200 protein-coding genes, 1 other RNA gene and 2 pseudogenes (1 of these 203 cut by a window edge) are annotated in these 222836 nt (G+C 66.2%); 110 read left to right on the top strand and 93 right to left on the bottom strand.

The window, feature by feature from the left end:
* Window positions 1-377: 377 nt before the first annotated feature.
* From ACQR03_RS19875 to ACQR03_RS19850, 6 genes are all read right to left on the bottom strand, one after another.
* Window positions 378-1757 (bottom strand): M16 family metallopeptidase, encoded by a 1380-nt coding sequence (locus ACQR03_RS19875; protein WP_434841450.1) that lies wholly within the window; start codon window positions 1755-1757, stop codon window positions 378-380.
* Window positions 1757-3142, bottom strand: a complete 1386-nt coding sequence (locus ACQR03_RS19870) for a M16 family metallopeptidase (RefSeq protein ID WP_316184164.1) — start codon at window positions 3140-3142, stop codon at window positions 1757-1759. The genes ACQR03_RS19875 and ACQR03_RS19870 overlap by 1 nt, the downstream gene beginning before the upstream one ends.
* 167 nt (window positions 3143-3309) lie before the next feature.
* The gene (locus ACQR03_RS19865) at window positions 3310-3975 is read right to left on the bottom strand and encodes a hypothetical protein (RefSeq protein WP_315713662.1); all 666 of its coding nucleotides are present in this window, start codon (window positions 3973-3975) and stop codon (window positions 3310-3312) included.
* Between the two features lie 202 nt (window positions 3976-4177).
* The gene (gene lspA / locus ACQR03_RS19860; RefSeq protein WP_316187667.1) at window positions 4178-4675 is read right to left on the bottom strand and encodes a signal peptidase II; all 498 of its coding nucleotides are present in this window, start codon (window positions 4673-4675) and stop codon (window positions 4178-4180) included.
* A gap of 192 nt (window positions 4676-4867) precedes the next feature.
* Window positions 4868-7882, bottom strand: a complete 3015-nt coding sequence (gene ileS / locus ACQR03_RS19855; protein WP_434841449.1) for an isoleucine--tRNA ligase — start codon at window positions 7880-7882, stop codon at window positions 4868-4870.
* A 327-nt stretch (window positions 7883-8209) separates the two neighbouring features.
* Window positions 8210-9190: a bifunctional riboflavin kinase/FAD synthetase gene (locus ACQR03_RS19850; RefSeq protein WP_434841448.1), complete on the bottom strand. Its 981-nt coding sequence runs from the start codon at window positions 9188-9190 to the stop codon at window positions 8210-8212.
* A 267-nt stretch (window positions 9191-9457) separates the two neighbouring features.
* On the opposite strand from ACQR03_RS19850, the gene ACQR03_RS19845 reads away from it, so the two are divergent.
* Window positions 9458-9853, top strand: coding sequence for a response regulator (locus tag ACQR03_RS19845; RefSeq protein WP_006613531.1), 396 nt, complete (start codon window positions 9458-9460; stop codon window positions 9851-9853).
* A 69-nt stretch (window positions 9854-9922) separates the two neighbouring features.
* Here ACQR03_RS19845 and ACQR03_RS19840 read toward each other — a convergent pair whose 3' ends face one another.
* The 10 genes from ACQR03_RS19840 to ACQR03_RS19795 form a co-directional block, all read right to left on the bottom strand.
* Window positions 9923-10777 carry a TIGR01459 family HAD-type hydrolase gene (locus tag ACQR03_RS19840; RefSeq protein ID WP_315713614.1) on the bottom strand — a complete coding sequence of 285 codons (855 nt, stop codon included), beginning with the start codon at window positions 10775-10777 and terminating at the stop codon, window positions 9923-9925.
* A gap of 15 nt (window positions 10778-10792) precedes the next feature.
* Window positions 10793-12331: an EAL domain-containing protein gene (locus tag ACQR03_RS19835; protein WP_315754467.1), complete on the bottom strand. Its 1539-nt coding sequence runs from the start codon at window positions 12329-12331 to the stop codon at window positions 10793-10795.
* Between the two features lie 316 nt (window positions 12332-12647).
* Window positions 12648-13208 carry a phage holin family protein gene (locus tag ACQR03_RS19830; protein ID WP_316201699.1) on the bottom strand — a complete coding sequence of 187 codons (561 nt, stop codon included), beginning with the start codon at window positions 13206-13208 and terminating at the stop codon, window positions 12648-12650.
* A 455-nt stretch (window positions 13209-13663) separates the two neighbouring features.
* Complete coding sequence (locus ACQR03_RS19825) at window positions 13664-15007, bottom strand: aspartate aminotransferase family protein (protein ID WP_315754462.1); 1344 nt, start codon at window positions 15005-15007, stop codon at window positions 13664-13666.
* Between the two features lie 306 nt (window positions 15008-15313).
* Window positions 15314-16279: a 50S ribosomal protein L3 N(5)-glutamine methyltransferase gene (gene prmB / locus ACQR03_RS19820; RefSeq protein ID WP_316174359.1), complete on the bottom strand. Its 966-nt coding sequence runs from the start codon at window positions 16277-16279 to the stop codon at window positions 15314-15316.
* Entirely contained in the window at window positions 16279-16743 is a 465-nt protein-coding gene (locus tag ACQR03_RS19815; protein WP_316187094.1) for a molybdenum cofactor biosynthesis protein MoaE, read from the bottom strand. Before ACQR03_RS19815 ends, prmB begins: the two co-directional genes overlap by 1 nt.
* Before the next feature lie 19 nt (window positions 16744-16762).
* Window positions 16763-17014: a molybdopterin converting factor subunit 1 gene (moaD, locus tag ACQR03_RS19810; RefSeq protein ID WP_316201702.1), complete on the bottom strand. Its 252-nt coding sequence runs from the start codon at window positions 17012-17014 to the stop codon at window positions 16763-16765.
* Window positions 17011-17652 (bottom strand): CDP-diacylglycerol--glycerol-3-phosphate 3-phosphatidyltransferase, encoded by a 642-nt coding sequence (gene pgsA, locus ACQR03_RS19805; RefSeq protein ID WP_315754456.1) that lies wholly within the window; start codon window positions 17650-17652, stop codon window positions 17011-17013. The genes moaD and pgsA overlap by 4 nt, the downstream gene beginning before the upstream one ends.
* 255 nt (window positions 17653-17907) lie before the next feature.
* Window positions 17908-18243, bottom strand: coding sequence for a GIY-YIG nuclease family protein (locus ACQR03_RS19800; protein ID WP_315825374.1), 336 nt, complete (start codon window positions 18241-18243; stop codon window positions 17908-17910).
* Between the two features lie 104 nt (window positions 18244-18347).
* Entirely contained in the window at window positions 18348-19412 is a 1065-nt protein-coding gene (locus ACQR03_RS19795) for a quinone oxidoreductase family protein (RefSeq protein ID WP_316191450.1), read from the bottom strand.
* On the opposite strand from ACQR03_RS19795, the gene ACQR03_RS19790 reads away from it, so the two are divergent.
* Window positions 19353-19841: a MarR family winged helix-turn-helix transcriptional regulator gene (locus ACQR03_RS19790; protein WP_315713604.1), complete on the top strand. Its 489-nt coding sequence runs from the start codon at window positions 19353-19355 to the stop codon at window positions 19839-19841. The two genes, ACQR03_RS19795 and ACQR03_RS19790, sit on opposite strands and share 60 nt — an antisense overlap.
* A gap of 12 nt (window positions 19842-19853) precedes the next feature.
* On the opposite strand, the gene uvrC is transcribed toward ACQR03_RS19790, so the two are convergent.
* Window positions 19854-21917, bottom strand: coding sequence for an excinuclease ABC subunit UvrC (gene uvrC / locus ACQR03_RS19785; RefSeq protein WP_316174352.1), 2064 nt, complete (start codon window positions 21915-21917; stop codon window positions 19854-19856).
* 243 nt (window positions 21918-22160) lie between these two features.
* Between uvrC and ACQR03_RS19780 the strand changes: the two genes are divergently transcribed.
* Entirely contained in the window at window positions 22161-22796 is a 636-nt protein-coding gene (locus tag ACQR03_RS19780) for an outer membrane protein (RefSeq protein WP_315713602.1), read from the top strand.
* A gap of 255 nt (window positions 22797-23051) precedes the next feature.
* Here ACQR03_RS19780 and ACQR03_RS19775 read toward each other — a convergent pair whose 3' ends face one another.
* From ACQR03_RS19775 to ACQR03_RS19760, 4 genes are all read right to left on the bottom strand, one after another.
* Window positions 23052-23267 (bottom strand): cold-shock protein, encoded by a 216-nt coding sequence (locus ACQR03_RS19775; RefSeq protein WP_006612991.1) that lies wholly within the window; start codon window positions 23265-23267, stop codon window positions 23052-23054.
* Window positions 23268-23519: 252 nt separating this feature from the next.
* A complete protein-coding gene (locus ACQR03_RS19770; RefSeq protein ID WP_315713601.1) occupies window positions 23520-24380 on the bottom strand; it encodes a 23S rRNA (adenine(2030)-N(6))-methyltransferase RlmJ in 861 nt (286 codons plus the stop codon).
* 121 nt (window positions 24381-24501) lie between these two features.
* Window positions 24502-25206, bottom strand: a complete 705-nt coding sequence (locus tag ACQR03_RS19765) for a ribonuclease T2 (RefSeq protein ID WP_315754447.1) — start codon at window positions 25204-25206, stop codon at window positions 24502-24504.
* Window positions 25207-25338: 132 nt separating this feature from the next.
* Window positions 25339-25803: a hypothetical protein gene (locus ACQR03_RS19760; protein WP_315713599.1), complete on the bottom strand. Its 465-nt coding sequence runs from the start codon at window positions 25801-25803 to the stop codon at window positions 25339-25341.
* 168 nt (window positions 25804-25971) lie between these two features.
* Here ACQR03_RS19760 and ACQR03_RS19755 point away from each other — a divergent pair, with 168 nt between their 5' ends.
* Window positions 25972-26277 (top strand): hypothetical protein, encoded by a 306-nt coding sequence (locus tag ACQR03_RS19755; protein ID WP_315713661.1) that lies wholly within the window; start codon window positions 25972-25974, stop codon window positions 26275-26277.
* Window positions 26278-26360: 83 nt separating this feature from the next.
* Window positions 26361-26909, top strand: coding sequence for a DUF3617 domain-containing protein (locus ACQR03_RS19750; protein ID WP_316184144.1), 549 nt, complete (start codon window positions 26361-26363; stop codon window positions 26907-26909).
* A 46-nt stretch (window positions 26910-26955) separates the two neighbouring features.
* On the opposite strand, the gene ACQR03_RS19745 is transcribed toward ACQR03_RS19750, so the two are convergent.
* From ACQR03_RS19745 to ACQR03_RS19725, 5 genes are all read right to left on the bottom strand, one after another.
* Window positions 26956-27948, bottom strand: coding sequence for an NAD(P)H-quinone oxidoreductase (locus ACQR03_RS19745; protein ID WP_434841447.1), 993 nt, complete (start codon window positions 27946-27948; stop codon window positions 26956-26958).
* Window positions 27949-27966: 18 nt separating this feature from the next.
* A complete protein-coding gene (locus ACQR03_RS19740; protein WP_315825369.1) occupies window positions 27967-29172 on the bottom strand; it encodes an ABC transporter substrate-binding protein in 1206 nt (401 codons plus the stop codon).
* Between the two features lie 82 nt (window positions 29173-29254).
* A complete protein-coding gene (locus ACQR03_RS19735) occupies window positions 29255-30106 on the bottom strand; it encodes a fumarylacetoacetate hydrolase family protein (protein WP_316187663.1) in 852 nt (283 codons plus the stop codon).
* 31 nt (window positions 30107-30137) lie between these two features.
* On the bottom strand, window positions 30138-31661 hold the full coding sequence (locus tag ACQR03_RS19730) for a bifunctional 3-(3-hydroxy-phenyl)propionate/3-hydroxycinnamic acid hydroxylase (RefSeq protein ID WP_315825367.1): 1524 nt from the start codon (window positions 31659-31661) through the stop codon (window positions 30138-30140).
* A gap of 69 nt (window positions 31662-31730) precedes the next feature.
* Window positions 31731-32522 (bottom strand): DNA-binding transcriptional regulator, encoded by a 792-nt coding sequence (locus ACQR03_RS19725; protein ID WP_315754435.1) that lies wholly within the window; start codon window positions 32520-32522, stop codon window positions 31731-31733.
* Between the two features lie 140 nt (window positions 32523-32662).
* Between ACQR03_RS19725 and ACQR03_RS19720 the strand changes: the two genes are divergently transcribed.
* Window positions 32663-33646 (top strand): VOC family protein, encoded by a 984-nt coding sequence (locus ACQR03_RS19720; protein WP_315825366.1) that lies wholly within the window; start codon window positions 32663-32665, stop codon window positions 33644-33646.
* A gap of 13 nt (window positions 33647-33659) precedes the next feature.
* On the opposite strand, the gene ACQR03_RS19715 is transcribed toward ACQR03_RS19720, so the two are convergent.
* From ACQR03_RS19715 to ACQR03_RS19705, 3 genes are all read right to left on the bottom strand, one after another.
* The gene (locus ACQR03_RS19715; protein ID WP_315713591.1) at window positions 33660-35048 is read right to left on the bottom strand and encodes an ATP-binding protein; all 1389 of its coding nucleotides are present in this window, start codon (window positions 35046-35048) and stop codon (window positions 33660-33662) included.
* A gap of 126 nt (window positions 35049-35174) precedes the next feature.
* The gene (locus ACQR03_RS19710) at window positions 35175-35906 is read right to left on the bottom strand and encodes a response regulator transcription factor (RefSeq protein ID WP_315825365.1); all 732 of its coding nucleotides are present in this window, start codon (window positions 35904-35906) and stop codon (window positions 35175-35177) included.
* Entirely contained in the window at window positions 35903-36451 is a 549-nt protein-coding gene (locus tag ACQR03_RS19705; protein WP_315754431.1) for a MarR family winged helix-turn-helix transcriptional regulator, read from the bottom strand. The genes ACQR03_RS19710 and ACQR03_RS19705 overlap by 4 nt, the downstream gene beginning before the upstream one ends.
* Before the next feature lie 346 nt (window positions 36452-36797).
* Here ACQR03_RS19705 and ACQR03_RS19700 point away from each other — a divergent pair, with 346 nt between their 5' ends.
* The 4 genes and pseudogenes from ACQR03_RS19700 to ACQR03_RS19685 all read left to right on the top strand — a co-directional run bounded on the left by ACQR03_RS19700 (window position 36798) and on the right by ACQR03_RS19685 (window position 40780).
* The gene (locus tag ACQR03_RS19700; RefSeq protein WP_434841446.1) at window positions 36798-37877 is read left to right on the top strand and encodes a branched-chain amino acid aminotransferase; all 1080 of its coding nucleotides are present in this window, start codon (window positions 36798-36800) and stop codon (window positions 37875-37877) included.
* 399 nt (window positions 37878-38276) lie between these two features.
* On the top strand, window positions 38277-39836 hold the full coding sequence (hisS, locus tag ACQR03_RS19695) for a histidine--tRNA ligase (RefSeq protein WP_434841445.1): 1560 nt from the start codon (window positions 38277-38279) through the stop codon (window positions 39834-39836).
* A gap of 124 nt (window positions 39837-39960) precedes the next feature.
* Window positions 39961-40167, top strand: a pseudogene (locus tag ACQR03_RS19690) (tautomerase family protein); the annotation flags it as partial.
* A gap of 217 nt (window positions 40168-40384) precedes the next feature.
* Window positions 40385-40780, top strand: coding sequence for a thioesterase family protein (locus ACQR03_RS19685; protein ID WP_315713585.1), 396 nt, complete (start codon window positions 40385-40387; stop codon window positions 40778-40780).
* A 10-nt stretch (window positions 40781-40790) separates the two neighbouring features.
* Here ACQR03_RS19685 and ACQR03_RS19680 read toward each other — a convergent pair whose 3' ends face one another.
* On the bottom strand, window positions 40791-41195 hold the full coding sequence (locus ACQR03_RS19680; protein ID WP_315713584.1) for a DUF4864 domain-containing protein: 405 nt from the start codon (window positions 41193-41195) through the stop codon (window positions 40791-40793).
* A gap of 238 nt (window positions 41196-41433) precedes the next feature.
* Here ACQR03_RS19680 and kynU point away from each other — a divergent pair, with 238 nt between their 5' ends.
* From kynU to ACQR03_RS19660, 4 genes are read left to right on the top strand one after another with little or no spacing between them, the layout of a single operon-like run.
* Complete coding sequence (kynU, locus tag ACQR03_RS19675) at window positions 41434-42627, top strand: kynureninase (protein ID WP_316187101.1); 1194 nt, start codon at window positions 41434-41436, stop codon at window positions 42625-42627.
* The gene (gene kynA / locus ACQR03_RS19670) at window positions 42624-43463 is read left to right on the top strand and encodes a tryptophan 2,3-dioxygenase (RefSeq protein ID WP_315754423.1); all 840 of its coding nucleotides are present in this window, start codon (window positions 42624-42626) and stop codon (window positions 43461-43463) included. The genes kynU and kynA overlap by 4 nt, the downstream gene beginning before the upstream one ends.
* A gap of 35 nt (window positions 43464-43498) precedes the next feature.
* Complete coding sequence (locus ACQR03_RS19665) at window positions 43499-44323, top strand: alpha/beta hydrolase (protein ID WP_315754421.1); 825 nt, start codon at window positions 43499-43501, stop codon at window positions 44321-44323.
* Between the two features lie 59 nt (window positions 44324-44382).
* Window positions 44383-45504, top strand: coding sequence for a hypothetical protein (locus ACQR03_RS19660; protein WP_315754419.1), 1122 nt, complete (start codon window positions 44383-44385; stop codon window positions 45502-45504).
* 63 nt (window positions 45505-45567) lie between these two features.
* On the opposite strand, the gene ACQR03_RS19655 is transcribed toward ACQR03_RS19660, so the two are convergent.
* Window positions 45568-45870: an ArsR/SmtB family transcription factor gene (locus tag ACQR03_RS19655; RefSeq protein ID WP_315754417.1), complete on the bottom strand. Its 303-nt coding sequence runs from the start codon at window positions 45868-45870 to the stop codon at window positions 45568-45570.
* 55 nt (window positions 45871-45925) lie between these two features.
* On the opposite strand from ACQR03_RS19655, the gene ACQR03_RS19650 reads away from it, so the two are divergent.
* A complete protein-coding gene (locus ACQR03_RS19650; RefSeq protein WP_315754415.1) occupies window positions 45926-46879 on the top strand; it encodes a threonine/serine dehydratase in 954 nt (317 codons plus the stop codon).
* 61 nt (window positions 46880-46940) lie between these two features.
* Here the strand turns inward: ACQR03_RS19650 and ACQR03_RS19645 are convergent, their stop codons facing one another.
* The 6 genes from ACQR03_RS19645 to ACQR03_RS19620 all read right to left on the bottom strand — a co-directional run bounded on the left by ACQR03_RS19645 (window position 46941) and on the right by ACQR03_RS19620 (window position 56013).
* Window positions 46941-48536 (bottom strand): gamma-glutamyltransferase, encoded by a 1596-nt coding sequence (locus tag ACQR03_RS19645; RefSeq protein WP_315754412.1) that lies wholly within the window; start codon window positions 48534-48536, stop codon window positions 46941-46943.
* 137 nt (window positions 48537-48673) lie between these two features.
* Window positions 48674-49057 carry a RidA family protein gene (locus tag ACQR03_RS19640; RefSeq protein ID WP_316191448.1) on the bottom strand — a complete coding sequence of 128 codons (384 nt, stop codon included), beginning with the start codon at window positions 49055-49057 and terminating at the stop codon, window positions 48674-48676.
* Between the two features lie 191 nt (window positions 49058-49248).
* Window positions 49249-51582 (bottom strand): acetamidase/formamidase family protein, encoded by a 2334-nt coding sequence (locus ACQR03_RS19635; RefSeq protein WP_316184122.1) that lies wholly within the window; start codon window positions 51580-51582, stop codon window positions 49249-49251.
* 282 nt (window positions 51583-51864) lie between these two features.
* Window positions 51865-53106: an acetamidase/formamidase family protein gene (locus ACQR03_RS19630; protein WP_315713577.1), complete on the bottom strand. Its 1242-nt coding sequence runs from the start codon at window positions 53104-53106 to the stop codon at window positions 51865-51867.
* A gap of 58 nt (window positions 53107-53164) precedes the next feature.
* Entirely contained in the window at window positions 53165-54805 is a 1641-nt protein-coding gene (locus ACQR03_RS19625) for an amino acid ABC transporter permease/ATP-binding protein (RefSeq protein WP_316193643.1), read from the bottom strand.
* 317 nt (window positions 54806-55122) lie between these two features.
* Window positions 55123-56013: an ABC transporter substrate-binding protein gene (locus ACQR03_RS19620; RefSeq protein ID WP_315825357.1), complete on the bottom strand. Its 891-nt coding sequence runs from the start codon at window positions 56011-56013 to the stop codon at window positions 55123-55125.
* A gap of 454 nt (window positions 56014-56467) precedes the next feature.
* Here ACQR03_RS19620 and ACQR03_RS19615 point away from each other — a divergent pair, with 454 nt between their 5' ends.
* The 6 genes from ACQR03_RS19615 to ACQR03_RS19590 all read left to right on the top strand — a co-directional run bounded on the left by ACQR03_RS19615 (window position 56468) and on the right by ACQR03_RS19590 (window position 63170).
* Window positions 56468-57292 (top strand): ABC transporter permease, encoded by an 825-nt coding sequence (locus ACQR03_RS19615; protein WP_315825356.1) that lies wholly within the window; start codon window positions 56468-56470, stop codon window positions 57290-57292.
* Window positions 57292-58356 (top strand): ABC transporter ATP-binding protein, encoded by a 1065-nt coding sequence (locus ACQR03_RS19610; protein WP_315825355.1) that lies wholly within the window; start codon window positions 57292-57294, stop codon window positions 58354-58356. Before ACQR03_RS19615 ends, ACQR03_RS19610 begins: the two co-directional genes overlap by 1 nt.
* Before the next feature lie 29 nt (window positions 58357-58385).
* Window positions 58386-59417: an ABC transporter substrate-binding protein gene (locus ACQR03_RS19605; protein ID WP_315754406.1), complete on the top strand. Its 1032-nt coding sequence runs from the start codon at window positions 58386-58388 to the stop codon at window positions 59415-59417.
* 81 nt (window positions 59418-59498) lie between these two features.
* Window positions 59499-60329, top strand: coding sequence for an ABC transporter permease (locus ACQR03_RS19600; protein WP_316193645.1), 831 nt, complete (start codon window positions 59499-59501; stop codon window positions 60327-60329).
* Between the two features lie 229 nt (window positions 60330-60558).
* Window positions 60559-62163 (top strand): amidohydrolase family protein, encoded by a 1605-nt coding sequence (locus ACQR03_RS19595; protein ID WP_410051238.1) that lies wholly within the window; start codon window positions 60559-60561, stop codon window positions 62161-62163.
* Window positions 62160-63170, top strand: a complete 1011-nt coding sequence (locus ACQR03_RS19590; RefSeq protein ID WP_316174325.1) for a CobW family GTP-binding protein — start codon at window positions 62160-62162, stop codon at window positions 63168-63170. The genes ACQR03_RS19595 and ACQR03_RS19590 overlap by 4 nt, the downstream gene beginning before the upstream one ends.
* Window positions 63171-63361: 191 nt before the next feature.
* Here the strand turns inward: ACQR03_RS19590 and ACQR03_RS19585 are convergent, their stop codons facing one another.
* Complete coding sequence (locus ACQR03_RS19585) at window positions 63362-64183, bottom strand: IclR family transcriptional regulator (protein ID WP_434841444.1); 822 nt, start codon at window positions 64181-64183, stop codon at window positions 63362-63364.
* A gap of 176 nt (window positions 64184-64359) precedes the next feature.
* Between ACQR03_RS19585 and ACQR03_RS19580 the strand changes: the two genes are divergently transcribed.
* The 7 genes from ACQR03_RS19580 to ACQR03_RS19550 are packed head-to-tail and all read left to right on the top strand — an operon-like array spanning window position 64360 to window position 70950.
* Entirely contained in the window at window positions 64360-65415 is a 1056-nt protein-coding gene (locus ACQR03_RS19580; protein WP_316235177.1) for an ABC transporter ATP-binding protein, read from the top strand.
* The gene (locus ACQR03_RS19575) at window positions 65412-66266 is read left to right on the top strand and encodes an ABC transporter permease (protein WP_316165860.1); all 855 of its coding nucleotides are present in this window, start codon (window positions 65412-65414) and stop codon (window positions 66264-66266) included. Before ACQR03_RS19580 ends, ACQR03_RS19575 begins: the two co-directional genes overlap by 4 nt.
* 5 nt (window positions 66267-66271) lie before the next feature.
* Entirely contained in the window at window positions 66272-67066 is a 795-nt protein-coding gene (locus ACQR03_RS19570; RefSeq protein ID WP_315754392.1) for an ABC transporter permease, read from the top strand.
* Window positions 67067-67070: 4 nt separating this feature from the next.
* On the top strand, window positions 67071-67364 hold the full coding sequence (locus ACQR03_RS19565; protein ID WP_315754390.1) for a (2Fe-2S)-binding protein: 294 nt from the start codon (window positions 67071-67073) through the stop codon (window positions 67362-67364).
* Window positions 67357-68751 (top strand): FAD-dependent oxidoreductase, encoded by a 1395-nt coding sequence (locus ACQR03_RS19560; protein WP_434841443.1) that lies wholly within the window; start codon window positions 67357-67359, stop codon window positions 68749-68751. Before ACQR03_RS19565 ends, ACQR03_RS19560 begins: the two co-directional genes overlap by 8 nt.
* Entirely contained in the window at window positions 68735-69907 is a 1173-nt protein-coding gene (locus tag ACQR03_RS19555; protein ID WP_434841442.1) for an NAD(P)/FAD-dependent oxidoreductase, read from the top strand. Before ACQR03_RS19560 ends, ACQR03_RS19555 begins: the two co-directional genes overlap by 17 nt.
* Window positions 69904-70950, top strand: coding sequence for an ABC transporter substrate-binding protein (locus ACQR03_RS19550; protein WP_316226191.1), 1047 nt, complete (start codon window positions 69904-69906; stop codon window positions 70948-70950). Before ACQR03_RS19555 ends, ACQR03_RS19550 begins: the two co-directional genes overlap by 4 nt.
* Window positions 70951-71273: 323 nt before the next feature.
* Here ACQR03_RS19550 and ACQR03_RS19545 read toward each other — a convergent pair whose 3' ends face one another.
* A complete protein-coding gene (locus ACQR03_RS19545) occupies window positions 71274-71996 on the bottom strand; it encodes a pyridoxamine 5'-phosphate oxidase family protein (RefSeq protein ID WP_316226190.1) in 723 nt (240 codons plus the stop codon).
* Between the two features lie 64 nt (window positions 71997-72060).
* Between ACQR03_RS19545 and ACQR03_RS19540 the strand changes: the two genes are divergently transcribed.
* Window positions 72061-73509 carry a PLP-dependent aminotransferase family protein gene (locus tag ACQR03_RS19540; RefSeq protein ID WP_316226189.1) on the top strand — a complete coding sequence of 483 codons (1449 nt, stop codon included), beginning with the start codon at window positions 72061-72063 and terminating at the stop codon, window positions 73507-73509.
* Window positions 73510-74227: 718 nt separating this feature from the next.
* On the opposite strand, the gene ACQR03_RS19535 is transcribed toward ACQR03_RS19540, so the two are convergent.
* The 17 genes from ACQR03_RS19535 to dinB form a co-directional block, all read right to left on the bottom strand.
* The gene (locus tag ACQR03_RS19535) at window positions 74228-74806 is read right to left on the bottom strand and encodes a hypothetical protein (RefSeq protein ID WP_315752328.1); all 579 of its coding nucleotides are present in this window, start codon (window positions 74804-74806) and stop codon (window positions 74228-74230) included.
* 291 nt (window positions 74807-75097) lie between these two features.
* Window positions 75098-75901, bottom strand: a complete 804-nt coding sequence (locus ACQR03_RS19530; RefSeq protein WP_315752329.1) for a class II aldolase/adducin family protein — start codon at window positions 75899-75901, stop codon at window positions 75098-75100.
* Between the two features lie 174 nt (window positions 75902-76075).
* Window positions 76076-77617, bottom strand: coding sequence for a galactarate dehydratase (gene garD, locus ACQR03_RS19525; protein WP_434841441.1), 1542 nt, complete (start codon window positions 77615-77617; stop codon window positions 76076-76078).
* A 324-nt stretch (window positions 77618-77941) separates the two neighbouring features.
* Window positions 77942-79390, bottom strand: a complete 1449-nt coding sequence (locus ACQR03_RS19520) for an aldehyde dehydrogenase family protein (protein ID WP_315713556.1) — start codon at window positions 79388-79390, stop codon at window positions 77942-77944.
* A gap of 53 nt (window positions 79391-79443) precedes the next feature.
* Complete coding sequence (gene gudD / locus ACQR03_RS19515; protein ID WP_315825339.1) at window positions 79444-80799, bottom strand: glucarate dehydratase; 1356 nt, start codon at window positions 80797-80799, stop codon at window positions 79444-79446.
* Between the two features lie 156 nt (window positions 80800-80955).
* Complete coding sequence (kdgD, locus tag ACQR03_RS19510; protein ID WP_315825338.1) at window positions 80956-81900, bottom strand: 5-dehydro-4-deoxyglucarate dehydratase; 945 nt, start codon at window positions 81898-81900, stop codon at window positions 80956-80958.
* Between the two features lie 134 nt (window positions 81901-82034).
* Entirely contained in the window at window positions 82035-82937 is a 903-nt protein-coding gene (locus tag ACQR03_RS19505; protein WP_315713553.1) for a LysR substrate-binding domain-containing protein, read from the bottom strand.
* Window positions 82938-83434: 497 nt separating this feature from the next.
* Entirely contained in the window at window positions 83435-84073 is a 639-nt protein-coding gene (locus tag ACQR03_RS19500; protein ID WP_315752333.1) for a DsbA family protein, read from the bottom strand.
* A complete protein-coding gene (locus tag ACQR03_RS19495) occupies window positions 84070-86184 on the bottom strand; it encodes a protein-disulfide reductase DsbD family protein (RefSeq protein WP_315752334.1) in 2115 nt (704 codons plus the stop codon). Before ACQR03_RS19495 ends, ACQR03_RS19500 begins: the two co-directional genes overlap by 4 nt.
* Before the next feature lie 177 nt (window positions 86185-86361).
* On the bottom strand, window positions 86362-86703 hold the full coding sequence (locus ACQR03_RS19490) for a hypothetical protein (RefSeq protein WP_316165875.1): 342 nt from the start codon (window positions 86701-86703) through the stop codon (window positions 86362-86364).
* 151 nt (window positions 86704-86854) lie between these two features.
* Window positions 86855-87742, bottom strand: coding sequence for an MBL fold metallo-hydrolase (locus tag ACQR03_RS19485; RefSeq protein ID WP_316200730.1), 888 nt, complete (start codon window positions 87740-87742; stop codon window positions 86855-86857).
* A gap of 70 nt (window positions 87743-87812) precedes the next feature.
* The gene (locus ACQR03_RS19480) at window positions 87813-88016 is read right to left on the bottom strand and encodes a YgaP family membrane protein (protein ID WP_316200731.1); all 204 of its coding nucleotides are present in this window, start codon (window positions 88014-88016) and stop codon (window positions 87813-87815) included.
* A gap of 88 nt (window positions 88017-88104) precedes the next feature.
* Entirely contained in the window at window positions 88105-88773 is a 669-nt protein-coding gene (locus ACQR03_RS19475) for a Crp/Fnr family transcriptional regulator (RefSeq protein ID WP_316174377.1), read from the bottom strand.
* Between the two features lie 260 nt (window positions 88774-89033).
* Window positions 89034-89948 (bottom strand): DUF1259 domain-containing protein, encoded by a 915-nt coding sequence (locus ACQR03_RS19470; RefSeq protein WP_434841440.1) that lies wholly within the window; start codon window positions 89946-89948, stop codon window positions 89034-89036.
* Window positions 89949-89999: 51 nt separating this feature from the next.
* Window positions 90000-91391, bottom strand: coding sequence for a chromate efflux transporter (chrA, locus tag ACQR03_RS19465; RefSeq protein WP_434840890.1), 1392 nt, complete (start codon window positions 91389-91391; stop codon window positions 90000-90002).
* Window positions 91388-92209, bottom strand: a complete 822-nt coding sequence (locus ACQR03_RS19460; RefSeq protein ID WP_315713545.1) for a sulfurtransferase/chromate resistance protein — start codon at window positions 92207-92209, stop codon at window positions 91388-91390. Before ACQR03_RS19460 ends, chrA begins: the two co-directional genes overlap by 4 nt.
* Before the next feature lie 164 nt (window positions 92210-92373).
* A complete protein-coding gene (gene dinB / locus ACQR03_RS19455; RefSeq protein WP_434841439.1) occupies window positions 92374-93480 on the bottom strand; it encodes a DNA polymerase IV in 1107 nt (368 codons plus the stop codon).
* A gap of 232 nt (window positions 93481-93712) precedes the next feature.
* Between dinB and ACQR03_RS19450 the strand changes: the two genes are divergently transcribed.
* Window positions 93713-94618, top strand: coding sequence for a ribonuclease Z (locus ACQR03_RS19450; RefSeq protein WP_434841438.1), 906 nt, complete (start codon window positions 93713-93715; stop codon window positions 94616-94618).
* A gap of 22 nt (window positions 94619-94640) precedes the next feature.
* Here the strand turns inward: ACQR03_RS19450 and ACQR03_RS19445 are convergent, their stop codons facing one another.
* Together ACQR03_RS19445 and ACQR03_RS19440 are read right to left on the bottom strand one after the other, a co-directional pair.
* The gene (locus ACQR03_RS19445; protein ID WP_316184310.1) at window positions 94641-96686 is read right to left on the bottom strand and encodes an acetoacetate--CoA ligase; all 2046 of its coding nucleotides are present in this window, start codon (window positions 96684-96686) and stop codon (window positions 94641-94643) included.
* 51 nt (window positions 96687-96737) lie between these two features.
* Window positions 96738-97430, bottom strand: a complete 693-nt coding sequence (locus ACQR03_RS19440) for a TetR/AcrR family transcriptional regulator (protein WP_315713541.1) — start codon at window positions 97428-97430, stop codon at window positions 96738-96740.
* A 282-nt stretch (window positions 97431-97712) separates the two neighbouring features.
* On the opposite strand from ACQR03_RS19440, the gene ACQR03_RS19435 reads away from it, so the two are divergent.
* The 7 genes from ACQR03_RS19435 to ACQR03_RS19405 all read left to right on the top strand — a co-directional run bounded on the left by ACQR03_RS19435 (window position 97713) and on the right by ACQR03_RS19405 (window position 105598).
* Complete coding sequence (locus ACQR03_RS19435; RefSeq protein WP_316184081.1) at window positions 97713-98933, top strand: ABC transporter substrate-binding protein; 1221 nt, start codon at window positions 97713-97715, stop codon at window positions 98931-98933.
* Window positions 98934-99052: 119 nt separating this feature from the next.
* A complete protein-coding gene (locus ACQR03_RS19430) occupies window positions 99053-100324 on the top strand; it encodes a serine hydrolase domain-containing protein (RefSeq protein WP_434841437.1) in 1272 nt (423 codons plus the stop codon).
* A gap of 246 nt (window positions 100325-100570) precedes the next feature.
* Window positions 100571-101803, top strand: coding sequence for a branched-chain amino acid ABC transporter substrate-binding protein (locus ACQR03_RS19425; RefSeq protein ID WP_315713538.1), 1233 nt, complete (start codon window positions 100571-100573; stop codon window positions 101801-101803).
* Between the two features lie 117 nt (window positions 101804-101920).
* Window positions 101921-102868: a branched-chain amino acid ABC transporter permease gene (locus ACQR03_RS19420; RefSeq protein WP_315713537.1), complete on the top strand. Its 948-nt coding sequence runs from the start codon at window positions 101921-101923 to the stop codon at window positions 102866-102868.
* Entirely contained in the window at window positions 102865-104157 is a 1293-nt protein-coding gene (locus ACQR03_RS19415; protein ID WP_316201722.1) for a branched-chain amino acid ABC transporter permease, read from the top strand. The genes ACQR03_RS19420 and ACQR03_RS19415 overlap by 4 nt, the downstream gene beginning before the upstream one ends.
* Entirely contained in the window at window positions 104154-104903 is a 750-nt protein-coding gene (locus ACQR03_RS19410) for an ABC transporter ATP-binding protein (protein WP_315752344.1), read from the top strand. Before ACQR03_RS19415 ends, ACQR03_RS19410 begins: the two co-directional genes overlap by 4 nt.
* A complete protein-coding gene (locus ACQR03_RS19405) occupies window positions 104903-105598 on the top strand; it encodes an ABC transporter ATP-binding protein (RefSeq protein WP_315713534.1) in 696 nt (231 codons plus the stop codon). The genes ACQR03_RS19410 and ACQR03_RS19405 overlap by 1 nt, the downstream gene beginning before the upstream one ends.
* A 74-nt stretch (window positions 105599-105672) precedes the next feature.
* Here the strand turns inward: ACQR03_RS19405 and ACQR03_RS19400 are convergent, their stop codons facing one another.
* The 5 genes from ACQR03_RS19400 to ACQR03_RS19380 form a co-directional block, all read right to left on the bottom strand.
* Window positions 105673-106656 carry a phosphatase PAP2 family protein gene (locus ACQR03_RS19400; protein ID WP_315752345.1) on the bottom strand — a complete coding sequence of 328 codons (984 nt, stop codon included), beginning with the start codon at window positions 106654-106656 and terminating at the stop codon, window positions 105673-105675.
* A gap of 461 nt (window positions 106657-107117) precedes the next feature.
* The gene (locus ACQR03_RS19395) at window positions 107118-108098 is read right to left on the bottom strand and encodes an ABC transporter permease (protein WP_315713532.1); all 981 of its coding nucleotides are present in this window, start codon (window positions 108096-108098) and stop codon (window positions 107118-107120) included.
* Window positions 108095-109075, bottom strand: a complete 981-nt coding sequence (locus ACQR03_RS19390; RefSeq protein WP_315752346.1) for an ABC transporter permease — start codon at window positions 109073-109075, stop codon at window positions 108095-108097. Before ACQR03_RS19390 ends, ACQR03_RS19395 begins: the two co-directional genes overlap by 4 nt.
* Window positions 109072-110613 carry a sugar ABC transporter ATP-binding protein gene (locus ACQR03_RS19385; protein WP_315752347.1) on the bottom strand — a complete coding sequence of 514 codons (1542 nt, stop codon included), beginning with the start codon at window positions 110611-110613 and terminating at the stop codon, window positions 109072-109074. The genes ACQR03_RS19390 and ACQR03_RS19385 overlap by 4 nt, the downstream gene beginning before the upstream one ends.
* Window positions 110614-110689: 76 nt before the next feature.
* Window positions 110690-111829 carry a sugar ABC transporter substrate-binding protein gene (locus ACQR03_RS19380; protein WP_315713529.1) on the bottom strand — a complete coding sequence of 380 codons (1140 nt, stop codon included), beginning with the start codon at window positions 111827-111829 and terminating at the stop codon, window positions 110690-110692.
* Here ACQR03_RS19380 and ACQR03_RS19375 point away from each other — a divergent pair.
* Window positions 111768-112034, top strand: a complete 267-nt coding sequence (locus ACQR03_RS19375; RefSeq protein ID WP_316192951.1) for a hypothetical protein — start codon at window positions 111768-111770, stop codon at window positions 112032-112034. The genes ACQR03_RS19380 and ACQR03_RS19375 overlap by 62 nt on opposite strands.
* Window positions 112035-112052: 18 nt before the next feature.
* A complete protein-coding gene (locus tag ACQR03_RS19370; RefSeq protein WP_316165896.1) occupies window positions 112053-113078 on the top strand; it encodes a LacI family DNA-binding transcriptional regulator in 1026 nt (341 codons plus the stop codon).
* 13 nt (window positions 113079-113091) lie between these two features.
* On the opposite strand, the gene ACQR03_RS19365 is transcribed toward ACQR03_RS19370, so the two are convergent.
* The 6 genes from ACQR03_RS19365 to ACQR03_RS19340 form a co-directional block, all read right to left on the bottom strand.
* A complete protein-coding gene (locus ACQR03_RS19365) occupies window positions 113092-113850 on the bottom strand; it encodes an SDR family NAD(P)-dependent oxidoreductase (protein ID WP_316226184.1) in 759 nt (252 codons plus the stop codon).
* A gap of 311 nt (window positions 113851-114161) precedes the next feature.
* Window positions 114162-115034, bottom strand: coding sequence for an ABC transporter ATP-binding protein (locus ACQR03_RS19360; RefSeq protein WP_315769575.1), 873 nt, complete (start codon window positions 115032-115034; stop codon window positions 114162-114164).
* On the bottom strand, window positions 115031-115900 hold the full coding sequence (locus tag ACQR03_RS19355; RefSeq protein ID WP_434841436.1) for an ABC transporter permease: 870 nt from the start codon (window positions 115898-115900) through the stop codon (window positions 115031-115033). Before ACQR03_RS19355 ends, ACQR03_RS19360 begins: the two co-directional genes overlap by 4 nt.
* 14 nt (window positions 115901-115914) lie before the next feature.
* Window positions 115915-117330 (bottom strand): ABC transporter substrate-binding protein, encoded by a 1416-nt coding sequence (locus tag ACQR03_RS19350; RefSeq protein ID WP_316226183.1) that lies wholly within the window; start codon window positions 117328-117330, stop codon window positions 115915-115917.
* Between the two features lie 163 nt (window positions 117331-117493).
* Window positions 117494-118279, bottom strand: a complete 786-nt coding sequence (locus ACQR03_RS19345) for a Crp/Fnr family transcriptional regulator (RefSeq protein WP_315752353.1) — start codon at window positions 118277-118279, stop codon at window positions 117494-117496.
* 74 nt (window positions 118280-118353) lie between these two features.
* The gene (locus ACQR03_RS19340) at window positions 118354-118644 is read right to left on the bottom strand and encodes a gamma-butyrobetaine hydroxylase-like domain-containing protein (protein WP_315713523.1); all 291 of its coding nucleotides are present in this window, start codon (window positions 118642-118644) and stop codon (window positions 118354-118356) included.
* A gap of 254 nt (window positions 118645-118898) precedes the next feature.
* Between ACQR03_RS19340 and ACQR03_RS19335 the strand changes: the two genes are divergently transcribed.
* The 7 genes from ACQR03_RS19335 (at window position 118899) to ACQR03_RS19305 (ending at window position 126088) form a co-directional block, all read left to right on the top strand.
* Window positions 118899-119672 carry a ferredoxin--NADP reductase gene (locus ACQR03_RS19335; protein WP_434841435.1) on the top strand — a complete coding sequence of 258 codons (774 nt, stop codon included), beginning with the start codon at window positions 118899-118901 and terminating at the stop codon, window positions 119670-119672.
* Between the two features lie 111 nt (window positions 119673-119783).
* Complete coding sequence (locus ACQR03_RS19330; RefSeq protein ID WP_315752355.1) at window positions 119784-121526, top strand: fumarate reductase/succinate dehydrogenase flavoprotein subunit; 1743 nt, start codon at window positions 119784-119786, stop codon at window positions 121524-121526.
* 22 nt (window positions 121527-121548) lie between these two features.
* Entirely contained in the window at window positions 121549-121782 is a 234-nt protein-coding gene (locus tag ACQR03_RS19325; RefSeq protein ID WP_006609939.1) for a 4Fe-4S dicluster domain-containing protein, read from the top strand.
* A 2-nt stretch (window positions 121783-121784) separates the two neighbouring features.
* Window positions 121785-122762: a HEAT repeat domain-containing protein gene (locus tag ACQR03_RS19320; protein WP_434841434.1), complete on the top strand. Its 978-nt coding sequence runs from the start codon at window positions 121785-121787 to the stop codon at window positions 122760-122762.
* A gap of 360 nt (window positions 122763-123122) precedes the next feature.
* The gene (locus tag ACQR03_RS19315) at window positions 123123-124583 is read left to right on the top strand and encodes an aldehyde dehydrogenase family protein (protein WP_315769591.1); all 1461 of its coding nucleotides are present in this window, start codon (window positions 123123-123125) and stop codon (window positions 124581-124583) included.
* Between the two features lie 210 nt (window positions 124584-124793).
* Window positions 124794-125198, top strand: a complete 405-nt coding sequence (locus ACQR03_RS19310) for a carboxymuconolactone decarboxylase family protein (RefSeq protein WP_315713518.1) — start codon at window positions 124794-124796, stop codon at window positions 125196-125198.
* Window positions 125195-126088 carry an NAD(P)-dependent oxidoreductase gene (locus tag ACQR03_RS19305; protein WP_315752358.1) on the top strand — a complete coding sequence of 298 codons (894 nt, stop codon included), beginning with the start codon at window positions 125195-125197 and terminating at the stop codon, window positions 126086-126088. Before ACQR03_RS19310 ends, ACQR03_RS19305 begins: the two co-directional genes overlap by 4 nt.
* Before the next feature lie 156 nt (window positions 126089-126244).
* Here ACQR03_RS19305 and ACQR03_RS19300 read toward each other — a convergent pair whose 3' ends face one another.
* The 9 genes and pseudogenes from ACQR03_RS19300 to ACQR03_RS19260 all read right to left on the bottom strand — a co-directional run bounded on the left by ACQR03_RS19300 (window position 126245) and on the right by ACQR03_RS19260 (window position 134703).
* Window positions 126245-126532: a YciI family protein gene (locus tag ACQR03_RS19300; protein ID WP_315752359.1), complete on the bottom strand. Its 288-nt coding sequence runs from the start codon at window positions 126530-126532 to the stop codon at window positions 126245-126247.
* Window positions 126533-126598: 66 nt separating this feature from the next.
* Window positions 126599-127573 (bottom strand): sugar ABC transporter substrate-binding protein, encoded by a 975-nt coding sequence (locus ACQR03_RS19295; RefSeq protein WP_434841433.1) that lies wholly within the window; start codon window positions 127571-127573, stop codon window positions 126599-126601.
* Window positions 127574-127611: 38 nt separating this feature from the next.
* Window positions 127612-128589: an ABC transporter permease gene (locus ACQR03_RS19290; RefSeq protein ID WP_434841432.1), complete on the bottom strand. Its 978-nt coding sequence runs from the start codon at window positions 128587-128589 to the stop codon at window positions 127612-127614.
* A complete protein-coding gene (locus tag ACQR03_RS19285) occupies window positions 128586-129536 on the bottom strand; it encodes an ABC transporter permease (protein WP_315752362.1) in 951 nt (316 codons plus the stop codon). Before ACQR03_RS19285 ends, ACQR03_RS19290 begins: the two co-directional genes overlap by 4 nt.
* On the bottom strand, window positions 129529-131052 hold the full coding sequence (locus ACQR03_RS19280; RefSeq protein ID WP_316165907.1) for a sugar ABC transporter ATP-binding protein: 1524 nt from the start codon (window positions 131050-131052) through the stop codon (window positions 129529-129531). Before ACQR03_RS19280 ends, ACQR03_RS19285 begins: the two co-directional genes overlap by 8 nt.
* Window positions 131049-132443, bottom strand: coding sequence for an FAD-linked oxidase C-terminal domain-containing protein (locus ACQR03_RS19275; RefSeq protein WP_316166180.1), 1395 nt, complete (start codon window positions 132441-132443; stop codon window positions 131049-131051). The genes ACQR03_RS19280 and ACQR03_RS19275 overlap by 4 nt, the downstream gene beginning before the upstream one ends.
* 64 nt (window positions 132444-132507) lie before the next feature.
* On the bottom strand, window positions 132508-133392 hold the full coding sequence (locus tag ACQR03_RS19270) for an intradiol ring-cleavage dioxygenase (RefSeq protein ID WP_315796201.1): 885 nt from the start codon (window positions 133390-133392) through the stop codon (window positions 132508-132510).
* A 13-nt stretch (window positions 133393-133405) separates the two neighbouring features.
* Window positions 133406-134308: pseudogene (locus ACQR03_RS19265) on the bottom strand (NAD(P)-dependent oxidoreductase); the annotation flags it as partial.
* 68 nt (window positions 134309-134376) lie between these two features.
* Window positions 134377-134703, bottom strand: a complete 327-nt coding sequence (locus ACQR03_RS19260; RefSeq protein WP_315713510.1) for a Dabb family protein — start codon at window positions 134701-134703, stop codon at window positions 134377-134379.
* A gap of 117 nt (window positions 134704-134820) precedes the next feature.
* On the opposite strand from ACQR03_RS19260, the gene ACQR03_RS19255 reads away from it, so the two are divergent.
* The 29 genes from ACQR03_RS19255 (at window position 134821) to ACQR03_RS19115 (ending at window position 164142) form a co-directional block, all read left to right on the top strand.
* Window positions 134821-135750: a LysR family transcriptional regulator gene (locus ACQR03_RS19255; RefSeq protein ID WP_315752365.1), complete on the top strand. Its 930-nt coding sequence runs from the start codon at window positions 134821-134823 to the stop codon at window positions 135748-135750.
* Window positions 135751-136699: 949 nt separating this feature from the next.
* A complete protein-coding gene (gene pstS, locus ACQR03_RS19250) occupies window positions 136700-137710 on the top strand; it encodes a phosphate ABC transporter substrate-binding protein PstS (RefSeq protein WP_315713508.1) in 1011 nt (336 codons plus the stop codon).
* Window positions 137711-137807: 97 nt separating this feature from the next.
* Window positions 137808-138806 carry a phosphate ABC transporter permease subunit PstC gene (gene pstC, locus ACQR03_RS19245; protein ID WP_315713507.1) on the top strand — a complete coding sequence of 333 codons (999 nt, stop codon included), beginning with the start codon at window positions 137808-137810 and terminating at the stop codon, window positions 138804-138806.
* Between the two features lie 3 nt (window positions 138807-138809).
* A complete protein-coding gene (gene pstA / locus ACQR03_RS19240; protein ID WP_315713506.1) occupies window positions 138810-139691 on the top strand; it encodes a phosphate ABC transporter permease PstA in 882 nt (293 codons plus the stop codon).
* Entirely contained in the window at window positions 139688-140509 is an 822-nt protein-coding gene (gene pstB, locus ACQR03_RS19235) for a phosphate ABC transporter ATP-binding protein PstB (protein WP_315713505.1), read from the top strand. The genes pstA and pstB overlap by 4 nt, the downstream gene beginning before the upstream one ends.
* Before the next feature lie 30 nt (window positions 140510-140539).
* Window positions 140540-141256, top strand: a complete 717-nt coding sequence (gene phoU / locus ACQR03_RS19230; RefSeq protein ID WP_315713504.1) for a phosphate signaling complex protein PhoU — start codon at window positions 140540-140542, stop codon at window positions 141254-141256.
* Window positions 141257-141272: 16 nt separating this feature from the next.
* Window positions 141273-141980 (top strand): phosphate regulon transcriptional regulator PhoB, encoded by a 708-nt coding sequence (gene phoB / locus ACQR03_RS19225; RefSeq protein WP_315713503.1) that lies wholly within the window; start codon window positions 141273-141275, stop codon window positions 141978-141980.
* Between the two features lie 146 nt (window positions 141981-142126).
* Window positions 142127-143443, top strand: a complete 1317-nt coding sequence (locus ACQR03_RS19220; RefSeq protein WP_434841431.1) for a trypsin-like serine protease — start codon at window positions 142127-142129, stop codon at window positions 143441-143443.
* A 176-nt stretch (window positions 143444-143619) separates the two neighbouring features.
* Entirely contained in the window at window positions 143620-144741 is a 1122-nt protein-coding gene (locus tag ACQR03_RS19215) for a HoxN/HupN/NixA family nickel/cobalt transporter (RefSeq protein WP_315752367.1), read from the top strand.
* Between the two features lie 15 nt (window positions 144742-144756).
* Window positions 144757-145773: a HupU protein gene (locus ACQR03_RS19210; protein WP_315752484.1), complete on the top strand. Its 1017-nt coding sequence runs from the start codon at window positions 144757-144759 to the stop codon at window positions 145771-145773.
* Entirely contained in the window at window positions 145770-147209 is a 1440-nt protein-coding gene (locus ACQR03_RS19205) for a nickel-dependent hydrogenase large subunit (RefSeq protein WP_315752368.1), read from the top strand. Before ACQR03_RS19210 ends, ACQR03_RS19205 begins: the two co-directional genes overlap by 4 nt.
* Before the next feature lie 233 nt (window positions 147210-147442).
* Complete coding sequence (locus ACQR03_RS19200; RefSeq protein WP_315713499.1) at window positions 147443-148534, top strand: hydrogenase small subunit; 1092 nt, start codon at window positions 147443-147445, stop codon at window positions 148532-148534.
* Between the two features lie 21 nt (window positions 148535-148555).
* The gene (locus ACQR03_RS19195) at window positions 148556-150346 is read left to right on the top strand and encodes a nickel-dependent hydrogenase large subunit (RefSeq protein ID WP_315713498.1); all 1791 of its coding nucleotides are present in this window, start codon (window positions 148556-148558) and stop codon (window positions 150344-150346) included.
* Window positions 150347-150359: 13 nt separating this feature from the next.
* The gene (cybH, locus tag ACQR03_RS19190; RefSeq protein ID WP_315752369.1) at window positions 150360-151103 is read left to right on the top strand and encodes a Ni/Fe-hydrogenase, b-type cytochrome subunit; all 744 of its coding nucleotides are present in this window, start codon (window positions 150360-150362) and stop codon (window positions 151101-151103) included.
* A gap of 14 nt (window positions 151104-151117) precedes the next feature.
* The gene (locus tag ACQR03_RS19185) at window positions 151118-151705 is read left to right on the top strand and encodes a HyaD/HybD family hydrogenase maturation endopeptidase (protein ID WP_315752370.1); all 588 of its coding nucleotides are present in this window, start codon (window positions 151118-151120) and stop codon (window positions 151703-151705) included.
* 22 nt (window positions 151706-151727) lie between these two features.
* Window positions 151728-152018, top strand: coding sequence for a HypC/HybG/HupF family hydrogenase formation chaperone (locus ACQR03_RS19180; protein ID WP_315736711.1), 291 nt, complete (start codon window positions 151728-151730; stop codon window positions 152016-152018).
* A 237-nt stretch (window positions 152019-152255) separates the two neighbouring features.
* A complete protein-coding gene (locus ACQR03_RS19175; protein WP_315752485.1) occupies window positions 152256-152702 on the top strand; it encodes a hydrogenase accessory protein in 447 nt (148 codons plus the stop codon).
* Window positions 152699-153562 carry a hydrogenase expression/formation protein gene (locus ACQR03_RS19170; RefSeq protein WP_315752371.1) on the top strand — a complete coding sequence of 288 codons (864 nt, stop codon included), beginning with the start codon at window positions 152699-152701 and terminating at the stop codon, window positions 153560-153562. Before ACQR03_RS19175 ends, ACQR03_RS19170 begins: the two co-directional genes overlap by 4 nt.
* Window positions 153559-153771, top strand: a complete 213-nt coding sequence (locus ACQR03_RS19165) for a rubredoxin (RefSeq protein ID WP_315752372.1) — start codon at window positions 153559-153561, stop codon at window positions 153769-153771. The genes ACQR03_RS19170 and ACQR03_RS19165 overlap by 4 nt, the downstream gene beginning before the upstream one ends.
* Window positions 153768-154268, top strand: a complete 501-nt coding sequence (hybE, locus tag ACQR03_RS19160; protein WP_315752373.1) for a [NiFe]-hydrogenase assembly chaperone HybE — start codon at window positions 153768-153770, stop codon at window positions 154266-154268. The genes ACQR03_RS19165 and hybE overlap by 4 nt, the downstream gene beginning before the upstream one ends.
* Window positions 154265-155365 (top strand): nickel-dependent hydrogenase large subunit, encoded by a 1101-nt coding sequence (locus ACQR03_RS19155; protein ID WP_315752374.1) that lies wholly within the window; start codon window positions 154265-154267, stop codon window positions 155363-155365. The genes hybE and ACQR03_RS19155 overlap by 4 nt, the downstream gene beginning before the upstream one ends.
* Window positions 155358-155699 carry a hydrogenase maturation nickel metallochaperone HypA gene (gene hypA / locus ACQR03_RS19150; protein WP_315752375.1) on the top strand — a complete coding sequence of 114 codons (342 nt, stop codon included), beginning with the start codon at window positions 155358-155360 and terminating at the stop codon, window positions 155697-155699. The genes ACQR03_RS19155 and hypA overlap by 8 nt, the downstream gene beginning before the upstream one ends.
* Window positions 155699-156673, top strand: coding sequence for a hydrogenase nickel incorporation protein HypB (hypB, locus tag ACQR03_RS19145; protein WP_315752376.1), 975 nt, complete (start codon window positions 155699-155701; stop codon window positions 156671-156673). Before hypA ends, hypB begins: the two co-directional genes overlap by 1 nt.
* Entirely contained in the window at window positions 156670-158937 is a 2268-nt protein-coding gene (gene hypF, locus ACQR03_RS19140; RefSeq protein ID WP_316172368.1) for a carbamoyltransferase HypF, read from the top strand. Before hypB ends, hypF begins: the two co-directional genes overlap by 4 nt.
* Window positions 158937-159173, top strand: coding sequence for a HypC/HybG/HupF family hydrogenase formation chaperone (locus ACQR03_RS19135; RefSeq protein ID WP_315713487.1), 237 nt, complete (start codon window positions 158937-158939; stop codon window positions 159171-159173). The genes hypF and ACQR03_RS19135 overlap by 1 nt, the downstream gene beginning before the upstream one ends.
* Window positions 159170-160297 carry a hydrogenase formation protein HypD gene (gene hypD, locus ACQR03_RS19130; RefSeq protein WP_315825306.1) on the top strand — a complete coding sequence of 376 codons (1128 nt, stop codon included), beginning with the start codon at window positions 159170-159172 and terminating at the stop codon, window positions 160295-160297. Before ACQR03_RS19135 ends, hypD begins: the two co-directional genes overlap by 4 nt.
* Complete coding sequence (hypE, locus tag ACQR03_RS19125; protein ID WP_315825305.1) at window positions 160294-161334, top strand: hydrogenase expression/formation protein HypE; 1041 nt, start codon at window positions 160294-160296, stop codon at window positions 161332-161334. Before hypD ends, hypE begins: the two co-directional genes overlap by 4 nt.
* An 8-nt stretch (window positions 161335-161342) precedes the next feature.
* Window positions 161343-162800 (top strand): sigma-54-dependent transcriptional regulator, encoded by a 1458-nt coding sequence (locus ACQR03_RS19120; RefSeq protein WP_315713484.1) that lies wholly within the window; start codon window positions 161343-161345, stop codon window positions 162798-162800.
* Window positions 162775-164142, top strand: coding sequence for a sensor histidine kinase (locus ACQR03_RS19115; protein ID WP_315825304.1), 1368 nt, complete (start codon window positions 162775-162777; stop codon window positions 164140-164142). Before ACQR03_RS19120 ends, ACQR03_RS19115 begins: the two co-directional genes overlap by 26 nt.
* Window positions 164143-164263: 121 nt before the next feature.
* Here the strand turns inward: ACQR03_RS19115 and ACQR03_RS19110 are convergent, their stop codons facing one another.
* Together ACQR03_RS19110 and ACQR03_RS19105 are read right to left on the bottom strand one after the other, a co-directional pair.
* Window positions 164264-164950, bottom strand: coding sequence for a GntR family transcriptional regulator (locus ACQR03_RS19110; protein WP_315825303.1), 687 nt, complete (start codon window positions 164948-164950; stop codon window positions 164264-164266).
* A 100-nt stretch (window positions 164951-165050) separates the two neighbouring features.
* Window positions 165051-165764, bottom strand: coding sequence for a GntR family transcriptional regulator (locus ACQR03_RS19105; protein WP_315713481.1), 714 nt, complete (start codon window positions 165762-165764; stop codon window positions 165051-165053).
* A 140-nt stretch (window positions 165765-165904) separates the two neighbouring features.
* Between ACQR03_RS19105 and ACQR03_RS19100 the strand changes: the two genes are divergently transcribed.
* The 7 genes from ACQR03_RS19100 to ACQR03_RS19070 all read left to right on the top strand — a co-directional run bounded on the left by ACQR03_RS19100 (window position 165905) and on the right by ACQR03_RS19070 (window position 173878).
* Window positions 165905-166429, top strand: coding sequence for a copper chaperone PCu(A)C (locus ACQR03_RS19100; RefSeq protein ID WP_315825301.1), 525 nt, complete (start codon window positions 165905-165907; stop codon window positions 166427-166429).
* Window positions 166430-166520: 91 nt separating this feature from the next.
* On the top strand, window positions 166521-168299 hold the full coding sequence (locus ACQR03_RS19095) for a PQQ-dependent dehydrogenase, methanol/ethanol family (RefSeq protein WP_315825300.1): 1779 nt from the start codon (window positions 166521-166523) through the stop codon (window positions 168297-168299).
* 67 nt (window positions 168300-168366) lie between these two features.
* Window positions 168367-168897, top strand: a complete 531-nt coding sequence (locus tag ACQR03_RS19090; protein ID WP_315713478.1) for a c-type cytochrome — start codon at window positions 168367-168369, stop codon at window positions 168895-168897.
* Window positions 168894-169526: a hypothetical protein gene (locus ACQR03_RS19085; protein WP_315825299.1), complete on the top strand. Its 633-nt coding sequence runs from the start codon at window positions 168894-168896 to the stop codon at window positions 169524-169526. Before ACQR03_RS19090 ends, ACQR03_RS19085 begins: the two co-directional genes overlap by 4 nt.
* Window positions 169527-169607: 81 nt before the next feature.
* Window positions 169608-171161, top strand: coding sequence for an AMP-binding protein (locus tag ACQR03_RS19080; protein ID WP_316172370.1), 1554 nt, complete (start codon window positions 169608-169610; stop codon window positions 171159-171161).
* Between the two features lie 37 nt (window positions 171162-171198).
* Window positions 171199-172137 carry an AEC family transporter gene (locus tag ACQR03_RS19075; protein WP_316172371.1) on the top strand — a complete coding sequence of 313 codons (939 nt, stop codon included), beginning with the start codon at window positions 171199-171201 and terminating at the stop codon, window positions 172135-172137.
* A gap of 28 nt (window positions 172138-172165) precedes the next feature.
* Entirely contained in the window at window positions 172166-173878 is a 1713-nt protein-coding gene (locus ACQR03_RS19070; protein ID WP_316172372.1) for a thiamine pyrophosphate-binding protein, read from the top strand.
* A 4-nt stretch (window positions 173879-173882) separates the two neighbouring features.
* Here ACQR03_RS19070 and ACQR03_RS19065 read toward each other — a convergent pair whose 3' ends face one another.
* Window positions 173883-175193, bottom strand: coding sequence for an MFS transporter (locus ACQR03_RS19065; protein WP_315752393.1), 1311 nt, complete (start codon window positions 175191-175193; stop codon window positions 173883-173885).
* Window positions 175194-175347: 154 nt separating this feature from the next.
* Here ACQR03_RS19065 and cyoA point away from each other — a divergent pair, with 154 nt between their 5' ends.
* From cyoA to ACQR03_RS19030, 7 genes are read left to right on the top strand one after another with little or no spacing between them, the layout of a single operon-like run.
* Window positions 175348-176523, top strand: coding sequence for a ubiquinol oxidase subunit II (cyoA, locus tag ACQR03_RS19060; RefSeq protein ID WP_315752394.1), 1176 nt, complete (start codon window positions 175348-175350; stop codon window positions 176521-176523).
* A 24-nt stretch (window positions 176524-176547) separates the two neighbouring features.
* Window positions 176548-178557 (top strand): cytochrome o ubiquinol oxidase subunit I, encoded by a 2010-nt coding sequence (gene cyoB / locus ACQR03_RS19055; protein WP_315752395.1) that lies wholly within the window; start codon window positions 176548-176550, stop codon window positions 178555-178557.
* Window positions 178554-179183, top strand: coding sequence for a cytochrome o ubiquinol oxidase subunit III (gene cyoC / locus ACQR03_RS19050; RefSeq protein ID WP_315752396.1), 630 nt, complete (start codon window positions 178554-178556; stop codon window positions 179181-179183). Before cyoB ends, cyoC begins: the two co-directional genes overlap by 4 nt.
* Window positions 179180-179539 (top strand): cytochrome o ubiquinol oxidase subunit IV, encoded by a 360-nt coding sequence (gene cyoD / locus ACQR03_RS19045; protein ID WP_315752397.1) that lies wholly within the window; start codon window positions 179180-179182, stop codon window positions 179537-179539. Before cyoC ends, cyoD begins: the two co-directional genes overlap by 4 nt.
* Window positions 179539-180372 carry an SURF1 family protein gene (locus tag ACQR03_RS19040; RefSeq protein ID WP_434841430.1) on the top strand — a complete coding sequence of 278 codons (834 nt, stop codon included), beginning with the start codon at window positions 179539-179541 and terminating at the stop codon, window positions 180370-180372. Before cyoD ends, ACQR03_RS19040 begins: the two co-directional genes overlap by 1 nt.
* A 46-nt stretch (window positions 180373-180418) precedes the next feature.
* Complete coding sequence (locus ACQR03_RS19035) at window positions 180419-181771, top strand: ATP-binding protein (RefSeq protein WP_315769204.1); 1353 nt, start codon at window positions 180419-180421, stop codon at window positions 181769-181771.
* Window positions 181761-182294 (top strand): response regulator transcription factor, encoded by a 534-nt coding sequence (locus tag ACQR03_RS19030; RefSeq protein WP_315713466.1) that lies wholly within the window; start codon window positions 181761-181763, stop codon window positions 182292-182294. Before ACQR03_RS19035 ends, ACQR03_RS19030 begins: the two co-directional genes overlap by 11 nt.
* Window positions 182295-182340: 46 nt before the next feature.
* Here the strand turns inward: ACQR03_RS19030 and ACQR03_RS19025 are convergent, their stop codons facing one another.
* Genes ACQR03_RS19025 through ACQR03_RS19015 form a run of 3 tightly spaced genes read right to left on the bottom strand, consistent with a single transcriptional unit; the run spans window position 182341 to window position 187102 of the window.
* Window positions 182341-184302: a MacB family efflux pump subunit gene (locus ACQR03_RS19025; RefSeq protein WP_315713465.1), complete on the bottom strand. Its 1962-nt coding sequence runs from the start codon at window positions 184300-184302 to the stop codon at window positions 182341-182343.
* Window positions 184302-185585 (bottom strand): efflux RND transporter periplasmic adaptor subunit, encoded by a 1284-nt coding sequence (locus ACQR03_RS19020; RefSeq protein WP_316201730.1) that lies wholly within the window; start codon window positions 185583-185585, stop codon window positions 184302-184304. Before ACQR03_RS19020 ends, ACQR03_RS19025 begins: the two co-directional genes overlap by 1 nt.
* Window positions 185586-185626: 41 nt before the next feature.
* Window positions 185627-187102 (bottom strand): efflux transporter outer membrane subunit, encoded by a 1476-nt coding sequence (locus ACQR03_RS19015; protein ID WP_316192826.1) that lies wholly within the window; start codon window positions 187100-187102, stop codon window positions 185627-185629.
* Window positions 187103-187332: 230 nt separating this feature from the next.
* Here ACQR03_RS19015 and ACQR03_RS19010 point away from each other — a divergent pair, with 230 nt between their 5' ends.
* Entirely contained in the window at window positions 187333-188103 is a 771-nt protein-coding gene (locus tag ACQR03_RS19010) for a response regulator (RefSeq protein ID WP_316201731.1), read from the top strand.
* The gene (locus ACQR03_RS19005; protein ID WP_316201732.1) at window positions 188090-189457 is read left to right on the top strand and encodes an ATP-binding protein; all 1368 of its coding nucleotides are present in this window, start codon (window positions 188090-188092) and stop codon (window positions 189455-189457) included. Before ACQR03_RS19010 ends, ACQR03_RS19005 begins: the two co-directional genes overlap by 14 nt.
* Window positions 189458-189535: 78 nt before the next feature.
* Here the strand turns inward: ACQR03_RS19005 and ACQR03_RS19000 are convergent, their stop codons facing one another.
* Entirely contained in the window at window positions 189536-190306 is a 771-nt protein-coding gene (locus ACQR03_RS19000) for a DUF2147 domain-containing protein (RefSeq protein ID WP_316201733.1), read from the bottom strand.
* 463 nt (window positions 190307-190769) lie between these two features.
* Between ACQR03_RS19000 and ACQR03_RS18995 the strand changes: the two genes are divergently transcribed.
* Together ACQR03_RS18995 and ACQR03_RS18990 are read left to right on the top strand one after the other, a co-directional pair.
* Window positions 190770-191954, top strand: a complete 1185-nt coding sequence (locus ACQR03_RS18995; RefSeq protein ID WP_315769194.1) for an extensin-like domain-containing protein — start codon at window positions 190770-190772, stop codon at window positions 191952-191954.
* A gap of 299 nt (window positions 191955-192253) precedes the next feature.
* Entirely contained in the window at window positions 192254-192520 is a 267-nt protein-coding gene (locus ACQR03_RS18990) for a hypothetical protein (protein ID WP_315713457.1), read from the top strand.
* Between the two features lie 101 nt (window positions 192521-192621).
* Here ACQR03_RS18990 and ACQR03_RS18985 read toward each other — a convergent pair whose 3' ends face one another.
* Complete coding sequence (locus tag ACQR03_RS18985; protein ID WP_315825287.1) at window positions 192622-193236, bottom strand: class I SAM-dependent methyltransferase; 615 nt, start codon at window positions 193234-193236, stop codon at window positions 192622-192624.
* Window positions 193237-193569: 333 nt separating this feature from the next.
* On the bottom strand, window positions 193570-195942 hold the full coding sequence (locus ACQR03_RS18980) for a TonB-dependent receptor domain-containing protein (protein ID WP_434841429.1): 2373 nt from the start codon (window positions 195940-195942) through the stop codon (window positions 193570-193572).
* A gap of 173 nt (window positions 195943-196115) precedes the next feature.
* On the opposite strand from ACQR03_RS18980, the gene nikR reads away from it, so the two are divergent.
* On the top strand, window positions 196116-196607 hold the full coding sequence (gene nikR / locus ACQR03_RS18975) for a nickel-responsive transcriptional regulator NikR (protein ID WP_434841428.1): 492 nt from the start codon (window positions 196116-196118) through the stop codon (window positions 196605-196607).
* Window positions 196608-197630: 1023 nt separating this feature from the next.
* Here nikR and ACQR03_RS18970 read toward each other — a convergent pair.
* Together ACQR03_RS18970 and ACQR03_RS18965 are read right to left on the bottom strand one after the other, a co-directional pair.
* Window positions 197631-198206 (bottom strand): hypothetical protein, encoded by a 576-nt coding sequence (locus tag ACQR03_RS18970; protein ID WP_316159281.1) that lies wholly within the window; start codon window positions 198204-198206, stop codon window positions 197631-197633.
* A gap of 750 nt (window positions 198207-198956) precedes the next feature.
* On the bottom strand, window positions 198957-199595 hold the full coding sequence (locus tag ACQR03_RS18965; protein ID WP_316165939.1) for a TetR/AcrR family transcriptional regulator: 639 nt from the start codon (window positions 199593-199595) through the stop codon (window positions 198957-198959).
* A 194-nt stretch (window positions 199596-199789) separates the two neighbouring features.
* Here ACQR03_RS18965 and ACQR03_RS18960 point away from each other — a divergent pair, with 194 nt between their 5' ends.
* The 3 genes from ACQR03_RS18960 (at window position 199790) to ACQR03_RS18950 (ending at window position 205028) form a co-directional block, all read left to right on the top strand.
* Window positions 199790-201121 carry an HlyD family secretion protein gene (locus ACQR03_RS18960; RefSeq protein WP_316203169.1) on the top strand — a complete coding sequence of 444 codons (1332 nt, stop codon included), beginning with the start codon at window positions 199790-199792 and terminating at the stop codon, window positions 201119-201121.
* Window positions 201122-201346: 225 nt separating this feature from the next.
* A complete protein-coding gene (locus tag ACQR03_RS18955; RefSeq protein ID WP_434841427.1) occupies window positions 201347-202936 on the top strand; it encodes a DHA2 family efflux MFS transporter permease subunit in 1590 nt (529 codons plus the stop codon).
* A gap of 274 nt (window positions 202937-203210) precedes the next feature.
* Window positions 203211-205028, top strand: coding sequence for an ABC transporter ATP-binding protein (locus ACQR03_RS18950; protein WP_434841426.1), 1818 nt, complete (start codon window positions 203211-203213; stop codon window positions 205026-205028).
* Between the two features lie 47 nt (window positions 205029-205075).
* Here the strand turns inward: ACQR03_RS18950 and rnpB are convergent.
* Window positions 205076-205517: RNase P RNA component class A (rnpB, locus tag ACQR03_RS18945), an RNA gene on the bottom strand.
* A gap of 139 nt (window positions 205518-205656) precedes the next feature.
* Here rnpB and ACQR03_RS18940 point away from each other — a divergent pair.
* Both ACQR03_RS18940 and ACQR03_RS18935 read left to right on the top strand, forming a co-directional pair.
* Window positions 205657-206010 (top strand): YciI family protein, encoded by a 354-nt coding sequence (locus ACQR03_RS18940; RefSeq protein ID WP_315713448.1) that lies wholly within the window; start codon window positions 205657-205659, stop codon window positions 206008-206010.
* 34 nt (window positions 206011-206044) lie between these two features.
* Window positions 206045-207289 carry an RNA polymerase sigma factor gene (locus ACQR03_RS18935; protein WP_315752419.1) on the top strand — a complete coding sequence of 415 codons (1245 nt, stop codon included), beginning with the start codon at window positions 206045-206047 and terminating at the stop codon, window positions 207287-207289.
* A gap of 4 nt (window positions 207290-207293) precedes the next feature.
* On the opposite strand, the gene ACQR03_RS18930 is transcribed toward ACQR03_RS18935, so the two are convergent.
* Window positions 207294-208145, bottom strand: coding sequence for a peptidoglycan recognition protein family protein (locus ACQR03_RS18930; RefSeq protein WP_315713446.1), 852 nt, complete (start codon window positions 208143-208145; stop codon window positions 207294-207296).
* A 555-nt stretch (window positions 208146-208700) separates the two neighbouring features.
* On the opposite strand from ACQR03_RS18930, the gene rsmH reads away from it, so the two are divergent.
* The 9 genes from rsmH (at window position 208701) to murG (ending at window position 219821) form a co-directional block, all read left to right on the top strand.
* The gene (rsmH, locus tag ACQR03_RS18925; protein WP_434841425.1) at window positions 208701-209696 is read left to right on the top strand and encodes a 16S rRNA (cytosine(1402)-N(4))-methyltransferase RsmH; all 996 of its coding nucleotides are present in this window, start codon (window positions 208701-208703) and stop codon (window positions 209694-209696) included.
* Window positions 209697-209699: 3 nt separating this feature from the next.
* Window positions 209700-210092 (top strand): cell division protein FtsL, encoded by a 393-nt coding sequence (gene ftsL / locus ACQR03_RS18920; protein WP_315713444.1) that lies wholly within the window; start codon window positions 209700-209702, stop codon window positions 210090-210092.
* Window positions 210089-211837 (top strand): peptidoglycan D,D-transpeptidase FtsI family protein, encoded by a 1749-nt coding sequence (locus ACQR03_RS18915; RefSeq protein WP_315752422.1) that lies wholly within the window; start codon window positions 210089-210091, stop codon window positions 211835-211837. Before ftsL ends, ACQR03_RS18915 begins: the two co-directional genes overlap by 4 nt.
* 70 nt (window positions 211838-211907) lie before the next feature.
* Window positions 211908-213368 carry a UDP-N-acetylmuramoyl-L-alanyl-D-glutamate--2,6-diaminopimelate ligase gene (locus tag ACQR03_RS18910; protein WP_315752423.1) on the top strand — a complete coding sequence of 487 codons (1461 nt, stop codon included), beginning with the start codon at window positions 211908-211910 and terminating at the stop codon, window positions 213366-213368.
* Window positions 213365-214741 carry a UDP-N-acetylmuramoyl-tripeptide--D-alanyl-D-alanine ligase gene (locus ACQR03_RS18905; RefSeq protein ID WP_316201735.1) on the top strand — a complete coding sequence of 459 codons (1377 nt, stop codon included), beginning with the start codon at window positions 213365-213367 and terminating at the stop codon, window positions 214739-214741. The genes ACQR03_RS18910 and ACQR03_RS18905 overlap by 4 nt, the downstream gene beginning before the upstream one ends.
* A gap of 186 nt (window positions 214742-214927) precedes the next feature.
* On the top strand, window positions 214928-216034 hold the full coding sequence (gene mraY, locus ACQR03_RS18900) for a phospho-N-acetylmuramoyl-pentapeptide-transferase (RefSeq protein ID WP_315713440.1): 1107 nt from the start codon (window positions 214928-214930) through the stop codon (window positions 216032-216034).
* Window position 216035: 1 nt separating this feature from the next.
* The gene (gene murD, locus ACQR03_RS18895; protein WP_434841424.1) at window positions 216036-217436 is read left to right on the top strand and encodes a UDP-N-acetylmuramoyl-L-alanine--D-glutamate ligase; all 1401 of its coding nucleotides are present in this window, start codon (window positions 216036-216038) and stop codon (window positions 217434-217436) included.
* Between the two features lie 84 nt (window positions 217437-217520).
* Window positions 217521-218672 (top strand): putative lipid II flippase FtsW, encoded by a 1152-nt coding sequence (gene ftsW, locus ACQR03_RS18890; RefSeq protein WP_316201737.1) that lies wholly within the window; start codon window positions 217521-217523, stop codon window positions 218670-218672.
* 45 nt (window positions 218673-218717) lie between these two features.
* Window positions 218718-219821 (top strand): undecaprenyldiphospho-muramoylpentapeptide beta-N-acetylglucosaminyltransferase, encoded by a 1104-nt coding sequence (gene murG / locus ACQR03_RS18885; RefSeq protein WP_316201738.1) that lies wholly within the window; start codon window positions 218718-218720, stop codon window positions 219819-219821.
* Here murG and ACQR03_RS18880 read toward each other — a convergent pair.
* Window positions 219818-220030 carry a hypothetical protein gene (locus ACQR03_RS18880; protein WP_315752429.1) on the bottom strand — a complete coding sequence of 71 codons (213 nt, stop codon included), beginning with the start codon at window positions 220028-220030 and terminating at the stop codon, window positions 219818-219820. The genes murG and ACQR03_RS18880 overlap by 4 nt on opposite strands.
* A gap of 15 nt (window positions 220031-220045) precedes the next feature.
* On the opposite strand from ACQR03_RS18880, the gene ACQR03_RS18875 reads away from it, so the two are divergent.
* Entirely contained in the window at window positions 220046-220705 is a 660-nt protein-coding gene (locus tag ACQR03_RS18875; RefSeq protein WP_316169814.1) for a helix-turn-helix domain-containing protein, read from the top strand.
* Between the two features lie 3 nt (window positions 220706-220708).
* Here ACQR03_RS18875 and ACQR03_RS18870 read toward each other — a convergent pair whose 3' ends face one another.
* A complete protein-coding gene (locus ACQR03_RS18870) occupies window positions 220709-221446 on the bottom strand; it encodes a carbonic anhydrase (RefSeq protein WP_315752431.1) in 738 nt (245 codons plus the stop codon).
* 358 nt (window positions 221447-221804) lie between these two features.
* Here ACQR03_RS18870 and murC point away from each other — a divergent pair, with 358 nt between their 5' ends.
* A protein-coding gene (murC, locus tag ACQR03_RS18865) for a UDP-N-acetylmuramate--L-alanine ligase (protein WP_434841423.1) crosses the window boundary here: on the top strand, window positions 221805-222836 show its 5' portion. 372 nt of this gene lie beyond the right edge of the window; the window shows 1032 of its 1404 coding nt (coding positions 1-1032); it begins with the start codon at window positions 221805-221807; the stop codon falls past the right edge of the window.

The raw sequence follows: 222836 nt of genomic DNA, 5'->3' as shown, positions 1-222836 counted from the left end.
GGCGTCTAGCGCCAAGGACCCAACGGCTTCCCGCCCACCATCATCATGGCAGACTTTCCAGACACAGGGACCCATACGCCGCAGCCGAGGTGGGGCGGCAGATGCCAATGACCAAGCTGCCTCAAACATCGCCCTGGGGGTTGGGTCCCGGCTCAAGGCCGGGACGACACTGTTTTTGTGGCGCCAGCGGTGGTTGGCCACGATCGTTCGTCATGGCCGGGCTTGTCCCGCCTGCGCGGCCGAAGCCGCTTCGGCGCGGCGAAAGCCCGGCCATCCACGTGGCCCAGCGTCCTCGGAACGACGTAGATGCCCGGGACAAGCCCGGGCATGACGAGCGACTAACAACGTGCTCGTAAGAGAGAAGCTCCGCGCCCCGCTCAGTTCGTCTTCGTCACCGGCGCCGTGGCCGGCGCCTGGGCCGGCTCGGCGGCGGCCTGCGGAGTGCGGCCGACGACGGCCGTGAGCAGGCCCTGGCTCCAGAGCTGCTTCGCCGCCTTCTTGGCGTCGTCCAGGGTGACGGCGTTGACGATCTCGCTGCGCTTCTCGATGTAGTCGATCGGCATCTTGTCGAGCTGATATTGCAGCATCGCCTGCGCCAGCTTGGAGGAGGTGTCGAGCGCCAGCATCTGCGAGCCGTTGATGTAGGACTTGGCCTCGTCGAGCTCCTGCTGGGTCGGGCCTTCCTCGGCCATGCGGCGGATCTCCTGCTCGACGGCCGCGATGGTCTCGCCGGCGCGGTCGAAGCGGGTGGCGGTGTTGCCGATGAACAGCGCCGAATGATCCATCCACAGCAGCGCGTCGTAGACGGAGTAGGCGAGGCCGCGCTTCTCGCGCACCTCCTTGTAGAGCCGCGACGACAGGCCGCCGCCGCCGAGGATGTGGTTGACCACATAGGCCGCCATGAAGTTCGGGTCGTGGCGGCGGATGCCGGGACCGCCGAAGGTGATCACGGTCTGCGGCACGTCGAGCGGCACGAGCGCGCGCTGCGGCGGCATGGTGGCGACGACGTCGGGCACCGGCGTCAAGGTGGCCTTGGCCGGCAGGCTGCCGAAGGTCTGATCGAGGAGCTTGCCGAGCGTGGCCGGGTCGACGTCGCCGACAACCGCGACCTTCAGCGTGTCCTTGGCGAGCACGCGGCCGACATAGGCCTTGAGATCGTCGACGGTGATCGTCGGCACGCTGTCCAGCGTGCCGTTGGCCGGACGGCCGTAGGGGTGGTTGGGGAAGGCAAGCTCGAGGAACTTGCGGCCCGCCAGCGAGCTCGGATTGGTGGTCTCGCGGCGCAGGCCGGAGATCACCTGCGAGCGGATGCGCTCGACGTCGGCGCTGTCGAAATGCGGCGAGGTCAGCGCGGTGCGCAGCAGCTCGAACGCCTCGTCCTTGTTGTCGCGCAGCATGCGCAGCGAGCCGCGGAATTGATCGCGCGAGATCTGGAAGCTCAGCTCGATGGCGCGGCGGTCGAGCCGCTCGTGGAAGGTCTTGGAGTCGAGATCGCCGGAGCCTTCGTCGAGCAGGTCGGCCACGAGATTGCCGACGCCGGGCTTGCCGGCGGGGTCCTGCGAGGCGCCGCCCTGGAACGCATATTCCATCGCGATCAGCGGCACGGTGGCGTCCTGCACGAACCAGGCCTCGATGCCGCCGGGCGACACCAGGTGCTGGATCTTGGTTGCCGCCTGGGCGGCAGGAACGATCGTGAGCGCGGCGGCGCCGACGGCGAGAACGCAGGCGAAGCGGCGGGCGAAGGTCATTGTGTTCATCACGACCGCTTCTCCTCGCGCTTGGCCGCATTGTCCTTGATCAGATAGCCGGTGACCGAGCGCTTCTTCTGCAGCCAGGTCTGCGCGGCGGCGCGCACCTGCTCGGCGGTGACGGCACGGATGCGGTCGGGCCAGCTTCGGATGTCCTCGATGCTGAGACCCGTGGTGAGGCCGCCGCCATACCAGCGTGCCATCGTCGCCTGGTTGTCCTGGGCGTAGATCGCCTCGGCGATGAGCTGCGTCTTGACGCGCTCGAGATCCTCGGCGCGCACCGGGTTCTGCGCGATCTCGGCGATGACGCTGTCGACGACAGCCTCGACCTGGGCGAAATCGACGCCCGGACGCGGCGCGACCGCGATCGAGAACTGGCTCGGATCGAGCGACGTGCCCTGATAGGACGCGTTGGCATTGACCGCGAGCGGCTTGTCGACGACGAGCGCACGGTAGAGATAGGAGTTGCTGCCGCTACCCATCAGTTGCGCCAGCACATCCAGCGCGGCCGACTGCCCGGGGGCGGCGGTGGTGGCCGAGGGCACCAGATAGAAGCGGCGCATCGAGGGCTGCTCGACATGCGGGTCGGCCAGCGTGACCGTGCGCGGCGCCACCGGCTCGGGCTCCTGCGGCCGCAACCGGCGCGCGGGGATGTCGGGTTGCGCGGGAATCTTGGCGAAGGTCTGCTCCACGAGCGGGCGCACTTCCTTGGCGTCGGTGTCGCCGGCGATCACCAGGATGGCATTGTTGGGCGCGTAGAAGCGGCGATAGAACGCCAGCGCATCCTCACGGCCGAGCTTCTCGATCTCCGGCCGCCAGCCGATCACCGGGCGGCCATAGGGGTGGTTGACGTACAGCGCCGCCATGATCTGCTCGTTGAGGCGGGCTTCCGGGGAGTTGGCGACGCGCATGTTGTACTCTTCGAGCACCACGTCGCGCTCGGGCAGCACGTTCTCGTCCTTCAGCACGAGGCCGGTCATGCGGTCGGCCTCGAACTCCATCATCTTCGGCAATTGATCGCGCGGCACGCGCTGGAAGTAGCCGGTGTAGTCGACCGAGGTGAAGGCGTTCTCATTGCCGCCGATCTTCAGCACCGTCTTGGAGAACTCGCCGGCGGGATGCTTCTCGGTGCCCTTGAACATCAGATGTTCGAGGAAGTGCGCCAGGCCCGACTTGCCGGGCGTCTCGTCGGCGGAGCCGACCTTGTACCAGATCATCTGCGTCACCACCGGCGTGCGGTGATCCTGGATCACGACGACCTGCAGGCCGTTGGGAAGGGTGAAGCTGGCGGGGGGCTCGGAGGCGAACGTCGTTTGCGCCGAAGCGCCGGCCGTGAACGCGATGAGGGAGACGAGCGCGGCGGCGACGGATTTGAACCGGTGCGAGGACATCATGATCCTTCTGAAGGCCCGCAGGGAGGGGCGATCGGGTTTGAGCGCAGCATGCTACATCGCGCCGGACGGCGCCCGACGTCACAAAACGGCGACATCGTGCCGCCGCGAGACATTAAATTTCGCTAACGCCAGCGAAGCCGGCATCTCCGGGCGAACGGCTGCCGCCGTCACCGTTCCTTGCCGGTCATGATGTCCAGCTGCTTGCCGCCGATCGGCTCCTGCTTGCCGGTGCCATAGGCATAGCTCGGCGACGGCGTCTGATAGCCGGGCGGCGGCTGGGTCAGGCTCTCGCGCTGCGGCTCGCTGGTGAACGGCTTGGTTTCGCTGTCGCTGCCCTTGAACATGCCGAACAGGCCGCCTTTGAAGCCGAGCTGCGACGGGCTCATCATCGGGTTGTTGGCCACGCCGGGCTGAATCGGTTCAGTCGGCTTGGCGGCGGCCGTCCGCCCCATCTTCATCTCGGCCGGGGTCAGCGGACGGGCCGCATTGACCGGATCCCTGTTTTCCTTCTTGCGCGCGGCGGCCGCGGCCCGGCGTTGCTGCTCGTCGGGGTCCTTCGGCCAGTTTGGCGCGGTCGCCTGCGCCGCGGCGGCGGGCGGCGGCAGATCGAGCTTGGGCGGCACCACCAGGGGCGACCGCTCGCGGTATTCGATGGAGGGCGTCTCCATGTTGGTGCCGCCGAGACCGCGCATCAGATTGTCGATGATCTTCTCTTCGAAGGTCTTGTCGTCTTCCTCGTCGTCCTGGGCACGGGCGGCGCCGGCGGCCATGACGAGGCCAATGCCGAGCGCAACGGCGGACAGCCGCAGGACGCGAATGGCCGCGTGGGTCATGATCCGGCCGCTGACTTCGGTCTTGCGCATGGCTTTCCCTGTCCTCGCTTGTCCAGTGCTCGTGCTCCGACGAACCGGCCGCGACCCACCGATTGCGATCCTCGATTCGACGGGGGGCCGTCCAGGCATCGCGCCGATCTCGAAAACGTGAAGATCATCAGGCTCTTGACCCAGGATCGGCACCGGCCGGTATCGACCCGGATCAGGGCGCTTTTGCGGCGGGGGCCCCGAAGAAGGAGTCATATAGCAGGCCCGCCACCCCGGCAACGATCGCCACGTCGGCCATGTTGAAGATGTACCAGTTGTAAACCGTGCCGCCGATCTGGATGTGGAACAACGCGAAATCGACCACCGCGCCATATGCCAGCCGGTCGATGCCGTTGCCGATGGCGCCGCCGATGATCAGGCCGAGTGCCGCCGTCGCCAGTTTGCTTTCCGCACGCGCCATCCAGATGGCGAGGGCGATCACCGCGACGGCCTTCACCGCCATCAGTCCATATTGCGCCAGCGTGCTCTCGCTCTGCAGCCAGCCGAAGCTGATGCCGATGTTCCAGGCGAGGTAGAGGTCGAAGAACGGGGTGATCTTGACGGTGCCGCGGTTGGGCAGGTCGAACACGTACAGCAGCCACAGCTTGGAGGCCTGGTCGATGACCAGGGTGGCGAAGCCGGCGATGAGGCCGAGGCGGAGGCGAGGGGTCATGGGGTGAGCGCGATCATGCCAAGCAACTCGCGGCAAATACCGCTGTCGTCCCGGCGAACGCCGGGACCCATACCGCGTGATGTGTGTTGGCGGAGAAAGCCTGGGTCATCGTCCTTCGTCAACATGAACGCCGGTGGTTATGGGTCCCGGCGTTCGCCGGGACGACAGTTGTGGGTGTCGCGCGATCACGCGTCACATACCGACCCCGAGCGCCTTCCACTCGCGCAGCGCTTGCGCGTCGCGCGGGGAAACGTCCGGGTACTCAGGGTCGTCGCCGACGCTCTCCAGGATCTTCCAGGAGCGGGCGCACTTCTTGCCCACGGCCTTCTCGACGACGACCGCCACGCCCGGCACCGCATCGAGCCGGAACGCATCGGCCGGGGCGTCACCTTCGCGGACCTCGTAGTTCGAGGTGATGCAGACCTCGGCGAGATCGGTGTCGAACAAGGTGCCGAGCAGCGCGCGGTCGGCGACGTAGATGACCGGCGAGGCTTCGAGCGAGGAGCCGATGGTCTTGGCGGCGCGGGCGAGCTCCAACGCGCCGGTGACGACGCGCCTGACGTTGCGGATCGTCTCCCACTTCGCGGCGAGCGCATCGTCGCGGTATTGGTCCATCGCCTCCGGGAACAGCGTCAGATGCACCGACGGCTCTGCGTCGGGCCTGTACATCCGCCAGGCCTCGTCGGTGGTGAAGGACAGCACCGGCGCCAGCCATTTCAGGACGGCATCGCAGATCAGGTCGATCGCGGTCAGCGCCGCCTTGCGCGCCACCGACGACGGCGGGTCGCAATACAGCGTGTCCTTGCGGATGTCGAAATAGAACGCCGACAGCTCCGTGTTCATGAACGCCGCCAGGCTTGCGATCACGGTCTTGTAGTCGAACGCGGCGTAGGCGCGGCTGATGACCTCGGCCTGCTGCGAGAGCTGATGCAGCATCAAGCGCTCCAGCTCCGGCATGTCGGCAAACGCCACGGCGTCGCTGCGCTTGTAGTGATGCAGGGTGCCGAGCATCCAGCGGATGCTGTTGCGCAGCTTGCGGTAGGTCTCGATGGTGTTCTTGAGGATCTCCGGGCCGATGCGCTGGTCGTCGGCATAGTCGGTGGCGCAGACCCAGAGGCGCAGGATGTCGGCGCCGGACTCCTTGATCACCTTCTGCGGCTCGACGGTGTTGCCGAGCGACTTCGACATCTTGCGGCCGTTCTCGTCGAGCGTGAAGCCGTGCGTCAGCACGACGTCGTAAGGCGCGCGGCCGCGGGTGCCGCAGCTCTCCAGGAGCGACGAGTGGAACCAGCCGCGGTGCTGGTCACTGCCTTCGAGATACATCACCGTGTCCTGGCCGCCATCGACCTTGCGCCTGATGCCAGCGAGGCCGGGGAAGTGCACGGGGTCTTCGAGCACGAAGGCGTGGGTCGAGCCGGAATCGAACCAGACGTCGCAGATGTCGTCGACCTTGTTCCAGTCCTCGTTGGCGCGGGACCCGAGGAAGCGCTCGCGTGCGCCGTCGGCGTACCAGGCGTCGGCGCCTTCCTTGGCGAAGGCCTCAGTGATGCGGGTGTTGACGGTCTCGTCCTGCAGGATCTCGGCGGAGCCGTCGCCGGTCTCGCGCACGAACACGGCGATCGGCACGCCCCAGGCGCGCTGGCGCGAGATCACCCAATCCGGACGGTTGGCGATCATGCCGGTGATGCGGTTCTGGCCGGCGGCCGGCACCCATTGCGTGACCGAGATCGCGCGCAGCGCGCGGGCACGCAGCGTATCCCCGGACTTCGCCTGACCTTGGTCCGCGATGTCCTTGTCCATCGCGATGAACCATTGCGGCGTGTTGCGAAAGATCACCGGCTTCTTGGAGCGCCAGGAATGCGGGTACTGGTGCTTGAGCCGGCCGCGCGCGAGCAGCATGCCGGCATCCGTCAGCGCCTTGATGACGGCCTCGTTGGCGTCGCCCTTCTCGCCCTTGTCGTTGATGACGCGTTTCCCCGTGAAGCCCGGCGCGTGGTCGGTCAGCGCGCCGTTCTCGTCGACGGTGTAGGGGATGGTGGTTGCGATGCCCCGGCCGTCGAGCTCGCGCGCATGCGCCATCCAGACGTCGAAGTCCTCGCGGCCGTGGCCGGGCGCGGTGTGCACGAAGCCGGTGCCGGTGTCGTCGGTGACGTGGTCGCCGGGCAGCAGCGGGACGACGAAATTATAGCCGCCGGCGAGACCTTTCAGCGGATGGGCGCATTCGACGGCGTCGAGCGTGTCGCCGGGGATGTCGCGCAGCTTGTTGTAGCTCGTGACGCGCGCCTGCTTGAACACGCTGTCGGCCAGCGCGTCGGCCAGGATCAGCTTGTCACCGGTCTTGGCCCAATTGTCTGCCGGCGCGTCCGTGACCTCATAGAGGCCGTAGGCGATCTTCGGCGAGAACGAGATGGCGCGGTTGCCGGGCAGGGTCCAGGGCGTGGTGGTCCAGATCACCACCGAGGCGCCCGCGAGCGCGCCATGCGCCGGCGACGTCACCGGAAACTTCACCCACACCGTGTCGGACTGATAGTCCTCGTACTCGACCTCGGCCTCGGCGAGCGCGGTCTTCTCGACCACGCTCCACATCACCGGCTTGGAGCCGCGATACAGCGTGCCGTTGGCGGCGAACTTCATCAGCTCGCGGGCGATCTGCGCCTCGGCCGGATAGGTCATGGTGGCGTAGGGATGGTCCCAGTCGCCGATCACGCCGAGACGCTTGAACTCCTCGCGCTGCACGTTGAGCCAGTGGTCGGCATAGGCGCGGCATTCCTTGCGGAACGCGACCATGGCGGCGGAGTCGCGGAAGTCGGGCTTGGTCTTGCCCTTCTTGCGGTAGTTCTCCTCCTCGATCTTCCACTCGATGGGCAGGCCGTGGCAGTCCCAGCCGGGCACGTAGTTGGAATCGTGGCCGAGCATCTGTTGGCTCTTGGTCACGACGTCCTTGAGGATCTTGTTCAGCGCGTGCCCGATGTGGATGTTGCCGTTGGCATAGGGCGGGCCGTCGTGCAGGACGAATTTCGGCCTGTTCTTGGCGGTGTCGCGCAGCTTGCCGTAGAGGTCGATGTCGCTCCAATATTTCAGGATCTCCGGCTCGCGCTGCGGCAGGCCGGCGCGCATCGGGAATTCCGTCTGCGGCAGGTAGAGGGTTTTGGAATAGTCCTTGGCGTCGGATTTTTGGGCGTCGGGCTTTTGCGGCTTTTCGGACATCGTGATCTGGCTGGCTGAGAGATGAGGCGCTGAGACGCGATTTCGATCGCGGGCGGCGGAACGAGCAGAGACATCCCGGTCTTGCGCCGAGCTCAAAGCTCAGGCGGAAGCCGGGCCGCTAATGCCGATGATGCGCCGTATCAACATGGGGCCTCCTCATAGCAGCCGGACTGCGGAATCGCAAAGCGATCCTGCGGCAGCAACGCTGCGGGATCGTCGTTCAGCGTCATTCCGGGGCGATGCGCTAGCATCGAACCCGGAATCTCGAGATTCCGGGTTCAGCCCTGGCGGGCTGCCCGGAATGACGTCACCGATGGAGCAGGAGGATCAGCCGATCTCGCCGAGCCGGGGGAAAAGGCCGGGATCGGCCGCCAGCAAAGCGCGGGCCCTGGCGCTGTCGTCGTCCATCTGCCGGATCAGGGCCTCGATTGAGCTGAATTTGGCCTCCTCGCGGATGAAGCCGATGAAGGCGACGTCCAGGACCTCGCCATAGAGGCTGTCCTTGAAGTCGAACAGGAAGGTCTCGAGCAGCGGCGCGCCGTTGTCGAAGGTCGGCCGGCGGCCGAAATTGGCGACGCCGTCGATCAGCACCCGCTCAGCGCTGCGGCCGCGGCCGACCCGGACGGCATAGATGCCGTGGCGCAGCCCGCAATCGCGATCGAGCCGCATGTTGGCGGTGGGGTAGCCGAGATCGCGGCCGCGCTTCTCGCCGTGGATGACCTCGGAGCTCACGAACCAGGGGCCGCCGAGCATCGCGGTCGCCTCGCTGACCTGGCCCTCCGCCAGCGCTTCGCGGATCGCGGTGGAGGACACCGGCCGCTCGTCGATGTCGACATGGGCCTGGATGTCGACCTCGATGCCGAGCTTGGGGGCCTCGTTGGCGAGCAGGCTGGGCGAGCCGACGCGGCCCTTGCCGAAATGAAAGTCGTAGCCGACCGCGATTCCGGCGATCCCGAGCCGCCCGATCAGGTCATGGTGAATGAAATCCTGCGCCGAGGTCTGGGCGCGGCCCTTGTCGAAGGCCATGACCACGGCGCCGGCAAGGCCGGTTCCGGCCAGGAGTCGCAGCTTGGCGGTCTCGTCGGTCAGGCGGAACTGCGGGGTATTGGGGCTGAAGAAGCGCCGCGGATGCGGCTCGAAGGTCAGCGCCAGCGCCGGGCGCCCCTTGGCCTTGCCCATCTCGATCGCCGCCTCGATCACGGCCCGGTGACCGAGATGGACGCCGTCGAAATTGCCCATCGCCACCACCGCGCCCTTGAGGATGTCCGACGGCGGGGTGGAATCGCGGATGATCTTGAAATCGGGCATGTGACGGAAATATCTCGCGGATTTCGGTGGGCTACCGGCGAACGGTGGTTGCCGTGACGGTGGGCGGCCGGCCCCGCGAAGTCAAGCCGAAGGGGTTCCTCCGCTCATGCAGCGCAGCAATAGCGACATGCAGCCGCAGCGCAGTTAACGCGCTGTTTAACGGCTGATGCTACTGCTGAAAGCGGATGGCGGGGTCGGTTACGACCCGTGCCGCATGAGCTTTTTTGTAACAGTCTGCGCGTTGTGTTCGCGTCTGGGGGAGTCAAGATGGCGGTTGATTTGACGATGCCGGTGCTCGTCGTCGACGATTACAGCACCATGATCCGTATCATCAGGAATCTTCTCAAGCAGATCGGTTTCGAGGACATCGACGATGCCAGCGACGGCTCGATGGCCCTCAACAAGATGCGCGCCAAGAAATACGGCCTCGTGATCTCCGACTGGAACATGGAGCCGATGACCGGCTACGACCTGCTCCGCGAGGTCCGCGCCGATCCGAACCTGGCGACCACGCCGTTCATCATGATCACGGCGGAATCCAAGACCGAGAACGTGATCGCGGCCAAGAAGGCCGGCGTGAACAACTACATCGTCAAGCCGTTCAATGCCGCGACCTTGAAGACCAAGATCGACGCGGTGTTCCCGGACATGGCAACGGCCTGACGCCCGCCTGATCCACTCCAACGAAAGACGCCCGGCACTCGGCCGGGCGTTTTGCGTTTCAGGATCCGTTCACCACTTCAATTCGCGCATCAGGGCGCGCGGCGGATGGCCGAACAGCTCCTTGATCGAGGCCGGGTCGAGCTGCTCGACGCCGGCGAACTCCTCGGAATGGATGCCGCGGGTCACGAACAGGCAGTCGATGCCGAAGCCGTGCGCGCCGGCGAGATCGGTTCGGACGGAATCGCCGATCGCCAGCACCTCCTCGCGCGCGACCGGCCGGCCGGCGTGCTGCTCGGCCAGCATCATGGCCCGCTCGTAGATTGGCCGGTGCGGCTTGCCGTAGAAGATCACCTCGCCGCCGAGCTCGCGGTAGAGCTCGGCGATGGCGCCGGCGCAGTAGATCAGCCGGTCGCCGCGCTCGACCACGATGTCCGGATTGGCGCAGATCAGCGGCAGCTTGCGCTCGCGGGCGCGCAGCAGCATCGGCCGGTAGTCCTCGGCGGTCTCGGTCTCGTCGTCGTAGAGGCCGGTGCAGATGATGTAGGACGCTTCTTCGAGCGGCGACAGCGCCAGGTCGAGACCGCGATGAATGGAATTGTCGCGCTCGGGGCCGAGCCAGAACACCTTGCCGCCGGGATGATCGGCCACGTAGTGGCGGGTCAGGTCGCCGGAGGAGACGATGGCGCTGTAGACCTCGTCGGCGACGCCGAGCTTGCGCAACTGGCGCTGGACCGAATCGGCCGGCCGGGGTGCGTTGGTGATCAGGATCACCGTACCGCCCTGGCGGCGAAAGTGGTGCAGCGCGTCGCAGGCGTCGGGAAAGGACTCGAGCCCGTTATGGACCACGCCCCAGATGTCGCTCAGCAGCACCTGCTTGCGGCCGACCAGATCGCGCAGCCGCTCTTCGAAGCGGAGAACGGTCATGGCAGCCGGCTGATCTCAGAGGGTCCCGGCGGCACGGCGGGCGAGGGCGGCATTGCCGCTGCGCGTCGGAGCATTGGTGTGTGACGCGTCGAGAGAGGTGGTGCCGGCGGCATTGGGGTCCTGAATCTTGATGTCCTGCCCGCCCGATGGGCCGGCGGCGGCCTCGCCGGTAGCAGATGCGCCCTCGGGTCGCAATGGGCGGGGCGGCGCGAACAGGAAGCCCTGGCCGAAGCGGACGTCGTAGTCGAGCAGGTCGACGACGCTGTTCTCACCTTCGATCCGCTCGGCGATCAGGTCGATGCCGAAGCGGCCCAGCAGATCGGAGAGATCGGTCGGGTGAATGTCGGAGGCCGAGCTTTGCTTCGGGTCGAGCAGCAGCGCGGCCGGGACCTTGATGAAGCGGACTCCGCGATCGGCGAGCTCGCGCGGCTCGAACCGGAGGTCGGTGACATGGTCGATCGAGAAGCGGTAGCCGCGCTGTGCCAGGGCCGCGAGATGCTCGGTCCCGGTCGGACCGAGGCTGCGAAGGGTCGACTGCTTGAATTCGAGCACGAAGGACGGCGCCAGGGCGCGATTCGCTTCGAGGAAATCGAGGCATTGCGAAAAGTTTGCAGGGCTGCTGAGCGTCGCCGAGGAGATGTTGCAGAAGATGCCGACGTCCTTGTTGCGAACCATCAGGCGGCGCAGCACCTGGACGCAGCGAAGCAGAACCATGTGGTCGATGCGCCCGACCAGGCCGGCGGCTTCCGCGATGCCGATGAAGTCCTCGGCCGCGACCACCTGGTCGCGCTCGTCGCGAAGCCTGGTCACCGCCTCGTAGAAGCGCACCTTGCGCTGTGGCAGCGTCACCAGCGGCTGCAGATAGATGTCGAGGCGGTTGTCCTCGATCGCGCCTTTGACGGCGGCGAGGATCTGCGGCTGGCTGCGCGGCACGGCCGTGACCGCCGGGGCCTGCGGTTTGGGCGGCAGGGGGGCGGCAGCCGGTGCCGCGCTGAACGTGCCGGAGGTCTCGGCCACCTTCTGCTCGACGCCGCGCGACGGCAGCGCGTTCATCTCGAGCGCGCCGCTGGAGGAAGCGGTCGCCGGGAGCGGGCGATCGGCGTCGCGAACCGTGCCGGCCCCAGCTCCCGGCGGTGTTGCCGGCGGGATGGCCGCGATCAGGTCCTCGTGCTGTGCCACGGTGACGGCGAGCTGCTTCATCAGTCCGCCGAGCTCGTTGATCTCGCCGATGACCCCTTGCAGGCGATCGGCGCTGACCGAGCTCGACGACACGATGCGTCCCTCCACCGCCGACAGGCGGCGGCCGAACTCGGCGACCTGACGCGCGAGGTCGGCGGTGCCGCGCGACAGATCGGCGATCTGGCTGCCGATGTCGGTGCGGTCGCGCAGTCGCATCGACACGGCATTGTAGAGAATCAGGAACGTCAGTGCGGCGAGCGCGACGATCGCGGATTCCGAGCCACTGATACCGGCCACCGAATACAGGATCAGGCCGAGCGAGGCCGCGACCAGAACCATACAAATGGCAACGAAAATCGTGGAGATACGGATCATGCTTGGCGACGCTCCCAACCGAACGCAACCTTAGCACTTCTGTTGATTCGCGAGGATAGTGGGCGGGATTCAAATACCGGGAGACGCCGATGATTTCTCGTCTGCGTGTCATTTACGCAAGTTCACGTGGGAAAGCGGAGTGCCATCGTAGTGTTGCCGATCCGTAGAACACCGGGGGAAGCGCTTCGCGGATTCCAGACATGTTTAGACATGCGTGCGGTGCCATGAGCTGATCAACGCGTGTTGCTTAGCAGCTCGATTGAGCCGGTGATTCTTCGATGTCCGTCGAACCGCGCCTGTCGCTGTCCGGGCAGGCTCACGTGCTGCGGTGACGTCGGCGCAGGGCGGCCACGCCGAGCAGCAGTGCCGCAACGGCGACACCGACGGGTACGTTGATCCGTCCGAGTGCGCCCGCAACTCCGCTCGCGTGATTCGTGGAGGTCGATGACGGTGCCAAGGGGATGGTGTCGGGATCGATCTCGTCCGCGTCGGGTTCCCGGGCCACGGGCGCTGCGATCGCCACGCGCAACCGGCTGGAGAGCGACGGATAGTGCGGCGAAGGGCTGCGGAGCTTGACTGCCGCGACGATCGCGCAGATCGCCGCCAGCGCGACCAGGATGCCGCCGACAACCGCGAACGCGGTGAACAGGCCGTAGGTCATTTCCACCCAGCGGAACAGCGCGGTCAATCCGACGATGCAGGCGGCGATCAGGAAGATGCCCGCGGTGGCGAACAGCCCGGCGGCGACGGCGTAGGACGTCACCGTTCCGGTGGCCTGCCGGGCGCGATCCCGAATGTAGGATTGGGTGGCGCGCTTGACGCGGTTGAGCCTCTGTTCGAGCCCCAATCGCAGCAGCTCTCCTGGCGGTGCAAGCATGCGCGTCCTCCGACAATCCGCTCGCCGCGCGCAAACCGCCGGCTCGCGACATGAACGTGGAGGATTTGCGAAGGTTCCCGGCAATCAGGCGTGCCGTTCTGCGGCAATCCTTGCAGGGCAAGCTATTTGCGATCGGGGATGCTCTCCCGCACGCCGGGTAGGAGCGGACTTCATAAGGTGATGGCGGCACATGACCGATGCGGAGCCAGAGCGAGACCGTATGAATAGCTATGCCAACCAACGTTATTCCGGGGCAAGGCCGCAGGCCTTGAACCCGGAATCCCGATATTGTCTCGCGTCCCTTCCCAACAAGTACGAGATTCCGGGTTCAATCGCCAACGCGTGGCCGCGTTGACGATTGCCCCGGAATGACCGCTGCTGGGAAGCAGTCCAGATAAGGAAATGGCGGCCACCGGGGCCGCCATTGTTGTTGGCTGACGATGTCCGCGCGCGGCTTACGCCACGGCCTTGATGACCTTGCCGACCTTCTCGATGATTTCGCCGACCTGATCCTCGCTGACGATCAGCGGCGGGGTCAGCGCCAGCGTGTCACCGGCGATGCGCAGCATCAGGTCGTTGTTGTGGAAGGCGGTCTCCATCGCGGAGTAGCCGCGCTTGCCAGCCGCGTCGGGCAGCGGCGCGAGGTCGATGCCGGCGGTGAGACCAACCGTGCGGATGTCCAGCACGTTGGGCAGGCCCTTGAGCGACATCACGGCGTCGGCGAATTTCGGCTCGATCGCGCGGGCGTGCTCGAACAGCTTGTCGTCGCGATAGATGTCGAGCGTGGCGAGGCCGGCCGCGCAGGCGATCGGATGCGCCGAGTAGGTGTAGCCGTGGGTGAACTCCACCATGTGCTCGGGGCCGCTCATGAAGGCGTCGTGGATGGTGTCGCGCACCAGCACGCCGCCCATCGGTGCCGCGCCATTGGTGACGCCCTTGGCGAAGGTGAGAAGGTCAGGCGTCACGCCGTAGCGCTCGGCGGCGAAGGCGTAGCCGAGGCGGCCGAAGCCGGTGATGACCTCGTCGAAGATCAGCAGGATGCCGTGCTTCTGGGTGATCTCGCGCAGCCGCTTGAGATAGCCCTTCGGCGCCGGGATCACGCCGGTCGAGCCGGCCATCGGCTCGACGATCACGGCGGCGATGGTGTTGGCGCCGTGCAGGTTGACGAGGTTCTCGAGCTCGTCGGCGAAGTGCGCGCCATACTCCGGCTCGCCCTTGGTGAAGGCCTGCTTCTCGCGGTCATAGGTCGCCGGGATGTGGTCGACGCCGGTCAGCAAGGTGCCGAACAGCTTGCGGTTGTTGACGATGCCGCCGACCGAGGTGCCGCCGAAGCCGACGCCGTGATAGCCGCGGACGCGGCCGATCAGGCGGGTGCGGCTGCCCTGGCCGTTGATCTGGTGATAGGCGAGCGCCATCTTCAGCGCGGTGTCGGCTGCCTCCGAGCCGGAGTTGCAGAAGAACACGTGGTCGAGGCCGGCGGGCGCGAGATCAGCGATGCGGTTGGCCAGCTCGAACGCCTGGGGAATGCCGAACTGGAACGGCGGTGCGTAGTCGAGCGCCGCGGCCTGCTGGCCGATCGCCTCGGCGATCTGGCTGCGGCCGTGACCGGCGTTGCAGCACCACATGCCGGCGGCGGCGTCGATGATCTTGCGGCCATCGACGGTGATGTAGTGCATGTCCTTGGCACCGGCGAGCAGGCGCGGGTTCTTCTTGAAGGCGCGGTTCGCGGTGAACGGCATCCAATGCGCGGCAAGATCATTCGGAACGGTGACGGCGGGGCGGGGGCTCTTGTCCAGCATGGGGACCTCTCGGACGGTTGTGCGACGGCGGCAGCATGATCCGGAAAGGTGGCGAACCGGTGCCAGAAAAGCTTGCCGAAACGGATCGTGCTTGATGGGCCTGAATGCGTGCGCCGACGTTGTCGGCCGCTGATCCGGGCCGCCGCCAAGCTATCAGCTTCGCGGACGGACGGAAATGTCAAAGGTCCAGCGTTCCCGCTGCCCTGGTGAGCGGATTCTGCACGGCAGCAGCAGATTGTGCCGCATATTGGAAGTCGCTGCGTCATTTCGCGCCAACCGCGCCGGTGTGCCTCGGGCCGCCGCGTCTCAGACGAGATCGCGCGCGGTGATCCAGAACACCTCGCCCTCGGAGTCCTCGGTGTCGAGCCAGAGCAGCGGCAGGTCGGGATAGGCCGCCTCGATCTGCGGACGGTCGCGTCCGACCTCGCACAACAACCCTCCTTCCGCAGTCAGGTGGTCGCGCGCCTGGCTGAGGATGCGATGGATGATGTCGAGCCCATCGGGGCCGCCGTCGAAGGCCAGCGCCGGCTCGGCGCGGCATTCCCGAGGCAGGCCGGCCATGCCCTCGGCGTCGACATAGGGCGGGTTGGTGATGATCAGATCGTAACGGCGCTGGCTGAGCGGTGCGAACAGGTCACCGCGGTGCAGCGAGATGCGCTCGCCGAGGTCGTAGTCGGCGACGTTCTTCGCCGCAACGGCGAGCGCATCCTTGGAGATGTCGACGGCGTCGATCACCGCATTGGGGAAGTGGCGGCTGGCCAGGATCGCCAGGCACCCAGAGCCGGTGCAGAGGTCCAGCACGCTGTCCACGGCCAGCGGATCGTCGATCAGCGAGGTGCCGTCGGCTTCGGCGCCGCCGAAATGCGTCTCCAGCAGCTCGCCGATGAACGAGCGCGGCACGATGACGCGCTCGTCGACGTAGAACGGCAGGCCGCGCATGTAGACCTTGTTGACCAGATAGGCCGCCGGCTTCCTCGTGGTGATTCGCGCCGTGATCAGGTCGAGGATCGTCTTGCCTTCGGCCGCGGTGACCCGGGCCGTGACGAAGCTCTCGAACTGATCGGGGCGCAGATGCAGCGCCTCGCCGATCAGGAAGGCGGCCTCCGACACCGGATCGGTGGTGCCGTGCGCAAACACCAGATCGGCGTTCTGGAAGCAGCTCACCGCGTAGCGCAGGTAGTCGAGCAGGCTCGCCAGCTCGCCCGCATTGACCTTCGGCAGCCTCAGTGCCGCCGCCTTGCGCGGCGCTGCCGTCTTGACCTTCTTCGCCATCACGACTTCCAGCGCGCCGCTGCGGCATCGTCGTGGCTCTTGGCCTCGACCCAGCCGCCGCCGTTCTCGGTTTCCTCGCGCTTCCAGAACGGCGCGTTGGTCTTGAGATAATCCATCAGGAACTCAGCCGCCTCGAACGCCGCCTGACGGTGGCTGGATGCGGTCACCACCAGCACGATGTTCTCGCCCGGCCGTATCCGGCCGAAGCGGTGAATCACGGTCATGCCCTGCAGCGGCCAGCGCGCCATCGCCTGCTCGGCATGGCGCATGATCTCGGCTTCCGCCATCCCTGGATAGTGCTCGAGCGTCAGTGCGCTGATCGGCGTGTCATGGTCGTTGCCGCGGCACAGGCCGGAGAAGCTGACGACGGCGCCGATGTCGGTGCGGCCATGGCTGAGGGCCGCGATCTCGGCCGCGGTGTCGAAATCCTCTTGCTGCACGCGGACGGTGACGATCGCGGTCATGGACAGATATTCCGTTACGTCAGCCGCCGGTCATCGGCGGGAAGAACGCGATCTCGCGGGCGCCGGCGATGGCCGCATCCGGCTGCACATGGGTATGGTCGATCGCGGTGCGGATCACCTTCGGCCTCTCGAACGCATAGGCGTAGCCCTCGCCGCGCGTGGTGAGCCAGGCGATCAGCTCGCTGACCGTGCGCACGTCCGCCGGCGGCTCGACCGTCTCCTCGGCCTTGCCGACGCGCTCGCGCACCCAGGCGAAATACTTCACCTTCATCGCGAGTCCGCCTCGATGAGGTGGTGGATGCCGGCGCGGAAATAGTCGTAGCCGGTGTAGATGGTGAAGACCGCCGACAAGCCGAGCAGCCAAATTCCGATCCCGCTCACGATCGGGCCAACGGCCGTCGAGATCTGGGCGACCGCCGCATCGCCGGCCTCGCCCGCGAGCAGGAAGCCGATTGCCACCAGTTGCATCGTGGTCTTCCATTTGGCGACCTTGGTCACCGGCACCGAGACGCGCAGCGCGGCGAGATATTCGCGCAGGCCCGACACCAGGATCTCGCGGCACAGGATCACGATGGCCGCCCACAGCGACCAGTTCTGGATGGTGCTGTCGGCGGCCAGCATCAGCAGGCAGGAGGCGACCAGAAGCTTGTCGGCGATCGGATCGAGCATACGGCCGAATGCCGATTGCTGGTTCCAGATCCGCGCGAAATGACCGTCGAGATAGTCGGTGATCCCAGCCGCAATGAACACCGCGACGGCGACCCAGCGGAGCCACAAAGGATACATCCAGACCGACTGCGCGTAGATGCAGCCGACCACGACCGGTATCGCGGCGATGCGCGTATAGGTCAGGATGTTCGGCAGGGACGTCGACGTCTTGCTGGGCACGCGTGTGGTCGCAATATTCATCCGGTGTACCAATACTGCCGCCGTTCGGACGTCAACCTCCGAGCCGAGCCGCTTCGGCAGGATGACGCAGATATGACGCGAATCGCAACGAAGTCTTGCGGAGATAGGAACTCTTGCGCATGCGGCAACGCGACCCGCAACGCTTCATTAAGCAACCGGACGCGGTCGCGCCAGTGCGCAGATCGGCGGGCGCGACGCACGGCTGGGACCTTGTTGCGGTGCAGTGACGGCTGCGCGAAGGCTTGAGCGAAAGCCTCAGATCGCCTCCGCGCCATGCACCGCGCACCAATGCGCCTGGCGTTCCGCGAACACGCGGTCGCGCACAAAGGTCAGCGTTTCGTCGTCGAAGGTCTCGATCACCTCCAGGCTGAACGACCCTTCGCCATGGGCGGCCCAGGCCGCCTGCAACCCGCCGCGGCGGTGGCCGCCCTGGCGCAGGGTGAACCACAGCCGGTTCTGGATTTTGTCGAGATCCGGCGCGCAGCCGACCCAGCGCTGGCCGGTGGCGGCGCAGGTCACGGCGAAGATGCCGGCAGGTGTCTTGCGTTCCTTATAGGCGGCGACGGCCGCCTTGCGCTGGTCGGGGGTCATGGTGGGGCTCCACTTTAACCCGGGTAATTAGCGTATATTTTTATCCGGGTAAATTGTTTTTGCCGACAGCCTGCCAACTCGTCGTTTTTTTGCTGTCCCGGCTTTCACATGGTGAGCACGACGCGGCGGGTGGCATCATCCCTGGCCCAATTGCGTTCGATCGCGTTCAGCGGGATCGGATCGGCCGCGATCTCGAGCCGGGCAGGGATGGCCGCCTGCAACAACTCACCGGTGAGCGCGATCAGACGCTCGAGCGGAATGCTGCCGATGCCGCTGCCCATCAATTCGATGGCTGATGCGCGCAGCACCGCGCTCGGCAGGGTGATGTCGCCGCTGCTGATGGAGCCGATCTGGACGAATCGGATCGGTCTCGCCTCCGCGCCCGCCTTGGCCGCTGCCATCAGCAGCCGCTCGGCGCTGGCGCCCCAGAGATAGTCGAGCACGACGTCGACACCCCCGGCGAAATGGGGCTTGAAACGTTCCTCCAGCGCGTCGCCATCGCCGACCAGGGGAATGACCGCGTCGGCGCCGAGCGCGGTCAGGGATTGCAGCGTCGCGGCGTTGCGCCCGGTCGCGATCACCTTGGCCGCACCGAGATGCTTGGCGATCTGAACCGCGAGCCGACCGGACGTTCCAGTGGCGCCATTGATCAGCACGGTGTCGCCGGCGCGGAGGTGTGCGCGCTCGCGCAGCGCCGCCCAGGACGACAGGCCAGGATTGGCGATTGCCGCCGCGGTGACGTCATCGAGATCATCGGGCAAGGCGAGGCATCGCGCCTTCGGCACCACCGTCTTTTCGGCCATGCCGCCATGGGGGGCCCTGGGAAGCACGAAGTAGACCCGGCTGCCGTCCTCACAGCGGCCGACGCCATCGATCCCAGCCACAAAGGGAAACGCGCCGGTTGAGCTGTAGTGCGTGCCGGAGGCGCGGGCCTTGGTGATCTGGCTGATCGCTGCGGCGGTCACGGTGATCAGATGCTCGTCAGGAGCAGCGATCGGGTTGGCGAAATCGGCGTAGACCGGCGGCTGCCCGGCTTTCTGGACAATAGCGGCTTTCATGGTGGAGCTCCGGATTATATGTGTATAATGCACATATATCCGGAGGGACTGATGTCGCCAAGGAATAATGTGCAAAATACACATATAAGTGAGCAGCTCCGCGTCCTGCACGGGGCGCTGCTCGACATTGTGGCCGTGATGAACCGGCCGCAGCGCGACGAGGCGCTGATCAGGGAAGCCGGCATCGCGCTCGACCGCGCGCTGTTTCCGCTGCTGGTCGGAATCGAGCGATTTGGCCCGATCGGTGTGGTCGAGATGGCGGATCGGGTCGGGCGCGACTACACCACCGTCAGCCGCCAGGTCGCCAAGCTCGAGAGCCTCGGGCTGGTGGCACGCCAGGCCAGCGCCGCGGACCGGCGGGTGCGCGAGGCGGTGATCACGCCGAAGGGCAAGGCCATGACCGACCTCGTCGACGCTGCGCGCGAGCGGATCGGCCGCGCCATCTTCGAAAGCTGGGAGATCCGCGATGTGGATGAGCTGGTGCGGCTGATGCGGAAGTTCGCCGATGCGGTGAAGCAGGAGCCGCCGGCTGCGGCTTGAGCCGCGATCGGCTCAGCTCGCGTTGCTGTGAAAATACTCGAAAATCTTCCGCGCGCTTTCGGCGCTCACGCCCGGCACCTTGCCGAGATCGGCGATCGAGGCGCGTTCGATCTCCTTCAGGGTGCCGAAATGGTGCAGCAGCGCGCGCTTGCGCGACGGGCCGATGCCGGGGATCTCCTGCAGGCCGGCCTCGCGGATGTCCTTCTTGCGCAGCTTGCGGTGCGAGCCGATGACGAAGCGATGCGCCTCGTCGCGCAGGCGCTGGATGAAATACAGCACGGGATCGCGCGGCTCGAGCTTGATCGCCTCGCGCTCGGGGATGAACAGCGTCTCGCGGCCGGCGTCACGGTCGGGGCCCTTGGCGACCGACATCAGCGCGACATTGGTGACGCCGAGCTCGGTGAAGATCTCGCGGACGGCATTGAGCTGGCCGCGGCCGCCGTCGATGATGACGAGATCCGGCCATTGCGGCACGTCGTCCTCCTTGGCCGCGCGGGCGACATCCTTCTCCGACGGTGACACCAGCCGCTTGAAGCGGCGCTGCAGCACCTCCTTCATCATCGCGTAGTCGTCGCCGGGCGTCAGCCCTTCCGACTTGATGTTGAACTTGCGGTACTGGTTCTTCATGAAGCCGTCGGGGCCGGCGACAATCATCGCGCCGACCGCGTTGGTGCCCTGGATGTGGCTGTTGTCGTAGACCTCGATGCGCCGGGGGATCTGCGGCAGGCCGAGCGTCGTCGTCATCGCCTCCAGCAGCCGGCTTTGCGTTGCGGTGTCCGCGAGCTTGCGGCCCAGCGCCTCGCGCGCATTGGTCAGCGCATGGATGACGAGGTCCTTCTTCTCGCCGCGCTTCGGGCAGGACACCTCGACCTTGTGGCCGGCCTTGACGCACAGCGCCTCGGCGAGCAGCTCGGCTTCCTCGATCTCGTGCGACAGCAGGATCAGCTTCGGAGGCGGCTTGTCGTCGTAGAACTGCGTGATGAACGCCGACAGCACCTCCTCCGGCAGATAGCTCTTCTCCGCGCGCGGGAAGTAGGCGCGGTTGCCCCAGTTCTGCCCGGTGCGGAAGAAGAACACCTCGACGCAGGAATAGCCGCCCTCCTGGTGGATGGCGAACACGTCGGCTTCCTCGACCGTGCGCGGATTGATGCCCTGCTGCGAGGAGATCGCCGACAGCGCCGCGAGGCGGTCGCGATAGACGGCGGCAGTCTCGAATTCGAGCTCGCCTGACGCCTTCTCCATTTCGGCCGCCAGCAGCGCCTTCACCGCCTGGCTGCGTCCGGACAGGAAATCGGTCGCCTCGCGCACCAGCTCGGTGTAGCCGGGGAAGTCGATCTCCTGGGTGCAGGGCCCGGCGCAGCGGCGGATCTGGTGCAGCAGGCAGGGGCGGGTGCGGCTCTCGAAGAACGAGTCGGTGCAGGAGCGGATCAGGAAGGCGCGCTGCAGCGCCGTGATGGTGCGGTTGACGGCACCGGCCGAGGCGAACGGACCGAAATAGCGCCCCGGCCTGGACTGCGCGCCGCGGTGCTTGAGGATCTGCGGCGCCCAATGGTCGCCGGTGATGAGAATATAGGGAAACGACTTGTCGTCGCGCAGCTGCACGTTGAAGCGCGGCTTGAGCTGCTTGATGAGGTTCGCCTCCAGCAGCAGCGCCTCGGTCTCCGTGGTGGTGGAGACGATCTCGACCGTCACGGTGGCTGCGATCATGCGCAGGATGCGCGCCGGCAGCGGCGCGTTGGCACGCGCATAGGACGACAGGCGCTTTTTGACGTTCTTGGCCTTGCCGACATAGAGCACGTCGTGCGCCGCGTTGAGCATGCGGTAGACGCCCGGCGAGGTCGGCGCCAGCCGCACCGCGTTCTCGATCGCCGCGTGGCCGATCGCAAGCGGACCTTCGCCGACCGCCTCCAGGCTCTCCTCGGCCAGCTCCGGCAGCCGGCCGTCATCGTCCTCGTCCGCAGCCGATGCGGCGGGATCGAGGTCGGGCGTGTCGATGGTCTCGGGCGGCAGGTCGGCCGCGCCACGCCGGCTCGGGGGCGTCGGCGCCTTGGGTGGATCGGAGCTGTGGGTGGTCATGTCCGCAAACTAAGCGCTGCCGCGCCGTCTCGCCAGCTTGCGATGGCGCCATGCACAGGGCAGGGCGGTAACGCTTCGTTAAGCACGTTAATGGCCGGGTAACCCGGCTTAACAACGGCTTAACCTAAAACTCTCGATAAATGCTCACGAAAGAAGCGAGAGTTCCGTAACCACGCCGGCCCGCGCACCACAGTCGCGCGGCGCAGGCTCCGGCGGGTGACGGCGAGTGGCGTGGAGTGAGCGATGAACAGGTTCTTGGTCGGTGCTGCCGCCGCGGCGGGCTTGGGCGCGGCGGCTCTCGGATCGGTCTCGGCGCAGGCGGCGGATCTCGGCTACGGGCGCGGCGCGCCCTATACCGTGAACCAGCCCCTCAACGCCTACAGCTGGGCCGGGCCCTATCTCGGCGGCACGCTGGGCTATGAATGGGGCACCGTCGGCAACAACCCGACCAAGCCGTCCGGTCTCACCGGCGGCCTGACCGCGGGTTACAATTGGCAGAACGGCCCGTGGGTGTTCGGCGCCGAGGGCGACATCAACCTGACCGGCGCCAATGACACCTTCGCCCCGTGGAAGTTCTCGAACCCGTGGTTCGGCACATTGCGCGGCCGCGCCGGCTACGCCTTCAACAACATCCTGTTCTACGGCACCGGCGGCCTCGCCTTTGGCGGCCTGCGCGCCGAGACCTTCGGTCTTTCGGAATCGCACACCACGGTGGGCTGGACGCTCGGTGCCGGCACCGAGTTCGGCCTGGCACAGAACTGGACCGCCAAGATCGAGTATCTCTACGTCGATCTCGACAGCAGCAATTTCGTGATCACGGGGGCGAAGAACGACTATCGGTTTGGAATTGTGCGCGCAGGCATCAACTTCCACTTCTGATGGCAACGAGGGAATAGGAAGAAGAAACGTCCAACGACAACCTCCCGGCCGCTCGCGTGGCCGGGATTTTTTTGTCGGAGCGCTCTGTGCAATCTGGAGACGTGCATCATTGCGCGCGGCCTGCACGTACGAGCCGGCAATGCTGTGCACGCGAGCAGGCGCTGCCGACAGCTTCCAAACCAGCGAAGAGGTGGCGTCGAGGCGCGCCCGGCTGCAATCATGCCGGCGCGTGAACCACCGCCAGGCGGGCTCGCCCTAAGACGACAGCACCAGGTTGACCGCTTTCGGGCCCTTGCCCTTCTTGTCCGGCTCGACCTCGAAGCTGATCCGCTGTCCTTCGGTCAGGTCCTTCAGGCCCGCGCGCTCCACCGCCGTGATGTGCACGAACACGTCGCGTCCACCGTCGTCCGGCTTGATGAAGCCGTAGCCGCGTTCGCCGTTGAAGAACTTGACCGTCCCAGTCATGGCCATCGGGAAACTCCTCCCCCGCAATGCTTCCTCCACTGCGCGCCCTGCGCAGCGTCCGACCGGACATCACTTTGATCGGAAAGCGTTGGCCACCTTAACGCCCAGCGCTCGCCGCGCCGGATCGCCGGATCTTGTTAGGCCTTGATCACCCCGCCGCAACCATTCGCGGAAGCGGAACGTAAAGCCAGTCTTACAATCGGACACAATAATACGGTTCCGCGCCGATTGACTACGGCTTTTCGACCAGTCGCCGTTTCAAGCTTTGGGGAATTCGAGTCGGAAGCGCGCCGCGCCGCCCTGGCCGAGGGGCTTCTGCAGTTCCTGCAGGATGAGCTTCAGCTCGTCATGTAATGTCCAGGGCGGGTTGACGATCAGCAGCCCGGTCGAGGTGAGCGCCTCGCCTTCGATCTGCGGCGCAACACTGAACTCGATCCGCAGAACCTTGCCCGGCGGCTTGGCCGCGGCTGCGAGCGCCGCGACACGATCGCTCAGCTCTTCCGTCGCACGCCGGCTCTTGGCGGGATACCACAGCACGTAGATACCGGTGGTCCACTTCGCGAAGGCCGCGGCGAAGCGATCGGCGAGCCGCTCGAACTCATCCTTCGCCTCGAACGCCGGATCGATCAGCACCACGCCCCGGCGCTCGTTCGGCGGCACGAAGGCGGGCAGGGCGACCCAGCCGTCGAGATCGACGACACGGGCCTGGGTGTCGCGGCGCAACTGATCGATCAACTGCTTGCGGGGGATCGGCGCGAGCTCGCACAGGGTCATGCGGTCCTGCGGCCGCAGCAGCGCGCGCGCGATCAGCGGCGAGCCGGGATAGGCGACCAGTTCGGCCTTGGGATTGAACGATCGGACGATATCCAGATAGGGCTGGACCAGCGCATAGGCCTGATCCGACAGCCGCGCCTGCAGCACGCGGGCGATGCCGGTGAGGTACTCGCCGCTGCGCGTCGCCTCGTCGCCGGTGAGGTCATACAGGCCGGCGCCGGCATGGGTGTCGATCACCCGGAACGCGGCGGGCTTCTCCTGGAGGTAGACCAGGATGCGCGTCAGCACGATGTGCTTGATGACGTCGGCGAAGCCGCCGGCGTGGAAGGCATGTCGGTAGTTCATGCCATCCGGTTACGCCGTTCCGCGTCAAAAGGGTACCCCGTCGATGCGCCGGACGCCCTCCGGAGAGCCGCGGATGAGCGCCGCCGCAGGCCGACGCGCTGCGTCGCCCGATTCGCAGCCGCTAGCCGCCGCGGACCGGCGGCATGTTGACCTCGTCGCGCCGGCAGGCCTGCCGGTCGATCTCGTCGCAGTTGCGAAACTCCAGATCCTTCGACAGACAGATCCGGACCTCGCTCAGCCTGGTGCGGTTACAGGTGACGGCAATGCCCGATGTCGTGAGCTTGGGGTTGGCCTTGATGAAGGCCTCCTCGATCGCCGCCGGCGCCACCGTCTTGGCCTCCGCGAGATCGAGGAATTCCGGGGGGATCTTGATGGCGGCGCGGGCCTTGCGGATGGCTTCGAAATAGGCCTTCGCCGACACGCCGGCGCAGGTGCCGTGCTTGTCCCACTCGTTGTAGATCAGGCCCGGCGCCGGCATCAGGTCGAGCATCGAGGTCATGATGTTGCGGGGCAGGCGCGGCGCCGGCTGCTCGCAATATTCGGGGTAGCCGTTCTCGTATTGCGGCCACAGCCCGTGCACGACGAACGAGTACGGTCGGCCGCTGCATTGCTGGGACCGGCTGCCGCGACCGCCGCGCTCCTCGGCTTCGGCGCAGTACGAGGGCGACCACGACAACGAGAGAACATAGAAGTCGAACGCGCCCGGCGCATTCTGGCGGCGGTCCTGCGCCTCGGCGGCGCCAGCCGTGAGCACACCGAGCAAGAGGGCAAAGCAGGCGATCGTTCTGGACAACAGGACGGCAGGTCGGCACAGGCAATCGAACATGGCGTACTCCCCGGAAAATGCCAGGAGCCTACCAGCACACGGGAACATTTCAAGAACAAAAATGGCTGCCCCAAGGCAGCCATTCGTCAGCCGGCCGCCCGCGCGAGCGGCCGATACGCCGGGAAAGGCAAATCAGGGCTTGGCGGCGCGGCAGGCCGGATTGAAGGCCCAGTTGCGATCGAGGCCGACGACGCAGAACTCGACGCCCTGGTCATAGCCGGCGAAGCCGCCATCCTCGATGATCGAGAAGTTGACGGTGCGCGCCTTGCCGTCGCTGATCATCACGCTGCCGGTGCAGAAGCGACGCGGAATGTTGTCGGACTGCCAGGGCCGGAAGGCGATCTCATGGACATTGGCGACGCCGGTGATCGTCAGCGAGGAATTCCAGAAGGTGCTCTCCTTGTCCTGGAATCGCGAGACGATGGTCGGAATGGCCGCCTCGCAAGGCGCGACCCGGCCTTCATATTTCGGACCGGACAACCAGAAGTTCATCTCGAGCGGGTTGGCGGCCTGAGCCGGGGCGGTGGCGACGATGGCGGCAAGCAGCGCGCCACAGGCGGCGCCGAACATCTTGAAAGGTGAGCTGAAGTCGCGCATGGGCCGTCCGCAAGGCTGATCCGGGAGCGTGGACCGTGCCGCGGCGGCCACAGGAGGTCAAGTGCAACGCGGCAACACTCCACGATTAGTCCTGTTAACGCGAGGCCGGTGTTCTTTTCTTGACCGGACAGGACCTTTAGAATGGCGGGCCAGATCGAGGAGAATGCAATGCGGACGCTGATGGCCGGATTCGTGAAGACTGCAGGCCTCGTGGCCGCTGGGATGGTGCTGGTTGCGGCATCCGCCCAGGCCGACGTGGTGCCGCCCTTCAAGGGCAACGACACCGGCGGCATCATCGCCTTCCAGCTGGCCCAGACCACGGATGCGCGCCAGCTCGCGGTCGATCATTGCGCCTCCTACGGCAAGGTCGCGAAGTTCCGCGCCGTCGATGCGCGCTACGGTGGCTACGTTTCGTTCGCCTGCCGCTGGGTACCCTATGGCTCGGCGCAGCGGCCGCTGCGGACGCTGTACTGACCTTCCATCAACTGCCGTTCTCCCAATTGCCACTTTTCTGCGGCATTCGCTCCGGCATCGATCAACGAGCCGGAACGGGGCATATGACCTGCACACGCATCGCAATTGGGCTGTTGGCCTGCTGCCTCCTGGGCGTGACCGCGAGCCATGAGGCACGGGCCGTCGACCTGCCGGTGCGCAAGGCCGGCCTGTGGGAGCTGAAGATGATCAGATCCGGCGGTCAGCTGCCGGAGGCGACGATGCAGCACTGCACCGACGCGGCCACCGACAAGGAGATGAACAACTTCGCCTCGCCGATGGCGCAGCAGGTCTGCTCCAAGCAGGACATCCAGAAGACCGCGACCGGCTACGTCTCCGATTCGGTCTGCAATTTCGGCGGCATCAATACGACGTCGCATGCCGACATCACCGGCGACTTCAACTCGGCCTATACGGTGAAGACGATGTCGCGCGTCACGGGCGGCGCCGCCGGCACCGGGGTGAAGGACACCGCGATGACGATCGAGGCCAAATGGCTCGGCGCCTGCAAGCCCGACCAGAAGCCCGGGGACATCGTGATGCCCGGCGGCATGAAGATGAACGTCAAGGACATGGCCAAGCTGAAGGCCCTGATCCCGGGCGTGAAGCAGTAGGCGGGCGCTCGTTGCGTGTGGCGGGTGCAGAGACGTGGGTTGGCGTTCATCCGCGGACGCGAAGCACGATCTTCCCGATGTGTCGGCTCGTCTCCATGCGTTCGTGCGCATCGGCTGCCTCGGACAGGCGATAGGTGCTGTCGATGTGCGGCCGAATGGCCGTTCCGAGCAGGGGCGAGATGCGCTGCCGCAGCTTGCTTGCGAGGCGGCGTTTGATATCGAGTGACGTCGACCGCAGGAATGCGCCGGTGATGCTGGCCCGGCGCGCCATCAGGCTGCGCAGCGGCACCGCCAGCTCCTTGCCATGTCCGGCCGAGAGCAGGGCGATCCGTCCGCCCATCGCGAGCGCCGCGAGGTCCTGCGCGATGTGAGCGCCGGCGGAGGTGTCGAGGATGCAGTCGACCCCGCGCGTCCCCGTCGCCGCGCGGATCTGCTCGGCGAGATCGGGATCGGCATAGTCGAACACGGCGCTGCAGCCGAGCCCGAGTGCCAGGGCGCGCTTCTCTGTGGTGCCGGCGGTGGCCATGACGGGATGACCCAGCGCGCGCAGGAGCTGGATCGCGATCGTGCCGACGCCGCTGCTTCCGCCATGAATCAGGGCCGTCTCGCCGGGCGCCATGCGCATCAGCTCGAAGAAGTTGAACCAGGTCGTGAACAGCGCCTCGGGCAGGCCGGCGCCTTGGATCCAGTCGAGGCCGCTCGGCAAGTCCAGTGCAAGATGCTGGTCGGTGGCGACGTATTGCGCGTATGAACCGCCGTCGGTCAGTGCGATCACCGCTCTACCCAGCCGTTCCGGGGATACGTTGGCGCCGCAGGCCACGATGCGCCCCGAGGCTTCCAATCCCGGTATGGGATTGGGCTCCCGCAACGGCCCGGCAGCGCGCTGGTTGCAGTCATGACGGTTGATGCCGGCGGCTGCGACCTCGATCAGCACATCGTCTGGTCCGAGGCGCGGCACCGGCCAGTCCTGTCGCTCCGACAGGACCTCCGGGCCGCCCGCGGCGGTGATGATGACGGCGCGCTGATCGTCCGGAATCATGCTTGGTCGCTCATGTGCTCACTTGCCGACCAGGCTGCACTTGCTGCGGTCGAGCGGGCGAAACGCCTGATCGGGGGCGATCTTCGTCACCAGCTTGACGAAGTCCCAGGGGCGCTTCGATTCGGCGGGGGTCTTGACCTGGACCAGATACAGGTCGTGCACCATGCGCTGGTCGTCGCGGATCTGGCCGTGGTCGGCATAGGCGTCCGAGACCGGCGTGGCCTTCATCCGGACCATCACCGTTGCGCCGTCGTCGCTGTCGGCATCCTTCACCGCCTGCAGATAGTGCCGCACGGCCGAATAGACCCCGGCCTGGATCTGTGACGGCATCGCCTTCCGGCGCGCGTAGAATGCGTCGGAGAAGCGGCGCGCGGCGGGGGAGGCATCCTCGAAGAAGCTGGTGACGATGAGATCGCCCTGCGTCGCCTTGAGGCCGATGGATTCGATGTCGACGTTCTGGAACGACATTGGCACGATCTTCATGCCCTGGGCCGCAAGCCCGAATTCCTCGGCCTGCTTGATGGCCGTGGCATTGTCGCCGGCGACGTTGAGCGCCAGGATCTTGGCGCCGGAGGCCTGGGCCTGCAGCAGGAACGAGCCGTAATCCGGCGTGCCGAGCTGCGCCTTGACGCTGCCGGCGACCGTGCCGCCGAGCTCGGCGATGCGAGCGCGCGCGGTCGCCTCGACCGAATGGCCGAATGCGTAGTCGCCGGTGATGAAGAACCACGGCTCCTTGCTGGTCTGCATGATGCCCGACACGACGGCTGTCGCGGTCGAATAGGCGTCGTGCGTCCATTGCACCGAGGTCGGGGCGCAGGCCTCGTCGGTGAGCTGATTGGCGCCGGCCCCGGAGATGAGAAAGATCTTGCCGTTGCTGCGCACCAGCTCCTGGACGCCAAGGGCCGCGCCGGAGCTGCCGCCGTCGGCGATCGCCTGCACACCGTCCTGCTCGAACCAGCGCCGGGCGATCGCGACCGCGATATCCGGCTTGTTCTGATGATCGGCCTGAAGGATCTCGATCGGCCTGCCGTTGATCTTGCCACCGAACTCCTCAGCGGCCATCCGGGCCGCTTCCACGGAGCCGGGCCCCATCGCGGTCGCGAAGATGCCGGTCATGTCGGTGAGCACACCGATACGAATGGCACCTCCCTTGATTTCGGCCTGCGCGGATGAGCCTGCAAGCAGTAGCAGGGCAGCGATGCTGGATCTGAGACAGCGCGACATGATGATCCTCCCCGGATTTGAAGATTTGGTTTTTTGTCGTGTTTGATTGGTGCGCCTCGCGGTTCTCCGCGAGGCGCAAACGTCAGGCTTCCAGTTCGGCAGTCACGGGATTGCGCAGCACGCCGATGCCCGAGATATCGACCTCGACCGTATCGCCGGGCTTCATGAACAGAGGCGGGGTGCGCTTGAGGCCGACGCCTCCCGGCGTGCCGGTGACGATCACGTCCCCGGGCAGCAAGGTCATGATCGTCGAGCAATAGACGATCAGATCGGGCACGTCGGTGATGAGGAGATCCGTGGTGGTCCGCTGCACGGTCTCGCCATTGAGGCGGGTCTGCAGCGTCAGCTTGGACGGGTCGGGAATTTCGTCGGCGGTGACCAGCCAGGGGCCGAATGCGCCGGACCGGTCGAAGGTCTTGCCCGACAGGAATTGCGACGTGTGGCGTTGCCAGTCGCGGATGCTGCCTTCATTGTAGCAGGAATAGCCGGCGATGTGCGCGAGCGCGTCCTCGCGCCGGACATGCCGGCCGGCTTTCCCGATCACGAGCGCGAGTTCGCCCTCATAGTCGAAATGATCGGAGACACCAGGGCGAATGACCGGTTGCAGATGTCCGACCTGGCTGGTCGGAAAGCGCGCGAACAGCGCGGGCTTCTCGGTGACCGTTCGTCCGGTCTCGGCGACGTGGTCGCGATAGTTCAGGCCGACGCAGATGATCTTGCCGGGATCTGGGATGACGGGCGCGAAGGTGATCGCATCGAGCGGATAGTCGGGCGGTTCGGAGGTGAGCAGCGCGGCGGCGTCGCGAAGCGCATCCGCCTCGAGCAGCGCGCGCAGGCTCTTCGCCGGCAGCCGCCGGCCGAGGTCGACGACACCGTCTCCCTTCACGGCGCCGTATCCGGGACGCCCGTCGATCACAAAGGAAACCAGCTTCATACGTGAACCCTCTCAAAAAGAACGGAAACGCTCAGGCCGCGCTCGGCGGCGGTGCGAGGAAGGCGAGGCCTGACAACAGCGCCGCGGGATCTTGGCCCGTGCGGACAGCACCCAGGATGTAGCGGTCGGGGCGCATCAGCACGGCGTCGAAGCCGTGCTGATCGAGCCAGCCGTCGAGGCCGCCAGCTTCCTCGCCGCAAATGACGGCGACGTCGGCGGCCGTCAGGCGGGCATGATGCTGCTCGATCATTGCGGTCCCGAGACCGGACCGGCATAGCAGCGCGAAGCGATAGCCGACGCGGTCGTCGCTGCGGCCGTGATCACGGCTGCGGAATTGCGGCGCCAGCTTTCCCGTCATGCTGCGTTCGCCGCAGGCAAGGCCCGGGCCGAGCACTGGCTTCTGCACGTCGAGCTTGAGCTGGCCGTCGCCCTGTGCCGTGCCGGTCGCAAGCGCCGCCTCGACCGCCTTGGTGTTGATCAGCCCACCCAGCCGGATCGCGAGCTCGATGAATTCGCGCACATGCGGCGCGCGCTCACTCTGATAGGTGTCGAGAAGATCAGGCGTCGCCTTCCCGGCAATCACAAGCGCCAGCTTCCATGCGAGGTTGGCTGCGTCGCGAATGCCGGCACACATGCCCTGACCGAGGAAAGGCGGGGTCTGATGCGCGGAATCGCCTGCGAGCAGGAACCGTCCGGCACGCCATTGCTGGGCGACCGCGGAGTGGAATGTGTAGACGGCGGCGCGTTCGATCTCGGCCTCTGCGGGCCGGAGCCAGGGCGAGAGCAGCTCCCACACGCGCGCCGGTTGGGTGATCTCGACCGCGTCCTCGTCGGGATGAACCGTGATCTCCCACCGGCGCCGGTTGCCGGTGCCGCGAATATAGGTTGCGGGACGCTGCGGGTTGCAGTGCTGGACGCTGAAATCGCCGAGATCGGGCCGCTCCTCCCTCAGCAGCACGTCGCAGACGAGCCAGCGCTCGTGAAAGCCGAGATCGTCCAGCGCCGAGCCGATGAAGCGGCGCACCAGCGAACGTGCACCGTCGCAGCCGATGACATAGGCGCAGGAGATGTCGACGAGCCGGCCGGTGCCGAGGTCCTCATAGCGAACGCGCGCCCCCTCGCGGTCCTGCTCGAGCGCGAAGACATCACAGCGCGTGCGCAGCTCGACATGAGGCCAGCGCTCCAGGCCGGTGTTGAGCACGGCTTCGAGATCGGGCTGGTGAAAGCGGTAGCTCAGATTCCAGCCCATCGCGGTCGACTCGCTGGGGCGCGGCCAGTCGAGCAGCAATCGTCCCCCCGCATCGACGAAGCGCATGCCGGGACTCAATGTAAGGTGGGGCAGGATGGCGTCGGCAAGGCCGATGGTCTGGAACACGCGCATGCATTCGTCGTCGAAATGCACCGCGCGAGGCAAATGATAGGCCTTGGCTTCGCGCTCCAGGATCAGCGTGCGGATGCCGCACAGGCCGAGCAGGTTGGCGAGCGTCGAGCCCACGGGCCCGCGACCGACGATGACGACGTCGAAGCTTCCGGAATGTGCGACCATGTTGCTCATGGCCGCATCTGTTCCGCAACCGCCTCGCACCTTCAAGGCGCGGTCACGAACTGTCCGCGCAGCGGACGCTCAGGCCTGGACGGGGATCGCGGCCGCGGCGTCGCGCAATGGGGCCGCGTACTGAGCGACAGCCTCCTCGAGGGTCATGGCGGAGCGGATCCAGATGATCGAAATGCAGCCGAACACGACGTCGCCCCGCACGATCGGCACCGCGATCGACGACGTCTTCGGATTGAATTCGCCCTCGTTGCGGATCGCATAGCCGCGCTGGGACGTTTCCGTTATCATGCGCTGCAGCCGCTCGGGCGCCAGGAAGAAGAGGTCCTCGGCATCCTCGATGCGTCGCAGATGGTTGATGATGAGGTCCCGCTCTGCGGGCGGGCAGGCGGCCAGATAGGCCCGGCCGGCCGAGGTGTGCAGCATCGGCAGCCGCTTGCCGATCATGCTGCGGTCGATCGAGAGCGGGCTGCGCGCATGCGTGGTCTCCTGGATGACCATCGCGCCGTTCTCATAAGTCGACAGATCGACCGGCCAGATCAGGCTGCGGCTGAGCTCGGCGAGATAGGGCGCGGCGACCTGGCAGATGAAGATGCCGGGATCATAGCCGTCGCCGAGGCTCAACGCGTGGCGCGTGACCCGGAAGCGGTCGTCGCTGGCGCTGCGCGCGACATAGCCGAGTTCCTCGAGTGTTTCGAGCAACCGATAGACCGTGGGCCGCGGCAGATCGAGCTGGCGCGCCACGTCGCCGGCGCGAATGCCCCCGGACCGATTGACCGCGCGCAGCACGTCGAGCCCCCGCTTGAAGGCGCGGACACCCTCCGCAGGACGGGCCTGCGGAGATCGCGTCCGTTGCTTGGACACTTGGAAAATCCTCCCTGTTCTTCGTTTCCGTCCGCCGATACCGTCTTGAGAACGCGAGCCGGATGCAGGGGCGGCAGTCTACTGCAGGACCGCGCGGAGCTGATACGAAATTCCGCCCGCGCCTTTCGGGAGAAAACAAGATGGAAATAACGGCGCTCGGTTACATCGGCATCAAGTCGTCCCAAGCGGAGCAGTGGGGACGCATGGCGACCAAGCTCCTCGGGATGCAGCGCGTGGATCGCGCGGCCAGCGTGCAGGCCTATCGGATGGATGATCGCAAGCAGCGGCTGATCGTCGATGGCAGCGGCGATGGCGGGCTCGCCGTCATGGGCTGGGAGGTCGGCGACGCTGCCGCGCTCGCGCGGCTCGCGAGCCGTCTCGACGACAACGGCGTGAAGGTGGCCCGCGGTTCGCAGGCACTGGCCGACGAGCGTCATGTCAGCGAGCTGATCTGCTTTCAGGATCCCGCCGGCAACACGATCGAGGTGTTCTGGGGGGCCGCCGTCGCCTCGGATCCCTTCAGGCCGGGACGTCCGATCTCCGGCTTTCGCACCGGGCCGCTCGGCATGGGGCACGTCGTGCTCAACGTCGAGGACGTCGAGCCGCTGCTGCGGTTCTATCGCGACCTGCTCGGCTTCAAGGTGTCCGACTTCGGCCTGACGCCGTACAAGCTCTATTTCTTCCACGTCAACGGCCGTCACCACAGCTTCGCGATGGTCGGCTCCGGTCGCCGCACACTGCATCACTTCATGGTGGAACTAGGTAGTCTCGACGACGTCGGCCAGGGCTACGACCTGGCACAGCTCGACGACGGGCGCGTGGCCTACACGCTGGGCCGTCACACCAACGACCACATGACCTCGTTCTACGTCAACACCCCCTCCGGCTTCTTCATCGAATATGGCTGGGGCGGCCGGGTGATCGATCCCGCGACGTGGCAGCCGCATGAGACCTTCGACGGCCCGTCGCTGTGGGGGCACGAGCGATTGTACCTGCCGGACGAGCAGCGCAAGCGCATGCGTGACATGCGGCTGTCCGCCGCCGCACGCGGCGTCCGTGTGCCGGACCCACGCGTTCCGCCGCTGAACTGCGCCTGGCTCGACGCGGTGATCGCGCAGGAATGAGCTATGCGGCGCGCTACACCGGAATGCGCACGCTCGCCCGCAACCCGCCCATCGGGCTGTCGCCAAGGGTGATGTCGCCGCCATGGGAGCGGGCGATGTCGCGGGCGATGGCGAGGCCGAGGCCGGTGCCGCCCTCGTCCTGGTTGCGCGCGTCGTCGAGGCGCAGGAATGGCTTGAACACCTCCTCGCGCATGTCGGCCGGGATGCCCGGGCCGTCATCGTCGACGGTGATGGTGAGGTAGCGGTGGTCGCGATGGCCGGTGATGGCGATCGCGTCGGCATGGCGGGCGGCATTCGAGACGAGGTTGCCGAGGCAGCGCTTCAGCGCCTGCGGCTTCACGGTCACCACCGGCAGGCCGTGGAACGATACCGTGGCGGAATGGCCGTTGCGCTCGGCGTCGCTCCGCAGCTCTTCCAGCGCATTGGAGATGTCGGTCGGCTGCGCGATCTCGCCATTGTCGCCACGCGCGAAGGCGAGATAATCCTCGAGCATGTGCGACATCTCGTCGACGTCCTTGCGCATGGCGTCGATCTCGGGACTGTCGCCGAGCAGCGCCAGCTCCAGCTTGAAGCGCGTCAGGATGGTGCGCAGATCGTGGCTGACGCCGGCCAGCATCGCCGTGCGCTGCTCCAGGGTGCGCTCGATGCGCGCCTTCATCTCCAGGAAGGCGTGCGCCGCACGCCGCACCTCGCGCGCGCCGCGCGGCCGGAAGTTCGGCACCTCGCGGCCTTTGCCGAAGCTCTCGGCGGCGTCGGCGAGCCGCAGGATCGGCTTGATCTGGTTGCGCAGGAACAGCACCGAGACGATCAGCAGGATCGACGACGTCCCGACCATCCAGAACAGGAAGATGTCGGTGTTCGACGCATAGGCCGCGCCGCGCTGCGCGAACACGCGCATCACGGCATCATCGAGCGCGATGCGGATCTCGACCAGGTTGGAGCGGCCGACGGTGTCGATCCAGAACGGACGGCTGATCTGGCGGCCGATCTGGCTCGACAGCGACTGATCGAGCAGGTTGAAGAACGGTTTTGGCCCCGGCGGCGGCATGTCGCCGGCCGGCAGGAAGTCGACCACAAGGTTGAGCCGCTGCTGCGCGATCCGGCGCAGCATGGTGCGGTCCTTGTCCTGCGGATAGCCCTTGTAGATGTCGATCAGCGCGGCGACGTCCTGCACCACGGCGGCGGACAGCCGTCGTGTCACCGTGTTCCAGTGCCGCTCCATGAACACGCCCGCGACCACCGTCTGCAGGATCACCATCGGCACGATCATGATCAGCAGCGCGCGCGCATAGAGGCCGGTCGGCATCCAGCCCTTGAACGCGTTGCCGACGATGCTGTTGGCGCGCGAGACGCGGCGGGATGCGGTGCGGATGAGGGTGAGGCCGGTGTCGAGCGTGCTCATGCTGGGACGCCCTCGCTGCTTCCGTCATTGCGAGGAACGAAGCGACGAAGCAATCCAGAGTCATCGCGGGCCTCTGGATTGCTTCGTCGCGCTCGCAATGACGTCGAGACCTTCACCTGCACCGCCTCAGCCCGTCACCATCAACCGATAGCCGATGCCGCGCACGGCCTGCAGGAACAGCGGGTTGGCCGGATCGCTTTCGAGCTTGCGGCGCAGGCGGTTGATCTGGACGTCGACCGCGCGCTCGTTGACGGTGCCGTTGCCGGTCAGCGCGCCGCGCGGCACGGTCTCGCCGCGGGCATTGGCGAGGATGCGCAGCATCTCGCGCTCGCGGTCGGTGAGGTGGACGATCTCCTCGCCCTGCTTCAGCTCGCCGCGCGCCAGATGATAGACGAACGGGCCGAACGCGATCTGCTCGACGACTTCCTCCGCCGGCGGCGGCGCGGCGCGCTTGAGGATGTTGCCGATGCGCAGCGCGAGCTCTCGCGGTTCGAAAGGCTTTGCGACGTAGTCGTCGGCGCCGAGCTGCAGGCCCTCGATGCGGCTGTCGGGCTCAGCGCGCGCGGTCAGCATCACGATCGGCACCGACGATTGCGTGCGGATGAAGCGGGCGAGGTCGAAGCCGCTTTCGCCGGGCATCATCACGTCGAGGATCAGGAGATCGAAATGCAGCCCGGTGAGCTTGGCGCGGGCATCGCTTGCGCTCGCTGCCGTGGTGACGCGATAGCCTTCGCCGCGCAGGAAGCGCGACAACAGATCGCGGATGCGGCGGTCGTCGTCGACGAGCAGGAGATGCGGTGCGTCGTCGGCCGGCGTCTGCGGCGGATGCGGTGCGATGGCGGCGATCGTCACGGTCACTCCTTGGCGGCGGCGACAGGCGTCTTGAAGATGGCTTCCAGCACCTTGTCCGGATCGTCGCGATCGATCATCGCGCGCAGGAACTGCCGGACCTTTTCGGCGCCGGCCGGCCCGATCTGCTCCAGCGCATGATCGATGCGCCGCGTCTGCAGCCCGGCCAGCTTGGCGACCAGCGCCTCGCCCTTCGGCGTGGCGAAAAGAAGGCGCTGGCGGCGGTCGTTGTTGCCCGTCTTCTGCACGATGTAGCCCTCGTCCAGCAGCTGCTTGAGCACGCGGCCGAGCGACTGCTTGGTGATGCGCAGAACGTCGAGCAGATCGGCGACCTTCAGGCCGGGATAGCGTGTGACGAAATGCATCACGCGGTGATGCGCGCGGCCGAATCCGAACGCCTCCAGCTCGTGGTCGGCATCGCCCACGAAGTCGCGATAGGCGAAGAACAAGAGCTCGATGATGTCCCAGCGCAGCGGCTCGCCGGCCGTCGCGGAGGGCTCAGCCGCGCGCAGCTCGGGGCTCAACGTCGGAGACGAGAAATTTATGTCAGCCATATTGACGTTTCTGCGGTTCAATGTTACAAAACAATCGCCCGCTGCGAAATTTTAGATCGCTTCATCGGCGGGCAATGGTCTCCAGGCGTGTCTCAACGGGCCGTAGGCAACCCCGACGGGCATCCTTGGGCGACGTATCGAACAACCGTGTGATGTCGAGCGGCATTTCGGCAAACCATACTGGACTTCCGCCGGGCGCAAAAGCATGTCCTGTGGTGGCATGCTTGCCCGGTGACCGGCTCAAAGCCGGTCGCGGCAGGTCCGAAATTCAGAAAGCCGACTGGCCCGATCGGACGGGTCGGCGCCAGAACTCGCGAATGGCGATCAGAGCGGGGGAAGCAAGGACATGACTTTGACATTCGACATCAAGCCGACGACGAACCCGACCTCCGACCAGGAGCGCGCGGCCAAGCTCGCCAACCCGGGCTTCGGCCGGGTGTTCACCGATCACATGGCCGTGGTCCAGTACAGCCAGGACAAGGGCTGGCACAGCGCGCGGGTCGAATCCCGCGCCAACTTCCCGCTCGATCCGGCCGCGGCCGTCCTGCATTATGCGCAGGAGATCTTCGAGGGCCTGAAGGCCTACAAGCGCGACGATGGCGGCGTGAACCTGTTCCGCCCCGATGCCAATGCCAAGCGGTTCTGGAATTCGGCCGAGCGCATGGCGATGGCGCAACTGCCCCAGGCGGTCTTCATCGAGGCGGTCGAGCAGCTCGTCCGCATCGACCGCGCCTGGATCCCGGGCGGCGAGGGCAGCCTGTATCTGCGCCCGTTCATGATCGCCAACGAGGTGTTCCTCGGCGTGAAGCCGTCGGCGGAATACATCTTCGCGGTGATCGCCTCGCCGGTCGGCTCCTATTTCAAGGGCGGCCCGGCGCCGGTCTCGATCTGGGTCTCGGAGAACTACACCCGCGCCGCGGTCGGCGGCACCGGCGGCGTCAAATGCGGCGGCAATTATGCCGCGAGCCTCAAGGCGCAGGCCGAGGCGATCGCGCATGGCTGCGACCAGGTCGTGTTCCTGGACGCGATCGAGCGCCGCTATGTCGAGGAGCTTGGCGGCATGAACGTGTTCTTCGTGTTCGACGACGGCTCGCTGTCGACGCCGCCGCTCGGTACCATCCTGCCCGGCATCACCCGCGATTCCATCATCAAGCTGGCGCGCGACGCCGGCCGTGAGGTGCGCGAGGAGGCGTATTCGATCGACCAGTGGCGGGCGGACGCCAAGAGCGGCAAGCTGAAGGAGGCGTTCGCCTGCGGTACCGCCGCGGTGATCTCGCCGATCGGCAAGGTGTGCTCGGCGAGCGGCGACGTCCTGATCAACGGCGGCGAGGCCGGCCCGGTCGCCATGGGCCTGCGCAAGCAGCTCGTCGACATCCAGTACGGCCGCAGCCCCGATCCGCATCATTGGATCCGGGATGTGAAGTAGGGGCTGGGCTCGCTTAGGCTGGCAAGTTCTGGGCACAGTCGAACCGCGATGACGGTCTTCTCCACTCCCCCTTGCGGGGAGGGGTCGGGGGTGGGGGTCTCAGCAAAGACTGCCCGAGTGGACCCCCACCCCCAACCCCTCCCCGCAAGGGGGAGGGGGGCGCACCGCCCGTGCGACCGACATCCTGGCTCTTACGGACATGTTCGAGCATTGTGATGCGTCCCGCGCCCGACCCTGCTTCGGGTTGCCGCACCCCGCCCTGACTGCTACCAACCGAGCCAACGCATTCCATCCCGTAGGGTGGGCAAAGGGCCGCGAAGCGGGCCGTGCCCACCGCTGCGGCGTCATCCGGCAACGGTGGGCACGCGACGCTTTGCCCACCCTACGCTCTGGTATCAAATGAACGACAAACCCAAGAAACCGCAGAAGCTGAAGGCGCGGCTGCCGCGCGGGCTGGAGGATCGCGGCCCCGCGGCGATCGCCGCGACGCGCGAGATGGTCGAGAAGATCCGCGCCGTCTACGAGCGCTACGGCTTCGAGCCGGTGGAGACGCCGGCGTTCGAATACACCGACGCGCTCGGCAAGTTCCTGCCCGACCAGGATCGTCCGAACGAGGGCGTGTTCTCGTTCCAGGACGATGACGAGCAGTGGATATCGCTGCGCTACGACCTGACCGCGCCGCTCGCGCGCTACGTCGCCGAGAATTTCGACGCGCTGCCGAAGCCGTATCGCAGCTATCGCGCCGGCTACGTTTTCCGCAACGAGAAGCCCGGCCCCGGCCGCTTCCGCCAGTTCATGCAGTTCGACGCCGACACGGTCGGCTCCGGCTCGCCGGCAGCGGACGCCGAGATGTGCATGATGGCGGCGGATGCGATGGAGGCGCTGGGGATTCCGCGCGGCTCGTATGTCGTGAAGGTGAACAACCGCAAGGTGCTCGATGGCGTGATGGACGCGATCGGCATCGGCGGTGATGAGCACGCGGGCCGTCGGCTGACGGTGCTCAGGGCAATCGACAAGGCCGACAAGTTTCCGATTTCAGAGATCAAGAAGCTGCTCGGCGAGGGCCGCTGGGACGGCGGCGAGGTCGGCAAGGGTGATTTCACCAAGGGCGCGGGCCTGACTGAAAGTCAGATCGACTCCCTGCTGGCCTTCTTCGAGATGAAGGTCGCGGAGCCGCAAATCCAAGGTGAGGAGCAGGATCTGCAGTTCAACGCCCAGGTCTTGGCGAGCGTTGCTCAGCGGAAATTGTTCATGTCCTCGCCGGCCTATGTGGAAGGCGTCAACGAGCTGACCGAGATCGCCAGGCTGTGCAGCGCGGCCGGTTACGGTTACAGCCGGGTCCGCGTCGAACCCTCCGTCGTCCGCGGTCTCGAATACTACACCGGCCCTGTCTACGAAGTCGAACTCCTGCTCGAGACCAAGGACGAGAAGGGCCGTCCGGTGCGCTTCGGCTCGGTCGGCGGCGGCGGGCGCTATGATGGTCTCGTCTCGCGCTTCCGCGGCGAGCCGGTGCCGGCGACCGGATTCTCGATCGGCGTGTCGCGCCTGCAGGCGGCGCTGACGATGCTCGGCAAGCTCGACACGCGCCCCGCCTTCGGGCCCGTGGTCGTCACCGTGTTCGATCGCGACCGCGTCGCCGACTATCAGAAGATGGTGTCGACCTTGCGCAATCACGGCATCCGCGCCGAGCTCTATCTCGGCAATCCGAAGAACATGGGCAACCAGCTCAAATATGCCGATCGCCGCAACGCGCCCTGCGTCATCATCCAGGGCTCGAACGAGAAGGCGCGCGGCGAGGTGCAGATCAAGGACCTGATCGAGGGCGCCAAGGCGGCCGCCGCGATCGCCTCCAACCAGGAATGGCGCGAGAGCCGCCCGGCGCAATTCTCAGCCAAGGAGGACGAACTGGTCGCCGGCGTCCGCGAGGTGCTCGCGCGCCACGACGTGAGCTGGGGATAACAAGACTCGTCATACGCGGGCTAGACCCGCGTATCCATCTCTTCAAACGACGCCATCGATTTCAGAAGATGGATCGCCGGGGCAAGCCCGGCGATGACGCAGCAGAGACAACAACAGGGAGCAACGAATGCCCGAGATCACCGTGAGCATGGCCGCCGGCCGCACCGACGAGCAGAAGGCCAACATGATGCGCGACATCACCAAGGCGCTGGTGACGCATCTCGGCGTCGATCCGGAAGCGGTGGTGATCCAGATCAACGAGGCGCCGCTGACGCACAAGATGAAGGGCGGCAAGACCTTCGTCGAGCGCCTGGCCGAGCAGAAGAAGTAGTTGGCCGTCGTCCTGGCGAAAGCGAGGCTATGACATCTGTCTCGACGATCACCGCGGTCGTCCCGGCGAACGCCGGGACCCATACCCCCAAGGGAGCGGCTCGAGGCACGCTGGTCATTGGCCCTTCGCCCATCACGACCGCCACGGCGTATGGATCCCGGATCGGCGCGCGCGTGCCGCGCGCTTGTCCGGGACGACAGCACAGTTCGGAGCAGTCATGGACGCACGTGAGATCATCAAGCCGGGCATGCGCGCCGAGCGCCTGCTGGTGGTGCCGCCGGAGCGCACCGTCGGGCATTTCGTGCCGCACATGCCGATGGTCTATGCGACGCCGATGATGATCCTGGAGATGGAGATGACGTCGGGCGACGCCATCAACCCGGCGCTGCCGCCGGGCTGGGTCACGGTCGGCACCGAGGTCAACGTCCGCCATCTCGCGGCCTCGCCGGTCGGCGCGACCATCCGCACGGTCGCCGAGGTGATCGAGGTCGAGCGCCGCGTCATCCGCTTCTCGGTCGAGGCCTATCATGGCGACGTGAAGATCGGCGACGGCCGCCACGGCCGCGGCCTCATCAATGTCGAGCAGTTCAAGAAGCGCTTCGGCGTGACGTAGCCGCTCAGCGCTAGACCGACTGGCCCGTCTTCAACAGCGAACAGCCGGTGATCCTGAGGCTGCCGTCGGGCTGGGTCCGCAACGTGTACAGAGCCTCCCACGCCTCGCCTTCGGCATCGACGATGTGCACGCGCTGCGCGATGCTGCCGTCCTCGACCTGCGCGGCGCCGAATTCGAAGCTGCGATGGCGATAGACCGGCGGATAGCCGCTTTTGACCATGCTCATGAAGATCTCGACGCTCGGAAACAGCGCCTGGATCTCCGGCGCGGCTTGGGCATAGGCGGTCGCTCCGTCGTCGCGCGCCAAAGCCTGTTCCTGGGCGCGAATGACGCTCTGCGCCGCGCTGGCGTCGGCAGCCTCGGCAGGGTGCATCAGCAGCGCCATCAGCAGGACGAGCGGCACCAGAATGCGCATTTTGGGCTCCATCGGCAGTTCAGATCGATCTATCATGCGCCACGCGCCGCCCGTGACAAGCCTGCCGTGGCGCGTCAATGTCACCGGCCGGCGGCGATCGACCGGCTGGATTGTGTCGCCATCGTCACGTCTTCGCGAGCCATGCGGCCCGCGCGGTGCCGGTCGCGATGGGACCGGCTTGATCTGGCCCGACCCGGCGCGAATCATGCATTCAGGCCGTGAACGAAGCAGGAGCCGCATGACCGATTTTTCCAGGACCCGATCGCTCTTCACGATACCTGAAGGGGTCATCTATCTCGATGGCAATTCGCTCGGCGCGCTGCCGTCGGCCGTGCCCGCCCGCGTTGGCCGCATGATCGAAGCGGAGTGGGGACAGGAGCTGATCCGCGGCTGGAACACCGCCGGATGGATGGTGCAGCCGCGCCGGGTCGGCGATCGCATCGCCCGGCTGATCGGGGCCGCGCCCGGCACGGTCGTGATGGGCGATACGCTCTCGATCAAGGTGTATCAGGCGCTCGCCGCGGCGCTGTCGCTCAATCCGGGCCGCCGCGTGATCCTGTCCGACAGCGGCAACTTCCCGTCCGATCTCTATATGGCGCAGGGCCTGGTCCGCATGCTCGGCGACCGCGCCACCTTGAAGGTGGTCGAGCCCGAGCAGGTGGAGGCGGCGATCGACGACAGCGTCGCAGTGCTGATGCTGACCGAGGTGGATTACCGCACCGGCCGCATGCACGACATGGCCGCGCTGACGAAGAAGGCGCACGCGGCCGGCGCGCTCGCGGTGTGGGACCTCGCGCATTCCGCCGGCGCCGTGCCGGTCGACCTCGCCCGCGCCGAGGCCGACTTCGCGGTCGGCTGCACCTACAAATATCTCAATGGCGGGCCCGGCGCGCCGGCCTTCATCTATGTCGCGCCGCGTTACGCAGACATCGCGCCGCCGGCGTTGTCCGGCTGGATGGGGCACGAGGCGCCGTTCGCCTTCGATCTCGACTACCGCCCCGGCGGCGGCATCGAGCGCATGCGCATCGGCACGCCGCCGATCATTGCGCTCGCCGCGCTCGACGCGGCGCTCGACGCCTGGGAAGGCGTGTCGATGCAGGACGTGCGCGCGGCTTCGATCGCGCTGTCGGAATTGTTCATCGCCGAGGTCGAGAAGCGCTGTCCGTCGCTGACCTTGGCGTCACCGCGTGATGCGACGCAGCGCGGCAGCCAGGTGTCGTTCCGTCACCCGGACGGCTATGCGATCATGCGCGCGCTGATCGCGCGCGGCGTGATCGGCGACTTCCGCGCGCCGGACGCGCTGCGCTTCGGCTTCACGCCGCTCTATATCGGCGAGGCCGAGGTGCGCGGCGCCGTGGGCATCCTCGCGGAGGTCCTCGACAACAGGCTGTGGGACAGGCCCGACTATCGCCAGAAGGAGCTCGTGACGTGAGCAGCGCGCCCTACGATCCCGCCACCGAAGGTGCGCGGATGAACTTCAAGGGTCGGATGTCCTATGGCGACTATCTGATGCTGGATCGCCTGCTCGATGCGCAGGCGCCGCTCTCGACCGCGCATGACGAGCTGCTGTTCATCATCCAGCACCAGACCTCCGAATTGTGGATGAAGCTCGCGATCCACGAGATCAAGGCGGCGATGGCCGCGATCGCCAAAGACGACGTGCAGCCGGCGTTCAAGATGCTGACGCGGGTGTCACGCATCTTCGAGCAGCTCAACGGCGCCTGGGACGTGCTGCGCACGATGACGCCGAGCGAGTACACGTTGTTCCGCGACAAGCTCGGCGAGTCCTCCGGCTTCCAATCGTTCCAGTATCGTTCGATCGAATTCCTGCTCGGCAATCGCAATCTCGCGATGCTGCGCCCGCATGCCCATCATCCGGAGCTGACCGCCGAGCTGGAAGCGATCCTGGCGAAGCCCAGCCTGTACGACGAAGCGCTGCGGCTGTTGGCGCGGCGCGGCTTCTTCACCGGCGCCGACGGCCAGCGCACCGACTGGCGCGGCACGCGCGCTGAGAGCGCGGAGGTCGCGGCGGCCTGGACCAGCGTCTACCGCGATCCGCAGCGGCATTGGGAGCTGTATGAGCTCGCCGAGAAGCTGGTCGATTTCGAGGATTATTTCCGCCGCTGGCGCTTCAACCACGTCACCACGGTGGAGCGCATCATCGGCTTCAAGACCGGCACCGGGGGCACCAGCGGCGTCAACTATCTGCGCAAGATGCTGGAGATCGTTTTGTTCCCCGAACTCTGGAAGCTGCGCACCGGGCTGTGAGCCCGCGCGCACATCAATCCGATCAGGAGATCCTCATGCTCTATGCCGTCAAGGACTGGGACAACGCTTACGCCAACGGCCCGAACATCGCCGGCGGCGAGCGCTGGCCCGGGCTGTGGGTGGCGCCGGCGGAGAGCTATCGCGCCGACATGGTGGGGCAGGGCCGTGCCAAGCTCGACATCGCCTATGGCGCGCATGACCGGCAGCGCCTCGATCTGTTCCTGCCGGAGGGGGCGCCGAAGGGCCTCGTCGTGTTCGTGCATGGCGGCTATTGGATGCGGCTGGACAAGAGCTTCTGGTCGCATCTTGCGCGGGGGCCTATCGCGCGCGGCCATGCCGTGGCGATGCCGTCGTACCGGCTGTGTCCCGAGGTCGGCATCGCCGATATTTCGACGGATGTGGCGCAGGCCATCGCGCGCGCGATGGACGAGGTCGCAGGTCCCGTGGCTTTGACTGGCCACTCCGCCGGCGGCCATCTCGTCAGCCGCATGATCTGCCGTGGCGCGCCACTGCCGCCCGAGCGACAGGGGCGTATCACCAGCGTGGTCTCGATCTCCGGCCTGCACGATCTGCGCCCGCTGCAGCGGACCGCGATGAACGAGACGCTGCACATCGACGACGCCACGGCTGCGAAGGAGAGCCCCGCGCTGCTGGTGCCGATCGATCACGTCAAGGTCACTGCCTGGGTCGGCGGCGCCGAGCGCAACGAATTCCGCCGCCAGGCTCAGCTGCTCGCCAATATCTGGACGGGGCTTGGCGCATCCACGGCTTATGTCGAGGCGCCGGACCGGCACCATTTCGACGTGATCGACGATCTGGCGGATGCGGACAGCGCGTTGATGACGGCACTGGTCGGATAGGATGTCGGTGCCGCCGTTCGCAATTGCAGAGACTGCTGGTCGAGAGTGAGCCTGAAGCGATGACGCCTGATCAGTTCGTCAAGGTCTTCGATGTCCTCGACGCGGGTTTCATGGCCTCGTGGATTCCCGCGACCGGCCTGCTCTTCATCGTTCTGACCGGACTTCTCGCGGCGCTTCCCCGCGGGCTGCAAGCTCTAGGAATTCCGTATCTCCCGAAGTCGAATGTCGTGCGCTATGGCCCGGTCGTGTTCGCGACGATTTGGACCGTTGGGGCCTTTGCGTTGACCTTCGTCCCCTATCACCGTCATCACAGGCTGGCCGCGAGCGGCGAATGCCGGATGGTCGAGGGGCCCGTCGAGCAGTTCACGCCGGGGCCGCTCGCGCGGCGTTCGAGCGAGTCGTTCACGGTGTCGGGCGTGCCGTTCCAATATTCGGACATGGATCTCATTGAGGGCTTCCACGCGACGGCGGCCCGCGGCGGCCCGCTCACGCCCGGTGCTTACGTCCGGATTTGCTACGACCCGTCTGACAGCGTGATCCTGCGCCTGGAGATCCGCGGCTTTGCCGGACCCGTGCCGAACCAGGTCGGACGTCCATCTCTTCAGCCTCACGATCCTCCGTCTGCGGCTCCCACCCCGGTCGATCTGCCGTCCTGGCTGGCGCCTTTGCTGTTTGGCACTGTGATTTTCGACCTGATCGCAATCATGGCCCTCTACCGGCCCTATCTCGGAGCCTTCCTGCGGATCGGGCGGGAGCGGGATCGATTTGTTCTTCAATCCGAACTGGCGGCGGGCAGGAGAGTCAAGCTCAGCACCTGCACCGTCTACTGGGACGAGAGGCATCGTGTGATCTGGCTGCGGCCGCGCGGATTGATTCTGATTCAGATTCCCCTCGTCGTCGGCAGGCTGCATGTCGACGCAACCGAGCGTTCCGTCATCGGGTGGGACATCTGTCTGGCGCCGGCGAGCTGCATTGCTGTCGTGGTGGTCGCAGCCGGCTTGTTCGGTCCGGCGCTCGCCGCAGTGGGGGGCCAGACCTGGTCCTTGCCGACGTTGCTCGTCGGCGGCTTGATCGGGCTTGCGCTCGTTGGCTTGAACGTGGCCGCGTTCCGCTCCCGTATGCGGGCCTTCTTGCGGGCAAGCTTTCCGCAAATCGCCGTGCCGTCACCGCCGACCGTATGACAGTGCTAGCGCGGCTGCCGAGCGTCCGCCCAATGAGAGCGTTTGTCACGCCTCTCGCCAGGTCTAGAGTGCGGCGGTGAGCAGGCGTCGCGCTGTCTTGAGGCCTTGTTCGTCGCGCTTGTAGAAGGTCCAGCCCTTGGCGCGCTTGGCCTTCACGAGCCCTGCGGCCGTCAGCACGCGCATGTGCTCGCTAAGCGTCGGTGCCGACACGCTGAGCTTGTCGGCGATGAAGAGCCCGCAGACGCCATCCTTGACCAAGTCACCGTCGCGCTGCGGCGGGAAATGCCGCGCGGGATCACGCAGCCATTCCAGGATCTGCAGCCGCTTGTCGTTGGCCAGGGCGCGAAACACGAGGTCGGGAGCCATTTTGTAACTTTGCCAATTAGCTAAGCTATGTCAAGATGCGCAGGAGAGGTGCGGCATGTCGGAAACGTCCACGGCGTTTACGCGGGAGCGGATCGCCACGACCCACGAACTCATCAGGCCCCATGTCCGGCACACACCGCTGATCACGATCGCGGGCGGCGACGTCGGTCTCTCGGCTCGCCCGTTGCGGCTCAAGCTCGAATTCATGCAGCATGGCGGCTCGTTCAAGGCGCGCGGCGCATTCGCCAATCTCCTGATGCGCGAGGTGCCCGAAGCGGGCGTGGCCGCGGCGTCGGGCGGCAATCACGGCGTCGCGGTGGCGCTGGCAGCCCAGCGTCTCGGCCGCAAGGCGGCGATCTTCGTGCCGAGCATCGCCTCGCCGTCGAAGATCGATCTCATCCGGCGTTGCGGCGCGGATATTCATGTCGGCGGCGATCGCTACGCCGATGCGCTTGCTTCGAGCGAACGGCATGTTGCGGCCACGGGTGCGATGCCGATCCACGCCTTCGACCAGCCCGAGACCATGCTGGGGCAGGGGACGGTCGGCTTGGAGATCGAGCGCGACGCGCCCGAGATCGACACGCTGCTGGTTGCTGTCGGCGGCGGCGGACTGATTGCCGGCATCGCCGCTTGGTATGAGGGGCGCGTCAAGGTTGTGGCGGTGGAACCCGAGGGTGCGCCGACGTTGCGCGACGCGCTGGCGGCAGGGCATCCGGTCGATGCGCCGGCCGGTGGCATCGCCGCTGACAGCCTCGCACCGCGCCGGATCGGCGCGCGGGTGTTTCCCATCGTCCAACGCTTTGCCGCGCCGGATGTCGCGGTCGTCAGCGACGACGCCATCCGCGCCGCGCAGCAAGCGCTCTGGACGGCGTTGCGCATCGTCACCGAGCCCGGCGGAGCCGCGGCCTTTGCCGCGTTGCTGTCCGGCGTTTATCGTCCTGCACCGGCCGAACGCGTCGCGATCTTGATCTGCGGCGCGAACACCACCGCCGTGAATTTCGAGAATTGAGGAAAGGGTCGACGAACTTGCCGTGGTAGGAGCGCGCGACGCGTCGGGCCCCCGGACCTCCTCATCGCTCCGCCACCGCATCGCTCCAGGCGTGGAAGATTTCCGTCGCGCCGCTGTTCACGTCGCCCTGGCGCAGCACGATGCTGGGGCAGGCGAACTTCATCGGCATGGTTTGCACCGGCGCCGGCACGGTCTCGAACTTCGCTGTCAGCACGTCCATCACCTCCGCCGGCAGCCGGGTGTCGGCGCCGACCACGTCACCTTCGCTGGCGTCGATGCGCGGCTGGTGGATCGCCGTATCGAGATCCATGCCAAAGTCCATCACGAAGGACAGCATCTGTGCCACGGCGGGCAGGATGCGGCGGCCGCCGGAGGCGCCGAGGGCGAGGCGACGGCCATCGGCGGCCTGCGCCACCACCGGCGTGTAGTTGGTGAGGCAGCGCTTGCCCGGAGCCAGCGAGTTCGTCGTGCCGGGCGTCGGGTCGAACCACATGATGCCGTTGTTCATCATGATGCCGCTCTGCGGCGCCTGGAATTTCGAGCCGAAGCCCGACAGCAGCGTCTGCGTCACCGCCGCCATGTTGCCGTCGCGGTCCACCACCGAATAGTGCGTGGTGCAGGCCGGCGCGAGATATTCGGCGCCGAGCGCGCGCTTGCCAGGCGCATCGCCCATGTCGTTCAGCCGTTCGCGGTACGCCGACTGCACCGCCTCGGCATAGGCGATGAACGTGCTTGCATCCGGGGCCTTGCCCGATGCCGTCACGCGCGCCTGCATCAGCCGCAGCGCGTGAGCCAGCGTCGGGCCGGCCGTCAGCTCCGGTGTCGCGAACACCGTGCCGCCGCGATAGGGGATGCGCAGGGGATCGCGGACATGCGCCTCGAACGCGGCGAGGTCATCCACCGAGAGCGCGCCGCCGGCGGCCTGGATGTCGCGGGTCAGCGAGCGGGCGATGTCGCCGCGGTAGAAGTCGCGCGCGCCGGCGCTGGCAAGATGTGCCAGCGTCGCCTTCAGCTGCTCCTGCGGCAGCCGCGTCACCGCCTTGGCGCCCCATTGCGGATTCGGCGGCAAGCCATCCTTCAGATAGGCCGCGGCGCTGCCGGGATAGCGGCGCAGGTCGGCGGCGCAGCTCGAGATCATCACGGTGGTCCACCAGTCCACCAGCAAGCCCTCGGCGGCGAGCTTCACGCTCGGCGTGACGAGATCCTGCCACGGCAGCCGCGCGTAGCGGCGATGCGCCGCCTCCATGCCCGCGACGACGCCGGGTACTGCGATCGCGCCGGGGCCGTGCAGATTGCGGTCGTCCTTGACGCGGGGCCAGGGAAAGATGTCGGCCGCGACGCTGCCGTCATTGGCCAGCGGATAGTCCGCGGCATCAAGGCTGTCGGGCGCGCGCATGCCGTAGTCGATCACCTCGACGTGGTTGTCCCTGGCGCGGTACAGCAGCATGGCGCCGCCGCCGCCGAGGCCGCTCATCCACGGCTCGAGCACGCCGAGCGCAAAGCCGGTCGCCACCACGGCGTCGACGCAGTCGCCGCCTGCGGCCAGCACCTCGGCCCCGACCTCGGCGGCGCGCCGTGACTGCGCCGCGACAATGCCGCCCTTGCTGGTCACCGCCGGCTTGCGGATCTGCTGACGATTGGAAAACTGATACGGCATGGCACTCCCCGATCCCGCCTGATGGTCCGGCGAATTGACACCGCCGGGCCTCGGCACACAATCGGCAACAGCGGGACGCTCCCCAGCCCGGATCGAATGACGGGGCCTCGCGTTGAGGAGATGTTTACCAATGGGTACTATGGTCTTCGGCAGACCAGATCGATCTCGATCAGCGCGTCATAGGCGAGACCGGTGACGCCGACGCAGGTGCGGGCCGGCAGCCGGTCCGGCGGGAAGAATGAACGATAGGTTTCATTCATCGCCGCGTAATCGCGCTTGAACTCGGTCAAGTAAATCCGAGACATCACAATATGTTCGAAGCCAAGGTTAAGACCTTGGAGGATGTACTTCAAGTTCTGCATCACCGCCTTCGTCTGATCCACGATCCCCTCCGGCAGCACGCCCGGCGCCTCCGGCGAGTCCGGCATCTGGCCGGTGACGAACACGAAGCCGTCGGTTTCGACCGCGTGGCTGAACGGCGCCACCGGCCTGGTCGCACCGGAGATCATGTGGAACTGCATAGGGATGGTCCTTTGTTCGGGGCTCGCTCGAAACACAACAACCGTCGTCATTGCGAGGAGCGAAGCGACGAAGCAATCCAGGGCCGAGCGTGACGCCCTGGATTGCTTCCGCCTTCGCTCTTCGAGCTTCGGCGGACAAGTCGCTTCGCTCGCAATGACGGAATTCCGGGACGCGGCGATTGGATCGAGAGTCAGCCCGCATCCTCGAACAGCCGCTTGCTCAGGATCGCGTGCACGCCCCAATTGCCGTCGACGACCTGCGTGACGCCGAAGTCCACCGCCGCCGACATCAGCGCGACCGCCTCGTCCTCGCTGAGGCCTTTGATGTGCATCAGGAAGCGGCGCATCTTGCGGAAGGCATCCTTCATCGCGAGGTCGAGCGAGGAGGTCGCGTAGACCTCGCTTTGGCCTTGCGCGCCGAACTCGGCGAGATAGTTCGGGTGGCTGAAGCCGGTCAGCACCCAGTCGGTCGCGGTCTCGATCAGCGGGTAAGAGAGATCGGCGAACGGCTTCCCCGCGAGCTGCGCCTTCTTGTGCAGGATGACCTGGAACGTGCCAGTCATCGAGCATTCGATCGCCGTGCCGCCGAGCTCGCCGTCGCCTTGCGTGGCGTGGGGGTCGCCGACCGACAGCAGCGCGCCGGGAACCGCGACGGGGAGATACACGGTCGCGCCCTTGCCCAGCCGCCAATTGTCAAGATTGCCGCCGAAATAGGACGGCGGAATCGAATCGACGAAGTCGACCTCGCGCGGCGCCACCGCGATCACGCCGAAATGCGGCCGCAGCGGAATGCGGATGTTGTCGAGCACGCCGTGGCGGCGCTTGATGCTGCCGGGCGCCACCGGCACACCGGGATAGTCGTAGGTCGCGTGGACGACTCCGGCCGGATCGGTCTGCGGCTCCCAGCGGTAGGAATAGAGCGCGCGCGCATGCGGCTCGGGATCGCCGGCAAAGATCTCGTAGATCGTCACCGCCTCGCGCGGCGCTGGTGCTGCAATCAGTTCGTTGTAGTGATAGCCCCACCACGCCGCGACGCTGGAGCCGAACACACGGCCTTCATGCGTCCTGCTCTTGCTTGGCCGCGGCACGATGTCGAGGATGCGAACTTCGAGCACGTCGCCGGGCTGCGCGTCCTTGATCGCGACCGGGCCGGTGCAGATGTGGACGCCAAAGCCTTCGCCGGCGCCGCGGCCGAACACGCTGGCGTCCATCGGACCGGCGCCGCGGCGGTCGACGTTCTTCTTGGCCTTGGTCCAGCCGAACACGCTGAGCGCAGCGGCATCGCCTGCGATCATCAGCTCGGGATCATCGGAGGCATGCTGGGTCAGCGTCTCCACCGTGATCGTGTCGCCGGATGCGATTTCGATCTGCGGCGGCAGCGAGCGGCTGAAATAGCCCCAATGCACCCGTTCGGCCGACACCGCGAGATGATGGTGATGCCGCCGCGCATCCTGGTCGTTGGCCGGCGCGGGTAGGGCGATGTCGCTCCTGGTTGACGCCGGCCTCTCGCAGACGCGCTGCTGCGCCAGCGCGTCCTGCGGCCAGCCGCGCTGGCCGCGCGGAGTCGCCGACGTGATCGCCTGCTCGGCCTTCTGCTGCCGGAACTCGCGCGGCGACAGGCCGAAGCGGGCGCGGAAGCTGCGGCTGAAATGTGCCGAATCGGCGAAGCCGTAGCGATAGGCGATCTCCGAGATCGAATGGTTGGCTTCGGCCGGATTGGACAGGTCGGTCCAGGCCCGCTGCAGCCGCCGTTCCCTCACGTAGTGACTGAAATTATCACCAGCGCCTTCGAACAATTTCTGCAGATAGCGCTCTGAGATGCCTTCGGCCTGGGCCACCCGCGCCGGCGTCAGCTCGGCATCGTCGAGCCGCCGCTCGATGGTCTGGCAGATCCGGTGAAGGATCGCGGCCTGCGTCGCGCTGCTGCCGGCCTCCGTTGCCGGCACCGCTTGTTGATGGGCGAGCGTCAGCAGCAGATCGACCAGGCTCTGTGCGACCGTGCTCCATTCGGCATCGCTGAGGGTTTCGAGCGCCCGCGCGGTGGCCTCGATGGTGCGGCAGACCACGTCGGCAAGACCGCTCGGCGCGATCACCTGGGGCCTGGCCAATTTCAGCTTGCCGCTGATGCGGCCATGCAGGGCGTCCGCCGTCACCGACAGCACGATCGCGCGCAGGTCGCGCTGGAAGGCGATCCCCCAGTCTCCCGTGCGCGGCAGCAGCATCAGATGCCCCGCGGGCACGATGCGGTGGCTGTCGCCGCTCCGGAGCACGGCGCCGTCCTCGATCGCCAGCAGCACGATCGGCAGGTCTTCGTGGGGCTGCGGAACCGCAGTGACCACCTGCGCGCCGGCCGACAGCCGCGAGAGCGCGATGCCCGGCGCATGGCGATGCGAGGCGGTGGCATGGCCATCATAGAATGGCGTCTTCGCCGCGGGCTGCAGCCCGACCGCATTCAGCACGTCGCGCCACGCCTCCGGACGCTCGCCCTCGGAATAGGATTCGCTGGTGAACGGACGAAAACTCATGGCACGCCCCGGGTCCGGGAACGCGAAGCAACCCCCGTGCCAGATGAGCTTGACCGTTTGTCGTTTTGGCATCGGCGTTTCGGTGCGCGTCAGTCGTCGGCTCCTGGTGTCGTTGTCGCTGTCGCCGCGCGCGCGGTCTGTTCCCCTCCCCCTTGCGGGGAGGGGTTAGGGGTGGGGGTCCACAGCGGCGGTGTCGCTTGGGGCGCCCCCACCCCGACCCTCCCCCGCAAGCGGGGGAGGGAGCGCACCTTGCGCTGGGCGAGAGGGTGCCCGACGTCGACCTCACTCACACCGGAACACGTTCTTGCGGATCGTGCCATGCACGCCCCAATTGGCGTCCACCACCTGGGTGACGCCGAAATCGGCGCCGACCGACAACAGCGAGATCGCCTCGTCCTCGCTGAGATGATGCACCGTCATCAGGAAGCGGCGCAGCTTGCGGAAGGCGTCGCGCATGGCGCGGTCGAGGCTGGAATGGTTGGCGATCTCGGTCTGCGCATTGGCGCCGAGTTCGGCGAGATAGTTCGGATAGGTGAAGCCGTAGACCGACCAGGCGTCGTTGGTCTCGAGCAGCGGATGTGTGAGGCCTTCGAGCTGGGTGCCGCCGAGATCGTTCTTCTTGTGCAGGATGAACTCGAAGTCGCCGGTGAGCGAGGTCTCGATCGCGGTGCCGCCAAGCTCGCTGTCACCTTGCGCGGCATGAGGATCGCCGACCGAGAAATAGGCGCCGGGCACGGCGACCGGATAGTACATCCGCGCGCCCTTGCCGATGCGCCAGTCGTCGATGTTGCCGCCGGTGTAGCTCGGCGGGATCGAGGACACGTAGTCGGCTTCCGATGGCGCGAGCCCCATCGTGCCAAAATGCAGCCGCGCCGGCACCTTGATGCCCGGCATGATGTTCTCGCGCTTCCTGATCGTCGCGTGGTCGACCGGCACGCCGGGATAGTCGATGGTCGGATGCACAATGCCGTCGGGGTCGGTCTGCGGCGTCCAGACGTAGTTGTAGACCGCCCTGGCGAACGGCTCCCCCGCGGTGTCCAGCTCGTAGATGGTGATGACCTCGCGCGGCTTCGGCTCCTCGATCAGGTCGTGATAGTGAAAGCCCCAATTGGCGGCGGCGTTGGAGCCGAAGCATCTGCCGGCATGGCAGCCGCACTGGCTCGGCCGCGGCCTGATGTCGAGGATGCGCACCTCCAGCACGTCGCCGGGCTCGGCGCTCTCGATCGCAACCGGGCCGGTGAGCAGATGCACGCCGATGCCCTCGCCGGAGCCGCGGATGAACGGGCCTTCGGTCGGGCCGGAGCCGCGCCGCGCGACGGCCTTGTGCTCCCTCGTCCACTTGAACACGCTCTCGGCGCCGGGATCGTCCTTGATCATGCGCTCGTAGTCGTCGTTGGCGTGATGCGTCAGCGTCTCGATCGTGGCGCGGTCGCCGGAGCGCAAGGTGAGAGCCGGTGTCACCACCTTGGAAAAATATCCCCAATGGATGGTCTTCGGGGACACCGGCAGCAGATGGTGCTTCATACAAGGGCCTCATGAAAGATCGGACGCGAGATTGTTGATGTTGACGTGAAGGATGAACTCATGCGACCGCATCCTTCGGCCGCTCGGCGTCCATCACCGAGAGGAAGCGCGCAGTCAGCGGGTGACGCGGATTGGAGAGCACCTCGTGCGCCGGACCCTGCTCGAGAATGACGCCGCCGTTGAGGAAGGCGACGCGGTCGGCGACCTCGTCGGCGAAGCGGATCTGATGCGTGGAAATGATCATGGTGAGCCCATCGTCGATGGCGAGCCGGCGGATCACCTCCAACACCTCGCCCACGAGCTCGGGATCGAGCGCTGAGGTCGGCTCGTCCAGCAGCAGCACGCTCGGGTTCGGCGCCAGCGCGCGGGCAATCGCCACGCGCTGCTGCTGGCCTCCGGACAGATGGCGCGGCAGCGCATCGGCGCGATGCGACAGGCCGACGCGGTCGAGCAGCTCCGCCGCGCGGCGCTCGGCCTCGAAGCGGCCCAGGCCGTGCACCCAGCGCAAGGGACCTGCGACATTTTCCTTCGCGGTGAGATGGCCGAACAGGTTGAACTGCTGGAACACCATGCCGACGCCGACGTTGGCGCGCTCATTGGCGATCGCGCGCGGCGACAGCTTGCGGCCGGCCTCGTCAAAGCCGAGCTTGCGGCCGCCGACGCGGATCTCACCGGAATCCCAGTTCTCCAGGTGATTGATGCAGCGGAGCAGCGTGCTCTTGCCGGAGCCTGAGGGGCCGAGCAGCGCGATCACCTCGCCGATGCGCACGGTGAGATCGAGCCCGTCGAGCACGGTGTGGCCGTCATAGGCCTTGCGCAGCCCGGTGACCTCGACGGCGACATTGTTGCGGGCGACCGTCGCCGCGCGCCTGGCGCGATCCTCGATCGACAGCGCTAGCCGCGGCGTTTCTTTCAGTTCGGCGGGCTCCGGCGGCGCGGCCTCGATGGCAGGGGCTGTTTTCTCGGCGAGTTCCAGCTTCGTCGCGTGGCCGATGCGGCGCCAAGGTAGCAATAGCGCAAGGTAGTCCGCCAGCTTGCGCTGCTTCGCCGTGCGGTCGAGATCGAGCAGCCATTCCAGCGCGAGCTGGATGACGCTGATCGCGCCGGTCAGCACGAGATAGATGAGACCCGAGGCGAAGAAGATCGAGAAGAAGTCGAAGGTGGACGACGCGAGCTGCGTCGAACGCAAGGTCAATTCCTGCACCGCGATGACGGAGGCGAGCGAAGAGTTCTTCAGCGCGCTCACCGCCTCGTTGCCGAAGGCGGGGATCATGGTGCGGATCGCCTGCGGCGCGATGATGCGGCGCATCAGCACTGATGGCGTCATGCCGAGCGCCTGGCCGGCCAGGAGCTGGCCGCGATCGACGCCGAGCACGCCGGAGCGCAGCATCTCGGCGATGAACGGCGCCTCGTTGCAGGCGAGTGCGAGGCCCGCCGCCAGCACCGCCGGCAGCTTGATGCCGATATGCGGCAGCGCGTCGTAGGCGAACACCATCTGCAGGATCAGGGGTGTGCCGCGGAAGATCACGGTGTAGCCGCGTGCGATCGCCGCCAGCAGCCAGAACCGGCTGAGCTGCATGGCCGCGAGGACGAGGCCGAGGATTAGTCCGCCGATCAGGCCGAGCGCGGTGACCTGCAGGGTCAGCTCGATGCCCTGTATCATGTACGGCATGCTGAGATAGTGCAGGAAGAGGGACATGAGGGGGCGGCCTGCTGGATGCGTAGGGTGGGCAAAGGCGCGACGCGCCGTGTCCACCGTGGTGTTCGGGAAGAAATACGGTGGGCACGCTTCGCTTTGCCCGCCCTACGAAGTTGCCTCGCGCACGAGTCGCCAAGTAACTGGTGCGCTCCCTCCCCCCTTGTGGGGCAGGGGTGGGGAGGGGGGTACCCAGCAAAGAGTCATCGTGTGGACCCCACCCCGACCCCTCCCCGCCTAGCGAAGCTCCGCTTCGCGCGGGGGGAGGGGAGCGCAGCGCGCGCGCGGCCGCGGTTCCGCCTTGAGACGATTACGAGGCATTAGTCCGCCGTGAGAATATCCGGCTCCTTGAAGTTCGCCGGATCGAGCTGCCACTTCTTCAGCAGCTCCTGATGGATGCCTTCCTTCTGCACCTCGATCAGCGCGGCCATGACGGCGTCGCGGAACTTCGGCTTGTCCTTGGGAACGGCGATGCCGACCGAATAGGGGATGGTGACCGCGATCGCCTTTTCGAGCTTGTCCGGATAGGCCTTCACCGCCTGGTCGACCGTGTTGACGTCGTTGACATAGGTGTCGGCGCGCCCGGCCAGGATGGCTTGGATACAGTTGGCGTTGTTGTCGTAGAGCTGGATCGTCGGCTCAGGCTTTCCGGCTTCCTTGCATTTCGGCGCGAGATCCTGGATCAGCGGTACCTCGACGTAGCCGGTGTTCTCGGCCGCAGCCGCGCCGCACATCGACAGGTTGATGCCGTTGATGCCCTTCGGGTTGCCCTTGGCGACCAGCACGCCGTCGAACACCTTGGAGTAGGTGATGAAGTCGGCGGCCTTGGCGCGCTCCTTGGTGGCGTAGATGTCGGAGATGACGATGTCGGCCTGACCGCTCGCCAAGGTCGTCAGCAGCGCGGCGAAGGTCACCGGCTTGTAGGTCAGCTTGAAGCCGAGACAGTCGCCGATGGCCTCGCCGAGATCGATGTCGAAGCCGACATATTTGCTCGGGTCTTTCGGGTCGATCGACTCATAGCCCGGCGTGTGCGGATTGATCGCGTTGACCAGCGTCTTGCCCTTCCAGTCCGGATATTTCTCCTTCAGCGCCGCGCAGCCCGCGGGCGTCGCCGCCTGCGCGTCGATGGGGGCGAGAAGTCCCGCCGCGATGATGACGCCGAGCGCGGCAAGCCACGCCCGCCGCGCTCCAGTGAATAGCCTCGTCTGCATGTTGCCAGCTCCTTCGAACGATGATGTCGCGCTGGTCCGGCGGTGCATTGGTGCCGTCGCCCCGGTCCAAGCTCGAAGGCAAGCTTAGGTGCGGGCCTGCGCGGATGGCTTGTCCGTGGGCGCACAAAATATTGGATCGTGCCGGTGCAAGAATTGAGCACGCATTGCTCAAATCCGCGCCGTTGCGACGGACCGTCGCGCAGGCGTCAAGTCCGCCTGCTCGGTCCTCGAAGATTCCGAAAGTCGGAAATCGAGCGCGCCGGCGACGGTTTCACGTGCGCACGGGGCTAGCGCCAAGATGGCGCTGCCGCCGCATCACGCGTCAGGATCGCCGCGTCGCTGCGCCCATGCGAATGTGCATTGCGATAACTCGTGGCACAGGCTTGGCGGCAGCGGAGCTCCCGACTACGATGCCGCCGCACAAGTTGCTGATCTGTTTGTTGAGGTGTCTGCAATGCCGTTCCGTTTTACGGGACAAATATCACTCGGCCATTTCGCAGTGCGGACACTGATCGTCACAGCCTATGCCGTCATCTTCGCGCCCGTCGTCATGATCGTCGTGACCAGCTTCTTCGCGCAGGAGATCGTGAGCTTTCCGCCGCCGGGCCTGTCGCTGAAATGGTACGCGAACGCGCTGAGCAAGCCGGAATTTCTGCGTGGCCTCGTGACCAGCTTCCAGGTCGCGCTGCTCGCGACCGCGATCGGCGTGCCCATTGGCACTGCGGCGGCGCTTGCCATCGTGCGGGGCGAGTTCCGTGGCCGCCAGGCGCTGTCGTCGTTCCTGCTGGCGCCGCTGGCCGTGCCCGGCGTCGTCGCCGGCTCCGGCCTCTACATGTTCTATGTGCTCGCCGAGGACCTGCTCGACCGCGACATCAAGGCAACCACGGAAGGCCTCGTCGCCGCGCATACGCTGCTGGCGATTCCGTGGACGGTGCGGCTCGTGATCGCCAGCCTGCAGGGGCTCGACCGTGCCGCCGAGGAGGCCGCCGCCAATCTCGGCGCCAGCCCGTTCACGGTGTTCCGCCGTATCACCCTGCCGATGATGCGCTCCGGCATCGTCGCGGCGGCGATGTTCTCGTTCATCCAGAGCTTCGAGAATCTCGATCTGTCGATGCTGCTGGTCGGTCCCGGCCGGATCACCTTGCCGGTGGCGATGCTGAACTATCTCGAATTCCGCATCGATCCGACGCTCGCCGCGGTCGCCACTGTGCAGATCGCGCTGGTTGGCATTCTGATGGTGGTGACCGACCGCTTCGTCAAGCTGTCGCGGGTGGTGTGATGGCGCAGCTCACCCTGGAGAAGCTGACCAAGCGCTTCGGGACGTCGATCGGCGTGGAGGGGCTCGATCTCGCCGTCGGCGAGGGCGAGCTGGTCGCGCTGCTCGGACCCTCCGGCTGCGGTAAGACGACCACCTTGCGCATGGTCGCGGGCTTCCTGCCGCCCACGAGCGGCCGCGTGCTGTTCGACCGCGAGGACGTGACGCATCTGCCGGCCTACAAGCGTGCGACCGGCATGGTGTTCCAGTCCTACGCGCTGTTTCCGCACATGAGCGCAGCCGACAATGTCGGCTTTGGTCTGGAGATGCGCGGCATCGGTGCCGCCGAGCGCAAGACGAAGATCGAGGAGGCGCTCAGGCTGGTGCGGCTGTCGCATCTCGCCGACCGGCTGCCGCGGCAATTGTCGGGCGGCCAGCAGCAGCGCGTCGCGCTGGCACGGGCGCTGGTGGTCAATCCGCGCATCTTCCTGCTCGACGAGCCGTTGTCCAACCTCGATGCCAAGCTGCGCGCCGAGGTGCGGCTCGAGATCCGCGCGCTGCAGCAGCGGCTCGGCCTGACCACCTTGATGGTGACGCATGACCGCGAGGAGGCGCTGACCATGGCCGACCGCCTCGTGGTCATGGAGGGCGGCCGCGTCCGCCAGATCGGCACACCGCAGGAGCTGTATGATTCGCCCAGGGATGCCTTCGTCGCCGACTTCGTCGGCCGTTGCAACATCCTGGCCGGCCGGCGTGCGGACGCCAATAACTTCCGTACCAGCGCCGGCCTGCTGCTGCCGGTCGATGTCGCCAGCGGCGAGCGCGGTGATGCCGATGCCTTCGCGCTGCGGCCTGAACGCATTGCAGTGGTGGTCGGTGAGTCCGGCGAGGTGCGCGGCCGCGTGCTGGCGATCACCTATATGGGCGCGCAGAGCGAATATGTGGTGGCGATCGGCGACGAGACGCTGGTGGCCGTCAGGCCAACGCCCGACGCGAGCGAGCCGCTGGCAACACTCAAACCGAACGATCCCGTGTCCCTGCAGTGGGACCGCAAGGTCCCGCGTCTCGTGCCGCAGACATCTTCGTAACGCATCCATCCACAGCGAGAGGTTCTCCCATGATTTCGCGACGACATTTTCTCTCCGCCAGCGCCGGCGTCGCCGCGCTGGCCTCCGGCATGCCCACTGCCCGCGCCGAAGGCGGACAGGTCGTGGTCGGCACCTGGGGCGGCGACTACGGCCAGTTGCTCTCCGACATCATCGATAAGCCGATCATGACGCCGAAGGGGTTCGAGATCGTGCAGGACGTCGCCAACGCCGATCCGCGCAAGACCAAGCTGCTGGCCGAGCGGCAGAGTCGCCGCGGCTCGATGGACGTGTCGTGCCTGTCCGACAACGATACCTACATCGTGTCGCAGTCGGACGTGTTCGAAAAGGTCGATGCAGCCCAGGTGAAGCGGCTCGACAAGGTATTCCCGGAGCTCAAGAGCGACATCGCGATCCCGCACATCTATTCGGCGCAGGTGATCCTCTACAATACCAACCAGGTGAAGACGCCGCCGCAATCCTTCGCCGATCTGTGGGATCCGAAATGGCGCGGCCGCATCGGTCTCGCCGACATCCTCTATCCCAACAACACGTTGGCCGCGGCGCTCGCCGGCGGCGGCGGCGTCAGCAATCTCGATCCGGCCGAGAAGAAGCTGATGGAATGGCGCTCGCTCGACGTGAAGATCTATCCTTCGAACGAGGCGCTGGCGGCGGCGCTGAAGTCGGAGGAGGTCTGGATCACCACGATGTGGCTTGCCCGCGGCTTCATGTGGAAGAAGTCCGGCATTCCGCTCGCCCATGTCGTGCCGAAGGAAGGCACGCCGGCGATCGTGTTCCAGGCCGCGGTGCCGAAGAACGCCAAGAACAAGGCCGGCGGTTTCGCCTATCTCGACGCGATGCTGGACGCCAAGGCGCAAGGCGGCTTCGCCGACAAGATGGGCTATGTCCCGACGGTCACCGATGCGCCGCTGCCGGAGGATCTCGCCAAGCAGGTCAGCCTGACCGAGGCCGAGCGTGCGCGGCTGCTGAAGCCGGATTATGCCTACGCCGCCGGGCGTGCGCAGCGCACGCTCGACTTCTGGAACAAGGAGTTCAAGGCCTGAGCCTCGAAACCTCGCTCCTGCGGCACCGGCCGCAGGAGCACGCGGCCGATGCGCCGCTTATCTGCAATCGGAGCTCGCGCGATGGCGCTGCTGGTCGTTCCTGCCTGTCTGCTGGTCCTGGCGCTGCTGGTCGGGCCGATGATCCTGATGTTCCGGATCTCGCTCAACCAGTTCAGCCCGACCCAGCTGATGGTGCAGGCGCTGTCGCCGGACAACTACGTCAAGGCCGCGACCGATCCGTACTACCAGCAGATCATCCTGGCCACGCTGGGCATCGCGCTGCTGTGTACTTTGCTCACGCTGATTCTCGCCTTTCCGGCGGCCTATTGGCTCGGCCGCATGGAGAGCCGCTGGAAGAGCCTGGTCGTCATCGCGACCCTGTTTCCGCTGCTGGTCGGCAATGTCGTGCGCTCGGCCGGCTGGATGGCGCTGTTCGCGCGCGACGGGCTCGTCAACACGGTTCTGATGAAGCTCGGCCTGATCTCCACGCCGCTGGAGATCATGTACACGACCAAGGCGGTCATCATCGGCATCATCGCCGTCGTGCTGCCCTACATGATCCTGACGCTGTCCGCGGTCATCGAGAGCATCCCCCGCGACCTGGAATATGCCGCCGCCAATCTCGGCGCCTCAGGCGCGCGCGTGTTCTGGCGGGTGATCCTGCCGCTGTCGGGTCCCGGCGTCGCCGCCGGCTCGATCCTGGTGTTCGTTTTGTGCATGAACACCTATGCAACGGCGGTGCTTCTCGGCGGCCCGCGATTCAAGATGATGGCGCCTGCCGTGTACGACCAGTTCGTGCGCGGCAACAACTGGCCGATGGGTGCCGCCCTCGCCTTCATGCTGCTCGCGGTGACCATGGCGTTCACGGTGTTCGGCAGCGTCGCGTTCGCGCGGAAGTACAGGGCGGGGTGACGGTAGACGCCGTCATTGCGAGAAGCGCAGCGACGAAGCAATCCAGACTTGCTTCCTGGCCCTGGATTGCTTCGCTCCGCTCGCAATGACGGGAAGACGATGCGTAGGGTGGGCAAAGGCGCGCAGCGCTGTGCCCACCATCTTGGAAGAAAGCAGACGCATGGTGGGCACGCTGCGCTTTGCCCACCCTACGGTCTCAAATGGAGGACACGCCGTCGTGACGGAACAGATGCTCCCTGGCGATGAGCTCGCCTTCATCAGGAACAAGGGCGCGGCGCCGATCGTGCCGAAGGCGACGACGCGGGATCGCGGGATCGGGCCGTTCAAGCGGCTGGCGCTGCGCAGCGCCACTGTCATCGACGGCACCGGGGCGCCGCCGATCGGGCCGGTCGACATCATCGTCGAGAACGGCCGCATCGTCAGCATCAAGAAGATCGTCGGCTATGGCTATGCCGGCAACGCTGGCGAACCGGCCGATCACGAGATCGACTGTCGCGGAAAATGGGTGACGCCGGGCTTCGTCGACTGCCACGCCCATGCCGGCGTTGCCTATCACTCCGCCAATGGCTGGGTGCCGCCGGTCGACTACGTCTACAAGCTCTGGCTGGCGCATGGCGTCACCACGGTGCGCGAGATGGGCTCGATGAACGGGCTGTCCTGGATGCTCGACCAGAAAGAGCGCGCCGAGAACAACACGATCGCCGCGCCGCGGCTGCTCGCCTATGCCTATTTCCCGGCCGTCAACGACATGGTCAAGACGATCTACACGCCGGAGCAGGGGCGCACCTGGCTGCGTCAGGTCAAGGAGCGCGGCGCCGACGGCATCAAGTTCTTCGGCGCGCCGCCCGCGATCATGGAAGCCGCGCTCGACGAGTGCAAACAGATCGGCCTGCGCACCGGCTGCCATCACGCCCAGATGGCGGTGTCGCGCATGAATGCGCTGACCACGGCGAAGTGGGGCCTGACGAGCGCGGAGCATTATTACGGCCTGCCGGAGGCGCTGTTCGAAGACCGCGTGATCCAGAACTTCCCGCTCGACTACAACTACACCGATGAATATTTCCGCTTCTCGGTCTCGGGGCAGATGTTCAAGCAGGGCGCCGAGCCCGGCTCGGCCAAGTGGAACGAGGTGCTGGAGCAGTTCCTGGAGATCGGTTTCACCTTCGTGCCGACCTTCACGATCTACGACGCCAACCGCGACCTGATGCGGGCGCGCCAGGCCTATTGGCACAAGGAGTACACTTGGAAGTCGATGTGGGACTACTTCACGCCGCAGCGCGGCGGCCACGGCTCGTACTGGTATCGCTGGTCGACCCAGAACGAGATCGAGTGGAAGGAGAACTACCGGCTCTGGATGGCGTTCGTCAACGAGTACAAGAACCGCGGCGGCCGGGTCTGCACCGGCTCGGATTCCGGCTTCATCTACCAGATCTTCGGCTTCGGCTATGTCCGTGAGCTGGAGCTGCTGCAGGAGGCGGGCTTCCATCCGCTGGAGGTGATCCGCTCGGCGACATCGCAGGGCGCAGCACTCTGCGGCCTGCAGGACGAGATCGGCACCATCGACATCGGCATGCGCGCCGACATGCTGGTCCACGACCACAATCCGCTGACCGATTTCAAGCTGCTCTACGGCACCGGCGCGATGCGCTTCAACGATGCGACCAATGCAGTCGAGTGGCATCGCGGCCTGAAATTCACGATCAAGGACGGCATCATCTACGACACCGAGGAGCTGCTCGCCGACGTCCGTGAGCTGGTCAAGGCGAGCTGGGAGAGCGACGTGCCGGAGAAATACGCGACCAAGGACAAAGACAAGGATGCCGCGGCGCCATGAGCGTCGGCATCATCGACTTCTTCGTCCTGACCGGCTTCCTCGGATCGGGCAAGACGACGCTGCTGCGCGATGTGCTGAGCGCGGAGACGGCGTCCGACACGGCCGTGATCGTCAACGAGGCCGGCGAGGTCGGGCTCGATGGCGTGCTGCTGCGCGAGAGCGGCGATGACGTGCCGCTGGCGATGCTGTCGAACGGCTGCGTCTGCTGCCAGGTCGGCAGCGATCTCGCCTTCACCATCGACCGCCTGATCATGGCGCCGCGGCCCGCCGGCCTGCCGCCGTTGCGCCGGATCATCCTGGAGACCTCGGGCCTGTCGATGCCAGGACCGGTGCTGCGCCAGCTCGCGACCTTGGCCGAGCACCGCATGCGCGTCGCCGTCGTCGCGACCTACGATCTCACGCGCGGCCTGGACGTCGCGACGTTCGAGGAGGCCGCGGCCCAATGGGCCGCGGCACATCGGATCATTGCAACCAAGGCGGATCTTGCGCCGGAGGGGCTGACCGATGCGCCGGTGGTGATCGCGCAGCTCAATCCAGTCGCGAAGGCCGTCGCCAACGCGGATCGCGCCGCTGTGGTGTCGGCGGCCTTTGCGCCGCTTACGGCGTCCCCGCCGCTGCGCGACGTCGCGCCTGATCTCGCCGCCGCGCATCCGCGCCTCGCGCTCTGCCTGGTCCGGCCGCGCCATGAGATCGGCTATGCCGATCTCGCCAGTTGGCTGGACAACGTCGCGGGTCGGCTCGGCGAGCGCCTTCTGCGCATCAAGGGGCTCGTCAAGGTGCAGGAAGCACCGCGCCCATTGCTGGTCGAAAGCGTCGGCACGGTGTTCTCGCCGCCACGCCAACTGACCGTCGACAAGCCCCCAGCGCCCTTCATCGTCGTGATCGCGCGCGACATTGCCCGCGATGAGCTCGAACAGGTCGAGCCGATGGGGTTGTTCACGTTCTCCTGGCGGGAGCCCGAGCGCGGAGCAGCGAGGGGCGGCATCCGCGCGGAGTGGGTGACCTAGGCGGTTGTCTCGGTTGGACAGCACGAGAGGACTTGGCGTCATTCCGGGGCAATCGTGCACACGTGACGGCGTGTGCGCGATTGAACTCGGAATCTCGAGATTGTTGGAAACGAACGCAAGGCAACGTTGGGATTCCGGGTTCAAGGCCTGCGGCCTTGCCCCGGAATGACGGTGGTCGTGATGCAGAAGGACTAATTCCCCCCGATCGTGCTCAAGCTCCGTGATGGATAGCGCAAAGCCACGTCGAACGGGTTGAGCTTGCCGGCCAGCACCTGCGCCTCGCCCTGCAGGATCTTCACCACATGCGGCAGCCGGTCCGCGTTCAGCCGCTCCGCCAGCGTGCCCACGCTGAGCGCCGCCACCGCGCGGCCCTGCGCGTCGAGCACGGGCACGCCGACGCCGGCCATGCCGGGAATGAGGCCGGTGCTGGTGTTGACCCAACCTTGCGCGCGCGCCTGCGCCAGCGCACTGCGCAGCGAGGCCTCGTCGAGGAAGCCGCGATCGAGCAGGCGCGGGATGTTGAAGCGGATCACGGCCTCCTGCTCGTCCTCGGGCAGGTTGGCGAGAATCGCGAGGCTGCCCTGGCCAAGCCCGAGCGGCACCTTGCCGCCGATGTCGCCGGTGAAGGAGCGGATCGGAAACGGTCCTTCGACGCGGTCGAGGCAGACCGCATCGAAGCCGTTGCGCACCAGCAGGAAGATCGTGTCGCTCAAGGTCGCCGACAGCCGCAGCAGCGCCGGCCGCGCCGCCTCGCGCAGGCCGCTGGCCTGCCCGGCGCGCGCCGCGAGCACGTAGAAGTCGAGCGCAAGGCGATAGCGCTTGCCGGCGGCCTGCTCGGCAAAGCCCTCCGCCACGAGATCCTGCAGCATGCGGTGCGCGGTCGGCTGGCTGCAGCCCGCGGTCTCCGCGATGTCCTTCAGCCGCAGCCCGTCGGGGTCGCCCTCGGCGAGGATGCGGAGCAGCTTCAGGGCCCGGCGAAGGCTGGAGGACGAATCGGTGTCGGCTGTCGTCATCTGAACGGTGAATGTTGGCGTCGAATTCGTCACATGGATTTCATATAGCAGAATATCAGATAAATAAATTCAGGATATCGGAATTCATGATTGACCATCTGCGTGGCCCGCCGGCATGAAAGAGCCCCAGGGCGGCAATCCCTGGCGATGACAGGGAGCCTCCCGCGCGAGGACGCATGGGTTTCCTGACGCTGGACGGTTTGACGAAGCTCTACGGCGATGTCGCTGCGGTCAGCGACGTCAATCTCAGCGTCGCCAAGGGCGAGTTCATCTCGCTGCTCGGCCCCTCCGGCTGCGGCAAGACCACGACGCTGCAGATGATCGCCGGCCTGGTCGAGCCGACGTCGGGGCGCATCACGCTCGACGGTCGCGACATCACCCGCGAGAAGCCCGATCGCCGCGGCCTCGGCATCGTCTTCCAGAGCTACGCGCTGTTTCCGCACATGACGGTGGCGCAGAACGTCGCCTTCGGACTCGAAATGCGCAAGGTGATCAGGGCCGAGCGCGAGGCGCGCGTCAAACAGGCGCTGGCGCTGGTGCAACTCGCCGCGCTCGCCGACCGCTATCCACGCCAGCTCTCCGGCGGGCAGCGTCAGCGCGTCGCGGTGGCGCGCGCGCTCGTCATCGATCCGCCGGTGCTGCTGCTCGACGAGCCCTTGTCCAATCTCGACGCCAAGCTGCGCGAGGAGATGCAGTTCGAACTGCGCGGCATCCAGCAGCGCGTCGGCACCACCACGATCATGGTGACGCACGACCAGAGCGAGGCGCTGTCGATGAGCGATCGCGTGGTGGTGATGGAGCAGGGCCGCATCATGCAGATCGACGCGCCCTATCGGCTCTACGAAAATCCGGCGACGCCGTTCATCTCCTCCTTCGTCGGCAAGATGAACCGGCTGTCCGGCGTGCGGCGCAGCGGCGGCGTCGAGATCGGCGGGCGCTTGCTGCCGTGCGAGGGGGCTGACCTCACCGACGGCACGGCCGCCGTGCTCGCGATCCGGCCGGAGAAGATCGGCCTGACAACTCCCGGCGCCGGCGTGCTCGATGGCCGCATCAGAGCGCGCTTCTTCCTCGGCAGCACCTGGTTCTTCACCGTGGAGACGCCCGCCGGATTGATCGGCGTCGCCCTGCCCAATGCGGGCGAGGAGCCGGCGTGCGAGGGCGATCAGGTCGGTCTCGCCTGGAGCAGCGCCAGCGCACGCGCGTCGAAGCCCGACGGAGCGCAGTCGGCATGAGCGGCACGCGCGCGACGACACCATGGCTGCTGGCGGCGCCGGGCGCGCTGCTGTTCACCGCATTGGTGGTCGTGCCGCTCGGGCTCACCCTGGCGCTGTCGTTCCACGTCTATGACGCCGCGACCGGCGTCAAGGACGAGACCACGCTGGCGCACTACATCGGCATCCTCTCCGACAGCTACTTTCTCAATATCTTCTGGCGCACGCTGCGGCTCGCCGCGCTGACCACGCTGATCTGCGCCGTGATCGGCGCGCCCGAGGCCTACATCCTGGCGCGCATGCGCGAGCCCTGGCGCTCGGCGTTCCTGCTCGCGATCATCGGCCCGCTGCTGGTTTCGGTCGTGGTGCGCGCCTTTGGCTGGAGCATGCTGCTCGGCCCCACGGGCCTCGTCAACGAGGCCTTCCGTGCGCTCGGGCTCGGCACGGTCAGGATCCTCTACACCGAGACGGCCATCGTCATCGCGCTCGTCCATGTGATGCTGCCGTTCATGGTCATCCCGGTCTGGACCTCGCTGCAGAAGCTCGATCCGATGGTCGAGGCCGCCGCCTGGACGCTCGGCGCCTCGCGCTTCACGGCGCTGCGCCGCGTAGTGCTGCCGCAGGTGACGATGGGGCTGCTGTCGGGCAGCCTGGTGGTGTTCGGACTTTCGGCCTCGGCCTTCGCGATCCCCGCGCTGCTCGGCGGCCGGCGGCTGAAGATGGCGGCGACGCTGGTCTATGACGAATACATGCACGAGCTGAACTGGCCGCTGGGGGCCGCCATCGCGATTCTCGTGCTGGTGATCAATCTCGTCATCATGCTGGCCTATCAGCGCGTCGTCGAGGCGCGCGCCAGGCGGATGTTGGGGTGAGCGGCATGCGCCACAACGGTCCGATCGCCCTGGTCTTTCATGCGCTCGTCACTGGCTTCGTGCTGGCGCCGCTCATCGTGATCTGCCTCGTCGCGTTCACGCCGGCCAACACGTTGACATTGCCGACCACGCAGGTCTCGCTGCGCTGGTTCACGGCCGTGTTCGCGCATCCGGATTTCGTCGCCTCCTTCCTCAACAGCCTGTGGGTTGCCGCAACAGCCGCGACGATTGCGGTCGTGCTCGCGGTCGCCGCCGGCCTCGCGCTCGACCGCTACGACTTCCGCGGCCGCGCGGCGCTGAACGCGCTGTTCCTGTCGCCCCTGATGATCCCGCATCTCGTGCTCGGCGTTGCGCTGCTGCGGCTGTTCGCGCTGCTCGGCGCCACCGGCAGCCTGCTGTGGCTGACCGCAGGTCACATTGTCGTCGTCACGCCTTATGTGCTCCGCTTGGTTCTGGCCGCCCTGTCCGGCCTCGACCGCAGCGCCGAGCAGGCGGCGGTGACCCTGGGCGCTTCCGGCTGGATCGTGTTCCGCCGCATCACCGTGCCGATGATTTTGCCCGGCATCACCGGCGGCTGGCTGCTTGCCTTCATCAACTCCTTCGACGAACTCACGATGTCGATCTTCATCACCTCGCCCGCCACGATCACCCTGCCGGTGCGCATGTACATGTACGCGACCGAATCGATTGATCCGATGATGGCCGCCGTATCGGCGCTGATGATCGCGGTGACGGCGGCGGCGATGCTGCTGCTCGACCGCATCTTCGGCCTCGACAAGATCCTCGTGGGGCAGGGCTGACACCATGCCGCTGTTGCATCGTCTCGTCCGCAACGACAGCGCCGTCATCTCCTTCGCGATCGATGGCGTGCCCTGCGTCGGCCGCGCCGGCGACACCGTGCTGACGGCCATGCTCTGCCAGGTCGACCGGCTTCGCTACAGCGAGTTTTCCGCCGCGCCACGGGCCGGCTTCTGCCAGATGGGCGCGTGCCAGGACTGCTGGGTGCAGCTCGCGAGCGGTGAGCGGCTGCGCGCCTGCACGACGCCGCTTACCGAAGGCATGGACATCATCACACGACGAGGGCGCGGCCATGGCTGAGCGCGCATCGCCCCTGATCGTCGGCGCCGGCCCGGCCGGCATCCGCGCCGCGATGACATTGGTCGCGGCCGGCCTGCGGCCGATCGTGGTCGACGAAGGCCACGCCTGCGGCGGCCAGATCTATCGCCAGCCGCTGAGTCCCGATGGCCGCGATGCCACGGCGCGCTACGGCTCGGAGGCTTCGAAGGCCACGCGGCTGCATCACGACTTTGCGGCGCTCGGCTCCGCAATCGACTATCAGTCGAACACGCTGCTGTGGAATCTGCGCGACGGCGCGGCCGCCATTCTCCGCGACGGCATCAGCCATCGCATCAATTATGATGGACTCATCCTCGCGGCCGGCGCGACCGATCGCGTGCTGCCGATCCCCGGCTGGACCTTGCCCGGCGTATTCACCCTCGGCGGCGCGCAAATCGCGCTGAAGGCGCAGGGCTGTGTGATCGGCCGGCGCGTGGTGTTCGCCGGCTCCGGCCCGCTGCTCTATCTGGTCGCCTGGCAATACATGAAGGCCGGCGTCGACGTTGCCGCCGTGCTCGACGCGGCGCCCTTGTCTGCGAAGCTCAATCTGCTGCGCGCGTTGCCGCTCGCGCCGGGCATCGTGCTGCGTGGATTGCGCATGGCGCTGGAGTTGACGCTGCGCGGAACGCGCGTGCGGTCTGGCGTGTCCCAGCTTCGGATCGAGGGCGAGAGCAGGGTGGCGCGCATCGTCTATCGGGCCGGCGGGCGCGAACACGCGATCACCTGCGACGGCGTCGGCTACGGCCTCGGTCTGCGCTCGGAGACTCAGGCTGCTGATCTCGCCGGCTGCGCCTTTCGCTTCGATGCGCGCGACGGCGCGCATCGTCCGGTTCGCGACGCCGGTGGCCGCAGCAGCATCGCGGGCGTGTACCTCGCCGGCGACGGCGCCCGCATCGCCGGCGCCGATGCCGCGGAAGCCGCCGGCGAGCGGGCCGCGCTGGCATTGTTGGAGGATCGCGGCCTGCCGCATGATTCGATGCGCGCTACCGCCCTCGAACATGCGCTGGCGCGGATCGACCGGCTGCGCGATGGGCTCGAAGCCGCCTTTCCCTATCCATCGCATTGGGCGGGCGACATCGCCGATGACACGCTGCTGTGCCGCTGCGAGGAGATCGATGCCGGCGAGGCGCGGCGCGCGATCAGGGATTTCTCGCTCACCGAGATCAATCGCCTGAAGGCGGTGACGCGCATCGGCATGGGCCGCTGCCAGGGCCGCATGTGCGGCGCCGCCGCCGCGGAGCTCTTGGCTGCGCAGACGCGCCGCGACATAGGCGCCGTCGGCCGGCTGCGCGCGCAGGCACCGATCAAGCCGATCCCGGTGGCCGTGAGTCTGTCCCTCGACGAGAGGCAGCATGACCCGGCGCATTGACTGCGATGTCGCGATCGTCGGCGGCGGGCTGGTCGGCAGCTCCGCCGCGCTGGCGCTGCGCGGCATGGGCTTCTCCGTCACGCTGCTCGACAAGGGCTTCTGCGGCGCTCAGGCGAGCGGCGTGAACTATGGCGGCGTGCGCCGCCAGGGCCGCCCGCCCGAGCAACTGCCGCTGTCGCAGCGGGCGCATGCAATCTGGCCGCGGCTCGCGCAGCTCATCGGCATCGACGGCGAGTTCCTGCGCTCCGGCCATCTCAAGCTCGCGCGCTCGCCTGCGGACATGGCGAGCCTGGAGCGCTACGCCGTCGAGGTCGCGCCGTTCGGGCTCGCTCTCGAGCTGATCGGCCACAATCAACTGCACGAGCGCTTCGGCATCGCGGGCGGCGTCGTGGGCGGTTCGTTCTGTCCTGGCGACGGCCACGCCAATCCCCGGCTGGTCGCCACCGCCTTCGCCGCAGCGGCGCGTCGCGCCGGCGCCGAGGTGCTGGAGAACACGGAGGTTACGGGCGCCACCAGGACGTTCGAGGGCTTCGTGATCGAGGCCGGCGACGTTGCCATCAGGACGCGTACCGTGATCAACAGCGCCGGCGCCTGGGCCGACGGCTTGGCGCGCGCGTTCGACGAACCGGTGCCGCTGGAGCGCACCTATCCGTCGATGATCGTGACCGAGCCGCTCGATCCGTTCCTGACCGTCAACATCGGCATCGAAGGCGGCGGCATCTATGCGCGGCAGGTCACGCGCGGCAACGTCGTCGTCGGCGGCGAGCGCGCCGCGCCGCTCGCCGATCCCGACTATTCGCGCCCGCGCAGCGACGGCGTGCTTGCCATCATGCAGCGCGCCAGCGAGCTGTTCGGCCCGCTGCGCCATGCCCAGGCGATTCGGTTCTGGAGCGGCACCGAGGCGACGATGCCCGACCGCAATCCGGTGATCGGGCCGAGCGCGACGACGCCGGGACTGATTCACGCCTTCGGCTTCTCTGGCGCCGGCTTCCAGATCGCGCCGGGGGTCGGCCAGGTGCTGGCCGAGCTGGTGCGCGACGGCGAGACCTCGACGCCGATCGCGGCCTTCGCCATCACTCGTTTCTCACCCGCATCGCAGCCGGGCGATGCCTCTCAAGCAGCAATGACGACAGGATCGAAGGAGACCTCGCCATGATCGATGCTCGCGCCGCGCTCGGCTCAGCCCTCGCGCTGATGCTCGCCACCGCCTCCGCGCACGCCGAAACCAGGACGCTCTATGTCGGCATGAACGGCGGCAATTTCGAGCGCACCTATACGCAGGCGGTGTTTCCGGACTTCGAGAAGGCCAACGACGTCAAGATCGTCGTCGTGCCCGGCACCTCGTCGGAGATCCTCGCCAAGGCGATCGCGGCCAAAGACAAGCCGCAGATGCACGTGATGTTTCTCGACGACGGCGTGATGATCCGCGCCGCCGGCCTTGGTCTGTGCGAGAAGCTGAAGCCGAGCGAGGCGCTCGGCCAGCTCGAGCCGTTCGCGCGACTCAAGGACGACATCGCCGCCGGCATCGACATCGGCATGACCGGCCTTGCCTACAACAAGAAGCTGTTCGACGAGAAGGGTTGGGCGGTGCCGACCTCCTGGCTCGATCTCGCCGATCCCAAGTTCAAGGACAAGGTCGTGTTCCAGTCGGCCTCGGTCTCGACCTTCGGCCTGCACGCCTTCCTGATGATCAACCGTATCAACGGCGGCAGCGAGGCCAATGTCGAGCCGGGCTTCAAGGCGTTTCCCGACACGATCGGCAAGAACGTGCTCGAATACATTCCGAACTCGGCCAAGATCTCCGAGATGGTGCAGACCGGCGAGGCCGCGATCTTCCCGCTGACGCCGACCGCGGTGTCGACCTTGAAGGAGAAGGGCATCCCGGTCGAGTATGCGCAGCCGAAGGAAGGCTCGGTCGTGCTGATGGTCGCCGAATGCGTCATCGCCAACAACTCCGAATCCGAGCTGGCGCAGAAGCTCGCCGCCTATCTGCTGTCGCCGGAAGCGCAGGCCAAGGCGCTGGCCGCCGGCAACATCGTGCCGTCCAACACCACCGCGAAAGCCACGACGCCGGCGGCCGAGCAGAAGCTCGCGACCTTCCACGGCTACATGAAGAGCGCGATCACGCTCGACTGGGACGTCATCAACGCCAGGCGCCCCGAATGGAATACGCGCTGGAACAGGATGATCGAGCGGTAGGCAGGCTTCGTTCCGTCGTCATTGTGAGCGAAGCGATTCAGACCTTTCATGCGGCCCTGGATCGCTTCGCTGGCGCTCGCGATGACGGCCGGGGAGCCAGCGCGTTTGCAGTTCCATCGTCATACCCCGCCAAAGCGGGATATCCAGTCCGCCGCTGCTCTCGATGCCATCACGGCCGTCTCGGCGTACCGGATCGCCCGGTCGAGCCGGGCGATGACGGAAAGTGGCGCTACGCCTGCTCCGATCGTCATTGCGAGGAGCGTAGCGACGAGGCGATCCAGGGTTGCGCAAGGCACCCTCGGATCGCGTGGTAGCTACGCGCATTACCCCGCCGGATAGCTCGTCGCATACGCCTCCGTCAGCGCCTCATCGAGCCGCCGTCCGGCGCTGAAACCTGACAGCGTCGCGGGACGGGTGACGCCCGGCAGCAATCGGCCATCGGGCTCCGGCGACCCGATCAGGGTCTGCACCGGAATGCGCTCGGCATAGATCGGCAGCGCGTAGTCCTCCTCATCGTCGATGACGCCCGCGGCGCGGATCTTCGCCGATGCCTTTTCGATCTCCATGGTCACGACCGACGTGGCCTTGAGCTCCTGCTCCGTGGTCTGGCGCAGGCTCGCAGTGCGGCCGGGAAACAGGCGATCGACCATCATCACCAGCGCGCGCTCCTTCTCGGCCTGATCCTCGATCAGCCGGGCATGGCCGAACGCCATCACCGAGCGGTAGTCGGCGGAATGATGGAAGGCGCTGCGGGCCAGCACCAGGCCGTCGAGATGGGTCACCGTGAGACAGGCCGGCTGTCCCTCGGATAGGCTGCGCAACATGCGGCTGGCGCTCGAGCCATGCCAATACAGCGTCGTTCCCTCGCGCCAATACAGCGTCGGCGTGCAATAGGGCTGGCCGTCGATGACATAGGAGACGTGGCACAGCGTTGCGGAGTCGAGCAGGGCATGGACGGTCGCATGATCGTAATGGGCGCGCTGATGCCGCCGCTTGACCCGGTTGGTGTCGTCGACGGGATAGCTCGGCATCTGTTGTTCGGACATCGTCAGTCTCCTGTTTCCGTCGACGTCATGCCATGGCAAAGTGGTTGTCGGGAGTTCCACTTCGATGCGAAAGCAGCCAACCACTTCGCGGCGCCGCGACGACGTGCTGGCGCTGCCGATCCACCTCGACCGCAGCATCCGCAGCCAGTCGCAGCAGGTGCACGGCGCGCTGCGCACCGGCATCGTCGATGGTCTGCTCGCGCCCGGCCTTCGTCTGCCTTCGACGCGCGGGCTCGCCGAGCAGCTCGGCGTCCGCCGCAATGCGATCGTCACAGCCTATGAGGCGCTGCTGTCGGACGGCCTGGTCGAGGCGCGCCACGGCGCCGGCACCTATGTCGCGGCACGGCTGCCCGCACCGCAGGTCGCCGCGCCGGTCGCCGAGCTGGATGTTCGCATTCCGCCGCGCCGGCCGTTCGCGCTCGGCTGCACGCTGGTCGATCCCGTGCTCTTGCGGCGACTCGCCGCGGCCAGCCGGCGCCGCATCGCCCACGCCGCGCCGGATGAGCTCGGCTATGGCGATCCGCGCGGCAGCCTGCATCTGCGCAGCCAGGTCGCGCACTACCTTGCCGCCAGTCGCGGCGTACGCTGCGACCCAAGCTGCATTCTCATCGTGAGCGGCACCCAGCATGGCTTGCGGCTGTGCATCGACGCGTTGCTTGCGCCGGGCGATCCCGTCTGGTTCGAGGATCCGGGCTATGTCGCCTCGCGCCATACGTTGAGCACGACCGGCGCGAAGCTGGTCCCGGTGCCCGTCGATGATGAAGGAATCATAGTCAGCTCGGGCGAGGCGGCGTACATGGCGGCCAAGGCCGCCTACGTGACGCCATCGCATCAGTTTCCGACCGGCGTTGCGATGAGCATGGCGCGGCGCATCGCGCTGCTCGACTGGGCGCGCAGGGCGGACGCCTACATCTTCGAGGACGACTACGACAGCGAGTACCGCTTTGCCGGCCCGCCGCTGACGGCGCTGGCCGGAATCGGCGGCGAGCGCGTCATCTATCTCGGCACCTTCGGCAAGACGCTGTTCGCGGGACTGCGGCTCGGCTACCTCGTGGTGCCGCCGGCGCTGGTCGCGCGGGTCGTCGCGGCGCGCGCGGCGCAGGACCGGTTTCCGCCGGCCTTCATGCAGGACGCTCTGGCCGACCTGATGGCCGACGGCGTGCTCGCAGCCCACATGCGGCGGCTGCGCCCGCGCTATCGCCAGGCGCGCGACGTCGTCGCCGAGGCGCTCGCCAAGCACGGCAAAGGCAGCCTGCAACTGGCCGCGCCGTCGCAAGGACTGCATCTGCTGGCGACCTTGCCGCCGGCAGCGCCGAAGGGCACGGCGAAACTGATCCGCGACCGCGCCGGCATCGAATGCCGGCTGCTGTCGGATGCGCGGATCGTGCAGCGCGGGCCCGACGGTTTCATCCTGGGCTATTCGGGCTTTGCGGCGAAGGATCTCGCCGATGCCGCCAGGCGGCTCGGGCGCGCCACCCAGGACATCCTGGGCGCGGCGGCGCGCCGCCGCTGAGCATCATCGATGCCGCGAGTGTGGCCGAGCCGGCACGTCGGGCAAATCAGCAGGGCTATGAGCTTCCGGGAATCTACACAGAGGCTCCGCTTGCGTGTCGCGCGCAACACGCCGGTCTGGATTTTGTTCAGTTCGTTCAACGCGCTCTTGACGACCGATCGCGCGCCTGCATTTTCTTCTTTCGTTTTTTCGAAAATCGTGCTTTGGTAGCGCATCCCGCCTCACCGCAGAGGGGCGTAGCGCGCGATCGTCACGACACGCGAGGTGGGGTGCGATGGCCGCGCTGTTGCCGCAGCATGCTTGTCCAGCGTGCGGACGAACGGCAATACGCGGACGTGAAGTCGCAGCGTCCTGATACCCCGATGCTGGTATCACGCGCAGTGCGCGCAAGCGCATTGCCGCAATGGTGGCCAACAAGCCCGGCGCACCAGGGAGACTGCGTATAAGCGTGAAGACCATCGCGCAGGGAATGCCGGGTTGAACCGGCTTTGCCTGTGGTACCTGCCGCCTGCATTTTTTTCGCAGGCGGGCCATGGGTGGGGCCTTCACCCGGCATTCCCTGCGCCCTTTGCACTTCCGAGGGCGAGACGGATCGTAAGCCTCGGGCATCATCTGCCGCGAGAACGCGCCCTCATGTTCATGGCTGTTCGAGATGCGGATTGGAGCAGATGCGCGTCAGGCGACGCGGATGCGCGCGGTCGCCGCAATCGCGACGCGCTCATTCATAGGGATTGTGCTCGGCGTTCGTCATCGTCTGGCGCACCCGGCGCAAGGTGATGGGCGTGCCGTCGGAGACGAACTGCAGCTCATAGGCGCGGCCGCTGTCGTCCTTGGCGGAGCAGGTCACGCTCGTGACCTTGAGCATCGCGAAGTTGCCGACCTGACGGCACATGCCGGCCGAGCTCTTCGTCGCCGGCACCGGAATGCCATCGACCTTCGGGCGATGCTTGGAATTCAGCAGCATCCTGTCGATCGGCAGTTCGTAGACGTTCTGGATCGACCTGCGGCCATTGATGCCGGAGAACGCGATGATGTGGCTCTCGTCAGCGGGATCGTCGAGCGCGACGGTGAAATGGGCGCGCCCCTTCTCGCTGTGAAAGAACGCCACCGTCTTGCAGGAAAATTCGCGGCCGTCGACCTTCGCGGTCCGGCAGGTGCCGGACATCAGCGCGTAGAGATCGATGTCGGGCCGCTCCTCCGGCGAGCTCGTCACCGGCATCGGCTGCTGAGCCAGGCAGGGCGTACCCAGGAAGAGACCGAGCGCAACGGCAGCAAGACGAGGAAAATGCAGGGGCATCCGCGGGGTGAGCCTGGAGGAATCATGACGGCGCGAGAGGTTAAGCGATGTGTCAGCTTTGCGGCAAAAAGAGGTCGGACGCCAGTGCGGCAGCGTACATCGCGCCAGCGCAAGCCCGGCGCTGTACGGCACGGGTGGTCGGTCGATACCGCAAAAGGAATGGAAAGTTCCGTGCGCACGCCGCGCACTCGCTCGCGCTCCATGTCGAGACGGAAGGCGCGGTGCAGCGGGCTCGGCGCGTCACAGGAATCCGGGGCGGCGCTGCCGCGGAATGATCTTCAATCTCCGGGACTATTTCGCCGACTGCGCCCTCTGCTTCCACAGCGCCCAGGCGCGGTCCATGATCACCATGTTGACCGCGTCGGCCTTGGCGGCCTCCTCGGCGCTGAGATAGGTGACGTCTCTGCCGAGCCCGATCGCCTGCGCCTGCAGCTTCGCATTGACGTCGGTGTAATAGGCGCGGAACACGGCGGCCTTGACCGACGGTCCAACCGCGACGTCGCCGTGGCCGCGCATCAGCACCACCGATTTGTCGCCAAGCGTGGCCGCCAGCGATTTGCCGATCACATTGTTGCTGACCAGCATGTTGGTGGCGCCGAACTCCTTGCCGATGTCCCATACCGGCGCGCCGGTGCCGAGGAAGGCGGCGTTGTGATACAGCGGCTTCAAGGGTGTATGGCTGACGCTGAACGGCACGACGCCCGGCGAATGCGTATGCACCACCGCGCTGACGTCCGGACGCGCCTTGTAGATCTCGGCATGGATGAAGCGCTCGAGGAAGACGGCGCGGTTCCTCGCATCGACCGGTTCGCCGTTCTCGTCGAACTCCATGATGTCATTGGCCGTGACCTGCGCCGGCGCGATCGAGCGTGCCATCAGGAAGTGGTGCGGATTGGTGGGATGCCGCGCGCTGACATGGCCGAAGGCGTCGACGACGCCGAGATCGGCGAGGATGCGGCTGCCGGTCGCGATGTCCTCGAGCAGCTCGCGGGGGACACCAGGGATGGCGTCTTGGGCGCGGGAAGGGCCGGCGGAGAGGAGGGAGAGGAGGGAGGCTGCTACGGCAATCGCGGCGAAGCGGCTGAAGCTGGACATCTGGCTCTTCCTCCCGGCCTTCGTTGTCTAGGCTCGTTGCTTCAACATACGCGTCATTGCGAGCGAAGCGAAGCAATCCAGGATGGTGGCTGGGACCCTGGATTGCTTCGCTTCGCTCGCAATGACGGGGAGAGGTTTGAGCGAGGCAATTGGCATGGCAGGGTGAGCCCTCCCTCAGGTCACCGGAGCCGGATTGAACAAGGTCAGATCGTTGTGGATGCCCCAGCGGTCCGACCATGGCTTGGTGCGACCGGAGGCGACGTCGAGGATCAGCTTGAACAACTCCCAGCCGGTTTCCTCGATCGTCATCTCGCCGGTGGCGATGCGGCCGGCGTCGAAGTCGATCAGATCCTTCCAGCGCCGCGCCAGCTCGCTGCGGGTCGCGACCTTGATGACGGGCGCCGCCGCAAGGCCGTAGGGCGTACCGCGGCCCGTGGTGAACACCTGCAAGGTCATGCCGGATGCGAGCTGCAAGGTGCCACAGATGAAGTCGGAGGCCGGCGTCGCCGCGAACAGCATGCCCTTTTGCCTGGCCTTCTCGCCCGGCGCCAGCACGCCGTGGATCGGACCGGAGCCCGACTTCACGATCGAGCCCAGCGACTTCTCGACAATGTTGGCGAGGCCGCCCTTCTTGTTGCCGGGCGTCGTGTTGGCGCTGCGATCGGCGCCGCCGCGCGCGAGATAGGAATCGTACCAGTCCATCTCACGGATCAGCGCGCGGCCGACGTCCTCGTTGATGGCGCGCCGGGTCAGCAATTGGATCGCGTCGCGAACCTCGGTCACCTCCGAGAACATCACGGTCGCGCCCGCGCGCACCAGCAGGTCCGCCGCGAAGCCCACTGCGGGATTGGCGGTCACACCGGAGAACGCATCGCTGCCGCCGCATTGCAGGCCGATGACGAGATCGGACGCCGGGCAGGTCTCGCGGGTGCGCTTGTTGAGTTCGGCAAGGCGGCGATCGGCCTGGGTCATGATGGCGTCGACGATGGCGCCGAAGCCGTCGAAGGCCTCGTCCTGCATTCGGACGATCGAGTCTTCAGTGCCTTCCGGCAGCAGCCGCTCCGGCGCGAGCTTCTCGCAGCCGAGGCCGACGACGAGGATCTCGCCGCCGAAATTCGGGTTCAGTGCGAGGTTCTGCAGGGTTCGGATCGGCACCACGGCATCTGGCGCCGTGATCGCGACACCGCAGCCATAGGCGTGGGTGAGCGCGACGACGTCATCGACATTCGGGTACTTCGGCAGCAGCTCGCTCTTGATGCGCTTGATCGCGAATTCGAGCGTCCCCTTGACGCATTGGACCGAGGTCGAGATGCCGAGCACGTTGCGGGTGCCGACCGAGCCGTCGCGATTGCGATAGCCTTCGAAGGTGTAGCCTTCGAGCGGCGGCAGCGGCGCCGGCACTGCGGTGGAGATTTCGAGCTGATCGAGGGCAGGGGCCTCAGGCATGTCGATGCGAGCCTCGTCCACCCATTCGCCGGATGCGATCGGCGACTTCGCATAGCCGATGATCTCGCCGTAGCGGACGATCGGCGCGCCCTCGGCGATGTCGACCAGTGCGGTCTTGTGGCCCTGCGGGACGAAGCTCCTCAGCGTCAGGCCATCGGGAAATTTGGTGCCGGCAGGCAGGCCGAAATCGTTCACCACGATCGCGACGTTGTCGCGCGCGTTGAGCTTGATGATGCGGGGCTCCTGGTTGGCGACGACCTGCTGGTTCATGCTGGCTCCGTTCCGCTCCGGTGGGTGGGCAAAGGCGCGGAGCGCCGTGCCTGCCTACTTGCTTCTTTCATCCGTCGGTGGGCACACTTCGCTTTGCCCACCCTACGATATTCGCGAGACGGCATCGCCGGGCTCGGTGAACCTCGCCCCGCTTGCGGGGAGAGGTCGGATTGCATCGAAGGTGCGATCCGGGTGAGGGGGCACAGGTCCATCCGCTCACACTGCCCGTGCGGCCGCCCCTCACCCCGACCCTCTCCCCGTAAGAACGGGGAGAGGGAGTGGACCGTCGATGCGGCCCGTCTGTTAGCTCACGGCGGACGAGGCTCACACCGGGAAGGTGTAGGCCGTCTTCACCGTCGTGTAGAATTCCCGCGCGTAGGAGCCCTGCTCGCGGGCGCCGTAGCTCGAGCCTTTGCGGCCGCCGAACGGGACGTGATAGTCGACGCCGGCGGTCGGCAAATTGACCATCACCATGCCAGCCTCGCTGTTGCGCTTGAAGTGCGAGGCGTATTTCAGGCTGGTGGTGCAGACGCCGGCCGCGAGGCCGAACTCGGTGTCGTTGGCGATCGCCAGCGCCTCGTCGTAGTTCTTGGCGCGGATGACGCAGGCGACCGGTCCGAAGATCTCCTCGCGGGCAATGCGCATCGCGTTGGTGGCCTCGGTGAACAGCGCTGGCTGCATGTAGAAGCCGGGCGTCTCGCGGTTGAGCAGCTCGCCGCCCCAGGTGAGCTTGGCGCCTTCGTCCTGGCCGATCTTGAGATAGCGCTGATCCTGCTCGAGCTGGTTGGCGTCGACCACCGGGCCGATATGGGTGCCCTGCTTGACGGCGTCATCGACCACGAGGCCCTTGAGCCGCTCGGTCATCGCCGCGACGAACTTGTCGTGGATGCCCTCGGTGACGATCAGGCGCGAGGACGCCGTGCAGCGTTGGCCGGTCGAGAAATAGGAGCCGTTGACACAGGCTTCGACCGCGACCTTGACGTCGGCATCGTCGAGCACGACCATCGGATTCTTGCCGCCCATCTCCAGCTGGAACTTCTTCATCGGGTTCGACAGCACGCAGGCCTGCGCGATCTTGCGCCCCGTGCCGACCGAGCCGGTGAAGGAGATCGCGTGAACATCCGGATGCTCGAGCAGGGTCTGGCCGACCACCGAGCCGGAGCCGACGACGAGGTTGAAGACGCCGGCGGGAAGGCCGGAGCGCGCGATGATCTCGGACAGCGCATGCGCCGAGCCGGGCACCAGCTCCGCCGGCTTGAACACGACCGTGTTGCCGTAGCAGAGCGCGGGCGCGATCTTCCAGGCGGGGATCGCGATCGGGAAATTCCAGGGCGTGATCATGCCGACGACGCCGACGGCCTCGCGGGTGATCTCGACGTCGAGGCCCGGACGGACCGAGGCCCCCTTCTCGCCGGTGAGGCGCAGCGCCTCGCCGGCAAAGAACGCAAAGATCTGGCCGGCACGGGCGACCTCGCCGATGCCCTCCGGCAGCGTCTTGCCCTCCTCGCGCGCCAGCAGGCGGCCGAGCTCTTCCTTGCGCGACAGGATCTCCGCCGAGATCTTGTTGAGCGCGTCATAGCGCTCCTGCGGCGTCGAGCGCGACCAGGCCGGGAAGGCGGCCTTGGCGGCGGCGATCGCCTTCTCGGTCTGCGCCTTGTCGGCCTTGGCGTATTCGCCGACGACGTCGTTGGTGTTGGACGGGTTGATGTTGCGGGTCACCCCGCTGCCGTCGACCCACTCGCCGGCGATGAAATTCTTGAGGATCGCGTTCATGTTGTTCTCCAGACTTTGCGCGATTGCTCGGACAATCTAACCGATCGCCCCCGTCATCGCACGAGACAGGGGCGCTTGTCGTCGAAGGTCCAGCCGGGGATCAGATACTGCATTGCGACGGCGTCGTCGCGTGCACCGAGCCCGTGGCTCTTGTACAGCGCATGGGCCTTTTCGATGGCGCCGCGGTCAACCTCGACACCGAGCCCAGGTTGCTCGGGCACGGCGATCCTGCCGCCCTTGATCTGCAGCGGCGCCTTGGTCAGCGCCTGGCCGTCCTGCCAGATCCAGTGGGTGTCGATGGCGGTGACCTTGCCCGGCGCAGCGGCGGCCACGTGGGTGAACATCGCCAGCGAAATGTCGAAATGGTTGTTGGAGTGCGAACCCCAGGTCAGGCCATTGTCGCGGCACGTCTGGGCGACGCGCACCGAGCCCTGCATGGTCCAGAAATGGGGGTCGGCCAAGGGAATGTCGACCGCGCCGAGCCGCAGCGCATGGCTGAGCTGCCGCCAGTCGGTGGCGATCATGTTGGTCGCGGTCGGCAGGCCCGTGGCGCGGCGGAACTCGGCCATGATCTCGCGGCCGGAGAAGCCGGCCTCGGCGCCGCACGGGTCCTCGGCATAGGCCAGGATGCCGTGCATGTCCTTGCACAGCCGGATCGCTTCATCGAGCGACCAGGCGCCGTTGGGGTCGAGCGTGACGCGCGCCTGCGGGAAGCGTTTTGCGATGGCGGTCACCGCCTCGATCTCGGCTTCGCCCTTGAGCACGCCGCCCTTCAGCTTGAAGTCGGCGAAGCCATAGGCGTCGTGCGTCGCCTCGGCGAGCCGCACCACAGCTTCGGGCGTCATCGCCTCCTGATGTCGCAGCGTATACCAGCCGTCCTTCTCGCGCTCGCCGGTGGCGTAGGGCAGGTCGGTCTTTTTGCGGTCGCCGATGAAGAACAGATAGCCGAGCGCCTCGACGGAGGCGCGCTGCTGGCCTTCGCCGAGCAGGGCCGCCACCGGCAGGCCGAGATGCTGACCGAGCAGGTCGAGCAGCGCGGATTCGACTGCGGTCACCGCATGGATCATGACGCGCAGATCGAAGGTCTGCTTGCCGCGGCCACCGGCGTCACGATCGGCGAAGGCGGTACGCATCGTGGCGAGGATGGTGTTACAGGCGCCGATGCTCCTGCCCACGATCAGGCTCTTCGCATCCTCCAGCGTCTGCCGGATCTTCTCTCCGCCGGGCACCTCGCCGACGCCAGTGTGGCCGGCATTGTCGGTGAGGATGACGAGGTTGCGGGTGAAGAACGGCCCATGCGCGCCGCTGAGATTGAGCAGCATGCTGTCACGGCCGGCCACCGGAATGACCTCCATGCCGGTGACGATCGGCGCGCCGGAGATTCCGGTGCTGGTGGCTGCGTGACTCATGTGCTCCTCCCGGTCTTCTTCCTATCTCCGTCATTCCGGGGCAGCCCGTCAGGGCTGAACCCGGAATCCAGAGATTGGCTTGCGTCTCTTCTTATCCATCAACTCGGAGATTCCGGGTTCAAGGCCTTGCGGCCTTGCCCCGGAATGACAGCAAGATCACTCCGCCGCCTGCTGTGCCGAGACGGCGCCCGGCAGCGCCTTCACCAGCGCCGTCAGCTCCGCCATCTCCTCCGCGGTCAGATCGGTCAGCGGCAGGCGGACAGGGCCGGAATCGCGGCCGATCACCTTCATGCCGGCCTTGATGATCGAGACCGCGTAGCCCTTCTTGCGGTTGCGTATCGCGATCAGCGGCAAAATGAAATCCTTCAATCCGGCCTGGATGGTGGCGTGGTCGCGCTTGCGCACTGCGGCATAGAAGTTCGTCGCGAACTCCGGCACGAAGTTGAACACGGCCGAGGAGTAGGTCGTCACGCCCATGTCGAGATAGGGCAGGGCGAAGGTCTCGGCGGTCGGCAGGCCGCCGATATAGGTCAGGCGGTCGCCCATCCTGGTGTAGACACGGGTCATCAGCTCGATGTCGCCGATGCCGTCCTTGTAGCCGACCAGGTTCGGGCAGCGCTCGCACAGCCGTGCCAGGGTGTCCGGCTGCAGGATGGCGTTGTCGCGGTTGTAGACGATGACGCCGATCTTGACCGATTTGCAGACCGCCTCGACATGGGCGGCGAGGCCGTCCTGCTCGGCATGCATCAGATAGGGCGGCAGCAGCAGGAGGCCGTCGGCGCCGGCCTTCTCGGCGCCAATCGCGATCTCGCGCGCGATCGCGGTGCCGTAGCCGGTGCCAGCGAGCACGGGCACGCGGCCCTTGGTCTCGTCGACCGCGACCTTGACCACCTCCGGCACCTCGGCGGCGGTCAGCGAGAAGAACTCGCCGGTGCCGCCGGCAGCGAACAGGCCCGCGACGTCATAGCCGCACAGCCAGTCCATGTTGGCGCGATAGGTGGCCTCGTCGAACGAATAGTCGGCCTTGAACGGCGTCACGGGGAAGGAGAGCAGGCCGCTGCCGATCTTCGCAGCCATTTCCGTCGGGGTCATCTTGCTCATCGCGCGGGTCCTTCACGAATGTCCTTGGGAACGGGCGCGGCCGGCGCCGGCGCGCATTCCCCCGGGCGATGTCGTAGGACCAAGTTCGATGCCGGTCCAAGCCAATGATGGTATCGATTGATGCAGATCAGATATCAATCTTCCGCGTGCTGCACGGCGAGATTGCCGGCCAGCTCGACCAGTGCCGGCAGCAGCGGATTGTCGTGATCGCGCCGCCAGACCAGGAACAGCTCGGCCGGCGTCGGGTTGCGCAGCTTCAGCGGCCGCAGCCGGACATCGGCGATCTTCAGGCTGGAGGCAGCTTCGGGCACGATCGCAAGCCCGAGGCCGGCGCGCACCATCGCCAGGATCGAGTGGATCTGGCTCAGATGCTGCACGTAGCGGGGCAGCACCTCTGCACGCATGAACTGCGACACCAGGAGATCGTGGAAATAGCGCGCCTCGGTCTGCGAATACATGATGAAGTTCTGGCCGTCGAAATCACGGATCGACACGGCCTCGGCGGAGGCGAGACGATGGCGGCGCGGCAGCGCGGCGCAGAGCGGCTCGGCGACGACGCGGCGGGTGGCGAATTCGGGGCGCGCGATCGGCGGCCGCAGCAGGCCGGCGTCGATCTGGCCGGAGGCCAGCGCCTCGATCTGGTCGCCGGAGACCATTTCCTTCAGCGACAGATCGGCTTCTGGAAGCTCGCTGCGGCAGGCGGCGACCAGATCGGGCAGGAAGCTGTAAGCCGCGGCCGCGGTGAAGCCGATCTTGAGCGAGCCGCTCTTGCCGCTGGCAATGCGCTGCGCCACCTGGGCGGCGCTCTCGGCCATTTTCAGGATGCGCCGTGCCTCGGGCAAAAAGCTGCGCCCGGCCGGCGTCAGCTTGACCGAGCGGCTGGTGCGCTCCAGCAGCACCGCATCGATGATGTGCTCCAGCACCTGGATCTGCCGCGACAGCGGCGGCTGCGTCATGTTGAGCCGGATCGCGGCGCGGCCGAAATGCAGCTCCTCGGCCACGGTGACGAAGCAGCGCAGCTGGTTGAGGTCGAACATCGATGCGTCCTCGGCATGGATACGGCGGATTGTGCGGGCTTGGTAGCATCGATTGGGTGCCGTGGGAATGTTGGCGGGATCATCGGCCGCGGCTTGGCAGACGCGCCCAGCTCGGCGGTTCGCATCAGGCGGGGCCACTGCCTGCCGCGGCCGTCATGCGCGGAGCGAAGCGATGATGCAATCCCGAGTCGCCGGCCGCCGTGGTGCCCGCGCACATGTTGACATCTGCAATGCAATACGCCCGCGGCGTGCGCCGCGCATCGCCGGCCATGCCGCGGCCGACGACCCCGGCTGCCACCTCGCCAATGCCGAGATCGGCCTGACCGTGCCGGCCAACCGCATCACGACCTCACTCTATCCTATCGCGGAAGTGAATCAGGAAGCTCCGCTGTCCCAAACGTCCGGAACGAGATCTCCTTCTCCGTTGTGGCCAGCTACTGAGCCGCACGTTGCGGGCGCGGCGCTGCGGCTGTCCATGGCGAGCGTCAGGTGCCTGCTCACTTGGCGGATGCAGCAGCGCGGGCATCCGCAATGGCCTGCTTGAAAGCCTGTGCATTGGGGACGCCGGGGATGCGGAAATGGCCGATGATGAAGGCCGGCGTGCCGCGGAAGCCGAGGCCCGTGGCCTGCTCGTGATTGCGCGCGAGCACGGCGTCGATGTCGGCGTGCTTGGCCGCGAGGTCGGCCTTGGCGCGGGCGAGGTCGATTCCGGCACCGCTGAGCGCCGCATCGACCTTGGCCTCGGACAGCTTCTCATTGAGCGAGATCAGCGCCTCATGGGCCTCGGCGAACTTGTCCTGATATCTCGCCGCCAGGGTGAGGCGTGCCGCGTAGATCGAGGCGCCGCCGAAGATCGGCCAATCCTTGAAGACGAGACGGACGTGACCGTCGTCGCGAACCACCTTGGCGAGCTCCGGGCTGATCTTGCGGCAATACGGACACTGATAGTCGAAATACTCGACGATCGTGATGTCGCCCTCGGCGTTTCCGACAGCAGGGATGGCGGGATCGTGCAGGATGCGCGCTTCGCTCAGAATGTCGGTGTCGTCGTCCTCGGCGCGAGACTGGATCGGCAGGATGGCCGCAGTCAACAGCAGCAGCATGGCGATCGATGCGGCAAAGGTCTTCGTGGTCATGACTTGTCGTTCTCCTGATGAGGGATGGTCGAGGCGGTGTCGATGGCGTCCAGCACGGTCTGCGGCGTCAGCAGTTCGGGGAGCAGGATGCCGTTAGGAGCTCCGGGGCCGAACACGACGTTGAACGGCAGGCCGTAGCGGCCAAAGGATCGGAGATAGGTCGCGATCGCGTCGCTGGGTGAGGTCCAGTCCGCCTTGACGGCAACGACGCCCGACGCCAGTCGGCTGCGCACGGCCGTGCTGTCGAGCACGAGCTTCTCGTTGACCTTGCAGGTGACGCACCAGCTGGCGCCGATGTCGACGAAGACCGTGTGACCGGCCCGCACCTGCGCCGTGATCTCGGCGGGCACCAGCGGCTGCCAGGCGATTCCGGCCGGCCGGCTTGCGCCGTCCGGCTGCTTGACGGAGGTGGCGGCGATCAGCGCCAGTCCGATCGTGCCGGCGAGGCCGGCTCCGGCGATCGTTCGCCGCAACGGGAAACGGAGCGACGCCATGATCAGAGCGGGGACGAGCAGCGCAGCGGCAAGGACGGCCGCAGTCGAGGGTCCACTGATGTCGGCGAGCACGATCAGCAGCCATAGCGCGGTCGCCGCCATCGCGAGCGCTGCAAGCACGCGCAGCTTCAGCATCCAGCGGCCGGGCCGCGGGAAGAGTGCGGCAAGGCCTGGCGCCGCGGCCAGAGACAGATATGGCGCAGCCATGCCGAGCCCGAGCGTGGTGAACACCAGCAGGATTTGCGGTGCGGCCTGCGACAGCGCAAAAGCGACGGCGGTCCCGACGAACGGCGCGGAGCACGGCGTGGCCAGCAGCGTCATGACGAAGCCGTTGATGGCATGACCTGCCATCGTCCTGTGGCTCGCGGCGTTGCCAAGGCGGCCGGCGATCCACCACGGCAGGCTGATCTCGAACAGGCCGAGCAGGTTGGCACCGAATGCCGCGAGCACGATGATCATCGCGATGAGGAAAGCGGGCTGCTGAAACTGCAAGCCCCAGCCGACCTCGGCGCCCGCGGCCTTGAGTGCGGAGAGGACGGTGGCAAGTGTCACGAACGAGGCGACGATGCCGGCCGCCGTCGCCAGGAATGCCCGGCGCGGCGAGGGCGCGTGTGCGGGATCGTGATCGACCAGCGAAACGAGCTTCAGCGACAACACCGGAAACACGCAGGGCATGAAGTTGAGGATGAAGCCGCCGAGCAGGGCCACGCCGAGCATGGTCCAGATCGATGCCGCCGAAGGACGCGGTGCCGGTGTGGCTGCTTTGGCCGCAGAAGCGCGAGCAGCTTGATCGGCATCCACCGGAAGCATGGCCTCGATCGATCGGTCGCCATCGACCAGGGTGACCCGCAGGCGTTGTCCCGGACCGGCCTGATCGAAGCCTTGCACCGGCACGGTGATCCGTACGCCGCCGTCCGACATCGGGCTCACCTGGGGACGGCCGCCGGACACGGCATCGTTCCCATCAAGGAAGACGTCGGGCGCGTGCAGTGGCGGCGTCGCATGCGCCTCGAGCTGCAGATGCGGCTTTGGTTGCCGATCGATGCGCAACGCCGTGATGGAGAGCCCCGGCGAGCTCGCGCGGGGGACGCTCTGCCGCCATTCGTCGATCAGCGCCTGATCGTTCGGCCGGTGCGAGACGGCGGGGATGTCGGCCTCGAGATGGGCCTCCTGCTGGGTGCAGATGACCGAGCAGACGAACAGCACCGTTTTCAGTGTGAGATGTGCGGGCGCCGCTCCATCCTCGAGCCGCACGCGCAACGGAAACAGCACGTGCTCAGCGTAGCCGAACGTGTCGATATCCTGCTCGCTGAAGCGGCTCGGCGCCGGCCATTCGACGGTGACATCGGCGACGTTGCGTGAGCCGCTCCAGTCGAATTCGGGTGGCGCGCCGGCATCGCCGGGTGAGCGCCAATAGGTGTGCCAGCCTGCATCCAGCCTGACATCCAGTCCGGCCCATGCCGCGGCCGGGCCGCCGTCTGCTCGCGTGACGTCGCCGACCAGCAGGCGCGTGTCGACGTTCGCCTGCGGGCGCAGCTCGCCCGCGACAGCGGTCGTCGCCGCAAGATGGAGCAGGCCGAGCAGCCATGCGAGCCGGCCAAGATGACGGATGGACATGATGATCTCCCGCGCGCTGATCGTGCATTGCGTGGCAGTTGCGCTGCGCGACCCGGCGCAAGGCGCGCCTGGCAATGGGCACCTTAAGCCGACCTGCACGACGCACGATCGATGGTGGATATTCGTCCGCTCAAGTCGCGACGTTACGCGGCCCGTAAGCCGATGACGACGGAAGGATCAGGCGTGGCGACAGGGGGGACGGTAGGGCGAGGACGCGTCGCATTGCGTTGTCAGCGCCTCGTCATAGGGGCGCCAGGACAGCGTCCGGGAGGCGGCAACCGGCTGCGCCGCCGCACTGTCGCTCGCCGGGACGGCGGTCAGACCAGCCGCGGCAAACGGACACGTGTTGATCATGCCCGGGATGACGGCCTTCCTGCAGGGCTTGGGCGCGCTCGTGGTCGTTCGGGACCATTGGTGCGCACCGGCGCCGGCGTCTGCCGTTGCAACCTCGAACGTTCCGAGCAGAGGCGCCAGACTCAAGACGAGCGCGATCAGCGCCGCTATCAGGCGGCGTGTCATCGCTGGCATCTCGAAATCAGCACGCCTCATCTTGGATCAATTTCTCCAATTTGGACTGGTCGCGCAGACCGGCCGCTCTTGGCAACTGACATCTTCGTGACACCGCGAGCTCGCGGCCAAGCCGGCATCGCGTGAGCAAAGCGAGTGGTTCTCAAAGTACGTTGATCGGTACCTTCAGGAATGTCTTTCCCGTCGCGTCCGCGGGAGGAAGATGTCCGGCGCGGATGTTGACCTGAAGTGATGGAATGATCAGGCGCGGCATGCCGAGCGTCTTGTCGCGCGCCTCGCGGAGCGCGACGAACTCGTTCTCGGTCATCCCGTCTCGCGCGTGGATGTTGTGGAGCCGCTCCTCGCCGACGGTCGTTTCCCAGCGCACCGCGCGGTCGTTGGGGGCATAGTCATGACACATGAACAGCCGGGTCTCGCGCGGCAGCGTTTCAAGGATCTTCCGGATCGAGCGAAACAGCGTGCGCGCATTGCCGCCTGGAAAGTCGGCCCGCGCCGTTCCCCCGTCGGGCATGAACAGGGTGTCGCCGACGAAAGCGGCATCGCCCATCACATGTGTGGCACAGGCCGGCGTATGGCCGGGCGTGTGCATCACGAAGGCCGTCATCTGTCCAACCTGATAGGTGTCGCCATCCTTGAACAGCCGGTCGAACTGGCTGCCGTCGCGGCGAAACTCCGTGCCCTCGTTGAAGACCTTGCCGAAGGTCTCCTGCACGGTCAGGATATGTTCGCCGATGCCGATCTTGCCGTCGAGCTTGTCCTGGATATAGGGCGCAGCGGAGAGATGATCCGCATGCGCATGCGTTTCGATCAGCCACTCTGGCCTGAGGCCGTTGATCTTCACGTAGTCGATCAGCATGTCGGCGGAACGGGTGCTGATGCGGCCGGCCGCGTAGTCGATGTCGAGGACGGGATCGACGATCGCGCAGGACGGCGATGACGGGTCCTTCACCACGTAGCTGATCGTGCTGGTGTCAGGATCGAAGAATCCGGCCACCTTCGGCTGCACGCCGAGATCGATTGGATAGGACATGGCTGCTGCTCCACGATTTGGCTCTGGGGCGGCATCGCCGCCCACGCCCCGTTTTGTCGTCCAGAACGGTCTAAGACGTCGGATTGGACTTCGTTCCGCAGGTATTGATGCCGAGCATCGCGTAGGGCGGGCACCAGCCGGTCAGTGCGGTGCCGAGCGGGATCAGGCCCAGAAGGCCCCACAAGGTGTGCGGCCCTACGACCGTGAGACTGAGGATGGCGAGTCCGACGATGATCCTGAGCAGCCGGTCGATCTTGCCAATGTTCTGTGTCATGTCGCGCTCCCTTTGGCTTGCGATGATGCAGACGATAGAGCGGGACATTGCGCGGGTATGTAACTAAGTCACCAAGAGACGCCGGTTCCTAGCCATGCTGGGCCAGCTGGACGAGCGCCGGTCTGTCGGTGATCTCGACGATTCCGCGAGCCATTCGCAACCAGCCGCGCCTTGCGAATTCATTGAGCTGCCGGCTGATGACCTCGCGCGCGCTGCCGAGCTCGTTGGCGAGCTCCTGATGCGTCGCAGCGATCTGCTGCTTCGCCCCGGCGAGATCCAGAAGCTTCTGCGCGAGCCGCACATCGATCCGCTCGAACGCGACTTCCTCGATGATGCGGAAGAGATTGGTGACACGGCGGCTGAACGCGGTGAAGACGAACTGGCGGAATTCGCGCGAGCTGGCGATCAGCCGGTCGAACAGCGCGCGCGGGATCGCCACGGCACGGATCCGGGTTTCCGCGATGCCCTCGGCCTGGTATTCCTCGTAACCCATCAGGCAGGCCGTGGTCAGCGCGCAGCTCTCGCCTGCCTGGACGCGGTAGAGCACGATCTCGCGGCCGGACTCGGACGTCTGCTGCACGCGGATGGTCCCGTCCAGCAGCAGCAGGAAGGAGTCCGGCGCCTGGCCGGGGCCGAAGATCCGGCTGCCTTCCGGAAGCTCGACAATGAGGCTGGCCTCGCGCAACTGCGCGGAGATCTCCTCCGGCAATTGCCGCAACGGCGGGAAAGCGAGCGTCCAGTCCTGCTTCGACGGCATTACGACATCCGGCTGCGCCACATCGGCGTCGTCCAGACTTGCCATAGGATCGCGCGTGGGTCGAGGGACGGGATCTGCCCCCGTCCCCAATCTTCGGACGAGAGAGCTCGCATGGACTCCGGCAGCGCGTTGCCTTGCCACCGATCGGCGTCTCACGCATGCGCGGCCGTTGCAGGTGGGCCAGACCAAAAGGTTGCCGCACCTGCCGGCAGAGCAAGGCCCGCATACTCTCGGACCGCGCCTTTCCTCGCTCTTTGCTCTTAGCTCTTGGTGCTTGCCGTCTTGTCGAGCGCCGCCCGCAAACCCTTGGCGAGCTTGATCGCATCATCGTTCGCCCAGAAGTGCATGAAGAAGAGGCGGGGGTGTTCGTCCAGCATGTGACTATGCAGCGCCGTGACCTCGATGCCGTGGGCACGGAGCGTCCGGATCACGGGGTTCACCTCCTCCCCGCTCAGCACGAAGTCACCGGTGACGGCGGCCTTGCCTGCGCCGGTCGGCTGGAAGTTGATGCCCGTCGCGACGCCCATCGCCGCGACGGGAGACAAGGATAGTCCACCCTCGACGATGGGATCGCGTCGCGGCACGCTGAACTGATAGACCTCGCCATTGGCCTGTCCTTTGATCGCCAGGATCTGATCGAGCTGCGCCGTATCGAGATCGATGTCCGGCGGCGGCGTAGTCGGCGACGCCGCAACCGTCAACGGTGTCTTGCTGTCGGCGAGGGCGTCGCGGATGGCGGACGCGAGTTTGACGGGATCGCCGTGACCGGCAACATGCATGTAGAACGTTGCTGGGCTCGCGCGGAGCAGATGGTTGTGCACGGCGCTGATTTCGAGCCCGCCGGCGATCATCTTCGCCATCACCGGATTGACCTCTGATTCCAGCAGGACGAGATCACCCATGATCATGGTGCCGCCATGCGCCGGCTTGAACGCGACCCAGCCGCCGAGCGCGAGCGCCGGCCGGATGGTTACGCCGTCCAGGGTCACCGCGAGATCGGTGCGCGGGAAGCCGTACCGGCGGACGTCTCCCGCCACGGACGGCTTCCGGCCCAATGTCTCGTCGACCTTCTGCCAATCGATGTCCTGTGCGCGCGCCGTCGAGACGATCGGTCCGGCGCCGTGTGCGAGGAGGCAGGCGCCGAGGCCCAACAGACTCCAGATCGTGCTTCTCATCGTTCGCTCCTTTTGGTCTGGCACTGCCCCATGTTCCGTCGCAGCGTGCTCTCAGATGACGCCCGCAAAGCGCATCAGGATGCCCGCGATGCACGAGGCGGCGAGCACGACGAGCATTCCCACGTTGAAGCGGAAAATGGCCGTGGCGGCCGCAACCGACAGGACAACGGCCGGCAGGTCGATGCTCATCGGCCGGGGCGCGTCGAATGACAGTCCGAATCCCTGGATCGGAAAGGTCTCGCGGAAGAGGGTGTGCAGCGCGAACCAGATCGAGAGATTGAGAATCACGCCGACGACGGCGGCGGTGATGGCCGAGAGCGCGCCGCCGAGCGCCTTGTTTCCCCGCAACGCCTCGATGTAGGGCGCGCCGACGAAGATCCAGAGAAAGCAGGGCGCGAACGTCACCCACGTCGCCAGCAGTCCGCCCAGCGTGCCTGCGAGCATGGGAGACAGCCCGCTCGCCCCGCGGAACGCGGCCATGAAGCCCACGAACTGGACGACCATGATCAGGGGACCGGGAGTCGTCTCAGCCATGCCGAGGCCGTCGAGCATCTCGCGCGGAGCAACCCAGTGATAGTACTCCGCGGCCTGTTGCGCGACGTAGGCGAGCACGGCGTAGGCGCCGCCGAACGTCACCATCGCCATCTTGCTGAAGAAGATAGCGATCTGACCGAAGACGTCGTTCGGCCCGAGCAGGATCAGCAGTGCGAAGACGGGGGCGAGCCAGATCGCGAGCCAAACGGCCGCCACGCGCAGCGCGCGCGAAGCGTTCGGACGGACGTGATCCGGCACGGCCTCGCCGAGCATGCTGTCGATCGCGCCGGCGTTCTTGCCGCCGTGTTCGAGGGCTGCGAATTCCGGCCGGCCGAGGCGGGCAGCGACGAAGCCGATGACTCCGGCAGCAATGATGATGATCGGAAACGGCGCGCGGAAGAAGAAGATCGCGACGAAGGCTGCGGCCGCCAGTCCGATCATGATCCGATTGCGTAGCGCGCGCTTGCCGACGCGGACGACGGCCTGGATCACGATCGCCAGCACGGCCGCCTTGAGGCCGAAGAACAAGGCTTCGACGACGCCGACATTGCCATAGGCCGCATAGATGTAGCTGAGGCCCATGATGGCGAAAATGCCGGGCAGAATGAAAAGTGTGCCCGCAACGATGCCGCCGGTGGTCCGGTGCAGCAGCCAGCCGATATAGGTCGCAAGCTGCTGCGCCTCGGGTCCCGGCAGCAGCATGCAGTAGTTCAGGGCGTGCAGGAAGCGGCTCTCCGAGATCCAGTTCTTCTCCTCGACGAGGATGCGATGCATGACCGCGATCTGGCCGGCGGGGCCGCCGAAACTCAGACAGGCCACCCGGATCCACACGAGAAGCGCGTCGTTGAAGGAGATGCCATGGGCGTGCTCGGCCGCAACCGGCTTCCGCGATGCTACGACGTCCGTCATGACTTCACCTTGCTGGATGGCCAGTTGTGCGCCTCCTTCGTGGCGTCGCGGCACCAGCGGTAGAAGGCATCATAGAGCAGCAGCCCCGCGCTCAGCTGCTCCAGATCGTCGTCGTACATTCGCGACAGACCGAGTGAAGCGGCAAGGAGGCCAGGAGCCTCGGGCGAGAGATCAAGTCGCGCCGTATCCGCGGCCCGCACCAGCGTGGCGAGTCGTTCCAAGGGTGGTGTCCGCAGACCGAGCTCCTCGACCATGACGTCGAAGGTGCAAAGCTCGCCGCGGTGGCTCCAGAAGACATTCTCGATGTCGAAGGGAGTGGCTTGGAAACGCTCGGCGACCGCTTCGACTTCGGCCGGCGTCACGAACAGGAAGACTGCGGCCGGATCGACGAAGCGACGGATCAGCCATGGACAGGCGATGCGGTCGATCTTGGGACGTGATCGCGTGACCCAGACGGTGCGGCCGCGGTCGTCCCTCGCGGGAATCCTGTCTGCGGGCACGGTCGGGAGTTGGGACTCCGTCCAGCCGACGTGGCCGCCCTCGAGGACCTCGGCTGCGACGTTGCTGCACCGGAGCCAGGCCGCGGTGCCTTCGCTCAGCTTCTTGCCTTTCTGGCAGATCACGACAACCGATTGGCCGGTGAAGCTCGGTGCCCATTGCTGGACGTCGAGATGGGAGCGCCTGACGGCGCCGGGGATGAGGCGTGGGTCGGCGGCGAAATCCTCGTCGACACGCACGTCGACGAGCCGTGGCGAGGTCGCCGTGCCGATCAGTCGAGACAATTTTTCGGGTGAGATCGAGGTGTATGATGATGACATGCTGCGCCCTTGGTGACCAGGACGCGATTCTTGGGCATGTCGCCTCGCGGGGAGATCGCACATCCCCGTGCCGCAGAATAAAGCGCTCGATTGTTCGGCTGTCAACCCATCCCTGTGCTGGAACGATCGGGGACCGCCGCGGTCGCCATTGGGGTCGACCCGCCTCAGATCAGCAGGGGCAGCTGGGCTTCCACTGCGATGTCTTGCTGCTGCAAGGATGACAGCGAGACGCCGAGGAGCCGCACCGGCTTGGCCAGGGGCATCTCGCTCTGAAGGAGCGCGACGGACAAGCGTGCCAGATCCTCCCGGCTCGCGACCAGGTTGGCGACGGACCTGCTGCGTGTGATGATTTCGAAGTCCGCGAACTTGACTTTCAGCGTGACCGTCCGGCCCCTGTTGCCGCTGGTTTCGCAATGCTGCCAGACCTTGTCGATCAGCGGCTGCAGCTCCGCCAGCATCGGCTCGAAGTCGGTCAGGTCGGTCGAGAAGGTGTTTTCGGCGCCGACTGATTTGCGGATGCGATTGGCTCGGACCGGGCGATTGTCGATGCCGCGCGAGATCCAGTAGTAGTGGTGGCCGGCCTTGCCGAAGTGCTGCTGGAGGAAGGGCAGGGTCTGGTTGCGGATGTCGAGCCCGGTATGAATTCCGAGCGCGTTGAATTTCGCTGCGGTCGCCGGGCCGATGCCATGAAACCTGCCGACCGGCAGCCCCTCCACAAAGGCCGGACCCATCTCCGGCGAAATGACGTATTGCCCATTGGGCTTGCGATGGTCCGAGGCCAGCTTGGCGAGGAACTTGTTGTAGGAGATTCCCGCGGAGGCATTGAGTCCGGTCTCGGCCTTGATCTTGGCCCGGATCTGCAAGGCGATGTCGCGTGCCAGCTGGATGCCTTGCAGATTCTCGGTGACGTCCAGATAGGCCTCGTCCAGCGACAGAGGTTCGATGATCGGCGTGTGCTCGGCGAAGATGGCGCGGATCTGCTGGCTGATGGCCTTGTAGACCTCGAAGCGCGGCTTGACGAAGATCAGGTGCGGGCACTGGCGCTTTGCCGTCACCGACGGCATGGCCGAGCGCACGCCGAACGCCCGAGCCTCGTAGCTTGCGGCTGCCACCACGCCGCGCTCGCGCGATCCCCCGACGGCCACGGGCTTGCCGCGCAGCTCGGGATTGTCCCGCTGCTCGACCGACGCGTAGAATGCATCCATGTCGATGTGGATGATCTTGCGAATGGCCGTCGGCGCGCCATCCTGTTCCGGGCCGGAGCTTGGCATGGCCAAGCTCTATCAGAGCGCGGCGATGAAGTCTGCACAGCCAAGTGCTGGCTGCCAACAACGTCCCTTACAAAGACGTTGCGACGTCGGTCTCCCTCAGCCTTCAATCGGCGACGACGGAAGCACGCTCATGAGAAGGGATCGCCGACCGTGATCGAGACGAAGCAACGCAGTCGGGACCTGCCGTCAAAGCCGCTCACGACGTTGCGACCATGGGCCTGAAGCAGCTGCGATGTTCGAGCTCACTTTCCTGGGGACCTCGGCGAGCGTTCCGTCGGCGGACCGCAATCATCCCGGCCTTCTCGTTCGAGCAGGCCGGCATCGCATTCTCGTCGATTGCGGCGAGGGGACCCAGCGTCAGCTGCTCCGCAGTGGGGCAGGCTTTCGCCGGCTCGATCGGATCCTGCTCACCCACGGCCATTTCGACCATGTCCTCGGCATTCCCGGGCTGTTTTCCACCCTGCGGCTGCGCAGGAGCGCTGACATCATGCGCGTCCACGGCGGCCCCGATGCGCTCGATGTGGTGGTCCGAATGCTCGCAGGGCTGTGGGGCGAGGGCCGCGCGCCGATCTCGCTTGAGCTCGTTCCGCTCAGGCGCGGGGAGGTTCTCGACGCCGGCGAGTTTATGATCAACTGCTTTCCCGTCCGGCACCGCGACACCGACAGCTTCGGCTTCGCATTTGTGAGTCGAGCGCGCCGCCATCTGAAGCCAGATCGTCTGGCAGCGCTCGCGGTGCCTGATGGGCCCGTGCGGAAGGCATTGGCGGAGGGCCGGCCGGTCACGCTGGAGGACGGCCGAACCATCGATCCCGAGGATGTTCTGGGGCCTCCGCAGGGGGCGAAGAAGCTCGTCATCGCCGGCGATGCGGAAACGACCGAGGGTCTGCACGAGCACGTCCGCGACGCGGACATGCTCGTGATCGAGGCGACCTTCCTCCGGCGCGATTCGGCCATGGCTCGCGACTACGGCCACCTGACGGCCGCGGAGGCCGCCGGGCTGGCGGCGTCCAGCAACGTCAGGCAGCTCGTCCTGAACCACATCTCCGGCCGCTATCCCGACGAGGAGATCCTCGCCGAGGCGCGGGAGATCTTTCCTGACAGCCGTGTCGCGATCGATTTCGACCAGCTGGTGGTCTAGCGGCTCGCTTCGGGCACGTCTGCTACGTCGCCCCTGAGCCGCTCTGCAAACGGCTCTGGGCGAACGTGATGTACCAGTCGAGGCAACCGGGATTGGCCATCGCATCGCGGTTGATGACCTTGTCGAGCGGCTGCCCGAGCAGGAGCTTCTTGATCGGGAGCTCCTGCTTCTTGCCGGACAGCGTGCGCGGAATCTCGGCAACCGCGAAGATGTCGTCAGGCACGAAGCGTCGCGACAGGCTGGCTTCCACTGCCATGTTGATCTTCCGCTTCATCGCCGCATCGAGCGCGACGCCGTCGCGCAGCACCACGAACAGCGGCATGTAGCTGTCTCGGCCGAGATATTCGAGATCGACGACCAGCGAATCCAGGATCTCCGGCAGCGCTTCGATGGCCGAGTACAATTCGCTCGTCCCCATGCGCAGCCCGTGGCGATTGATGGTCGCGTCGCTGCGGCCATAGATCACGCAGGAGCCGTCCGGATCGACCTTGAGCCAGTCGCCGTGCCGCCAGACCGGCCCGCCCTCGCGCGTCTCGAAGGCGTCGAAATAGCTCGCGAGATAGCGGACATTCCCCGCGTCGTTCCAGAACCGCAGCGGCATCGACGGCATCGGCGCGGTGCAGACGAGCTCTCCGACCTCGCCGATGACAGGCTTGCCCTGGTCGTTGAAGGCCTCGACCGCTGCTCCGAGCACGCGGCACTGCATCGTTCCGGGCACCTGCGGCAATTCGCGGTTGCCGCCGATGAAGGCGCCGGCGAAATCGGTGCCGCCCGAGATGTTGGCCCACCACATTTGCGCCTGCGCCCGGCTGCCATTGACCTGCGACAGCGCCGCGAACCGCTGATCGAACCAGGCCTGCGTGTCGGCGCTGAGCGGCGAGCCGGTGGACCCGAGGCAACGCAGACGGGATAGATCGCCCGCGTCGGTCAGGTTGATCTCCGCCTTGACGCAGTTCGCGAAGAACGCCGCGCCCGCACCGAAGAAGGTGGATTTCGAATTCGCCACGAATCGCCACAGCGTGGTCCAGTCCGGACGATCCTTCGGCCCGGCGGGGCTGCCGTCGAAGACGCAGCACGTGGTCCCGTTCAGGAGCGCGCCGACCTGGTTGTTCCACATGATCCAGCCGGTCGAGCTGTACCAGTGATAGCGCTCGCCGAACGAATTGGGCTGATAGGAGCAGCCGATGTCGTTGTGCAGCCCGAGCAGGGCCAGCGTGACGATGATGATGCCGCCGTGACCATGCACGATCGGCTTCGGCAGCCCGGTGGTGCCGCTCGAGTAGACGATCCAGAGCGGATGATCGAACGGAAGCCATTCCGGCTCGAAGGCATCGACGCCAGGGCTCGTTCTTGCCAGAACGTCCGAGAGACGAACCCCGCCGCTCACCGGCGCGCCGGCATCGTCACTGTGCAGGATGACGTGGCCGAGTGTCGGCAACGACCGGCGCAGCTCCTCGATGACACCGCGGCGATCGTGCCGGCGGCCGGCATAGGTGACCGCATCGCAGGCGATCAGCACCTTGGGTTCGATCTGCTTGAACCGGTCGATCACGGCGGGCGCGGCCATGTCGGGGGCGCAAACGCTCCAGATCGCGCCAATGCTCGCCGAAGCGAGAAACGCGATGATGGCTTCGGGTATATTGGGCAGATAGGCGGCGACCCGGTCGCCGGGCGCTATGCCTTGCTCGCGCAGATGCAGCGCCAGGGCGGCTGCCTTTCGCCGGAGCTCGGGCCAGGTCGTCTCCGTGAGCCTGCCGTCCTCGTGACTGCTGATGATCGCAGGCAGGGCCGCAGCATCGGCGGCTTCGACGTGACGAAAGACTTGCTGGGCGTAGTTGACCGAAGCGCCCGGAAACCAGACCGCTCCCGGCATCGTGCGCTTGCCCAGGACGGTCGAAAACGCGGTCGGCGACTGCAGGTCATAATAGTCCCAGATGCTGCGCCAGAATCCGTCGAGGTCGCGGATGGACCATTGCCGCATCTCCTCGAAGTTCTCGAAGTGGAGGCCGCGATTGTCCCTCAGCCATTGCCGATAGAGAGCCATTTGCGGGACGTAGGGAGCTATCATCATTCGTTCCGGCTTGTTTGCATGGTACGGCCAGGAGACGCCAAGAGGCGCTCATTTCGACTTCTGCTTCCGCCGCTTGTAGAGCGCGTTGAAGCCCCCGGCCATGAAGGTCACGAACCGCTCGCGGACGGCGGCGAAATCGTCGGACTTGCACAGGCCGCCGGACAGGCGGTCGATCCGGCCGGTCCGTGACAGGATCAGCGAGTAGGCGCCGGAGGTGAACTGGAAGCTCCAGAACAGGTCCTCAGGCGTGGCGTCGGGCAACGCCTTCTGCAGCAGCCCGATGAGACGCAGCACCATGGGATCGAGATAGGTGTCCATCATCTCCACGCCATAGCCCGGCGCGTTGGCGACCTGCGCGAAGATGCGGCCGAAGTGTCGCCAGTTGTCCTCTTCGTTGACGTAGACGTCGAACGCGCCGTCATAATAGGCACGCAGCGCGCCTTCAACGGTCGGACGATCTCCGACCTTGGCCTCGTAGGCATCCAGCCCGGCCGTGCGCACCGTGACAGCGTATTCCATGCGGCGCTCGAACACGGCATCGAACAACGCCCTCTTGCCCTCGAAGTAGTAATGGATCAGCGCGGGATGGATGCCCATCCTGTCGGCCACATCCTTGATCGTCACGCCGAAATAGCCGAGCTGCGCGAACAGCTCCTCGCTGGTGTCGAGGATCAGCTTCACCGTCGTCGCGCGCTGTTCCGCGCGCGTGCGGCGTCCCTCGGATTTCGGCTGTGCTGGCATGCTCTCCGTGGTCCCTGATCGGCGCAGACAGGAACGGCGCCGTTGGTGTTTGACGATGAGGGGGTGGGCGCGCCCGGTCAAGCAGGACTTCGGGCTTCCAACATTTTCATTTAGCGCTAAATGAATGAACTTGACCGGTGGCCGGCCGGACGGTAGGTCTCGGAGACCTGATGGAGAACGGTCGACGATCGGGCGGCGGGCAACGCGCTGCCAGTCTCGTCGTGCGCGGACATCATCAAAGACAATCGGCTGGCCATGGATCAGCCGCTCACGGGAGGACACATGACACGGATCAAGTCGACGGGGGCTGCCCTGCTGATGCTCGGCGTGGCCCTTTCCGCCCCGGCGTTCGCGCAGAAGAAATACGACGTCGGCGCCACCGACACCGAGATCAAGATCGGCCAGACCAACCCGCTCAGCGGGCCGGCTTCCGCTTTCGGAGCCATCGGCAAGGCGGAAGCGGCCTATATCCGCATGATCAACGAGCAGGGCGGCGTCAACGGGCGCAAGATCAACCTTATCCAGTATGACGACGCCTACAGCCCGCCGAAGACCGTCGAGCAGGTGCGCAAGCTGGTCGAAAGCGACGAGGTGCTGACCACGTTCCAGATCATCGGCACGCCGCCGAACGCCGCGGTCCAGAAATATCTGAACGGCAAGGGCGTTCCGCAGCTTCTAGCGGGAAGCGGAGCGTCCCGCTTCACCGATCCCAAGAACTTTCCGTGGACGATCTCCGCCAACCCGAACTACCAGTCGGAAGCGCACATCTACGCCAGATACATTCTGGAGAACCACCCGAACGCGAAGATCGGCATCCTGTATCAGAACGACGACCTCGGCAAAGACTACGTCAAGGGGCTGAAGGACGGGCTCGGCGCCAAGGCCGGCATGATCGTGAAAGAGATGTCCTACGAGCTGTCCGATCCGACGATCGATTCCCAGCTGGTGACGCTCAAGGCCTCAGGTGCCGATCTGTTCTACAACATGTCGACGCCGAAATTCGCGGCGCAATCGATCAGGAAGGCCGCCGAGCTTGGCTGGAAGCCCGTCCACATCCTGGAGGTCAACGCGACGGCGGTCGGTCAGGTGCTCGTGCCCGCAGGGCTCGAGAATGCCAAGGACATCATCTCGGTCGCCTACGGCAAGGACCCGCTCGATCCGCAATGGGCCGATGACGAGGGCATGAAGCGCTACAAGGCGTTCATGGCGAAATACGCGCCCGGCGAGGACGCCAACAGCGGCTTTGCGACCTATGGCTACTCGACGGCGGCCCTGCTCGTCCACATTCTCAGGCAATGCGGCGACGAGCTGACGCGCGCCAACATCATGAAGCAGGCGACCAACATCAAGGGCTTCGTTCCCGACCTCGGGCTGCCGGGAATGTCGGTGACGACAACCCCCGATGACTACCGCATCAGCAAGCAATTCCAGATGATGAAATTCGACGGTCAGCGCTGGATCATATCGGGTCCGATTCTGACCGACGACGTCAAGGCGGACTAATCCTCTCATCGGCCATGGCCTGACCGAGCGCCGCTTGCGCGCCAGGATACCCCGCTGTCTCTCCGTCACCCGCGCCGGCCGGCGCCGAAAACTGAACTCTGTCCGTCGGAGCGCCGCTGATGACCAGTGAAGCCGTCCGCCGCCGTCGGGGCTTCGATCCTGCGGCGCTTGCGGCGATCGGCCCGGCACTCGCCGAATTCGTCGATCGCGGCGAGCTCGCAGGCATCGTGTCTCTCACCTCGCGCGGCGGCGAGGTCGTTCACGCCGAGACGATCGGCTGGCGCGATGTCGAAACCAGGAGCCCGATGCGCCCGGATACGTTGTTCCGGATCGCGTCGATGACCAAGCCGATCACCTCGGTGGCGGCGATGATGCTGGTCGAGGAAGGCAGGATCGCCTTGGCCGATCCGATCTCCCGCTGGATTCCGGAGCTCGCCGATCTGCGGGTCCTGCGCGACGCCGCCGGCCCGCTCGACGAGACCGTGCCCGCCCGGCGCGCGATCACCATCGAGGATCTGCTCACGCACCGCTCGGGCATCGCCTACGCGTTCTTCTCGGAAGGCCCGTTGAAGGTCGCCTATGAGCGCACGCTCGGTGATCCCGCGATGAACCGGTCGACGCCCGACGAATGGCTCGCGGCGCTCGGCACGCTGCCGCTGGCGTATCAGCCCGGCGACTGCTTCCACTACGGTCATTCGACCGACGTGCTCGGCTTCCTGATCGGCCGGGTCGCGGGCAGGCCGCTTCGGCAGGTGCTACAGGAGCGCATCTTCGCGCCGCTCGGCATGGTCGACAGCGATTTCTGGTTGCCGCACGCCAAGCGAGATCGTCTGGCGAGCCTGTACGGACATGACGAGACGGCGGGGCGGCTCGCGAAGGTCGAGCCGGTCATGTATGACGAGCCGCCGTCCTATACGCCGGGCGGCGGCGGGCTGATCTCGTCCGCGCCCGATTATCATCGGTTCGCGCGCATGCTGCTCGGAGGCGGCGAGCTGGACGGCGTCAGGCTGTTGCGGCCCGAAACCGTCAACCTGATGCGCACCAACCGGCTGATTGACGCGCAGCGCCAGATTCCCTTCGCCGGCATGCCGCTGTGGCAGACCTGCGGATTTGGGCTCGGGCTTGCGATCGTCGAGGATGCCGCCGGCAATCCCTATGCCTGTGGCGCACCGGGCACGATCACCTGGCCGGGCATCTTCGGCACTTGGTGGCAGGCCGATCCCGTCAATGACCTGATCATGATCTATCTGATTCAGCATCACGTGCCGGTCTCGGCGGGAACAGGGGCCACGATTGCCACTGGGCGCGGTGCTGCCGGCCGCCGTGCTCTTCCTGTCTATCAGCGTGGAACCTACGCCGCGCTGTCCCAGCTTGCGGAACAAGCGACATGACCGGGGCAGCGCTTGTCACCCCCCGGGTGCCGGGCGGGTTCGTCCAAGATGTGGACGCCAACATTCCGCCGAATGAAACGTCCGATCGGCGGCGGGCGGCCTGTCCTCCACATTGCCGGAGCTGCAACTGGCGTTCACGTCATGCCGAGCTTGTCATCCGGCCGTTATTCTGCTCAGTGCTTCTTCAAATTGCGCGATCATGCGTATCGATCGACTGAAGTCGACAGCCAGCGAGGAAACAAGACTATGCGCAAGTTAACTTTAGCCATTGCCCTGATCGTCCCTATGCTCGGTCATGCCGCGCAGGCCGAAGACACCGTCAAGATCGGCTATATCGATCCGCTGTCCGGCGGCGGCGCCAGCATCGGCGAGGGTGGCCTGAAGACGTTCCAATACCTGGCCGACGAGCTCAACGCCAAGGGCGGCATTCTCGGCCACAAGGTCGAGATCGTGCCGTTCGACAATAAGACCAATCCGCAAGAGAGCCTGATCCAGGCCCAGAAGGCGATCGACGCCGGCGTCCGCTACATCACGCAAGGCAACGGATCATCCGTCGGGCTCGCGCTGGAGGATTTCGTCAACAAGCACAACACGCGCAACCCCGGCAAGGAAGTGCTGTACTTCAACTATGCCGCCGTCGATCCGAGCATGACCAACGAGAAATGCAGCTACTGGCATTTCCGCTGGGACGCCAGCTCGGACATCAAGATGGAGGCGCTCACCAACTACATGAAGGACATCTCTTCCATCAAGAAGGTGTATCTGATCAATCAGGACTATTCGTTCGGCCAGTCGGTCCGCAGCGATGCGCGCAAGATGCTGGCGGCGAAGCGACCCGATGTCCAGATCGTCGGCGACGAGCTGCATCCGCTGCTGAAGATCACGGACTTCTCGCCCTACATTGCCAAGATCAAGGCGTCCGGTGCCGACAGCGTCATCACCGGCAATTGGGGCCAGGACATCGCGCTGCTGCTCAAGGCCGCCGCGGATGCCGGCCTGAAGGTCAACTGGTACACTTATTATGCGGGCGGCGCCGGCGGCCCGACCGCCATCAAGCAGACGGGCCTGGATCATCAGGTCTTCCAGCTGACGGAAGGCTTCGCCAATTCGGGCCATCAGGCTGCGATGGACTACGAGAAGGCGTTCCGCGCCAAGGTCAACATGTCGCTGTGGTATCCGCGGGCGGTCAACGAGATGCGCATGTTCAAGGCGGCGGCCGAGAAGGCCAACTCCATCGATCCGGTGAAGGTCGCGGCCGCGCTCGAGGACCTCAAGCTCGAGGTGCTGGATGGCGGCACCGGCTTCATGCGCAAGGATGATCACCAGTTCTTGCAGCCGATCTACGTCTCGTCCTTCGGCAAGCTCGCGGCGAACGAGACGTTCGACGAGGAGAACACCGGCTGGGGATGGCACCTGGTCTCCAGGGTCGATACGCCCCAGGCCATGGTGTCGACGACGTGCAAGATGGCGCGGCCGTAACGATCCGCGCCGGCTTCCCGCACGAGGTCAGCGTGCGGGAAGTGGCGCCGGCCGTGCGTCGGTCCGTCAGAGAATGAGCGGCAGGGCATTGAAGCCCGGGACATTCGCGAGTGCGCCGTGCTTGAACTCATCGTCATTTCGACCCTCAACGGCGTGCTGTTCGGCATGCTGCTGTTCCTGCTGTCGAGCGGGCTGACCGTCATCTTCAGCATGATGGGGGTGCTCAATTTTGCTCACGCCAGCTTCTACATGCTCGGCGCCTTCTTCGGCTTCCAGCTCACGAAATGGGTCGGCTTCTGGCCGGCCCTGCTGCTGGCGCCGCTCCTCGTCGGGGCCATCGGCATGGCTGTCGAGCGCTACGGTCTGCGCAACACGCACAAGCATGGCCACGTCGCAGAGCTGCTGCTGACCTTCGGCCTCGCATTCGCCATCGAGGAGATCGTCTCGATGATCTGGGGCAGGACCCCGCTCGACTATCGCGTGCCGGCGCTGCTGGACTTTCCCGCGTTCACGATCTTCTCGACCAACTATCCGGCCTACAAGCTGTTCATGCTGGCGGTGTCGGTGACGATCTTCGTGGCGCTGCTGATCGTGCTCAAGCGCACCAGGGTCGGCCTGATCGTTCAGGCGGCGCTGACCCACCCCCACATGGTGGGCCATCTCGGCCACAATGTCGGACGCGTGTTCATGGTGGTGTTCGGGGTCGGCAGCGCGCTCGCCGGTCTCGCCGGCGTCATCGCCGGTCCCGCTCTGGTGACGCAATCCGACATGGCCGCGGCGCTCGGGCCGATCCTGTTCGTGGTGATCGTGTTCGGCGGCCTGGGCTCGCTGCCGGGCGCCTTCATCGCTTCGCTGGTGATCGGCCTGGTGCAGACCTTCGCCGTCGCGCTGAACGGCTCGCTGGCGAGCGCCTTCGGCCCGCTCGATCCGTCCGCCGGGCCATCGGTGCTCACTGACATCTGGAACGTGACGATCGCGCAGGTCGCGCCGATCGTTCCCTACCTGCTGCTGGTGCTCGTCCTGATCGTGCGCCCCGTGGGCCTGATGGGGACTCGCGAATCATGACCGCAGCAGTGACCTCCGCGTCTCGTCTCGCGGCAAAGCCCGCCGGATCCCGTCTCCGCTTCTATGCCGTCTGGGTGATCGGCATGGCGGCGCTGATCGTGCTGCCGCTGCTCTTCAATTCGGGCGGATCGCTGACCTCGTTCAGCCTCATCGGGATCGCGATCGTCTTCGCGCTCTCCTACAACATCCTCCTCGGTCAGACCGGATTGCTGTCGTTCGGTCACGCGGTTCACTACGGCCTGGGCGGCTTCGCGGCCTGTCACATGATGAATGCGGTGGTGGCGCATGGCTGGCCGATTCCGCTGCCCTTCATTCCGCTGTTCGGCGGGCTGGGCGGCCTCGCCTTCGCGATCATCCTCGGCTGGGTCATGACCAAGCGCGCCGGCACGGTGTTTGCGATGATCTCGCTCGGCATCGGCGAGCTCGTGGCGTCGTCGTCGCTGATCCTGCGCTCGGTGTTTGGCGGCGAAGCCGGCATCACCACGGACCGCACCGCTCTGCCGCGCATGTTTGGCTGGACCTTCGGGCCGCAGCTGCAGGTCTATTACCTGATCGCGTTCTGGCTGGTGCTGTCGGCAATCGCGATGTATGCGCTGACCCGGACGCCCCTGGGGCGGATCAGCAATGCGGTGCGCGACAATCCCGAACGGGTCCAGTTCATCGGCTACGACCCGCACGTCGTCCGCTATCTCGCCTATTGTTTTGCCGGATTCTTCGCCGGCGTCGCGGGCGGCCTCGCGGCGATCAGCTTCGAGATCGCGAATTCCGCCTATCTCGGTGCAATCCAGTCGGGCCTGGTGCTGTTCGCGACCTTCATCGGCGGGACGGCCTACTTCTTCGGTCCGATCCTCGGCGCGATCCTGGTGACCTATCTCCAGCTCGGGCTGACGAGCCTCACCAGCGTATGGCAGCTCTATTTTGGCATCATCTTCATCGGCATCGTCATGTTCTCACCCGGTGGCATTGCCGGTCTGCTGATGATGCACCGGCCGCTGGTCCGTGCCGGAACGCTCGGAATGGTGATCCCGTCCTATCTCGTTGCGGTCGTGCCGACCGCGGCGCTCGCCTACGGCGTCATCCTGACCATCGAGACGGTCGCGCGCTATTCGGGTGGTGACGCCATCAACCTGTTCGGCGTGGCCTTCAATCCGCAATCGCCGGCGACATGGGGCGTCGCCGCGATTCTGGTGGTCGCCGGCTTCTTTGTTGCGCGGTCGACGTGGCAGCGGATCGCCGGAGCCTGGGACAGGGCCGCCACCGTGGCGCGTGATCGGGGGTATCTGGCATGACCGCAGCGATCGAAGTTCGCGCCGTCGAAAAGCGCTTCGGCAATGTCGGCGTCATCCGCGACCTCAATCTCAGCGTCACCAAGGGCGAGCGCCACGCCATCATCGGCCCGAACGGCGCCGGCAAGTCCACGACGTTCAACCTGATCAGCGGACACATCAGGCCGACCTCCGGCGAGGTGAGGCTGAACGGCACGCTCATCTCCGGCCTGCGGCCGTTCGAGATCAATCGGCGCGGCTTGTCGCGCTCGTTCCAGGTCACCAACGTGTTCGCTCGCATGACCGTGTGGGAGAACGTCCGATGCGCCGTGCTGTGGGCGACCGGACATCGCTACGCGTTCTGGAAGAACGTCGACAGCCTGCCGGAGGTGCGCGAGCGAACCGCCCAGATCCTCGATGACATCCATCTCACGCATCGGCGTGACATTCCCGCGGGGTTGTTGACCTATGCCGAGCAGCGCGAGCTGGAGATCGGCGTCACCATCGCGAGCGGCGCGACGGTGGTCATGCTCGACGAGCCGACCGCCGGGATGAGCCACGCGGAGACCGAGCGCGCCGTCTCGTTGATCCGGCGGCTCACCGAGGGGCGGACGCTGGTGATCGTCGAGCACGACATGAGCGTGGTATTCGGTCTCGCCGATCGCATCTCGGTGCTGGTCTATGGCCACATCATCGCGTCGGGCACGCCGGAGGAGATCCGTCGCGACCCGAAGGTGAGGGAAGCCTATCTCGGCGAGGAGGCCCACTGATGCTCGAGGTCAGGAACCTCCACGCCTACTACGGCAAGAGCCATATTCTGCAGGGCGTCGACCTCGACGTCGCCGCCGGCGAAGTGGTGAGCCTGCTCGGCCGCAACGGCGTCGGCCGCTCGACCACCGTGAAGGCGATCATGGGCGAGGTCAGTCCGCAGGGGACGATCCGCTTCAAGGGCCGGGACATTGCCGGCTTGCCGAGCTACAAGATCGCGCGCCTTGGGCTCGGCTATGTGCCCGAACACCGTGACATCTTCCCGAGCCTCACCGTTCGGCAAAACCTCGTGCTCGGCATCAAGGACACGCGGCGGCCGGGGAAGTGGCGCCTTCAGGACATGCTCGACATGTTTCCCAATCTCGCCGCGCGCGCCGATACGCCTGCGGGTGTGCTGTCGGGCGGCGAGAAGCAGATGCTGACCACCTGCCGCACGCTGATGGGCGACCCTGACCTGATCATGATCGACGAGCCCACCGAAGGTCTGGCGCCGCTGATCGTGCAGCAGGTCGGCGATCTGATTGCCCGGATCGCAGCGGCGGGCGTCGCGATCCTGCTCGTCGAGCAGAAGCTCTCGATCGCGATGCGCATTTCGAAACGCGTCTATGTCATGGGCCACGGCCGCGTCGTGTTCGAAGGGACACCGGATCAGCTCAAGGCCAACACCGCGGTCCGGCAGGAGTGGCTCGAAGTATGAGAGGAGCCGCCGGCACGTTTTCGCCGATGCAGCTCCGGCGGATGTGCCACAGACACCCGCCTTGTCCAAATCCTTCAGGTCTGAGGCAATGGATGTCGCAGCATGCGGCGCGGAAACGTGGCGTGGCGTTCGCGTAGCCTCAGGGCAACACGGCGCGCGATGCAGATCGACGCCGTCGCGATCGCGATGCCGGCGATCATGTCGACGAGGAAATGTCCGCCGCCGATTGGGGTCGAGAGCAGCATCGCGCCGTGGATCAGGACATTGAACGGTCGCAACCAGCGCAATGACCACAATGCCCAGCCGTCGAGGACCGCGGCTGCCGCGTGAAAGCTCGGAAAGGTCACGATCCCCGCGAGATGGCTGGTATCCAACAGGCGCAGCGTCCCATCGCGAACCAGGGGCACCTCGCGCGCCGTGTCGAAATAGGCCTGCGGGATGAGGTTTGCGTAGGCGGACGGCGGCAGCTCCAACGCGTGATACACGCCGAGTGCAGGGACAAACAAGGTGATGATGCAGGTCAGCGCCAGCGTCAGGCTGATCGCGAGGTTGAACTCCGCGAACCGGCGATAGTGGCCCAGCAAGGGAAGGGCCACGACGATGATGCAGATCGTCCAGGAAATGGATCGATAGCCGAACGCGAGGCTCAGGACGGCCCAGGGGCGGTCATTGACGAACGACAAGTAGTCGCGAAAGTCGAAGCCAAGGGCGCGATCGAGGGCGAGCAGGTTGGCGTCCTGAAGCGGCAGGTTGGCGGCCGTCGCAATGTAGGACAGTGATGCCAGCACGGTGGATGCCAGTGTGGTCTGGGCCATTCCCGTCAGGAATGAGAACATCCAGGGTTTGGCACGCCGCGCCGACCGTGCGTTGGCGTAGCCGATGACACCATAGATGGCCGATGTCGATAGCACGATGATGTAGCCGACGGGTTCGATGCGAAAATCCGTGAAGATCAGGCACAGTCCGAACAGCACCCAAAGAGCTGTCATGACAGCCCAGTTGAACCGGAACACGGCCCAGGCCGTCGCGGCATCCTCGCTGTCATGCGCCCGTTGCAAGACGCTCTTTGTCCAGGGGAGCCAGCGGCGGCTGAGATCAGGCAATAGACCACCGGCTGCGGTGTCCGACATTGTCGTCCGCTCTCACATTTCAAATGGATTTCGATTTGTTTCCCGTCGGTGTCTTGTTACGGCCGGTCGGGCCAATAAATCAACCTCGGCGGGTAAAATACGCAGATACCGTGCAACGATGCTTAATCAAGCGTAGCCTGGAACCCTGTTTCGGTTGTGCCGGACAGGAAAGCACATTCGGCGATGAGGCCGCCTTCGCGCCCATAGAAAGCGGGTGAATCGGTGAGAAGAGACCGAGAGCGAATCCGAGGCAGCTTTGGTTTGAAGGGCTTCGCCAGTCGTTGCGGGCGAGCTACTTGTGGTGGTGCTGTGGGGTCAGCGGCCGATCGCTCGCGGGCTTGCGCGAGAGGTGGTCGCCGTCAGCAAAGTCCGTCGCGACGTCGCATGCATCACAGCTTCTGGCGGCCGTAGATCAGGAGCATCAGGATGATCACCGCGCCGTAGATCAGTTGGCGACCGGCCTCGCTGATCTGCATCACCGACAGAATGGATTGCAGCAGGGTGATCAGCACGACGCCGGCGACGGTGCCGAGATAGCTGCCGCGGCCGCCGAGGATGTGCGTGCCGCCGAGCACGACGGCCGCGATCGAGGGCAGCAGATAAGCGTCGCCCATCGACTGCGCCGCCTTCGAGGCGTAGCCCGCGAGCAGAACGCCGCCGCAGGCGGAGAGGGCGCCGGACAGCGCGAACGCCAGCATGGTGATGCGGCGTGTATCGATCCCTGAGAGATAGGCCGCGCGCTCGCGATTGCCGATGGCATAGATGGCGCGGCCGAACGTGGTCCGCGACAGCAGCCAGATCGCGGCGCCGCCGATGATCGCCCACACCAGCACCGCGTTGGGAAGGCCGGGCACGATATTGCCGGTGGCGAGATAGCGCATCGCCTTGGAGGCGGAATCCTGCGGCGCGAAGCCTCCGGTGTAGGCGACCATCAGCCCTTGCGCGACCGCGTTGGTCGCCAGGGTGATGATCATCGAGGGAATGCGCAGATAGGCGACGCCGATGCCGTTCAGGAGACCGATGGCGGCTCCGCAGAGAATGCCGCAGGGAATCGCGATGATGGCGCCGGTCGTGCCATGGGCGGCCGCCGCGCAGGCCATCATCGCGCCCGTCGTGACAACCCAGGGCACCGAGAGATCGATCTGGCCGAGCAGGATCACCAGCATCATGCCGGTGGCGATCACGCCCAGGAAGCTCGCGACCTTCAACTGCTGCAGCAGATAATCCGGCGACAGGAAGCTGCGCGAATAGAGGCTGCCCACCAGCAGCAGCAGCAGGATGCAGCCGAACGAGGCCGCCACCGCCGGATCGATCCGACGCAGCATGGCGATCCCGCGATGGGTCGGTCGTGGTGCCGTTGCGTCGCTCATCCGAACCACTCCAGCCGATTGCGCACCCGCACCAGACCGAACGCGCCGATCGAGACCGCGAGCATCAGCACGAGACCCTGGAACAGCGGCTGCCACAGCGGATCGAAATCGAACACGAACAGCAGATCGCCGATGGTGCGGAAGGCGAGCGCGCCGAAGATCGCCCCGATCGCGCTGCCGCGTCCGCCCATCAGCGATACGCCGCCGAGCACCACGGCCGCGATCGAGAACAGCGTGTAGGCATTGCCACTCGCATAGGCGGCTTCGCCCGTGTAGGAGAAGAACGTCAGGAACAGGCCGCCGATCGCCGACAATAGGCCAGCCAAGGTGTAGGCGACAAACTTGGCCGCGCGGATCGGCGCGCCGGACATGTAGGCTGCGACCTCGGAGGAGCCGGTCGCGAACGCGGCGCGGCCGACGACCGAGCGGCTATAGGGAACCCAGATCAGCAGCGCCGCCGCAGCCAGTGCCACGAGGCTCGTGGGCAGCACGCCGAACAATCTTCCCGTCAAGGCATCCGCCAGCGTCTCGTTGACGGATCCGCCGGGATTGGGCCGCAGGAACAGCGCGATGCCGTAGTACATCGCCCCGGTGGCGATCGTCGTCACGATCGGCTGCAGGCGCCCGAAGATCACGATCGCGCCGTTGATCATGCCGCAGACGATGCCGGTGCCGAGCACGCCGGCCACGCCGAGCGCGGTTTCGGTGGCGGTGCCGACCACGATCCAGGATGCAAGGCAGTTGGTCAGGGTCAGGATCATGCCGACGGACAGATCGATGCCGGCGGTGATCACCACGATCGCCTGCGCCATCGCGACAAAGGCCAGCAGCGTCGCCTTGTTGGCCGCGGTCTGCACCATGTTGGCGCTGAAGCCGGCCGGATGATTGGTCGCATAGAGCAGGAACATCGCGACGAAGATCCCGATCGCGAGCAGGGTGCCGCGCTGTTCGGAGAGCCAGTACCGCCACTCGGTCATGCCAGACTCGCTTCCGCTCGCTCGCCTTCGTCGACATTGAGCGCACTGCTGACCAGCGCGCGCTCGGTGATCTCGGCGCCCGCGAGCTCGCGCCTGATCGCGCCATCGTACATCACCAGCACGCGGTCGCAGCAGCCGATCAGCTCGTCATAGTCGGTCGAATAGAGCAGGATCGCGGCGCCCTCGTCGGCAAGCCGGCGCAGCAGCCGGTAGATCTCCTGCTTGGTGCCGACGTCGATGCCGCGCGTCGGATCGTTGAGCAGGATGATGCGCGGCTTGTTCATCAGCCATTTCGCGATCACCACCTTCTGCTGGTTGCCGCCGGAGAGTGCGCTGACGGCGAGGTCGGGGGAGGCGGTCTTGATCTCGATCAGGCGGATCATCTCCTCGATCAGCATCGATTGCCGCTGCCGGTCGATGATGCCGAATGTCGCGAACCGGTCGAAGGCGGCGGCCGAGAGATTGTCGCGCACCGACATCGGCAGCATCAGTCCTTCGGTCTTGCGGTCCTCCGGAATGAGGGCGAGGCCGATGCGCTCCGACTTGGCGGTGACGGGGCTGTCGATCGTCACCTTGTTGCCGTCGATCAGAATGTCGCCGCGACAGTCGCGCAGCACGCCGAACAGCGCCAGCAGCAGCTCGCGCTGGCCCTGGCCGTCGAGCCCGCCGAGACCGATGATCTCGCCGGCCTGCAGCGAGAACGAGATGTCCTTCAGCCGGTCGCCCCAACTGATGCTCCTGCATTGCAGCGCGGGCGGCCGCCCATCGGTCTTGCGCGGCGGCTTTTCCGGGAAGGCATGCTTGTACTCACGGCCGATCATCAGCTCGATCACTTCGGCATCCGTCTTGGTGCCGGCCCGGAAGGTCGAGATGCGGCGGCCGTTGCGGAACACGCTGCAATCGTCGGCGAGCTCCGCGATCTCGTGCATGCGATGGGAGATGTAGAGCAGCGCCAGCCCCTCGCTGCGCAGGCGCTTCAGCACCTTGAACACCTTGGTCACGTCGGATGCGGTCAGCGCCGAGGTTGCCTCGTCGAGGATCAGGATCTTCGGCTGCCGCGACAGGGCTTTCGCGATCTCGACCATCTGGCGGCGCGACAGCGGCAGGTCCTTCACCAGCGCGCGCGGGTGAATGTCGCTGGCGCCGGCGCGGTGCAGCGCCTCCTCGGCAAGTCGGCGCTGGGCGCGCCGGTCGATCATGCCGAACCGCGTCGGCGGATGCGAGATCATGATGTTGTCGGCGACCGACAGGTCGGGGATCAGCGACAGCTCCTGGAAGATGCAGACGACGCCGGCATCGTTCGCGGCGGAGGGACCGCTGAAGGCGACCGCGCGTCCTTCAAGCGTCATCCGGCCTTCGTCCGGCGCGACCACGCCGACCATCAGCTTGATCAGCGTCGACTTGCCGGCGCCGTTCTCGCCGAGAATGGCGTGGATGCGGCCGGGATGGACCTCCAGGTCCGCACCGTCGAGAGCGATCACGCCGCCGTAGCGCTTGGACAGTCCTTCGGCGCGAAACAGCGGCTCGGCCGCGATCATGCTTGCTCCCTCAGTCGTTTGGGCAATAGGGACGGGCTGGCCGCGAGAGAACTCGCGGACCAGCGATCACACCGGCCTATTGATTTTCCTTCGACTGACCCATGATCTCCTGCGCCGTGAAGTTGATGCCGCAGGTCGGGAAGGAGTTGCCGACGAAGAAGTTGTCGGACTGGGCCGGGAAGTAGTCCTGATCCTTCTTGAAGTTCGGATCTTCGACGACGGCGAGCGGCAGCTTGACCGATTGCGGCACCACCTTGCCTTCCAACGCGGCGAGCGCGACCTTGATCGCGACGGCGACCTGCGCAGGTCCGGTACCGGCGGAAGAGCATTTCAGGCCTTCGGACGCCTTGGCGGCGCAGAACTTGCGGAAGCCGTTTTCGGTCTCGCCGCCGAAGGGCACCATCTTGTGCTTGGCGTCGAGCATGGCCTGCACGATGCCGGTGTCGCCGCCCTGGCCGGAAATCGCATCGAACGGGCCATTGGTCGCGATCGCATCCGCCGTGGCCTTCTGGGCGACGCCGTCGTCCCATTTGCCGACGACCTCGGTGACCTGCCACTTCTTGCCGGAGGCATCGAGAACGGAGTGGAAGCCGTTGTGCCGATCGGTGTCGACCGAGGTGCCGGCGACGCCGCGCACCTCGAGCACCTTGCCGCCGCCGGGCACGTTCTTGACCAGCCACTTCGCCCAGAGTTCGCCGAGACCCTTCTGGTCGACATTGACGTTGATCGCATCTTCCGTCGCGAGGATGTTGTCGAAGGCGACGAGGATCACGCCGGCCTGCTTGGCGCGCTTGATCACCGGCCCGAACGCGGTCGGGTTCTGCGCGTTGACGACAATGGCGTCATAGCCGGAATCGATGAAGTTGTTGATTGCCGATATCTGGGCCGGTACGTCCTCGCCGGTCGAGACGACCTTGAATTCCTTCAGCTTGGCCTTGACCTCCGGCTGCGCCGCATAGGCCTTCGCGGTCTGGATCATCTGGATGCGCCAGGTATTGGCGATGTAGCCGTTCGCCAGTGCGATGCGGTACGGGCCCTTCTTGGCCGGAAACTTGAAGAACTTGGTGTCCGCGGTCCACGGCACCATGCATTCAGGCTCGGTCGCTGGTCCCTTGACCATCTCCGGCTCCGCCAGCGCCTTGCCGGCAAACGCCGTGACCAACACCAGCGATGCACAAGTGGCAAGGCATCGCGCCCTCATCGACATGGACGACATTCGTGACCTCCCCTGTTGTTGTGGCGCCAAATCAATGACGCATGTGCGAGACGCCTCTTTGTTTCCTGAGGTTGTGCGAGCATTGCTCGTCATCTCGACCCGCCAAGCGTTACTGATCAATGACAGCGCTGTCAATTACCGTCGCGCGGCTTTTGCCAAGCGGCCGGTCGCATGTCATGAATATGGTTCGGACAAATCCGCGTGAATCAATGTTGCAAGGATCATGTCTCAGAAGCGTCGCACCACGCTGGAGGACGTCGCGCGCATCGCCCATGTCAGCGCTGTCACTGTGTCGCGGGCGCTGCGGCGGCCCGATATGGTGTCGCCGGAGTTGCGCAAGCGGATCGATGCCGCGGTCGACAGGCTGGCCTATGTGCCGAACTTCGCGGCGAGCCGGCTCGCCTCGACCCGCACGCATTCGATCGGCATCGTCGTGTCGTCGCTCTCCAACGGCATCTTCGCGGACTACCTGCAGGCGATCTACGACACCCTGCTGCCGCTCGGCTTTCGCCCCGTCGTCGTCAGCAGCCGCTACTCGGCGGAGGAGGAAGAGGGCGCGATCAGGACCTTGCTGGGCCAGAACATCGAGGCGCTGATCCTGGTCGGAGTGAACCAGACGCGGGCCGCGCGGCGCGTTCTCGAACGTTCGCGGATTCCGGTGGTGCAGACATTCGAGCTGACCGACGATCCGATCGATCTGAATGTCGGACTTTCGCAGCGCCAGGGCGGCTACGCCGCGACCCGCTTCCTGATCGAGCTGGGACATCGGCGGATCGCCTATCTCTCGGGACAGCGCGACGACCGGGCCCGCGCCCGGCTCGAGGGGTATCGTGCGGCGCTGGCCGAAGCGGGGCTGGACGGCACGTCGCTGGTGGCCTGGCTGCCGGCGCAGGCGACGATCTCGCTGGGGCGGAAGCTGACCGAGGAGATGCTCGCGAGCGAAGTTCCCGATGCGATCTTCTGCTGCGATGACAACATCGCGCTTGGTGCGCTATTCGCCTGCCAGCAGGCGGGGCTGGAGGTCCCGCGCCGGATCTCGCTGATCGGCTTCAACGACCTGGAATTCGCGGCGGCCTCCAATCCGCCGCTGTCGACCGTGCTGACGCCGCGCGCCGACATGGGGCGCGTGGCGTCCGAACTGGTGCTTCAGGTGATCGCCACCGGCAAGCGGCCGAGAACGCGGCGGATCGACCTCGGCTTCGAGATCGTCGCACGCGGCAGCACCGGACCGCACCTCGTGGCTTCGTGATGATGGTCGAGCCTCAGGCCCAGCCGCCGTCGACGATGTAGTTCTGGTTGGTGCAGGCGCCGCTGTCGTCGGCGGCGAAGAACAGCACCACGCGGGCGATGTCGTCCGGCACGAGCTTGCGCTTGAGGCATTGGCGGCGCATGAGCTCGGCCTCGCCCTCGGGCGTCAGCCAGAGTCTCTGCTGCCGCTCGGTCATGATCCAGCCCGGAAGAATGGAATTGACCCGCACGTTATTGGGTCCGAGATCGCGGGCGAGGGCGCGGGTCAGTCCCTGGATCGCCGACTTCGCCGTGGTGTAGCAGGGCATGTTGCCCTGGCCGAGCACCCAGCTCACCGAACCGAGATTGACGATCGCGCCGCCTCCGGCCTGGATCATGTCCGGCGCGACCGCTTGGGCCGCGAAGAACTGATGTTTGAGGTTCACGGCGATGCGCTCGTCCCAATAGTCCGGCGTGACGTCCTCGATCGCGTGGCGGTCATCACGCGCGGCGTTGTTCACCAGAATGGTGATCGGCCCCAGCGCCGCACGGGCGCCGTCGACCGCGGCCCTCAGCGCACCGATGTCGCGAAGGTCGGCATGCTCGAAGTGCACCTTGGCCTCCGCAGGCAGGCTCGCCAGCAGCTGCTGCGACGCCTCCAGATCGATGTCGATGAATCCGACACGCGCGCCTTGGCCGAGGAAATTGCGCACGATCGCTTCCCCGATGCCGGAGCCGCCGCCGGTCACGAGGACGGCCCGATCCTTGAGGCTCGGATAGATGGTGCCCTGCATTGGCTTCCTCTCAGTTGCGCCTGGAGAGCAGCCGCGCCCGACGACGACACTGGCCGGATCTCGAACGTCGTCCGTGCCGTGCGATGCACGGCCGGTGCGCGTTCGCCTGGACCCCTTCGTGTGCGCCTGCGAGCAACTCTCGCGCCCGATGTCGATGCCGACGGATCCGGGTGCTCCCCCTGCGATGTCCTTGTTTGGCTTTCCGGCATTCTGCGTCAGGACCGGCAGGGACGCCAGCACTGATGCGCTGCCCGGGTGCGACCATCGGGCGCTTCGGGCGCAGCTGGAGCGGACGTCGCGGATCGAGCGCCTCAGAGGATTTCGGCGATCGACTGGCCCTGCAGCTCGATACTGAGTCCCTGCATGCCGAGATCGGTGATCTCGCCGCCCATCGCCTTCAGGCTTTCCTCGCGGATCAGCGACATCAGCCCGCGCCGCAGCGCCAGGAACTCCGACGACATCATCATCGCTTGCTGGCGGGGCCGCTCGAGCGGGATCTGGATTTCGGCCTTGATCGAGCCCGGGCGCGCGGTCATGCAGTAGACGCGGTCGGACAGGAAGATCGCCTCGTCGATGTCGTGGGTGACGAACAGCACCGAGATCTTCAGCCGCTGCCACATGTTGGTGAGGATCTGCTGCATGATGATGCGGGTCTGCGCGTCGAGCGCGCCGAACGGCTCGTCGAGCAGCAGCACCTTGGGACCGGTGGCGAGCGCGCGCACGATGCCGACGCGCTGCTTCATGCCGCCGGAGAGGCGCTCGGGATAATGGTTCTCGAACGCCTCGAGGCCGGCGAGCCCGAGCAGAGTGCGCGCCGCGCGTGCGCGCTCGAACTTCGGCATGCCGCGCATCTTCAGCCCGAACTCGACGTTCTCGCGCACCGTCTTCCAGGGAAACAGCGAATATTGCTGGAACACCATGCCGCGCTCGGCGCTCGGACCCGTCACGGCATGGCCGTCGACCGTGACGACGCCGCTGGTGGGTTTGAGGAAACCCGCGACGGCGTTGAGCAGTGTCGACTTGCCGCAACCCGACGGTCCGACGATCGAGACGAACTCACCAGGCTCGACGTGGATCTGCGTGTCGGTGACGGCCTCGACGGCGCCGTCGATGGTCTCGTAGCTCAGGGCGAAGTTGCAGACCTCGATATGGCCCTGTCTCGTATCCGCTGCGGCTTGGCTCATCGCGACCTCCAGGGCATCACCAACTGTCCGGCTGCGCGGATCACGAGGCTCGAGCCGAGCCCGAGCACGCCGATCGCGATCATCCCGAGCGCGATGTCGGCATACTGGACCAGCGAATACGCTTCCCAGGTGAAGTAGCCGATGCCGAACTGCCCCGAGATCATCTCGGCCGCGATCAGCGACACCCATGCGACGCCCATGCCGACGGTGAGGCCGGTGAAGATGTGCGGCAGCGACGCCGGGAAATAGACCTCGCGGAAGATCGCGGTCTCCCGCGCGCCGAGGCACTTGGCGGCCCGCACCAGCACGGGGTCGACCAGCGTCATGCCGTGCAGCGTGTTGACCAGGATCGGAAAGAACGAGCCGAGAAAGGTGATGAAGACGATGCTCTGCTCGTTGGTCGGCCACAGCATGATCGCCATCGGGACCCAGGCGATCGCCGGGATCGGACGCAGCACCTCGGCGACCGGAAACACGATCTCGTGCACCAGCCTGAAGCGGCCCATGATCAGGCCGAGCGGCACGCCGACCAGTGCGGCCAGCGAGAACCCGATGAAGATCCGGCGGCAACTGAGCAGGATGTGCATCAGGAATTTCGGATCGTGGATCGCCTTGGTGAAGCTCGCATAGACGGCCAGCGGCGCCGGCACGTTGGTGAACTTCACGAAGAAGACGACGCGGTAGGTCGTCAGCAGGTGCCAGCCGATCAGGAACAGGATCAGCGACGCGGTGCCGATCAGCACCGACTGCAGCCTGTCCTGGTTCAGCCGGAACCAGCGTGCCGCGCGGGCGGAGACGTCCGGACGGCTCGGCGGGATCGCGGTGCCAGGCGCGGCGGTCACCGCGGCCTGGTCGGGGGATGTCATCAAAGCGGGGCTGCTCAAGTCTTGCCTCCCGCGACCGCCAGCTTCACGGCGTCATCAAGTCCCATCACCTTGCCGCCGATCTTGGCGGCATAGGCCTCGGCATCCTTCTTCAGCAGGAACGGCGCGATCTCGCCATTGGCCGCGGCGAAGAACGCCTGGTCGGCGAACAGCTTGATGCCGCGCGCGGTGTCGAAGACGTAGGCGACGTTGATCTTCTTGCCCTTGGCCTTGTAGTCGGCATAGGCGCCGAGCGTGCAGGTCGCGCTGCTGAAGGCTATGATGCCCTCGCCGTCGACCCAGACCTCGCCGGCCTTGCGCGGCTCGGTGATCGGCCTGTTGCAGAACTTGTCCTCGCCGGAGATTTCGTAGTTCGCGGTGCTTGCGAGATCCTTGTCGTAGTCCAGCTTCAGCTCGGCATAGGCCTTGCGGATGTAGCTGTCGTCGACCCATGTCTTCGGATCGAACTCTTTCATGCGGCCGAGGCTCTGCAACACCTTGACGTCGGTTGCGGCGGCATCCACCAGCGCCGGCTTGATCGTCGGATCCGTGGTCATGTTGCCGCCGGGGCCGAGGAAGATGTAGACGACCTCCTTGTTGATCCCGGTCCATTCCTGGATCTTTTCGGCCGCCGCTTTCGGATCCTGGCGCAGCCACTGATTGGCGGCGATCACGGCCTTGACATAGGCGACGACGACCTCGGGATATTTCTCCGCAAAGTCGGTGCGGACGACGACGCCATGGAATGTCGGCAGGTTGGTCTGGACGCCGTCGAAGATCTTGCGCGCAAAGCCACGGAACGGCAGCAGTTCCGCGAACGGCACGAAATCGGCGTGCGCGTCGATCTTCTTTTCCTGCAGGTTGGTCGAGCCGACCTCCGGCGTCTGGCTCACCAGCTGGAAGAAATCCGCCGGATAGCCGCCGTCCTGAAGCGCCTTCAGAACCATGCCGTGTGCGGCCGAGCCGAACGGCACGCTGACCAGCTTGCCCTTGAGGTCGGAGAGTTCGTAGTAGGGCGAGTCCTTGTGAACGACGATGCCGTTTCCGGAGCCGGCGAGGCTGTAGGCGGCGACGGCGATCAGCCGGCTCTTGCTCTCGGGATTGTTCTCGAAGGTGAAGCCGTTCACGATCAGCGGGTAGTCGCCCATCATGCCGAACTGCAGCTTGTTCGCCATCATCCCGTTGGTGACGGGCGGACCGGAGGTGAAGTTCTGCCACTCGATCTCGAACTTGATGTTGGCGTATTTGCCGTCCTTGGGCAGATACTTCTCCAGCAGGTGAAGCTGCCGCACGATGGTGCCGGCCGTCACCGTGTTGGTCGTGGTGTCCTGGGTGCCTATGCCGATCGTGACTGTCTCTGCTGCGACGGGCTGCGCCGCGATCAGGGACAGACAGGTGACGGATAGCAAGAGCGCGTGACGGCAGCGGACCATTCTCATCCCCGTTCGGTTGGATGGCTGATGGCGCCATGATGAAGGCCGCGTCCACGAGCGCAAATCCGGAGTTCGGCAGCGGGTGGATTAGTTGCCGTCAAAATCCGGTTGCGTACTCCTTGGGCAATTTCGCTCATGACAGCCGCTTGCATGAGCAGGCCGGCTAATCCGCGGCCTGGCCGCGCATCTCGTCCAGGACGTCGGGCCGGCAGACCACGATCTGCGAACGCCTGGTGCGGACGATATTCTTTTCCTGCATCCGCTTGAGGCTGATCGTCACCCACTGCCGCGTCGCCCCGACCATGTGGGCGATGTCGGCATGGGTGAAGGCCGCGGCAATGACCTTGCCGTCGGGATCGTCCACGCCATAGAGGTCGACGAGATGCAGCAGCAGATGAGCAAGCCGCTCGGTGATCGAACGCGTCCCCAGCATCTGGGCCAGGGCGGAGTAGCATTTTCCCTTGAAGCTCAACCCCTCGATCAGTCCGATCGCGAGATTGGGGATCTCCGCCACCAGCGTTCGCAGCTCCTTGCCGGGAAGCTGGATCACGCTGGCGTTGCTGGCGGCGATGCCGGACCATTGATGCACGCCGGTGTCGAACACCTCGGGACCGCCGACGAAATTGCCGACATGCCAATAGGCCAGCGTGATCTCGCGCCCCTGCGGCGACGTATAGAACACGCGGATGCGGCCGCTCTCGACCAGGAAGATGCCGTCGTGCCTGGCGCCCTGGCTGAACAGCGTCTGGCCGCGGTTCAGCACCTTGCGGCGGCCCTGCTTGAGCACCTGCTCACGTTCGCGCAGGCTGAGCCTTTCGATCAGCGACGGCGGGCCGCCGATGGATTGCTGGCTTTCGGTGAGCAGGAGCGACGAACTGGTCACCGCGCGCGCTGACGTCATGGGAGAGGGCACGGCGTCCGCAGCTGATTTGGCTGCCTGCAGCAACATGTCTTGCCTCCGCATTGATCATACTGATCAGAAGCGGAGCAATGTTCGTGCCATCCGTCACCGCGCGACGCACCTCAGGCGGCAACGAGTTCCCAAAGGTATGATTTCGGATAGATGCCGCGATTGTGGCCGTCGGAAAACGCGATGTTCAAGCCGTAACCGAGATCTCCGACCCCGACGATGCCGATCCCGGGAAACTGCGCCGGGAAGCGGCCGTCGAGGCGGGCCCGCCTGCAATGCGCGCACATGCAGGACAGCCGCAGCCGTTCGGCGGACAGCTCCGCGGGAGCGCCGCCGGCATTCCGCAGCCGTAACGACGCCAGGTCGGGACTGACTTCGCTGTTGAGGGTATCGGCTGGAATCATGGCGCCTCCTGGTTGTGCCGAAGCCGGCGTCGTCACGCTAGGGGAGACGGACCGGGGCCCCCAGCAACTAATTGCCTCGTTCGACGGAATGTGGAGCGCGAGGTGCTTCGTTGCCGCGCGCTCGCCTTCCCGCGGAACAATCTTTGCAACTAATCCACCACCGCGGCGCGTTCGAAATTGCCGAACCGCGCCGTTTCCGCGACATCGTCGTCAGCAACCGCCACACGGCGCGCCCCGCGCCTCAGGAGACGACGATGAGCGCTTTTCAGACCGAGACGGTGTTGTCGGTCCGGCACTGGACCGATTCGCTGTTCAGCTTCACCGCCACGCGGGATCCCGGCTTCCGCTTCCAGAACGGGCAGTTCGCGATGATCGGGCTCGAGGTCGACGGCCGGCCGCTGATGCGCGCCTACAGCATGGCGAGCGCCAATCACGAGGAGGAGCTGGAATTCTTCAGCATCAAGGTGGCGGACGGGCCGCTGACCTCCCGGCTGCAGAAGATCAAAGAGGGCGATCGCATCCTGGTGGGGCGCAAGGCGACGGGAACGCTGATCGCGGGCAACCTGATTCCGGGCAGGCGTCTGCTGCTGCTGTCGACCGGCACCGGGCTGGCGCCGTTCGCCAGCCTGGTCAAGGATCCCGACATCTACGAGACCTACGAGACCATCGTGCTGGCCCATGGCTGCCGCCAGGTCTCGGAGCTCGCCTATGGCGAGCAGCTCGTCGATGGCCTGCGCGGCCACGAATTCTTTGGACCGCTGGTCCGGAACCGGCTGCTTCATTATCCCACGGTGACCCGCGAGCCGTTCCGCAACCGCGGCCGCATCACCGACCTGATCGCATCGGGGCAGATGTTCGCCGACATCGGCGGGCCCGACCTCGATGTCGAGACCGACCGCATCATGCTCTGCGGCAGCCCGGCGATGTTGGCCGAGCTCCAGGCCATGCTGGAGGGGCGCGGCTTCGTCGAAGGCAACCACAGCACGCCCGGCCATTTCGTGGTCGAGAAGGCGTTCGTCGAGCGCTGACTGGCCGGCGCGAAGAAATGCGCTCAGGCGACAACTAATTGCTATCGCCGGGTGCCCCGCTGAACAAGTCTGATCCGGACCGGTGTGACCCCGGCCAAGCAGGAGCTTAGAATGGCAATGGATGAGATCGTCGACGGCCTCTCGGAGGTGTCCTGCGACGTGCTGGTGATCGGCGGCGGCACCGCCGGACCGATGGCCGCCTTGAAGGCCAAGTTGAAGAATCCCAAGGCGAACGTCGTTCTGCTGGAGAAGGCGAACGTCAAGCGCTCCGGCGCGATCTCGATGGGCATGGACGGCCTGAACAACGCCGTCATCCCCGGCTATGCAACGCCGGAGCAATACACCAAGGAGATCACGATCGCCAATGACGGCATCGTCGATCAGAAGGCGGTCTACAAATACGCCCAGAGCTGCTACGGGATCATCGAGGAGCTCGACAGCTTCGGCATCCGCTTCCTCAAGAACGAGAACGGCGACTATGCCGTCAAGAAGGTGCACCACATCGGCACCTACGTGCTGCCGATGCCGAACGGCGAGACCGTCAAGAAGGCGCTGTACCGGCAACTGCGCCGCGCACGCATCCTGATCTCCAACCGCTACATGGCGACGCGGCTCTTGAAGTCGAGCGATGGCCGCATCGCCGGCGCCGTCAGCGTCAACACCCGCACCGCCGAAATGCTGGTGATCAAGGCCAAGGCCGTCATCCTGTGCATGGGCGCGGCGGGACGGCTCGGCCTGCCGACCTCGGGCTACATGTTCGGCACCTATGAGAATGCCGCCAATTCCGGCGACGGCTATGCGATGGCCTATCACGCGGGCGCGGCGCTCGCCAATCTCGAATGCTTCCAGATCAATCCGCTGATCAAGGACTACAACGGTCCGGCCTGCGCCTATGTCGCCGGTCCCTTCGGCGCCTATACCGCCAACAACGAGGATCGCCGCTTCATCGAATGCGACTATTGGTCGGGCCAGATGATGCTGGAATTCTACAACGAGCTGTTGTCGGGCAAGGGGCCGGTGTTCCTGCAGCTCAAGCACCTGCACGACAAGACCATCGAGGAGATCGAGCACACCCTGCACAAGGTCGAACGGCCCACGCGGGGGCTGTTCCAGGAGGGCCGCGGCGTCGACTACCGCAAGGAATCGATCGAGATGCACATCTCGGAGATCGGCTTCTGCTCCGGCCACAGCGCGTCGGGCGTGTTCGTCGACGACAATGCCCGCACGACCGTCCCCGGGCTCTATGCGGCCGGCGACATGGCCAGCGTTCCGCACAACTATATGTTGGGCGCATTCACCAACGGTTCGTTCGCCGGGCTCGACGCGATGGAGTTCGCCGACAATCATGACTTCGGCGACATCGATGCCGCCGAGATCGCGCTGGAGCGCGAGCGCGTGCTGGCGCCGACGAAGCGCGAGGATGGCATTCCGCCGAACCAGATCGAGTACAAGACGCGGCGCCTGGTCAACGACTATCTGCAGCCGCCGAAGGTGACGCGAAAGTACGAGCTCGGGATGCGCCGGCTCGCCGAGGTCCGCGAGGACATGCAGGAGCGCATGATCGCACGCAACGCGCATGAACTGCTGCGCGCACTGGAGGTGCAGTCGATCATGGATTGCGCGGACATGGCCGCCCATGCCTCGCTGTTCCGCGAGGAGAGCCGTTGGGGGCTCTATCACTGGCGCACCGATTTTCCGGACAAGGACAACGAGAACTGGTTCTGCCACACGCTGCTGAGCAAGCTGGACGGCCGCATGACCAGCGAGAAGCGGGCGGTGCAGCCCTATGTCGTGCCGATCGCGGACGATGAGAAGGACCTCTACGACAAGCAGCGCATCCGCGCCAGCGCCTGACGATCAGACGGAGAACAGAGACATGCCTCTTGCCACCTATCAGACGTCGGTCCCGGTCGTCGTCGACGACGCCAAATGCATCGCCGACAAGGGCTGCACGGTCTGCGTCGACGTCTGCCCGCTCGACGTGCTCAGGATCAGCGACATGACCGGCAAGGCCTTCATGGCCTATGATGAATGCTGGTACTGCATGCCCTGCGAGGCGGATTGCCCGACCGGCGCCGTCACCGTCAACATTCCCTATCTGTTGAGGTGATCATGTCGAGCCCATTCGAAGCCTACGACGATCTCGACGACGCCGACGAGCGGCTCGGTGCTGCCGATCCGGCGGAGCGGCGGGTCGCGATCATCGCGTTGGGACATTCCGGCGATCCCGCCGCGGTCGCGCATCTGGCGAAGATGGTCGCCGATCCCGACGCCGGCGTGCGCCAGCAGGTCGCCATGGCGCTCGGCGAGTTCGACGGGCCGGAGGCGGCGGAGGCGCTGGTCCAATTGCTCGTCGATCCCGAGCGGATCGTCGCATCGGCAGCCGCCGACAGTCTCGCGGAGTTCAAGGATCCCGCTTCGGCCGACGCCATCCTGCCGCTGGTGAAGCATGCCCATGCCTTCGTCCGGATGGGTGCGCTGCGCGCGCTGAAGGAGCTGCGGCGCAAGGACACGCTCAAGCCGGCGCTGGAGGCGCTGCAGGATCCGGATGCGGCGGTCCGCGTGCAGGCGATCGGCGTCATCGGCTTCCTCAAGCTCGAGGAGTCGATTCCGGCGCTGACGGCGCTGATCGGTGATCCCGATGCGCATGTCCGGCGCGCGGCGGTCAGCGCGCTCGCCTTCTCGCACATGAAGATCGCCGCGGAGACCATCACCCGCGCGCTCAAGGATTCCGACTGGATGGTGCGGGAGATGGCGGCCGAGACGCTCGGGCTCAACGTCAATGGTGCAGTCGCCGCCGATCCGTTGATCGCCTGCCTGGCGGACGAGTTCTGGCAGGTGCGCCTGAAGGCGATCCGCAGCCTCGGACGCATGAAGGTGCTGCATGCGGTGCGGCCGATCGGCCATTGCATCACCCACGAGCAGGCCAATCTGCGCAAGGAGGCGGCGGCTGCGCTGGGCGAGATCGCTGCGCCCGACGGCGAGCCGTACCTCGCGCTGGTCGCCGACGATCTCGATCCCGACGTGCGCAAGAATGCGAGATGGGCGCTGCACCAGATCGCGGCGAGCAAGGCGAGAACCGGCGCGTAATCGCGCGCCGGCCACGAGCGTTCCCGACCGCATGGCGGACCGGGCGGTCAGCCAGATGACGAGCCTTGCGACGATCATGTCGCGGCCGATCGCGCGCGAGCCCCGCAGGGCCGCGCGCCGCACGTTCTCGTGCGCCCCACGTCCCGTTCTGGACGGCTCCCGGATTGTCTGACAGAAACGTCGGACGCATCCATCGGGCATCATGACCGCTGCAGCGCAAACGGAGAGAGGAGCCGGTCAGTCCGGCCCTGGTGACACGCCTCCATTGCCGACCGGCTGTCGCGCGGCCGCGAGGGGATGCGCCGTGCCGAGGTCTGATATGACCCGCGGACGAGCTGCAAAGGAAGTCGGAGAGCTGCCATGAACGCCAATGTCAAACTGCCTGCCGCCAAGGGCGTCTTCATCGAGAACAAGTGGCAGCCCGCGCAGTCGGGCCGCACCATTGCGATGCTGGCGCCGGCGACCGGACAGGTGATCGCCTCGATTGCCGCCGGCGACGCGGCCGACATCGATCTTGCCGTGGCGGCGGCGCGCCGCGCGCTGGAAGGCCCGTGGGGCCGGCTCGCCGCGGTGGACCGCGGGCGCCTGCTGTCGAAGCTCGGCCGCCTCGTCGAGGACAATGCCGAGGAGCTCGCGAAGCTCGAAGCGGCCGATACCGGCAAGCCGATGAAGCAGGCCAAGGCGGACGTCGTCGCCGTCGCGCGCTATTTCGAATATTACGGCGGCGCCGCCGACAAGGTGCATGGCGACACCATTCCCTTCCTCGACGGCTTCTTCGTTACTACGGTGTATGAGCCGCTCGGCGTCACCGGCCATATCATTCCGTGGAACTATCCGGGGCAGATGTTCGGCCGCACCGTCGCGCCGGCGCTGGCGATGGGCAACGCGACCGTGATCAAGCCGGCCGAGGAGGCCTGCCTGGTGCCGCTGCGTCTTGCCGAGCTCGCGGCGGAAGCCGGCTTCCCGGCCGGTGCGATCAACGTCGTGCCGGGTCTTGGCGAGGAGGCGGGTGCGGCGCTGTCGGCGCATGACGGCATCGATTTCATCTCCTTCACCGGCAGCCCGGAGGTCGGCACGCTGGTGCAGACGGCGGCCGCGAGGAACCACATCGGCTGCACGCTCGAGCTCGGCGGCAAGTCGCCGCAGATCGTGTTCGCCGACGCCGATCTCGATGCGGCGCTGACCTCGGTGGCCGCGGCGATCGTGCAGAACGCCGGCCAGACCTGCTCGGCCGGCTCGCGCGTGCTGGTGGAGCGCTCGATCTGGGACCGCTTCCTGGCCGACCTCACGCTCCGCTTCGAGAAGATCACGGCCGGCACGCCGGAGATGGATCTCGATCTTGGTCCGGTCATCAGCGCGGTCCAGAAGACGCGGATCGAAAACATGCTGGCGCGTGCCGAAAGCGGCGGCGCCAGGCGCGTGGCGACCGGCAGGATCGCCGAGGGCGTGCCGAGCGAGGGCTTCTATGTGGCGCCGGCGCTGTATCAGCACGTCGCGCGCGACTCCGAGCTGGCGCGCGAGGAGGTGTTCGGTCCGGTGCTGGCGGCGATGCCGTTCGACGACGAGGCCGACGCCGTCAGGCTCGCCAACGCCACCGATTTCGGCCTGGTCGCCGGCGTCTGGTCGGGCGACGGCTCGCGAGCGATGCGCGTCGCGCGCAAGGTCAAGGTCGGCCAGATGTTCGTCAATGGCTACGGCGCCGGCGGCGGCATCGAGCTGCCGTTCGGCGGCATGAAGAAATCGGGACACGGCCGCGAGAAGGGGTTCGAGGCGCTGTACGAGCTTGCCGCGATGAAGACCCTGATCGTCAAGCACGGCTAGCGGAGTGGGAGTTCCGATCAGTTCCGCCGTGCGGACGTCACTGACAATGCCGCCCGGCGTTGTCGTTGTCAGTCCGCGCGGCGAGGCGCCAGAGCAGGATCCGGAAAAGTGGAAGCCGGTTGTCCCTCGCGACAAACGCCGAAGGCGTTTGCGCGGAGATCATGCTCAAACAGCGAGACGACATCAGGGTTTGCAGAAGGAGACGAGCGGATGAGCGACGAAAAAGAACTGTTCGAGAAGGGCCTGAAGGTGCGCCGCGAGGTGCTCGGCGCGGCCTATGTCGATGGCAGCCTCGCCAAGGCCGACGACTTCATGATGGCCTTCCAGCACATCACCACCGAAATGTGCTGGGGCTATGCCTGGACCCGGCCAGGACTGGATCGCCGCACCCGCAGCATCATCAATCTCGCGATGCTGACCGCGCTCAGCAAGCCGAGCGAGCTGAAGCTGCACGTCAAGGGCGCGCTCACCAACGGCGTCACGGTCGACGAGATCAAGGAGATCCTGCTGCACGCGACCGTCTATTGCGGCATTCCCGCGGGCCTCGAGGCGTTCAAGGCCGCGCATGAGGTGCTGGTCGCGGAAGGTGCCATCGCCAAGAAGGACGGCGCATGAGCGCGCCGCAAAAGGTCCTGTTCGTCGGCATCGGCAACATGGGCTGGCCGATGGCCGCGCGCCTGCTCGGCGCCGGCTTTGCGGTCGCCGTCAATGACGCCGTGCCCGGGCGGGCTGCTGAATTCGTCGCCAAGGTTGGCGGTGTCGAGGCCGGCGACCTCGCGGCCGCGGCGGGGCAGGCGGATGTCATCATCACGATGCTGCCGACCAGCAAACATGTCGCGGACGCCGTCGGCGCACTGCGCGCCGGCCTGACGCGCGATCACATCGTCATCGACATGAGCTCCGGCGCGCCAGCGGCGACGCAGGCGATCGCCGCCGATCTCGCCCCGCTCGGCGTCACCATGCTCGATGCGCCGGTCAGTGGCGGCGTGCCGCGCGCCGTGACCGGCGAGCTCGCGATCATGGCCGGCGGCGAGCCGGGCGCGCTCGACCGCGTCGAGCCGCTGTTGCGCGCCATGGGCACCACGATCCACCGCATCGGCGGCCTCGGCTCGGGCCAGGCGATGAAGGCGCTCAACAACCTCGTCTCGGCCGGTGGCTTCCTGATCGGCGTCGAGGCGCTGCTGATCGGCCAGCAGTTCGGCATCGACCCAGGCCTGATGACCGACGTGCTCAACGCCTCGACCGGCATGAACAACTCGACGCAGAAGAAGTTCAAGCAGTTCGTGCTGTCGCGCCAATTCAACAGCGGATTCGGGCTCGACCTGATGGTGAAGGACCTGTCGATCGCGCTAGAGGTCGCGCGTGCCGCCGGCGTCGCCGCGCCGTTCTCCAACCTCTGCCGCGAGCTCAGCGCCAGCGCGCAGGGGATGCTCGGACCCGGGCAGGATCACACGGCGCTGGCGAAGCTGAGCGAGGCGCTGGCCGGCGTCGAGCTGAAGGGGTGACTGGTACTACTGCGTCGCAACCACCGTCATTCCGGGGCAAGGCCGCGGGCCTTGAACCCGGAATCTCGCGATTGTTTTGCGTCCACACCTGACAATTTCCAGATTCCGGGTGACGGCGGAAACTGCAACTGCTGAGATCCGCGTGACGCAGTCGGATTAACCCTGGCGCCGCAGGAACCCGGTGATCGTCACCTTCTCCCAAATCCCGGCCGCGGCAAACGGGTCGGCGCGGTTGAACGCTTCGACCTCGGCGCGGCCGGGAGCCTCGACCAGGAACAGGCTTCCGATCATCGTCGAACCATCGTCGGAGACGAGCGGGCCGGACATCACGATGGTGACGGGAAGGCGCGCGCTGTCGCCGAGATAGGCCTTGTGCGCGTCGTAGTTGGCAAGCCGGACCGGCAGCGCGTCCCGCTTGTCGAGCGCGTGAATCGCAAACAGCATGAATTCTCTCCGCAAGTTGAAGCAGGACGGCTGCGTGCCGTCCTGCTTCCGGACTGATGGCTGATCCTATTTCGCGCTGAGCTTGCCTGCATCCTCGAAGCTCGGGCAGGTGCGCTGCTCCAGCGACACGTCGAACGGCTGATAATTGTCCTTGGTGATGACGGTCGGCTTCAGCACGATCTCGTTGATGACGGGCTGGCCGCGCAATGCGCGTACGGCCATCATGGTGCCGAGGCAGCCTTGGGCGAAGCCGTTGTAGTCGCCGCTGGCGAGCAGCTTGCCGGACTTGATCGCGTCGATCGCCTCCTTGGTGCCGTTGATGCCGATCACCTGCGCCTTGCGGCCGGCGCCGTCCAGCGCCTCGATCGCGCCGACCGCCATGGCGTCGTTGGCGGCGAGCACGCCATCGATCTGCGCATTGGACTGCATCAGGTTCTCCATCACCTGCAGGGCCTGCAGGCGCTGATAGTTGCCGGGCTGCGACGCCAGCAGCTTGGCGCCGGGGTTCTCCTTGAGCGCGTCGTTGAAGCCGCGGACGCGGTCGACATTGGTCAGCGAGCCCTTGACGCCTTCGATGATGACGATGTTGCCCTTGCCGCCGAGCGTCTTGAGCAGGAAACGTCCGGTCTCAAGGCCCAGGCTGTAGTCGTCGGCGCCGACGAAGGCGACGAACTTGCCGCCGGCGGAGCGGTCGGTGATGTTGACGACGGGGATCTTGGCGTCGTTGATCTTCTCGACCCCGGGCACCATCGCCTTGTAGTCGACCGGCGTGAACACGATCGCGCTCGGCTTCTTCACCACGACGTCCTCGATCTGGCTGAGCTGCTCGGGGATCGAGTCCGGCTTGGTCGGGATGTAGTGCAGGATCTTGGCGTTGAGGACCTTCGCCATGTTGTCGGCGCCGACGCGCACCGTCTGGAAGAACGGATTGGTCTGGTTCTTGGTGAAGACGGCGATGGTCTCGCCGTCGGCGCGGGCCTGCGTCGCGCCTGCGGCGATCAGAAGTGACAGAGCGAGACAGCGCGTGATCCGTTGTTGCATATCGTTTCCTTCCCTCGTTTTTTGGTTGTCTTCCAGGTTCATTGCGCCCGGCGCCGGGTCTTCATGTCGAGCCAGACGGCGACGATCACGATGATTCCGGTGACGAGCGGCTGCCAGTTGGCGCTGATCGCGAGCAGGTTCATGCCGTTCAGCACCAGCGTCAGGATCAGGGCGCCGATGAAGGTGCCGAACACCGTGCCGACGCCGCCGAACAGCGAGGTGCCGCCGATCAGCACCGCGGCAATGGCCGGCAAGGTCAGGCTCTCGCCGATGTCGGCTTCGGCGGAGTTGAGCCGCGACAGGAAGATGATGGAGGCGAGCCCGGCCATGGTGCCGGAGACGGTGTAGACGAGCAGCAGCCGGCGCGCGACCGGAATGCCGGACAACCGGGCCGCGACCGGATTGGCGCCGATGGCGTAGATCTCCTGGCCCCAGATCGTGCGTTGCGCGAAGAACGATCCGATCGCGAGAAACACCAGCAGCAGATAGACCGGGATCGGCAGCCCGAGCAGATAGCCGCTGCCGATCTGGCGGAAGCCCGCGGGAAAGCCGTGGATCGTCTCGCCCGCCATGTACCAGTAGGTGACGCCGTTCAGCACCCAGAGCATGCCGTAGGTGGCGATGAAGGAGGGGATGCGCAGCGCCGTGACCATGAAGCCATTGAGGAAGCCGACGCTGCCGCCGGCGAGCAGCCCGGTCAGGATCCCGAGTGCGGGCGAGCCGGTCTGATGGATCACGGTGCCGGCGAGACACGCCGACAAGGCAACGTTGGCGCCGACCGACAGATCGAGGCCGGCGGTCAGCACCACCAGGGTGAGGCCGGAGGCGATGAAGAAGGTCAGGCTCGCCTGCCTGAGCACGTTGAGGATGTTGCCGAGGCTGAGGAAGGAGTCGCTCAGCACGGTCAGCGCCGCGCAGATCAGCAGCGCGGCGAGCATCCGATAGAGCACCTGCGCGGCGTTCTGCGACAGGAGCGAGCGCGGCGGCGGCAGCGTGTCCTTGGCGATGTCGGTCATGACCGGCTCCGCAGGCCGTCGAGGAACATCGCGATGATGACCAGCGCGCCGACGCTTGCGACCTGCACCGAGGACGGCAGCGACACCAGGTTGAGCCCGTTGCGCAGCACGCCGACGGCGACGACGCCGAGCACGGTGCCGAGCAGCCAGCCATTGCCGCGCTCGAACGAGGTGCCGCCGACCGCGACCGCCGCGATGGCGTCGAACTCCATCCCGAGCCCTGCGGTCGGATGTCCCGAATTCATCCGCGCGGTCATCAGCAGACCGGCGATGCCCGCCATCGTGCCGCCGATCGCGTAGACCGCGATCAGGAGTCGTGTCGGCGACAGGCCGGCATAGCGCAGCGCTTCGCGATTGCCGCCGAGCGCGAAGATGTAGGTGCCGAACCTGGTGTGATAGAGCAGGCCGTGAAACGCAGCGTAGGTCAAAAGCCCCATCACGATCGGCACGGGGATGCCGAGCAGCGTCGCCGAATAGATGTCGCGCACGCCGTGGGGAATGCCGACCACGCTCTGGCCGTCGCTCACGATCAGCGACAGGCCCTGCGCCATGCCGAGCGTGGCGAGCGTCGCCACGAACGGCGGAATCCCGACGATCGCGACCAGCCAGCCATTGACGGTGCCGAACGCCGCGCCGACCAGCACCGCGGCGCCGAGGCCCAGCAGCACGGACTTGGTCGCGAGCGAGACGATGGCGACGCAGAGCGATGTCAGCGTCAGCACCGCGCCCATCGAGAGGTCGAGCCCTTCGGTCATGATGATCAGGGTCATCGGCAGCGCGAGCATGGTCAGGATCGTCGACTGCACCAGCACGTTGGACAGGTTCGCGGCCGACAGGAAGCCCGGCGCGATCGCGCCGAACAGCGCGATCAACAGCACCAGCACGATCGCCACGCCCGGGATGCGCTGCAGCGTTCGGAGCGGCGAGACGATGGTGGCGTCACTCATCATGCATCCCCAGTCGCACGATATTCTCCTCGGTCAGCTCGCTGCGCGCCAGGTGCCCGGCGATGCGGCCTTCGCGCATGACATAGGCGCGGTCGCAGACGTGGCAGATCTCGATCTGCTCGGATGAGATCATCAGCGCGGCCGCGCCATCGGCGACCAGCCGGTCGATCAGCGCGAAGATCTCGGACTTGGCGCCGACGTCGATGCCGCGCGTCGGCTCGTCGAAGATGAACAGCCTGGCGCCTGCCGCCAGCCACTTGCCGATCACGACCTTCTGCTGGTTGCCGCCCGAGAGCAGGCCGACCGTCTGCCGCGCATTCGGTGTTGCGATGCGCAATTGCCGGATCAGCCCGTCCGCCGTGCGCTGTGCGCCGCGGGGATCGTAGAGCCCGCTGGGAAACAGCTTCTTCAGCGCCGAGACCACGAGGTTGTCGCCGACCGAGCGCAGCAGCGCCAGGCCCTCGCTCTTGCGGCTCTCGGGGATCAGCGCGATGCCGCGGCGGGCCGCGATGTCGGGCTCGCCCGCGATCGGCCTGCCGTCGAAGATGATCTCGCCTTCGCTGACCGGATCGGCGCCGAAGATCGCGCGCGCCACCTCGGTGCGGCCGGAGCCGACGAGGCCGCACAGGCCGACGATCTCGCCCCGCCGCACCTCGATGTTGATGTCGGCGATCCCGGTTGTGGCGCTCAGTCCCTTGACCTCGAGCAGCAGCTCGCCGGGTGCTTCCGCGAACTGGCGCGGATAGGTCATGTCGACATTGCGGCCGACCATCATGCGCACGAGCTGGTCGGGCGTGACGTCGGCGGGGCTGACATCGCCGATGCGGCGGCCGTCGCGCAGCACGGTGATGCGGTCACCAAGCGCGAACACCTCGGCCATGCGGTGCGAGATGTAGACGATCGCCACGCCGTCCGCCTTGAGCCGTCGGATCAGCGCGAACAATAGCTCCGCCTCGCGGTCGGACAACGCCGCCGTCGGCTCGTCCATCACCAGGATCCGCGCATTCTGGCTGATCGCTTTCGCAATCTCGACCATCTGCTGCTGCGCGACGCCGAGCGTGTCGACGATGACAGAAGGATCGATGTCGAAGCCGATGCTGTCGAGCACGCGCTTGGCGTCGGCCAGGATCTTGCGGCGGTCGATGGTGCCGGGCAGGCGGCCCTTCGGCTCGCGGCCGAGATAGATGTTCTGCGCGATGTCGAGGAATGGCACCAGCGAGAATTCCTGGAAGATCACGGCGATGCCGAGGTCTTGCGCATCGGCCGTCGAGGCGATCGCAACCTTCTTACCCTTGTAATAGACCTCACCCGCATCGGCGCTATAGGCGCCGCACAGGATCTTCATCAGGCTGGATTTGCCGGCGCCGTTCTCGCCGAGCAGCATGTGGACTTCGCCCGGGTAGATCGCAAACGAGACGTCGTCCAGCGCCTTGACGCCGGGAAACGTCTTGCTGATCCCGCGCAGCTCCAGCAGCGGCGCAGGCGATGGGGATGCGATGGCGGCTGCGGCGCTCATGCCTGCGCTCCGCCGGCGAAGATCTTGCCCGGATTCATCAGGCCATCCGGATCGAGCGCGGCCTTGATGGCGCGCATCACCGCGACGGCTTCGCCGAGCTCGTCCTCGAGATAGTCGACCTTTCCGAGGCCAATGCCGTGCTCGCCGGTGCAGGTGCCGTCCATCGCGATCGCGCGCGCCACCATACGGGCCTGCAGCGCCTTGGCGCCGGCGAGCTCGCTTTCATCGCTTGGATCGATCAGGATCAGCATGTGGAAATTGCCGTCGCCGACATGGCCGACGATCGGTGCGAGGAAGCCGTTGGCGTCGGCGTCCCGGCGCGTTTCGGTAAGGCATTCGGCCAGCCGGGAGATCGGCACGCAGACATCGGTGATGACGGCGCGGGCGCCCGGCCGCAGGCCGAGGCCGGCGTACAGCGTATTGTCGCGGGCGTGCCAGAGCCGGCTGCGGTCCTCGGCCGCCTTGGCCCAGGCGAAGCCGCGGCCGCCATGCTCGATCGCGATCGCCTCCGCCGTCTGCGCCTGCTCGGCGACGGCGGCCTCGGAGCCGTGGAATTCCAGGAACAGGGTCGGCGTCTCCTGATAGCCGAGCTTCGAATAGGCATTGATGCCGCGCATCATGACGTCATCGACGAGCTCGATGCGGGCGGCGGGGACGGCCGACTGGATCAGCGCGATCGCTGTGTCGACCGCGTCGTGCAAAGTCGGGAAGCTGCAGGTTGCGGCCGAGATCGCCTGGGGCAGGGGATGCAGCTTCAGCGTGATCTCGGTGATCACGCCGAGTGTCCCCTCCGATCCGACGAACAGCCGTGTCAGGTCGTAGCCGGCGGCGGATTTGCGCGCACGCTTCGCGGTGTGGATCACCCGGCCGTCGGCCAGAACCACCTCCAATGCGAGGACGTTGTCCTTCATGGTGCCGTAGCGCACCGCCATGGTCCCGGAGGCACGGGTCGAACTCATGCCGCCGATCGAGGCGTCGGCGCCGGGATCGATCGGAAAGAACAGGCCGGTCGTGCGCAGCGCCGCATTGAGCTGCTTGCGGGTGATGCCGGGCTGCACCACGACGTCCATGTCGGCGTCATGCACGGCCAGCACCTTGTTCATGCGGGCGAAGTCGAAACAGACCCCGCCCGCGACAGCCGCAGCGTTGCCTTCGAGCGACGTGCCGGCGCCGAACGGCACGATCGGCGTGGCAGCCTCGGCGCACAGCCTGACGATGTCGGCGACCTCCTGCGTCGTCTCGGGAAACACGACGATGTCGGGCGGCATCGCCGGATAGTACGACTCGCTCCGGCCGTGCTGATCCAGCACGCCCCGCGCGAGACTCGCGCGTGGCCCGATCAGGTTCGAAAGCCGCTCGGCCAATGCGCCGGTGCCGACCCGCAACTCCATCATTCCTCCCGTCCGCTTCCTCGACGATGACAGGACTCTTGACGGTCCTTGTCGTCCGCTCAGCTCAAACCTGATTGGCGCGCTCCGCAAGCCGTTTCAGGCCGAAATCATAGTTGAGATGGAAATATCCCTGCGCCACCATGCGGCCATCTGGCGCACGGCCCGGCGGGCAGCGCGTGAAGTCGCGGATCAGGCTGTCCTTGACGCCGAACACGACGTCGGAATCGAGATACTGGTCGCCGGCCACGAACACATGCGTCACCAGCCGCTCGAAGCCGGGCGCCGAGATCATGAAATGCACATGCGCCGGCCGCCACGGATGCCGGCCCTGCGCCGTGAGCATGTCGCCGACCGGCCCGTCGTTGGGGATCGGATAGGCGGCGGGCTTGATCGACCAGAAATGGAAGCGGCCGTCGGCGTCGGTGTGGAAGCGCGCGCGCATGGCGAGATCGCCGATCTGCTCGAGCCGCTGCACGTCGTAATAGCCGTCGTCGTCGGAGTGCCAGACGTCGACCACGGCGCCTGCCAGCGGCGCGCCGTCCGCGCTCGACACCGAGCCGGTCACCAGCAGCGGATCGCCTTTCATCGGGCCCGCGATATCGTCGCCGTTGGCGCGTTCTGGCGCCGCCTGGACGAAGAAGGGGCCGAGCACCGTGGTCTCGGTGGCGCCTTCCGGCACCGGATGATTGATGGCGTCGACCAGCATCGAAACGCCGAGCGTATCCGACAGCAGGATGAACTCCTGGCGCTTGTCGTCGCACATCTGGCCGGTGCGGGTCAGGAAGTCGATGCCGTATTCCCATTCCTGCTGGGTCGGACGGACCTCGCGCACGAAGGCATGGAGATGCCGCACCAGCGCCTCGCTGACCTGTTTGATCCGCGCATCACGCGCGCCCGCCAGGCGTTCGAGCACGGCATCTGTGATCGTGGTCTCGTTGAAGTTGCGCAAGAGGCGGCTCCTTTCAGAGAGGCTCGCCGAGCCCGGACAGCCGCTCGACATGCCGGACGGTGGCGAGGAAGTCGGTGTCGGCATCGCCTGACGCGATCAGCGCGCCATAGGTCTCACGGACCTGCGCCGCGAGCTGCAGCGGCACGCCGACGGCATGGCCGGCGCCGAGAATCAGATCGAGATCCTTGGCCATCTGCGCGCAGGAGAACGTCGCGGCAAAGTCGCGCGCCAGCAGCGGCGCGGTCTTGTACTTCACCATCGGCGAGGCGACTGCGCTGTCATGCAGCACCTGCAGAATGTCGGGCCAGGCGATGCCGCCCTTGCGTGCGAGGGCGAGGCTTTCGGCCATCATCGCCGCCGTCGTCGCGATCATCAGGTTGACGGCGAGCTTGGCGTAGCGCGCCTCTTCCGCCGCGCCCAGATAGGTCTGCGCGCGCGTGAAGCCGGCCAGCACCGGCGTGATCAGGGTGAACGCCTCTCTTGGACCGGACACGAAGCACGTCAGCTCGCCGGTGTGGGCGATGCTGGCATTGCCTGAGATCGGCGTGCGCAGATAGGCGACGTCGCGGGCGTTGGCGGCGACAGCGACTGCGCTCGACGCGTCGACGCCGACGGTGCTGGTCTCGATCAGGATCGCGCCCGGCGCCATGACCGCGATCAGTCCGTTGCTGCCGAGCATCGCCGCGCGCAGTGCGGCGTCGTCGGGCAGCGACGAGATGACCACGGCATGGTCGCGCACCGCCTCCGTCGCGGACGACGCGGCGGCCATGCCGAGCGCACGTGCCTCATCGAGCCGGGCGGCGTTGGGATCGAACGCGGTGACGTCATAGCCGGCCTTGGCAAGCCGCGCCGCGATCGGCAGGCCGATCTTGCCGATGCCGATGAAGGCGAGGCGCTTATCAGGAAATGACATCGATGCCGTCCGTTGCTTGCTTCACGTGCCGGGCCCGCGGCCGGGCAGGCCGTCGAAGGTGAACGCCTCCGTCACGCGCGGGGCGCTGCAGCGATGGGATAATCGACCTGGAAGCGGCCGATCCTGAGGTCGCCGAGCTCCTCGCGCACGCGCAGGTGCTCGGGATGCGAGGCATAGGCCCGCAGCGCGGCGCTGCTGGCAAATTCGGAGAACAGGACGACGTCGCAGGCATAGTCGACGTCGCTGACATCGAGACCGACCTCGATGTGGGTCAGGCCGTCGATGCGGCCCTTGAGGCCCTCGAACAGGGTTTTGACCTTGAGCCGGGCCGCCGCGCGCTCGGCGGCCGTCTCGGCGCGCAGCCGCCACATCACGATGTGCCTGATCGGCCCCGTCATTCCAGCGTCCTCACCTGAGCTTTGTTCTTGGGCTTTGTTCTTGTCGGACGATTTTGCCTTGCAGGAAATGGAAATAAAGGACAAAAATTGTAACTCTGTTTTCCGCTTAGCGTAACAATGGACCGTCTGCTCCAACTCGAGGTGTTTTCCCGGACGGCCGAGCTGGGCAGCCTGTCCAAGGCCGCCGAGTCCTTACGGATGTCCAACGCCGCGGCGAGCCGGCATCTCAGCGCGCTGGAGGAACGGCTCGCGGTGCGCCTGATCGAGCGCAACACGCGCCGTCTCTGGCTGACCGAAGCCGGGCAGGAACTGCTGCAGCGCTGCGGCCCGCTGCTCAACGAGCTGGCCGAGGCCGAGGATGCCGTCAGCGATCGCGCGCTGTCGCCGCAGGGCATGCTGCGCGTCACCAGCTCGCTGTCGTTCGCGACGATCTATCTCGCGCCGATGCTGCCGGCGTTCCGCGCGATGTATCCGAAGCTGAACCTGCAGATCATCGCCGCCAACCGCTATCCGGATTTCATTGAGGCGGGCATCGACGTGGCGATCCGCACCCGCGAGCATGAGCCGGACTCGGGCATCGTCGTCCGTCGCATCGGGCAGATGCGGCGCGTGCTGGCGGCGGCGCCGTCCTATCTCGCGAGCCGTGGCTGTCCCGTCGTTCCCGGTGATCTCGTGCGCCACGACATGCTGATCTACAATCTTGCCAATGATCCGTATTCCCTGTCCCTGCGCAACGGCGCGACAGCCCAGAGCATTCGGATCGCGCCGACGCTCGACAGCAATGACGGCCAGGTGATCAAGGGGGCGGCGCTTGCCGGGCTCGGCATCCTGATCCAGCCGCTCTACATCGTGCAGAGCGACATTCTGGCCGGCAGGCTGGTGCCGGTCCTGCTCGACTGGGAGCTGCCGCTCTTGACGATGAACATCGCCTACCAGAACCGCGTCAGGCTTCCGGCCAAGATCAGGGTGTTCGCCGATTTCCTCGTCGACCACATCCGCGCCCATTCCGACCCGGGGATCTGGATCGAGCCGCCCAAGCCGGATTGAGCCGATGCCCGCGTGCGGGGGGAGGGCGGATCATGTTCTGAGAAAAATAATTATCTTGCTATTTTTCGGAAATCGTGGTCTCTTGCGTGCAACCCGCCTCGAGCAGAGGGACGTACGCGTCGTCACGAACGTGGAGGCGGGCTGCGATGGACGTGACGGCTGTGCCAGACGAGCGCAGGCGGCACGGACGGCGAAGTCGTGTGGTCCTGGCCTCTCGATGCTGAGGTCAAGTCCGTGGTCGTTGCTTGACGGCACGCGCGGGCGATGGGGGCAAGAAAGCCGATCCCCAGGGAGAGCACGAAGGACACCGTTAACACCGTCGCGCGGGGAAGGCCGGGTCTGTCCGGCTGTACCTGTGGTACCTGCCGCCTGCATTCTTTTGAGCAGGCGGGCCACGGGCCTCAGCCGAGGTCCGGCCTTCCTCGCGCCCTCTCGTTGTTCAGAGGGACACGACGAATGCATCACTCGGGTCTCACCAGCCGCGAGACGGCGAGATCGTGTCTCGTTGGCCAACGGCGCCAACCCAATCCTCATGGCGTCGTCCCGGACAAGCGCGCACCGCGTGCGCCGATCCGGGACCGAAAACTCCAGGGAGGCGTGCGAGGCACGATGGTCGACCGATCCCGTCCGGCCACATCCGCCGGTGGCTATGGGTCCCTGCGCAAGGCCGGGACGACACCGAAAGGTGCGGCGGGCGACACGGGCAAAGGAGGCCCATCTTGATTGAGCGATGCTTGCGAAAGGCCAGGGGCGATGCCTCCCCGAACGACCGCCCTCGATCCGTAAAAACTCGGATGAAAATCTAAATACCTAGAATTATCAACGGCTTGTGACTGTCATCCGACTGTCATCGAACCTTTATAAAAGCCACACTGAGGCCCCGTAAAGCGGCCGGGGAAGCGCAATCGGGCGCAGATGGCGCTTCGCTTCCCAAGCATGGAGACCAGCTATGAATTTCATCAAAGCTATCGTCGCTGCCGGCTTGGTCGCCGCATCGACGTCGGCGTTCGCTGCCGACATCACCGGTGCGGGCGCGACGTTCCCGTTCCCGATCTATTCCAAGTGGGCCGACGCCTACAAGAAGGAGACCGGCAACGGTCTGAACTACCAGTCGATCGGCTCCGGCGGCGGCATCAAGCAGATCCAGGCCAAGACCGTCACCTTCGGCGCCACCGATGCGCCGCTCAAGGCCGAGCAGCTCGAGAAGGACGGCCTGGTGCAGTGGCCGATGGTGATGGGCGGCATCGTGCCGGTCGTCAACCTCGAGGGCGTGAAGCCGGGCGAGATGGTGCTGGACGGCGAGACGCTCGCCAACATCTATCTCGGCAAGATCACCAAGTGGGATGACGCCGCGATCAAGAAGCTGAACCCCAACGTCAAGCTGCCGTCCGACGCGATTGCCGTGGTGCGCCGCTCCGACGGTTCGGGCACGACCTTCAACTTCACCTACTACCTCTCCGAGGTCAGCGCAGACTGGAAGAGCAAGATCGGCTTCAACACCGCCGTCGAGTGGCCGGTCGGTGTCGGCGCCAAGGGCAATGAGGGTGTGTCCGGCAACATCGGCCAGACCAAGAACTCGATCGGCTATGTCGAGTACGCCTATGCCAAGCAGAACAAGCTCACCTACACCGGCATGATCAACAAGGCCGGCAAGACCGTGCAGCCGACCGTCGAGGCCTTCCAGGCCGCGGCCGCGAATGCCGACTGGGCCAAGGCCCCGGGCTACTACGTGATCCTCGCCAACCAGCCCGGCGACAAGTCCTGGCCGATGACGGCGGCGACCTTCATCCTGATGCACAAGGAGCCGGCCGACAAGGCGGCGTCCGGCGAAGCCATCAAGTTCTTCAAGTGGTCGTTCGAGAAGGGCGCCAAGATGGCTGAGGAGCTCGACTACATCCCGATGCCCGACAGCGTCGTGAAGCTGATCGAGAAGACCTGGTCGGCCGACATCAAGAGCTGAGCTGGACGTATCGAAAATCCCCCTCTCCCGGCCTCCGGGGGAGGGGCGCTACCGGGGTTGAGGCGTGTCCAAGGAACAGGGGGCAGAATTGGCAGAGATGGCGGTTCAGACCGAAGTCAGCGATATCGCGGCTGCTGCCGGCCCCTATGACCGGGCACGCGCGCTCAGCGCCTTCAAGCTCGGCGACGTGACCTTCTATTGGATCACGCGGCTGTCCGCGATCTCCGTCCTGTTGATCCTGGGCGGCATCATCCTGTCGCTCATCGTCGGCGCATGGCCGGCCATGAGAGAATATGGCTTCGAATTCCTGTGGACGCGGCGCTGGGCGCCGTCGGCCGATCCGCCGGTGCTCGGGGCGCTCGGCCCGATCTACGGCACCTTGGTCACGTCCTTCATCGCGATGCTGATCGCCATTCCGGTCGGTCTGGGCATTGCGATCTTCCTCACCGAGCTCTGCCCGCAATGGCTGCGCCGTCCGATCGGACTTGCCATCGAGCTGCTCGCCGGCATTCCCTCGATCATCTACGGCATGTGGGGCTTCTTCGTGCTGGGGCCGTTCCTGGCCTATACGTTCCAGCCGTTCATGATCAATCTCTGCGCCGGCATCCCCGTGCTGCAGGACATCTTCGCCGGTCCGCCGTCCTATCTCAGCCTGTTCAACGCCTCGCTGATCCTGGCGATCATGGTGCTTCCGTTCATCACCTCGATCTCGGTCGACGTGTTCAAGACGGTCCCGCCGGTGCTGAAGGAAGCCGCCTACGGGGTCGGCTGCACCACCTGGGAGGTCGTGCGCAGCGTCGTCATTCCCTACACCCGTGTCGGCGTGATCGGCGGCGTCATGCTGGCGCTGGGGCGTGCGCTCGGCGAAACGATGGCGGTGACCTTCATCATCGGCAACTCGTTCCGTATCTCATCCTCGATCTTCGCACCGGGCACCACGATCTCGGCCGCCATCGCCTCCGAATTCCAGGAGAGCGACGGGCTGCACCAGTCGAGCCTGATCCTGCTCGGCCTGCTGCTGTTCGTGCTCACGTTCTTCGTGCTGGCGAGCGCGCGGCTGATGCTCATGCGGCTCGAAGCCAAGGCGGGAAAATAAGCCATGTCCAGCGCTGACACGCTTACACTCGATGCGCCGGTCAATCCGATCTATGCGCGCCGGCGCCGCAGAGACATCGTGATCCGCGGCCTCTGCGTTGCTGCCGCGATGTTCGGCGTCACCTGGCTGGCGCTGATCCTGTTCACGCTGTTCTATAACGGACTCGCCGGCCTCAGCCTGCAGGTTTTTGCCGCCGACACGCCACCGCCCGGCTCCAGCGAAGGCGGCCTGCGCAACGCCATCGTCGGCTCCTTGATCATGACGATCATCGGCGTCGGCATCGGCGCGCCGCTCGGCCTGTTCGCCGGCACCTATCTCGCCGAATACGGCCGCAACGACCGCCTGACCTCGGTGATCCGCTTCATCAACGACATCCTGCTGTCGGCGCCCTCGATCATCATCGGCCTGTTCATCTATGGTGCGGTCGTGGTGCCGATGGGCGGCTTCTCGGCACTCGCGGGTTCCCTTGCATTGGCGGTCATCGTGATCCCGGTGGTGCTGCGCACCACCGAGGACATGCTGCTGCTCGTGCCCAACCCGCTGCGCGAGGCGGCGTCTGCGCTCGGCCTGCCGCGCTCGCTGGTGATCCGCCGCATCGCCTATCGGGCGGCGCGCTCGGGCCTCATCACCGGCGTGCTGCTGGCGACCGCCCGCGTCGCCGGCGAGACCGCGCCTCTGCTGTTCACCGCGCTGTCGAACCAGTTCTGGAGCCTCAACCTTTCCAAGACGATGGCGAACCTGCCCGTCACCATCAACAATTTCGTCCAGAGCCCTTATGCCTACTGGAAACAACTGGCCTGGAGCGGAGCCCTTCTCATCACTCTGGCCGTGCTCGCCCTGAACATCGGTGCACGCATTCTCGGCGCCGAGAGGAACACCAAATGACCGAACTGTCCGTCTCCGTCAGTCAGCCCAATCACGCTCTTCACGGCAAGGCGCTTCCGGATGCGCCGGCCAAGGTGACCGCGCGCAACCTCAACTTCTACTACGGCGACCATCATGCGCTGAAGAACATCAACCTGTCGCTGGGCACCAACCGCGTCACCGCGTTCATCGGCCCGTCCGGCTGCGGCAAGTCCACGCTGCTGCGCATCTTCAACCGGATGTACGATCTCTATCCGGGGCAGCGGGCGACCGGGCAGCTGATGCTCGACAACACCAACATCCTCGATCCCAAGCTCGATCTGAACCTGCTGCGTGCCCGGGTCGGCATGGTGTTCCAGAAGCCGACGCCGTTCCCGATGACGATCTACGAGAACATCGCCTTCGGCATCCGCCTCTATGAGAAGATCTCCAAGTCGGAGATGGACGACCGGGTCGAGAAGGCGCTGCGCGGCGGCGCGTTGTGGAACGAGGTCAAGGACAAGCTCAACGCCTCGGGCCTGTCGCTGTCCGGCGGCCAGCAGCAGCGGCTGTGCATCGCGCGTACCGTGGCGGTCCGGCCGGAGGTGATCCTGTTCGACGAGCCGTGCTCGGCGCTCGATCCGATCTCGACCGCCAAGGTCGAGGAGCTGATCCAGGAACTCGCCGAAAACTATACGATCGCCATCGTGACGCATAACATGCAGCAGGCGGCGCGCGTCTCCGACAAGACCGCCTTCATGTATCTCGGCGAGCTGATCGAGTTCGACGACACCAGCAAGATCTTCACCTCGCCGAGCGATCGGCGGACCCAGGATTACATCACCGGCCGGTTCGGCTGACGCCGACGACATTGTCTTCAGGAGATCATCATGGCCAGTGAACATACCGCCAAGGCGTTCGACAGCGATCTGCAGGACCTCACCCGTCTGGTATCGGAGATGGGCGGCCTCGCCGAGCGGCTGATCGTCGATTCCGTCGATGCGCTGGTGCGACGCGACATCGCGCTCGGCCAGAAGGTGGTCGCCACCGACGCCGAGGTCGACAAGCTGCAGCGCATCATCGAGGAGCGCGCCGTTCTCACCATCGCCCGGCGACAGCCGATGGCGGTCGACCTGCGCGAGATCGTCGGCGCGATGCGCGTGGCGACCGATCTGGAGCGCATCGGCGACCTCGCCAAGAACATCGGCAAGCGCGTCGCGGCGCTGGAGAGCGACTTCCATCCGCTGAAGCTGATCCGCGGGCTCGAGCACATGACCGATCTCGTGCAGTCGCAGGTCAAGACGGTGCTGGACGCCTATGCCGCGCACGATTTGCCGGCGGCGATGACGGTGTGGAAGGGCGATGAGGAAGTCGATGCCATCTGCACCTCGCTGTTTCGCGAGCTCCTGACCTACATGATGGAGGATCCGCGCAACATCTCGTTCTGCATCCACCTGATGTTCTGCGCCAAGAATATCGAGCGCATCGGCGATCACGCGACCAACATCGCCGAGACGGTGTTCTATATGATCGAAGGCCAGCAGATCATGGACAAGCGCCCGAAGGGCGACATGACGAGCTTCGCATCGACGATCCCCGGCAACTGAGAGAGACGGTTCAGACATGGGCGCCCGAATTCTGGTGGTGGAGGACGAGGAGGCGCTGACGACGCTGCTGCGCTACAACCTCGAGGCCGAAGGCTACGAGGTCGAGACAGTGGCGCGCGGCGACGAAGCCGACACGCGCCTGAAGGAGCGTGTTCCCGATCTCGTCGTGCTCGACTGGATGCTGCCGGGCCTGTCCGGCATCGAGCTGTGCCGCCGCCTGCGGGCGCGGACCGAGACCCGGCAGTTGCCGATCATCATGCTCACCGCACGCGGCGAGGAGAGCGAGCGCGTGCGCGGCCTCGCGACCGGCGCCGACGACTACATCGTCAAGCCGTTCTCGGTGCCGGAGCTTCTGGCGCGGGTGAAAGGCCTGCTGCGGCGGGCGAGTCCGGAGCGGCTGGCGACCGTGCTGTCCTATGGCGACATCGAGCTCGACCGCGAGAAGCGCCGCGTGGCGCGCTCTGGTAGGCCGATCGATCTCGGCCCGACCGAATACCGCCTGCTCGAGTTCTTCCTGGAGCATCCCGGCCGCGTGTTCAGCCGCGAGCAGCTGCTCGACAGTGTCTGGGGCCGCGACATCTACATCGACGAGCGCACCGTCGACGTCCATATCGGCCGCCTGCGCAAGCTGCTCAATCCCGGCCGCGAGCAGGACCCGATCCGCACCGTGCGCGGCGCCGGTTATGCGCTCGATGATCGCTTCGCCAAGAGCGAGCAGGTGTAAGGGGCGATCCGGCGTGAGGACGCAGCAGGTGTGAGACGCGAGGCGGCCCGATTGAGGAGATCGCGGTCCGCTTTCCGCCACGCCGCCGCCGTCTTGATCGTGTCTGCTTCGTGGCCGTCACGATGTTTCGGTGCCAGCGGACGCCCTTGATCAAGACCATCATCATATCTCTTGCCGTGCTGCTCGGCGGCGCGGCGGGCGCCACGGCCGCCGAGCTCGAAGACGCGGTCGCGGCGGCAGGCAACGGGCAGCATGCGGCGGCGATGCGACGGCTGCTGCCGCTGGCCGCCAAGGGCGATGCGCGGGCGCAGTTCGACGTCGGCTTCATGCACGCCTTCGGCTGGGGCCAACCGCGCAACCCCGCCGAGGCGCTGGCGTGGTACCGCAAGGCCGCCGATCAGGGGCTCGCTGCCGCGCAACACTATCTCGGCATCGCCTACGTCAATGGCGAAGGTGTTGCGAGCAATTACGGCGAAGCCGGCCGCTGGTTCAGCCGCGCCGCGGCGCAGGGCTTCGCCCAGTCGCAATACATGCTCGGCCTGATGCTGCTCGACGGCCGCGGTGTGAAACAGGACGTCGTGCAGGGCTATGCCTGGCTGGTGATGGCGGGCCGTAGCGGCGTGCGATCGGCCGGCCGCGACGTGCAGCGGGTCAAGTTGACCGAGCCGCAGCGCGTCCAGGCTCAGAGTGCCATTGCGGCCTGGCGGCCGAAGCCGGAATCGGCGGAGGCCGGCATCGCCGCTCCGCGTCCGGAGCAACTGCTCGGGCTCGACCGCCACATCGGCGAGGTCGTCGATCCCACCTCGTGGCCGGCGTCGTCGATCGGCGTCGTCACCGTCGCGCAATACTCGACCGGCGGCTGGTGCACCGGCACGCTGGTCGCGCCGCGCGTCGTGCTCACCGCGGCGCATTGCGTGTTCAACGGCGTGGCGCAGGTCAGCCCCGGCAACGTCCGCTTCCTGGCCGGCATGAACAGGGGCACGCCGGCGGCATCGTCGGTCGCCGACAAGCTGATCGTGGCGCCCGATTTCGTCCCGACCCGGCACGACAGATGGTCGCTCGACCGCTCGCCCGCCGATTGGGCGCTGATCGTGCTGAAGGACGCGCTGCCGTCGAAGCCGGTTGAGGTCAGGGCGCTGACGCGCGAGGAATTGCAGGCTGCGACCACGGCCGGAACCATCTCCGAGATCGGCTATGGCCAGGAGCGGCGCTATTCGCCGACCGGCCAGCGCAATTGCAGCGCCGGCATGACCAAGGACGGGATGCTGCTGACGGTGCATTGCCTCGCCAATTTCGGCTATTCGGGCTCCCCCATCATGGCCGAAGTCGGCGGACAGCCGGCCGTGGTCGGCATCTTCTCGGCGTTCCACGAGGAGACCCGGCTGATGTTCGCCGCCCCCGCGAGCCAGTTCGAGGCGGTCGTGCGGCGCGAGATCACGGCACAGAGTGCCTCGATGCGGTGAGCGAAGGAGGGGCGAGAGAAGAAGATGTCCCGCCGCTGGTCATGATCTGTGCGTGACTGGATAGCGGGTTGCCAAGCGAGAGGGCAATCCGGGAAGGGCCGCCCACGTTTTCCTGCAGCTTTTGCCTGCAGCGGGGGGCTTTACCGAACTGGCCTGGCTCTTGCTATAGTCCGAGTATGACGATTGTTCAAATTGATCATCCTCGTGCCCCTCGGCTGCTGTGGTGGCGATCGCAGCCCGGCCGCAACGTTGCGCTCGTCGGCGGGCTGGTCGCCGCCAACGCGCTCGCCTGGGCCTGGGCGTTCGCGCTCTACGCCGACCGGCCCGCCATCGTCGGCACCGCGATGCTGGCCTGGCTGCTCGGACTGCGCCATGCGGTCGATGCGGATCACATCGCGGCGATCGACAACGTCGTGCGGAAGCTGGTGCAGGACGGTAGCGCCCCGCGCGCCGCCGGCCTGTATTTTGCGCTCGGCCATTCCAGCGTCGTCGTCATCGCCACCATCGTCGTGAGCCTCATCGCCGGCGCCGACCTCCTGGATGAAGAGAGCGCGATCAGGGCGATCGGCGGCGTCATCGGCACGTCGGTGTCGGCCGGCTTCCTGCTGCTGATCGCGTTGGCGAACCTCATTCTGTTCGTGAACCTCTGGCGCCGCGCCGCACAGCCGCAGTCCGAGATGGAAACCGCCGGAAGCTCCGGACGGGGCATCCTCATCCGCCTGCTGCGCCCGGTGCTCCGCCTGGTGGGACGCGCCTGGCACATGTATCCGCTCGGTTTCCTGTTCGGTCTCGGCTTCGACACTGCGAGCGAGATCGGGCTTCTCAGCCTGTCGGCGACCGAGGCAGCGCGCGGCGCGAGCCTCGCCCATGTCCTGGTGTTTCCGGCGCTGTTCGCGGCTGCGATGGCCACCGTCGACACCGCCGACAGCATGCTGATGGCGGGCGCCTATCGCTGGGCGCTGACCGATCCCGCACGCAAGCTGCGCTATAACCTCGTGATCACCGGCGCATCCGTTGCCATCGCGCTGGTGATCGGCGGCTTCGAGGCGATCACGCTGTTGGCGCCGCGGCTTGGCCTGACCGGGGGATGGACGGGGGTCGCCACCGCGCTGGGCGACGATGTCGCCAATCTCGGGATCGTCGCGATTGGCCTGTTCGGACTGATCTGGGCGGTCGCCATGCTGCTCGGTCGCAGCCAGCGCGGTTCCGAGGCTATCCCCGGGGAAGCGCTTGCCAGTGTTCATGCGGGGGCGCTAAACCCGCCGGTGATACGAAGCGGAACGCTTAAGACGGGCTAGGAGCGGGGCCTTATGATGGTCGGCTCTGAGGGAACGATCAGGATGCTATGGCTGCAGGGTGCGAGCTGCGGCGGCTGCACCATGTCGATCCTGGAAAGCGGCGCGTCCGGCTGGTTCGACGAATTGCGCCAATCCGGCATCGATCTGGTGTGGCATCCCTCCGTCAGCGAGCAGACAGGGGACGAGGTCGTGGAGCTGTTGGAGGCGATCCGCGACGGCCGCGAGCGGCTCGATCTGCTGGTGCTCGAAGGCTCGGTGGCGCGCGGACCTGGTCTGACCGGCCGCTTCAACATGCTCGCCGGCACCAACCGCTCGATCTATCACTGGCTGCTCGATCTGGCGCCGCTGGCCGACTACGTCGTTGCCGTCGGCAGTTGCGCCGCCTATGGCGGCATTCCTGCTGCCGGCATCAACCCGACCGATGCGGTCGGATTGCAGTTCGAGGGCAGCGACATCGGCGGCGCGCTCGGCGCGGGCTTCCGCTCGAAACGCGGGCTGCCGGTGATCAACGTCGCAGGCTGTGCGCCGCATCCGGGTTGGATGATGGAAAGCCTGCTGGCGCTCACCTCGGGCGATCTGTCGGCAGACGGCCTCGACGCAGTCGGCCGTCCGACCTTCATCGCCAATCACCTGGCGCATCACGGCTGCTCGCGCAACGAGTTCTACGAGTTCAAGGCGAGCGCGGAGACGATGTCGGAGCGCGGCTGCCTGATGGAGCATCTCGGCTGCCGCGCGACGCAAGCGGTCGGCGACTGCAATCAGCGCTCGTGGAACGGCGGCGGCTCTTGCACCAAGGGCGGCTACGCCTGCATCGCCTGCACCTCGCCGGGCTTCGAGAGCGCGCAGAACTATCTGCAGACGGCCAAGCTCGCCGGCATTCCCGTGGGGCTTCCGACCGACATGCCGAAAGCCTGGTTCGTCGCGCTCGCAGCGCTGTCGAAATCGGCCACGCCGCGTCGCGTCCGAGTCAATGCGACGGCGGATCATGTCGTGGTGCCGCCGGGCCGTGCCGGCGACAAGCGCCGTCCATGACGCGGATCACGGTCGGACCGTTCAATCGTGTCGAAGGCGATCTCGAGGTCAGGCTCGATATCGAGAGCGGTCGCGTCACCAGGGCGGAGGTGACGGCGCCGCTCTATCGCGGCTTCGAGCAGATCCTGGAGGGGCGGCCGCCGCTGGACGCCCTGGTGATCGCGCCGCGAATCTGCGGCATCTGCTCGGTGTCGCAATCGATCGCGGCCGCCGCGGCGTTGCGCCAGGCCATGGGCATTGCGGCAGCACCAAACGGCATCCTCGCGAGCAACATCGCGCACGCGGCCGAGAACGCAGCGGACCATCTGACGCATTTCTACATCTTCTTCATGCCGGACTTCGCCCGCGACGCCTACGCCTCGCATGCCTGGCATTCGGCTACGGCCGAGCGCTTCGCGGCGACGAAGGGCAGCGCGGCCCGCGATGCGTTGCCTGCACGCGCGCGACTGCTCGAGATCATGGGCCTGATCGCCGGCAAATGGCCGCACAGTCTCGCCTTCCAGCCAGGCGGGACGACGCGCGCGATCGAGCTCGGCGAGCGCGTGCGGCTCAACGCGATCGCGGCGTCGTTTCGCGGTTTCCTTGAACGCGTCGTGTTTGCCGACAAGCTGGAGAATGTGCTCGCCTTGTCGACATCGGACGAGCTCGACCGTTGGCGGGAGGGCCGCGCCGGCGACTTCGCGCATTTCCTTCGGCTGGCCGATGCGCTCGCGCTGGCCGACCTCGGAAGCGGACCCGGTCTCTTGATGAGCTTCGGCGCGTATCACGACTTCAATGGGGCTCGTTTTCGCGCTGGTGTCCGCACGAGCAGCGGCGAGGTCCACGCTTTGCCGTCGGACGGCATCACCGAGGACGTCTCGCACGCCTGGATGCACGATACGTCGCTCGATCCGGCCGAGAGCCGCACCGTGCCCGATGCCGACAAAGCCGACGCCTATAGCTGGTGCAAGGCGCCGCGTCTTGCGGGAGAACCGGTCGAGGTCGGCGCTCTCGCAAGGCAGGCCATCGACGGTCAGCCGTTGATCACCGCGCTGCTCGCGAGCGGTCGCAGCAATGTCCGCAATCGTGTCATCGCCCGGCTGATCGAAACTGCGCGGCTCGCGCTGTCGATCGAGCACTGGATCAAGGGGCTGCGTCTCAACGAGCCGTTCTGCGACAACAGCGCCGGCGCGGCCGACGGCAATTTCGTCGGGCTCGTGGAAGCTGCGCGCGGCAGCCTCGGCCACTGGCTCGCGGTGCGCTCCGGCCGGATCGAGCGTTATCAGATCATCGCGCCGACGAGCTGGAATTTCTCTCCGCGCGACGCGGATGGGGTCGCGGGCCCGCTCGAACAGGCGCTGGTCGGCACCGAGGTCGGCACTGCCGGCGCGCGTGCGGTCGGCATTCAGCACGTCGTGCGGTCGTTCGATCCCTGCATGGTCTGCACGGCCCATTGAGCGCGCTGCACACAGGCAGGCAGCAAGCGGAAACAAGCTTGTCGGTGCAAAGCGCGTGATTTCCGATTATCGCGCGCGATCCGCCTTCCAAGGATCCACGATCGCGGCCTCGCTGCTGCAAGCATCTGGAATCATTATGATTCAAATCCAGCAATGATGCTGGCCCGCATCTTGCTGTCCTTCTCGCCAGAACGCGATCAGATGATCGCCAACGCGATGTCAGGGGAGGACTCATGGGCGCGGCAACGGAAACTTTTTACAGCGTCATCAGGCGTCAGGGCATCACGCGGCGCAGCTTTCACAAGTTCTGCAGCCTCACCGCAACGAGCCTCGGCCTCGGGCCGCTCGCGGCCAGCCGCATCGCCAATGCGCTGGAGACCAAGCCGCGCACGCCCGTCATCTGGATGCACGGGCTCGAATGCACGTGTTGCTCGGAGAGCTTCATCCGCTCGGCGCATCCGCTGGTGAAGGATGCCGTGCTGTCGATGATCTCGCTCGACTATGACGACACCATCATGGCGGCGGCCGGCCACCAGGCGGAGGCCATCCTCGAAGAGACGCGTGCGAAGTACAAGGGACAGTACATTCTTGCGGTCGAGGGCAATCCGCCGCTGAACGAGGGCGGCATGTTCTGCATCGATGGCGGCAAGCCGTTCGTCGAGAAGCTCAAGATGATGGCCGAGGACGCCATGGCGATCATCGCCTGGGGCGCCTGCGCGTCCTGGGGCTGCGTGCAGGCGGCGAAGCCGAATCCGACGCAGGCGACGCCGATCGACAAGGTCATCACCAACAAGCCGATCATCAAGGTGCCGGGCTGCCCGCCGATCGCCGAGGTCATGACCGGCGTCGTCACCTTCATCACCACGTTCGGCAAGCTGCCCGAGCTCGACCGCCAGGGCCGGCCGAAGATGTTCTACTCACAGCGTATCCACGACAAGTGCTATCGCCGACCGCATTTCGACGCCGGCCAGTTCGTCGAGGAGTGGGACGACGAGGCCGCGCGCAAGGGCTACTGCCTCTACAAGATGGGCTGCAAGGGCCCGACCACCTACAACGCCTGCTCGACGGTGCGCTGGAACGGCGGCGTGTCGTTCCCGATCCAGTCCGGTCACGGCTGCATCGGCTGCTCGGAGGACGGCTTCTGGGACAAGGGCTCGTTCTACGACCGCCTCACCAACATCAAGCAGTTCGGCATCGAGCACAACGCCGACCAGGTCGGCATGGTGGCCGCGGGCACGGTGGGCGCAGCGGTTGCGGCGCACGCGGCGGTGACGGCCGTGAAGCGGCTCGCCGGCAAGCGCGACGACGCCAAGCAAGATCATTAATCGAATTCAGGGCAGGCAACGATGGGCATCCAGACTCCCAACGGCTTCAATCTCGACAATTCCGGCAAGCGTGTCGTCGTCGATCCGCTGACGCGCATCGAGGGCCATCTGCGCGTCGAGGTGAATGTCGATTCCAATAACGTGATCCGCAACGCGGTCTCGACCGGCACCATGTGGCGCGGCATCGAGACCATCCTGCGGAACCGCGATCCGCGCGACGCCTGGGCCTTCACCGAGCGGATCTGCGGCGTCTGCACCGGCACGCACGCGCTGACCTCGGTCCGCGCGGTCGAGAACGCGCTGGGGATCATGATCCCCGATAATGCCAACTCGATCCGCAACATCATGCAGCTCTGCCTGCAGGTGCACGATCACCTCGTGCACTTCTATCATCTGCATGCGCTCGACTGGGTCGACGTGGTCTCGGCGCTCAAGGCCGATCCAAAGGCGACCTCGGCGCTGGCGCAGTCGGTCTCGGACTGGCCGCTGTCCTCGCCGGGCTATTTCAAGGACCTGCAGATCCGGCTGACCAAGTTCGTCGAGTCCGGTCAGCTCGGTCCGTTCAAGAACGCCTATTGGGGTCATGCGGCCTACAAGCTGCCGCCGGAGGCGAACCTGATGGCGGTGGCGCACTATCTGGAAGCGCTCGACTTCCAGAAGGAGATCGTCAAGATCCACACCATCTACGGCGGTAAGAACCCGCATCCGAACTGGCTGGTCGGCGGCGTGCCGTGTGCGATCAATGTCGACGGCACCGGCGCGGTCGGTGCGATCAACATGGAGCGGCTGAACCTCGTCTCCTCGATCATCGATCGCTCGATCGAGTTCGTGCAGAAGGTCTATCTGCCCGACGTGGCGGCGATCGGCTCCTTCTACAAGGACTGGCTCTATGGCGGCGGTCTCTCCGGCAAGAACGTGATGTCCTACGGCGACATTCCGGAGAATGCGAACGATTATTCAGGGAAGAATCTCAAGCTGCCGCGTGGCGTGATCCTCAACGGGAATCTGAACGAGATCCTGCCGATCGATCACGGCGACCCCGAGCAGATCCAGGAGTTCGTCACCCACTCCTGGTACAAATATCCCGACGAGAGCAAGGGGCTGCATCCCTGGGACGGCGTCACTGAGCCGAACTACCAGCTCGGCCCCAACGCCAAGGGCACCAAGACGGACATCAAGGAGCTCGACGAGGGCGGAAAATATTCCTGGATCAAGGCGCCGCGCTGGCGCGGCAACGCGGTCGAGGTCGGACCGCTGGCGCGCTACATCATTGGTTATGCGCAAGGGCGACCGGAGTTCAAGGAGCCGACCGACAGGCTTCTGAAGACGCTGAACCTGCCGGTCACAGCGCTGTTCTCCACGCTTGGCCGCACCGCGGCACGGGCGCTCGAATGCGAATGGGCGGCGAACCAGATGCGCTACTTCCAGGACAAGTTGGTGGCACGCATCAAGGCCGGCGATTCCTCGACCGCGAACATCGAGAAGTGGAAGCCGGAGAGCTGGCCGAAGGAGGCCAAGGGCTACGGCTTCACCGAGGCGCCGCGCGGCGCGCTGGCGCACTGGATCAAGATCAAGGACACCAAGATCGACAACTACCAGTGTGTCGTGCCGACGACCTGGAACGGCTCGCCGCGCGATCCCAAGGGCAATATCGGCGCCTTCGAGGCCTCCCTGATGGATACGCCGATGGCGGATCCGGAGAAGCCGCTGGAGATCCTGCGCACGATCCATTCGTTCGATCCGTGCCTCGCGTGCTCGACCCACGTGATGAGCCCGGACGGCCAGCAAATGGCGACGGTCACGGTCAGGTAGTGGGAGACGCACCATGATGGATGCCATTGCACGTCCCGCCGAGGCAGAGCCCAACCTTGCGGCGATCGCGGCCGACGCCGCCGGTGAACACGCGGTCGGCCGGCCCACGGTCTATGTGTACGAAGCACCAGTGCGCATCTGCCATTGGGTGAATGCGTTCGCGATCGTCGTGCTGATGATCACCGGCTATCTGATCGGGACTCCGCTCCCCAGCGTCGAAGGCGAGGCGTCGGCGAATTTCGTGATGGGCTACATCCGCTTTGCCCATTTCGCGGCCGGACAGGTGCTGGCGGTGTTCTTCCTTGCCCGCATCTTCTGGGCCTTCGTCGGCAACCACCATTCCCGGCAGATCTTCTACATTCCGGTGCACCGCAAGCAGTTCTGGAAGGAGGTGCTGCACGAGATCCGCTGGTACGCTTTCCTCGAGCGTGAGCCGAAGATGTATGTCGGCCATAATCCCCTGGCGCAGACAGCCATGTTTACCGGCTTCACGCTGTTCGTGACCTTCATGATCATCACCGGCTTTGCGCTCTATTCGGAAGGCACCGGCATCGACAGTTGGCAGCACAAATTGTTCGGTTGGGTGTTCGCGATCTGGCCGAACAGCCAGGACGTCCACACCTGGCATCATCTCGGGATGTGGGCGCTGGTCACCTTCGTGATGGTACACGTCTATGCCGCCATTCGCGAAGACATCATGTCACGTCAGAGCATCATCTCCTCGATGATCTCGGGCGAGCGACAGTTCCGCGAGTAGCAGGGGGAGCCGGCATGGTCGATGAGCGCGGGCGCGATCGCATTCTGGTGCTCGGGATCGGCAACATTCTCTGGGCGGACGAAGGCTTTGGCGTGCGGGTGGTGGAGGAATTCCACCGCCGCTTCACCGTGCCCGACAACGTCACGATCCTCGATGGCGGCACGCAGGGGCTTTACCTCGTCAACTATGTCGAGGAAGCCGACGGCCTGATCGTGTTCGACGCCATCGACTATGGCCTGGTGCCGGGCGAGCTCAAGCTCGTCCGCGACGACGAGGTGCCGCGCTTCACCGGCGCCAAGAAGATGAGCCTGCACCAGACGGGCTTTCAGGAAGTACTGAGCGCGGCCGACTTGCTCGGCCGCTATCCGCAGCGGCTTGCGCTGATCGGCTGCCAGCCGCTCGACCTTGAGGATTGGGGTGGCCCGCTGACTGCGCCGGTTCGTGCGCAGATCGCGCCGGCGATCGAGCTGGCCTGCACCCTCCTGGCGGAATGGGGCTCGCCGGCCGTGTCGCGGCGTGAACCGCTCGCCGGCGACGAACGCCTGCTTGCCAACGACATCGACCATCATAGCTACGAGCTGCGGGCGCGCCCGGCCGATTGACCGCGCCGCGAGGGAATCCGCCATGTGTCTTGGCCTGCCGATGACAATCCTCGAGACCGATGGCGTCTCGGCGCTGTGCAGCTTCGACGGCGAGGAGCGCCGCGTCTCGGTGTTGCTGCTGTCGAACCCGCCAGTGGGGGCCAAGGTGCTCGTCTATATCGACAACGCCGTTCGCTTGCTCGATGACGAAGAGGCGCGGCTGATCGGCGAAGCGCTGCGCGGCCTGCAGGCGGCCGTGAACGGCGAGAATTGCGATGACTTCTTCGCGGATCTGATCGGGCGCGAGCCGGAGCTTCCGGAGCATTTGCGGTAGCGGCGTCATGCCCTCGGGCATCGCCAAATTGCTGATAACAAGATTTCCACAGACGAAGTAAGTTTGCAGGCCTTGCCTGGAAAGCACCTTTCCGATTTCTCGCGCAATCCTTTAGTTGCAATAAAAACTTAATATATTTCAATGCCTTGAGCATTCTTGGCCCCGCGTGGGCGTCTGGCACGTCGATTGCTGATCATGGGGAATATGGCAACGATAACTGGTCAGGGAGAAACACCGATGGAAATGCAGCAGCGTGACCCCGCGCGCGCGCGAGGCGGGTTGCCGGAGGTCGATACCGGCACCGTCGATGCCTTTCTCTCCGAGGCTGATTGCGCCGGGCTTGTCACCGTGCTGCTGTCGGCCGGGGATCCCGCGCGGTTTCCAGAGGCACTGGACGTGGCCATCGTGCTGCCGGAGCTGATCACGGCGTTTCAGGGCCGGCTGCGCGGCGCGGTCGTCGCGCGCGAAGCGGAGGCCGAGATCGGGGCGCGATTCGGCGTGCGTGTGCAGCCGAGCCTGATCCTGTGCCGCGGGGGAGAGACGCTCGGCCTGATCGCCAAGATCCAGGACTGGTCTGTTTATGTCGATCGCATCTCGCGGCTGATCGACCGGCCGCAGGGCGCGACGGCGGCGGTCGTCGCCAGCATCGTCCCAGTCCATCAGCCTGCGGGAGTCGAGCGATGAAGCCGGGATTCTGGATCGCGCCTGAAGGAGCCGAGGAGCCGGTCAACATCTTTCCGATCGGCGAAGAGGCGCTCGATACCTCCCACAAGGGGCTGACCGCCTCCGGAGCGCTGGCCAAGCTGGCCTCGCTCGACTCGGAGGCGCTGGCGCGGAGCTGTCCGCGCGCGGTCGAACTGCTGTCGACGATTGCATCCGCCACCGCGGCGCAGACGGCCGGCGCACTGACGCAATTATTCCGTCTCGAAGGCCTCAACGATCTCGAGCGGCGGCTGATCGACGACGTGCTGGGCGAGGGCGAGGTCGCGGGCGTCGTGGCTCTTCCCGACGGGACGCTCGCCCAGATCCAGGAATCGGTGCTCGCCGGCATCTGGCGGGTGCGGCTGGAAGCGGATGAGCGCCACGACTACATCGAAGTCGGCGCCGTGCCGGAGATCGTGTCGCGCGCGGCCGCCGACCTGACCGCAAATGACATCGCGATCGGACCGGTGCCCGAGGGCACGATGAACGCGCTGCCGGTGCTCGCCGAGATCCGCGAGCGCGCGCTGTCCTGGCGACCGGGCCAGCGCTCGCAGACCATCAACTTCACGCTGCTGCCGATGAGCCCGGCCGACATGAGCTTCCTGCAGCAGACGCTCGGCAACGGCCCGATCCAGTTGATGTCGCGCGGCTACGGCACCTGCCGCGTGCTCGCGACCGGCATCCGCCATGTCTGGTCGGTGCAATTCTTCAACGCCATGGATACGATCATTCTCGACACCCTCGAAGTCGGCGGCGTGCCGGTGGTCGCGCTCGCCGCGGCCGAGGATTTCGAGGATTCGGCCGAGCGCCTGACCCAGATCATCGAGGCCTATTTCACATGAACGGCGGCTTCGAGAATTACGGTGTCCGCAGCGATCTCGCTGATGACGCGCTGTTGGAGTGCGGCATCTGCTGGACGCGCTACGATCCGGCCGACGGTGACGGCGTCGCGCAGATTGCGCCGGGCACGCCGTTCGCGGCGCTGCCGGACGACTGGCATTGCCCGAACTGCGACGCGCCGAAGACCAAGTTCATGGTGGTCGAGCAATGAGCGCGGACGCGCAGGGCACGTCTGACGTCACGCCGGTCGCGTGGGGCGAGCGTCTCGCCGGCGTCTATCGTGGGATCGGCGCGCGTGCGATGCGCGAGCTGCCGATCTATCACGACGCGCTCGACGTCGAGGCGATCGGATTTTCGGTGGTTGAGGGCCGCATCCTCGGCATCGTCGTCACGCCCTGGTTCATGAACGTGGTCACTCCGGCCGCCCAGGACTCCGCGGGATCCGTCGTCAAGATCGTGCTTCCGGCCGGCTCGTTCGAGTTCACGATCGGCGATATCGCCGGGATCGGGCGGATCGCGAGCTGCTCGCTGTTCTCGCCGATGTTCGAGTTCGCGGACATGGCCGCGGCGCGTGCGGCGGCGGAGGCCGCGCTCGCCGCGCTGATGGCGGCACCTGAGGACGAGGCGTTGTCCGAACGCGCCGCGAAGGCGTCGACGATCGATCGCCGCGCGTTCCTGCGCGGCACCCTCTCCGAGGGCCGCGCATGACCCTCGGCTTTCGCAACCGCATCGACGTGACGCTGTCGGTCGCCGATCGGCGGATCACAGGCGTCGACATTCGGCCGCGCACGCGGCCGCCGCTGGGACGGCTGTTCGCCGGCAAGCCGGCCGAAATGCTGCTTGCGGCCCTGCCGCGGCTGTTCTCGCTGTGCGCCGGTGCGCATCAGGTCGCGCTGCTCTCGGCGCTGGAAGCGGCGCGCGGCGAGCAGGCGAAGCCGTCGACGCGTCATCGTCGGATCGAGGCCGTGCTGACGGAACGCTTCGCCGAACTCATGCGCGGTCTGCTGATCGCTTCAATGGCGGACAATCGTAGTGCTGCGCAGCCGGTGCCACGGCTCTTGCAGGCGATCGCGGCGCTACAGACGCATTCCGGCGTCTCGCAGCAATCTCGCGCTGCAACCTTGTCTCAGATCAAGACGGGCATGGTGGCTCTGGGCATAGGCTTGCCAGCGGAGCCGGTTCTGCCGGGAACTCCGCTTGCATCGATGATGGACGCGGCCCGGAAGGCCGCCGATGATGGAGGATGGAGGCACATGCCGGCCGAGCATGACATCCTGTCGGCCGCCGATGATGGCGCCATCGTCACGCAATTGATCGACGTGGGATCTGCCTTTGCTGAGGCTCCCGAGCTCGACGGCCGCGTTCCGGAGACCGGAGTCTGGGCCCGCTATGCGGAGCGCCATCAATTGGCATCGGCTGGTTCCGTCGAACGTCTCTCAGCCAAGATAGCTGAGATTGCTGAGCTGTTCCGCTGGATCGAGACCGGCGAGGCGGAGGACCAGGCGGCCGACCCGCATGCCGTCGCAAGCTACGCGCTCGGGGCGCGGCGCGGCGCCGCCGCAGTCGAATGCGCGCGCGGCCGGCTGCATCACGCGATCGAGCTGGATGCGCACGGCGCGGTCTCGCGTTTCGAGTATCTGGCGCCGACGGAATGGAATTTTCACCCGCGCGGTCCTGTCGTGAGGAGCCTCACGGGGGTTGCGCTGCGCGGCACCGTCGATCGCCAGGCCATCCATACGATGGTCGGATCGTTCGATCCTTGCGTCGGCTATCACCTGGCGTTCCGGGGGATGGCCGATGCATGAGATGGCGCTGTGCGAAGGCATCGTCGAGATCGTCGAGCAGGAGGCACGTAAGGGCGCCTTCTCCACGGTGAAGACCGTGTGGTTGGAGATCGGTGCGCTCAGCCATGTCGCGCCGGAGGCGCTGCGATTCTGTTTCGAGGCGGTGACCGCGAAAACCCTGTTGCACGGGGCAGCGCTCGAGATCATCGAACAGCCGGGCACGGCATGGTGCCTGGGCTGCTCGCGCGGCGTCGAGATCAGTCAACGCTATCAGTCTTGTCCGGCCTGCGGCAGTCATCAGCTGCAGGTCACGGGCGGTGAGGACATGCGGGTCAAGGAGCTGGAGGTCGAGTAATGTGCACGGTGTGTGGCTGCAGCGACGGCAAGTCCTCCGTCGAATCCGGTGATGATCATCACGATCACGAGCATCATCATGCTCATGGACATGATCACAGCCATGATGAGTCCGGACATCATCATCACCATCACGGCCATTATCATGATCACGAGCACGAGCATGGTCCCCATCACGATGATGACCCGCATGATCACGGTCGCGCGCATGATCATCAACATGATCATGCTGCCGACCACGTCGACTGTTCGGCCAATCCGGCCGGGCAGGAGGTTGCCGGTCTCTCCAGCGGGCGCATCATCCAGATCGAACGCGACATTCTCGGCAAGAACAACCGGCTCGCGGCAGAAAACCGCGCGCGCTTCGCCGCGCATGACGTGCTGGCATTCAACTTCGTCTCCAGCCCGGGCGCCGGCAAGACCTCGCTGCTGGTCCGCGCCGTCTCCGATCTCAAGCAGAGTCGGCCCGTCGCGGTGATCGAGGGCGACCAGCAGACCTCCAACGATGCCGAGCGCATCCGCGCCACCGGCGTGCCGGCGATCCAGATCAACACCGGCAAGGGCTGTCATCTCGACGCGGCCATGGTCGGCGAGGCCTATGGCCGGCTGCCGGCTCTGCGCGGCGGGCTGCTGTTCATCGAGAATGTCGGCAACCTCGTATGTCCGGCCGCCTTCGATCTCGGCGAGGCCTGCAAGATCGTCGTGTTCTCGACCACCGAGGGCGAGGACAAGCCGCTCAAATATCCCGACATGTTTGCAGCGTCATCGCTGATGCTCATCAACAAGATCGATCTGGCGCCGGTGCTCGATTTCGATCTTGCGCAGACGATCGAATATGCCCGCCGAGTCAATCCGAAGATCGAGGTACTGACGATCTCCGCGAAGACAGGCGAGGGCCTTTCGGCGTTCTACGCCTGGATCAGGAAGCAGTCTGAGCGGATGCGGGCGGGCGCAGCGAACGCGGTGCGGGGATGAGCACGCCCGGCCGGACATCGGCGGCGAACCATACGTGCCTCCGGCTCCGCGTCCGCGGGGCCGTGCAGGGCGTCGGCTTTCGTCCCTATGTCCATGGTCTGGCAACCCGCCATCGGCTCGGCGGCTTCGTCGCCAACGATGCTGATGGCGTGCTGATCGAGGTCGAGGGCGACGAGGTCGCCGAATTCGTCGAGGCTCTGCCGCGGCAGACACCGCCGCTGGCGCGCATCGACGACATCGCCGTCGAGCCGATCGCGGCCGGTATCGGCACGGGCTTCCGGATCGCCGGGAGCGTGGGCGGGCGCGTCACGACGCGGATCGTGCCGGACGCCGCCACCTGTGCCGCATGCCTGGCCGAGCTGTTCGATCCCGGCAGCCGCTTCCATCTCTATCCTTTTGTCAACTGCACCCATTGCGGCCCCCGTTTCACCATCGCCGAGCGCCTGCCTTACGATCGCGTGTCCACGGCGATGAAGCACTTTCCGATGTGTGAGGCGTGTCGGTCCGACTACGAAGATCCTGCAGGGCGCCGCTTTCATGCCGAGGCGATCTCGTGTCCGCGCTGCGGTCCGCGGCTCAGCCATGGCATCGATGATATTGCCGCCGCGCTCGCGAATGGCAGGATCGTCGCCATCAAGGGTCTCGGCGGCTATCAGCTGCTCTGCGACGCCCAGGATGAGCAGGCGGTCCGGCGACTGCGCGCGCGTAAGCAGCGCGACGGCAAGCCGTTTGCCGTGATGTTGGCCACGGTCGACGCCGCAACTGAGATTGCCGAGATCGATGCGCCTGAGCGCGCGCTGCTGGAGCGGGGGGCGCGGCCGATCGTGCTGTTGCGCTCACGCCAGCGTGTTGCGTCCTCGGTCGCACCAGGGCTCGCAAAGATCGGGGTGATGCTGCCGGTCGCTCCGCTGCATCATCTGATCTTCCATGTGCTGGAGGCGGGCCGCCGCGTGGCTGCCGACGGACCATGGGCGCTGGTCTGCACCAGCGCCAATCCGAGCGGGGAGCCGCTGCTGACCGACAACGCCGAGGCGCTCGCGGATCTTGCCGGCATTGCGGATCTGATCGTCACCCACGACCGGGACATCGTCATCCGAGCCGACGATTCCGTGCTTGCCGTCGTGGCCGGCGTTCCCCGCTTCGTCAGGCGTGCGCGCGGCTATGTTCCGGAGCCGATCCGGCTCGCGCGCACCATGCCGCCGGTGCTCGCGGTCGGCGCTCAGCTGAAGGCGACGGTGACGGTGACGCGCGGCGACGAGGCGTTCGTGTCGCAGCATCTCGGAGATCTCGACACGGCGGCGGCGATCCGCTTCTTCGAGGAGACGATTGCGCATCTCACCGCCATCCTCGATGTCCAGCCGGTCGCGATCGCTCATGACCTGCATCCGGACATGGCGTCGACGCGGTTCGCGCAGGCACACGGTCTGCCGACGCTGCCGGTGCAGCATCACCAGGCGCATGCGGCCTCCGTCATGGCCGAGCATGGCGTGACCAGCCCCGCCCTCGCGCTGGTGCTGGATGGCTACGGCTATGGCAGCGATGGCGGCGCCTGGGGCGGTGAGCTGCTGTCCTGCGACGGCGCGGGCTTCCGGCGCGTCGGCCATCTCGCACCGTTGAAGATGCCGGGCGGCGACCGGGCCGCACGGGAGCCGTGGCGGATGGCGGCGTCCGTGCTGCACGACATCGGTCGCGGTGACGAGATCGGGCGGCGTTTCGCGGCCCAGACACAGTCGCGCAACATCTCCATGCTGCTGGATCGTGCCGATGCTCCGGTCACCACCAGCGCCGGCCGGCTGTTCGATGCCGTGGCCGGACTGCTCGGTGTCACCACGGTGCAGAGCTACGAAGGCGAGGCGGCCATGAAGCTGGAGGCGCTGGTGCGCGAACCGGCAGCGCTGGAGCGCGGCTGGACCATTGCCGATGGCGTGCTGTCGCTGCGGCCGCTGCTCGCGCATCTGATCGCGCGTGATCTCGACGCCGTCGAAGCCGCGGGGCTGTTTCACGGCACGTTGGCCGCGGCCTGCGTCGACTGGATCGTGAGAGCCTCGCGTGCGACCGGCATCGGTACGATCGTGCTGAGCGGCGGCTGTTTTCTCAATGCGCATCTGGCCGAACAGATCGTGCGCGGCTGCCGGTCCGCAGGCCTCGATCCGCTGCTGCCGCGCCGTCTGCCGCCCAATGACGGCGGCCTCAGCCTCGGGCAGGCCTGGGTGGCCGGTCTGCATCTCACACAAAACAACATGATGTCTGGAGGGACCGTCTGATGTGCCTGGCCATTCCTGCCGAGGTGATCAAGCTTCTACCTGACGACATGGCGATCGTCTCGATCGACGGTGTCAGCAAGGAGGTCTCGGTCGCGCTGATCGAGGAGATCGCCGTCGGCGACTACGTCATTCTTCATGTCGGCCACGCGCTGGCCAAGATCGATCCGGAGGAGGCGCGCGAGACGCTCGACCTGCTCCGGCAGATGGGCGAGGCTGTGGCGGAGGTCAGACCATGAAATATGCCGACGAGTTTCGCGACAAGGAGCTGGCGACGGGTCTTGCGCGCGCCATCCGCGCCAAGGCCGAGCCGGCGCGCGCCTATCGCTTCATGGAGTTCTGCGGCGGCCATACCCATGCGATCGCGCGCTATGGCCTCGAGGACATGCTGCCCGACAATGTGCGCATGATCCATGGCCCCGGCTGTCCGGTCTGCGTGCTGCCGGCCGGGCGCATCGATATGGCGACCGCGCTGGCCGAACGGCCCGAGGTCATCCTCTGCGTTTATGGCGACCTGATGCGCGTGCCGGGCTCGCGCGGGTCCTCGCTGCTCAAGGCGAAAGCGCGCGGCGCCGACATCCGCATGGTGTATTCGACGCTGGATGCGATCGCGCTGGCCGAGCAGAATCCTGGTCGCGAGGTGGTGTTCTTCGCCATCGGCTTCGAGACCACGACGCCCCCGACCGCCGTGATGATCCGGGCCGCCGAGAAGAAGCAGCTGTCGAACTTCACCGTGTTCTGCAACCACGTGCTGACACCGCCGGCGATGCGCGCGATCCTCGACAGCGACGACACGGTCGAGATCGACGGCTTCGTCGGGCCGGCGCATGTCTCGACCGTGATCGGCACCGAGCCCTACGCGCCGTTCGCGCGCGATGATGGCAAGCCCGTCGTGATCGCGGGCTTCGAGCCGCTCGACATGATGCAGGCGATCCTGATGCTGATCGAGCAGGTCAATGACGGCCGCCACGAGGTGGAGAACCAGTACCGTCGCGCCGTCACCGCCAGCGGCAACCAGCGCGCCATCCGCGAGGTCGCCGAGATCTTCGAACTGCGCGACCAGTTCGAATGGCGCGGCCTCGGCAGCATTCCGGCGAGCGCATTGAAACTGCGGCCCGCCTTCGCGCATCTCGACGCCGAGCTGCGCTTTGCCATGTCCGAGCTGGTTGTGGCCGACAATCCGGCCTGCGAATGTCCGGCCATTCTGCGCGGCCTGAAGAAGCCGGTGGACTGCCGGCTGTTCGGCACCGCCTGCACGCCGGAGACGCCGATCGGCTCCTGCATGGTGTCGTCGGAAGGTGCCTGCGCGGCGCATTGGACCTATGGCCGCTTCCGCGACCATCAGCGGAGGCTTGCATCATGAGCATGCATCAGCGCCGGCTCGACATGAAGAACGGCTGCGTCGATCTCTCGCATGGCGCCGGCGGTCGCGCGATGGCGCAACTGATTGCCGGCCTGTTCCACGAGGCGTTCGGCAATGAATGGCTGGCGCGTGGCAACGACCAGTCGGCGTTCGACGTCGCCGCCGGCCGCATGGTGATGACGACCGACGGCTATGTGGTCTCGCCGCTGTTCTTCCCCGGCGGCAATATCGGCTCGCTGGCGGTGCACGGCACGGTCAACGACATCGCCATGGCCGGCGCCAGGCCGCTGTATCTGTCGGCGAGCTTCATCATCGAGGAGGGGTTTGCGTTTTCCGACCTGAAACGGATCGCCGATGCGATGGGCGAGGCGGCGCGCGAGGCGGGCATTGCGATCATCACCGGCGACACCAAGGTGGTCGAGCGCGGCAAGGCGGATGGCGTGTTCATTTCCACCGCCGGCGTCGGCGTGCTGCCGGACGGCCTCGATCTCTCGGCCGACAAGGCCAGGCCCGGCGACCGCGTGCTGTTGTCCGGCAGCCTCGGTGATCACGGCGTGGCGATCATGTCGCGGCGGCAGAACCTCACCTTCGACACCGAGATCATCTCCGACTCGGCCTCGCTGCACGGGCTCGTCGCCGACATGGTTGCAGCCGGCGGCGCCGGCATCCGGCTGATGCGCGATCCCACGCGCGGCGGGGTTGCGGCCACGATGAACGAGATCGCGCAGCAGTCCAATCTCGGCTTCCGTCTGCAGGAGGAAGCGATTCCGGTGAAGCCTGCGGTCGCTGCCGCCTGCGAGCTGCTCGGGCTCGATCCGCTCCACGTCGCCAATGAGGGCAAGCTCGTCGCGGTGGTCGCGCCGGAGCTGGCCGGCGCCGTGCTCGCCGCCATGAGGGCGCATCCGCTCGGCCGCGATGCGGCTGACATCGGCGAAGCGGTGGCCGATGATCACCGCTTCGTCCAGATGGCGACGAGCTTCGGCGGCGGCCGTATCGTCGACTGGCTGTCCGGCGAGCAGTTGCCGCGGATCTGCTGAGACGCGCGATGGGGATCCAGGGAACGATACTGGTCGTGGATGACGAGGTCCGGTCGCAGGAGGCGCTGCGCCGCGTCCTCAACCAGGACTTCGAGGTCTTGTGTGCCGGCAACACGAACGACGCGGAGAAGCTGCTCGAAGGCGAGATCGTGCACGCCGTGATCTGCGACCAGCGCATGCCGCAGGAATCCGGCGTCAGCTTCCTGAAGCGCGTGCGCGAGATGTGGCCCGACCCTGTCAGGATGATCATCTCCGGCTATTCGGACTCCGAGGACATCATCGCCGGCCTCAACGAGGCCGGCATCTATCAGTACATCACAAAGCCCTGGCAGCCGGATCGCCTGATCGAGATCGTCCGCGAGGCCGTGCAGTTGTACCGGCTGCAGAAGGAGACGGAGACCGCCGGCGTCGACGTGAAGGCCACGCCGGCCCACATCAAGAAGGTGGTGTCGGTCAAGCGCGGCGCCGCCAAGCAGCTCTATGATTTCGACCGCATCGTGCATTCGGCGGCGAGCCCGATGCGCAACGTGATCGAGCTCGGCCGGCGCGCCGCCGACTACGACATCTCGGTCTTGATCACCGGCGAATCCGGCACCGGCAAGGAGCTCCTGGCGCGTGCGATTCACTATGGCTCTGCGCGCGCCACCAAGGCCTTCGTGGTCGAGAATTGCGGCGCGCTGCCCGATGAGCTGCTCGAGAGCGAGCTGTTCGGCTGCAAGAAGGGCGCGTTCACCGGCGCCTATCAGGACCGCATCGGCCTGTTCGAGGTCGCCGACGGCGGCACCATCTTTCTCGACGAGATCGGCGAGACATCCCCCGCCTTTCAGGTCAAGTTGCTGCGCGTGCTGCAGGAGAGCGAGATCCGGCCGCTCGGCGCGCAGCGCGTGCGCCAGGTCGACGTGCGCGTGGTCGCGGCCACCAACCGGGATCTCGAGGCCGAAGTCGAAGCCGGCCGCTTCCGCCGCGATCTGTACTACCGGCTCGCCGCGTTTCCGGTGCACATGCCGTCCTTGCGCGAGCGTCCGATGGATATTCCGCTGATCGCCGAGGGCGTGCTGTCGGCGGTGAAGACATCGTTCAACCGGCCGCATCTGCGGTTCGCACCGGCGGCGCTGGAGGAATTCTCCCGCTATCACTGGCCCGGCAATGTTCGCGAGTTGCAGAACGAGATCCAGCGCATGGCCGTGCTGGCCGATGCCGACGAACTGCGCTGTCCGCCGTTCGCCGGCCGGCGCAACGGCCGCCGCGCCGCGCCCGCGATCGCCAATGGCAAGCTCAACGGTTCCGGGAGCCTGAAGGACAGGGTCGAGGATCTTGAAAAGACCATCATCGTTCACTGTCTGGAGAAATATGATGGTAACATCAGTCGCGTCGCCAGCGAGCTCGGCCTGTCAAGGGTGGGGCTCCGGAACAAATTGTCGAGATACGATCTGAAGAAACATGGCAAAGGCCACTCACTCTCCTGAGTCCGGGGCTGACACGCTGCTCAAGCTGATCGCGAGCAGCAGTACGCTCGAACTCGACAGCGAGCGCGAAGGCGTGTGGATCGAAGTGATCCGCAAGATGGACGAGGTCTATTCCGACCTGCTGCGCTACGAGGTCGATCTCGAGCACAAGAACGCCGAGCTCGAGGAAGCCCAGGCCTTCGTCACCAACGTCATCGAGTCCGTCTCCGACATCCTGGTCGTCTGCGACGCCGGGGGCACGGTACAGCAGGCCAACTCCGCATTCCTGCAGACATCGGGACGGGCCTTGGCCGACATCGCCGGTCGCGATATCGCCGAGATGATCGATCCCGATCATCGGCCCAAGCTCGCCTCGCTGCTGAAGCCGCGCAGCAGCGCCGATGTGGTCGACGGTGAATTGCGCTTTGCCGCGGCAGCCGGCGTCAGCTCCGATCTGTTCGCGATCAACAGCTCGCCGCGGCATGACCATCGCGGCCGCTTCATCGGCGTCGTGCTGACGGGCCGTCCGATCGGCGAGCTGCGCCGCGCCTATGAGGCCCTGCACAAGGCGCATCAGGAGTTGCAGCGGGCGCAGCGGCAATTGGTCGAGCAGGAGAAGATGGCGAGCCTCGGCCGGCTCGTCGCCGGCGTGGCCCACGAGCTGAACAATCCGATCAGCTTCGTCTATGGCAACATCCACACCCTGATGCGCTACCGCACCTCGCTGGTCGGCTATCTCGATGCCATCCATGAGCAGCCGGTCAGCGAGGACATCGCCGCGCTTCGCTCGGATCTGAGGATCGACGCCATCCTCGAGGATTTCGGGCCGCTGATCGACGGCACGGTGGAAGGCGCGGTGCGCATCAGCGAGATCGTCAAGAACCTGCGCCGCCTGTCGTTCTCGAAGCTCGGCGAGGTCGAGCGCGTCAACATCGAGCGACTGATCAATACGGCCGTGCTGTGGGCAGGGCGCACCAAGCAGCATCGTGTCGACATCCAGATCGAGGTCGAGCCGGATCTGTGGATCTTGGGCAACGAAGGCCAGCTGCATCAGGTGATCGTCAACCTCGTGGAGAACGCGATCGACGCGATGCGATCGACCGACCTGCCGCGCCTTCTGGTCGCGGTGGCGCGCCAGGGCAGCGAGATCGCCTTTCGCATCACCGATAACGGCCCGGGCATCGACAAGGATCATCTGACCCACATCTTCGAGCCGTTCTTCACGACCAAGCGCGTCGGGGAGGGGACGGGGCTCGGGCTGTGGATCAGCTACGGCATCGTCCGCGAGCACGGCGGCGAGCTGTTGGCCAGCAACGAGCCGCAGGGCGGCGCCACGTTCTCTTTCAGCTTGCCGGCGGCTTGACCATAGCGGCGGCGCTGCTGCCGACGCTGAAGTGGGATGCTGGGTATCCCTTCGAAACGATGCTGGGGTTCCTGACGGCGGTGCCGTCGGATGTTGCGGGCAGAAGCCAAGCCCGAGGTGATCAGGACGCCGTTGCGACCGGCACGCGCTCGCGCTGATTGGTCAACCGCGCCAGCAGCACGGTTGCGGTTCGCGTGATGTGCTGCCTGGCAAGATCCTCGGCTGTCTGCGCATCGCCCGCGATCACCGCCCGCAGGATGTCCTCATGCTGATCCCAGATCCGCCGCGGCGTCTCGTCGCGCATCAGCACCTCGCCCATCAGCCGGCGCAGATGCAGCCAATGCGGCAGGGTGGTGTCCTGGATGACGGAGTTGCCGGAGATCTCGTAGAGGAATTCATGAAACCTGACGTCGGCCTCGATCAGCTTCTCGACCGAATGCTCGCGCTCGGCGCGCCGGCCCTGCTCGATCAAATTCGGGCCTTCCTCGGCCGCTCGCTTGGCGCCGCGGGTCGCCGCGAGCCGGCAGGCGAGGCCCTCGGCGACCGCGCGTATTTCATAGAGGTTGCGGATGAAGTCGGTGTCGATCGGCGCGACTTCCAGGCCGCGGCCCGGCGCCTCGCGCACAAAGCCCTGATTGCGCAGCAGCAGCAGGGCCTGCTGCACCGGCTGGCGCGAGACGCCGAGGTCGCGGGCCAGATCGTCCTGGATGAGGCGGGCAGATTCCGGCAACTCCCCGCCGACGATGTCGGAGAGAATGCGCTCGTAGACGCGTTCGGTCAGGCTCGGCTGGGTCTTCAGCGGCGGCACACGGCCTCCACGGGATCAGGTGTGATGTCCGGTCGCGAATGCGAGGCTGCCGTGCCGGAGCCCAGCGCTCGCATTGCGGCCGCTGTCGGTTTGAACGGAGTCATAGCGGGAATTTCCGCGCAGTGAGCGTCCGCCGCTGCTTGGACTTGCTGTCCTGCTGGATTTCGAGGTGATGGATGAACACGCTGGCCGCGCGCGAAATGTGCTCCCGGCTCAGCCGTTCGGCCTCGGCGCTGCGGCCCTCGATGACGGCTGCAAGAATGTCCTCATGCTCGTCCCAGACCATCCGTGACATGCTCTGCTCCTTCTGCAGCACGTCGGACATCACCCGCTTCAGGCACGGCCAATGCGGTGCCATCGTCTCGCCGATCAGCGCGTTGCCGGAGAGGTCGCCGAGGAAGCGATGGAAGGCGATGTCGGTCTCGATCTTGCGGTTGACGAGCCCGCTCTTCACCGCCTCGTAGCCGGCCGCGATGTAGGCCGGACCTTCGCGCGCAGCGCGATCGCTCGCCCGCTCGGCGGCCAGTCGCGCCGCGAGGCCTTCGAGCACTGCCCGCATCTCATAGAGGTCCCGGACGAAGCCGGGGTCGAGCGGCGCCACGATCAACCCGCGGCCCGGCGCGCTCTGCACCAGCCCGCAGCCGCGCAGCAGGATCAGCGCCTGCTGAACCGGCTGGCGCGACACTCCGTAAGCCTGGGCCAGATCGTCCTGGATCAGCCGCGAGCCCGGCGCGAGAACGCCGCTGACGATCTCGTCAGTGATGGCTTCGACGACCTGGTCGACCAGAGAGGGAGCGGCGGGCACGATTCGCATGGGTCATCACATTTTGCCGGACATTAGCATGTCAAGACAGAAAATCCATTTGCGACGTATTCGAATTCAGAGTACGAATTCAAAAAAGGGCGCCGCCCTAGGGCAAGTTAAAGAGGCGGCCATATAGGGGAGGGACTCCGTTGTCGGAAGATCCGACCAGTCTGGAGCGCGATCAGGTTTGGTCCGCGCGCTCGGAGGGCAGCGTGCGCGCCGGCGTGATGCCGGCGGTCTCGCGCGCATTGCTGGCGGCCTCTGTGGCGTCGGTTGCAGCGATGGCGCCTGCGCTCGGGGTGGCCGGAGAAGGCCTGACCCTGTCGGATGCGTGGGTGCCGGCGGCGCCCGAGGTGGGACGCGACATCCCGTTGCTGATCACGATCAAGAATGACACGAGCGCGCCGGAAGCGTTGATGCGCGTGCGTTGTCCGATCGCCAATTTTTCGGAGCGGCACACCGTCGACCGCGGCGAAGGCGCGCCGGCGATGCGCTCCATTCCCAACATTCCAATTGCCGCGGGCAGCACGCTGGTGCTGCTGCCGACCGCCTATCACGTGATGCTGCTGCAGACGCGGGAGCCGCTCGAGCCAGGCCAGCGCTTCACCTGCACGATCGTGTTCCAGAAAGCAGGATCCATCGAAACGGAGGTCGAGGTTCGCAAGTCCCCTTGAAGCGTGTTTGTCGCCTGCTGCCCTCCGCCGTCGCGCTTGGCGGAGCGGTATTCGCTCGAACTCATAATCAATATAATGGGAGAAGGAAACGATGAGGACTAACGTCAGGTCGACCCTGCGGGCGGTGCTGCTGGCCAGCGCAGCCTTCGCTTGTTTCCAGCTTGCATCGCCGGCGCAGGCCGCCGACGAGATGACCCCCGAACGGCTTCTCAACGCCGACAACGAAGCCGGCAACTGGCTGCACCATCATAAGAACTACTCGGGCACACGGTTCTCGGCGCTGAAGGAGATCAACAAGGATAACGTCAAGAACCTGAAGGTCGCCTGGACGATGCATCTCGGCGGCGTCGAGGGCGGCGGCATCTGGAGCCACGGCGGTCTCGAAGGCACGCCGATCGTCGAGAACGGCATGATCTACGTCACCGACGGCTGGGGCTCGGTCTACAAGATCGACGCGCGCGGTGGCAAAGGCCAACTGGTCTGGAAGATGGATCCGAAGACGGATCACGACTGGGCCGGTGCGATCGCCTGCTGCGGCGTCGACAATCGCGGCGTCGCGCTGTGGGGCAATCTCGTCATTTCGCACACGCTCGACGGCCGCCTGATCGCGACCAACAAGGAGACCGGACAGGTCGCCTGGCAGCGCCAGGTCGCCGATCCCGACAAGGGCGAGGTGATCACCGGTGCGCCGCTGATCGTGAAGAACATGGCGATCTCGGGCGTGGCCGGCGCCGAATACGGCATCCGCGGCTGGATCGCGGCGACCGATCTCGGCACGCAGAAGGAGGTCTGGCGCACTCACACCATTCCGGGGAAGGGCGAGCCGGGCAGCGAGACCTGGAAGGACAGCAACGACGCGGCCGCGGCCGGCGGCGGCTCGACCTGGGTGACCGGGACCTACGACCCGGCGACCGACACCATCATCTGGGGCGTCGGCAATCCCGGTCCGGACTGGGACAACGCCTATCGTCCGGGCGACAACCTCTACACCGACAGTTCGCTGGCGCTCGATGCCAACACCGGCAAGATCAAGTGGCACTATCAGCACACGCCGAACGATCCCTTCGACTATGACAGCGTCGCCGAGAATGTCCTGGTCGATGTGCCCGCGCCGAACGGCTCCACCCTGAAGCTCGCGCTCGAGGCCGACCGCAACGGCTTTGCCTATGCGATCGACCGCACCAGCGGCAAGTTCATCTGGGGCCTTCCCTTCGTCAAGAAGGTGACCTGGACCAAGGGGCTCGATGCCGAGACCGGCAAGCCGATCGAGTATGATCCGAAGAACCCGGTGCAGCGCTACAATGCGTCGGTGTCGCCGCATCGTGAGAACAAGGTCGCGGACATCTGCCCAGGCAACATGGGCGGCAAGAACTGGCCGCCGACCTCGTACAATCCGGACCTGAAGCTCTGGTACATCCCTGTCATCGAGAGCTGCAACCGGATCACCGTGGAAGAAGCGACCAAGGACAAGCTGAAGCCGCGCGAGTTCTGGACCGGCGGCGGACCGAGCCAGCCGTTCAAGATCACGGGCAGCGTGACCGCGATCGACGTCACCACCGGCAAGATCGCCGGCAAGATGGAGACGCCGTTCCCGAATCTCGGCGGCATGCTGTCGACGCCTGACCTCGTCTTCACCGGCCAGCCCTCGGGCGAGGTGATGGCGCTCGATGCCAAGACCCTGCAGAAGCTGTGGGAGTTCAACACCGGTGGCGGCGTCAATGCGCCTCCCGTGACGTTCTCGGTCGACGGCAAGCAGTATGTCGCGATCCTGGTCGGTCTCGGCGGCGCCTGGGACAAGTGGTTCATCGAATCCACGCCCGAGCTGAAGAAGATCCAGCCCGGCTCGATGCTCTACGTCTTCTCGCTGTGAAGTCGGCTGCGGAGCGGAGGCATGGCCTCCGCTCCGCCTCCTATCCCCTGTTCGACAAGAAGATCAGATGAAACTCAGTGCGATCACGTTCGCCGTGACGTCGGCTCTCGTCCTCGGCTCCGCTTCGCTCGCGTTGGCGCAGTCCGCGGCGCCGGCGGATCCGACCGAGGCCGGCAAGGCCGTGTTCAAGCGCGCGAACTGCGTCGGCTGCCACAAATGGCACGGCAATGGCGGTGGTGGCTATGGCGGCGACGCGCTGTCGCTGCGCAGGACGCAGCTCACTCGTGACCAGATCATCGAGACCGTGACCTGCGGCCGGCCCGGGACGGGCATGCCGTACTTCGCGCGCGGCTCCTATGACACGGCGAAGTGCTACGGCATGAGCCGCCAGGATGTCGGCGAGCGCATGCCGCCGGAAGGCGGCGTGTTCCTGCGGCCGAACGACATCGAGGCGGTCGCAGACTACGTGCTCGCGCACATCAAGGGGCGCGGCGAGCCGACCTACGACGAGTGCACCGCCTTCTTCGGCAACACGTCGCGGGTCTGCGATATCTACAAGGCGAATGCCACCAAGCCTGCAAGCGAGCCATCGAAATGAAGCGGTCGACCTGCGCTGCGATCTTCGCCACGTTCGTGCTGTCGTTCGTGATGCACGCGGCCTCCGCGCAGGCGGTGCCGAACTACGATCTGCGTGACATCACCGTCGGCATGCCGGTCGGCGACCTGCCCGATCAGGGCTATGTCAATCTGACTTGCGCCAAGGATCCGAATCGCAAGCTCAATGCGTGGTCGGCATGGCGCGACTGTCCCGCGGACGAGCAGGCGCGGCACGCGGTGCGCTTCGATTTCGATCCGGAGACCAGCCAGGACGGCACAAAGGTGGCCGGTCATCCCGTGCTGCTGACGGTCCTGGTCGACGACAAGGGCACCGTCACCGGCCTGACGATCGAGACCGATCCGAAGGCGCGGCTCTATATTCGCAAGAAGGCGTTCCTGCTCGGCAACCAGGTGAAGTCGCGCTATGGCGCCGAGGGCTGGGAGTGCAAGGAGCAGCAGCCGACCGCAGGCGAGCAGCCCGTCGGGGGCGTGTTCCTGCGCGAGGTCTGCAAGAAGACGGTGCCCGGCCGGACCCTGACGGTCGAGCGCGAGCTGTTCCGCAAGCCGGATCAGGACGCCAAGAGCTTCGTCGATCAGACGCTGGTGCGGATCACCAAGGATATCAACTAATCCGCCGCCGACCTTCATCGCGCTCCGCTGGAGGCGCGCGCCAGTCGGCGTCGTGAACCCGGTTGCCGGGAGGAAACGACGATGAGGGATCTCTTGAATTTCGGGCAGATGCTGTCGGCCCATGCGCGCATGTCGCCGGAGCGCACCGGTGCCCGAGATCTCGAACGTGCGATGAGCTTTGCGCTGTGGAACGAGCGCGCGTGCCGGCTCGCAAACGCGCTGCTCGGGCTCGGCCTTGCCAAGGGCGATCGGGTTGCGATCCTTGCCTACAATTGTGTCGAATGGTGCGAGATCTATGCAGCCACGGCCAAGGCCGGCCTGGTGGCGCTGCCGATCAATTTCCGCCTCACCGCGCCCGAGATGCAGTTCATCGTGCAGAATGCCGAAGCGGCCGCTGTCATCGTGCAGGACGAACTCGTGGGCCTGGTCGAGGAGACGCGCAAGGATCTTGGCATCGCCGACGACCGCTTCATCCACTTTGGCACCAGGCCGCGTCCGGCAGGCTATCGCGGCTACGAGGACGTCATCGCCGCGGCTGCGGACCGCGAGCCGGACCAGCAGGTCGCGCTGTCCGATCCCTGGACGTTGATGTACACCTCGGGCACGACCGGCAAGCCCAAGGGCGTGCTGCGCAGTCATCGCAGCGCCGTGCTGCTGTCGATGGTCACCGAGATCGAGCTGAAGCTGAACCGCAACGACGGCGCGCTGCTGGTGATGCCGATGTGCCATGCCAATTCGCTGAACTTCTTCGGCGCGTTCGGCTATATCGGCGGCGTCAACTCGATCTATTCGCGCAAGAGCTTCGATCCCGAGCACGCCGTGACGACGCTTGCCGATGGCGGCTCCACGTTCACGTCGCTGGTGCCGACTCACTACATCATGATGCTGGATCTGCCGCGCGCGGTGCGCGCGCAGCATGATTTCAGCGCCGTCACCAAGCTGATGATCTCTTCGGCGCCGGCGCGCCCGGAGACCAAGCGCGAAGTGATGGAGATGTTTCCGAAGTCCGGGCTCTACGAGCTGTATGGCGCGACCGAGACCGGCTGGGTCACCATGCTGCATCCGCATGAGCAGTTCACCAAGCCCGGCTCGGTCGGGCGCGAATGCGTCGGCGCCGCACCGATCCGCATCCTCGACGAGGCCGGCCACGAGGTGCCGGACGGCGAGGCGGGCGAGCTCTATTCGTCGAACGCGCACACCTTCGACTGCTATTGGCGCCTGCCGGAGAAGACCGCGGAGGCGTTCCGCGGTGACTACTGCTCGGTCGGCGACATGGCGCGCCGCGATGCCGACGGCTACATCCATCTCGCCGACCGCAAGAGCAACATGATCATCTCGGGCGGCGAGAATATCTATCCCTCCGAGGTCGAAGCGCAGGTCGGCGCGCATCCTGGTGTCAAGGATATCGCGGTGATCGGCCTGCCCGACGACAAATGGGGCGAGCGGGTCCATGCCGTGATCGTGGCGCGCGACGGCATGGCGGTGAAGGAGAGCGACCTGGTCGAATGGGCGAAAGAACGGCTCGCCGGCTTCAAGCGGCCGCGCTCCTACGCCTTCATCACCGACGCCGAGATGCCGCGCAACGCGACGGGCAAGATCCTGCATCGCGAGCTGAAGAAGAGATTCTCGCAGTGAGTCGCTGCAATGGCTTACGGTCTGATATGTAGTTGCGATGCAGGCCGTCCTCAATTCCGCCCTTCCGATCTTCGCGCTGATCCTGACCGGATTCCTGTGTGGCTGGTTCGGCGTGTTCGATCGCACCGCGACCGACAATCTCAACCGTTTTGCCGTCTATCTGGCGCTGCCGGCGCTGATCTTCACCGCGATGTCCAAGATCGGCGTCGAGCAGGTCAGCCAGTTCGGCTTCATCGGCGCGTTCTGCGGCGGCATCGCCGCGACGTTCGCGACGGGCTTCGTGATCAGCCGTCTGCGCGGCCGGCGCGTTGCGAACGCCAGCATCGAGGGGCTGGACGCCGGCTACAGCAATGTCGGCTTCATGGGCATTCCGATGTGCCTCCTGGTGTTCGGTCCGGACAGCGCGCCGGCCTCGATCATCGCCACCTTGTTCACGGCCTGCGTGCTGTTCCTGTTTGCGATCGTGGTCGTCGAGATGGATCTGCAGAAGGGCGCCACGCTGGGCGCGACGGTCGCCAAGGTGGCGCGTTCGCTGCTGACCAGCCCGCTGTTCATCGCGCCCGTCGCCGGCCTGGCGGTCGGCCTCAGCGGATTCTCACTGCCGGCGCCATTCCTCAGCTTCACGACCTTGCTCGGCGGCGCAGCCTCGCCGGCCGCGCTGGTCTGCATCGGGCTGTTCCTGGCACAGGAGCGCGTCGCGACGCGCGATGCGACCTCGATCGTCATCCTCGTCTCGCTGAAGCTCGTGATGCAGCCGGCGGTGACCGCGCTGCTCGCCTTTCAGGTGTTCTCGATGCCGCCGCTGTGGTCGCATTCGGCCGTGATCCTGAGCGCGCTGCCGATCGGCTCGGGACCATTCACGATCGCCAAGCTCTACGGCCTGGAGGCCGGCGTCACCTCCGGCTCGATTCTCGTTTCACACATCTTCGCCGTCCTCACCGTCTCGCTGCTCGTGGCCTGGCTCGCGCCGGGCTGATCACGTCACCATCCGCAGGAGTCGTCAGATGAAGATCTCTCCCGACAGTGCCGCCGATCTGATCGCCCGCCTGCTCAAGCGCCGCGGCGTCAGCCGCGTGTTCGCGCTGTGCGGCGGCCACATCATGCCGATCTGGATGCGGCTGGACGCGGAAGGCATCGGCATCATCGACGTGCGCGACGAGCGCGCCGCCGTGCACATGGCGCAGGCGCATACGGAGCTCACCGGCGAGCTCGGCGTCGCGCTGGTCACCGCCGGGCCGGGCATGACCAACGCGGTCACCGGCATCGCCAATGCCCATGTCTCGCGCGCGCCGGTGCTGGTGATCTCGGGCGGCAATCCGCGGCCGCAGGAGAACCGCGGCGGCCTGCAGGACATGGACCACACTCAGCTGGTGCGCTCGATCACGCGCTATGCGCGCACCGTGCGCGAGCCGTCGCTGGTGCTGCAGGAGCTCGACGAGGCGATCTCCCGCGCCTTCGGCGACGGCGGCGAGCCCGGGCCCGTTTTCATCGATTTCCCGGTGGATACCTTGCGCGGCATCGTGCCCAAGGCGCTGCAACTGGAGGAGCATCTCGCGCCGAAGCCGCGTGCGGCAGCGCGGCCTGATCCGGCCGAGGTCGAGAAGGCGGTCGAGCTGTTGTGGTCGGCGCGCCGCGTGCTCGTCATCTCCGGCCGCGGCGCGCGCGGTGCCGGCCCTGAGCTGATCGCGCTGCTCGACCGGCTCGGCGCCGTCTATCTCGACACCGGTGAGAGCAGGGGGCTGGTACCTGATGATCATCCGTCTGTTGTCGGCGCGATGCGCGGCGCCGTGATGGGCGATGCCGATGTGGTGCTGACGGTCGGCCGCCGGCTCGACTTCCAGCTCGCCTATGGCTCGCCGGCCGTGTTCAAGGACGCCAAATTGGTGCGCATCAGCGACACCGCCAGCGAGCTGCGCGACAACCGTCGCGGTGCGGCCGAGATCCTGGCGACACCAGCGGAGACCTTGCGCGCGATGGTGGGGCTGGCGGGCAACCGCGAGTCGGCCGTCGATCGGCAATGGGCCGCAAGACTGCGGGCCGCGCATCAGGAGCGCGCGGCCAAGCTGAAGCAGAGCATGGCGATGGCGCCGGCCGGCTCCGACGGCCGGTTGCATCCGAATCGCGTGCTCTCGGCCATTCAGGACGCGATCGGCAATGACGCCGTGGTCATCACCGACGGCGGTGATTTCCTGTCCTTCGCCCGCGTCGGCCTGAGCGCGCCCCTGATGCTCGATCCCGGCCCGTTCGGCTGTATCGGCATCGGCGTGCCCTATGGCATTGCCGCGAGCCTGGCCTATCCAGACAAGCCGGTGGTGGTCGCGACCGGCGACGGCGCGTTCGGCTTCAACGCGATCGAGGTCGACACCGCGGTGCGCCACAAGGCGCCGGTGCTGATCGTCGTCGCCAACAACGGCGCCTGGCAGATCGAGGTCCACGACCAGACCGTCACCCATGGCAAGGTGGTCGGCACCAGGCTACAATTTGCCGATCACGCGGCGATGGCGCGCGCCTTCGGCATGCATGCCGAGCGCGTCGAGACCGCGGAGCAGCTCGGCCCCGCGATCCAGCGCGCGCTGGCCAACCGCCCGGCGCTGCTCGACATGGTCGTCACGCCGGAAGCGGTGTCGTCGGATGCCAAGACGGGCCTCGCCTGGGTGCCGGACCTGCAGCCGCTTGCTGCGTGGGACGAGGCGGAACGGAAGTGGCGCGGCTCGTGAGGCCTCACACCTGCTGCAGTTGGCGCGGCGCGCTGAGCCACAGCGCGAGCAGGGTGCAGACGGCGCCGGACAAGAGATAGCCGCCGGCCGACAGCAGGCCGAGATTGGCCGCCAGCACCAATGCCGCCAGCGGCGCGAAGCCGGCGCCGAACAGCCAGGCGAGGTCGGCGGTGAGCGCCGAGGCCGTGTAGCGATAGGTGCGCGCGAAGTTGGCGGCGATCGCGCCCGAGGACTGGCCGAACGACAGGCCGAGCAGGATGAAGCCGAGCACCATGTAGATGGTCTCGCCGACCGGGCCGGCGTCGAGCAGTTGCGGAGCGAAGCCGGAGAACACCGCGATCGCGATCGCCGAGCTGATCAGGAGCGACTTGCGCCCCATGCGGTCGGCCAGCATGCCGGACACCACGATCGCGACGACGCCGAACACGGCGCCGACGGCCTCGATGATCAGGAAGCGCGCCGGGGTCTCCTTGGTGAAGAGGAACACCCAGGACAGCGGAAACACCGTCACCATGTGGAACAGCGCGAAGCTCGCCAGCGGCGCGAAGGCGCCGATCACGATGTTGCGACCCTCGTGTCGAATCGTGGTGGCGACGCGTGCCGGCTGCAATTCGCGCGACTGGAACAGCTCGTCATATTCCGGCGTCACGACCATGCGCAACCGCGCGAACAGCGCCACGACGTTGATGGCAAACGCCACGAAGAACGGGTAACGCCAGCCCCAGTCGAAGAAGTCGGCCGCGGAGAGATAGCCGACGAAGAACGCGAACAGCACGCTGGCGACGATCAGCCCGAGCGGCGCGCCGAGCTGCGGGATCATCGCATACCAGCCGCGCCGGTGCTCCGGCGCATTCATGGCGAGCAGCGACGCCAGCCCGTCCCAGGCGCCGCCCCAGGCGAGGCCCTGGCCGATCCGCGCCAGCGCCAGCAGCCAGATCGCCGCGGCGCCGACGGTGTGGTAGCTCGGCAGGAACGCGATCGCGACGGTCGAGGTGCCGAGCAGGAACAATGCGGTGATCAGCTTGGCGCTCTTGCCGTAGCGGCGGTCGATCGCCATGAAGATCACGCTGCCGAACGGGCGTGCGATGAAGGCGAGCGCGAACAGCGCGAACGAATACAGGGTCTGCGTCAGTTCGTCGGCGAACGGAAACACGAGGCGCGGAAACACGATCACCGAGGCGATGGCATAGACGAAGAAGTCGAAGAATTCCGACGTGCGCCCGATGATCACGCCGATCGCGATCTCGCCCGGATGCGCCTCATGCGTGCGGGAGAGATGGGTTTCGCCGTCGGCGGTCGCCGCTGCCTGTGTCATCGCGCTGCCTGCAGTCCTCTCATACTCTATTGTTGCCCCGTAATTGTCGTCCTCGGCGCCGCTCCGGTATTGGACAAATTGTCCAATGTCGGCCGTGTCGTCCGGTCGCTACGTGAGGCCTCGTTCAGAGATCCGCCGTGCGACGAGGTTAAGCGTGCGTTACTGGAAATTCTTGGCACTGCTGCCGCTGGGGCTCGCGCTCGGAGGCTGCAATCTGGTCGTGCTCTCGCCCTCCGGTGACGTGGCCGCCCAGCAGCGCGATCTCGTGATCATCGCAACCGTGCTGATGCTGCTGATCGTGGTGCCGGTGATGGCCGCAACCGCCATCGTGGCCTGGCGCTACCGCCAGTCGAACCAGGCGGCGGCCTACACGCCGGATTGGGATCACTCCACCCAGCTCGAGCTTCTGATCTGGGCGGCGCCGCTGCTGATCATCATCTGCCTGGGCGCGGTGACGTGGATGGGCACGCATCTGCTCGATCCCTATCGCACGCTCGGACGCATCTCCGCCGAGCGCGCGGTGACGCCGCAGGACAAGCCGCTCGAGGTCGACGTCGTCGCGCTCGATTGGAAGTGGCTGTTCATCTATCCCGAATATGGCATCGCCAGCCTCAACGAGCTTGCGGCGCCGGTGAACCGGCCGCTCGATTTCAGGATCACCTCGTCGTCGGTGATGAACTCGTTCTACATCCCCGCGCTCGCCGGCCAGATCTATGCGATGCCGGGCATGCAGAGCCGGCTGCACGCCATCATCAACAAGCCCGGCGTCTATCGCGGCTTCTCGGCGAACTACAGCGGCGCCGGCTTCTCCGGCATGCGCTTTGCCTTTCATGGCCTGTCTGATGTCGAATTCGCCGGTTGGATCGAGAAGGCCAAGGCCAGCGGTGCCGGGCTTGGCAAGCCGGACTATCTCAAGCTGGAGCGTCCCAGCGCGAACGAGCCGGTCCGCTACTACGCATCGGTGGATAGCGACCTGTTTCGCGCCATCCTCAACATGTGCGTCGAGCCCGGCAAGATGTGCATGAGCGAGATGATGGCGATCGACGCGAGAGGCGGCATGGGCATGGCCGGCGTCCGCAACACGCTGCCGCTCGCCTACGACAAGTTCGCCGGCCGCGGCGCCGTGTTCGGCGCCGAGCCGAGCTTCGTTGCCGGCGGCGTCTGCCTGCCGGGCGATCAGGTCACGCGGATGGCCGACGATTCCTCGCCGACGGTCCTGGCGCCGCTCGACTGGACGCCGCTGCAGGGCCGTGGATTGGAGCGGCCCGGCCTGCTGCGGCCGTCCAAGGCCACCTTCATCACGGGGACAACCTCCAAATCGGATTCGTGACGTCGGATTCGTGAGGGTCACATCATGTTCGACACTGCCAATCTCACCAGGTTCATCTTCGGCCGGCTGACGCTGGAGTCGCTGCCGTTGCACGAGCCGATCATCGTCGGCACCTTCGCGATGGTCGCGCTCGGCGGCCTCACGCTGTTCGGCGCCGTCACCTATTTCCGGTTGTGGGGCTATCTCTGGAAGGAGTGGTTCACGACCGTCGACCACAAGCGCATCGGAATCATGTACATGGTGCTCGGCATCGTCATGCTGCTGCGCGGCTTTGCCGATGCGCTGATGATGCGGCTGCAGCAGGCGATCGCGTTCAACGGCTCCGAAGGTTATCTCAACTCGCACCACTATGATCAGGTGTTCACGGCGCACGGCGTGATCATGATCTTCTTCGTGGCGATGCCTTTGGTCACCGGCCTGATGAACTACGTTGTGCCGCTGCAGATCGGCGCCCGCGACGTGTCGTTCCCGTTCCTCAACAATTTCAGCTTCTGGATGACCACGTCGGGCGCCGTTCTGGTGATGTGCTCGCTGTTCGTCGGCGAGTTCGCGCGCACCGGCTGGCTGGCCTATCCGCCGTTGTCGAACCTCTCCTACAGTCCGGATGTCGGCGTCGACTATTACATCTGGGCCCTGCAGGTCGCCGGCGTCGGTACGCTGTTGTCCGGCGTCAACCTGATCTGCACGATCGTGAAAATGCGTGCGCCCGGCATGACCATGATGAAGATGCCAGTCTTCACCTGGACCTCGCTGTGCACCAACGTGCTGATCGTCGCCTCCTTCCCGGTGCTGACGGCGGTGCTGGCGCTGCTGTCGCTCGATCGCTACGTCGGAACCAACTTCTTCACCAATGATTTCGGCGGCGATCCGATGATGTATGTCAACCTCATCTGGATCTGGGGCCATCCGGAGGTCTACATCCTCATCCTGCCGGCCTTCGGCATCTTCTCCGAGGTGACCTCGACCTTCTCGGGCAAGCGGCTGTTCGGCTACACCTCGATGGTCTACGCCACCGTCGTCATCACCATCCTGTCCTACCTGGTCTGGCTGCACCACTTCTTCACGATGGGCTCCGGCGCCAGCGTGAACTCGTTCTTCGGCATCACCACGATGATCATCTCGATCCCGACCGGCGCGAAGATGTTCAACTGGCTGTTCACGATGTATCGCGGCCGCATCCGCTTCGAGCTGCCGATGATGTGGACGGTCGCCTTCATGCTGACCTTTGTGATCGGCGGCATGACCGGCGTGCTGCTTGCAGTGCCGCCGGCCGACTTCGTCTTGCACAACAGCCTGTTCCTGGTCGCGCATTTCCACAACGTGATCATCGGCGGCGTGCTGTTCGGCCTGTTCGCCGGCATCGCCTACTGGTTCCCCAAGGCGTTCGGCTTCAGGCTCGATCCGTTCTGGGGCAAGATGTCGTTCTGGTTCTGGACGGTGGGCTTCTACTTCGCCTTCATGCCGCTCTACGTGCTCGGCCTGATGGGCGTGACCCGTCGGCTGCGCATCTTCGACGATCCGAGCCTGCAGATATGGTTCATCATCGCCGGCATCGGCGCGTTCCTGATCCTGCTGGGCATCGCGAGCTTCCTGATCCAGATCGCGGTCAGCATCCTCCGCCGCGAGCAGCTCGCCGACGTCTCCGGCGATCCCTGGAATGCGCGCACCCTGGAATGGGCGACGTCGTCGCCGCCGCCGGCCTACAACTTCGCCTTCACGCCCGTCGTCCACGACAACGACGCCTGGTGGGACATGAAGCGCCGCGGTTACGCGCGTCCGCTCGCCGGCTTCAAGGCGATCCACATGCCGAGCAACACCGGTACCGGCGTGATTCTGGCGGGCCTCAGCACCACCATGGCATTCGGACTGATCTGGTACATGTGGTGGATGGCGGCAGGCAGCTTCGTCGCGCTGCTCGCGGTCGCGATCGGCCACACCTTCAACTATCACCGCAGCTTCCACATCCCGGCCGATGAGGTCATAAGCGTCGAGCGCGCGCGCACCAAGCTGCTCGTGGCAGGAGCCAAGTCATGACCGTTGCGATGGGCACGATGAAGGCCGGGGAGCCGGTCTTCTATGTCGTCGACGAGCACGAGCATCCCGAAGGCAGCAGCACGATGCTCGGCTTCTGGATCTATCTGATGAGCGACTGTCTCATCTTTGCGATCCTGTTTGCCGTCTATGGCGTGCTCGGCGCCAGGTACGCCGCCGGGCCGGCGCCGAAGGATCTGTTCGACCTGTCGCTGGTCGCGGTCAACACCTCGTTCCTGCTGCTGTCGTCGCTCACCTATGGCTTCGCGATGCTGTCGATGCAGCGGAACCGCATTGGCGCGATGCAGGCCTGGCTCGTGGTGACCGGGCTGTTCGGCCTCGCCTTTCTCGGCATCGAGCTGACCGAGTTCGCGCACATGATCCATGAGGGCGCGACGCCGCAGCGCAGCGCCTTCCTATCGTCGTTCTTCACGCTGGTTGGAACCCACGGCCTGCATGTGACGTTCGGTCTGGTCTGGCTGGTCACCCTGATGGTGCAGGTCGGGACCCACGGCCTGATCGAGGCTAACCGCCGCCGGCTGGTCTGCCTCAGCATGTTCTGGCACTTCCTCGACGTGATCTGGATTGGTGTCTTCACCTTCGTCTATCTGATGGGGATGCTTCGATGAGCTCTGATGCACACGCGCACGGTTCGGCGGACGACCATGCCGGCACGCGCTCGGGCCAACTGATCGGCTTCGGCGCCTCCGTCGTCCTGACGGCGATTCCGTTTCTGCTGGTCATGAACGGCTCGCTCGACAAGCAGGCCACGGCGCTGATCATCATGGCATTCGCGGCCGTGCAGGTCGTCGTCCACATGATCTTCTTCCTGCACATGAACACCAAGGCCGAGGGCGGCTGGACCATGATGGCGCTGATCTTCACCATCATCATGGTGGTGATCGCGCTCAGCGGCTCGCTCTGGGTCATGCATCACCTGACCACCAACATGATGCCGGTGCACGAGATGGGCCAGACGCCGTGATGTCAGCTCCTGCCGACGGGGCAGGGGAACGCGACGAGGCCAGCCGCAGGCGATCCGGCGCGCTGCGGCTCGCGATCGTTGCGGCGTGGGTTGCCTGCGTCGCGATGCTGCTGGCGCTGGGCGTCTGGCAGATCGAGCGGCGGGCCTGGAAGCTCGACCTGATTGATCGCGTCGAGCGCCGCGTTCATGCCGCGCCCGTGCCGGCGCCGAGCCCGGCGGATTGGCCGGCCATCGATCGCAGCAGCGACGAGTACAAGCTGATAACGTTGAGCGGCCGCTTCCTCAACGACCGCGAGACGCTGGTCCAGGCGCTGACGGTCGAGGGCTCCGGCTATTGGGTGGTGACGCCGCTGCAGACCGCCGGCGGCGCCGTGCTCGTCAATCGTGGCTTCGTGCCCGCGGATCGCCGCGACCCCGCAAGCCGCAGCGCGGGGAACCGGGATGGCGCAGTCAACGTGACCGGATTGCTGCGGATCTCCGAGCCTGGCGGCGGCTTCCTCCGCCGCAACGATCCCGCGGGGAATCGCTGGTATTCACGTGACGTCGCGGCGATCGCGGCGGCGCGCGGTCTGTCCGACGTCGCACCATTCTTCGTCGATGCCGATGCGACCCCGAATCCTGGCGGACTTCCAATCGGCGGACTCACCGTGATCTCGTTTTCGAACAACCATCTGGTTTACGCGCTGACCTGGTTTACATTGGCCCTCATGCTGGCCGGCGCCGGGCTGCAGCGGCTCCGCCGAGCGCAGCGTGAGCCCGGCGCGCCGGCAGCGCAGGATGTGGAATGGGATCAGCAGCGGCAGGACATGGGTGGATGCGGGACGGCGTCTTGAGCGATCGACGCTTGCCGTTCTGCCGGCGGAGATCGGACGGGCCCTCATGAGCAGCGAGGCCCCCAATTTGCCGTTCGGAGTCGTGGCCGCGATCGCCACACCCGAGATCAACGCGCCGCTGCCGACCAAGGACGCGACCAACCGCAAGAACATGGTGCTGCTGATCCAGCTGCGCTGGATCGCCGTGGTCGGCCAGATCGTCACCATCGGCTTCGTGACCACCTGGTTCGGCATTGCGCTGCCGGTGCTGCCGATGGCGGCGATCATCTGCGCGCTGGTGGCGCTCAACATCGCCAGCCATATCTGGCTGCGCAGGCGCGACGACGTCGGCAATCGCCATTTGCTGATCGCGCTGATGCTCGACGTGGTGGCGTTGACATCGGAGCTCTATCTCACCGGCGGCGCGTCGAACCCGTTCACGTGCCTCTATCTGCTGCAGGTGACGCTGGGGGCCGTGCTGCTCGACGCGCGCTCGTCCTGGTCGCTGGTCGCGCTGACGGTGCTCAGCTTCATCTGGCTCACCATCGAGTACCGCCCGCTGCAACTGCCGCAGCATCATGTCAGCGATGCCTTCACCCTGCACATCACCGGCATGTTCGTCGGCTTCATGCTCGACGCCGTGCTGCTCGTCGTCTTCGTCACCCGCATCAACCGGAACCTGCGCGAGCGCGACGCCAAACTCGCCGATCTGCGCCAGCACGCCGTCGAGCAGGATCACATCATCCGCATGGGCCTGCTCGCCTCAGGCGCCGCGCATGAGCTTGGCACGCCGCTGGCGTCGATCTCGGTCATCCTGAACGATTGGCGCCGCATGACCGTGATCTCTGCCGATCCGACGCTCGCGGAGGATTTCACCGAAATGGAAGCGGCGGTGCAGCGCTGCAAGTCGATCGTGACTGACATCCTGGTCTCGGCCGGTCAGGCGCGCGGCGAAGGCTCGGCGCCGACGACGTTGAAGGCGTTCCTGACGACGTTGGTCGCCGAATGGAGCGCGGCGCGCTCGGCGCGCAATCTGATGTTCCGCAACGAGTTCGGCTCGGATCCGGCGATCGTCTCCGACGTCGCCCTGAAGCAGGCGATCGTCAACGTGCTCGACAACGCGTTCGAAGTCTCGCGCGAGTGGGTGGAGTTCGTGGTCGAACGAGATGGTGATCAGCTGCTGCTCAGCGTCAGCGATCGCGGGCCGGGTTTTGATCGGGCGATGCTGGGGCAACTCGGACGTCCCTATCAGTCGAGCAAGGGCCGCCCGGGCCGCGGCCTGGGCCTTTTCCTGGTGGTCAACGTGATCCGCAAGCTGGGCGGCAGCGTTTCCGCCTGGAACCACCGGGGACGTGGAGCGACCGTCCGGCTGTCACTGCCGTTGTCGACGCTTGTCATTGGAGAGCGCGATGGCGAATGACCTGTCCCTCCTGATCGTCGAGGACGATGACGGTTTTGCACGCACCCTGAAGCGCTCGTTCGAACGGCGCGGCTACGAGGCCGTCGTCGCCGGCTCGCTCGAGGACGTCGACGAGATCCTCAAGGAGAAGACGTTCGGTTATGCCGTCGTCGATCTCAAGCTCGGCGGGGCTTCCGGCCTCGTCTGCGTCGAGAAGCTGCATGCGCACGATCCGGAGATGCTGATCGTGGTGCTGACCGGCTTTGCCAGCATCGCCACTGCTGTCGAGGCGATCAAGCTCGGCGCCTGCCACTATCTGGCCAAGCCGTCGAACACCGACGACATCGAGGAGGCGTTCCGCAAGGCGCAGGGCAACGCGCAAGTGGCGTTGGCCGAGCGCTCCACCTCGATCAAGACCCTGGAATGGGAGCGCATCCACCAGACCCTGATCGAGACCGACTTCAACATCTCCGAAGCTGCGAGACGGCTCGGCATGCATCGCCGGACGCTGGCGCGCAAGCTGGAGAAGCGCCCGGTGAAGTAGATCGATCCGGTTGTTGTCCGGAGGAGTGGAGCTCATTCGTTCCGACCTACTCCCTTGCCAGAGCCGTTGCCGGATCGAGCCGTGAGGCGCTGCGGGCGGGCATGTAGCCGAAGCCGATGCCGATCGCCATCGACGTGACGGCGGCGCCGACCATGGCGAGCGGCGAATAGATCAGCTGGAAGCCGACGTCGAGCGCGTTGAAGACCGTGCCGAAGCCGACCGCGAGCGCAAGGCCCAGCGCACCGCCCAGCAGGCAGACCAGCACCGCCTCGATCAGGAACTGCATCAGGATGTCGCTGCGGCGGGCGCCGACCGCCATGCGCACCCCGATCTCGCCGACGCGCTCCGACACCGACACCAGCATGATGTTCATGACGCCGATGCCGCCGACCAAGAGCGAGATCACGGCGATGGCCGCCACCAGCAGTGTCAGCACCTGCGTCGTGCTTTCGACGGTCTTGCGGATGTCATCGGTGTTGAGGACGAAGAAATCCTTGGCATTGTGCCGCGCCGTCAGCAGCGCCGTTGCGGCACGCTCGGCCGCCGCCATCGGCGTCGCCTCGTCGACGCGGACGCTGATGCTGCGCAGCACCTGGTTGCCGAGGAAGCGCGCCTGCACGGTCGTGTAGGGCAGGTACACGATCGGCGTGGAGCTGGAGCCGAAGCCGGCCTGCTGCTGCTTGGTGATGCCGACGACGCGGCAGGGCACCTTGCCGATCAGGACCACGCTGCCGAGCGGACTGACGTCGGGATCGGGAAACAGCGCCTTGCGCGCATTGTCGTCGATCACGGCGTCCTGGGCGTAGGAGCGCACGGTATCGGCATCGAGATAGCTGCCTTCGGCAAGCTCGGTGTTCTTGACCCGGAAATACTGCTCGCCGACGCCGGAGATCTGGGCGCTGACCTCGATCGCGCCGAACCGCAGCGTGCTGGTGGTCGAGACCGTCGGCGAGATCGCATCGACATAAGGCTGCTGCGCCATGACCTTGGCATCGGCGAGCACCAGCGTCCTGATCTTGCTGGAGCGCGTATCGCCGAAATCCTTGCCGGGAAAGAATTCCAGCGTGTTGGTGCCGAGCCGGTTGATGTCCTTCAGCACCTTGGCCTGCGAGCCCTTGCCGAGCGCCAGCACCAGCACGACCGAGGCGACGCCGATGATGATGCCGAGCATGGTGAGGAATGCGCGCATCCGGTGCGCATTCATGGCGAGCAGCGCCATCCGCGCGGCCTCGCGGAAACGGTCGAGCTGGCTGCGCCACCACGACGCCGCCTGCGCTGCGTGGTCTTCGGTCGCTGCGGCTGGCGCGGGTTCCGAAGTCCGCGGATTGAGCCGGTCTGAAATGACGCGGCCGTCCTCGATCTCGATGATGCGCCGGGCGCGCTGCGCGACGCTCGGATCGTGCGTGACGATGATGACGGTGCGCCCGGAGGCGCTGATCTCGTCGAGGATGCGCAGCACCTCCTCGCCGCTGGCGCGGTCGAGCGCGCCGGTCGGCTCGTCGGCCAGGATCACGTCGGGATCGTTGACCAGCGCGCGGGCGATCGAGACCCGCTGCTGCTGGCCGCCCGAGAGCTGACCCGGCTTGTGGTCGGTACGGCTGCCCATGCCGAGCCGCTGCAGCAGCGCCTCGGCCTTGCGGTGGCGTGCCGCCGGGCCGAGCCCGGCATAGACCGCAGGCACCTCGGCATTGTCGGCGGCGCTGAGCTCGCCCAGCAGATGGTAGCGCTGGAAGATGAAGCCGAAATGCTCGCGCCGCAACGCCGCCAGTTCGTCCGGATCGAGCGAGCCCATCTCGCGGCCGGCGATCCGGTAGCTGCCGGATGTCGGGCGGTCGAGGCAGCCCAGAATGTTCATCAGCGTCGACTTGCCGGAGCCCGACTGGCCGATGATCGCCACCATCTCCCCGCGCGCGATCTGGAGGTCGACGCCACGCAAAGCATGGACCGTGCCTTCGCCGGACGCGTAGCGCCTCCCGACATTCTGCAGGTCGATCAGGACCTCCGTCATCACGCGCCTCCGGGCGGGGGCATCACGGTTCGCTTCGTGCCCTCCTCGGGCGCCGAGATCACGACCCGCTCGCCCTCGCGCAGGCCGGACTGCACCTCGGCCCGGATCTTGTTGTTGAGGCCGACGCGAATGGTGCGCTTCTCCAGCGTTCCTGCGCCGGTCAGCACGCGCACCGTGTAGCTGCCATCGGGATTGGCGTTGCCAAGCGCGGACGACGGAATGGTCGGGACCTTGCGGGCCTCGCCGAGCAGGATGTGAACCTCGGCCGTCATGTAGGTCATCAGCCGCCCGTCCGGATTGGCGATGTCGAACACGCCGTTGTAGTAGATCGCGGAGGACGTGGTGGACGAGGACGAGCTGCTGCTCGACGTGGTCGTCGTGCTCGACGAGAAGCTCGAATCGCTCTTGATCGATTCGGGCGCCGGCTCGATCGATCCGAGCGTGCCCTCGTAGCGATGATCGGGCTCGCCCAGCACGGTGAAATAGACGTTCTGTCCGGGCCTGACCTTGACGACATCGGCCTCGGAAATCTCCACCCGCACGGTCATCGTCTCGACCTGGCCGAGCACGACGATGGTCGGCGCCGACTGCACCGCATTCACGGTCTGGCCCTGCTGGGTGACGATCGACAGCACGGTGCCGTCGATCGGGGCCGTGATCTTGGTGTAGCCGAGGTTGACGCGCGCGGTCTCGATCGCGACCTCGGCCTCGACGATTTGCGCGTCGAGTTGCGCGATCTGGGCCTGGGTCTGTTTGACGGTCGCCTCGGCACTGTCGTAGTCGGCGCGCGACGAGGCCTTCTGCGCCAGCGTGACCTGCTGCCGCGCCAGGTTCGCCTCGGCCAGCGCCAGGGTGGCGACCTTCTCGTCACGCTGCGCCCGTACGCTCCGCAGGCTCGCCTCGTTGGTGCGCAGCGTGTTCTGTTGCGTCAGCGAGTCGATCTCGGCGATCAGATCGCCGGCCCTGACCTTCTGTCCCAGCTTGACGTTGAGCGCGACCAGCCGTCCCGACGCCTGGGCGCCGACCGCCACCAGCTTGACCGGCTTCAGCGTGCCGGTGGCGAGCACGGTCTGCTCGATGTCGCCGGTCGTGACGGGCGCGGTGACGAGATTGGCGTTGGGATTGCTGGTCAGCCTCATGACCAGCACGATCGCGGCGGCCAGAACGACGAGCGCTCCGGCGATCAGCAGCGGCCAGCGGCGTGGCCGCTTCGGCTTCGGCGCCGGCGCGAGGCCGCCATCGACCGCGACCGGTCGGGGCATGTAGGATAAGGGTGCGTTCATCGGATCACTTCGGAGGCACTTTTTGAAGTTCAGATCGTAGATTATTTGGGCGCGACGGCCTGTGCGAGATGCGGGCCGGTGCCGCTGTCGACGACCTCGGGCAGCGAGCTGTCGATCGCTGCGGTCCAACCGCCGCCCAGCGCCTTGGCCAGCGCCACGTAGTTCTTCGCGAGCGTAGCGCGGCTCGCGAGCAGGCTGTCCTCGGCGGTGAATTGCGAGCGCTCGGCATCGAGCACGTCGAGGAACGTGCTGGAGCCGGTCTGGTAGAGCGAGCGCGACAGCCGCGCGGCCTCGCCATAGCGCCGCGCCGACTCGCTCAGGCTGCGGATGCGAATGCGCTCCTGGCCGAGGCTCACGATGGCGTTCTCGACGTCTTCGAGCGCGCTCAGCACCGCGCTGCGCCAGGCGACGTGGTATTCGTCACGCTGCGCTTCCGCGACCTCGACGGCGGCCTGCAGCTTGCCGCCGTTGAAGATCGGCACCGAGACGCTCGGGCCGATCGACCAGCCGATCGTCGAGCTCTTGCCGAGATCGCCGAGCTTCAGCGCCGTGGTCGAGACCGTGCCGGTCAGGCTGACATCCGGGTACAGCGCGGCGGTGGCTTGGCCGATCTTCGCGGTGAACTGCGCGACCTGCCGTTCGGCCTTGCGCACGTCGGGCCGCATGACCAGCACGTCGGCCGGGATGCCCTTCGGCAGCGGCAGGCGCGGCGATGGGATCGGTGTCGCGCGCGACAGGCGGAGATTCAGGGCCGTCGGGTCGCGGCCGAGCAGGACGCCGAGCCGGTGCACGGCCTGCTGATAGCTGCTCTCATAGGTCGGGATGGTTGCTTCGGTGCTGGCGGCCAGCGCGCTCGCCTTGGCGGTGTCGACGGCCGAGGCCGAACCGGCATTCTGCTTGCGCTCGGTCAGCGCCGCGGTCTCGCGCTGCGAGGCGGCAGTGCGCCGCGCCAGTGCCGCGCGCGCCTGGTAGGCGCGGGCATCGATGTAGTTGGAGGCGATGTCGCCGACCAGCGTCAGCAAGGTCGCGCGCAGATCGTCCTCGGCGGCATCGACGCCGTAGGTCGCGGCCTCGACCGCACGGCGGTTGGCGCCGAACAGATCCAGCTCCCAGCTCGAATCGAAGCCGGCCTGGTACTGGCTGTAGGTGGTCGGAGCGATCGCGATGCCGCTTGTCGAGCTGCTGGCGCTGCGGGTCTCCGTCGCGGTGCCGGTGCCGCTCACCGTGGGAAACAGCGCGCCGACGGCCTGGCGCTGCGTCGCCCGCGCCTCGCGGATGCGCGCCTTGGCGGCGGCGACGTCGAGATTGCCGGCAACCGCCTCGCTGATCAGTTGATCGAGCAGGTCATCGTTGAGGTTGCGCCACCAATGCGCGAGCTTCAGAATCTGCGCCGGCCGATTGCGGTCGCTGCTCCAGCGCTTCGGCACGCCGAACTCTGGCGTCACGTAATCGGGGCCGACGGCGCAGCCGGCGAGCAGCGGCGTGGCGAGGCAGAGTGCGAGCAAAACGGGCTTCACGGCGGCTGATACTATCGCGGTTCGAAAGGAGGCCGCGCCGGCTGGTCGGCCACGCCGCAGGACTTCCCCGTTGGTGTTTGTTTGATGCGCAGAGCCTAGGCAGGTTAACGATTGCGCAGGGTTAAGTCGCGTGAAGAAATGTTTCCGCCTTAACAATACAGCTTACTTTCGCCACGATCGCGCGCCGCTTCGGGCTGTTCTTTTCGACCAAAATCGACCATGTTCCGCGCATGATGTCGTCACACAATACCGTCGTGGCCGCAGACGCAAACATGCCGGCAGCCGCGCGCATTCTCTGCGTCGAAGATGACCGGGAGATTGCGGCGCTGCTCACCGAGCTGTTACAGGAGCACGGCTTCGCGCCGCGCTTCGTATCCTCCGCCGCCGCGATGAACGACCTCCTGCAGCGCGAGCAGGTCGACCTCATCATGCTCGACGTGATGCTGCCGGACGACGACGGCATGAGCATCTGCCGCCGCCTGCGTCAGATCTCGACCGTGCCGATCATCATGGTGACGGCGAAGGGCGAGGACATCGACCGCATCCTCGGCCTCGAGCTCGGCGCCGACGACTATGTCGTCAAGCCGTTCAATCCGCGCGAGCTGGTGGCGCGCATCCGCGCGCTGCTGCGCCGGTCGCAATTGCATCCGGCCGTGATCGCGGCGCGGCAGGCGCCGATGACGTTCGACGGCTGGCGCATCGAGCCGGCGACGCGTACGCTGTTCGATCCCGACCGCGTCAAGATCACGCTGACCAGCGCCGAGTTCGACATCCTGCTGGCGTTCTGCCGCAATGCCGGCCGCGTACTGTCGCGCGAGCAGCTGATCGAGCTGGCGCACGGCGGGCAGGCCGGGCCGGTCGAGCGCAGCATCGACGTTCACATCAGCCGCATCCGCCAGAAGATCGAGCCCGGCGCCAGGAGCTGGACCCTGATCAAGACCGTGCGCCTCGGCGGCTACGTCTTCACGCCAAGAGTCGAGACCATCGATGACGCCAGATAACAAGCCGTGCCCGCGCCTCGGCCTCACCACGCAGATCGTGACCTTGGCGTCGCTGTCGGTGCTGTTCGGCATGGTGCTGATGATCGCGGCCGCGCTGCTGTTTCTCGATCCGCCCGACGAGCAGGAATCGCCGGCCTACGGCATCGCGCGCGTCGCCGAGGCGGTGCACTTCGTCCGCGCCACGAATGATCCCGTGGCCGTCGACAGCAGCCTGTCGAGCCTGCGCAGCTCCGGCATCCAGGTCGAGCTGGTGCCGCTGACCTCGCTGACGCTGCTCGCCAAGCCGGTCAGCGACGTGCCATGGACCTCGCGGCTGGCTCGCCGTCAGCTCAGCGTGCTGCGTGACGTCACCTTGCTCCACGGCGTCGGCTATGGCGCGGCGCCGCCGACCCAGATCATCGTCCAGGTCGACGGCGAGCGTGCGCTGGTGTTCGACGACGTGCCGCGCCTCGAATTCTGGTCGATGGTGCTGAAGCCGACGGCGGTGTTCCTGTTTCTCATCCTGATCCTGGGCGTGCTGCTGTCGATCTACGCGGCGCGGGCGATCATCCGGCCGCTGTCGGAGATGGCGCGCGCGGCGGCCGCATTCGGCCGCTCGCCGGGCGCGCAGGAGCCGCTGAGCCGGCGCGGGCCCAGGGAGATCGCCCAGGTCGCCGAGGCGCTGAACGAGATGCAGGCGCGCATCCGCGCGCTGCTCGACGACCGCACGCGGATGCTGGCGGCGATCAGCCACGACCTGCGCACGCCGCTGACGCGGCTCAGGCTGCGCTCGGAGCGGATCGGGCAGGGCGAGATGCGCAGCGCGATGCTGCGCGACATCGACCAGGTCAGCCGCATGCTCGACGAGACGCTCGATTACCTGCGCGACGACACCAAGGCGGAGCAGCCGGCGCGGATCGAGCTGGCGAGCCTGCTCGAGACGATCTGCTGCGACTTCGCCGATGTCGGCCACGCCGTCACCTTCGATGGACCGTCGCGGCTGGTCTGCGAGGGCCGGGCCCGGGCGCTGTCGCGCGCCGTCACCAACGTGGTCGAGAACGCGGTCAAGCATGGCAGCGAGGTCGTGGTCAGCCTGTCGACCCTGGCCGACGGCATGATCGCGATCGAGGTCGCCGATGACGGTCCGGGCATTCCTCAGGCGCTGCAGGCGCGGGCGCTGGAGCCGTTCGTCAAGCTCGACCAGGCGCGCTCCGCCGGCGGCTTCGGCCTCGGCCTGTCGATCGCGCAGGAGATCATGAAGAAGCATGACGGCGGCATCGCGCTGATGCCCAACGCCCCGCGCGGCCTGCGGGTACGGCTGTCGCTGCCGCTGCGCCTCGCGATGCCCGCGGCGATCCCCGCCAAGGTGGCGTAGCAGACGCCACGAGGAGGAAACCCCGCCGGTGCTGATCCCGGCGGGGCCTTTGCGTTCGCCGATGTCGAGGGACGGCAATCAGCTCACGCGCTTCCAGGTCTGTCCGCCGCAGAACAGGCCGCCGAAGGCGCAGCCCTGGACCCGCAGCGTGTTCGGATTCTTGAGCACCACGGTGGAGTCGTAGTTGCCGCCGCCGTCCGGATCGTGGATGCGGCCGACCCATTTGCTGTCCTTCGGCTTCATGTTGATCAGGATCTTCTCCCGCGTCTTCTCGGCAAAGCCGCAGATGTTGGCGCCGCACGGCTCGATCACGACATTGCCCTTGCCGCCCTCGGTGGCCCACAGCCCGAGCGGCGAGTTCGGATCGGCTGCCGGCGCCGGCTGAACTGCGGCAGGCGCCGCGGCAACCGTGACCGGCGCGGGTGCCGGGGCTGGCTGTGGAGCAGGCGCGGTCGCCGCGACCGGCGCCGGCGCCGCCGGCATCTGCACGGTCGTGGATGGCGCAGCGGAAGCGGGCGATGCGGGGGCTGGCGCGGCCGCGGCTGGCGCGGTGGCGGCGGGCGCCGGCGCGTTGACGACCGGCGGAGCCGCCACGGGCGCCGCGACCGCGGGGGCCGGAGCGCCGGCCGCAGGCGCGCTGCCTGCCGGCGCATCGTCATCGTCGAGCTTGGATGATTTCAGCCCGCTGAGGTCGATGCCGGACACCTGCAGGCAGGACAGCGACTGGCAGTTGCGCGGCACGGTGACGCGGATCTTGTGTCCGTCGAAATTGAACGCGATCGAGCTGCCGGCCTGCGCGGCGCTGCTCGCGATCAGAACGGCTGCTGCGGCCAGATACACGGTCTTCATGAATGAGCTCCCTCGGACGGCGTCGTGAACCTGGAGGGAACTCTTAGACGCGGGTGACGGCGCGATCTGTGACAAGGGTCACAGCCGAAAGGCCAATGCGGCTGGGGCCGCACGCGGCCCACCGCGGCCCGTCAATCGATCGAGGTCGGATCGCAGCGATCAGATCATCCCGACGATGATCGCGCCGACGAATGCAAACACGACATACGTGACCACCATGCTCAGCCGATCGGCAAGGCTCATGGGACCGCTCCCGTTTCGCATCTCGCGCACCTGGCGTGCGCTCGCGCTTGACGCCTGCTCCGCAAAGCGCGCGCCACACATATCCGATCGGCATCGGCAAAAAAGACAGCGCGGTTGTCGCTTCCCCGTAAATGGACTGCCTTTCACGTCACGATGGTTTGCGCGCCGTAAATGGACGGCATTGACAGGTCCTTAAGCAAATTGCCGCAAACCTCTGCATATGACGCGCGGAGTTCGTTTGTATCTCGTCGGCTCCATCGTCCTTGTCTCGCTTGCGGGTTGCGGCCGTGGATTCTTCCAGGAGCGCGAGCCGTGGCGGGCCGAGGCCGAGATCGCCTGCCTGAAATCTGGCGCGGTGAAGGAGAGCGCGGATATCGTCCGCATCAATCCGATCTCCGGCCCCGGCATGTGCGGCGCCGACTATCCGCTGAAGGTGGCAGCGCTCGGCGAAGCGACCACGAGCTATGGCTTCGCCGATGAAAGCCTGCGTCCGCCGGCCGCGATCGGCGGCCAGCCGCGCTGGCCGATCAACCAGCCGCCGCAACGCTACGCCCCGCCCGCGACCTATCAGCCACAGGCGGCGCCGCAGCCCGCCTATCCGTCGTCGAGCGCGGCCTATCCGGGTCCGGCATCGCCGTCCTATGGCGCCCCTCCCGGCGCGCCACTGCAGCTCGAGCCGCCGGTCGGCGAGGACGACGTCAATCAGCCGGCCGACGCGGCCTATTCGCCCTCTGGCGGTCAGCCGGCCGCTCGCACCGCCTATCCGCAGCAGGAACCGCCGCCGCGGCTCGGACCGTCGCGCGATCCGGTCGGCACCGTCGGCCCGGTCGCGGTGAAGCCGACCGCGACGCTCGCCTGTCCGATCGTCTCGGCACTCGACCGCTGGATCGCGGAGTCGGTGCAGCCGGCAGCCCAGCGCTGGTTCGGCACCAAGGTCGTCGAGATCAAGCAGATCTCGGCCTATTCCTGCCGCGGCATGAACGGCAATCCGAGCGCGCACATTTCCGAGCATGCCTTCGGCAACGCGCTCGATATCGCCGCCTTCACGCTCGCCGACGGCCGCCGCATCAGCGTCAAGGACGGCTGGATCGGCCTGCCCGAGGAGCAGGGCTTTCTGCGCGACATCCAGGGCGGGGCGTGCCAGCAGTTCACCACCGTGCTGGCGCCCGGCTCCAACGTCTATCACTACGACCACATCCATGTGGACCTGATGCGCCGCGCCAGCCGCCGCATGATCTGCCAGCCAGCCGCGCAATCCGGCGAGGCGGTGGCGGCACGTGCGCAGCAGCGGCGCTATGGCTACGGCCAGCGCGAGCCCGACGTGACCAGCTCGATCCCGTCGCGCAAGCAGCCGCGCAGCATCGGCCAGCTGATCAACGAGGAAGACGAATTCCGGGACTATTGAGAGGGCGAATAGGGAACAGCGAGTAGCGAATCGGGATCGGGGCGATCACCTGCTCGCCATTCGCCATTCGCCATTCGCCATTCGCCCCTCCTGTGCGCGGCTGTGGATTTCTTTCGCCGTCAGCCGCGCCTGACCGCGCTCTGTCCCGCCCCGAAACGGAAACCCCGACGTCACGCGCTGCAGATTAGGAGTCCGTTGACCAGTTTTGCCGTCCGCCTTTGGCCGACACTAGACCTGCCACAGTCGCCAGGAACAAGGCGCGCGGGGTTCTGGTTGCTGCCGGATTGGGAGAGGCGGAGATGGCATCGTATCGCATCAAGGCGATTGGGGCGGGCTTCGAGGTCGGCACCGCCGAGCAGGCCGTGCTGGTCTGCCGCTCGCTGAAGACGGCACGCCGCGCCGTCGCCGATGCGCAGCGTCTGGAGCGGATGCCGCCGAAGCCGATTCCCTGGCGCACGCCGCCGGAGAGCGAGACGTCGGCTGGTGGAGCGGAGGATGCCGCGCGCAGCGAGGATGCCGACACCGAGGTTCTCGTCGTGTCGGATGGCCCGCCTCTGTGCTGCTGACTAGATCATGATGCGATTCCACGGAATCGCATCATGATCTCATCTCCTTGTTTGAGCATGATCTTTTCGGAAAACCGGTTTCCACTTTTCCGGATCATGCTCTAACCGGCGCGGAAGCGGCAGAACTGGAACTGCTGCGTCGAGTCCCATGGCGTGCGATGCACCTCGGTGCAACTGTCCTCCAGCGTGAAAGCAGGACCCAGCGCAGCGGCCAGTCCGTGGGCGTCGTAGCGGACGACCGGCAGTCCGCTGCACCTCTCCGGACCATCGGGCGCGAACGTGCCGATGATGACGGCCCCGCCGGTCACCACGGCCGCGCGCAGGCGGTCGACATAGGCGGCGCGGTCTTCGGGCGCGGTGAGGAAATGGAAGGCGGCCCGGTCGTGCCAGACATCGTAGCGCGCGTCCGGCGTCCAGGTGGTGACGTCGGAGGCGATCCACGTCACCCCGGCCGCCGCCGCGCCAAGCCTGCGGCGCGCCGTCGCCAGTGCCGCGTCGGAGATGTCGAGCACGGCGAGCGCGCCGTAGCCGGCCGCGAGCAGCGCATCGACCAGCCGCGAGGCGCCGCCACCGATGTCGATGATCCGCGATGTCGGTGTCGCACCGGCCTCGCGGATCATCCGCAGCGACGTCGCCGGGTCGTCCTGGTACCAGCTCACCTCGGTCTCGGCCTTGGTGGTGTAGACGTTCTGCCAATGGGTGGTGCGGTCGGACATGGTTTCGGTCCCGAGAAGAGGCACACATTATAGCACGCGACGGCTCGAACTCTTGCCCAGCCGGCGGTGAGTCCCCTCCCCCTTGCGGGGAGGGGTCGGGGGTGGGGGTCCCCACGCGCTGAACGTTCCATGGGGCACACTTCACGCGTGAACGATTTCACGCGTTCGACTGCGGTCGTTCGACGCGCGCGATGATTCTCCAGTGTTCTTGATAGATCGACTCTCCATCACGAACAGCGGGACTCGTGGTCCCCCACCCCCAACCCCTCCCCGCAAGGGGGAGGGGAGTTCACCGTCCGCGAGGAGAGGGCGTGAGACCTAGCAAGCTCCGCATCAAAACGTCCCTGCCACCGTCACCCGAAACGTCAGCGGCTCGATCGGGTGCAGCACGCGGTCCATCACGCCGGTCTGGCAGACCTGGGCCGGCGGCACCGGCGGGGGCGGCAACGGGGAGGTCGATGAGCCGTAGCACGCCTGGTAGAGCTGGTCAGTCGGCAGCAGCGAGCCGTAGCCGTAGGAGATCTGGCTGGCCTTGGTGTTGAGCAGGTTCAGCACGTCGAGCTGGATGCGCCAGCCATTGGCGTCGCGGAAGCCGATGCGGCCGTTGAACACGCTGGTCGGGGTGGAGCGGAAGTAGTTGTCCTCGGTCAGCGGCGTGGAGCCGAGATAGCGCCAGCGCAGACCGCCGAACCAGCCGGTCTTCTCGCCGAGCGTGATGCCGGCCGACGCGATCATCGCCGGCGCGTTGGGGATGTAGTTGCCGGGCGCATTGCCGAGCTGGGCCTGGGGGTAGCCTGCGAGCGAGGCGTAGACCGCCGCTTGGTCGGTGTTGTCGCCGACGAAGCGCGCATGCGTCATCGCCAGATCGGCATCGATGTCGATCCACGACGCCGGGCGGTAATGGTTGGTCAGCTCGAAGCCATAGCGCCGGCTCGGTCGGCTCGCCTCGGTGTTGCCGGCATCGCCCGAGAACAGGATCTCGGAATCCTGGTTGAGCAGGAAGAAGCTGAGCGACGAGTCGAGCCCCGGAATGATGCGCGTGCGCACGCCGACCTCGGCGCCCTTGGTGCGCACCAGAAGGGGCGAGGAGTCGATCCTGGTGCCCGGCGCAGCCGGATCGTCCGTAGTGGTCGCGCCGCGGGCATCGTTGCTGTGCATGCCATAGCCGGCGCCGACGAAGAACTCGGTCTTGTCGAACGGCCCGATCACCATCCTGAATTTCGGACTGCCGAGGCTGGCCGCGGCATCGCCGGTGTTGTTGCCGTTGGTCAGCGAATAGACGTGGGTCTGATAATAGTCGCCGCGATAGCCGACCGTGGTGCGCAGCCAGTCGGTCCAGCGCACGGTGTTCTCGACATAGAGCCCGACGCTGCCTTCGCCGACCTTGTCGGCGCGAACGACGCCGGTGCTCAAGGGATCGATGTCGGAGAGCAGCACCCGCTGACGCGTATTGGTCAGCGCCAGCGCGATGTCGTCGTAGCGCGTCTGGACGCCGAACGTCGTCTCCATGGGGCGGCCGGCGAAGCTGCCGTTCAAGGTGCGTGACGCATTGGCGCCGAGCATCAGCCGGTCGTCGTGCTGGTGAAACTGGTCGCCATAGGTCGGGTTGTTCAGCGCGTAGGTGAAGTTGTTGTAGAGATCGAGCTGGCTTTTCACCACGTAGGCGTTGGCCTTCCAGAAGCCGGCGTCGTCGGTGCCGGCGATGCGGCCGGACAGCGCGAAGCGGTTGGTCTTGCCGCCGTCGGTCGGATCGTATGCGTCGTAGCGGCCGAGATCGCCCGAGGTGATGGCGCGTTCCGGCACCTGGTCGGTCGAGGTCCAGCGGTTCGCATAGGCCATGCCGGTGATCGAGAAGCCGTCGGTCGCCGTGCCCTGCGAATAGCGCATCAGGCCGTTCAGCTTCTTGGCGTCGTCGGGCGTGGTCCAGGGTCCGTCATAGCGGCCGGCCTCGCCGGCGATCAGCAGATGGCCGTCGCCGACATGCACCGAATCCATGCCGAAGAAACGGCGATAGCCGAAGCTGCCCGCCGTCACCTGCGCGATCGCCTTGGGCACGCTGTCGATCAGGCCGATATGGACGCTGCCGGCGGAGGCGAAGTCGCCCTCGTCGGCAAAGTAAGGCCCCTTGCGCACGTCGACGCGGCCGATCGTCTCCGGCATCAGCCAGTTGAGATCGGCATAGCCCTGGCCGTGCGCGTGGGTGCGCATGTTCACCGGCACGTCGTCGACATGGAGCGCGAGGTCGGTGCCGTGGTCGAGATTATAGCCCCGCAGAAAATACTGGTTGGCTTTGCCTTCGCCGGAATGCTGCGTGACGATCAGGCCGGGCACTGCTTCGAGCACCTCGCCGGGCCGCGTGGCCGGGCGGGCGTTGATCTCCTCGCCTGATATCACGACCTCGCTCGCCATGCCCTGCGGCCGCGCGGGGCCGGAGCCGACATTGGGCGCGCCGGACGGTGCAGCCGCCGTCGTGGCGGTCGGCATCACATGCGCAGCCGCACCGGCCGCGCTCGGCTTCGGCGGCTGCGCCGCGCGCCGGACCAGCGGCTTGGGCTTGGCCGCGCGTCGGGGGGCGTCGACGTCGACCGTCGGCAACTCGGCAGGGGCCCGTTCCGGATGGGCGTTTGCCTGCTGCGCCAATGCCGCCATCAGCACGCCAACACTTGCCCCACGCCACCGCATCGTCACGCCCCTCGGTCTCGTCATCGGGCGTGCGTCATCATCTGCCGCGAGCCGTCGTTGGCCCGCGACACGCGCACTTGGTTCGCCCTGATGTCGAGTGTTAAAGAACGCTAAGGTGACACCAGTATGATGTCAACGTGAAAACATCATACTCATCTGGTGGATAGGCGCTTGCCGCGCAGATCGAGGAGACGGACATGCAGCGCCTGACGATCACGATCGACGACGATCTGCTCGCGGAGGTCGACGCCTTCATAGCCCGGCGCGGCTACGACAACCGCTCGGAGGCGTTTCGCGATCTGCTGCGCAGCGGCCTCGAAACGGCTGACGCCGGCGCCAGCGACAGCCGCCATTGCATCGCGACGCTGAGCTACGTCTACGATCACGCTGCGCGCGAACTGCCGAAGCGCCTGACGCAGGAGGCTCACGACCATTCCGGTCTCGCCCAGGCGACCCTGCACGTCCACATCGACCAGGAGAGCTGCCTAGAGGTCACCGTGCTCAAGGGCGAGCGCCGCGAGGTCAAGGCCTTCGCCGACCACGTCATCGCCGAACGCGGCGTCCGCCACGGCCACGTCGCGATGATGCCGGTCGATCCGGCGCATGACCACGGGCACGCGCATAGTCATAGCCACGCCCATAGTCATAGCCATTCGCATTCCCACACGACCAAGAGCGGTAAGAAGTAGAGCAGAAAGAGATTTGGCACACTGCCGGCCAAATCCTCCAATGTCATGCCCGCCCCCCGGGTCTCGCCTTTGGCGAGCCCGAGGGCAGGCTCCGGCGGGCATCCAGTACGCCATGACGTCGCGTGTCATCACAGCCGCCGCGGAATACTGGATCGCTCGGTCGGGCCGGGCGACGACAGTTGAGGTTTTGGCGCGGAGCCTGCCCACTCTCTGTCAATGCGAGGCGCTCTTGCGCCGAAGCAATCCAGACTCTTCCCGCGCCTCTGACTGCTTCGCTTGTGTTGGCGACAGGGTAGGGTGGGCAAAGGCGCGCCCCCGATGCCGCTGATCATACGTGATGCATCGCGCGCGGTGCCCACCATCCCGCTTTCTCGTGCGCGGGGCGATGGTGGGCACGCGACCGACCTGCAGGCGGCTACTTTGCCCACCCTACAACTGATGTTTCCGATACCCATCAGATGGCCCGCACGGCTGCGCGTGACATCGTCGGGGCGGCGTCGAGCAACTGCTCCGAGCGCTCCCAGAGCCGGCGGGCCAGCGCCCGGTCATGCGCCTGCGGATGCCGTCGGCGAAACACCTAGCGCCTGGTCCGACCGGGACAATGGCAGATAGCGTCAATCCTAGATTCACCATTGGCCACGTGCGGATGCGGCGCGGACGATTTTGCCGGGGCCCAGAGATCATAAAGGCGCTACGGTTGTGACCATGAGCAGCGGCATCCCGACAGGCAAGACTTACCTTGGATTCTGTCTACTATGGACCGGTGTGATCTGCGTCGGTGGGCCGCTCTGCTTTGCGACTCTAGCGGCTGGTCACGTGATTTCTGGCGTCACTGCAATTCTGCTCGCTGGTTATGCGTTTTTCCGACACAGCAGATCGATTGGCCGACGCGCCAAGCGAGCAATTCGTCGACCCTCGTCGGTGCTGAGGCGCATTTTGGACCAGCAGCGAGACGTTGTTGGCGACGACAGTTCTCGTTAAGCAGCGGCTTAGTCAACAGTCTCGTCCCGAAGCGGACATTGTTCATCGCGGCCTTATCGAACGAAACGCAATCCATCTCGCCGCCGACGATCTTTCGAGCCAAACCTTCATACGCTCGCTTACCCAATGGAGCGTATGCTCACGAGCGATGTCCGTGCCCGGATGTCGATCTGCGCGGAAGGAATGTGTGCCCTGGACCTGCAATTCGGGCGTAGGCCGGACGGCGAGAGCCCACAACCGAGGCATCTGCGCCAGAAGAGTGGGGTCGTGGGGGCATCCCAAAATGTAGTCCTCTGGTTCGCCTGTCTCGGGATACGACATCGGCTCATTGGTGTCCGTGCTCCAAGTCTGCCAATCGAGGCGGACGACTTTCCCATACTGAGTCTGCTCGAAGTCAAAGCCAGTCAACTGGCTGCGTTCAAGGTCACGTCGAAATTCGTCGGTGACGATGATGAAGCCGAATGGCTGGGTCATCGGCGGCACATATGGGCCAGTGCGCAAGATGCGGATGATCGGCGGCCCGACGCACTCGGTCGCTTCAACGAGGCCGTTCAAAAGAATATCGCCGTAGTCACCCCAGGGAGATCCGACGGATTCCATAGCGAAGAACTTTGACATGGTAGGCCCAGGATGCGCGGCTGCCGAGCTTCGATTGCCCCAATCCGCAACCGCTTGCAAGGTCGGCTCGCGACCCTTCTCGGACGCTAGGCTCCTTCCGCGGATACGGCGCCGAGGTATCGTCGCCCGCTGCTGCTGCGGTCGCGCGCGGTTAAAGCCGGCTGCGCGCAGAATTCGATTTCGTTTGCCCGATCAAACTGATTTGCCCTGTCCAGTCCCTCGCGCAAAAATTTTGATCTTCCATTTTTCCGAATTTCATGGTTGTCTACCGCCATCCCGCCTCGATCGAAGAGGGACGTTTCGCGGTCGTCACGAGCGTTGGAGGCGGGGAGCGGTGGCCTGTCGGCGCGCAGCGCGCTGAAATCGCGAGCGGACGAACGCGACCGGCAGGACGATGAAGTCGTATGGTCCTGGCGCCCCGATGCTGGCGCCAAGTTGGCGACGATGCCCAGCGCATCGCGCTGATGACGGTGGCTACAAGCCCGGACACCGGGGAGACTACGTATAAGTCGTAAGCCCATCGCGCAGGGAGGGCCGGGTGATCTCGGCTGAACCTGTGGTACCTGCCGCCTGCATTTTTTTGAGCAGGCGGGCCACGGGCGCGGCCAGCGCCCGGCCTTCCCTGCACCCTCCGATCGATTCGAGGGTGATCCGGACGCCAAGCTCGGACGTCATCCGTCGCGAGAAGGAAAGCGCATGCCCGATGCTGGTGAGAACAGAGCCGCAGATGCCGCCATCCGCGGCCCGTCCTCAGTTCTTGACGCCATAGTGGGCGAGGAACATGCCTACGGCGCTGGCGATGACCTTGTGAACGCGGTCGGGAGAGGGGGCCGGCTCGGCCTGGAAGATGAAGGGCAGGAACAGCGTGGCCTGGCACATCTGCTGGAATTGCGAGGCCGCCAGATGGCAGTCGTCGATGGCGAGCTCGCCGGCGTCGACACGGGCCTGCAGATAGGCCGCCAGCCGGCTGATCGTGCCGTTGAGCACGCACTCGTAGTAGCGGCGGCCGACGTCCGGCATCCGCTCGGCGATCGCCATTACGGTACGGATCGCCGATCCGCCGCCCGGCCGGCAGACCACCGCGATCCAGGCCTTGCCGAACTCGCTGAGCACGGTCGCGGCATCGCGATCCGGGTCGAAGCTGAAATTCGAGGCGCCCCGATGCACGCTCTCCTCTTCGACGATTGCCTCGAACAGGCGGAATTTGTCGGCGAAGTAGACGTACAGCGTGCCCTTGGAGACGCCGGCGACGCGCGCGATCTCGCCCATGCTGGCGCCGTCGAAGCCCATGTCCATGAACACCTTGCGGGCGCCCTCGAGGATTTGCCGACGCTTCGAGGAATCGTCGTCCGTCGTCGCCTGGGTGGTGTTGTGGTACGGCTCAATCATTGGTTTAGGCTGTTCCCGAAGATTTGGCCGGTGCCAACGTCACAAAAGCATCTGCGCGGATATGTTGCGGTAGCGAAGATATAGATTGACCGAACGGTTCGGTCAATGGTAGATGTGGATTGACCGAACGGTTCGGTCGGGATTTTCGATTTTCGGGGCCTGAGCGGCCCCGCTGTCATGGGTGGGAGTCTCTGATGGCCGCTGCGAGAGATCAGGCTGTGCGGGCGCGCCGTCCGGACGCTGAGGAAACGCTGGAACAGACGAGGTCTGAGCCGGTCCGGCCGCAGGCCAGCGACGCGGCACAGCGCAAGCCGGTTGATGCCAAGCCGGCTGACCCGAAGGCCGACGTCAGCACCGAGGCGCCGCTTGAACGGCCGGCGCCGGCCGGCGCTCCCACGGGCGCGAAGCCGCAAGCCGCGCCCGCCGCCGCTCCGAAATCCGGCAAACGCAAGCGCGTGCTGGCGGGCATCGGCGTACTGCTCGCGCTAGCCGCCGCCGGCTATGCCACGCACTATTATCTGGTCGGCCGCTTCATGGTCTCGACCGACGATTCCTACGTCCGCGCCAACAACACCATGCTGGGCGCGCGCGTCTCCGGGCACATCCAGGAGATCGTGCCGCGGGACAATTCGGTGGTTCGCAAGGGCGACGTGATCTTCCGCATCGACGACGGCGACTACAAGATCGCGGTCGACGCCGCCCGCACCAAGATCGCCACGCAGGAGGCGACGATCGCGCGCATCGGTCGCCAGGTCGCCGCACAGCAGAGTGCCGCCGAGCAGGCGCAGGCCAATCTCACCTCATCCGAAGCCGCGATGAAGCGCGCCGGGCTCGACTATGAGCGCCAGCAGGCGCTGAGCAGCAAGGGTTTTGCCTCGCATGCGACCTTCGAGCAGTCGGAAGCCGCGCGCGACCAGGGCATGGCGGCGGTCCGCGCCGCCCGTGCCGCGTACGACGCCGCGCGCGACAATGTCGAGGTGACGAAGGCGCAGCAGGTCGAGGCCCAGGCGCAGCTCGCCGAGCTGAAGACATCGCTTGCCAAGGCCGAGCGCGATCTCGAATTCGCCACCGTGCGCGCGCCGGTCGACGGCACCTTCTCCAACCGTCTCGTCAACACCGGCGACTTCGTCGCGGTCGGCCAGCGGCTCGGCAACGTCGTGCCGCTCGACGACGTCTTCATCGACGCGAACTTCAAGGAAACCCAGCTCAGGCGCATCCGTCCGGGCCAGCCGGTCACGATCAAGGTCGACGCCTATGGCGCGCGCGGCTTCAAGGGCGTGGTCGACAGCATCTCGCCGGCCTCGGGCTCGGTGTTCACCCTGCTGCCGCCGGACAACGCCACCGGCAACTTCACCAAGATCGTGCAGCGCCTGCCCGTGCGCATCCGCGTGCCGAAGGAGGTTGCGCGGCAGAACCTGCTGCGCGCCGGCATGTCGGTCTACGTCACCGTCGACACCACCGACGGCGCCAAGGATGCCGACAGCGACGGAGATCTCGACGCGCCGGCGACGGTGCAGGGGAAGTAGCGAGGTGATCTAACTGACGCGATTGCATTCGCTGTTGCGTCATCGGAAGTCAGCTCCCTCCCCCCTTGCGGGGGAGGGTTGGGGTGGGGGGTCTCCGGGCGAGACCGCCGTTGGGGACCCCCGCCCCCGACCCCTCCCCGCCTAGCGAAGCTCCGCTTCGCGCGGGGGGAGGGGAGCGCACCTGTGACGCGGCGCGGTCATCGACTCCAGCGGACTCATTAGAACATGGCCACCGCAACGACAGCCGACCCCACTATGAGCGCACCGGCCGCGCCGTCGGACCGCATCGCGCCGCGGCGGCTGATCGCGTTCCTGATCATGGTGTTCGGCATGTTCATGGCGATCCTGGACATCCAGATCGTCTCGGCGTCGCTGAGCGAGATCCAGGCCGGACTGTCGGCGAGCTCCAGCGAAGTGTCGTGGGTGCAGACGGCCTATCTGATCGCCGAGGTGATCGCGATTCCCTTGTCCGGCTTCCTGTCGCGCGCGCTCGGCACGCGGCTGTTGTTCGCGATTTCGGCGGCCGGCTTCACCATTTCGAGCTTCCTGTGCGGCTTCGCCTCGTCGATCGAGCAGATGATCGTGTGGCGCGCGCTGCAGGGCTTCCTCGGCGCCGGCATGATTCCGACCGTGTTCGCCTCGGCCTACACGGTGTTCCCGCGCACCAAATTCCACATCGTCGGTCCCATCATCGGCCTGGTCGCGACGCTGGCGCCGACGGTGGGTCCCACGGTCGGCGGCTACATCACCGACGCGATGTCGTGGCACTGGCTGTTCTTCGTCAACATCGTGCCAGGCATCATCATCACGACAGGCGTGCTGGCGCTGGTGGATTTCGACGAGCCGCATTTCGAGCTGCTCGACCGCTTCGACTGGTGGGGCTTGCTGTTCATGGCCGGCTTCCTCGGCTCGCTGGAATATGTGCTGGAGGAGGGGCCGCAATATGAGTGGCTGCAGGACACGTCGGTCGCGATCTTCGCCGCGGTCTGCGCGGTGTCGGCGGTCGCCTTCTTCTGGCGGGTGCTGACGGCCGACGAGCCGATCGTCGACCTCTTCGCATTCGGCAACCGTAACTTCGCGGTCGGCTGCCTCCTGCAGTTCTGCATCGGCATCGGCCTCTACGGCCTGACCTACATCTATCCGCGCTATCTCGCTGAAGTTCGCGGCTACAGCGCCCTGATGATCGGCGAGACGATGTTCGTCTCCGGCGTCACCATGTTCCTGATGGCGCCGGTGGTCGGCCGCCTGATGCTGAAGATCGACATGCGCCTGATGATCGCGTTCGGCCTCGTGATCTTCGCGATCGGCTCCTACCAGATGACCGGCATCACCCGCGATTACGACTTCTGGGAGCTTTTCCTGCCGCAGGTGCTGCGCGGCGTCGGCATGATGTTCGCGATGGTGCCGACCAACAACATCGCGCTCGGCACGCTGGCGCCGGATCGGGTCAAGAATGCATCCGGCCTGTTCAACCTGATGCGCAATCTCGGCGGCGCCGTCGGCCTTGCCGTGATCAACCAGGTGCTGAACGATCGCACCGACCTGCACATTTCCCGCCTCCACGAGCGCGTCAACTGGGGCAATGCCACCGCGGTCGAGACCCTCAACATGCTGCAGCAGAAGCTGCAGGGCATGGGCGACTCGGCGCTGATGGCGATGAAGCAGCTGTCGCAGATCGTGCATCGCCAGGCCGTCGTGATGGGCTATGGCGATGCGTTCTTCATGCTGACCTGCTTCTACATCGCGCTCAGCTTCATGGTGATGCTGCTCAACAAGCCGAGCTCGCCGATGGCGGGCGGCGGCGACGCACATTGACGTGAGCGGCTCCTGCGCGCGCCGCGGGTTGCCAAATCATACCGTCGATGGTATGGAACAAGAATTGTCGCTCGAACCGGGGAGATTTGCATGACCACATCGCATCTGCAGATCGCATGCACCCGCTCGATGCCTGTTCTGGTGTTCGGCCGCTCGCTTTGAGCACCATCGCTTAACTTCCCAACGCCTGAGTTACTCATCCGCAGACCGCGCGCCGCGTCGCGTCTGCACTATTTGGAGCCGGCTGGCGCTGCGAGCGCGGCCGGATGATGCCATGACCGTCGACGTCTCCGGCCTGAAGGCCGACAAGCGTCCCGCCGCGATCCGCGTCGTGATCCCGTTCGTGACCCGCCACTGGCTGAAGCAGCCACGCATGACGCTCGGCATTGCGTGCGCGCTGCTGGGCGCCACCGCCGCCGATCTGTTCATGCCGCTGTTCTCCGGCCGGCTGGTCGATGCGCTCACCCTGGGCCCAGGCAATGCCGATGCACGGCACAGTGCGCTGGTGGCGTTCGCCGCCATCGTAGCCCTCGGCTTCGCCTCGATCGTGCTGCGATTGTCGGGCCTGCAGCTGATCGTGCCGTTCACCCTGCGCATCATGTCCGACGTGGCGCGCGACGCCTTCGTGCGCGTGCAGCGCTTCTCGACCGACTGGCACGCCAACAGCTTCGCCGGCTCCACGGTGCGCAAGATCACCCGGGGCATGTGGGCGCTCGACCTCTATAACGACACCATCCTGCTGGCGCTGCTGCCGTCGCTCTCGGTGCTGCTGGGCTCGATGGTGCTGCTCGGCCTGCACTGGGGCGCGCTGGGCGGCGTGATCGCCGTCGGCGCGGTGCTGTACGTCGCGATGACCGTCGCGTTCTCGACCCGCTACATCGCCCCGGCCGCACGGATCTCCAACGCCTGGGACACCAAGGTCGGCGGCACGCTGGCGGACGCGCTGAGCTGCAATGCGGTGGTCAAGTCGTTCGGGGCGGAAGCCCGCGAGGACGGCCGGCTGATGCGCGTCGTCAGCCGTTGGAGCCGTCGCGTCAACCGAACCTGGCTGCGCTACAACACGACGGCGGCCGTGCAGCTCGGCGTGCTGCTGTGCCTGCGCTCCTCGGTGATCGGCGGCGCCGTGCTGCTGTGGATGGCGGGCAAGGCCTCGCCAGGCGACGTCACCTATGTGCTGACGAGCTACTACGTCATCCATGCGTATCTGCGTGACGTCGGCATGCACATCAACAACCTGCAGCGCGCGGTCAACGACATGGACGAGCTGGTCGCGATCCACAGCGAGCCGATCGGCATCGTCGATGCCAAGGACGCCAGGCCGATCGCGGTGACCGGTGGGCACATCGTGTTCGATGCGGTGACGTTCCATTATGGCGGCCATCGCACCCCGCTGTACGACCGGCTGTCGGTGGACATCCGGCCGGGCGAGCGGATCGGCCTCGTCGGGCGCTCCGGCTCCGGCAAGACGACCTTCGTCAAGCTGGTGCAGCGGCTCTACGACGTTGGCGGCGGCCGCATCCTCATCGACGGGCAGGACATCGCGCATGCCACGCAGGACTCGCTGCGCAGCCAGATCGCGATCGTGCAGCAGGAGCCGATCCTGTTCCACCGCTCGCTGGCCGAGAACATCGCCTATGGCCGTCCTGGCGCCAGCCAGGCCGAGATCGAGCAGGCGGCGCGGCTCGCCAACGCGCATGAGTTCATCACGCGCCTGCCGAAGGGCTACGGCACGCTGGTCGGCGAGCGCGGCGTCAAGCTGTCGGGCGGCGAGCGGCAGCGGGTCGCGCTGGCGCGGGCGTTCCTGGCGGACGCGCGGGTGCTGATCCTGGACGAGGCGACCTCGAGCCTCGATTCGGAATCCGAGGCGCTGATCCAGGAGGCGATGGAGCGGCTGATGAAGGGCAGGACGGCGATCGTGATCGCGCATCGGCTGGCGACCGTGCGCAGCCTCGATCGCATCCTGGTGTTCGACCGCGGCCGCATCGTCGAGCAGGGCAGCCACGCCACGCTGGTCGGCAGACCCGGCGGACTCTATCGCAGCCTGTTCGAGCGCCAGGCCATCGAGTTCGGCCAGCTCTCGGCCGCCGGTTGACAAAAATGGTGAGGGGCCCGGCGCTGGTGCGCCGAGCCCCTCATGAACATATCAGCCGGCCTGTAAGCCGGGTTCTGTAGGGCACCGTGATGCTTGCGCATGACGATACGTGACGGCCATTCCTCTGGGATCGCGCTTGCGCGCGACCTCGGGCAACCTACCCGGACGGCGAGCCTGACATCGCTCCCGCGGACGTCATCGCCTTGGCATCATCTGCCTTGGCGATTGTCTCCGCGTGGCCGTCCCTATTCGGTTTTGCTCCCGGTGGGGTTTACCATGCCGGTTCCGTTGCCGGCCCCGCGGTGCGCTCTTACCGCACCTTTTCACCCTTACTCGCCTCCCTCGCGGGAGGAAGCGGTTCGTTCTCTGTGGCACTATCCCTGGGGTCGCCCCCGCCGGACGTTATCCGGCACCGCATGTCGATGGAGCCCGGACTTTCCTCCCCGGCGGCCTTTCGGCGCCTGCCGGAGCGGCCGTCCGGCCGACTGACGCAGCTTGAATGGGGCTTCCCGGCCATCAGGTCAAGCCATCGCTGCGCCTGCAAAAATATTATCCTGGGCGTGTCGTTACGTGAGCGCGCCATTCGACTGGATGTCGGCGATCCGGCCGAAACAAGGGAGCAAGTTCGATGCAATATCTGTTGATGATCTACCAGAACGAAGTCGACTACGCGAAGATGGAGAAGGAGGCCGAGGGCAAAATGCTGGCGGAGTACCAGACCTTCACCCAGTCGATCATCTCGAGCGGCAATTACAAGGGCGGCGACCGGCTGCAGCCGACGACGACGTCGACGACCGTGCGGGTGCGCGACGGCAAGATCCTCACCACCGACGGTCCGTTCGCCGAGACCCGCGAGCAGCTCGGCGGCTACTACATGATCGAGGCCAAGAATCTCGACGAGGCGATCGGGATTGCCGCGCGGATTCCCGGCGCCCGTTTTGGCTCGATCGAGGTGCGGCCGGTCTGGCAATATAATCATTGAGACCGGTGCGGTTCGCGGCCGAGAAGGGTCACCGATGACGCTTGATGCGATCGACAAGGTGTTCCGCGATGAGGCCGGCCGCGCACTCGCGACCTTGATCCGGCTCGTCGGTGACTTCGATCTGGCCGAGGACGTGCTGCAGGATGCGTTCGCTGCGGCGCTGCTCAAATGGCGGGGGTCCGACGCCCCCGCCAACCCGCGGGCGTGGCTGGTCAATGTCGCCCGCAACAAGGCGATCGACCGGATCCGGCGGCGGAGCAATTTTCGCGACAAGGAGGCGGAGATCGTTCACGCCATCGAGCGTGATGCCGCCAACGACGACGCCGACGCGCCGGCCGATCTCGACGACGACATGCTGCGGCTGATCTTCACCTGCTGCCATCCGTCGTTCGCGCCGGAGGTCCAGGTGGCGCTGACGCTGCGCACGGTCTGCGGCCTCACCACGGCCGAGGTCGCCCGCGCTCTTGTCACCGGCGAGGAGGCGATGGCGCAGCGCTTGGTGCGCGCCAAGCAGAAGATCCGCCTCGCCGGCATTCCCTACGAGGTGCCGGGACGCGATGCGCTCGAGGAGCGGCTGCGCGGCGTCCTGACCGTGATCTATCTGGTGTTCACCGAGGGCTATCTCGCGACCTCAGGCACCGAGCTGATTCGCGAGGATCTCGCGCGCGAGGCGATCCGGCTGTGTCGCCTGCTGCTTGGCTTGATGCCGGAGGCGCGCGACATCAAGGGCCTGCTCGCGTTGATGCTGCTGCACGATGCGCGGCGCGCCGGCCGTACCAATGCGGCGGGCGACATCGTCCTGCTGGAGGAGCAGGACCGCTCGCTGTGGAATCGTGAGCAGATCGCCGAAGGGCTTGGGCTGGTCGAACAGGCCCTGGGCATGAAGGGGCTCCCGCAGCCCTATACGGTCCAGGCCGCGATTGCCGCGCTTCATGCTCAGGCCGCCAGCTACGCTGAAACGGATTGGCGGCAGATCGTGGGGCTCTACGAGGTTCTGCTGCGGATCGCGCCATCGCCTGTGATCGAGCTCAATCATGCGGCCGCTGTCTCGATGGTCGACGGCCCGGCGCGGGCGCTGGCACTGGTCGATGCGCTGGCCGCGCGCGGCGGATTGAAGCAGTACGATCTGCTGCCGGCGGTGCGGGCAGACCTTCTGCGGCGGCTCGGTCGGCGCGACGAGGCGCGCGCCGCCTACCGCGAGGCGAGCGCAGCCACGCAGCTCGCGCCGCTCAAGCGTCTCTATGCACGGCGGCTCGGTGAGCTCGATGTGGAGGCCTGACGTGTCAGACGCGCGGCGCCTGATCCTCGGCCGGCAGGCTCGTCAGCAGCGCATGCAACGTCCACAAGGTCGAGCGGTCGGCAATGCCGTCGATCTTTTCGGGGCGGAAGTGCCGCTGGAACGCGGTGACGACGTCCATGGTGATGCCGTCGAATTTACCCGTGATCGGCACGCCATAGCCGTATTTGGCGAGCGCCTTCTGCAAGCCCTTGACGTCGTCGCCGATGCTGCCGAGCTTCAGCGTCTCGCCCTTGGTGATCGCCGCCGGCTGCACCCAGTGGCCCACGCCCGAATTCGCCAGCGAATGCCACGGGAATTTCTCACCCGGATCCTTCTTGCGCGCGGGTGCCACGTCGGAATGCCCGAGCACGCGATGCGCCGGGACATTGCGGCGGAGCATGATGCCCCGGCACAGCGCGATGACCGCCGCGATCTGCCGCGGTGGGAAATCCGGATAGCCCCAATCGTGGCCGCGATTGACGATCTCTATGCCGATCGAGCAGGAATTGATGTCCTCCTCGCCGTCCCATGACGAGAGACCCGCGTGCCAAGCGCGCAAGGCCTCCGGCACGCACTGGACGATGCGTCCGTCCTCGAGCACGACGTAATGCGCGGAGACCTCGCTGCCGGCGGTGCACAGCTTGGTGATCGCCCCTTCGACATCCGGCATGCCGGTGTAATGAAGAATGATCATGTCCGGCTGGCGCCCACCCTTGCGCTCGCCGAAATTGGCCGACGGGATCACGTCGGAGGCGACCGACGAGTCCGGCGTGAAGACCGGCAGGTTGGAAACGCCTTTGGGGATCTGCAGCGCACGAGGACGCTTCGATTCCGGCTTGTCGGAGGGACTTGGCATGAACGACTCGAAGCGGACGGCGGCGGCGGTGGCTCAAACCGGATATGGGCAGGCACTACTCTTTTACATGACCCAGCCGCAATCGAAATCGCATGCGAGCCCTCGCTATTGAGCGGACCGTTGTATCGCGATCGCCGGTCCGCCGAACGGCACGGCGGCGAGCAGGACGAAAGGTCTACCGGGCAGCTCCGCCTCGCGGTCCAAGTGCCCAACATCCGCCACAGACCATCAACGGTTTGTTAACGCTAAACGCCGTTACTGAGTGGTGAAGAGCCAAGCCGGCTTTCGGGACGGCAAGCCGCCACGATGCAAGGTCCTGCACGGCAGATCACGATCGAAAGCGGTTCCGGGGCGCTCCGGCGCCGCGCGATCGCTGTCGGATCGAGGATCTCGACATGGCCGGATCGTGCTGCTGATGTCGTGACGGCGCGACGGATGACGGAGCGTCCCGGGAGATGGCTTGGCGAATTGACGGGGCGCGAGGATCGAGGGCGCGATGGGCTCGCTGCCAACCAAAGTCAGTCTGAAGCAACGGCGCGCGTGCGGAGCGGCCGGGTGAGCACGGCTGACCAGCGGCACATCCCGGTGCTCGGCCCCGAAGCGGTCGAGATGCTGGCGCCACGCGGCGGCGGAACCTACGTCGATGCGACCTTTGGCGCCGGTGGCTATACGCGCCTGATCCTGGCAATGGCGGGAACACACGTCATCGGGATCGATCGCGACAGCACCGCAATCGCCGGCGGCGCAGGTCTCCTCACTGAGGCGGGCGGTCGCCTGACACTGGTCGAGAACCGTTTCTCGGCATTGGCCGACATCTGTGCATCGCGAGGCCTTGCGCATGTCGATGGCATCGTGATGGATGTCGGCGTCTCTTCGATGCAGCTCGACTCCGCCGCGCGCGGCTTCTCGTTCAGGTTCGACGGCCCGCTCGACATGCGGATGGGCGGCACGGGACCGACGGCCGCCGATGTCGTCGCCAACGCTGCCGAGCGCGCTTTGGCCGACGTCATCTACATCTTTGGCGAAGAGCGGCACTCCCGCGCCGTGGCGCGGGCCATCGTCGCCGCGCGCAAGGAACAGCCGATCACGACGACGCGGCAACTCGCCGACATCGTCGCGCGCGTGGTGAGATCCAAGCCTGGCGACATCCATCCGGCGACGCGCACGTTCCAGGCGCTGCGGATTCTCGTCAATGAGGAGCTGGACGAGCTCGAACAGGCGCTGTCGGCAGCGGAGCGCGTGCTGGCGCCGGGCGGCCGGCTGGCGGTCGTCTCGTTCCATTCGCTCGAGGACCGCATCGTCAAGACGTTCCTCGCCGAGCGCAGCAGGACCGGCGGCGGCTCGCGCCATCTGCCCGAGATCGCGCAGGAGGCACCGAGCTTCCAGTTGCTCAACCGCAAGCCGGTCGTGGCCGCGGAGGCTGAGACCGAAGCCAATCCGCGGGCGCGGTCCGCCAAGCTGCGCGGTGCCGAGCGCACGGCGGCGCCGGCGCACGCTTCGGCATCCTCGTCGCCCTGGCCGCGGCTGGCCGATGTCCTGCGAGGAGGGTGACCGATGCGCCTCCTGCATCTCGTCGTGATCTGCTCGCTGATCTTCGCGGCGGCCTATGTCTATCGCATCAAGATGGACTCCACGGCGCGGGTCGAGCGCGTGCTGCAATTGCGCGCCGAGATCCGCGAGCAGCGCGAGGCCATCGCAGTGTTGCGCGCGGAATGGGCCAAGCTCGACGCGCCGCTGCGGCTGCAAGGGCTGGTCGAGCGGCATCTGCCGCTGAAGCCGCTCAACGCCACACAATACGACAGCCTGAAGAATCTGCCGGAGCGGCCGCCGCGATTTGCGCGACCGGACAATCCGGATCCGATCGGATCGATGATCGATGCGATCGACGCGATCAACGAAGAGCCCCCCGTGACCGGGTCGGTGCGTCGCCCGGAGGATCAGCAATGACCGATCAGCTTCGGCCCGACGTCAAGCCGCAGGAACCCTGGCGGCAACGTCTGGTGCGCACGCTGCTGTATGGGCGCGATGTCGATCGGACTGCCAAGGCGCGCGCGCGAGTCGGCCTCGCGATCATTGCCTTTGCTGCCGTCTACGCGGTCATCGGCGGCCGCCTCGTGATGTTCGCGATCGGCTCGGATGGTCCGAGCGCGCGGCGCGCCGCGCAGCAGGACGCCATCGCCACCGCGCGCCCCGATATCGTCGACCGCAATGGCGCCGTTCTCGCCACCGACGTGAAGACGCCGAGCCTGTTCGCCGAGCCGCGTCGTCTCATCGACAAGGACGAGGCAATCGAGCTTCTGACGGCGACCTTGCCGGATCTCGATACGGGCGAGGTCCGCGACCGACTGTTGTCGCGCAAGGGTTTCGTCTGGTTGAAGCGCGAGATGACGCCGAAGCAGCAGCAGGACATTCATCGCCTCGGCCTGCCGGGCATCGGCTTCCTGCGCGAGAACAAGCGCGTCTATCCGACCGGAAACGAGGTGGCCCATCTGATCGGCCTGGTGAACATCGACAACCAGGGCATCGCCGGCATGGAGAAGTGGCTCGACAATCAGGGCCTTGCCGACCTGCATCGCGCGGGCTTCGCCACCGATCGCCTGCAGCGCCCAATCGAGCTCTCGGTCGATCTGCGCGTCGAGCACGCGCTGCGCGACGAACTGCTCAAGGCCAAGGACAAGTTCAAGGCCAAGGCAGCTTCCGGTCTCGTCGTCAATGTCAGGACAGGCGAGATCATCGCCATGGTGTCGCTGCCGGATTTCGATCCCAACAACCCGAAGGAAGCGCACGATCCCGACCGGATCAACCGCCTGACCACGGGCGTGTACGAGATGGGCTCGACCTTCAAGGCGTTCACCCTGGCAATGGCGCTCGACACCGGCAAATATGATCTCAATTCGCTGTGGGATGCACGCGGGCCGCTGCACTACGGCAAGTTCGCGATTCATGACGACGAGCCGAAGGGCCGCTTCCTCAACATGAAGGAAGTGTTCTACTTCTCGTCCAACGTCGGCGCTGCCAGGATCGCGTTGACGCAGGGCGTGGAAGCGCACAAGGCGTTCCTGCGCAAGATGGGCCAGTTCGACCGGTTGCGCACCGAGCTGCCTGAGAGCGCCTCGCCGATCCTGCCCAAGCGCTGGGGCGAATTGAACACGGTCACGATCGCGTTCGGTCACGGCATGGCGGTGGCGCCGCTGCAGGGTGTGATGGGCGTCAGTGCGCTGGTCAATGGCGGCTATCTGATCCCGCCGACTTTCATGAAGCGCACCGAGGCAGAGGCGATGCAGGTCGCCAAGCGCGTGATCAAGCCGGAGACCTCGGAGAAGATGCGGTATCTGATGCGTCTGAACGCCGAGGTCGGCACCGCGCGCAAGGCCGACGTGAAGGGCTACTACATCGGCGGCAAGACCGGCACCGCCGAGAAGGTGATCAACGGCCGCTACGCCAAGAAGAAGGTGCTGACCCTCTTCACCGCCGTGATCCCGGCGGACAAGCCAAAATACCAGCTCCTGATCATGCTGGACGAGCCGCAGCCGTTGAAGGAAACCTATGGCTTCATCACCTCGGGCTGGAACGCGGTGCCGACCGCTGGCAACGTGATCTCCCGGATCGGGCCGCTGCTGGGAATTGAGCCCCGTTTCGACCTCCCGCCGTCCGACCGCCAAATTCTTGCGGCATCGCGGCTGACACAGTAAGCCGTCGTCGAATCGCAGGCTTTGGAGCTGCCGCCATCCCGGGCGGGGCCAGGACTGGCACGGAACCAGGATGAAACTTCACGACCTCCTGGGCGATCAGGCGACGCTCGACGCTCCCATCGCCGCAGTCGAGATATCCGGCCTCGCCGTCGACAGCCGAGCCGTGCGGCCCGGCGACCTGTTTTTTGCACTCTCCGGCACCAAGACCGATGGCTCCCGCTTCATTGCGGCGGCAATCGCGGCCGGTGCGGTCGCCGTGGCCGGTGCGGCGGGCCCTGGAACAGGGCTGGCCGTTCCATTCATCGCGCTGCCGAACCCGCGGCGGGCACTCGCGCTCGCTTCGTCCCGGTTCTATCCGCGCCAGCCGGCGACGATTGCCGCCGTCACCGGCACCAGCGGCAAGACGTCGGTCGCGGCCTTCACGCGCCAGATCTGGCAGCGCCTCGGCCACAGCTCGGCCAGCATCGGCACCGTCGGGCTGGTGTCGGACAAGCGCACCGTCTACGGCTCGCTGACGACGCCAGATCCGATCGCGCTGCATCGGCAGATCGACGAGATCACGCAGGATGGCGTCACCCATCTAGCGTTCGAGGCTTCGTCGCACGGGCTCGATCAGTTCAGGCTCGACGGTGTCAGGGTCTCGGCCGGCGGGTTCACGAACCTGTCGCGCGACCACATGGACTATCATCCGGACATCGCGCACTACCTCAACGCCAAGCTGAGGCTGTTCCGCGATCTCGTGCCGCCGGGCGGGCCTGCGGTGATCTCGGCCGATCATGAGTGCTCGCCGGAAGTCATCGCTGCGGCGCAGACGCGCGGTCTTCGCCTGATGACGGTGGGGACGCATGGCGACGGTGCAGGCGAGGGCATTCGCCTCGTGGCCGTTGCAATCGACGGCTTTGCGCAGCAGCTCCAGATCCAGCATTGCGGCCGCATGCATGCGGTCCGCCTGCCGCTGGTCGGCGCGTTTCAGATCGAGAACGCGCTGGTCGCGGCGGGCCTCGCGATCGGCACCGGCAGCGATCCGCAAGCGGTGTTCGAATCGCTCGAGCAGCTCGAGGGCGCCAAGGGCCGGCTCGAGCTGGTCGGCGAGCACAATGGCGCACCCATTTTCATCGACTACGCGCACAAGCCGGATGCGCTCGCCAAGGCGCTGCATGCGCTGCGGCCCTATGCTCCGCGAAAGCTCGTCGTCGTGTTCGGCGCCGGCGGCGACCGTGACACCGGCAAGCGCCCCTTGATGGGCGCGATCGCCGCCGAAGAGGCCGACAGTGTCATCATCACCGATGACAATCCGCGCAGCGAGGATCCGGCTGCGATCCGCGCTGCAATCCTGGCCGCCGCGCCCGGTGCGCGTGAGATCGGCGACCGAACGGAGGCAATCCGCGTCGCGATCGGCGAGCTGCAGCCCGGCGATGCGCTCGTGATCGCCGGCAAGGGCCATGAGACCGGACAGATCATCGGCAGCACTATTCTGCATTTCAGCGATCATGAAGCGGTCGCGGACGCGTTGGCAGCGAGGACATCATGACGAAGGCGCTGTGGACCGTGGCAGAGGCGGCGCGCGCGCTCGGCCTCGCCGGGGACTACCCGGAGACCCCGATCGACTTCGTCACGCAGGACAGTCGCGCGGTGAAGCCCGGCAGCCTGTTCGTGGCACTGAGTGGCACACCGAGTGGCGGCTTCGTATCGAGCTTCGCCTCCAGCCGCGACGGCTGGGAGTTCGCGGCGAATGCCGAAGCGGCCGGCGCGGTGGCGATGATCGTTCCCCACAGGATCGATGGGATCACGGTGCCGCAGCTCGTGGTGCCGGACACGCTGATCGATGGGCTGTGGGCGCTGGCGCGCTCCGCGCGGGCGCGCTTCCATGGCCCGGTGATCGGGTTGACCGGCAGCGCCGGCAAGACCTCGACCAAGGAGTTCATCGCCGCCTATCCCGGTGCCTCTGCGAGTCCGTCGAGCTTCAACAATTTCTGGGGCGTACCGCTGACGCTGTGCAACGCCGATCCCTCCGCTTCGGTGTGGGTCGTCGAGATGGGCATGAATCAAAAAGGCGAGATCGCGCGGCTGACGGAGCTGTCGCAGCCGACGGTGGCGCTGGTCGTGAATGTGCAGCCGGTGCATCTGGAGAAGCTCGGCAGCCTGGAAGCGATCAGGAAAGAGAAGGTCTCGATCGCGCTTGGGCTGCCGGCCGACGGCGTCCTCGTATTGCCGGCCGATCTCGCAGCACCGGAATGGACCGGCAAGGTGATCCGCTTCGGTGGCGGCGCTGACGTCCGCGAGCTCTCGCACGACTCGCGCGGCGAGACCTGGGATGTGCGCGCCGACATCGCCGGTCGCCGCGTCGCCTTCACGCTGACGCCGGGTGCGCCGCATCGCCTGCACAATGCGCTGGCGGCGCTCGCCTCCATCGCAGCGGCCGGGCTCAATCCAGCGCTGCTCGCGCCGACGCTCGGCGATGTCGGCATCATGACCGGCCGTGGCGTCGAGCAGACCGTCGGCGACATTGTTCTGATCGACGACAGCTTCAATGGCAACCCGGCCAGCATGGCGGCGGCGCTCGACAGTCTGCAGGCGCGACCGGTGCGGGGACGGCGGATCGCCATCATCGGCGACATGCTCGAACTCGGCGACGAGGCGCCGGCCTATCATCAGGGGATGGTCGCTCATCTCGCGGGGGTCGACGGCGTCTATTGCGTCGGTCCGCTGATGCGTCACCTGTTCGATAGCCTGCCTCACGCGAAGCGGCTCGGCTGGCATGAGGATCCGGTGACTCTGGATCCCGGTCGGGTCGCGGCGCTGCTTGCGCCGGGCGACGTCGTCGTCATCAAGGGCAGCAAGAAGATCTTCTGGGTCAATAAGTTCGTGTCGAAGCTCGCCGCGGCGCTGCAGCGGCCCACTTGAAAATCGGGCGATATCGCGGCGCGGCAGAAGGATATTTTCCACTGGTGGTCGAAGCGGTCATGCCGGATGGGTCATTCCGCCGGGCTATGATTCGCACCCGGCCCCGATCATGGTTAAAAGAGGCTGGACCGGATTCGCGACCGAATTCGTGTTCGCGGTCTCGGTGAGGCGGCATAGGCGGGTTGGATGTTCTACTGGTTGATCGAGCTGACGAATACGTTTCCGAGCCTGTCCGTCTTTCGCGGATTGCTGAACGTGTTCCGCTACATCACGTTCCGTACGGGCGGCGCCGTCGTCACCGGGGCGCTGTTCGTGTTCCTGTTCGGGCCCTGGATCATCGATCATCTTCGCCTGCGCCAGGGCAAGGGCCAGCCGATCCGCACCGACGGCCCGCAATCGCACATCATCAGCAAGAAGGGCACGCCCACGATGGGCGGCTTGATGATCTTGTCGGGCCTCGTCGTCTCCACCGTGCTGTGGGCCAATCCGCTCAACCCCTATGTTTGGATCGTGCTCGCGGTGACACTCGGCTTCGGCTTCGTCGGCTTCTATGACGATTATCTGAAGGTGACCAAGCAGTCGCATTCCGGCTTTGCCGGCAGACTGCGTCTGCTGATCGAGGCTGCGATCGCTCTGGTCGCCTGTTACGCGCTGGTGCGGCTCGGGCGCGATCCGTCCTCGACCGGGCTTGCCATTCCGTTCTTCAAGGATCTGGTGATCAAGTTCGGCTGGCTCTATGTCATCTTCGGAGCGTTCGTCATCGTCGGCGCCGGCAATGCCGTGAACCTGACCGACGGGCTCGACGGCCTGGCAATCGTGCCGGTGATGATCGCCTCCGCCAGCTTCGGCCTGATCGCCTATCTCGCCGGCAATGCGGTGTTCTCGGACTACCTGCAGATCCACTATGTCGCGGGCACTGGTGAGCTTGCCGTGCTGTGCGGCGCGGTGCTCGGCGCGGGCCTCGGCTTTCTCTGGTTCAACGCCCCGCCGGCGTCGATCTTCATGGGCGACACCGGCTCGCTGGCGCTCGGCGGCATGCTCGGATCGATCGCGGTCGCGGTGAAGCACGAGATCGTGCTGGCTGTCATCGGCGGCCTGTTCGTGCTGGAGGCCGTGTCGGTGATCGTGCAGGTCGCCTCGTTCAAGCTGACCGGCAAGCGCATATTCAAGATGGCGCCGATCCACCACCATTTCGAGCAGCTCGGCTGGACCGAGCCGCAGATCGTGATCCGGTTCTGGATCATCTCGGTGATGCTGGCGCTGGTCGGTCTCTCGACGCTGAAGCTGCGCTGACATGATCCCCGTCACTGCATTTGCTGGAAAGACCGTCGCCGTGTTCGGGCTCGGCGGCTCGGGGCTGGCCTCGTGTCGTGCCCTGCGGGCCGGCGGCGCCGAAGTGATCGCGGCCGACGACGGCGCCGATCGGATGACGGAAGCGGCGAAGGCGGGTTTCATCACCGCCGATTTGCGCACCGTCTCCTGGGCGAACTTCGCCGCGCTGGTGCTGGCGCCGGGCGTGCCGCTGACCCATCCCGTGCCGCATTGGAGCGTGTTGAAGGCGCGCGAGGCCGGGGTCGAGGTGATCGGCGACATCGAGCTGTTCTGCCGCGAGCGCAGGCGGCACGCGCCGGATGCGCTGTTCGTCGCGATCACCGGCACCAACGGCAAATCGACCACGACGGCGTTGATCGCGCATCTGATGCGCGTCGCCGGCTACGACACCCAGATGGGCGGCAATATCGGCACCGCGATCCTGTCCCTCGAGCCGCCGCGCATGGGCCGCGTCCACGTCATCGAGATGTCGTCCTACCAGATCGACCTGACACCATCGCTCGATCCGAGCGTCGGCATCCTGCTCAATGTCAGCGAGGACCACATCGACCGGCATGGCACGATCGAGAACTACGCGGCCGTAAAGGAGCGCTTGGTGGCGAATGTCCAGTCCAAGGGCTCCGCGATCGTCGGCGTCGACGACGGTTTTTCGCGCGCGATCGCCGACCGGCTCGACCGGGCCGGCAAGCGCGTCGTGCGCATCTCGGTGAAGAACCCGCTGGCGGACGGGCTGTATGTCGAGCACGAGACGATTGTGTGCAGTGCAGGCGGGGCCCGCAGCGAGGTCGCCCGGCTTGGCGGCATCGGCTCGCTGCGCGGCCAGCACAATGCTCAGAATGCGGCCTGCGCCGCCGCCGCGGCGCTCGCGATCGGTGTGAAGGAGGACGTGCTGCAGCAGGGGCTGCGCAGCTTCCCGGGCCTGGCGCATCGCATGGAGCAGGTCGGCCGTCGCGGCAACGTGCTGTTCGTGAACGACTCCAAGGGCACCAACGCAGACGCGACCGCGCACGCATTGTCGTCCTTCGCCGACATCTTCTGGATCGCCGGCGGCAAACCGAAGGCCGGCGGCATCACCAGCCTCGCGGGTTTCTTCCCGCGCATCCGCAAGGCCTATCTGATCGGCGAGGCGGCCGCGGAGTTCGCTGGCACGCTGGGCGACAAGGTGCCGCACGACATGTCCGGCACGCTGGAGGTCGCGGTCTCCCAGGCGGCCGCCGATGCGGAGGCCTCGGGATTGAAGGATGTCGTGGTGCTGCTGTCGCCGGCCTGCGCCTCCTTCGACCAGTTCCGCAACTTCGAAATCCGCGGCACGCATTTCCGCGACCTGGTGCAAGCGCTACCGGGCGTGGAGCGGGTGGCCTGAGGCAGCGTTGCCAGCGATTTTCTTAACCCTTCGATAACCATCCTGGGTGCCAATGGGCTGACACTCGGCTCAGGTGGACGCCCGATGCTCTCCCGTGAAGAACGCAATCCGCTGTCCGACTGGTGGTGGACGGTCGACAAGCCGCTGCTCGGCTCCATCCTCGCGCTGATGCTGTGCGGGGTGATCCTGTCGCTCGCGGCCAGCCCGCCGGTGGCGACTCGGATCGGGCTCGATCCGTTCCACTTCTTCAACCGCCACGTCCTGTTCCTGCTGCCGTCGTTCATCGTGCTGATCGGCGTTTCCTTCCTGTCGCCGCGCCAGATCCGGCGCAGCGCGCTGGTGGTGTTCACGATCGCCATCGTGCTGATCGTGCTGACGCTCGCGATCGGCCCGGAGGTGAAGGGCTCGCGGCGCTGGATCACGCTGATCGGCGTCAACATCCAGGCGTCCGAGGCGGCGAAGCCGGCCTTCGTCGTCGTTTCCGCCTGGCTGTTCTCGGAATCCGCGCGGCGGCCCGACATGCCGGCGACCACGATGGCGTTGGTGCTGCTGCTGATGCTGGTGTCGCTCCTGGTGATGGAGCCGGATTTCGGCCAGACCATGCTGATCCTGATGGTCTGGGGCTCGCTGTTCTTCATCGCCGGCATGCGCATGATCTGGGTTGCGGGCCTCGCGGGCGCCGCCGCCACCGGCCTGTTCGGCGCCTATCTCTTGGTCCCGCACGTCGCCGGCCGCATCAAGCGCTTCATGAACCCGGCCTCCGGCGACACCTTCCAGGTCGACACCGCGATGGAGGCGTTCTCCAACGGCGGCTGGTTCGGGCTGGGGCCGGGCGAGGGCATCGCCAAGCGCAGCCTGCCGGACAGCCACACCGATTTCGTGTTCGCGGTCGCTGCCGAGGAGTTCGGCATCATCCTGTGCCTGGCGCTGGTCGCGCTGTTTGCGTTCATCGTGATCCGCACGCTGTTGCGCGCCTATGCGACCGAGGATAGCTTTGCGCGCTTCGCGGCCTCGGGCCTCGCGATCCTGTTCGGTATCCAGGCGGCCATCAACATCTCGGTCAATCTGCAGTTGATCCCGGCCAAGGGCATGACCTTGCCCTTCATCTCCTACGGTGGCTCCTCGATCGTGTCGCTGGCCTATGGCGTCGGCATGATGCTGGCGCTGACCCGACAGCGGCCGCGGATGGAGCTCGAGGCCGGCGACGCAGCCGGCGCGCTGCGCAATTACGCTTAGGCTGCTGGCTCGCAATGACGAGACATTGCCTGTAAACAAGCGCGCATGACCTCAACCGCGCCTCTCATTCTGCTCGCGGCCGGCGGCACCGGCGGCCATCTGTTTCCGGCTGAAGCGCTCGGCGTCGAGCTGATCAGGCGCGGCTATCGCGTCCGTCTCGTCACCGACGCGCGCGCGCTGCGCTACAGCGGCCTGTTCACCAAGGACATGATCGACGTGGTGCCGAGCGAGACGGTGCGCAGCCGCTCGCCGGTCGCGCTCGCGCGCACCGCGCTGCTGCTCGGCACCGGCACCATCGCGGCCTTCAACCTGATGCGGCGGCTCAAGCCCGCGGCCGTGATCGGCTTCGGCGGCTATCCGACCGTGCCGCCGCTGCTGGCGGCGCGCCTCGCCGGCGTGCCCAGCCTGATCCACGACGCCAATGCCGTGCTCGGCCGCGCCAATCGTTTCCTGTCCGCGCATGTGAAGGCGATTGCAACCTCGTTGCCGGGCGTGCTCGACCGCGATCCCGCGCTGGCCGGCAAGACGTCCACGGTCGGCACCCCGATGCGACCTGCAATCCTCGAAGCCGCGGACGTGCCCTATGTCCCGCCGGAGACCGCCGGGCCGCTGCGGTTGCTCGTCGTCGGCGGCAGCCAGGGCGCGCGCATCATGAGCGACATCGTGCCCGGCGCGATCGAGCGGCTGGAGCCGGCGCTGTGGGGCCGTCTGGTGCTGACCCAGCAGGTGCGCCAGGAGGACATGGCGCGGGTGCGCGCGGTCTATGACCGGCTGAAGATCAATGCCGATCTGCAACCCTTCTTCACCGACCTGCCGGCGCGGCTTGCCGCCAATCATCTCGTGATCTCGCGCTCCGGCGCCGGCACCGTGGCCGAACTCGCCGCGATCGGCCGGCCCTCGATCCTGGTGCCGCTGCCGGGCGCCATCGACCAGGACCAGTTCGCGAATGCCGGCGTGCTGTCGGACGCGAGCGCCGCGATCCGGATCGTGCAGAGCGAATTCACCTCCGACAGGCTGGCTTCCGAGATCTCGGCGCTCGCCGCCGAGCCGACGCGTCTCGCCGCGATGGCCCAGGCTGCGCGCACAGCCGGGCGGCTCGATGCCGCGGAACGGCTGGCCGATCTCGTGATCAGGACTGCGGCGCTCTAGTCGCGCAAGCGCACGGTGATCCCATGATGAACCGGAGCTCCGACGATGGCGCTGTCCTGCTTGACGATCATCCGATGCACTTGCGGCGCCATCCGTCCTTTGTGCCTGTGCTCGTCGGATTTTGCGACCAGCTGATTGCGCCGCTGCGCGGTCAACGCCTGATGATCAAGCTGTTCGGTCAGCGCGCTCCGACGGAAATCGCTGCGCACATCGTGATGATGCACATGTCGGCGCGCAAGCCGGTCGAGCGGCCGACCCTGACACGCCTGCAGAGGCGGCTGCCGGGTCCGCGGCAGACGGCGGCGTTCGTCGCGGTGTTGCGCGGTCTGTCGCTGGTGACCGTCGAGCGCGATCCCGAGGATGCTCGTATCCGCTACCTGGTGCCCGGCCCCGTCATCCTCGAGGGGCTGCGAGGCTGGCTTGCCATGCATCTGGATTGCCACGCCCGATTGACGCATGCCGGCGGACTGAGCCTTCGTCTGCAGGATGACGCCGCGTTCTATGCGGAGACGATCCGGCAATGTGCGAGCTGGCTGTGCCGCGACAATCGGCCCCTGACGGGATTTCCCGATCTCGCCTGGACCGACGAGCATGACAGCGGCATCCATCTGGCGCTGATGCTCGTCGCCCGGTCCGCCGTTGGGCGCGAGGCCGTCGCGATTTCGACGGCGGAGCTTGCGACCTCGCTCGGCGTCTCGCGCTCCCATATCCGCAATCTGCTGACGACCATGGAGGGGCGCGGTCTGCTGCGCTTCGCCGACGGGCGCCGGCATCTGATGCTGACGCCGGGTTTCGTGGCCTCCGTGGAGGCCTGGTTCTGCCATCAGGTGTGTTGGCTCGCGGCCGCAGCCGCGCGTGCGGATCGCGTGCTGCGGCCAGCTTGAGCGTCAGATCATGGTGACCCGGCCGGTGCCGATGTCATAGATGCCGCCCACGATCTTCACCTTGCCCTCGGCGACCATGCGGCCGAGAATCGGCTTGGCGGTCGACAGGCGCCGGACGTTGCTGCGCACGTTCTCTGCGGTGGCTTCGGCCAGCAGATCCTGCGGCTTCTTCGCGATCGCAGCCTCGACGCCGGGTTTGAGCGCATTGATCAGTGCGGGCAGGTGGCCTGGCAGCTTGGTGCCGTCCTTGAGTACCTTGATCGTCGCATCGATGGCCCCGCAGCCGCTGTGACCGAGCACCAGGACGAGAGGCGTGCCGAGAAACTTGACGCCATATTCGAGGCTGGCGAGACCGTCGTCGTTGACGAAATTGCCGGCGACCCGGACCACGAACAGCTCACCGGGCGCTTGATCGAACACCAGCTCGGGGGCGACCCGGGAATCGGCGCAGCTCACGATCGCGGCGATCGGGTATTGGGCCGCGGCGCGCGCTGCCCGGCCGGCCGAGAAATCCTTGTTGTCGAGGTTGCCGGCGACGTAGCGCGCGTTGCCATCGACGATGCGCTTCATCGCGTCGTCCGGAGAGATGGCGTTGGGGGGCATCGCGCTGTCGCTCGCCTGCTTGGCTTCCTTGGCAAACGCCGGAAGTGCGCCGACCGCCGCGGCAGCCAGCACTGCGCCGCCGCCGAGCAGCCGGCGCCGGGACAATACGGGAGGGTGCGTTTCACACAGCGAGCACATCGGCGAGGGTTCTCCATCAAAGATTGAAATATGCGTGCCCGGCACGCCGGCCGCCCGCTACTCATGCCACGCGAACTGACGCGGTGAGCGCGCAAAAATTGCAGGTATCCTGTTGGGAGGGGGCAGCGTGGGATCGCGCTTAACAATTTGTGAAAGGTGGGATCGAGCGGGAACTCATGGCCGATCGCGCCGGCTGGGCTGCCAAAATCGGCCAAAATCGGGCGAACGGCTGCGAATTTGGCAGTTCTTACGGCCTGGCCGGACTTGTCCAGGTCGGTCATGTCTTGCAAGAAGGACTGATGATTCGCGGCCGCTCCCTCCCGCCGGGCGCCCGGAACCCTTGAGACGAGATGCCCCCATGAGACTGCCGCGCGAGATCGGACCCATCCACTTCGTCGGGATCGGCGGCATCGGCATGAGCGGCATCGCCGAGGTGCTGTGCAATCTCGGCTATACGGTGCAGGGCTCGGACGCCTCGGACAATGCGAACGTCGCACGCCTGCGCGAGAAGGGCATCACCGTCAGCGTCGGCCACAAGGCCGAGAACGTCGCGGGTGCCGACGTCGTCGTCGTCTCGACCGCCATCAAGCGCGACAATCCCGAGCTGATGGCGGCGCGCGCCCAGCGCATTCCCGTCGTCCGGCGTGCCGAGATGCTGGCCGAGCTGATGCGGCTGAAGAGCTGCGTCGCCATCGCCGGCACCCATGGCAAGACCACGACGACATCGATGGTCGCGGCGCTGCTCGATGCCGGCGGTCTCGATCCGACCGTCATCAATGGCGGCATCATCAATGCCTATGGCACCAACGCGCGGCTTGGCGCCGGCGAATGGATGGTGGTCGAGGCCGACGAGAGCGACGGCACCTTCCTGAAGCTGCCGGCGGATGTCGCGATCGTCACCAATGTCGATCCCGAGCATCTCGATCACTTCAAGACCTTCGAGGCCGTGCAGGACGCCTTCCGCGCCTTCGTCGAGAACGTGCCGTTCTACGGCTTCGCCGTGATGTGCATCGATCATCCGGTGGTGCAAACGCTGGTCGGAAAGATCGAGGACCGCCGCATCATCACCTACGGTGTGAACCCGCAAGCCGATGTCCGCCTTGTCGACCTCGCGCCGATGGGCGGCGGCTCGTCGTTCAAGGTCGTGTTCCGCGACCGCAAGAGCGGTGAGACGCACGAGATTGCCGCCATCGCGCTGCCGATGCCAGGCCGGCACAATGCCTCGAACGCAACGGCGGCGATCGCGGTCGCGCGCGAGCTCGGCCTGTCCGACGAGGCCATCCGCAAGGCGATTGCCGGCTTCGGCGGCGTCAAGCGCCGCTTCACCCGCACCGGCGAGTGGAATGGCGTCACCGTGATCGATGACTACGGTCACCATCCGGTCGAGATC

This window comes from Bradyrhizobium sp. HKCCYLS3070, assembly GCF_051167575.1.
Lineage (GTDB): Bacteria > Pseudomonadota > Alphaproteobacteria > Rhizobiales > Xanthobacteraceae > Bradyrhizobium.
The sequence above is the reverse complement of the archived record's forward strand: the minus strand, read 5'-3'. Positions and strand labels throughout refer to the sequence as shown.

Bases quoted from the DNA above. Each gene is read 5' to 3' on its own strand.
- ACQR03_RS19800 (WP_315825374.1), bottom strand. From the start codon at position 18,243: ATGACCCCCGACCAGCGCAAGGCGGCCGTCGCCGCCTATAAGGAACGC.
- kdgD (WP_315825338.1), bottom strand. From the start codon at position 81,900: ATGAGCAAGATGACCCCGACGGAAATGGCTGCGAAGATCGGCAGCGGC.
- ACQR03_RS19595 (WP_410051238.1), top strand. From the start codon at position 60,559: ATGCTCCCTGGCGATGAGCTCGCCTTCATCAGGAACAAGGGCGCGGCG.
- ACQR03_RS19715 (WP_315713591.1), bottom strand. From the start codon at position 35,048: ATGAGCACGCTCGACACCGGCCTCACCCTCATCCGCACCGCATCCCGC.
- ACQR03_RS19530 (WP_315752329.1), bottom strand. From the start codon at position 75,901: ATGTCCAGCTTCAGCCGCTTCGCCGCGATTGCCGTAGCAGCCTCCCTC.
- kynU (WP_316187101.1), top strand. From the start codon at position 41,434: ATGACCGATTTTTCCAGGACCCGATCGCTCTTCACGATACCTGAAGGG.
- ACQR03_RS19550 (WP_316226191.1), top strand. From the start codon at position 69,904: ATGATCGATGCTCGCGCCGCGCTCGGCTCAGCCCTCGCGCTGATGCTC.
- ACQR03_RS19485 (WP_316200730.1), bottom strand. From the start codon at position 87,742: ATGTCCTATCCAATCGATCTCGGCGTGCAGCCGAAGGTGGCCGGATTC.
- ACQR03_RS19010 (WP_316201731.1), top strand. From the start codon at position 187,333: ATGATGTCGTCACACAATACCGTCGTGGCCGCAGACGCAAACATGCCG.
- ACQR03_RS18990 (WP_315713457.1), top strand. From the start codon at position 192,254: ATGGCATCGTATCGCATCAAGGCGATTGGGGCGGGCTTCGAGGTCGGC.
- ACQR03_RS19335 (WP_434841435.1), top strand. From the start codon at position 118,899: ATGAGCGCTTTTCAGACCGAGACGGTGTTGTCGGTCCGGCACTGGACC.
- ACQR03_RS18870 (WP_315752431.1), bottom strand. From the start codon at position 221,446: ATGTGCTCGCTGTGTGAAACGCACCCTCCCGTATTGTCCCGGCGCCGG.
- ACQR03_RS19620 (WP_315825357.1), bottom strand. From the start codon at position 56,013: ATGCAGACGAGGCTATTCACTGGAGCGCGGCGGGCGTGGCTTGCCGCG.
- moaD (WP_316201702.1), bottom strand. From the start codon at position 17,014: ATGAAGGTGAAGTATTTCGCCTGGGTGCGCGAGCGCGTCGGCAAGGCC.
- ACQR03_RS19195 (WP_315713498.1), top strand. From the start codon at position 148,556: ATGGGCATCCAGACTCCCAACGGCTTCAATCTCGACAATTCCGGCAAG.
- murD (WP_434841424.1), top strand. From the start codon at position 216,036: ATGATCCCCGTCACTGCATTTGCTGGAAAGACCGTCGCCGTGTTCGGG.
- phoU (WP_315713504.1), top strand. From the start codon at position 140,540: ATGGCCAGTGAACATACCGCCAAGGCGTTCGACAGCGATCTGCAGGAC.
- ACQR03_RS19280 (WP_316165907.1), bottom strand. From the start codon at position 131,052: ATGAGCGCCGCAGCCGCCATCGCATCCCCATCGCCTGCGCCGCTGCTG.
- ACQR03_RS19070 (WP_316172372.1), top strand. From the start codon at position 172,166: ATGAAGATCTCTCCCGACAGTGCCGCCGATCTGATCGCCCGCCTGCTC.
- ACQR03_RS19625 (WP_316193643.1), bottom strand. From the start codon at position 54,805: ATGTCCCTCTTCCTGCACTATCTCAGCATGCCGTACATGATACAGGGC.
- ACQR03_RS19700 (WP_434841446.1), top strand. From the start codon at position 36,798: ATGACTTTGACATTCGACATCAAGCCGACGACGAACCCGACCTCCGAC.
- hybE (WP_315752373.1), top strand. From the start codon at position 153,768: ATGAGCGCGGACGCGCAGGGCACGTCTGACGTCACGCCGGTCGCGTGG.
- hypB (WP_315752376.1), top strand. From the start codon at position 155,699: ATGTGCACGGTGTGTGGCTGCAGCGACGGCAAGTCCTCCGTCGAATCC.
- ACQR03_RS19845 (WP_006613531.1), top strand. From the start codon at position 9,458: ATGGCGGTTGATTTGACGATGCCGGTGCTCGTCGTCGACGATTACAGC.
- ACQR03_RS18875 (WP_316169814.1), top strand. From the start codon at position 220,046: ATGTCGGCGCGCAAGCCGGTCGAGCGGCCGACCCTGACACGCCTGCAG.
- phoB (WP_315713503.1), top strand. From the start codon at position 141,273: ATGGGCGCCCGAATTCTGGTGGTGGAGGACGAGGAGGCGCTGACGACG.
- ACQR03_RS19605 (WP_315754406.1), top strand. From the start codon at position 58,386: ATGATTTCGCGACGACATTTTCTCTCCGCCAGCGCCGGCGTCGCCGCG.
- pstC (WP_315713507.1), top strand. From the start codon at position 137,808: ATGGCGGTTCAGACCGAAGTCAGCGATATCGCGGCTGCTGCCGGCCCC.
- pstS (WP_315713508.1), top strand. From the start codon at position 136,700: ATGAATTTCATCAAAGCTATCGTCGCTGCCGGCTTGGTCGCCGCATCG.
- ACQR03_RS19480 (WP_316200731.1), bottom strand. From the start codon at position 88,016: ATGACACAGAACATTGGCAAGATCGACCGGCTGCTCAGGATCATCGTC.
- ACQR03_RS19410 (WP_315752344.1), top strand. From the start codon at position 104,154: ATGACCGCAGCGATCGAAGTTCGCGCCGTCGAAAAGCGCTTCGGCAAT.
- ACQR03_RS19165 (WP_315752372.1), top strand. From the start codon at position 153,559: ATGAACGGCGGCTTCGAGAATTACGGTGTCCGCAGCGATCTCGCTGAT.
- ACQR03_RS19730 (WP_315825367.1), bottom strand. From the start codon at position 31,661: ATGAGCAACATGGTCGCACATTCCGGAAGCTTCGACGTCGTCATCGTC.
- ACQR03_RS19740 (WP_315825369.1), bottom strand. From the start codon at position 29,172: ATGTCGCGCTGTCTCAGATCCAGCATCGCTGCCCTGCTACTGCTTGCA.
- ACQR03_RS19310 (WP_315713518.1), top strand. From the start codon at position 124,794: ATGAGCGACGAAAAAGAACTGTTCGAGAAGGGCCTGAAGGTGCGCCGC.
- ACQR03_RS19345 (WP_315752353.1), bottom strand. From the start codon at position 118,279: ATGTTGCTGCAGGCAGCCAAATCAGCTGCGGACGCCGTGCCCTCTCCC.
- ACQR03_RS18965 (WP_316165939.1), bottom strand. From the start codon at position 199,595: ATGATTGAGCCGTACCACAACACCACCCAGGCGACGACGGACGACGAT.
- pstA (WP_315713506.1), top strand. From the start codon at position 138,810: ATGTCCAGCGCTGACACGCTTACACTCGATGCGCCGGTCAATCCGATC.
- hisS (WP_434841445.1), top strand. From the start codon at position 38,277: ATGAACGACAAACCCAAGAAACCGCAGAAGCTGAAGGCGCGGCTGCCG.
- cybH (WP_315752369.1), top strand. From the start codon at position 150,360: ATGATGGATGCCATTGCACGTCCCGCCGAGGCAGAGCCCAACCTTGCG.
- ACQR03_RS19570 (WP_315754392.1), top strand. From the start codon at position 66,272: ATGCGCCACAACGGTCCGATCGCCCTGGTCTTTCATGCGCTCGTCACT.
- ACQR03_RS19095 (WP_315825300.1), top strand. From the start codon at position 166,521: ATGAGGACTAACGTCAGGTCGACCCTGCGGGCGGTGCTGCTGGCCAGC.
- ACQR03_RS19380 (WP_315713529.1), bottom strand. From the start codon at position 111,829: ATGTCGTCCATGTCGATGAGGGCGCGATGCCTTGCCACTTGTGCATCG.
- hypE (WP_315825305.1), top strand. From the start codon at position 160,294: ATGAGCATGCATCAGCGCCGGCTCGACATGAAGAACGGCTGCGTCGAT.
- ACQR03_RS19640 (WP_316191448.1), bottom strand. From the start codon at position 49,057: ATGCAGTTCCACATGATCTCCGGTGCGACCAGGCCGGTGGCGCCGTTC.
- ACQR03_RS19850 (WP_434841448.1), bottom strand. From the start codon at position 9,190: ATGCCCGATTTCAAGATCATCCGCGATTCCACCCCGCCGTCGGACATC.
- ACQR03_RS19450 (WP_434841438.1), top strand. From the start codon at position 93,713: ATGTTCGAGCTCACTTTCCTGGGGACCTCGGCGAGCGTTCCGTCGGCG.
- ACQR03_RS19650 (WP_315754415.1), top strand. From the start codon at position 45,926: ATGTCGGAAACGTCCACGGCGTTTACGCGGGAGCGGATCGCCACGACC.
- ACQR03_RS19425 (WP_315713538.1), top strand. From the start codon at position 100,571: ATGCGCAAGTTAACTTTAGCCATTGCCCTGATCGTCCCTATGCTCGGT.
- ACQR03_RS19075 (WP_316172371.1), top strand. From the start codon at position 171,199: ATGCAGGCCGTCCTCAATTCCGCCCTTCCGATCTTCGCGCTGATCCTG.
- ACQR03_RS19830 (WP_316201699.1), bottom strand. From the start codon at position 13,208: ATGCTTGCACCGCCAGGAGAGCTGCTGCGATTGGGGCTCGAACAGAGG.
- ACQR03_RS18995 (WP_315769194.1), top strand. From the start codon at position 190,770: ATGACGCGCGGAGTTCGTTTGTATCTCGTCGGCTCCATCGTCCTTGTC.
- ACQR03_RS19585 (WP_434841444.1), bottom strand. From the start codon at position 64,183: ATGACGACAGCCGACACCGATTCGTCCTCCAGCCTTCGCCGGGCCCTG.
- ACQR03_RS19470 (WP_434841440.1), bottom strand. From the start codon at position 89,948: ATGAGAAGCACGATCTGGAGTCTGTTGGGCCTCGGCGCCTGCCTCCTC.
- ACQR03_RS19660 (WP_315754419.1), top strand. From the start codon at position 44,383: ATGACGCCTGATCAGTTCGTCAAGGTCTTCGATGTCCTCGACGCGGGT.
- ACQR03_RS19745 (WP_434841447.1), bottom strand. From the start codon at position 27,948: ATGATTCCGGACGATCAGCGCGCCGTCATCATCACCGCCGCGGGCGGC.
- ACQR03_RS19765 (WP_315754447.1), bottom strand. From the start codon at position 25,206: ATGTTCGATTGCCTGTGCCGACCTGCCGTCCTGTTGTCCAGAACGATC.
- gudD (WP_315825339.1), bottom strand. From the start codon at position 80,799: ATGAGTCACGCAGCCACCAGCACCGGAATCTCCGGCGCGCCGATCGTC.
- ACQR03_RS18960 (WP_316203169.1), top strand. From the start codon at position 199,790: ATGGCCGCTGCGAGAGATCAGGCTGTGCGGGCGCGCCGTCCGGACGCT.
- ACQR03_RS19475 (WP_316174377.1), bottom strand. From the start codon at position 88,773: ATGCCGTCGAAGCAGGACTGGACGCTCGCTTTCCCGCCGTTGCGGCAA.
- ftsW (WP_316201737.1), top strand. From the start codon at position 217,521: ATGCTCTCCCGTGAAGAACGCAATCCGCTGTCCGACTGGTGGTGGACG.
- ACQR03_RS19020 (WP_316201730.1), bottom strand. From the start codon at position 185,585: ATGAACGCACCCTTATCCTACATGCCCCGACCGGTCGCGGTCGATGGC.
- garD (WP_434841441.1), bottom strand. From the start codon at position 77,617: ATGAACCAGCAGGTCGTCGCCAACCAGGAGCCCCGCATCATCAAGCTC.
- ACQR03_RS19355 (WP_434841436.1), bottom strand. From the start codon at position 115,900: ATGACATCCCCCGACCAGGCCGCGGTGACCGCCGCGCCTGGCACCGCG.
- hypD (WP_315825306.1), top strand. From the start codon at position 159,170: ATGAAATATGCCGACGAGTTTCGCGACAAGGAGCTGGCGACGGGTCTT.
- ACQR03_RS19000 (WP_316201733.1), bottom strand. From the start codon at position 190,306: ATGAAGACCGTGTATCTGGCCGCAGCAGCCGTTCTGATCGCGAGCAGC.
- ACQR03_RS19645 (WP_315754412.1), bottom strand. From the start codon at position 48,536: ATGCCGTATCAGTTTTCCAATCGTCAGCAGATCCGCAAGCCGGCGGTG.
- ACQR03_RS18955 (WP_434841427.1), top strand. From the start codon at position 201,347: ATGGCCACCGCAACGACAGCCGACCCCACTATGAGCGCACCGGCCGCG.
- ACQR03_RS19520 (WP_315713556.1), bottom strand. From the start codon at position 79,390: ATGAACGCGATCCTCAAGAATTTCATCGCCGGCGAGTGGGTCGACGGC.
- ACQR03_RS19435 (WP_316184081.1), top strand. From the start codon at position 97,713: ATGACACGGATCAAGTCGACGGGGGCTGCCCTGCTGATGCTCGGCGTG.
- ACQR03_RS19330 (WP_315752355.1), top strand. From the start codon at position 119,784: ATGGCAATGGATGAGATCGTCGACGGCCTCTCGGAGGTGTCCTGCGAC.
- ACQR03_RS19080 (WP_316172370.1), top strand. From the start codon at position 169,608: ATGAGGGATCTCTTGAATTTCGGGCAGATGCTGTCGGCCCATGCGCGC.
- ACQR03_RS19115 (WP_315825304.1), top strand. From the start codon at position 162,775: ATGGCAAAGGCCACTCACTCTCCTGAGTCCGGGGCTGACACGCTGCTC.
- ACQR03_RS19750 (WP_316184144.1), top strand. From the start codon at position 26,361: ATGACCTGCACACGCATCGCAATTGGGCTGTTGGCCTGCTGCCTCCTG.
- prmB (WP_316174359.1), bottom strand. From the start codon at position 16,279: ATGGCGAAGAAGGTCAAGACGGCAGCGCCGCGCAAGGCGGCGGCACTG.
- lspA (WP_316187667.1), bottom strand. From the start codon at position 4,675: ATGACCCCTCGCCTCCGCCTCGGCCTCATCGCCGGCTTCGCCACCCTG.
- chrA (WP_434840890.1), bottom strand. From the start codon at position 91,391: ATGACGGACGTCGTAGCATCGCGGAAGCCGGTTGCGGCCGAGCACGCC.
- ACQR03_RS19360 (WP_315769575.1), bottom strand. From the start codon at position 115,034: ATGAGCCAAGCCGCAGCGGATACGAGACAGGGCCATATCGAGGTCTGC.
- murG (WP_316201738.1), top strand. From the start codon at position 218,718: ATGACCTCAACCGCGCCTCTCATTCTGCTCGCGGCCGGCGGCACCGGC.
- ACQR03_RS19865 (WP_315713662.1), bottom strand. From the start codon at position 3,975: ATGACCCACGCGGCCATTCGCGTCCTGCGGCTGTCCGCCGTTGCGCTC.
- ACQR03_RS19555 (WP_434841442.1), top strand. From the start codon at position 68,735: ATGACCCGGCGCATTGACTGCGATGTCGCGATCGTCGGCGGCGGGCTG.
- ACQR03_RS19630 (WP_315713577.1), bottom strand. From the start codon at position 53,106: ATGAAGCACCATCTGCTGCCGGTGTCCCCGAAGACCATCCATTGGGGA.
- ACQR03_RS19440 (WP_315713541.1), bottom strand. From the start codon at position 97,430: ATGCCAGCACAGCCGAAATCCGAGGGACGCCGCACGCGCGCGGAACAG.
- ACQR03_RS19615 (WP_315825356.1), top strand. From the start codon at position 56,468: ATGCCGTTCCGTTTTACGGGACAAATATCACTCGGCCATTTCGCAGTG.
- ACQR03_RS19370 (WP_316165896.1), top strand. From the start codon at position 112,053: ATGTCTCAGAAGCGTCGCACCACGCTGGAGGACGTCGCGCGCATCGCC.
- ACQR03_RS19350 (WP_316226183.1), bottom strand. From the start codon at position 117,330: ATGGTCCGCTGCCGTCACGCGCTCTTGCTATCCGTCACCTGTCTGTCC.
- ACQR03_RS19495 (WP_315752334.1), bottom strand. From the start codon at position 86,184: ATGTCCATCCGTCATCTTGGCCGGCTCGCATGGCTGCTCGGCCTGCTC.
- ACQR03_RS19105 (WP_315713481.1), bottom strand. From the start codon at position 165,764: ATGCGAATCGTGCCCGCCGCTCCCTCTCTGGTCGACCAGGTCGTCGAA.
- ACQR03_RS19385 (WP_315752347.1), bottom strand. From the start codon at position 110,613: ATGATCGCGGCCGAGCCGCTGTTTCGCGCCGAAGGACTGTCCAAGCGC.
- ACQR03_RS19610 (WP_315825355.1), top strand. From the start codon at position 57,292: ATGGCGCAGCTCACCCTGGAGAAGCTGACCAAGCGCTTCGGGACGTCG.
- ACQR03_RS18910 (WP_315752423.1), top strand. From the start codon at position 211,908: ATGAAACTTCACGACCTCCTGGGCGATCAGGCGACGCTCGACGCTCCC.
- ACQR03_RS19200 (WP_315713499.1), top strand. From the start codon at position 147,443: ATGGGCGCGGCAACGGAAACTTTTTACAGCGTCATCAGGCGTCAGGGC.
- ACQR03_RS19685 (WP_315713585.1), top strand. From the start codon at position 40,385: ATGGACGCACGTGAGATCATCAAGCCGGGCATGCGCGCCGAGCGCCTG.
- ACQR03_RS19505 (WP_315713553.1), bottom strand. From the start codon at position 82,937: ATGTTCGACCTCAACCAGCTGCGCTGCTTCGTCACCGTGGCCGAGGAG.
- ACQR03_RS18980 (WP_434841429.1), bottom strand. From the start codon at position 195,942: ATGACGAGACCGAGGGGCGTGACGATGCGGTGGCGTGGGGCAAGTGTT.
- ACQR03_RS19175 (WP_315752485.1), top strand. From the start codon at position 152,256: ATGGAAATGCAGCAGCGTGACCCCGCGCGCGCGCGAGGCGGGTTGCCG.
- ACQR03_RS19720 (WP_315825366.1), top strand. From the start codon at position 32,663: ATGGAAATAACGGCGCTCGGTTACATCGGCATCAAGTCGTCCCAAGCG.
- ACQR03_RS19030 (WP_315713466.1), top strand. From the start codon at position 181,761: ATGGCGAATGACCTGTCCCTCCTGATCGTCGAGGACGATGACGGTTTT.
- ACQR03_RS19155 (WP_315752374.1), top strand. From the start codon at position 154,265: ATGACCCTCGGCTTTCGCAACCGCATCGACGTGACGCTGTCGGTCGCC.
- ACQR03_RS19390 (WP_315752346.1), bottom strand. From the start codon at position 109,075: ATGACCGAGTGGCGGTACTGGCTCTCCGAACAGCGCGGCACCCTGCTC.
- ftsL (WP_315713444.1), top strand. From the start codon at position 209,700: ATGCGCCTCCTGCATCTCGTCGTGATCTGCTCGCTGATCTTCGCGGCG.
- ACQR03_RS19365 (WP_316226184.1), bottom strand. From the start codon at position 113,850: ATGCAGGGCACCATCTATCCGAGCCTCAAGGATCGGGCCGTCCTCGTG.
- ACQR03_RS19545 (WP_316226190.1), bottom strand. From the start codon at position 71,996: ATGTCCGAACAACAGATGCCGAGCTATCCCGTCGACGACACCAACCGG.
- ACQR03_RS19705 (WP_315754431.1), bottom strand. From the start codon at position 36,451: ATGGCTGACATAAATTTCTCGTCTCCGACGTTGAGCCCCGAGCTGCGC.
- ACQR03_RS19460 (WP_315713545.1), bottom strand. From the start codon at position 92,209: ATGTCATCATCATACACCTCGATCTCACCCGAAAAATTGTCTCGACTG.
- cyoC (WP_315752396.1), top strand. From the start codon at position 178,554: ATGACCGTTGCGATGGGCACGATGAAGGCCGGGGAGCCGGTCTTCTAT.
- ACQR03_RS19590 (WP_316174325.1), top strand. From the start codon at position 62,160: ATGAGCGTCGGCATCATCGACTTCTTCGTCCTGACCGGCTTCCTCGGA.
- ACQR03_RS19760 (WP_315713599.1), bottom strand. From the start codon at position 25,803: ATGCGCGACTTCAGCTCACCTTTCAAGATGTTCGGCGCCGCCTGTGGC.
- ACQR03_RS19665 (WP_315754421.1), top strand. From the start codon at position 43,499: ATGCTCTATGCCGTCAAGGACTGGGACAACGCTTACGCCAACGGCCCG.
- ACQR03_RS19305 (WP_315752358.1), top strand. From the start codon at position 125,195: ATGAGCGCGCCGCAAAAGGTCCTGTTCGTCGGCATCGGCAACATGGGC.
- ACQR03_RS19875 (WP_434841450.1), bottom strand. From the start codon at position 1,757: ATGAACACAATGACCTTCGCCCGCCGCTTCGCCTGCGTTCTCGCCGTC.
- ACQR03_RS18970 (WP_316159281.1), bottom strand. From the start codon at position 198,206: ATGTCAAAGTTCTTCGCTATGGAATCCGTCGGATCTCCCTGGGGTGAC.
- ACQR03_RS19680 (WP_315713584.1), bottom strand. From the start codon at position 41,195: ATGCGCATTCTGGTGCCGCTCGTCCTGCTGATGGCGCTGCTGATGCAC.
- ACQR03_RS19285 (WP_315752362.1), bottom strand. From the start codon at position 129,536: ATGAGTGACGCCACCATCGTCTCGCCGCTCCGAACGCTGCAGCGCATC.
- ACQR03_RS18950 (WP_434841426.1), top strand. From the start codon at position 203,211: ATGACCGTCGACGTCTCCGGCCTGAAGGCCGACAAGCGTCCCGCCGCG.
- ACQR03_RS18905 (WP_316201735.1), top strand. From the start codon at position 213,365: ATGACGAAGGCGCTGTGGACCGTGGCAGAGGCGGCGCGCGCGCTCGGC.
- uvrC (WP_316174352.1), bottom strand. From the start codon at position 21,917: ATGACCACCCACAGCTCCGATCCACCCAAGGCGCCGACGCCCCCGAGC.
- ACQR03_RS19325 (WP_006609939.1), top strand. From the start codon at position 121,549: ATGCCTCTTGCCACCTATCAGACGTCGGTCCCGGTCGTCGTCGACGAC.
- ACQR03_RS19490 (WP_316165875.1), bottom strand. From the start codon at position 86,703: ATGACACGCCGCCTGATAGCGGCGCTGATCGCGCTCGTCTTGAGTCTG.
- ileS (WP_434841449.1), bottom strand. From the start codon at position 7,882: ATGTCCGAAAAGCCGCAAAAGCCCGACGCCCAAAAATCCGACGCCAAG.
- ACQR03_RS18985 (WP_315825287.1), bottom strand. From the start codon at position 193,236: ATGTCCGACCGCACCACCCATTGGCAGAACGTCTACACCACCAAGGCC.
- ACQR03_RS19205 (WP_315752368.1), top strand. From the start codon at position 145,770: ATGACGCGGATCACGGTCGGACCGTTCAATCGTGTCGAAGGCGATCTC.
- ACQR03_RS19825 (WP_315754462.1), bottom strand. From the start codon at position 15,007: ATGCTGGACAAGAGCCCCCGCCCCGCCGTCACCGTTCCGAATGATCTT.
- ACQR03_RS19600 (WP_316193645.1), top strand. From the start codon at position 59,499: ATGGCGCTGCTGGTCGTTCCTGCCTGTCTGCTGGTCCTGGCGCTGCTG.
- ACQR03_RS19210 (WP_315752484.1), top strand. From the start codon at position 144,757: ATGGTCGGCTCTGAGGGAACGATCAGGATGCTATGGCTGCAGGGTGCG.
- ACQR03_RS18940 (WP_315713448.1), top strand. From the start codon at position 205,657: ATGCAATATCTGTTGATGATCTACCAGAACGAAGTCGACTACGCGAAG.
- ACQR03_RS19290 (WP_434841432.1), bottom strand. From the start codon at position 128,589: ATGACCGACATCGCCAAGGACACGCTGCCGCCGCCGCGCTCGCTCCTG.
- ACQR03_RS18930 (WP_315713446.1), bottom strand. From the start codon at position 208,145: ATGCCAAGTCCCTCCGACAAGCCGGAATCGAAGCGTCCTCGTGCGCTG.
- ACQR03_RS19170 (WP_315752371.1), top strand. From the start codon at position 152,699: ATGAAGCCGGGATTCTGGATCGCGCCTGAAGGAGCCGAGGAGCCGGTC.
- ACQR03_RS19255 (WP_315752365.1), top strand. From the start codon at position 134,821: ATGGACCGTCTGCTCCAACTCGAGGTGTTTTCCCGGACGGCCGAGCTG.
- ACQR03_RS18915 (WP_315752422.1), top strand. From the start codon at position 210,089: ATGACCGATCAGCTTCGGCCCGACGTCAAGCCGCAGGAACCCTGGCGG.
- ACQR03_RS19035 (WP_315769204.1), top strand. From the start codon at position 180,419: ATGAGCAGCGAGGCCCCCAATTTGCCGTTCGGAGTCGTGGCCGCGATC.
- ACQR03_RS19870 (WP_316184164.1), bottom strand. From the start codon at position 3,142: ATGATGTCCTCGCACCGGTTCAAATCCGTCGCCGCCGCGCTCGTCTCC.
- ACQR03_RS19085 (WP_315825299.1), top strand. From the start codon at position 168,894: ATGAAGCGGTCGACCTGCGCTGCGATCTTCGCCACGTTCGTGCTGTCG.
- ACQR03_RS19215 (WP_315752367.1), top strand. From the start codon at position 143,620: ATGACGATTGTTCAAATTGATCATCCTCGTGCCCCTCGGCTGCTGTGG.
- ACQR03_RS19260 (WP_315713510.1), bottom strand. From the start codon at position 134,703: ATGACGGGGCCGATCAGGCACATCGTGATGTGGCGGCTGCGCGCCGAG.
- ACQR03_RS19185 (WP_315752370.1), top strand. From the start codon at position 151,118: ATGGTCGATGAGCGCGGGCGCGATCGCATTCTGGTGCTCGGGATCGGC.
- ACQR03_RS19135 (WP_315713487.1), top strand. From the start codon at position 158,937: ATGTGCCTGGCCATTCCTGCCGAGGTGATCAAGCTTCTACCTGACGAC.
- cyoB (WP_315752395.1), top strand. From the start codon at position 176,548: ATGTTCGACACTGCCAATCTCACCAGGTTCATCTTCGGCCGGCTGACG.
- ACQR03_RS19295 (WP_434841433.1), bottom strand. From the start codon at position 127,573: ATGCAACAACGGATCACGCGCTGTCTCGCTCTGTCACTTCTGATCGCC.
- ACQR03_RS19395 (WP_315713532.1), bottom strand. From the start codon at position 108,098: ATGAGCGACGCAACGGCACCACGACCGACCCATCGCGGGATCGCCATG.
- ACQR03_RS19770 (WP_315713601.1), bottom strand. From the start codon at position 24,380: ATGAACTACCGACATGCCTTCCACGCCGGCGGCTTCGCCGACGTCATC.
- ACQR03_RS19275 (WP_316166180.1), bottom strand. From the start codon at position 132,443: ATGGAGTTGCGGGTCGGCACCGGCGCATTGGCCGAGCGGCTTTCGAAC.
- ACQR03_RS19565 (WP_315754390.1), top strand. From the start codon at position 67,071: ATGCCGCTGTTGCATCGTCTCGTCCGCAACGACAGCGCCGTCATCTCC.
- ACQR03_RS19540 (WP_316226189.1), top strand. From the start codon at position 72,061: ATGCGAAAGCAGCCAACCACTTCGCGGCGCCGCGACGACGTGCTGGCG.
- ACQR03_RS19780 (WP_315713602.1), top strand. From the start codon at position 22,161: ATGAACAGGTTCTTGGTCGGTGCTGCCGCCGCGGCGGGCTTGGGCGCG.
- hypA (WP_315752375.1), top strand. From the start codon at position 155,358: ATGCATGAGATGGCGCTGTGCGAAGGCATCGTCGAGATCGTCGAGCAG.
- ACQR03_RS19655 (WP_315754417.1), bottom strand. From the start codon at position 45,870: ATGGCTCCCGACCTCGTGTTTCGCGCCCTGGCCAACGACAAGCGGCTG.
- ACQR03_RS19535 (WP_315752328.1), bottom strand. From the start codon at position 74,806: ATGCCCCTGCATTTTCCTCGTCTTGCTGCCGTTGCGCTCGGTCTCTTC.
- ACQR03_RS19445 (WP_316184310.1), bottom strand. From the start codon at position 96,686: ATGATAGCTCCCTACGTCCCGCAAATGGCTCTCTATCGGCAATGGCTG.
- ACQR03_RS19775 (WP_006612991.1), bottom strand. From the start codon at position 23,267: ATGGCCATGACTGGGACGGTCAAGTTCTTCAACGGCGAACGCGGCTAC.
- ACQR03_RS19065 (WP_315752393.1), bottom strand. From the start codon at position 175,193: ATGACACAGGCAGCGGCGACCGCCGACGGCGAAACCCATCTCTCCCGC.
- mraY (WP_315713440.1), top strand. From the start codon at position 214,928: ATGTTCTACTGGTTGATCGAGCTGACGAATACGTTTCCGAGCCTGTCC.
- ACQR03_RS19580 (WP_316235177.1), top strand. From the start codon at position 64,360: ATGGGTTTCCTGACGCTGGACGGTTTGACGAAGCTCTACGGCGATGTC.
- ACQR03_RS18935 (WP_315752419.1), top strand. From the start codon at position 206,045: ATGACGCTTGATGCGATCGACAAGGTGTTCCGCGATGAGGCCGGCCGC.
- ACQR03_RS19635 (WP_316184122.1), bottom strand. From the start codon at position 51,582: ATGAGTTTTCGTCCGTTCACCAGCGAATCCTATTCCGAGGGCGAGCGT.
- ACQR03_RS19025 (WP_315713465.1), bottom strand. From the start codon at position 184,302: ATGACGGAGGTCCTGATCGACCTGCAGAATGTCGGGAGGCGCTACGCG.
- nikR (WP_434841428.1), top strand. From the start codon at position 196,116: ATGCAGCGCCTGACGATCACGATCGACGACGATCTGCTCGCGGAGGTC.
- ACQR03_RS19340 (WP_315713523.1), bottom strand. From the start codon at position 118,644: ATGATTCCAGCCGATACCCTCAACAGCGAAGTCAGTCCCGACCTGGCG.
- ACQR03_RS19120 (WP_315713484.1), top strand. From the start codon at position 161,343: ATGGGGATCCAGGGAACGATACTGGTCGTGGATGACGAGGTCCGGTCG.
- hypF (WP_316172368.1), top strand. From the start codon at position 156,670: ATGAGCACGCCCGGCCGGACATCGGCGGCGAACCATACGTGCCTCCGG.
- ACQR03_RS19790 (WP_315713604.1), top strand. From the start codon at position 19,353: ATGTCGCCAAGGAATAATGTGCAAAATACACATATAAGTGAGCAGCTC.
- ACQR03_RS19315 (WP_315769591.1), top strand. From the start codon at position 123,123: ATGAACGCCAATGTCAAACTGCCTGCCGCCAAGGGCGTCTTCATCGAG.
- ACQR03_RS19090 (WP_315713478.1), top strand. From the start codon at position 168,367: ATGAAACTCAGTGCGATCACGTTCGCCGTGACGTCGGCTCTCGTCCTC.
- dinB (WP_434841439.1), bottom strand. From the start codon at position 93,480: ATGCCAAGCTCCGGCCCGGAACAGGATGGCGCGCCGACGGCCATTCGC.
- ACQR03_RS19560 (WP_434841443.1), top strand. From the start codon at position 67,357: ATGGCTGAGCGCGCATCGCCCCTGATCGTCGGCGCCGGCCCGGCCGGC.
- ACQR03_RS19405 (WP_315713534.1), top strand. From the start codon at position 104,903: ATGCTCGAGGTCAGGAACCTCCACGCCTACTACGGCAAGAGCCATATT.
- ACQR03_RS19835 (WP_315754467.1), bottom strand. From the start codon at position 12,331: ATGATCCGTATCTCCACGATTTTCGTTGCCATTTGTATGGTTCTGGTC.
- ACQR03_RS19320 (WP_434841434.1), top strand. From the start codon at position 121,785: ATGTCGAGCCCATTCGAAGCCTACGACGATCTCGACGACGCCGACGAG.
- ACQR03_RS19575 (WP_316165860.1), top strand. From the start codon at position 65,412: ATGAGCGGCACGCGCGCGACGACACCATGGCTGCTGGCGGCGCCGGGC.
- ACQR03_RS19735 (WP_316187663.1), bottom strand. From the start codon at position 30,106: ATGAAGCTGGTTTCCTTTGTGATCGACGGGCGTCCCGGATACGGCGCC.
- ACQR03_RS19300 (WP_315752359.1), bottom strand. From the start codon at position 126,532: ATGCTGTTTGCGATTCACGCGCTCGACAAGCGGGACGCGCTGCCGGTC.
- ACQR03_RS19040 (WP_434841430.1), top strand. From the start codon at position 179,539: ATGTCAGCTCCTGCCGACGGGGCAGGGGAACGCGACGAGGCCAGCCGC.
- ACQR03_RS19755 (WP_315713661.1), top strand. From the start codon at position 25,972: ATGCGGACGCTGATGGCCGGATTCGTGAAGACTGCAGGCCTCGTGGCC.
- pgsA (WP_315754456.1), bottom strand. From the start codon at position 17,652: ATGAATATTGCGACCACACGCGTGCCCAGCAAGACGTCGACGTCCCTG.
- ACQR03_RS19815 (WP_316187094.1), bottom strand. From the start codon at position 16,743: ATGACCGCGATCGTCACCGTCCGCGTGCAGCAAGAGGATTTCGACACC.
- ACQR03_RS19415 (WP_316201722.1), top strand. From the start codon at position 102,865: ATGACCGCAGCAGTGACCTCCGCGTCTCGTCTCGCGGCAAAGCCCGCC.
- pstB (WP_315713505.1), top strand. From the start codon at position 139,688: ATGACCGAACTGTCCGTCTCCGTCAGTCAGCCCAATCACGCTCTTCAC.
- ACQR03_RS19430 (WP_434841437.1), top strand. From the start codon at position 99,053: ATGACCAGTGAAGCCGTCCGCCGCCGTCGGGGCTTCGATCCTGCGGCG.
- cyoD (WP_315752397.1), top strand. From the start codon at position 179,180: ATGAGCTCTGATGCACACGCGCACGGTTCGGCGGACGACCATGCCGGC.
- ACQR03_RS19500 (WP_315752333.1), bottom strand. From the start codon at position 84,073: ATGACCACGAAGACCTTTGCCGCATCGATCGCCATGCTGCTGCTGTTG.
- ACQR03_RS19005 (WP_316201732.1), top strand. From the start codon at position 188,090: ATGACGCCAGATAACAAGCCGTGCCCGCGCCTCGGCCTCACCACGCAG.
- ACQR03_RS19180 (WP_315736711.1), top strand. From the start codon at position 151,728: ATGTGTCTTGGCCTGCCGATGACAATCCTCGAGACCGATGGCGTCTCG.
- ACQR03_RS19840 (WP_315713614.1), bottom strand. From the start codon at position 10,777: ATGACCGTTCTCCGCTTCGAAGAGCGGCTGCGCGATCTGGTCGGCCGC.